Source organism: Alteromonas macleodii (assembly GCF_903772925.1).
GTDB classification, from domain to species: domain Bacteria; phylum Pseudomonadota; class Gammaproteobacteria; order Enterobacterales; family Alteromonadaceae; genus Alteromonas; species Alteromonas macleodii_A.
The window spans coordinates 2,755,462-2,986,147 of the sequence record NZ_LR812090.1 but is presented as its reverse complement, the minus strand read 5'-3'; the positions used below and the strand labels follow the sequence as shown (position 1 = coordinate 2,986,147).

Genomic DNA, 230,686 nt, shown 5'->3' with positions numbered 1-230,686 from the left:
ACCTGGTAAAAACACTTTGTCAGCGCTTTTGATCACGCTTACATCGTCAGATACGTCTACTTCAACACCTAGACGTTCAAGGGCAAAGCGTACCGAGGAGATGTTGGCACAGCCGGTATTCACTATTACTATTTTTTGTCGCTGGCTAGTGTTTACCACTGACATTACAGTGCTCCTTTACTGCTTGGTAATGCATCACCCTGGCGCGTAATTGCTTGGCGAAGGGCACGACCAAATACTTTAAACAGGCTTTCTACCTGGTGGTGAGCGTTACCTTCGCTGGTGGAAAGGTGCAGTGACAGCCCCATACTTTGCGCTAGCGAGTAGAAGAAGTGCGGTACCATTTCAGTAGCCATTTCGCCAACTTGGTCGCGACTAAACTCTGCATCAAATTTAAGGTGAGGGCGGTTTGAAATATCCATGATACATTCAGCACGACACTCATCCATTGGTAATGCAAAGCCAAAACGGCCAATACCGCGTTTATCACCTAGGGCCTTTTTAAGGGCTTCGCCTAAAGCAAGGGCGGTATCTTCCACGCTGTGGTGATCGTCAATGTGCAAATCGCCATTGGTAGTCAGGTTTAATTCAAAACCACCGTGTGTAGCAATCTGATCGAGCATATGGTCAAAAAAGCCCATGCCGGTTTGAATAGTCGACTTGGCCTGCGAATCAAGATCTACACGCACGCGAATGTCGGTTTCAGAAGTGGTGCGTACTACTTCTGCAATACGTGAAGACGCCAGCAAGGTTTTCTGAATATCGTTCCAGTTTAAGCTTTCACGATTGTACTGAAAGCTGCGAATACCCATGTTTTCAGCAAGCTGTACGTCGGTAATTCTGTCACCAATTACAAAAGAGCGGGTGAAGTCCACTTTGCCCTGCTGCAAATATTCTTGCACTAAGCCAAGCTTTGGTTTGCGGCATGTGCAGTTATCAGCATCGAAGTGCGGGCAAATAAGTACGTCGTCAAACACTACACCCTGACTTTCAAAAATCGCCATCATGGCATTGTGTGGCTTGTCGAAGTCTTCTTGCGGGAAACTGTCTGTACCCAAGCCGTCTTGGTTACTTACCATAACGAGTTTAAACCCAGCTGCTTTAAGCTTTAGCAACACGGGAATGACGTTTGGCTCGAAAACCAGCTTTTCAAGACTGTCTAATTGCTTATCGACTGGCGGCTCTTCAACAAGTGTACCGTCGCGGTCAATAAATAAAATGGCTTGCTGACTCATGCCGCATCCTCACTATTTTTAAATTCGTTAATCAACTGCATTAGACGCTGATTTTGTTCTTCTGTGCCTATGCTTACGCGTAAACAGTTTTGTAAATTAAGCTGCTTCGATTGGTCGCGAATAAGCATGCCTTGGCTTACCAAGTATTGCATTAGTGCTTGCGCTTTTGCATAGCGGAACAAAATGAAGTTTGCTCGCCTGTCACCAACTAGCTCAAAGCCTTCAACCGCTTCTAACGCTTCAGCTAATGTTTCTTTTTCGCGGTTGAGCGTTGCAACCTGTAGCTCAAGTAACGTTAATGACTCGGCCGATAATGCTTGCGCGGCAATCTGCGCCACTGGCTCTGGGATAGGATAGGGCGCTATCACTTTAAGTAGAGCTTGAATCACCGGTGCCTGAGCGAGTGTAAAACCACAGCGAAGCCCAGCAAGCGCAAACGCTTTCGAAAGCGTACGAAGTACAACAAGGTTAGGGTAGTTGTTTATCTCATTTGCCCAGGTATTGTCAGCATCGAACTCAATGTACGCTTCATCGACAACAACGAGCGCTTTATCGGCAAAGTGATTAAGTACAGTTTTAATGTCTTCGCGAGCGACCGGCGTACCGGTTGGGTTATTTGGCGCGCAGATGAAAATCACATTCACGTCTTCTTCGGCGCAAACGGCATTTACATTCAAGCTGAAATCATCGTTTAAAGGGACTTTTTTAATGCCCACATCGCAGGTTTCAGCGCTGATTGCATACATACCGTAGGTAGGCGGGCAGATAAGAATCTTATCTTTACCCGGCGTACAGAAGGTACGAATAAGCAATTCAATGCCTTCATCTGCACCACGAGTAACGATTAGCTGCGACTTATCAAGGCCTGCATAATTGGCGTAACCACTCACTACCGCTTCAGGCTGACACGACGGATAGCGGTTAAAGTTACTGCTATTAACGCTGTATTCATTAGCATAAGGTGACTCGTTGGCATTAAGCCAATCTTGACCGCCTGAAAACAAGCGACGCGCCGATTCATACGGCTTTAGCGGCACAAGGTTGTCGTTGATTAGGTTATCGATAAGTGACGACATTAGGCGTCTCCCTGCTTAAGTGCCTGCATACGAAGTGCAACAGCCTGTTCGTGGGCGTCTAATCCTTCTGCTGCCGCTAGTGCCATAATTGCAGGGCCTAAATTGCGCATGCCGTCTTCACTTAACTCTTGAATCGTGTAGCGACGCATAAAGTCCAACAGACCAAGGCTAGAGTAATTCTTAGCATAGCCGTATGTGGGCAGCACGTGGTTAGTGCCTGACGCATAGTCGCCTGCAGATTCTGGCGACCAAGGGCCTAAGAAAATCGAGCCGGCATATTTAATTTTTGGTAAATAATCACGGGCGTTTTCTATTTGCACGATTAAGTGTTCAGCCGCGTAAGCGTTACTTGCTTCAATAGCCTGTTCAATTGAATCGGCCAGTATATAGCGTGCATTTTCCATAGCAGGGCGTGCAATTTCAGCGCGAGATAAGGTCGCTAACTGACGTTCAACGGCGGCTTTAGCTTCTTCAATGAGCGTAGCGCTGTTAGATACCAAAATAGCCTGCGAGTCAGGACCGTGCTCTGCTTGAGAAAGTAAGTCTGCAGCGACGAACTCAGGGTTTGCGAATTCATCAGCAAGTACTAACACTTCTGATGGACCAGCCGGCATATCAATGGCCGCACCATCAGCGCGTTGGCTAACTAGTTGTTTTGCTTCAGTTACAAAACTATTGCCCGGCCCGAAAATTTTATCGACCTGAGGAATCGTTTCAGTACCTAGCGCCATGGCTGCAACCGCTTGCGCTCCGCCGCATAAAAAGATCTTATCAATACCGCACTTTCTAGCTGCATAGGCAATTTCAGGGGCGATAAGCTGCTCTTTGTTTGGCGGTGTGCACAGTAGTTTGTTCTCACAACCTGCCACTAGCGCTGGTACACCAAGCATCAGCACGGTAGAGGGAAGTGGAGCACTGCCGCCTGGAATATAAAGACCTACTGCGTCAAGGGCAGTGAAGCGCAGCTCACACTTAACCCCTGGTGTGGTAGTTAGCGCAATATCACTTGGCATTTGCGCTTCGTGAAACATTTTTATGTTGTTAAACGCAGTATCGATAGCACTTGCTACCTCGGGCGTTACCTTAGCAGCAAGGGTATCGATATTTTCTTGCGAAAGCACAAGGTCAGTGAGATCTGGGCAGTCAAATTTACGTGTGTAATCAAGTACTGCTGCATCACCATCTGCCTCAACGCGGGCGATTATCTCGCCCACGGTTTGCTTTAACTGTTGGCTATTGGCCATAGCCGGGCGGGCTAGCGCCTGTTTTTTCTCATTTGCCGAGAGAGATGACCAAGTAATCATAATTGTCTGCCTTTTAGCCCATCATTTTTTCGATTGGCATTACAAGAATAGAACTACAACCAAGGGCTTTAAGCTTTTCCATGGTTTCCCAGAATAAGGTTTCTGTAGAAACAACGTGGATAGCTACTTGCTCTTCATTTCCAGCTAATGGAAGCACCGTTGGGTTTTCAGCACCTGGAAGTAGGCTTTTAACCTGCTCTAAATAGGCTTTCGGCGCGTGTAACATGATGTACTTGCTTTCTTTCGCCAGTAATACCCCATCAACACGAGGCATAAGACGATTAACCAGTGTTACTTTCTCGTCGCTAAGTTCGCTGTCGGTACGTTTGATAAGTACTGCTTTACTGCGGAAGATGACATCTTTTTCTACAAGACCATTTGCTTCAAGGGTTGCGCCTGTTGATACAAGGTCACAGATAGCGTCAGCTACACCAGCGCGAGGTGCTACTTCTACTGAGCCCTGTAGCATTACAGCTTTTGCGTTAATGCCTTGGTCTTTGAAGTAGCGCTCAAGAAGGTAAGGGTAAGTGGTTGCTACTTTTTTACCTTCTAAAGACTTAATGCCGTCGTAATCCATCTCATTAGGTACGGCAATTGACAGCCTGCAGCCGCCGTAGTCTAGACGACGTAATACTTCATACTCAAACGGCTTGCCTGCTGCTTTGCGTTCAAGCATTTTTTCTTCAAGCTCATTTTCGCCAATGAAACCAAGGTCGCAAACGCCATCCATAACAAGGCCTGGAATGTCGTCATCACGTACGCGAAGTAAATCAATTGGCTCGTTCGTTGAGTGCGCAATCAGCAGGCGATCACGAATGTTCAATTTAATGCCGATAGCTTTAAGAAGTGCGATGCTGTCATCACTCAAGCGACCTGATTTTTGTACGGCAATTCGAAGTCTGTTGCTGTTACTCATTGAAACGTTCCTTACACGTTGTGTTTTAACTTTTTGATTGCGCCTAAAACGAAAAACCCCCGGAAGTTTCCTTCCGAGGGTCGAGAATTTTTCTATCTGCGCCACTGGAAGGATTCATAGACCTTCCAGCACGAACCTGAAAGGTTATGCTTTGTGGTGATGGTGATGTTTCGCCGCGCAGTTAATCATTTTGATGAATTAAATTCCTAATTTCGAACGGCTGAAACATTAGCGGTTTGAGCATGGATTTGCAAGGCAAAATTGAACTCTTTTGCTACATTAACTCTAAATTAATATACATATAATAAAACTATTCGTTATGAATTAGTTGTGAACCATAATTTTGAGCACTTTGCTGCCGATAAATTATAAAACAGATACACATTTTAGGAGGGCGTATGAGCAACGATTTACTGTTTCCCATTTTGCCTCGTAACACCAAAGTGCCCGTGGAACCCGATGAGCGGGTGAAGAAAGTGCAGAAAACAAAAAAGTCTGAGCATCTCAGTGAAGAAGATCGCGACAACTATCAAGACATAAAACGCACGGAGGTAGTCGATGCGTCAATAGAGAACTCGAAAGACAAAGAGCGAGACAACAGCAGCGGCGGACTCAAACACATTGATATTGATGTCTAGACATTTCTAGTGATTACGTTTTTCTGCGTTTAACGCTTCAAATAACGCTTCTATTTGCCCGGTGACCTTGTGCTTTGGTAGATAGAAGGGCAGCGGCACACGCTTAGAATGAGACTCTTTCACCTTCACTGTAGCACTTATATAGCTTTCTAACACTGGCAACCCTTGTTGCTTGAGCGATTGCACTAGTTCTGTAGGCAGTTTTGCCTGACTACTAAATTGATTGACTACAATGCCCAATAGCTTAAGTTCTGGGTTATGGTCCTCTTTAAGTTCTGTTGCATTGTCGAGTAAGAGCTCGATAGCTTGTGCGGAAAAGTCATCACAATCAAAAGGTACACAAAAGCCATCTGCAGCAATAAGTGCCGCTTTTGAATAGAAATTAAAATTTGGTGGCGTATCAATAAAGATATGGTCGAATTCCCCTTTTAACTCCTTCAGCGCATCTTTAAGCTTAAAAATTTTGTATCGAGATTCAAGTTCTCGCTCTACATCAGCTAAGGCTGGTGAGGACGGCATGACAAACAGATTTTCAAAAGGCGTAGGGTGAACGAACACATTCGGTTTCTTTGCGGTTCTAAATATTCCCACCACTTGTTTAAACATATCGGCCACAGTAAGGCTTTGCTCGTTGACGTCAAACCCCGTGTAGTGAGTGCTATTTCCTTGAGCGTCTAAGTCTACTAATAAAGTTCTATGGCCCAGTTTGGCGCTTTGAGCGGCTAAGTTGGTGCTTATAGTTGATTTGCCCACGCCGCCTTTTTGGTTAAACACCACGGTAATCATAAAAATACCTTTGTAAAAAACTGATAAGCGAACTGGTTAAAATATGCCCGCATACGACAGTTGATGTAAAGCGTGTTTTCACTTAAACCACGATACATTGCAGTTATATGTGTCGATAACATTATAGAAGTAAAATCTTGCTTTACTTTGAAATGATAATGATTATCATTGGTGAATTATTTTATATTAATCGATTAAGTATGCGTTTTACTCCCTCTTTTTTGACAATTTCACTGTGTTCTCTATTTTCTTCGAGCTTGTTTGCCCAATCTAGTGAACAAACTAATAACCAAAACAATGTGGAAAGTATTACTGTCACAGCCTCTGGCTTTGAACAGCTTTTGTCTCAGGCGCCTGCCTCAGTGAGCGTTATTGATAGAAAACAACTTGCACAGCGCGCCTACAAAGATATTACTGACGCGCTTCGAGACGTGCCCGGTATAACTGTAACAGGTGGCGGATACCGCCAAGATATCAGCATTCGGGGTTTACCCGCGCAGTACACCACAATACTTGTCGATGGAAAAAAACAAACGGGAAGAGAGTCTCAGCCAAATGGCAGCGGAGGGTATGAACAAGATTGGTTACCTCCCTTGGACAGCATAGAACGTATTGAGATTGTGCGCGGACCCATGTCTACCTTGTATGGTTCAGATGCAATGGGCGGGGTAATCAATATCATCACCCGCAAAAACTTCAGAAAATGGAGTGGTAACCTTCGTGCAGAAACAAAAATTCAAGAAAATTCGGACAGTGGGTCAGATAGCCAAATTCAGCTAGCCTTTTCTGGGCCGTTAATCGAGAATTTGTTAAGTATCACAGCCAGCGGCCTTTACCAAAAGCGAGACGAAGACGATATTGAGCGAGGTTACGCTGAAAAAGACCTAAGCAACATTCGTACAGCATTGCATTTAACCCCAAACACGACAGATACGCTCACGTTTGAGTATATTTTCCAAGATCAGACACGTACTTCAACACCGGGTAAGTCGTTACCAGAAAGAAATTCATTATCAGAGACTGAAAGTAACAGATACTCATATGCATTAACTCACGAAGGAAAATATGGGGAATTGACCGCGCGCAGTTATATTCAGCAAGAGTCGATTGAAAACGTTGGCAGAGATATCACCATCGATAATTTAGTCCTTAACTCGCAGTGGTCTTGGGCTGTAAGTGATAGCCACATGCTAACGGTAGGGGCAGAGTTTCTAGAAGAGTCACTTGATGATTTTGATACAAACGGCGGCGAGGCCACTAATATTGAAAACAGTCAGTGGTCTATCTATGGCGAAGATGAGTGGCGTGTTAACGATAGCTTAGCCTTTACGTTAGGTATTCGCCTAGATGACAATGAACAATTTAGTTCTCAAATAAGCCCTCGTGCGTACGCGGTGTATAACATCAACGATAATTGGGTATTGAAAGGTGGTGTCTCTACTGGCTATCGTACGCCGGAATTAAGAGAAATGGCTGATGGGTGGATACAAGAAAGCCGAGGGGGAGATGTTTATGGGAATCCGGACTTGTCACCCGAAACTACGTTAAACAAAGAGCTCGCGCTTTACTATTCAGGTGATGCGGGCTTGGAGTACAGTCTCACCGTCTTCCATAATGATTTCGATGATAAAATTGCCATTGCATCATGTGAACTATCAGTCTGTTTAGATGAAACTGACCGCTATAACATCAACGTAGACGAGGCTGAGTCTTACGGCGCCGAGTTTGCAGCAAAATATAACATTGGTAATTGGTCATTCAATGGTGCGTATAGCTTCACGCGTTCAGAGCAAAAAACTGGCACGAATGAAGGCCTACCTTTGGTACAACAGCCGAAACATTTGTTCACGTTGAACACTACATACCGTCTATCACAAGTGAGCGAAATTTGGTCTAGATGGACAGTGAGAGGGGAAGAAACGGCGCTAACGTCAGTATCTTCACGTTCTATTTTATCCCCAGGGGTCGGTTTGTTTGACATAGGTTACAACACCAAGCTTACGCGTAATATTAAATTGCAAACGGGGCTCTACAATGCATTTGATAAAACCATGCGCTACGACGAGTTTGGGTATGTTGAAGATGGAAGAAGATTGTGGGTAGGGTTAAATTGGACGTTCTGAAAATAGCGTTTATTTTATGGGCTGTTTTTTTTTGCGCTAGTTGCACTACTGCTAACTCTTCGCCAACCGCTCAGGATTACGCCCGAAAGGGCCTAGAGAGTGCTACGCATTTTCCTGGTTTGGCAAGCCTCTGTGATATTAGTGCTCCACCTAGAGATATGTTTAAACTCGATGAAAAGCGACGAGAAAGGCCTAAGCGTGCCGAGAGTGAAGGCAAGTCCGATCGCAAAGGCAAGGGGCGGCGCCAAATACCACCCCAGCAGGTCTTTGATAACCTCTATTACGTGGGGGCAGGCAACGTTGCAAGTTGGGCAATCGATACGGGTGAAAGCATTGTCCTAGTGGATGCGTTGAATAATGACGACCAAGCTCAACAGTACATTATTGATGGTTTGTCTGCGCTCGGACTAGGCAACAAGCCAATCTCTCACCTTATTATTTCTCATGGCCATGGCGACCACTATGGTGGGTTTGAACTTATCAAGTCAACATATGATCCTCGCATAGTCATGAGTAGTGTAGAGTGGGATTATCTCGAAAACGATAAATTCGCCAGTTATCGTTGGGGTAAAAAGCCAAGCCGAGATGTGGCGGTAGACGATGGTGAAAAATTGAACGTTAACGGTGCTGAACTATCGCTTTATGTTACGCCGGGCCATACACCAGGTACCTTAACTGTCATTTTTCCCGTAGTTGACGGAAACGAGAAACATCGGGCTGTGTTGTGGGGCGGTACTGGGCTCAACTATGGTCCTGATGTCTCGCGCATTCAGTCTTATACTGACTCTGCCATTACGATGAAACGAATAATAAAAGAACAAAATGTTGATGTTTTTTTATCGAACCATCCTGGGCGTGCTGGAACCAGAGAAAAGCTTGAAGCCTTAAGTAACCGGCAGAGTAATGAAAAACATGCCTTTGTCCAAGGTCAAGATGTAGTTGTAGAAGCATTTGAACTGCTTGAAAACTGCACGCGCGCACAGTGGATGAGAATTGAGGAAAATCGAAGCTATCAGGCCAAATAGTCTTCGAGAATGAAGGCAAGAAAGAGAGAATGAACGCCACAGCCTTCTTGCCTAATTGCTGGCGGATGCTACCTGTATTCAGCGCATTGCCTACTGAATTTTCTCGCACCGAGCAAGCCCACAGCGAGAAGGAAGAGTGCAAATGTAGAGGGGGCATTCACTTCAGTTGTAGAAGAGGTGGTAGCAAACGAACTTGCTAGTATGATTTCTCCGTTAACAATGGGGTTATTAGTTAAACTTAGCACTGGCCCGTTAAGCGGAGTTCCTGTAGGAAATATTGCATCGTAGAGCGCGTTCAGCGAGAAATCTTCAAATGATACTCTAACCGCGTTTCGAGACTCAGTACATGTAAAGTCGGAGCAAGTTCTCTCAACTTCATTAACAAATATACCTAAGCCGAAGTCAGCAATATTCAAACCAGCAAATAAAGACTGATTTTCAAGTGCAGTTGCTTTCACGCTATTTCCCCAAAGGCTTACCTCTGCTTCTGCAATGTCAGACGTACCTGCTGTTGATAGGTTGACGTTCGAGCCGGATGTGGCGTCTCCATCAATTCGCGATACAGTTGAAAGTACATCAGCACGTAAGGTTAGAAAGCCACTTATGCCAAGCAAGTCTGAAAATAAATCAAGATTGAGGTCGTTTATTGTTCCGCGGCCTGAGGTAAAAAAACTTGCTGGGACAAAACTCGTTAAAGAAGATTGAGAATCGCCTTCAATAATGGCCGTAGATAGCGCGCCATCAAACTCTGTAATGTCAATCGGGCTGCCCAACGTACCCGAAGCATTTGCGCTTGCGCCAATAATAGTGTCAATCTGTGAATAATTTTCAGGAGCACTACCGCTGGTGTGAGCTAAGTTAATAGTTGAGTTAGCAATTGTAGAGACCACATTTCCAACATTACTCGTAATGGATAGGTCGACATAGACTGCATTCCCATAACTGCTGCCTATTATTGCCGCGTTAGTTGAAAAGCCTACCGTCGCCGAAGCGAACAATGCGCTCGTTAATATCGTTCTTACTACTGCTCTTATCACTTTGTTGTTTTGTGGTTGCATGATGAAACCCTCGTTTATGGCTTAGCGTGCTGCTAAGCGAGCCTTTTACAGGTAAAGCGTAGTCGCGAGTGTTCGCTAAAGTTATGAGGGTTTCCCCCTAAAATGAGAGTTTCGTATACAGGATGGTGGTAAGAGAAGCTATGCGGGTGACACAATGCTGCTTATTTATGTGGTGTAGACTGCCTAAAGATTTAGATTGTAGTGAACATTCTATGCTGCAAAAACAAAAAGGCCTCTTGTATTCAAGAGGCCTTTGGTTAGGTAAAGCACTAATCGCTATTTCGTTTAGTCATAACAAGAACAGGATCAGTTTAGTTCTTTATCTACCCAAAATTTCGTGCCTTTCACAGTGGCCTGTAAAGTAAGACCGCTTTCAGTCATGGTGTAAACTGTTACATTGCCAAGATAACCTTCGCCTTCAGCAGATGCGCCTTTATTGCCTGCTTTCGCTGCGACGTCTGCATTGCCACCCACTGTCCAGCCGTTTTCGATAAAGTAGTTCATCGCTTTTTGAGTGTGGAAAACCATCACAATGCGATAGTCTTTAGCGCCTAAACCAAGGCCAACGCCGCCTTCGGCCATATTCATATATGTTTTTGCACCGGTAACGTTGTTGTTCACCACCCCGTAGCCTGTACCTGCGGCCACAAAAAACACATTAATGTTGGCGTTGGTGAATACAGCATAGCCTGCGGCATCCCTTATTTGAGAGCGAGTATCTGGTTTCTCGGTATAGAGGCGTGCAAGCGCATTCTCTTGCATGTCTAAAATAGCTTGTTGCTTTTCAGCAACAGTGCCATCGCCCATAGAAGCGCAAGCAGTCAATGCCAAAACAGCAGCCAAAAATACAGACTTAATAGCTAACTTACTAATCTTCATGCAATTCTCCTTAGCATGTAGGTATTTTACCCCTTGCGTTAAAAGACAGCTTCTAACGCTAGTAATTAAATAAAATACCGTTTTTATTTACGTTTCATGACTTGTACGCAAAAACTGTGCTAAGTGATGCATCCAAACTAAAATCAGAAAAATTAAATGCGTTTTAAGCTTCACTCAAATGAAGATTTACCACTCGATTTCTAACTCAAGCGCACCAGGGTGGTCGGTTTGACCAACCATTTCTTCATACGGCGTGCTTTGGCGCAGCCAAACGTGCTCAAAGGCCTGAGAGTCGAAATGTTCTCTAATTTCATTCAAGCAGTGAAACGTTTTAGGTTGCGACTTTTTGTCTCTAACTAAGCTGCGCGATGCACCCATACCCGTAGCAGCAAGGTAGTTACCACCTTCTAATGACTCAATGTATAAATTCATAATGTTGCCCTCGTTAGGTCGCAGCTAACTTTGGCTGCGTCTTTTAATTAATTAGTCGAAAACAGTGACAATGATCATTAATTTTGTGTCATGAAGGTTTTCATTCAGCCTCGTTAGAACAACGAACACCAAACCTTTGAAGCAGACGAGAGTTTGCTGGAAGGAAACTGTAACAGCGAGCGTTACCACCATTTGTTCGAGCAGACCATGATCCCAGCTTTGTACAAATTATCGTGTACTAGCTTTTTATCTTCCGAGTTTAAAAAAGCGCCCAACTCAAATTGCTGCAAAGGCGTCTGTAAAATCAATCGTGAAATCCGCTTAAGGCTTACGTCTTTTTGATAAAACAAGGATGTGTCTGGACGGTGGAAGCATAGGCTGGTGCCGTTCGAGCAGGAGATTTGTATGCGGTCAGCAGAAACTAAAATTGTTTCCCATCGGTAGGTGGCTTTAGACACCAAATACATAACTAACGCGAGCAACCCCACTTCTAACCCTGCAAACGGCAAAATTACCCAAGCACCGACTATTGACCACGCAATAGCGATTAAACCAATGAACAAAGCAAACGCCATAATTAGGTATTTAGTCTGCTGCCATGTTGCTGAGCGGTTTGGCGAAAGATGCAGTTGCACCTGTTGCTCAAATGTAGATACTTCAACCATATTTTACAGAGTGCTGTATATGATAACTGTGTAAGTAAAATCTTATACGTTTCGAGCTAACAATAGTTTGAAAAATGTACTAATGCTAATGATTAACGTGTTAAGCGAATTTATTTTCTAAAAATTATCATTGTTTTGTCGTAAGGACGTATGTGATTTCTTATTTAAAGCGCCAAACGGGCAAATTAATTGTAGCTTTACTTCTTCTTATCTGGTGTGGCCTTTGGTTAGCAGAGCCTGCTCCCATTGAGCTTGTTAAGGAATTTGGAATTTTCAGCGGGCTAGGTGTGATAGGGGCTATATTTGCAAACGCTACAGGCGCCGGTGGAGGTGTGGTGTTTGTTCCGTTTTTTAACTATCTCTCGTTTTCTCCTCAAAGCGTAGTGGCAACCAGCTTTGCTATTCAATGCTGCGGAATGACCTCTGGCGCATTAACGTGGGCGGCGTATTATAAAAGACAGCACAAGTACGATGGCTACTGGCAAGCGCTGCCGAGCGCACTAATGCTAACCATTCCTTCGTCAATTTGCGGTATAGGCTTTGCGCAATATTCGTCGCAAAGCAAGCTTCTGCTCGAACATTTATGGGGGGGAGCTAATAACCTTCATATTGCTTTTGGAAGTTTTTCTATCTTATTAGCGATTGCAATTTTTGCTTCTATTCCTCTAATGAAGCGCACTCATTTTATAAAAGAGTTACAAACAAAAGACTTAGTGTTTCTGCCCTTCATCGGTTTTCTAGGCGGCATTATTACGGCCTGGCTTTCGGTGGGAGTGGGTGAGTTAGTGGCGGTTTACCTCATTATTCGTGGGTTTAATGTCACCATGTCTATCGCGGTAGCTGTTATTTTATCTGCGTTTACTGTGTGGTCAGCGTTGCCGTATCACGCTTTTATAAATCCGTCGGTGGTTTGGCAGGTCGTTTTGTTTGCGGGGGCTGGTGCAGTTATTGGCGGAATGATTGCAAAATATGTGGTCTTAGCTTTTTCTGTTCATCGGCTGAAACTTTTTTTCGGCATGTGGGTATTAATTTTAGGCATTACAAGTTTACCAATATTATAGGTGTGGCTATCGGTACTACTACAAACACCAGTAAATAAGCTCGTAAGTGTGATGCCAATTATTCTTTAAAAACGCTAATCGGCAAAAGGAAAGATAAAATGGATATCAATCCTACCCCTCAGAAACGCTACAACGTGTTTCAGCCACAATGGTCATCTCATGCGGTTATTTATCAGGTCAACACCCGTCAGTTTTCAGAAGAAGGAACTTTCGAGGGTGTAAGGAAGGGGCTTGCGCATATTAAATCCTTGGGCGCGGATATCGTTTGGCTTATGCCTGTACATCCTATCGGTGAAAAAAACAGAAAAGGTGAGCTTGGCAGCCCCTATGCCGTTAAAGACTACTTGGCCATTAATCCAGAATTTGGCAGCGAAGAAGATTTCAAAGCGCTGGTGAACGAAGCGCACCGCCTATCGCTGAAAGTCATCATAGATTGGGTACCAAATCACAGTGCATGGGATAATCAATTAGCTGAACAGCACCCTGAGTGGTACGCCAAAGATTATAAAGGCGATTTTCGTCCCTCGCCGTGGTGGGATTGGAGCGATATTATTGAGTTCGATTATGAACAAGTTGGCCTCCGAAAATACATGATTAATGCAATGTGTTACTGGGTTGAAAAGTTCAATATCGACGGCTTTCGTTGTGATGTGGCAGGTTATGTGCCCAACGACTTCTGGAGTCAAGCTGTCGAGACATTAAATGCAATTCGGCCGGTCTTTATGCTGGCTGAATGGGAGAATCGCGACCTTCACGAAAATGCGTTCAATATGACTTACGCATGGAGCTGGAATGAAACACTTCATGAGCTCGCTCACGGAAAGTGCTCACTGGATAGGTTGCGCAAGTATTATTCGTGGAACGAACGCAGCTGGCCAGCCTCTGCGTATAGAATGACCTTTGTTAGTAATCACGACAAAAATGCCTGGGATGGCACGCAGCGTGAACAGTTTGGCGAAGCACTTGAAGCCTGCATTGCTTTATCGGTAATAGGTGAGGGCATGCCCCTAATTCACAACGGGCAAGAAGCGGGAGAAACGAAACGGTTAGCATTCTTCGAGCGCGATCCTATTGAATGGCAAGACCATAAAATCGGCAATTTGTATCGCGAGCTTATTACGCTTAAAAAATCTAAAGCCGTGTTAGGAAACGGAGAGTATGGCGCAAGGATGATTCAGGTCCCGAACTCGAAAATGGACAAGGTTTTCAGCTTTGTACGCCATAACGAGCGGGAAAAAGTGTTTGTTGTTATTAACTTTTCAAATGAGCATCTCGAAGTAACCTTCGAAGAGCCATTATTTCAGGGCGAATACACACATTGGCAGCGTAATGAAAAACGAAGGGTTAACGCTGATTCGGTCTATAAACTTGAACCGTGGCAATTTGAAATATGGATAGCTTAAGGCGTTGATCGTTTGGCGTCGTGTTTAACTACAAAAGGTATATGAGATTTTTCATCTTTTCCTGAATAAAAATAAAGGACGAACTATGACTGCGAATGATTCAAGTGAAAAAAGCGAAGACCGCTCTTTAAATAATCACGCTGCGCTGAAAACTTCCATTGCCAATGGTGATGTAAGAGAGGTCAAGACGCGGCTCAAAGGGCATTCTTTAAACAAGCTAGAAAAAGGCTACTTAATTGATCTCGCGCGCTTAAGTGGGAATAGTGAGATAGAGGAAGTAATCAAGTCTACGCCGGAAAGTTAGCTTTTTCTTATTTACCTTAAGGTAAGTGCGTTCCCTTCTATTACCGGAAGGGGCGCACCATAGCTTATACTTACGAACGCAACTTTGTTTAAATTACTTCCGTAGATGCTTATTTTTGTTCAGATTTTCAACTTCAGCTTCAACAGGTTTCTCGAGTTTAGACACTGCGTAGGCAACGCCAAAGCCCAAACAACTTCCCACCAAAACATCTGTTAAGTGATGCGCGTCGCGCTTGGTCCTCGACTTTCCTATAACAGCTGTAGCAGCTAAACCTGCCGCTGATGCTAATAGTAAAGGTCCAGAAGTCCGAGGTATTGAGCCTGCCACTGCCGCTACTGCTGCCGCATGTCCTGATGGCATAGAGTTAAATTTGTCTTTCAATGCCGGGCCTTTTATTTCAGGGCCTGTCTCAGCTCTAGGACGCTTTCGTCCAATCAATCTCTTAAGGCCTGCATTAAGTAGACCTGCCACTGAGGCTGATAACGTCGATTTTAGAAGGAAGCGTTGTATTTTTGGAGCGTCCGTCATCTGAGATACAGCATAGGCTGAACCTGTTATTGCGGCGACTGATGGCGGCGTCGTTGCATTGCTTAATTTACTAGATGTAATGAGGTTCTCTTTACTCTGCGCATTGTCTGAACTGGGCCCGTTCATTTGGCGCAGTGCTCGGTACGCGAGTAAACTTTTAAGTCCTGTTGAAGCTAACATAAAAAATCCTTTATTCGATGAAGTGATGGGAAAGGGAATCAATAAGTGCAGGCTTGATAGCACGTGTACAGAAAAAGTATTTAAACAATAAAAAGAGCCGCACGAGCGGCTCTTTTCTTACTGCAACATTACTCTTCCGAATTACCGTCTAAATTTCCTTCAGATGAGCGCTGATAACGCTTAAATTCTGTGCGCGTAATCAATTCATCATCATTTAAATCAATTTTATCGAAATTGCGCGTTACGCCACTTCTTGAGGCTTCAGCTTTGGTAAGCTCGCCATCGTTGTTTGCGTCCATCATCTCGAATTTACTACGCGCGATTACTGCTTCATCTGCGATCACCGTCTTATCGTTCACAACAGTATCTTCGGCTACTTTATCGACCTTTGTCTTTTCTAAGTTTCCATTAGCTTTAAGCTCAGTTTCAGCTCTTAACTCGTGAGTCAGCCTTTTATCTTTTGTTGCGGCAACCACTTCATCTACATCAGTATCAACGTTAACCTCTGTTTCCATTGTACCGTTTGACCCCATGCTTTCTTTCATAGACTTTACTGAAGAAAGCACTTCATCATCGAAATGTTGAGGGTGTTTCATAACATGAGCATTAAATTCTTTAGCTGAAAGTTGCATGTCTGAATTGGTATCAATTTTAGAGAAGTGCGCATAAATCTCATCGTCGTCTGCCTCTTCTCGTGAAATGTATCCATTGTCATCGTTGTCTAAATCAACAAAGGTTGTGTCGATTTTTTCCATGTCGTTGCCAGCAAATGCACCAGCAGACAGAGCGGCACTAATTAATGTAGCAATAGTTAACTTTTTCATATCTTACTCCTTGGTTTTTCGGCCTCCATACTGCTTAAAAACGGAGGAGAGAATTCACAATGGACTATTCACAGCATGTGCCATTTCAATAAAGGTGAATTAAATCAATTTTTTAGGTTTTTGCGGGGCTAATGGGCGTTACGCTGAATTGTGAGAACTATAGAATTTCATGCAAAAGTTACCCAATGATTTTAACAAAAGTGATACATGATGATTTAGGTTCGCTAAGACCGTAAGCATCAATCGACCTGCAGCTATTCAAGCAGCGAGTTTTGTTTAATATAAAGTCACCAAGTTTCGAATGAGTGCTCGATGTTTGTTACGGTAAACGTTCGAATTTTGTAATTGTTTCTAAACTTTGTTCCCACGCAGCTTTGCTTACGCCAAAGATATGTGCAGTAGGTTTAATGAGTAGTTTTGTATCCAAACACCCAGCGGGTACGGCTAGAATGTTACCGAAGTGAGTATTCGGGAGGGCTGAACCACAAATTTTACAGAAACTTTTGCAGTGACGGGTGTTTTCAAGAGTAAAAGTAGTCACAGAGTCAACACCCGATGTCCAAGTTAATATAGCCGAACTTGAAAACAGGTTGGCAGCGAAAGCCGAACCTGTATCCTTTTGACAATGTTTGCAGTGACATAGATAAAAACTGTCGAAATTACCCTCAATTTCAAAAGTTACTGAACCGCACAAACAAGACCCTTTGTAATTTTTCATCAAAACTCCTTTTTTGTGAAATAATACTATTTAAAGCATTAAGACTGCTGCTGTTTAGCAAGCCAGTCGTAAAAATGCGCCACGCCCGCTTCTAAAAACGGTTCTATGGGGCCTTGTTCTTCTTCGCCTGATAAATAAAGTGCCCGTCGACCTTTTTCTAACAATAGGCAGGCTTCTTCATCTTCTACCGCTGTCTCCATATAGGCCGCTTTTTCTGCTGCAAAGTAGTCTGGCATATCCTTATAAAGCGCTTTTGGATAATAAAATTCTACGTGGTTTATACACGCGCTCGCACCCTTGGGGTAAATCGTGCTGACAACGATAATGTCCGGGTACCACTCAATCATAATATTAGGGTACAAAAAGCACCATATTGCGCCAAAGCGAGGAAGTGTTTGCCCGAATCGTGCCAATAATGCGTCTTGGAACTCTCTGTAACGCGGCGTTGTGCGCTTGGTAAGCTGGTCGCCTAGCCCTACTTTTTGAATTGAAAAATCATCGCCAAAGGACCACTCTAAATCATCGGGCTTAACAAACTGGCGAAGCCCAGGGTGCATGGAGTACACGTGATAGTTCTCTAGATAGATCTCGATAAATGTCTTCCAGTTAAATTGATATTCCGACGTTTCAGAACCGGCGTAAAAGTAATCGGTAAAGTCGAGATAGTTTTCAAGCCCAAGGGCAGATAAGTCCATATCAGGAGAGCGCCCTCTAAATAGAAGGCCGTTCCACACTGATAGCGATTCTTTTTTCAACTGACCGCTAGGAGCATCCTTAAAGTGGGGTGTCCCTTTAAGCTGGCCTGTGTTGTCATAGCCCCAACAGTGGAGTTTACAAACAATGCTGCGTGCCCGACCTTGCCCTTCAAGAAGTTGAGCTTGTCGATGTAAGCAAACATTGGATATAAGTTCATGGTTCTCACCCTGATTAAATAACACATAACGGTCGTTAAAGTGCGGCAGCACCTGATAACTAAACTTCTCTGGCACCATGAGAGAATGGCCCGCATAAGCAAGCCCACGAGAGAATGCCTGTTCGATTTCCTGCTGGCTTTCATTAGCATCAAAATAACTTTTTATAGAAGGGTGGATAACGGTTTTCATAGTTTAAAATAGGTATTAAAAACGCATTGCGTTAAGTCGAAATTATATAGGCGCTGTGTATCACTGAATTGATTAAAAAAATAGCAATATTTTTGTTCAAAGCACTATTTTTTTTAAAATAACGGAGTAGAATCCGCGCACCTTAATCTCGATGTGACTTTCATGGACATTGGCTTCCATCACCTTGAAGAAAAGCGCCTATTAACGCTTTCTTTTTACATTGCCGGTGCATTTGTCGTTATTGCGCTTGGTTTTGCCATTTTAACGAGCTCAGGCGCTATTTTATTTGATGCCGCGTACTCGTTAATCGCTTTTGTTATGTCAATGCTAACGCTTAAAGTAGCTAATTTGGTTCAACGTCCTGATGATGACCGGTTCCACTTTGGTTACACGGCAATCGAACCTACGCTAAACATGTTTAAGTCGCTTATTATCATTGCCACGTGTGTGTATGCCGTCGCGAGCTCTGTTCAGAGTTTATTAGCAGGTGGGCACGCAGCTGAGTATGGTATTGGTATGATCTACGGTGTTGTGGCAACGGTTGGCTGTTTTAGTATCTCTCTGTACATGCGAGTAAAAGGTAAGGATTTACTGTCCGACTTAGTAAAAGTGGATTCTCATACTTGGATGATAGACGGCGTGCTAAGTGCATCCATCTTGTTCGCTTTTATTTTGGCCTACGCGTTAGAGTTGACGGAATATAGAACGCTGTCGCCGTACGTTGACCCCGTTTTATTGATTATTCTTGGCACGGTAATGCTGCCGGTTCCTTTTAAGATTCTGCGTGAAAGCCTTAATGAGGTAATCAATAAAGCGCCGCCTGAAGCTATCTCGGGGGTAATCGAGAAAAAATTCAAAAAAACCTTGGCTGACGTCCCATACGAGCACGTGGAAGTGCGAATTAGTAAGCGGGGTAGGGATGTTTATCTGTTAGTCCACATTATAGTAGATGACGCATTCTCGATTGCAACAATCAGTGAGTTAGATGAAATTCGACTGAAATGCGAAGCAGAGATGCGCGAGTGGGACCCTGCAATCATTATGGACATCTTGTTCATAAAAGATCCTGAACTAGCAGAGTAGTGATAAAGGGTGAATACGACATTTCTCGTATTCACCCTTTGCGTAGCTGGCAAAATTCTCAAAATTTTCCGATAATCAAATCTTTAAACAAATTGAAGATGTGATGGAAACGCGACTTCCGCTATATAAAAAGCTGCTTGTGATGTACCGCATAGAACCGGGTTGCCTTGGGCCGCAAGGTGCTGACTACGTCGAAGAATTCTGTGTATTTGCCAAGAAAAAGCTAAAAGACAACCATGGTCATTGTTTGCGATGGACCATTAAGCCCCGCTACGACAAGACACTGCCTGAGCTTGAATTTCAGATAAAAAATGCCGTACTTTCCCGCGACAATGCGGCTAAATATATGGATAGCTTTGGTATTGATATCGATGCTTTCGAAGAAGAGTTAGAAGAATCACTCGCCGATTTGGTTGACGCCTTTTTTGAGCGCTAACTTTTATATTGAGCAGCTACAGTATACGTCGCCGTTAAAAACGCTTAACAGCGAAAAATTTTTCTAAGACCAGAGCCCGAAACCACGCCCCCCCCCAAAAAAAAGTACAAAAAAGCCCCGCCATTTCTGGCGAGGCACGTTTATTAATTCTGTTAACGTGAATCAGCAAACTAGCTTGTTAGACTAGTTTAAAGATTGCAGCTTCTGGTAACCTTCAGCTTCTAGCTCATCGTTTACGCATTCTAATACGAATACGTCTTCCGACTTACCTTTTGTACCTTCTTCTTCAGCAATTTCTTTACAGAACTGGGTTAATTCCGCTACCAGCTCTGCAGGTGCTTCTTCCGATGCAGCTGCAATTACAGAGAACGCCATTGCGCTTAAACCTACCAAGCCTAAACCTATAATGCGTAAACCTTTCATAATTACCTCGTTAAATAGTTGTGTAAATATTTACGAGCGGGATATTGCGCCTAAGTTTTACTATTAAAAAGCTAATTTTTTTGTTCTAGAAGACAAATTCTTTTCATCAAAAATTTAACAATTTTTTTGACTCTTAAAGTGTCAGGAAGCGAATAGTTAAGGTGGGAAGTTTTTTGATATCTGGGTAGTTCAGGATTTAAGAGAGTGGGCTAGGCTCACGCTAAAGTGTAAACCTTTGATGGGCATTTTGAAGGCTTTTTGGCATAATGCGCGGCCTAAAGTAGAAAAGTAACGACAGCGCTTAAACCATGCCCACAATAAATAACGTATTCTCTTCAGATGGCCTCCTTGCGGGTGCTATCAAGGGGTTTGTACCTCGCGAAGCTCAAACTGAAATGGCAAAGGCGGTTAAGCGCGCTATTGATACCACGGGTAGTTTGATCGTTGAAGCGGGAACGGGAACGGGAAAAACCTTCGCATATCTCGCCCCTGCATTGTTGAGCGACGGAAAGGCTATTGTTTCTACAGGAACTAAAAACTTACAAGAGCAGTTATTTCACCGCGACTTACCACTGGTAAAAAAGGCCTTGGGCAGCAAGCGAAAAACTGCACTGTTAAAAGGCCGTTCAAATTATCTTTGTCTTCATCGAGTAGCACAGCACAGTGGTAATTCTACGCTGGTTGAAAAAGAGGTATTGGGTCAGCTTTCAGAAGTGAAACGTTGGTCTAGTACTACGAAAACAGGTGATATGGGGGAGCTTAAAACCCTTCCTGAAGATGCCCGCGTTTTACCGCTTGTTACCTCTACAGTGGATAACTGCTTGGGCCGCGATTGCCCAGATTATGAAGATTGTTACTTGGTTAAAGCACGCAGAAAGGCGCTGGACGCCGATATTATTGTGGTAAACCACCACCTTTTCTTTGCTGATATGGCACTGAAAGACACAGGGTTTGGCGAACTTATCCCAGAAGCTGACGCGATTATTTTTGATGAGGCTCATCAAATTCCCGATATTGCGAGTGATTACTTTGGCGAGTCACTGTCAACAAGACAAATTCACGACATTGCGAAAGATATCACGCTGTTGTTCAGAACAGTGCTAAAAGATGCTGGGCAGCTAGATAAAGCGGCTGACAAATGCAGGATGATTGCCTCTGACTTACGCTTATTGTTCCCGGATACGGCTGAACGCGGCAACTGGGCTGAGGCGTTAGACCGTGACGACGTGCGCATGCAGGTGGGCAAGCTGGCCGAAGCGCTAGGTGTACTGCATGAAGTGTGTAAACTCCATATTGGCCGCGATAAAGATTTAGACAACATGTACGAACGTGTTGTGGCTGCAAGAGAGCAGTTAGATGCGTTAAGCGACAATAAGCAAGAAAATGTAAGTTTGTGGTATGAAACTACTCAGCGCCACCTCATTATGCATTTAACACCTTTATCAATTGCCGCTAAATTCAGACGATTCGTATCATCGCCGCCGCGCGGGTGGATTTTTACCTCGGCAACCTTAATGGTAAACGGCGGTTTTGATCACTTTCAGCGCCGCATGGGCTTAGAAGACGCAGAAACGTTAGGATTAGATAGCCCGTTTAATTACCCCGAACAGGCCATGCTGTGCGTGCCCCGCTATTTACCAGAACCGAATAGCTACGCTATGCGCGAAACCTTGCTAGAAACAGCCAAACGGTTAATTAAAGCGAGTCGCGGCAGATGTTTTTTGCTGTTTACAAGTCACGCTATGCTTAGAGAGATTGCGCAGAAGCTAGAAGATGAGATAGACAACCCGCTACTGGTGCAAGGGACTACCACCAAGCAAGCATTGCTGGATGCGTACCTTGCAGATGAAAAAGCGGTACTAATGGGCACAGGCGCGTTTTGGGAAGGAGTAGACGTACGCGGCAACGATTTGGTTTGCGTGATGATTGATAAGCTGCCCTTTGCGTCACCTGATGATCCGCTGCTTCAAGCCCGTATGGAAGATGTAAAAAAACGTGGAGCAAACCCGTTTGGTGTTATTCAAATTCCTCAAGCTGTTATTACGTTAAAGCAGGGCGCAGGACGACTCATCCGAGACCCATCAGATAAAGGCGTATTGGTAATATGTGACAATCGACTAGTGACAAAACCTTACGCCAAAACCTTCGTCGGTAGCTTGCCAGATATGAAAAGAACAAGAAGCTTGGACGAAGTAGAAAAATTTTTAGCCGGCATTGATGAAGCCTAAGTTAAAGCACTGAAAAAGCGGTAAGCGTATTTACGCCATTAGCCCCATTTTCAGCTTATATGAAATAAGAGATAAACATGAACATTTTAGCTATAGACACGGCAACCGAAGCTTGTTCGGTGGCACTTCAATACAAAGACGCCGTCATAACGCGTTTTGAGATATGCCCTCAGCAGCATAGTCAGCGACTTCTTCCCATGGTCGATGAGGTGTTAAAAGAAGCAAAGGTTTCGCTGGGCGACCTAGATTTACTGGCTTTTGGTCGAGGCCCAGGCAGCTTTACCGGTGTTCGCATAGCGACGGGAATGATTCAAGGTTTAGCGTTAGGGACAGGCTTAAAAGTAGCGGGCGTGAGTACGCTTGAAGCTATGGCGTTTGAAGTAGTGTCTAAAACTCAGCATAAAGATGTATGGATTGCCGTCGCGTCTGATGCGCGTATGGGTGAAGTTTACTTCGCGGTTTACTCACAGTCGCAAAATGGGCTTGTACTTTGCGTTGAAGAGCAAGTTTGTCCGCCTGAAGTGGCTATTGAACAGCTAAAAGTACTTAGAGAAGAAAGCGGCGCGGCTGTAATTGCAGCGGGCACCGGCTGGTCTGCCTACGAGGAGCTTGATAACTGGAAGTCTGAGGTATGTGGCGAAGTAGCGTCTGACGTGACCCTTCCAAACGCTCAATACATGCTTAAACTTGCAATAGATGCACATAGCAAAGGCGAAGTATCTGAAGCTGTGAATGTAGAACCTGTATATCTGCGCGATAAAGTAACGTGGAAAAAATTACCAGGCAGAGAGTAACGACACGCCGCCAAATATTGGGCGCCCATTACTAACAATAAGATAAATCGAGCAACGGGGAAAAGAGGAGCGAGTCTTAAGGTTAAAGCTCGCTTCCCAATGGTATGATTCTTGCCTCAGTTAACTTTATATGATTATCAATAATAATTTCGCCGTACCGTCTTCCGAACCTTCGCAAGGCCGTGTCGCTAAAATTAACAAAGACCCTGAACAGCAAAGTAAAGGGCAAAGCGAATCGTCTGCTAGGGCGATTGTTGTTGCGCCCGACGAACAGGGAACGGATAACGCCAAAGCGTACCAACAATTTATTCGTGAAGATGGCAACACGTATTCTCAAAATGCCATAGCGTCATACACGAGCTTTGAAAAGCAGCAGCAACGCGAGTCTATTCAATCTATGTTCGGCGTGGACATCTACGCATAAACTTCAGCACACTATTGCCTCTTTACTTGCAAATTAATTTTAACGAATTGTTAAATCTCGCACGTCGTTTTGAACTAACTCCCCCTGTACCTGCACTAAATTAGTGTGGCATATGGCCCCTTTTGCGTTTATCCAATACATTAATTGAACGACAATGGTAGTCGTCTCGTATTAATGCTAATGTTGAGTTGCTAGGATGCGGTTTTTCTTTGTAACTTAAAGAGATACGTAAGAGTATATAAGAGTTTTTAGATGTGTTGCCGCACAAGAATTTCGTTTAAAACACCTGTTGATTCATTGTGATTCAATTAGGCGCAACATTTTTTCTAGGGTTCAGAGGAGCGCTTTGATGTCTCGTTATTTAATTCTAATTACGGTCATGTTATTTACAGGCTGTACCATAGTTCCAGATAGTATCGATGTACCTGAAGGTACCCAGTTAGTCAGCTACTCTAAGGCGGTGACTTCAGGTGCTAGTGCGCAAGGTCAAAAAGCGCGATGGGGTGGTATGATTGTTGGGGTTGAAAATAAGCCCAACAAAACATTGATCGAGCTTGCACACTTTCCTTTGAACCACTACGGTAAACCTTCCACCAATGGCGAAACGTCAGGCCGATTTAAAGTGCAAATAGATGGCTTTGTTGACCCTATAGTTTTTGAAGAAGGGCGCTCCGCAACGTTTTTAGGCAGTATTACTGCGCCGACTGCGGGTATGGTAGGGGAGCAACCTTATATCTACCCAACAATTATCGTCGAAGACTACCATATGTGGAAAAAACAAGAGGTTTACGATGTAAATACTTACTTCTTTAACTATCACACTGGCTGGTACTCACCGTTTTATCGCTTTAATGGGCCGTGGATGTACCCGCATTTCAATAGGACCCGCGTAATCCGGTATCAAAATGCACCGAGCAAAGCAAAGTTACCTTCTACCAACAATAGACCAAGTAACAACAATTCTGAGCCGCGCGGTAAATCACCAAGTACCAACAAGCGACAATAGGGATAGTTAATTGGGGCGGCATATAATTGCCGCCTTATTGGTTTTAGTGGAATGAAAATGTAAGGGAGGCGGCGGTTATTTGCCGGTACGGAGCGTTATGATTGAAACAGAATTCAATATTGGAGCACTACACCTAGCTGCGTTAGATAACCAAGGTGGTGGCAAAGTTGTTATTGGTTTACACGGGTACTTGGATAACGCAGAAAGCCTAAGGTTGCTAGCGCCTTATCTTCAAACCCACCGCTTTATTGCAATTGATCTCGCAGGGCATGGCCGTTCATCTCATCGTGTGCATGGTGCGCATTACAATCAAGCTGACTACCTGCAAGACTTGTACGCCTTAATTGAATCTCAAAATTGGGAAGAGGTAATTCTACTGGGGCACTCACTTGGTGGAATCCTTGCTAGCTTATTCGCTGCGCTCTTCCCCGAAAAAGTCTCTGCTGTCATTAGCATTGACGCATGCGGCCCGCTTACAGAAAGCGAAGAGACCACTGCATCGCAAATGCGAGAGTCTATTATCAGCCGTCATGCTAAATCGCGTAATAAGTTGCGAATCGTCGATTTAGAAGATGCTGTAAAAGCAAGATGCAAAATTTCAGATATTCCAGAAGAGCACGCCCGTTCAATATTGTCTAGAAACTTAACCCAAGATGCTGGTGGACATTGCTTTTGGGCGAGCGATCCTAAACTACGCACAAAATCATCGTTAAGGTTCACAGAAAAACAGGCAGAATCTCTTATGCGTGCTATTGTATGTCCTGTACTTTTTATCGGTGCATCTAATAGCTTTAAAAATCTAGAGTCAGTCTTTCCAAAAAGGAAGGGGTGGTTTTTAAATGCACAATACGAACAATTAGTAGGCGGTCATCATATTCACATGGAAAATACTGATGATGTAGGGCTATTAATTCGCAATTTTGTTGAGCAATTGTAAATTGTGCCGTTTATTTTTTTTTACACTTCCTATACTATTCGCAAGTTATCAGACCAGTTACATGGGCACGTCTTCTAAAGTGCTCATTAAATAGTATAAGAATAAAGTAGAGGAGGTTTTGGTGGAAAAAACCTGGCTTAAGCATTACGACCCTCGCGTTTCCGCAGAAATCGATGCCGATCGTTACGCATCTGTAGTAGACATTTTCGAGCAGTCGGTTAAGAAGTTTAAAAACAAAGAAGCCTTCATCAACATGGGGCACTCAATTTCGTTTGAGGAGCTAGATACCTTATCAGCGCAGTTCGCTGCATACTTACAGTCTAGCGGGTTAAAACGCGGTGATGCTGTGGCAATTATGATGCCTAATCTCCTTCAGTACCCTGTTGCTATGTTTGGGATATTGCGTGCAGGTATGGTTGTGGTTAACGTTAACCCTCTTTATACCGCTCGCGAGTTGAAGCACCAGCTTAACGATGCCAACGCTAAAGCTATCGTTATAGTTGAGAACTTCGCTTGTACTCTCGAAGAGGTTATCGCAGATACTAATCTACAAGAAGTCTTTTTGACGGCATTGGGTGATATGTTGCCTGCTCCTAAGCGTTGGGTTGTGAACGCGGTGGTTAAGTACGTCAAAAAGATGGTGCCTTCATTCAACCTGCCTGAAACGACTTCGTTTATGTCGGCGGTTAAAAAAGGTCAGTCTCTTGAATACAAGCGTCCAGATATTGATAGTGGCGATTTGGCATTCCTTCAGTACACAGGTGGAACAACCGGTGTTTCTAAAGGGGCTATGCTAACTCACCGCAACATGGTGGCAAACTTAGAACAAGTGTCAGGTATTCTAGAAACCGTTATAGAAGAAGGCGAAGACTTTGTTGTTACCGCGCTTCCGCTGTATCATATCTTTGCACTATTGGCGAACTGCCTCATGTTCGTAAAATATGGCTGCCGCAACTTGCTTATTACCAACCCCCGCGACATGCCAGCTTTTGTGAACGAACTTAGCAAATACCCATTTACTATCCTGCCTGGCGTTAACACTTTGTTTAACGGCCTGTTAAACACGCCTGGGTTCAGCGAGCTTGATTTCAGTAAGTTTAAATTTGGCTTAGGCGGCGGTATGGCTGTACAGCGCCCTGTTGCAGAGAAGTGGGAGAAGATTACTAACACTGTGCTTCTTGAAGGCTATGGCCTTACAGAGTGCTCACCTGTGGTTGCGGTAAACCCACCTCAGATTGAAGCTTATAAAGGCGCAATCGGTATGCCCGTGCCTTCTACAGATATCAAGCTGCTTGATGATGACGGTAACCCTGTCGAAAAGGGTGAGCCGGGTGAAATGTGGGTAAAAGGCCCTCAGGTGATGAAAGGGTATTTGAACCGACCTGAAGCAACAGAAGAAATTTTAAAAGACGGTTGGCTAGCCACTGGCGACATAGCAACAATAGATGATGAAGGTTACTTCTATATTGTTGACCGTAAAAAGGATATGATCCTAGTGTCAGGCTTCAACGTGTTCCCGAACGAGATTGAAGAAGTTGCTGCAATGCATGACCATATTGTTGAAGCAGCTGCAGTTGGGGTTCCTCACGAAGTCAGCGGTGAAGTTGTGAAACTATTCGTAGTTAAAAATAACGATTCACTCACTGAAAAAGACGTTATCGCGCACTGCCGTAATCATTTAACAGGTTACAAAGTGCCTAAGCAAGTTGTTTTCAAAGACGACTTACCAAAAACCAATGTAGGTAAAATACTGCGTCGGGAGCTTCGAGACTAATTTCGTTGAAATAGTTTTTTGAAAGCCGGCGTTAGCCGGCTTTTTTATTACTGTGCAAAAATATGCAATATCAATTAATTACAACATCTGAACAACTCGAAAAAGTGTGCACTGCAGCACAACGTCAAGAGGCGGTAGCCTTAGACACCGAATTTGTAAGAACAAGAACCCTTACTCCTCACCTTGGGCTTATTCAGCTTTATGATGGCCATCAACTAGTGCTTATTGACCCGTTAGCTATAGACAACATGAGCCCGTTTATTGAGCTTATGGAAAATACCGAAGTAGTAAAAGTGCTGCACTCGTGCTCAGAGGATATAGAGGCGTTTCTCACCGCCTTTGATACGGTGCCAACGCCGGTATTTGATACACAGTTGGCGGGAAGTATTTTGGATATGGGGCCATCACTGGGCTACGCAAAGCTAGTAGAGTTGCTATGCGATATAACATTAGATAAAGGTGAATCGCGAACAGACTGGATAGCCAGGCCCCTTCGCGAATCTCAGCTTAGCTATGCAGCAAACGACGTATTGTACTTACTACCATGCTACCAAGAGCTAGCCAGTAAAGTCCAAGAAGCGGGTAAAGTGCATTGGATTTACCAAGAAATAGCGTTGCTAGTGGATAAAAAACGCGCTCAAATGCCAGAAGATTTTGCCTATTTAAGTATTAAGAACAATTGGCGCTTAAACAGCGAACAGCTCACAGTATTACAAGCGTTAGCCGCATGGCGTCTAAATACAGCACGAAAGAAAGACTTGGCGCTAAACTTTGTTTTCAAAGAAGGTCACTTGTTTGAAGCAGCTCAGCGTCTTATTGATAGCAAATCTGGCCTTTCGCGCATTAACGGCGTGAATCACCAGTCGGTCCGTCGTTACGGAGACACCATTATCACGCTAATTGAAGAGGCGAGAGCAAAATATGCGCAAACGCCAGAAAAGCTTAGGCTTCCAGTTGTGCTGCGGTTAATTGATATCGCCAAGTACAAAAAGACGCTGGCCGAGCTTAAAGTCATCAGCGACCAGATAGCGAAAGACAATGCCGTTAATAGTGACGTTATTGCCTCTAAAAAACAGCTAAATCAATTGTTAAAATGGTACTGGTTTCCAGTTGATGAGACCCGTGTACAAGGTTTAATGCCTGACGTGTTGTCTACTTGGCGTGAGCCATTATTTCGTCCTCACGTAACCCGACTGTTAGGCGACGCGCCTTCCCAGTAACCGTCTACAAAACAACGTGGGTGTATAAAAGTGAAAATTTTCACGACCGCACTCATTACAAAGCGAGTAAATCATTTATGTTATGCGCAGTTTATAAAACGCGAAAAAAAGAAGGCATGTATTTATATGTGCCAAAAAAAGATCATTTCGAAGATGTGCCCGAAGCGCTAATGGAAACCTTTGGTCGCCCGGAATTAGTGACTATTATCGCTTTAGAAAAACGGGAAAAACTGGGTATGGTCGATAAGCAAAAGCTTATCGATGAACTTACTGAAAAAGGTTTTTATCTACAAATGCCACCCAAAGAAGACAACCTACTTGAGCAGCATCGCGAATCCCTCGGCTTGTCTAAAAACCCGGATAAAAAGTTTTAAATATTCATGTTAGTAAAGATAATAAACCGCTTAGTCGCTCGACTGACGGTTCACACTAAGCGTAGTTGCTACAGTTTGCTGCCCAAGCCGCTAAACGTTGCCGTGCTTATATCTAGTATCACCTTAAGCCTTTCGGCTTCGGCTTACGCTGAAAACAAGCCGAGTAGTGACAATGGGCTGAGTGAAGAAGGCTTTAACCGTTATGTTGCTCAGCTTAAAAACGAAGCGGCTGCAAAAGGTATTGATAAAGCTAAGCTAGAGCAGGCGTTCGCTGATATCACCTTTAGGCCTACCGTTGTTAAATCTGATAAAAGTCAGCCAGAGAAAAAAATTACGTTAGATGACTATCTGGCAACGCGAGTACCTGATTGGAAAGTAAAGCAAGCGGTTGAGCAGTACAACGAAAATAAAGTACTACTTGAAGAGATTGCTGACAAATATGGCGTACAAGCACGGTTTATCGTTGCGCTATGGGGGAACGAGTCTAATTTTGGTAAAATTCAGGGTAATTTCAGCGTGCTGTCCGCACTTGCATCTCTAGCGTATGAAGGGCGAAGAGAGAAGCTATTCAAAGATAATTTCTTTGCTGTGCTTCGCATACTTGATGAAGGCCACATCGATGTGAAAGCATTAAAAGGCTCTTGGGCTGGCGCGATGGGCCAAACTCAGTTTATGCCCATATCGTTTTTAAACTACGCTGTAGACTACGATGGCGACGGCAGAAAGGATATTTGGGAAACTAAGGCTGATGTGTTCGCGTCAATCGCTAACTACTTGTCAGCTGAAGGGTGGGATAGTGAAGGGACATGGGGCCGTCAGGTGACCCTGACCAAGCCAGTGCCTTTTTCAGGCCTTGCAAAATCTAATATGAAGCCGCTATCTTTTTGGAGCTCAAATGGCGTTAGGCGCTATAACGGTAGTGAGCTTCCCAATGTAAATGTCGATGCATCACTCATTATGCCAGACGGTGAGAAAGGCCGAATCTACTTGGTGTATAACAACTTCCATACGCTAATGAAGTGGAACCGTTCGTCTTATTTCGGCGTTTCGGTTGGGTATTTATCTGAACGAATAAAGCGAGGTTACTAATGACATATCGTCACATTGATACCCAAGGTAATGAGATACCATTACCGGTTAGTAAAGTGTTATGCATTGGTCGAAATTACCTCGACCACATTCAAGAAATGAACTCTACGGTGTCTGAAGCTCCGCTGCTGTTTATGAAACCGAAAGCTGCTTTGTGCCATATGCATGAGCCCATTGCTATTCCCACTGACAAAGGCGAGTGCCACAACGAGCTTGAAGTGTCAGTACTGCTTAAGTCACCACTTAAAAATGCTAGTAATGATGAGGTCAAAGACGCTATTTGGGGAATTGGCCTGGGGCTTGACTTAACCCTTCGCGAAATCCAAGCAGCGCTTAAAAAGCAAGGGCAACCTTGGGAACGGGCGAAGTCTTTTGATAACAGTGCGCCACTTTCTGGCTTTGTGCCGTACAGTGAAGTTGGGAATCTTGATGATTTGCGCTTTACCTTAACCATAAACGGAGAGGTCAGGCAGCAGGGGCATACCGAGCTCATGCTACACAAGATCATTCCCCTGATCGCCCATATGTCGTCTATATTTACCCTAGATAGCGGTGATGTAATCCTTACCGGTACGCCCAAAGGGGTGGGTAAGCTTAGCCCGGCAGATAAAGTTAAGGCATCGTTAGACGGCCTAATAACGGTAAGTTCAAAGGTAGTAGCTGAATGACAGTAGCATTTTGGGAAGCTAAGTCATTAGAAGAAATGACCCAAAAAGAATGGGAATCTCTTTGTGACGGTTGCGGGAAGTGTTGCCTGCAAAAGTTCATCGACGACGAGGCCGTTGAAGAATACGAAGTTACCGACCACATTAACGACAACGAAAAAATTCACTTCACCAATATTGTGTGTTCATATTTGAATACGAAAAAGTGTGAATGTACTCAGTATGAAAGACGCACCGAGCTTGTACCAGATTGCGTGAAGCTGACAAAAGAAAACCTTAAAGATATTTTCTTTATGCCAAACAGTTGCACTTATCGACGCCTTTATGAAGGAAGGGGGATACCCTCGTGGCACCCTTTGCTAAACAAAGGTAAGAAGAACGTAATGCACGCGAAGGGAATGTCAGTACGTAATAAAACGGTGTTTGAAAGCGATGTAGATCTCAACCACTTTGAAGACTATATCGCCATTTGGCCGTTAGAAGATTTAGACTAAACACAATAAGCTGTCATTACACAGGCTCAATTTCTCACCTTTGTAAGCTTTTTAGACTAAAGAGCGTGAGTGAAATGCGATTGTCTCGCTTATACTTACGCTTTCTTACCCGATTTTCAAAGGCTTGAAAATGAGCAAATTGAGCGCTAGTGTTTCGATACTGTTGTTTGCCACTACTTGTATGGGCTCAACATTAAAAGCACAAAGCCTAGACACTAGCTACAGTGGCTCGGTTAGAGTACGTTACGAAACGCTTAATAATCCAATTTTCCCTACTAATGAAAACATCCGCACAAAAACAAATGAGCGCCTCTCAACGCGAGTTAGGCTAAAAGGCGAAGCCAACTATGGGAATTGGAATGCTGTCGCCGAGATAGAAGATTCTCGCGCTTATCTCGACGAGAACGATCCCACCCTTAAGTCTTCGCAGGTGAATACGCTTGAACCAGTGCAGTTGTATATTTCCTATAAGGGCATAAGCGAATACCTAAGTAGCGTTACTATTGGACGAGTAACGCTTGATCACGGTAGCCGTCGACTGATTGGGCGCACACGATTTAGAAACGCTACGAATAGTTTTGAAGGCGCACTCATTGATGCAAATTGGTCTGGATGGCATGTGCGTGGTTTTTATCTATTGCCGCTGTCTCGCTTTCCTATCGATTCACCATCAGTCGATAGTAATAAACGGGCTTTTGATAAAAGTTTTAGTAATAGAAAGTTTTTTGGCGTTTATGCTGAATCGGAAGATAACACATGGAAAGTACATAGTTATTGGTTAAAAGAGTCCGACTCAAAGGATCTTGCGACCAAAAATCGCGACCTCTTTACCCTGTCGGTAGATTATTCGAAAACCTTTTCAGAAAACTGGAAATACAATATAGAAGCGATAGGGCAAACTGGTCAAGCTAGGCAGTCTACATCGACATCTGACATTGACGATAAGGATGTTAGCGCTTGGATGGTACATAGTCACATCGGCAAACAAATCAGTGCTAATATTTTTATCAGAGCGGAAATTGATGCTGCAAGTGGTGATGATGATAGCACCGATAACACTATAAAAGCCTTTGACTCCCTTTATGGTTTACGGCGGTTTGATTTTGGTCCTACGGACGTGTATCAAACATTCCCTCGAAGTAATATCCTAGCACCGGGGTTAAGAGCGGTCACAAAGTTCAATAGTGTCAATACGATCATGTTGGGTTACAAAGGGCTTTGGCTTGAAGAAGTAGCTGAGGGGCAGGAAGACTTTTTAGGACACCAAATAGAGCTTCGCTGGCGATATCAAGCATCTGCGCCACTAAGGTTCGAACTAGGCGGTGCATACCTTGCTAAAGGTGAAGCGTTAGAAACTGGCGCATACCCCGATAATTCTATGTACGCCTATACGGGAGTTATGTACTCTTTCTAAGTGTTAATATTGGTTATAGTAAAACATTGCCACATAGGCAGGTAGGGGGGATTGTTGATGGCCTGCTTTTACAATTAAGCTGATTAGATAGTGAGTGCATAGAGAAGCGCGTCTCTTCCAAATACGCGTTTTCTACACAGCCCTTCTTTCACACCGCCAATTCGCTCAGCAACACGCATACTCGCTTTATTGTTTGGTTCAACAAAGCACTCTAGTCTGTGCAGATTCATTTGCGAGAATGCGAGCTTTTTCAGTGCTTCACATAGCGCCGTGGCTAAGCCTCTACCGCAAGCGTCGGGTCTTAACCAGTATCCGAGGTTTGCGGTTAAATGCGTGTGATGAATATGATTGATAATACCCATGCCCAAACACTTTTCGTCATGCATTAACAAATACGTAAGGCCGTAACCTGTCTGGCGAGCTTTCTCCATACTAGTAATACACTGCTTCGACAATGCTGGCGTGACAGGGCACACCGCAGAGCCGAACCAAGGCTTTACATGGTGAATAGATTGTTGACCCGCATCGCATAGCGCATTGCAGTGTTTCTCTGCGATGCGCTGAATGCTAATTGGTCCTTGCTCTGTCTGTATAGGAGGCAGGCGAGAAGGTAAAATGGATAAGTCAATCAAAAGGGTTTCTTATCCAGCAAGCGGCAGGCAAATATAACGGCAAATACAACGAAGTAAGCAGCAAAGATAATTTGCATCCACTCTGCCATTCCCATAGACAAAAACTGCCACGTGTCTTCTAAACAGTCACCTTCAGCAGCAAACACCGCGGGCAGCCACTCATGAAGCTGTAACCATGAAGGAAAGTTAGGCACTATTTCACAGCTGGCGAAAAACGGGTTGGCAGCGTTAAGAATACCTACGTGCTCTTTGGCTATTAAAAAGCCCCAGCCTGCAGATACCGCCCAGCCAGCAAAGCCAAGCATACGGGTGAACCCGTTGTTCTTTATAATTACCACAAGTGCCGACAACACAATCCCGTACATAGCCGTACGCTGATAAATGCACATAATGCATGGTTTCAGGCCCATGCCGTATTGGAAGTACAGGGCTGCAATTTCCAATGCTAGTGATGTAGCGAAAAGCACAAGCCAAGAAGACTTGTGCTCTGCCCACTGGCTTATGCCGTGAATAAGACCTCGCATGGATTAGTGCCCCACCGCTTGCACGCCTGCTTCGGTAACCGAGTGGTGCTCAATAAGGTGCATGTCGTATAGCCACTGAGTTGCATCGGCAAGCCCAACATAGGTTGCCACCAAACCTACAATAGTAAGTACAATTGTGTACGGTAGCGCCATCATCACCATGCGGCCGTACGACAGGCGAAGTAGTGGGGCAATAGCTGATGTTAGCAAGAACAAGAACGCAGCTTGTCCGTTTGGCGTTGCAACACTTGGCAAGTTAGTCCCTGTGTTAATTGCTACCGCAAGCATATCGTATTGGTCACGAGTAATTTGACCTGCTTGTAAAGCCGCCGTTACTTCTGTGATGTACACTGAGCCTACAAACACGTTGTCACTCACCATCGAAAGAACGCCGTTGGCAAGGTAAAACATGACCATCTGCGTTTCACCTTCAAAAGACAGTACCCAATGAATAACTGGCTGGAAAAGGCCTTGATCAATAATAACCGCTACAACGCCGAAGAACACACAAAGCAAAGCAGTAAATGGTAGCGCTTCTTCGAATGCTTTTCCTAGCGCATGTTCTTCGATTACACCGCTCATCGATGTGGCTAGCACAATAACAGATAAGCCAATCAAACCGACCGACGCCATATGTGTAGCCAGGCCTACTATTAGCCAAACACCAATTAGCGCTTGAACCACAAGTTTTGCTGTTTCACGCTTACTGCGACCTTTGTCCATGTGTTCGTTGTAATCGACCAAAATCTGTCTAACTGCTGTGGGTAGTTTGGCACCGTACGAGAACATACCGGTTTTTTCTAACACTACCGTGGTTAACAAACCGAATACAAAAACGGGTAAGGTTACTGGCGCCATGCGGATAAAGAACTCTACAAAGTCCCAACCTGCTTTGTCAGCAATAATTAGGTTTTGGGGTTCACCTACCATAGTCATAACGCCACCTAACGCTGTACCTACCGCTGAGTGCATCATGAGGTTGCGTAGAAATGCTCTGAAGTCTTCTAAATCGTGGCTTCCTAATTCGTCATCACTGGTATGGTCGTGGTCAGAATGAAACTCTTTGCCTGACGCCACTTTGTGATAAATAGAGTAAAAGCCTAAGCCAACACTGATGATTACCGCCACTACTGTGAGCGCATCTAGGAATGCAGATAAAAACGCAGAGGCAAAAATAAATGAAAGCGAAAGTATTAGCTTATTACGTACCTTGATAACCAGTTTGGTGAACAAGTACATAAGTAAATCTTTCATGAAGTAGATACCAGCTACCATAAATACAAGCAGTAGTAGTACCTCTAAGTTCACTTCAATCTCATGCATCATATGACCGGGTGTCGTCATACCTATAAACATAGCTTCGATAAGAAGGAGTCCGCCTGGTTGGAGCGGGTAGCATTTGAGCGCCATTGCTAGCGTAAAAATAAACTGAATGACAAGCGTCCAGCCAGCTATATATGGATCCACCATAAAGATGAAGGGATTAACAATGAGAAAGGCAATAATGGTTTTTTTATACCAGTCGGGCGCATGTCCCAGGAAATTCTTATAGATCGCCGCGATCATTGAGGTTTGCATGAGTTCCTGTTCCTTTTACAACAAAGCACGCATTTTGCGCATCTTTATACTGTGTAGTTCCGGTTATTGCATACTTAAACTGCTGGTGCTGTACGATTTAATTCGTCTAACCGCCGTTTTGTTGCTGTCATTATAGTCGGAAATTAAGCGTACATGATATTACCGCCTTGAGAAAGCAATTCACAGACCCCACCATATGAAAGTCACTGAATATTTATCACTTTTTTGATGATAATTATCATTAAGATAGATAATGCTGACTATTTTGAACATAAAGTATACAAGTAGTGCTTTATGGTCTTTGAAATAACACTTTAATTTTAACAAGTTGTTAAAACCTTTAGTGGACTAAGCATAATTCATTGTGATAATAAAACAGCATCTGGTACAATCAGTTGCAAAATAACAAGAACGTGCAGGCGATTAGTTATGATTTATAAGGCACAGAGTCCAGCCGGATTCGCCGAAGAATATATTGTTGAATCTATTTGGAGTGGAAGATTTCCACCTGGCACCATTTTGCCTGCAGAGCGAGAGCTTTCTGAGTTAATTGGTGTAACGCGAACCACTTTACGAGAAGTATTGCAGCGTTTAGCACGTGATGGCTGGTTGACCATTCAACACGGCAAGCCGACCAAGGTAAATAATTTCTGGGAAACGTGCGGTCTGAACATTCTTGAAACCTTGGCTCGCTTAGACCAAGAGGGCATTCCTGAGCTTGTCGATAATCTGCTTGCTGCTCGCACGAATTTGAGTGCAGTTTTCATCCGAGGCGCCATTCGTAACAATCCTCAAGCGTCTGCAGATATTATCGCGAGATATAAAAATGTAGAGCAAGAAGGCTTGGCGTTTGCTCAATTCGATTATCAAATGACTCACGATCTAGCGCTTGCCTCAAACAATAACGTTTTCGTTTTGATGATGAACGGATTCCGAGGGCTTTACTCGAGAATAGGCGGGTACTTTTTCTCGCACCAGCAAGCAAGAGACGTGGCAAACAAGTATTACGCTGATTTGCTAGAAGTGGCTGAAAAAGGCGAATACGAAAAAGTACCAGTAGTGGTAAGAAACTATGGTATTGAGAGTGGTAAAGTATGGCTGTCTATTCGCGACGAAATGCCAAAAGATTTAGTCGATTAAGGTTAGTCACGTTTAGGTTCAGAAGAACGTAAACTTTATTTAAAATTCGATAACACGTTTTTATATCAAGCACCGCATGGCCCTTAGGGATATGCGGTGTTTTTGGTTGTGAAAGCTGCTTAATATTTTTCTATCTTTTAAGCGTGTATATTTTGTAACACTTAATTCCCGCCTTACCCGCATACATTTGCCATTAAAGCTAGAACCTCACTTTCATTTATATATACTCGTTATATAAAACAGCGACGGGCTTTTTTGCACATAAATTCAAAACTACGATAGTTTTGAAGAAGCACTTTTTGACAGCGATAAAGCACAAAGCGTGGTTAAACATGGGTACAAAAGGAAAAATAATGAAATTCATATGGATAGCACTTGCTGCAGGCGGGCTGATGTCAGGCTGTAGCCTTGAGAACAAAACGGAAAACGTTCAACAAGAGTTAGACAAGGCGGCTCCATCAGTTATGTTAAACACAAATGTAAATGCACCAGTAGCGAAAAAAGTGCCTTATGAGATGTCGGCGCATGGAGTGACTAGAAACGACAATTATTACTGGATGCGCGATGATTCACGCACAGATGAAGAGATATTGGCGCATCTAGAGCAGGAAAACAGCTATGTTGAAACAGTACTTGCGCCACTCAAAGAAACCCGTGAAGCACTTTATGAAGAGCTGATCTCTCGTATAGAGAAAGACGATTCCACGGTACCTGTTTTCGATAATGGCTATTGGTACTTCACCCGTTATTCGGGAGAGAACGAGTATCCTGTATACCTGAGAAAGCCTTCACTGGATGCAGAGCCACAAGTGTTGCTTGATGCAAATGTTATGTCTGAAGGACATGACTATTTTAGTATTGGAAGTTACTCGGTGAGCAGTAACAACACGCTTATGGCGTACTCTGAAGACACGCTTAGTCGTCGAATTTATACCGTATACGTAAAAAACCTGGATACCGGCGAAAAGCTAAATGATGTACTAGAGGGCACGTCAGGTAGCGCAGTGTGGGCTAATGACAATGAACATTTATTTTATGTGAAAAAAGACCCGCAAACTCTTTTAGGCTATCAAGTGTATCGTCATAAGCTGGGTACTTCTCAAGAAGACGATGTCTTAATGTACGAAGAGAGCGACCCTACGTTTTATACTTACATCAGTAAAAGCAAAGACGATAGCGTTATTTACATTCATCATTCTAACACTGACAAAACTGGCGTGACTTTGATAGATGCAGACAATCCTACGTCTCAATCAGAAGTATTCCTACCTATTAAAGACGGTCAGGAATATAGCGTAGCAAAAGCAAGTGACGGTTATTACGTTTTAACTAATATTGATGCAAAAAACTTCAAAGTAATGAAAGCGCCGCTTGATGCAACAAGTGATGTGTCGAAATGGCAAGAAGTAGTCCCACATCGTCCAGAGGTATTTCTTCAAAGTATTGAAGTGATGAAAAATCATCTGGTTGTGAAAGAAAAAGAAAATGGCGTGTTGCGCTTAGTCGTACACAACCTAACTTCAAAAGAAGAAAAGGTTATACCAACTCAAGATCCAATTTACGGAGCGTACTTTAATGCGAACCCTGAAATGGATACTAACAAGTTAAGAATTTATTACAGCTCGCTAACGACGCCAGGCTCTATCATTGATATCAACCTTGATACGCTTGAAAGTGAAGTGATGAAGCAAACCCGTGTGTCTGACACGTTTGACTCTTCCGCTTATGCATCTGAGAGAGTAATGATTGAAGCGCGTGATGGCGCAATGATTCCCGTGTCCTTGGTTTATCGTAAAGATAAGTTTAAGAAAGATGGCACTAACCCACTGTATCAATATGCATATGGTTCGTACGGTGCAACTATTGACCCGACATTTAGGAGCAGCTGGCTTTCTTTAATAGACAGAGGGTTTGTTGTTGCTATTGCACATATTCGCGGTGGGCAGATGCTAGGGCGTGAATGGTATGAGAGCGGTAAAATGCATCAAAAAATGAATACATTTACTGATTTTATTGATGTATCAAGAGGCTTAGTTGCTAAGCAGTACGCTGATAAAGATCGCGTATTTGCAATGGGCGGCAGCGCAGGTGGATTACTAATGGGTGCCGTTGTCAATATGGCCCCTGAGCTTTATCAAGGGGTAAGTGCTCACGTGCCGTTTGTTGACGTGGTGACTACGATGAGCGATGAGACTATTCCATTGACCACAGGTGAGTATACTGAATGGGGTAACCCAGCAAATAAAGATGAGTTTGATTACATGCTGTCTTACTCGCCTTACGATCAAGTAGAAGCTAAAGATTATCCACACATGCTAGTAACTACAGGGTTACATGATTCGCAAGTTCAATACTTTGAGCCGATGAAGTGGGTTGCTAAACTTAGAGAGTATAAAACAGATGACAACTTGCTTCTGTTTAAAACCGACATGGAAGCGGGGCACGGCGGCGCGTCAGGACGTTTTAAGCGGTTTGAATCAACTGCTCTAGAATATGCCTTTGTTTTGCACCTTGCAGGTGTACCACTTTAATTCGATGCTAATATTTAGAATTTAGCTTTTGTCTTTAAGCCCGAATAAGTCACCACTTTTCGGGCTTTTTTATTTTTTAGTGTTTTTAGTATGCGGATTCTAATTGTTAAGCGTACAGTTTAACCATGGTGTTGAAACACACTCAAATTTAGCATTCATAGGAGCTGAACATGACTACTACTGACACAATTAAAGGCAAAATTAACGAAGCCGAAGAAATGGCGCGTAAAATTTGGTTAGCAGGCCTAGGCGCTTATGGTAAAAGCGTTGAAGAAGCGCAAGGGCGTTACGAGAAACTAAGCGAAGAAGCGAACAAAATGTTCGACGAGCTAGTAACTAAAGGTGAAACGCTAGAAGACGATGCTAAGAGCAAGTTTAAATCCACCACTAACGATGTGGAAAATCGTGTAGCTGATGTTCGCAAAAAACTTGGTCTTGATTCTGAGCCAGCAGATCAGCGTATTGAAGAGCTCTCGGCTAAAATCGATGCCTTGACTGAAGCTGTTGCTAAACTGGCGGCAAGCAAGTAAAGCGATAGTCTTTTTTGGGCTCCGCTTGCGGTGCTCAATATGCAGTTTTTGATTACTACTTAGTTTGAGTAGGGTATTAATAAAATTGCAACTGAGTGGCAGTGAAAGCCGCGTGTTCAAGCTTAGAGTGAGCTATTAGCAAAGCTTTGAAACTAAGCTGTGAAAAGGCCTTACACTGCCATGCTTACAAATCTCCATATTGGAGGCGTTATGAGCAACAAAAATATTCCCAATCCAGAAGTTGTGCCTGTTGCCGAAAGAAAAACGACAACACTAAATGGTAGCAACGCTTCACCTTTAAAATCGTCCCCCTTGTTCGGATGGCTCTTCGCTGGTTCTGACTTATTATCTGAAAAGTTAGACCAAGCTGCAGGTGTGGTCAGCCAGAGAATTGACGATACACACGAAACCATTAACGCAATGCAGGTTAAAGGCCTTGAAGTGGAAAGTGAACTTAGGCGTACACTTAATCCATTCGCTTTAGTCGACGCTGCACAAAAGCTGGTGGCATCAACGCCGTTATTTTCAGCATTATCAGGTGGTCAAAAACGTCAACAGAAAGAGCAGCAACTTGAAATGTTGAGTGCAAAAGTGGATTTGCTCGTCGAGCAAGTAGCCCTTTTAGCTGCAAAAGAAGCGGCTAAAAAAGTAGATGCGGCAAGCACTGCGAGCAAGGCTGCTGCACCTGAGAAGACAGCATCTAAAGCTACAGCTGCTAAAAGTACTCCGGCTAAGTCGCCCAGTGCCTCTTCTTCAACTGCACGCACTCGCAAAACGAGTTCGGCAAAGCCTGCGACGACATCGACGAGCACAACTAAAAAAGCGTCTACTGGAACAGCTGGTAAGCGTACTACAGCGAAGTCAACTGCAGCTAAGAGCACAGCACGTAAAACAACGGCGAGTAACAAAACTACACCGGCCCAAAGTACGACTAAAAGTACATCAAGTTCCTCTGAAACCGCTAAAAACGACGAGTAAAAGCACTGAAGATAGCTAGAAGTCGCTTTTGAAGAAAGCGCCAATTACACGCTTATGCATTAATTGGCGCTGCTTCGTGTCAGAGGTGCAGTAGATTGTCTTTCAATAAGTTCAAAAATAATGAATGGCAGCATCAAGCCTCTAAATTATCCGCTTCTAATCCCAGTATTTTCGCGAGTATATCTGAATCGTTTTGTATTGCGTAATAATCACCGTGATACATTAACGCGATTCGTTTTTGGTTATTAGTTAAAACGCTTAGCACGTGACAAGTAAGTGACCCACTAAATGTATATATTCGATGCGTAACTAACAGAAGCTTTTCAAACGAATCAAAAGCAACTTTAGTTTTTGGACTATGCGAACTGCCGACGTTCAGCGCTTTTTCGTTTAGGTCAAAATAGAATTTTGTTCTGCTTTTTCTGCATATAAAGGCCGTTCCTAAACTAAAGAGCCCCCCAGTGTAAGCACGACAACAACGAATTCGGTTCTCGAATCAAGGTTTGGCTCCAACTGCCAAACTTTAACCGACATAAATATGCAGCATGCCCAACAAAAAATTTGCATTACCCATTCAAACAAATAGGCTTTTAAACTAGGAGTAATAGTGACGGCATCTTTATTAATATTTAAATTTGCGTTGCAAAAACTAGAAGCGGCTAGTTCTCGTGTAATAGTAATTTCGTCATCCGCTTTCATACTTAAATTCCCTTTTGAATAATAAAAACAAGTATAAGAAATATTAATGCCGTAGGCTACGCATAGAGGTAGTTGTATTTGAGTTTGATTTTACGTCTTTCAGCAAGGCCATTCGAGAAAATATGAAGTGGGTCGTCTTCGAGATAACTGGCGAATAACCTGACAATGTTAAGAAAGAATATCTTAGAGCAAATTGGCTAGCGTACAGGGCGTGATAAATACTGCCACAAATGTTGTTAGTTAGAAATTGAGTAATTATATTCAATCCCTTCTGATTATTTTTAGTTATTTAATTCTTACGAGTTAATAATAATTCATATAAACCACTGTTTTATAGAGTTTATTTGTGGTTTGGGAGAATTTTATTTAATAATGAAAATACTAAATTATTTAAAGGACGAGCACTAGGGTGTTCGTTAAATTCAGTTATGTAATTAGTATGAGTTCTGAGTGCGAGCCATCAATATGTAAACTGAAAACTATCAGCGTAAGAGAGTCTAGCGAGCTCTCTAATTATATTTAAATAAGGAATCGAAAATGAAAGAAATATGTGAGATGGAAATTGCTCAAGTCAACGGCGGCAATCAATTACTTCTTGGAGTCGGAATTGGTTTAGCAGTAAATTATACATATGAAAGTATCGGCGGTGCTGCCGGAATTAACCGATATTTCGAAAACTCATGGGCTTCGATGAAGTCTTCTTACGATTACAATGTTAGAAGGTTGCGCAGAACCTTTGAGTTAAATCGCCCATAACTTTAGCTGGCCTGCTTTTCTAGTAGCAGGCCACAATTACTCGGAACGATAATGAACTACAAAGCATTTTTGGTCGCATGTGTATGTCTTCCTTGCGCAATATACTCTGACGGTTTTGTTGAGCAATATAGAAGTTCTGTTTCTGAAAACATTCTTTTGAGCACGGCTTTGTACTCAATGCCTAATTTTATTTCGGTATTTTTTGTTTCTTTGCCATTTATGTTTACTAGATACGCTTTCAAGAAAATATTGCTAGGATTAATTCTTGGTACAATAGTCTATGAGTTTATGCAGGCTAAGTTAGACTGGGGAACAACAGACTATATGGATATTGTGTTTACAATCTTGGCTGGTTTGATATTAGTGTTGATATACAAATCGCTGATATATATGAAAGTATTGCAAAATGAATAGCATTAAAATTTAACCCATTGAGCACGAATTCAACTCTCTATTGCACCGTTTATACTCACAAGTTCAGGGAGAAGCACTCTCTTTTTAAACTCACGAATGATTAGAGGCTCTCAAAAAAGACCCTAAGCACTGCTTCACTTCTAGTCATTACCCGCTAACCGTTCTTCGCCCACAAATTCTGATGCTTTTTAAAACCGAAGAAATCGTAGGGTTCCCAAAAGCTTGGTACTAAATCATCAATAGCATCTGGCGTGAAATTGCTCGACAGCTGGCTCATAATTTCGCCTAACCTTTCTTGGCCCACGCGCATTAGCTTTTTTCTGTTTGCTGGGAAATACAGGTTTCTACCTTTTGGAATGACTTCTTGCGCACCGCTGGTGATGTATTTTTGGTTCCTTGTCACGACTTTGCATAAAGGCTCTGCGGGGTTCGCGGGGTTCAGCCCAATCACTATCGCGCATTCATATTGGTCTTTCTCTTGGCCTTTTTCATTAACAGGTATATATGTAACACCAAAACCTTGTGGGAAGTAGCCCACCAGCTCAACAAAGTCCTGTGCTAATTGTTTATTTAGGCCACCTTTTTTCGCAAGTTGCTCAATTAACATATAGCCCTTGGGTAAGCTCTTGCGGGAATAGTCTGACTTGGTAGAAAGCACGATGGAAACGTAAATTTGCGGGATTTTCACAATCTCGCCTAAACCGGTTTTTGACACAAAGGCGTCTTTAACCAAACTCAGCAAAAATTCGTTAGCATCTTTGTGAGTTTGATTGAAACGGTCTCTTTCTTCTTTGTTGTTACCTACGTAGTTAGGCTGTCCTAAACCATCGGATAAGTAACGTAACGTGAAGTGATAGTTTAGCTTCAGCAGGTCTTTTCGCTGCGATTCTTCTAATAAACGAAACTCATCTAGGTCGCCGTTTTCACCTTTTAATATGGTCTGCGCAGCAGGGCTCTGTAAACCAATATCTTGCAGAAGGGCGGCGGTGATAAGAGGGCGACCTAACTCAGTTTTCCATTTGTCTCGCCAATAGCGGTTTCCGCGAAAGCGAGAGGCGGCTTCGCGATACTTTGATAAATATTTGTGGGCAATTGTGTCGTGTTCTAAAAGTCTATCTACTAAGCGCAACGTTAAGACAGCCTTATAGAGCGGTTTGAAGCGCATATGCACACGAGCAAAATTGCCCTCAGGTCCTCGTGTCAGCAGCATTATGGTCCCAAGCAGCTTAGCGCTTAACTGTTGTGTTTCTTGCCAGTTATCGCCTTCACAGAGCTCGATTATTTTAGTGCTTACAGCGTCCAAGCGCTCTAATCTCGCTAAACGCTCCTCTTCAAGTTTTTCTGAGCTATTTCTTATTTGTTGAGCAAGCTGTTCAGCTAATACTTCTTTCTTTTTATTACCTTCTATTCGCTTAAGCTGTGCTTTTAATTCTTCAATATGCTGCTCAAGAGAAGGGGCGAGGGAAAAGTAATGACTGGCATCCTCAAAAACCGAACCGAAGCCCGAGTCTTTAGGATAAATCATGTTGATAAGTTGTTTTACCTGCTGCGTAAAAATGCTATCGGGGTTTTGGCTTTGTGCGCTCACCGTCTTCCTTTCAAATGATGCTGCGAATTGCGATTACGTTGCTATAAGCAATTCAGGACAGACCAAGCGACACAAAGGTTACCTAACCTCGTGTCCAAGCTCTACTGCCTCACGTTTTTTCAATTGGCCTAAATGATACCGTAAATTTTCACTGATTTTGGTATTTCTTTTAATAACATGTAGTTGCGGCCATGATGCTCGCTCACCACTTACAATTAACTGGTTAATACTTTCGCGGGTTGGGTTAGACAATACCTGGGATAAATTCCTTATTTGGCGCTTGGGTAAAATATTGATATTGCCTACATACTGCTGATCAATAATAGAACGTACTTTATGAATTGCTAGCTTGGCGCTCTTATTTCCAGTCAAATGTTCAATGATATCGATAGCGAAAATACTATTGGTTTTTGCAAGTTGTCCAATGTGACGTGCCGACATATCCCATAGCGAGTTGGGATCAATGCGATTTGATGAAATGAACGGCACCGCTAGTGGATTTGTTTGGCTTACGATACTGTGATTGACACCGTATAACCGAGCTAACCGTTCGTAGGGGAGGTCAGCCATTAACGAACCGTCGGCAAAACGTCGGTTAGGGATATAAGGAACTATCTCGCCAGACGGAGTTTTCGCTCTTAGCTGCACAGGGCTAAAGATAACGGGTACCGCACAAGATGCACGTACCGCTTGGGTAATAATAGCATTGGGCGAGGTTTTGGCATTTAACAGTCGTGAATGCTGATGCAGGTCGGCAGGAGATACCGTCACAGTTATGTGGCGGCCAGTTTTCTTAAAGGCTTCTTCAAAGGTTGTAAGGTCGAACAATTCAATCAGTGCATTTTCAAGTACTGAGCTATCAAATAGTCCTTTTTTACCAAGACCGGCAAAGCTTCGCCAATGTTTGAAAGTCTCGTAGATAAAATCCGCGCTGAGAGCTTCTAGCAACTGATCGTGCGTTCGCGTACCTAACATCGCAGCAATGATCGACCCAGCACTAGAGCCAGACACGACGGTAGGTAGTAAATTCTTTTCATTTAGCGACTTGACCACACCAGCATGAAAAAAACCTAAACCAGCTCCTCCTGAAAGCATAAGGCAGCTTCGCCCGAAAGCGTGCGCAGTTTCGTCAAAAAATGACAGCTTTTCATAGAAGTCTACGTCTTGCTCGTCGGCATTATAGATCTGTTCTAATGCCAATATTACTTCATCAATAAACTGTTCAATAAGGTATTTAGTGCCAATTTTGCACTGGGTAAGCAGTATAGGGTTGGCAATATTGCCCAAGTTGCCGTGCAATCCTTCGTGCAGTATTGACATCAGTGCAGGTAAATCACCTTTACCTCTAGCAAGTTGTAAGCGCTGAACCCGCTTTCGAATAAGCTTGTAATCATAGTCATCGCTAGCATCTTCTGCTTTCCACTCGTCAGCGCCAGACAGCGCATCGTGCGCTAGGCACGCGGCTTCATATTCATCGTAACTGCTTGCATGTTCAATCTCATGCTCAAGCTTTTTCAACCGAAAATCGAATACTGCCATAACGATTACCTATTTTAATTGATGAGCGCTGCTGCCTTTTTTATAAGACGAGCGAACAGGCGCGGTTAACACCAGTAAAAGCATAGATACGTATTTCAAACCCTGTTTACTAAGAGGCGCATTTATCGACATTTGTCAAAAAGCATGTGATAAGCCTGCGCACATCAACAACGGTTTCTACGCTATATTGAGTGTATGGCGTAAATTTAGAATCCACTACCTAAACCCTTTTACTTAATTAACCGCGTTGCTCTTATTGCGCGGGAGTCAAAGCGGTATCTTTAAATTTTTAGACTCTCAGAGACTTGTTTTCAATCAACAATTAGCAGTAATTTTGTTTTTTACGTTGACCATTTCATGAGCACTCAGTAGCCTGAGAAAGAAAATAATAATGTGGACCTCTTTTTTGTAGTATGGAATGGAATTTTCAAACGCTAAGCCTGCTATCAATTCCTTTAATTAGCGCTATTGTTGGATGGCTGACTAACTTTTTGGCGGTAAAAATGATGTTTTACCCCATAGAGTTCGTTGGTATTAAACCTTTCCTTGGCTGGCAAGGGCTCATTCCTGCTAAGCGCCGTCAAATGGCAGAGATTGAGGTAGAGCTAGTTTTAGGTAAATTGCTAAGTGTTGAAGAATTAGCCCAGCGTTTAGATGCAGATGAGCTAACGAAGGCTATCGAGCGCCGCTTAGGTCAGGTTATTCGCAAAGTTGTTAATGACGTAATGGCCCAGTCAGCGCCTCAACTTTGGGCTGCTTTGCCTGTGCAAGGCAAAAATCTAGTTTACCAGCGTATCGAAAACGACATCCCCAATGTGGTCCACAAAATGGTGGACGACTTTCAGCATAACGTTTCAGAAATTTTAGATATTAAAGAGTTGGTGGTTGAACAACTTGTTAACACCCCAGAACTTGTCAATGAGATTTTCTTAACCGCCGGCAGCAAAGAATTTCCGTTTATAGTGCGTTCTGGCTTTTATTTCGGCTTCCTGTTCGGCTTACCGACCATGCTGCTTTGGTATTTCTATCAAGCATGGTGGATATTACCCCTAGGCGGCTTGCTTGTGGGTTATGCGACTAATTATATTGCCATCAAAATTATATTTGAGCCCAAACGCCCACGAAAACTCGGGCCTATTACTATTCAGGGTATGTTTTTAAAGCGGCAAAAAGAAGTATCAGAAGTTTACTCAAGCATTATTGAAAAAAAGCTGATAACGCCGAAAAACATTACCCACGTTATATTGCACGGTTCTGGTTCTGCGCAGCTTTTAGAGCTAATAGAGCTTCATGTTAATGATGCTATTGAACGTTACGTTGCTATCGCTCAGCCTTATTTCGCGTTAGGTGTGGGGTCAGAAAATTACCATCAAATGAAGGCGCTAGCCGTACGTCAAATATTTGATAATTCCGATAAATACTTACTTTATGCCTTTGATTATGCCAACAATGCTATGCAGATTGGACACGATTTGAGCGAGCGCATGCAGGCACTGAGTGTTGAAGAATTCGAAGGGGTGTTGCGCCCAGCTTATCAACAAGATGAGTGGAAACTCATCGTAACGGGCGCTATTTTAGGAATGTTAGCAGGTGTTGCCCAACTTTATTTGGTGTTTATGTAAGGTGTTCCATTAGCAAAAACTAACGCATAGGGTTGGCAAAGGGTCGAACTGAACTATGAAAACCGCGCAGAAAATACTACTCACCGCGCTAACATTATTTAATGAGCACGGCGAAAACACGGTAACCAGTGTGGATATCGCCGTCGAAATGGATATTAGTCCGGGAAACCTTTATTACCACTTTAAAGGTAAAGACAGCCTAGTTAGTGCGCTGATGAAAATGCATGAACAACAAATGCAGAAGGTGCTAAATCGAGAAAAGCTCGACACGCTTCACGCTGAAGAAATCATGTACTACCTGTATCTTCTTATCGATAGCATCCATGTATTTCGCTTCTTCTATCGCAGTCCAGCTGACTTGGCGGAAAAATACCCGAGTATTGTGCGGCCTAGGCAGCACATCCTATCTAGCTTAAATAAACAATTAGCGTTTCTTTTCGAGTCACTATCGAAGCGAGGTATTCTTATTGCCTCAAATGCAGATAGGGCGCTATTAGTAGATTTGATATCTTTAATTATTACCCAGTCTTGTCAGTTTGATGAGCTAAACAGTCATATGGATAGCACAATGCAGCGTTATCATGCTCTATCACTCATGATGGTGAGTGTATTGCCAAGGCTGACGCTGCCTGATGAACAAAAGCACGAGCTAGAACAGATGCTGAACTCACATGACTTTGTGAGAAATGCCTCAACCCCGTCACCCTTAGACTTCGCGTAAAGGAATAGTAATGGCAAAAACGCTCAGTTTCTTAGATAAGTCATTTTGGATAACAGAGTCAGACGAGAACCCCAAACATGTTGCTTGCTTGCAGCTACTCGCAATTCCAAAAGGGGCAAAAAGTACTGAATATGTTCCTCAGTTATTCCAAGAAATAAGAAGCTTTGCTCGCGCTACTTCTCCGTTCAACTGTTCGGTAAAAACGGTGCTAGGTTACCCTGTTGGGTTTTCGCCGGTGAAAAAGCTAAACATGGACTATCATGTGCAAATTCATCGAGTGGCAGATATTACAAACCGAGAAGCGCTGGACGCCTTTGTTGCGAGGTTACATGCGTCGCGGTTAGACCCTGACAAACCTTTGTGGCAATACCATTTTATTTTTGACGATAATAGCGAAACATTTGCCATCTATGCTCGCGTTCACCATATGTATGGTGATGGTGCGACTTTAGTACGCTGGTTTCAGGCTGGTTACGTTTCCAACTCTCACGAAACAAAATTTACACCTGTTTGGGCAGTGAAGCGGCTTCGACACAAGCGTAGAGACTCGATGAGTTTTTACAAGCGCTTAGTTGGGGTGGGCTATGCGTTAAAAACAGCGTTCGATTTACTCATCATCTTTATTCGCATTTTTATGAAAGTACTGCGTGTAAATCCAAATTATATGCCTATTCCTTTTACGGGCACGAAAACAGTGCTGACTGGGCAAGTAAAAGCGGGTAGGGCCGTGGCAACTATGGACTTAGACTTCAAGCGAGTAAAGAAACTTGCAAGACGCACGCGCTCTACCGCGAACGAGGTATTGCTATGCGCCTTTGATATCGGTGTGCATAAGTTGCTACAAGATCATGGTCAGGTATTTAAAAAAGCCTTATTCACCAATATGCCGATTAATTTGCGCAAACCCGGTGAGAAAACCACAGGTAATAAAATAGCTATTGTACCGGTGGAGCTAGCACATGGCGAAAACGACCCCTACCTTAGGTTGCGCCAGATTGTGGTGAATCACCGTATTGTTAAAAATGCAGCGCAGCATGCGCGCCCTGCGGCATTTAGTGGCTATACCATTGCTATTCAATCTCTTGCACTGGTCTTCGAGTGGTTAAAGCTATCTAGCCTAGTTAAACCCATTGCAAATATTCTAATTTCAAACGTACCTGGCCCCAAAGATACAAGGTATCTAAAAGATGCGAAGTTATTGGCCTGCTATCCCATTTCTACCATGACGCCTGGGGGCGGGGTAAATATTACGCTTATGACCTACGCGGGCACTGCGAATGTTGGGTTGGTGTGCTGCAATAAAAATATCGAATCGTTACAACCATTAGCGCGCTACGTTAAAGAGGCATTCGACATGCTAGAAGCGAGCGTGGACGACCCAAGGCTAAATATTGATGATATTGGTGAGCAGGTGGATACCGTGCCTGTTTCTATTGTGTCAGATCACTAGCATGCGTAATTTGCAGACTAAGTGCTATTCGATGAGATAGAAGCGCAGTACGTCGTCTTCTACACGTACGTTTTGACCTAGTTTCGAGAAGAGAACCTCGCGCCAGTGGTCACCACGCATAGCATGGCTTAAGTCTTCTTGGGTAATTTGTTGTTTGATCGCGTTATTAATGTGAGGAATGTGGTATTCCAAAACAGCTTGTTTCGAACCCGTTAAATAGACCTGTAAATAATCCGCTGCAATATCAGACGTTCCGGCGCTAAAAAGCGATAGGGCTGACTTTAACGAGCCGCCAAGGAGTGTATTTACACTTTTAGGAAAGAAGCGCGAAACTAAAAACTGCGTGTCTTTAATAAGCGCGTAATCATCGTTAACTAAACTGACACTATCAGTGGAAAGGCCGGTTAGATAAAGCGTGCTCATATTTTTGTCGTAATGAGGCGATGCTGACACAGTGAACACCACGTGAGCGCGATAAATAGTTGTAGAAGCTACCACAATATTAAGTGCCGCAAGGCACTGAAGACCAATACGGTTGTTTGCATTATCTAATGTAATGTTGCCTTCAAGCACGGTAACCGTGCCACTTCCCATAGGGATATTGATGGTGAACGCGTAAGGAAAGCTATCGTTGATAAGGTCTTGGAGCTCAGCTTTGGTAAAGTCGTCGTGCGTCAGCTTACCCCATTTCACAAGCCATTGTGCCAGGTACACTTTGCATTTGTCTTTGAAGGATAAGTTATTGGTCAAGGTGTATTCTTAGCCTAATGTTGCTAGGCAATGGCACGTAGTTAGATAGTCTAACGTGATGCATATACCGATATAGCACTTAAGTTATCAGGATTATTAGATTTTTTAAATCTTACAATTTAATTCTTTTATTGATGAAGTATTGTTTGCTAATCTGGTCGTACCACAACGTTTTATTAACATTTAAAAGTCTTGCCCTCAAGGAGTTGGCGAAATGAGCGAAATACTCAGCAAATACGATTACATCATTGTGGGCGGCGGTTCTGCCGGGGCGGTGCTTGCCACTCGATTATCGGAAAATCCTGCATTAGATATTTTGCTATTGGAAGCTGGCTCGAAAGATACCAACCCACTTATTCATATTCCTTTTGGTTTATCTTTGCTGAGTAGGTTTGAGGGTATAGGTTGGGGTTATCATACGGCGCCACAAAAAGAGATGTATGACAGAGAGCTGTTTTGGCCTCGCGGTAAAACTTTAGGCGGCAGCAGTTCAGTTAACGCCATGTGCTATATTCGCGGACAACAGGAAGACTACGACCGCTGGGCCAATGAAGAGGGGGCCGAGGGCTGGTCGTTTGATGATGTGCTGCCTTATTTCAAGCGCTCCGAAAACTTTGAAGAAGGTGCTGATGAATACCACGGCACGGGCGGCCCATTAAATGTTAGCAAGTTAAGGCATACCAGCGTGCTGTCAGACGCATTTGTTAACTCAGCCTCGTTTGCCGGCTATCAACAGCTTAACGACTTTAACCGAGACGATAGGGAAGGGCTTGGCTACTATCATGTTACACAAGCCAACGGCCAGCGCTGCTCAACAGCAAAAGGCTACTTAACGCAGGCAAAGCATCGCAATAACTTAACTGTTTTAACAAAAGTGGCTGCCGAAAAAGTGCTCTTAAAAGAAGGGCGTGCAATTGGCGTTCAGGTACGTGAAAAAGGCGCAGTAAACCGCTATTTCGCTAAAAGCGAAGTCATTCTTTGTGGCGGTGCGATAAACTCTCCTCAACTTCTCATGCTGTCAGGTATAGGACCAAGAGCAGAGTTAGAAGACAAAGGTATTTTTGTACAGCAAGACTTGCCTGGTGTGGGACAAAACTTACAAGACCACCTTGATGCCATTGTGCAGTTCACTTGTAAGGCCAGAGAGGGTTATGCCGTGGCGTTAGGGGCCTTGCCTTCCTATGTGAAAGCCACTGCAGACTACGCGTTTAAACGCAAAGGTATTCTTTCTTCAAATATTGCTGAAGCCGGTGGTTTTGTTAGTTCAAGTTTAGCAACGCAAGGTCCTGACATTCAGTTTCATTTCTTACCTGCAATCTTAAATGACCATGGAAGACAGTTGGCCTTTGGGTACGGTTATGGCTTACATGTATGCTGTCTATACCCCAAAAGCCGAGGAACTATATCGCTTCAAAGCAACCATCCTGCTGATCAAGCGCTTATTGACCCGAACTACTTGTCTGCCAAAGAAGACCAGCAAGTTATGATTGAAGGTGTGCGTATTGCTCGTAAGCTACTATCGGCTCCTGACTTCGACAAGTTCCAAGGCAGTGAACTATATCCAGGGGAAGAAGCACAAACAGATGAAGAAATATTAGAGTTTTTGCGTGAGCGCGCTGAAACCATCTATCACCCGATTGGTACCTGTAAAATGGGCAGCGATGACGATGAGATGGCAGTGGTTGATACTCAGTTACGGGTAAGGGGCATAGCAGGTCTTAGAGTGGTAGATGCTTCGGTGATGCCAAGTTTAATAGGTGGCAATACTAACGCACCCACCGTCATGATTGCCGAACGTGCTGCTGAGTTTATTAAAGCGACGCACGAAGGTCAGCCAGTATCTTTGGCTAAAGCAGAATCGGCGTAACTGAAAAAGTGCTACGAGCGAGCCTTCGTCTCGCTCTGGCATTTCATCCGTTTTAAGCATCCATTTGCTTGCAGCACTTTTATCACGCAGTGCTGATCGTCTCTTGAAGGTTATTTTTCCGCTCTAGGCTATTTTTCCGCTCTAGGCAGTTAAACGCCTTTCGCGGCGTACAAGCGCAACGCTATATTCAAGTAGTTGTGTTGATGTGACGTTTACACCTGCTTTTGCATAAATAAATCCGCTGCACAATCACACATTTCATCGATATGACTGCTGTCAGCGTATATGCCGTCAATAAGTAAACGCGCAATACCGTGTAACGTGCCCCATGTCACCTGTGCTAGTCTCAATGCATCCTGATTGTTTGGAAGCAGCCCTTTGTCTTGCCAATAGCGGGTCATAGTTACCTGAAATTGAAAGCAAGGGAACGCAACGCTTTTTAAGTCGTTAGTTGCCGCTTGATTTTGCCAAATAGTGCGCCCAAACATCAGTTCATACATTTCAGGGTTGTCGGCGGCGTAGCCAATGTATTCGTGCACAAACTCACGGAAGCGCGCCTTTGGCGTTTTATCTTCTTGCTCAAAAATGCGTTTTGCTGCGCTATGCCAGTCGCTAAAGCCTTTTGCTGCGATAGCGCTTAATAAAGCACTTTTATCTTTGAAGTGATGATAAGGCGCAGTACGTGACACCCCGGCATCTTCTGCCAGCTTTCTAAGAGATAAACTATCAACGCCGTGTTCAGACAAACGCGCAGTTGCTGCCTCTATCAGCGCACTGCGCAGGTCACCGTGATGGTAGCTTTGTACTGCATTAGCCATAAACCAAATGTTTCCAACTTCATGATTGAGACGAATAGATTACGTTTTATCTTGACAGTGTCAACATAGCCTTTTATCTTGACGCTGTCTAGTTTGCAAATTTGTTAACAGGAACAGCCCAAGGAGACAGCGCAAACCATGAAGTACTCTACATTAGAAGTAAAACAAGAGGGCCATATCGCCCACGTAGTACTTAACCGCCCTGAAGCAATGAACAGCATGATCCCAGAGTTCTGGACAGAGCTACCGGCAGCCATTCGAGAAATAGATGATGAAGCCAAAGCACGGGTAATCGTTATTTCATCTACAGGTAAGCATTTCTCTGCCGGTATGGATTTATCGGTGTTTCTGAATATGAAAGAAGACTTTAAGGGCGACCCATCGCGCAGAGCTGAACGCATGCGCCGTATGGTGATGTTACTTCAAGATAGCTTTACCGCTATAGAGCAGGCACGTATGCCGGTTATTGGTGCCGTACAGGGTGGGGCGATTGGTGGTGCAGTAGATTTACTTAGTGCATGCGACATGCGCTATTGCACCCAAGACGCTTTTTTCACCATAAAAGAAACCCAATTAGGCATGACCGCCGATGTCGGTACGCTGCAACGGCTACCCAAGCTTATTCCTATTGGCATTGTTAAAGAGTTGGCTTATACAGGTCGCAACTTTGGTGCCGCAGAAGCGCAGCAACTTGGCTTTGTAAATCAGGTATTTGACGACCAAGAATCAATGCTAGACGCAGTGATGAAAATAGCGCAGCAGATTGCAATGAATTCGCCGCTCGCGGTTTCAGGCACCAAGACTATGATTAACTACGCGGCAGAACACACGGTAGCAGAGAGCTTGACTTATATGGCCACGTGGCAGGCGGGCATGTTCCAAATGGAAGATGTGTTTAAAGCCATGGAAGCACAAAAAACAAAAACGCTGCCTGATTATCCGCCATTGCACCCAGCGATTAAAAAAATGAATTCGTAAGTGAATGTATGAAAGCGCGTTTCCCTTGTAGCTAATTGCCAATTGATGGCCCAATGATGATTAGCATACGTTTGGGCTGGCGCGCGACACGATCTCTATTACATAAACTAAGTAGCAAATTAAATTAAGTAAACATTTAGATAAAGAGCGCTTCTACTACAGAAACGCATCAAATAAGAATATTTAAACAGGCTTTTTAACGGCTTTTACCAAGCCAAAACAACTTTCAGGAATGTATCATGAATCAGACCGTTACCGATCATCCCGTTTATCCGCATTTATTTCGTCCTTTAGACTTAGGCTTTACCACGCTTAAAAACCGAGTACTTATGGGCTCAATGCATACAGGTTTAGAAGAATTACCCGATGGCCACAAACGTATGGCGGCATTCTACGGCGAACGTGCCAGAGGCGGTGTAGGGCTTATCGTTACCGGCGGTATTGGGCCAAATGAAGAGGGCGCAACTCACCCATCAACATTTCGTTTAGATACAGACGAAGCAGTTAAAAACCACAAAGAAGTCACTGACGCAGTGCACATAGCGGGCGGCAAAATCTGTATGCAAATACTGCATACGGGTCGCTACGCATACAGCCCTAAGCTTGTTGCACCTTCTGCGGTTCAAGCGCCTATTAATCCGTTTAAGCCAAAAGCACTTGAAGCTGACGAGATAGAAAAGCAAATTAAAGATTTCATCACTGCCGCAACCCAAGCCCAGCGTGCGGGTTACGATGGCGTTGAGATTATGGGGTCTGAAGGCTATTTTCTTAATCAGTTTATTGCTAAACGCACTAATCACCGCGATGATGAATGGGGCGGTGAATACGAAAACCGTATACGCTTGCCAATTGAAGTGGTGCGCCGCGTGCGCGAGGCGGTAGGCAAGAACTTTATCATTATTTATCGTTTGTCGATGCTAGACCTTGTGGAAGGTGGCTCTACTTACGAAGAAGTCGTACAGCTTGGCAAAGAAATCGAAAAAGCGGGTGCCACTATCATTAACACCGGTATTGGCTGGCACGAAGCGCGCATCCCAACCATTGCCACTAAAGTACCGCGAGCGGCATTTACGTGGGTTACCGCTAAATTCCGAGAGGCGCTTTCAATTCCAGTAATTACGTCAAACCGTATCAACACCCCTGAAGTTGCGGAAGAAGTGCTGTCTCGCGGTGATGCCGACATGGTGTCTATGGCTCGTCCATTCTTGGCAGACCCAGACTTTGTGCGCAAAGCGCAGCAAAATAAAGCTGATGAAATCAATACCTGTATTGGCTGTAACCAAGCCTGCCTTGACCATGTATTTAACGGCAAAATGACCAGCTGTTTGGTGAACCCACGCGCCTGTCACGAGCTTGAAATAAACGTTAAACCTGCAGAAACCAAAAAGCGTATTGCGGTAGTAGGCGCAGGCCCAGCGGGATTAGCAGCGGCAGTGACCTCTGCCGAGCGCGGTCACGATGTTGTGATTTACGATGCGTCTAGCGAAATTGGTGGGCAATTTAATATTGCCAAACAAATTCCGGGCAAAGAAGAGTTTTACGAAACGCTACGTTATTTTAAGCGCCAGATTGAGCTTCATAAAAACATTACCCTTAAGCTAAATACTTATGTTGATGCGTCTGCGCTAAACGATGAAGGGTTCGACGAAGTCATGATTGCAACTGGCATCAAGCCGCGTACGCCAGCGATCGAAGGCATTGAGCACGAAAAAGTGCTGACCTATATTGAAGTATTGAAAGAAAAGAAACCTGTTGGCAATAAAGTAGCCATTATTGGCGCTGGTGGAATTGGTTTCGATACCGCTGAGTATTTGTCTCATGGCAAAGAAACACCAAGCCAAGACATTCCTGCATTTATGAAAGAGTGGGGCATTGATATGACCTTTTCGGCCCGTGCAGGCATTGAAGGTGTTAAGCCGCAGCCGGAGCCGTCTCCGAGAGAGATTTTCCTATTACAGCGCAAGACAACTAAAGTTGGCGCGGGTTTAGGTAAGACAACGGGGTGGGCACACCGAGTAGGCTTGCTAGCCAAAGGCGTGACCATGATCCCAGGTGTGAGCTACGACAAAATTGATGATGAAGGGCTACACATTACGGTAGAAGGCAATAGCCAAGTATTGCCGGTAGATAACATCATCATCTGTGCAGGCCAAGAGCCGATGCGTGATATCGTCGAAGGCTTAAACATGCCTTATCACTTAATTGGTGGTGCTGATGAAGCGTTAGAGCTAGACGCAAAACGCGCAATTGACCAAGGCACGCGTGTGTGCGCAGAGGTTTAATTACCTAGCGCTAACGTGCGGTTAGAAATATAAGCACCTTATCAATAGATGCTTCAAATTCATTATACACCCCTCTTTTTTCGGAGGGGTTTATTTTATCTAGCAGCCGAAGGCTGTGATTTTTTATGAAACTACCGAAACCTGACCTTTTTCGGTCTGCGATGGTAGCCTAGACCTGCTATTATCGTTTTCTTTTTTTCGAGATAAACATGGCATACAGCAACACTCAAGACTTAGTTCAAGCAGTTACTAATTCCCCAGATACCATCGAATTTAACGACGTTATTGCGCTTATCGATAGCGCGTTTACTTTCACGCCCACTGCTTTTACCAATGGTGATGTGTCAAACGAAGCAAACCAGAACAACGGCTCTTGCAAATTGCTCGCACTCGGTCAGCATTTAAACCTAAACCAAGCTCAAACGCTGGCCTTATTTGGACGCTTCTATCGCGAAGACGTACTTAATAACCCTAACGGCGACGACCACGCCAATATCCGCAACTTTATGAAAACGGGCCATGAAGGAGTGGCGTTTGAGACGTTTCCTTTAAAGGAAAAGTCGTTATGACTGCATCGCTTCAAATACCAAAACAGTAGACGCTTAAAAAAGATCACGTCAAATACCGCATCTATTTCTCTGTGATTTGTTAAAAAAAGAAAACCATAGCAGCGCAAATGTAAATTGGATGTATACATATGATGTTTGTTTATGTAGTATCAATTTAGTGTTTTAAACTTGATAAATAGATGTACGTTGGTGCGCAGCATTTTGCAAATGAGGCTTAGCCAACGTGCTGTTAACCTGGGACTACATTATGAAACGTCAGTTTAAGGTTGCCGCTCTGGCTCCACTTATAATGATTGGTGCCGCGTGCACGCAGATAGAAACTACAGAAAGCAGTACTTCTTCAATAAATCCAAGTCAGCAAGAGGGTGTAAAAAGCTCCCTTGAAGCGACGGCTCGCAGCAAAATCAACGTACTTCAAACAATGATGGACGAAGCAAAGTCAAAAGGCATAGATGTAACGCGGGAAGAAGCCGTTGTTTGGTTTTCTAATGAGTTTCTCAAATTTGCAAATTGGGACGAAGCAAACCCAGAGGCTATAGAAGCTGCTTTTGGTTATGAACGGCATTTTGCTCCTAACAAAGCACAGCTAGCTGCAGAACTTCCAGATTTCGAGCGTAGAAAGGTGATAGATATTCTTGACGCTGGCATAGAAGAATTAGGCAAAGAGATTCGTGGCGAAATAAAACGTCGCCCAGTTGTTAAAGTTGACTGGCAAAACACTAAAGCCGCTGATGATATGTTTGTGAGCAACGGCAAGCCTATATTCTTATACGACTACTTTTCTAAGTCTGTAGGTCAGCCTCTAGGCCAGCCTGATATTTATAACGACTATTTAGGTGCACTTTATCACGGTGGCGAAAATCTTTATCCCGTTGACCACGACCGTGCCATCAATTCTTTCTTAGTAAAAGAAGACGGTACGTTTGATGAAGCGCTGCTAAAAGAGCTTACAGATATTCCTGATGACAACATTGGCTACTTAGTCGCATGGTTAATGGGTATACCTGAGTGGGTAGAAGCGAAAGAGCCAGAAATTAGAAAAGGGCGATCGCTCTTTCAGGGCTTTGATTTAGATAACCCGCTTGCCCGTGAAGTATGGAGCAAGATACTTCGCAAAGCCGCCGAAGTCACTAAAGACAAAAAAGTCATCGAATTAGGTTTCGTGCTTGCCAATGAACCTCACTGGTATTCAGAGGCTGGACATTGGACAGGTAACTATGAAGAGATGCAAGGAATCTCATCATACACGTTAGCTGAATTCCAAAAATGGCTTAATGAAAAATATAAGGGCAACGTAGCCCAGCTTAATGCTAACTGGAACTCCAAGTTTGCTAGCTTTGACGATGTAGAAATAGAAATTCCTATCAGCGAAAGCTTGCGTGGAAAGCCAATCTGGTTCGATTGGAATCGTTATAACATGCATCGAGCAACCTCTTGGTTCACTTTCATGCAAAATGAACTACACGCAGTAAACCCAGACGCAGATACCCACATAAAAATTTTTCCGCGTACATTTTACGAAGATTCTCGCTCCCACGGTATCGATTTAGAAGCCTTGACCGAGCTTACCACCATGATTGGCCACGACGCTAAAGCGCTGGGAAGTCCTAGTATAAGACCTCATATTTCTTCTGATTGGTGGGAAAAGTACACGTACAAATGGGATGGTATGAGCATGATTCACGACTTTACTGAGTCGGTTTCGCCAAACAAAATCAACGTAAACTCTGAATCACACTTTTTGTCCTCTGGTCAATGGAAAGTGATGGACCCACGTGAAAGCTACGTGCGAAACGTGTATTGGTTAGCTACGCTTCAGGGAATGGATGCGAACATGGGCTGGTTCTGGATGCGCGATCCAGATGGTTCGCCCGAAGACCGTTTAGAAGGTGAACTTAACTTCTTCGATCCTGGTTTAGCAGGCGCTTTTGCGGGCTCAAATAATATGCAGCCCCATGTTGCAAATGAAGTGACGCAAGTCATGTTCGACTTAAATACCTATTCTGAAGAAATTATAGCACTAAGAAATCAGCGTAGGCCTTTACGGTTATTCTACTCAGAAACGTCTGCAATTAACGTTAGTGATTACATGACTACGCAAGGAAAGCTTTATAAGTCTATGTTTTTTGAAGGCTTCCCGCTTGGGTATGCGACTCAAAACATAATTGCTAAGCAAGATAACTCTGCGTGGGATACTTTAGTAGTTTATAAAACACCAAATGTTACCGATGGCGAGTTTAATGCATTGCAAAAATACCTAGATGCAGGTGGCTCTGTGGTTATAGATAAGCAGTCTCTTCGTTTTAATGAATACGGTCAGCTACGTGAAAGCACCTTGAAAGCACGTAAAGGTAGGCTCATCGTACTTGATGAAGACGCTAGCATAGAAAAGCTTCGTCAAGCCGCATTAGCTGAAATAAAACCGGATAGCGTACCGGATATTGAGTTTAAAATTGATAGCCCGCTGAAGCACAAAACCACAATCACGAGAGTGGCGAAAACAGGCGACAATAAGTACCTAGTGAATTTATTAAGCGTTGGGCACGATCCAGTTCAGATCCAGCTTTCACACATAGGTGGGAGCAAGCTAAAGGTTACAGATTTAATGACAAGTAATAGTATGGAAAGCGTTTTTGAGCTTGCTTCGGAAGAAGTGCTATTACTTGAAGTAGAAGTGAAATAGCATTTTAACTATCGCGTAAAGAGGCCGGTCACCAGTCCAAGTTGACCGGCCTTTTTATTTTAAACTGTCACCTTAATTTTTACTATCTTGTCTATGCTCCAGCCAAACCTTTCACCACCCCCCTCCTAAATTAACGTCATTGTAAATATTGGCTTCCGCTACACGCAAACAGAAACTACTTCTGAAGCGTTCGCAGAACCCTTTGCAACAATATTCCCAGACCCAACTCGTCCAGATGTGTTGTTAAGCACGCGCTTACCAGCACAATTTATAGAGCAAACTGAAGACTATAATGAATTTTTACCTTCAATCGCTGCACGTTTAAACATTACTGATGAGCTCGTAGCACGGGCGTCGTACTCACAATCTTTAACACGTCCTAACTTGGCAGACTTGAACCCAGGTATAAATACGGCGCCAGAGCTAAGGCTATCTGATTTATCAGGTTCATCAGGTAACCCAGACTTAGACCCGTTCGTGTCTGACAATATTGACCTTTCGTAGAGTACTATTTTGGTGAAACCTCTGCGGTAAGTGTTGGCTTCTTTAGAAAGGATGTATCGGCATTTATTGCGCAGCAAGAGCAGTTAGAAGGTCTTACATTGCCACCAGGTAATCGATTAGACGAGGTTACTGAAGATAGAAGTAACATCGATGGTGACACCATATTTTTGAATATAAATCGCCCTCGTAATTTGAATTCTACCGTGGTCGACGGCGTTGAAATTGCCTTTCAGCATGTTTTCGACACACTACCAGGCTTACTTCAATACGTAGGGGTTAGCGCTAACTTAACTTATGTGAGCTCTGATGATGAGGTAGGAAACGAGTTGATTGACGCGGCAGTAGCACTACCTGGCCTTAGCGACTCACAAAACTTTGTATTGTTTTACGATGACGGGGAAATCGAAGGTCGAGTGGCTTACAACAAAAGAGATCGTTTCTTTAGCGGTCGACAAGGCCCAGAGCCAATCTTCACAAACGACTTTGACCAGCTTGATGTGCGAGTAGCATGGAACATTAATAAAACCTATCAAGTGTTTGTTGAAGGGACTAACTTGACCGACTCATTCGTTAAACGCTCTGGCAGATTTGAAAGCCGATTTGGCGGCATAGAAGATCCGGGAGCACGCTACGTCCTTGGAGCAAGAGCAACATTCTAAGAAATGTAAAACTAAAGTAAGCACCTCAAAAGAGGTGCTTTTTTATTAATTAAAATTGATAGGAAGCGCCAACGATAAAGTTTCGACCACTCATTGAATATGATTGCGTTCTATTGTCTTGAAATTGACGAATACGTTCATCGGTTAAGTTATTACCTTCAAACGTAATTTGAAATGACTCACTTACGTTATAGAATGCTTTAAAGTCGAGAAACGTTGTGTCATCAAAGCCTTCAACTATATTTTGGCTAGCACCTTCTCCAGTTATGTATTCATCGCGATATGCAAGCGATGTTCTAAGTCCCCACCGCTCAGTTTCATAAAATACTGTCACATTATAAGCAAGTTCAGATAGACCCGGCGGTGTAACTTCAAACGCTTCGCCCTCATTGAACAGCGTCGTTTCACCGTCAGCAAACGTGACATTGGTAGCAACGCCCATATTTTTTAACGCGCCGGGAAGGAATGTTAAGTCTGCTTGGAAAGCAATCTCTATACCTCGTACTTTTGCACTGTCGCCGTTAATAGGTTGGTTAACTGTAAATTCAGTTTGGGCATTTACCCTTGGGTCAAAGTCTAAAAACGATAATGGGTAACCTGTGTCAGAGTAAGGCATGGTATTCGACTGCTCTACAATAAAAGAGTCCATATCTTTATAAAAAGCGCCCACAGATACGCGTAAACTCTCAGCATAATACTCTAACGAGGTATCAATTGAATCGGCAACGAAACGCTCTAGGTTTGGATTGCCCGAAGAAATGAATGTGTCTGCAACGCCAACCTGACCGGCCGCTCGTAGTTGGTTGAGAGAAGGGCGAGAAATATTCCTGTTAGCGCTAAATCGAGCTACCCATTGATCGCTAATATCAAGGGCTAAATTTAATGAAGGCAAAAAGTCATTATAAGAATTGTCGAACACCACTTCGTCTAACCCTTCGCCAGTATTTACTTCGCCTGTCGATGTTTGCTCGGTTTGATACCATCTCACGCCTAGGTTACCGCGTAATACCATATCTCCAATTTCTCGGTTGAAGTTGTATTTGGTATAAAGCGCAAGCGTTTCCTCTTCGATATCGTAAACCGTGCCCGGACGATTAAATGTTGAGTCTAACTCTCTAGAAATTCTCCCTGTGGCTTCGAGTAAGTCGAAGGTTGCAGTATTATTTGCAATAGCATAGGGGCGAAGAATAGGTATCGTGGTTAACTGGAAAACCGCAGCGGGAGCAGTTTCGTCATCCTCCCAATCTTCGCGATCTCTTCTTTCATAGCCAGAAGATTCGTAGTTTTTAAATTGAACTCCAAAATCTATTGAGTCTCCTGACGCTAGCATATAGTGCCAATCTGAAGACATAATATTGAAACTGTTTTCAATGTTGTCTTCACGCACATCAGAGCGCATAAGCATCCATTCATCAAAGTCTGAAATATCAAAGTCGTAAGTGTTTTGACCGTATGGTGAGTTACGCCAGTCTACTGAGAAAGCATGTCCAGTCGCTTCTGCAAAAATTTTGTCGTGAATGGGTTGATCAAAATTTGAATTAGAACGACCAAACATCAACGTGGACAATAAATTATCGGTAACTTCAAATTCTCCGTTGAGCGAGACTTGGTAAAAGTCAGTTTCACCGTAGCTTACTTTAGATTCAGTGCGTAAATCTAAATTCTCAAAAGATGCAAAAACTAAGTCGTCTCCTTGAATAGCGGCATCTACGAGTAATTGTTCACCCGTCACGTCGCCAGTAAAGGCATTTGTACCTGCAGTAGATATCTGGTTTTCAATACGGTCATTTGAAAGCTGCCCATATAGCCCATCAAGTGACCACAGTGTTGTAGGAGAAGCTTGCCATTGAAGTGAGCCGGTTATACCCAAACGTTCACGCTCGTTAAACCACGATGCAATATTATTGGCTCGTGGTATGAACACCCTTTCGTTTCCCTCGGCATTGATGAGACGGTCAGCAATATTGTCGTCGACGGAAGAGGCAACATTATCTTGACCAAAGCTAGCCTGACGCCATGACCAAACGTGATATCCACGTTCAATAGTATCAACTTTTGAATAAGCCGCTGAAATCAGCGCGCCAACGTCGCCCCACGTATTGGACAATAAACCTGCAAATCGAGGGCCTGTGTTGTCGGCGAGATCGTTATGAATGGCTTTCGCCGTAATTGCACCTTTGAATCCATCGTAGTCAAATGGCTGGGCTGTATGTAAATCAACAGTACCTGCTATTCCTCCCTCATCTAAGCTTGCCTCATAAGACTTGTGCACATCTATACGATTAAAAAGCTCAGATGCAAAAACACTAAAGTCAAAGTTTCGTGTTCGAGAGGCACTGCCTCGTTGGTCAATGCCTGAATCAGTGGTAAAAAGTGCCTCCATTCCGTTTACCCGTGTACGAGTGAAGTTGGGCCCAAGCCCTCTGAGCGCTATTTGGCGCCCTTCGCCAGAATCACGAGAAATGGTAACCCCTGAAATACGTTGCAAAGACTCAGCTAAGTTCAAGTCTGGGAAATTAGCAATATCTTCAGCTAATATACTTTCTGTTACGTTGTCTGACGCTTTTTTAAGCGCGGCACTTTCTTTTAAACTAGAGCGGTAGCCTTTTACTTCAATTTTTTCAATGTCATTGACTGTAGAATGTGTCTCTGATGCTTGTGTGGTTGCACAAGGTAAAGTGGTTAGTCCAAAAAACATTGCTAAGGTAATTTTATTTATCTTTGTTGCCAGTCTCACTTTTCTATCCTCTTTGAATGTGAATACAAAACTGGCTACAAGACAAACCTCGTAAACGTAGTTTTCACACTAAGCGCAACGATCATAAAAGTTTCATAAAAGCTGGAGATTCATAAACGTGCTCAGTCAAATACCATTTGAAAGCGGCGTGTAAAGTACGCCATATCAGATTGTAAAGTGAACGCCTAGAAGATAGGTTGTTCCCGATTGTGTATACACCAATTGCCGCTTTGCTGTAGGGCTTGAAAACAGATCAATAGGGGAGTTTGTTAGATTCAGAATATCGAATGAAATTTTACACGAAGCGGTTACATTGACATAAAATCCAGCGTCTATGATTAGCTGCTGATCAATGCCGTTAAACTGGTTGACGTTATCTGTCTGCGTTAAGTAGCCATCTCTGTATTGAAAAGCTACTCGCCCTCCAAGATATGTTTGTTCAGTATAGAGCGTCACGTTCGCAGTATGTTTTGACAAGTTTAACAAGGGAGCACGGATAGTTTCGTTATCAACGAGGTACGACGTTTCACCGTGGGAATAGGTGTAGTTAGTCAGGATGCCGGTTTGGTGTAAAAATTCGTATTTCAATGAAACTTCAGCACCTTTTATAACACCACCTTCGCCATTTACTGGTTGAGAAAGGGCAAAAAGTTCGCCTTCCCGATCTTCGGTTAGTAAATGTGCCGGCAGTCCAAGTTGGTCAAAAGGCAAAAGTTGGGTTTGTTCAGTGATGTAAGAGTCCATTGACTTATAAAAAAGCGCAATGCCCAAAAAATTATTATTTGAAAAATAAAATTCACTAGCCATATCGACAGTGTCTGCAACAAAGTGGCGAAGTGAAGGGTTACCTTTAATAATACGATTATCGGGAACGCTAACGTTGGTAGTAATACGTAAATCATCGATTGTTGGTAGCGATAAATTACGACTAAAACTAGTTCTTAGCGTGACGGTATCGGATATATCCCAAGCAAGATTGATAGTAGGCAGAAAAATGGTGAAGGTGTTATCCACCGCTTGTGTTTTTGCTTGGTCTTCTAAGCTTGCTTGAACACTTTTCAGATGAACGAACCTCACACCAGCTTCAGAACGAAATAATAGTCCGTTGTAGCTGTGGGCTAAGAAAGATGCGTGAGTGCGTTCATCGACGGAAAAAGCGGTACCTAGTCTGTTTGTTTGTGCCGTAAGCTGCCGAGAAAAAATTTGGTTAGATAGACGCCCGTGAAATGAATGGTCCAGAACGTGAGTAAATGTTTCATCAACATTGGCAACAAGAAAATCAGTGCTGTTTGGATGCGAGTGAATGCTACTGTTAAAAGCAATGTTACGTGTATTTAAATTTCTTATATCATCTCTTCGCTCATATCCGTCTGAAGAAAAGCGTCTGCCTTGATAGCCAAAAGTGATATCGTTTTTTTCATTAAGCAACCAGTCAAATGAAAGTTTGAATTCCTGAGAACGGTTAGTTTGTAAGTCTTCACGAACATCAACTCTATGTAGCGCCCAAACAGATGAGTTGGTCAACGGTACATCGTGTTCAATGCGTGGGAGTGGCGCTGAGCTTCGATAATCGACACGATAACCTATATTAGATGCCTGAAGAAAGACCTTATCGTGTAAAGGGCTTTCAAAGGTAGATTGTGACACCCCCAAAAGCACGGTTACACGCATATTGTCAAACAAAGTATCGCTAGCGTCGAGTGTAGCACTTAGAAATTTAACATTTGCGTTAGATAACTTCGATTCGCTTCGTACATTAGATGAACGGTACTCTGCGTAATCTAAGGTATTGTAATTGTCGATGTTGAAATCTATAAGGTCCGTTTCATTTTGGTGTACTAAGTTAAACTCAGTATCGTCACTGTTCAATGATGAAAAAATGGCATTAAGATTTATCTCTCCATTGCTTTTATACCTCCACTGTAGGGAAGAGGTCGCACCGAACTTGCGTTGATTTCTTTCAACATGAGTAAGCGAGGATACGGATGGTGCAATTACAACCCCCGCTTCGTCAATGTGACTCTCTCGCCAACCCCAATCTCTGAAGCCCGTTTCTATGTTATTACTTTCACTATAAGCTGCTGAAAATAGGGCGCCAAAACGTTCAGTTCTTGTCGTCGCTAAAAATGATACTTTTGGCAACAGTTCACGAGATATCGAATTGAAAGTCGTTTGTAAGTTAAAAACTTCATGCTCACCGTCATAGTCAAAGGGACGCGGCGTAGATAAGTTAATGGTGCCGGCAACGCCGCCTTCATCTTCTAGCGCTGAGTATGTTTTGCTCACGTCTATTTTACTAAACAAATCCGCAGAAAAAATATTGAAGTCAAAATTGCGAGAGCGAGTGGCAGAGCCTCGATGGTCAAACACTGAGTTAAACGTCGCAAGGGACGCGATGCCGTTGACTTTGACTTTTACGAAGTTGGGGCCTAACCCTCGAAGGCCGAGTTGCCGTGTTTCTCCGTTATCGCGCTCTGCCACTATGCCGGGAAGTCGCTGGATTGCATCGCCTAAGTTTCGTTCGGGAAAGTCCGCGATGTCTTCCGAAAAGATCGTGTCTTTCTGCACAATGCTATTGCGTTTTTGAGACTGTGAAGCAAGTAAGCTATCTCTGTAGCCACGAACGATGATATGACCAGTTGGGTTTGATAAAGGACCTTTATCTTGCGTTAATTTTACATTGTGTTTCCGTTTCAAAGGATGTTTTGGTAGCAGTATTACAGTGCTGCTTTCTATCTTTGCATGTATATTGGTGTTTTGTAGTATTTGATTAAGAGCATGGTTAATAGTAAACATTCCCTTCAACGCTTCTGAATCAATATTAGGAATGATGTTTGCGTCAGCAATTAGTGAGAAATCAGCCTGCTGAGCTAGTTGATAGAGAGCGCTTTTTAAAGACTGTTCTTCGATGTTTAGGTCAAAGATCTTGCTGTCGTTATTGTTTTGCGCACCGTGAAGATGCAAAGCGAAGGCCGATAAAGTTAAAAAGAGAACTAAACGCAGCATAATCCATTGTTAGCGAGGCGAAAATACTTGAATTCGCTACGCTAACATTAGTTTATGACAGGTATGTGTAAGACGAAGAATGTCTATTCACGGCCTGGTTGTTGAACAAGAACGGTTCTATCTGCCGTTTCTTGAGTGTAGATATTATGTGAAATTGCTAGCCCATTTAGAAAGGAATCGATATTTTGAATGTCGAATGACGCATCTATTTTTATTTTTGTTGACACGCTATTTCCCACGTAAAGCTTTTTCTCACGATACCTATTTAAATCAGAAATGATTTCGTTTAGCGGTGCATCTTCGTAAATGAATCTACCGTTGATCCAGCTCAATGCTGTTTTTTCATCGAAAGTTGATATTTCTGACATTGTTCTGCCGGCAAGTTCAACGTTTATCTGTTTTCCATTAGAGATTTTGATAAAGCGCTGTATTTCTTGGTGTGTATCTCCTACTGCGACCGTCCCCTCAGTAACTGAAATCTGAATGTCATCGTCCATTTTCACCTGGAATGCTGTGCCTACCGCTCGTGTGTAAATGCCTTTCGAATAGACTGTAAAAGGCCTTGTTTTATCTGGGCTAACTTGAAAATGCGCGGTGCCACTAAGTAGAACTATATTTCTCTGATTGGAAGTGAAGTCGACATCAAGTTGGCTATTGCCACTCAAGGTCACCACAGAACCATCCGCAAGCGGCAGAGTTTTGTTACCTTCAAAAGTAGACGATATTCGGTAGGTGTGATTTTTACCACTATCAAAAGGGAAGTCTACAAATGATAAAAAACACACTATCAGCATGGCTGCGGCAGACAGAGTTGTATAGAAAAAGCTAACGTTTTTCGTTTTATGGCCGTCGGTGAGCGTAGTTTTATTAAAAATAAGTGAGTCGCAGTTACCTGTGTCTTGCCATAGTAAAGCCACCTTTTCAAATGCTACACGATGGGTTTCAGAAGCGTTCAACCAGACTTCAAGTTCTTGTTTGCCGTCTACGTCCAGCTCATTACTGTTTAATTTTACAAACCACTCGGTTGCTATAAGTTCGATAGTTGTGGGTGTCTGAGAATAGTCAACTTGCATTACTGCTCTCCTTCTGTTTGAGCTTGCTGTAAAGTAAAGAGCGCCGCGCAAAGTTGCCTAGAAATATCAGCAACACTATAGTTCAAATCATTGGAAATTTGTTTATAGGTATGTCCAAGAATCCGACTGCGGATGAAAATTTCTCTTTGCTTATTTGGCAGTCTCTCTACCGCATTATTTAGCGCCATAAGCTCTTTTCTGTTCTCAGTAATTTTCTCCGGACTTAAAAGGTCAAATTCTCTTTCTTCAATTGTCGTTTTTTCACAAATAAAGCGTTGTACTCGCTTAACTCGTTCAAGTTCATTAAGTGTATAGTTCACAGCCATTTTATAAATGTAGGCTTTAGGGTTTTCAATTTGTGTAAGATTCTCTAGTTGACTGAATTTGGTAAATACATTTTGTACAACATCTTCGGGTTCTGGTGGGCCCAGCCCATAATTTTTTTGCAAGTATTTCCTTAAGTTAGCAGCGTGTGAAAGGTAAAGTTCATTGATTAATTCCGAGCTTTTTGTGCGCTTTTGCTTATTCTTTTTTTGAGGTTTTAAGAAGATCAGCTTGTCGATACTAGTGGAAAACATGTTAACAGCCCTGTTTCTTGCTTTGTTTTAACCCAAGACAAATATTCTTCTATTTTTTTTCAAATAAATTGTCAGGTTACATTTCTTTCTGAAACAAGGCAGATAGAAATGCGTAATGTGCAAGTAAATTGAATAGAGGTCGCTATGGTTATGCGCGATGAGTATGAAGCTTTTATGAAATATGCCTTTTCATTGAGAAATTTTGTTGTCCCACTTGTTTGATTAGATAGGTTGTTGCCAAGCATACCAACTTTAATGAACACACTATCTGAAAAGGAACCCTCTATTCCAAGGTATTAACATGAAGAACATTCTATTCATTTTATATTGTCTTTTATCCTTTTTTTGTTGTAAGAGTTTCGCCACTGATATGACTACTGTTGCGGTCATTGCTGATTGTCAATTTGCCGATAAAGAACCCGCTGGAGCTCGTCTTTACAGGAGTTGTTTGTCAAAGTTAGACAGCGCTGTGCAACAGATAAATAATAGCGAAGCCGTTGCAGTATTTCATTTAGGTGACTTCATTGATGAAGGTTTCAGCAACCTACAGTCGTTAAATTCTGTCACTAAACAAAGCTCAGTCCCGTTTTATCACGTGCTCGGTAATCATGATTTCTCGGTTGAAGATAAGTATAAGCGTGATGTTCCCAAAGCATTAGGCTTGCCTTCTCGTTATTACGATTTTGTGATTGGCGAATGGCGATTTGTTGTAGTTGACGGTAATGATATAAGTCATTATGGATGGCCACGAAATAGCAAACAGCATGCGCTTTCTCAGAAGCTGATCAGTGAAAAGTATTCTGACCTTCCACATTGGAATGGTGGTCTAGGAGAAAAGCAGCTTGAATGGCTTGTTGCAGTTTTGACCGAAGCTGACCATAACAAAGAAAAAGTCATCATTCTTAGTCACTTCCCAATTTTTCCATTCGACAGACACTTGTTATGGAATCACCAGCAAGTCATGGAAGTGATAACGAAGTTTCCTAACGTAAAAGCTTGGTTTAACGGACACAATCACGAGGGAGATTATGCCTATAAAAATGGCGTTCACTTCATAACATTCAGCGCTATGTTAGATACCGAGCGAACCGCTTTTAGTTTTGTAAAGCTTTCCGATTCTATCATCGAAGTCATAGGAGTGGGTAAACAAAAAAGCATGAAACTAGCTTTTTAAAATACAGACTTTCAATATAGGTCGCACACAATATTAACGAATAAATAAGCAAATCATATACATAATCATTGCTTTAAATATGTTTTAATACAGATATAAACATAGTATGTTTGTGTTTTTGGTATCTATCGGAGTGAAAACATGCGCTTATATTTTAGAAAGTTGTGGTTAACAAATTTATTTTTAGGCGGAGCACTGGCCTCTTCAGCTGCGATAGGGGCTGTCTCCCCCAAGACTTATAAGGACGCAGATTTTTATGTTGCCCCTACTCAACAAGATGTTAACTATGATTTAGTTGATGATTTTGGCGCTAATGGAAACGACACTAGTGATGACAGTAATGCTTTACAAAGAGCAATTAATGCTATTAGTAGAAAACCGAATGGGGGCACTTTACTAATACCGAATGGAACTTACCATTTCCTCGGCATACAGATGAAGTCGAACGTACACATCCGTGTTGAGAGTGACGTGATAATCAAGCCAACGTGGAATGGGGATGGCAAAAACCACCGACTATTTGAAGTTGGCGTAAACAATATTGTAAGAAACTTCAGCTTTCAAGGGTTAGGAAACGGTTTTTTGGTGGATTTTAAAGATTCTCGCGACAAAAACTTAGCTGTTTTTAAGTTAGGCGATGTTAGAAATTACAAAATTTCCAATTTTACCATTGATGATAATAAAACGATATTTGCCTCAATTTTAGTGGACGTAACAGAACGTAATGGGCGGTTACATTGGTCGCGTAATGGAATTATCGAAAGAATAAAACAAAATAACGCTTTGTTCGGCTACGGCCTTATTCAAACCTATGGCGCAGATAATATTTTGTTTAGGAACCTCCATTCGGAAGGCGGAATTGCGTTACGGATGGAAACTGACAACTTACTTATGAAAAATTATAAGCAAGGCGGAATAAGAAACATCTTTGCTGATAATATCAGATGTAGCAAAGGACTTGCGGCGGTCATGTTTGGCCCACATTTTATGAAGAATGGAGATGTGCAAGTGACCAATGTCAGCTCAGTTAGTTGCGGTTCGGCTGTACGAAGTGATAGTGGATTTGTCGAACTCTTTAGCCCGACAGACGAAGTACATACGCGTCAAAGTTGGAAACAAGCCGTTGAAAGTAAATTGGGCCGAGGGTGTGCGCAAACCCCTTATGCTAGAGGTAATGGTGGTACACGGTGGGCGGCTCGCGTAACACAAAAAGACGCGTGTTTAGATAAAGCAAAACTGGAATATGGAATAGAGCCTGGTTCATTTGGCACGGTTAAAGTCTTTGATGTTACAGCGCGTTTTGGTTATAACGCAGATCTTAAACAGGACCAGCTAGACTACTTTTCTACATCCAACCCTATGTGCAAGCGTGTATGCCTTCCTACAAAAGAACAATGGAGTAAGCAAGGCCAAATTTACATTGGTCCGTCATTAGCTGCAGTAATTGATACCACACCTGAAACTTCAAAATACGATTATGATGTGAAAACTTTTAACGTCAAAAGAATAAATTTTCCTGTAAATTCACACAAGACTATCGACACGAATACTGAAAGTAGCCGTGTCTGCAATTATTACGGTATGTCCGAATGCTCCAGCAGTCGATGGGAGCGATAGATTAAGCCGCTATATTCATTTACTAGGTAAAACTTCAAGCCGCATTCGAAGAACTATCGAACGCGGCTTTTTTGTTAAGAGCGCCTATGACTCAGTATATTTTGTATAAATATAATTTTACATCTTGTTAAAGTAAACATCATATGTTTATATAGGTGCAATCTAATTTGTTAATATAGTGTTGGAGATAGGTATGAAAGGTGTTTCTACGAAAAATGCTCTTTTATTTGCAGGCTTTTCGTTAAGTCTAGTTGCACAGTCAGTTAGTGCACAAGAAGCAAAACAGCCTGAAAAAGAAGAAAAAGATGTTGAGGTGATTTTGGTATCGGCACAAAAGCGTGAGCAAGCGCTTAAAGAAGTGCCTGTATCAATTGAAGTTATTCAAGGCGACCTTCTAGAGCGTTATAACGTTCAAGATGGTTTCGATCTTATTAAATATCTTCCCGGCTTCGGCATTGACGATAGCACTGAAATTCGTACCACAACGTTGAAAACCCGTGGTATAGGCACCTTTACCAACTCTATCGGCCTACAATCTTCTAACCTTGTTGTTATTGATGGGGAAGTTTTACCTCGTCAATCAATGTTAAACCTTAGTGTTTCTGACCTTCAGCGAGTTGAGGCATTACGTGGTCCACAAGGCACGCTTTTTGGCCAGAATACCTCTACGGGCCTTCTGCACTATGTAACTAAAAAACCGAACCTTGCCGAATTTGGGGGAAAGGCAAGGTTAGAAATTACCGAAGACAATGGAGTAGAAGTTAGCGGCCATGTTAACGCACCGATAAGCGACAACTGGGCTATGCGTGTAAACGCGCAATATGAAACTATCGATGGGTGGATTGAGAACACCATGCCTGGTGTCGATGATTACGACATTGGTGAAGTAGATGCGTATGGCCTTAGAGGTCAACTCTTGTATGACAACGGTGAAGACCTGGAAGTGTTGTTCAGAACCGAGCATTCAGAGCGAGAAACTAACTGTTGTGCATTTACACGAATAGGTGGCATTAACCCTGATTTTGGTCCACGCCCAATTATCAATGTTCGCGATGATGGTACTATTGAAGGAACCACCTATAATCGAGTGAATCCGGAGTCTTTTTTTGAAGAAGCTGGAAACCCAGTGACGGCGAGAAATCCAGAGGCAAATTTTGGTGAGACAACTAATTCTGGCGCGTCAGTAGAAGTTAATTATGATTTAGATACAGAATTAACGCTTTCTTATATTAGTTCATATCGTGACTTTGAACTGCTAAATAGCTCAGGGTTCTTCACTGTTAATTTTCCGGTGGAACGTTCAGCTTTTGGCGGTAATGAGTCTGTTGAGGTCATTCAGCAAGAATTGCGCTTAAGTTCTTTTGGTAATGATAAACTAGACTGGATTGTAGGTCTTTTCTATCACGATACTAAAGGGCAGCGCTCAGAAACGCGCGATGGATGCATTGCAGGACGTCGTGGCTTAATCGAAAATGGCGTGCTTGCAGGCTGCTACTCAGGTCCGTCAACTAACGCGTTTTTAGCTAACTATGCTGAAACAGGCATAGATGACCGATCATTATTGGAGCCCAGTCGATTGCTAAATGGTGGTGACTTTACGACCCAATTCACCAATTACGCAATTTTCGGGCAACTCGAATATCAAATTACCGATGATTTAGATGCTACTTTTGGCTTTAGGGCGCTAAAAGAAGAGGGTGAAGCAACATTCTCTCGTACTGACCTTCGCACACCTCAAGATGGTGTTGGTCTCGATACCTATGAAGAAGTTTTCGCTCGTGCACTACAAGATGAAAGCTTGTTTATCAATCGCACCGAGCCGACTAAGTTCTCCGATTCTGACACTCATGTTATATATAAAGCGGTATTGGGTTATGACTTTACTGATGATATTCGTGGTTATGTGAATTATTCAACAGGTTATAAAGGTTCATCATATTTCGTAACCAGTAACACTAACCCAGACGATGTAGATAATTTCCCCACTAAGCCTGAGCAGTCTACCAACTTCGAAATTGGCGTAAGATCAAGTTTCTTGGACAATCGTTTGTTGTTCAACTTTACCTATTTCGATATGCGTGTTGAGGATTATCAAGTTCGGGCCGTAAGGATTATCGACGAAGACGAAGGCAATACTTTTGCAGGCTATGTAAATGCAGAAGAGGCTCGATCTCACGGTTTTGAAGCAGATATGATCTTGGATATCACCGAGTCGCTTCGTTTTATCACTAGCTATGCGAATTACGAAGCGGTTTATGAAGATTTTTCCAATGCGCCGGTAAATTGCCCTCGTAGCGGGAACGATCGCTCCGGTGGTAATCTAGCCGACCGTTGTTCAGAGGTAGCAGGTGCTCCGCGCTTAGATTTAAGTGGTTTACCGTTCCCGAACAACGCCGAAGAGCAATTTTTAGGTACGCTTGAGCAAAAATACGAGCTAGGTAGTTGGGATGGAAATGTTCGTATTGTTTATCGATATGAAGGTGAAGCAACGCAAACAGTAAATGAACTTGCTTTTGATCAGCGCTCAAATCCATCATATGGTATATGGGATGCATTTTTTGGTATTGGAAAAGATAATTTAAGGTTCAATGTTTTCGTGAGAAACGTACTTGATAAAGAATACACAACCCGTCGAAACACAAACACTGAAGGCTTTGGTAGCGGGTTCTATCCTCGTGATTACTCTCGCTTTATCGGCGGAAGCGTGACCTATACTTTCTAGTAGATAAAAAACAACGAAAAAAGCCTGATTCATCAGGCTTTTTCTCGTTTTGTAAGGATTTGTTTTTAATAGAATAATTAGGTAGAAGTGGTCAGCTGGACTGCCGCTTCACTAATGTTGGACGAAAATCACGAGTACGTATTTTACCTTTTTGAATGCGATACACTATTTCGTTCAACATTTGGTTAAATGGATATTGTACGGTGGTTAGCTTTGGGTAGCTTAAGGTTGATATCATATGATTACCAAAGCCAACTACTGTAGTCTCGTGGGGAATTCTGAGCCCCATTGTTTTAAGTGCATTGATAACACCATAGGCTGCAAAGTCGTTTTCAGCAATGATGAAGTCAGCCCTTCTGAATAAAGCATCATTGTCCTTAACTAAACCGAAAGCACTGTCTATGTCACACTTTGTTAAAGACAAGGTTTCAACTTCCAACGGCCCTTTATAATTGCTAAGTGTTCCAATGATCCCAGAAAAGCGCTGAGCGCTGGCATGATTGAACGTTGTTGAATAGACAACTATTCCGAATCGTCCGCCATTTCTCAGCGCTTCTCTAGCTTGTAGTACACCTGCATCTAAATGATCAAAGTTAACGCGCTGGAAGGACGACGAGGTCAATTGACGGTCGATACAGTAAAGGTAGGGCAATTTTTTCACCCAGCGATTAAGCGTTTGCGCAGAGCATCTGGAGTGGCACAACACAATACCGGGGCATCCGAGTGCATCTAGTTCTTCAATTCGCGCTTTTTCTTCTTCCTCTGAGTGCGCTGTCTGTGCCAAGTAAGGTGGGAGTGGGGTACCTGTATTGGCTTGACTTAAACCGTTGAACTCATGACAGTCAAACGAGAAGTGGGGATAAATGATACCTATTGATGAAGAGCGATTTTTTACAAGATCTCTAGCATACGTATTCGGTTTAAAATTCAAACTATCTATTAACTGTTGAATTTTAGTTTTAGTCGCGCCTTTTACTTTTCCATTTTCATTGATAACCCGCGAAACTGTCGCGATAGAAACATTTGCTAGTTTCGCTATGTCTTTGATAGTTACAGGCTGGGTGATCATAAACTTATACCTTTCAAAAGCACCAACCATTTAAAAGAGCGCAAAAATGGCATATCCAATTATTCAACGAGCGTTAATGAAACAAAATTCAGCACTAGCATTTTGTCCATTTACATTGATATAAAAATCGTATTTATCCGAGTTTAAACATAATATGTTAAATAATATATAATGTTTTGTGGAAATGTTAAAGACGATTCTTTGATTACACCAGACGCCCCATTCTTTAATATAAGCAATGTATGAGGTGTACTCGATTGAATTGACATTATTCGTAACGTCACGCTGAGTTATAAAAAGAAAACGTTAACAAAACGTTTATATTTAGGTTGCAGAAACTCTTCATTAAACATAATATGTTTGCATTAGTAGTATATGTTAGGTGAGGAAGTTGTGAGATTACCCATTAGATTTAGCTCATCGAGCGCGAATGTTTCTTTTTTCGCCCTCGTCGCCGCATTCGGTGGCTTCGTATTCGGGTTAGATGCAGCAAATATATCAGGGGCGCTTAGGTTTGTAAGCGCAGAGTTTGAACTGGATTCGATTCAACAAGGTACGCTCGTAGGCTGTGCACTTCTTGGGGTTATTCTGGCTCTCTTCTTTACGGGGTCTCTGTGTGAAAAGTTTGGAAGAGCAAGAGTGTTGCTCGCTATCGGTTTTACGTACTCCCTATCATCTCTAATGTCCGCATTTGCGGTAAGTTACGAAATGCTTCTTGTGGGCCGCTTTATAGGTGGTGTGGCGTTCGCATCAATCACGGTTTCTGCCATGTACATTGGAGAAATTGCGCCTGCCCACCAACGAGGTAAGTTTGTATCGATAAACCAGTTCATGATTGGTCTCGGGTTGCTATGCGCCTTTGTGATTAACTATTTTCTCGTTAAATCGCTTTCTACCTCCACTTGGTTAACCAACGACAATATTTGGCGCGTTATGCTGGGTGCCGAACTGTTCGCCAACGCGATTTGGATTGCCCTTATTTTGTGTATTCCAGAATCACCTCGATGGTTGGCTAAAAAGGGAAGAGATAACGAAGCTTTGTTTGTTTTTGACATTATTGATTCTGGTGAAAAAGCCGCGGTTCTTTTAGAAGACGTTAAGCGTTCACTTACCAACAATAGTGAGCTAGACACCTTTTCGCAACTTAAAACGTTGTTTAGCCCAGGGCTGCGTTTTGTCGTGTTTATCGCTGTTGCATACGCTTTCGTTCAAGGAGCAACAGGTATGAATGCAGTGCTGTTTTTTGCGCCTATGGTGTTTGAGCAAATCGGCATGAGCGTTGAAGATACTTTTATGCAAACTATTTCTACAGGAGCAGTAGGGCTTGCGGCAACCCTTGTTGCCATTGGGTTCGTCGAAAAGCTTGGCAGAAGGACGCTTACTATAGCGGGTTTACTACTCGTTGTTGTCGCTCATGGTTCTACGTTCTTAGGGTTTAAGCAAGCGAGCTACGAATTTAATGAAGCTGCTATGGCTGAGCTAACAACACATTTTGAACAAAATGCTCTGGCTGTATCTTCTTTGGCGCCATTTGCTGGTAAAAGTTTCGATAGTGATGTGGAGTTGAAAACTGAACTGTCAAAACACTTCGATAAAAAGACACTGCCATTGGTAAGTGGCGCAATCATCGAAAAAACGATCATCGGTGTTAATGCACCACTGGTCTTGTTCGGTATTTTTGCGTTTCTTGCTGCATTTAACTTATCGATAGGGCCGATAATGTGGGTGATTTTCTCTGAGATATTCCCAAATAAAGTACGCAGTGTAGCGCTTCCTTTCGCCGCACTCGTTCAAACTGTTTCATCGTGGTCAATTCAGCAGTTCTTCCCATGGCAGTTAGACAACATGGGCGTAGCAAACATATTTTTACTCTACGCCGGTATCGGGCTATTTGGGTTAATAGTTATGTATCTTTATTTACCTGAGACAAAGGGAAAAACCATAGAGGCACTAGAACTTGAGCTAACTAATCAAAACGCGTTGGGGGCTAAGTAATTATTATGGATAACGACATAGCCACGTTTGTTGTCGACTGGGGCACAAGTAACTTCCGGCTTTTTGGATTAGATAGCAAAGGTGTATTAGTTAATACCATAGAGGCGCCTATGGGCCTTCTACAAATAAAAGACGGTAAATTCGCTGAAGCATTAGAGCCTAAGTTAAAAGCCATGACATCGAGTTATCAACATATCCCAGTGCTAATGGCAGGGATGGTTGGCTCTGCGTCGGGATGGAAAGAAGTGCCTTATGTTGCAGCACCCGCATCTGTTTCTGATGTTGCGCATAGCGCAGTGTGTTTTGAACTACCCTGGGGAGCGCGGGCTAGAATTTTACCTGGAGTAAGTTATAGGTCGGCTGAACTTTATTGCGACGTTATGCGTGGTGAGGAGGTTCAGGTGTTTGGATTACCTCTAATAACTGATTCAGACAATATGCACATTGTACTGCCAGGTACACACAGTAAACATGTCGATATTAAAAGCGGAGCCATTTCGAGCTTTTCGACTTATTTTACAGGCGAACTTTTCGCATTGCTAAGTCATTATTCATCGGTAAAACCCCCTTTGCCGGCTCAGGAAATCGTCGATGAAAATGCTTTTTTAAAGGGAGTTAAGCGGACGGCAAACGGCGCATTGCTTAACGATATTTTTTCTGCCCGAGCGCTCAGGTTATTTGGTGAACTCGCCGATCACGAGGTGGCGGATTACCTGTCTGGAATTTTAATTGGTAATGAATTACACAGTTCAACGCACAGAAATATCTATTTAGTCGGCGGTGAAGCATTGTGTGCTCGCTATGAGTTAGCTGCCAAAGAATTACAAATAGAGACGTACACGTTTTCTGGGAACACCTGTTTTTTAAATGGTATCGCAAGAATTATCAAGGAGATTGAAAATGAGCAGTGATAAGCGCGCTGAACTACCTCTCATAGCTATTTTGCGGGGCGTAACACCTCAGACAATCCTGGATGTCGCTAGCGTACTAGTAACAGCAGGGTTTACCAAAATAGAGGTTCCTTTGAATAGTCCTAATGCGCTGGAGAGCATACGTTTGCTCGTAAAAGAGTATGGTACCAAGAACTTCGAATTGGGCGCAGGTACAGTAACCAGATTAGATTTGGCTGAACAAGTTTTAGAAACGGGAGCGAACCTTGTGGTAACGCCGAACTGCAACGTAGATGTTATTAAAACAGCTGTCGATGCGGGGTGTGTTACCTATCCTGGTGTAGTAACTCCTACAGAAGCATTCAACGCGGTGCATGCAGGCGCAACCAATTTAAAGCTATTCCCAATCTCTATGGTGGGCGTAGGGGGGATGAGCGCTATGAAAAGTGTGTTACCACCAGATATTGCGTTGTTTCCCGTGGGCGGTATTGACGCCACTTCAGAATCAATGACTCCCTATTTGAACAAGGGGGCTAAAGGTTTTGGGTTAGGTTCGCAGCTCTACAAGCCTTCTATGTCTTTAGATGAAATAAGTGAGAAAGCAGACGCGTTTGTTAAAACATATAAAGCAGTAATAGGCGAATAAGGCCAGCTTGGTCTCGGCTTAATTACGTTTCCTTTCGCCAGCGCATATTTACTACAGTGAGTTACGATAATAGGCTTGGTGTTTTCGGCAGTTTAATATAATGTTGAGTAAATATACGCATCATAGTTTAGAGGTCTAGAGTGATGGTGGTAAGCATACTAGCCTATTGGAGAATATTATCAGCTGGCTCAAACACATCTGATGACTTAAAGAACCCAGCCGGATAGCGTGATCCGTCTAAAGGTGTTATGATTTAAATTATCATATGTTTAATGTAATCGGATTCGATTAAATGAATGAATTAGTTTATTACGACTTAAAACGTGCTGCCAAAATGACGCCAAGCTTGTCTGTGCAAGTGGCGAAAGAAATTGGCCGTCGTATCGTCGCTGGCTCTCTAGAGCCAGGCACCTTGTTAGAAGAGGAAAATTCATTAGCAGAACGCTATCAGGTTAGCCGAGTCGTTATTCGTGACGCGGTAAAGATTTTGGTTGGCAAAGGGCTTTTGGATGTTAGACGGGGCATAGGTACTAAAGTTCGCCCCCGTAGCGAGTGGATATTGTTAGATGATGATGTGCTTGCCTGGCATATCACAGCACCACCTAATGAACACTTCATTAGTCAATTGATGGATGTAAGGTTAGCGTTTGAGCCTAAGGCTGCGCGTTGGGCTGCAGAACGTGCTGAACCTGAAGCACTTAAAGAAATCGAAGATGCTGTTATTCGTATGGAGCAAGAGTCGGGCTCGCTAGAAAAGTTTATTGTTGCCGATGCTTTATTCCACCAAGCCGTATTGCGGGCAGCACACAATGAATTTTTGACCTCAATGGAAGGTATGATTTACTCAGCACTTTTAGTAAGTGTTCGTATAACCAATCAAGATCCGCGAAAAAATAGCGACTCCGTTAAATTTCATCGAGATGTTTATGAAATGATAGCGAATGGCGATGGTGTGGGAGCTGAGACACTTACAGCAAAACTTCTTAATGATGCTATTAGAAGGCTCAAAGAAGCCTTTGGCGATAACTTCAGACAACAATAAATACATTCTTATTTTAGTCAGTGCCTGCTATAGCAGTCACTGGCTTCCTTACATTCTTTTACTGCTTATTTAAAAGGTCTATATGTCCGACAATGCAAAGGGCTCTTTATTTATGGTATTCGCCATGACAGCCTTTGGTTTCGAAGACATGTTTATAAAAGCGGCAGCTGAGGTAATGCCCCTAGGGTTTGTTTTGGCGCTGTTTGGTATAGGCGGCACGCTACTGTTTTGCCTAATGGCACTAAAGATGGGACAGGGCATCCTGGATCCAGCTATACTGTCAAAACCTATCTTCATACGGGCTGTTTGTGAAATTATAGGTCGGATTAGTTTCGCTTTTGCAATAACACACACCACTTTGTCTAGTGCATCATCTATCTTACAAGCAACCCCGCTCGTGGTAGCATTAGGTGCTGCTATCTTTTTCAATGAAAAAGTTGGGTTAAAGAGATGGATTGCTATAAGTATCGGTTTTGGAGGCGTTCTTTTAATAGTTAAGCCGAGTTTGAATGATTTTGACGCGCTGTCTCTATTTGCAATTGTTGCTACCTTGGGATTTGCGGGGCGTGATCTCGCCACAAGGGCGGTATCTTCTGCAATATCTAATATCCAGTTGGGTGTTTACGGTTTTTTTGTTCTTATACCCTCTGGTGTATTTTTAATGCTCTATAATGGAAATAGCGTTGAATTCGATACCACCGCAAGTGTTCAAGTGCTTGGTGCGGTCACCGTAGGGGTAGTTGCTTATCACGCTCTTACTATAGCTATGCGTACGGGCGAGATGTCAGTTGTTTCACCTTTTCGCTACAGTCGACTATTAGTAGCACTAGCGATAGGTGTTACCGTATTTGGTGAGCGACCAGATTTACTAACTATCTTAGGTAGCACTTTAATTGTGCTGAGCGGAGCTTATTTTTTGATTAAGAAAAAGGAAACCACTTAACGAACTGCCATTACACTACCGCTATTTGAGTAATTCGTATTTTAATCTATCAACAACATCATGTTGTCTATCGTATAAAACCTTCCAGTAAACAACTTTTCGTTAACAAATGTTACAGTGAGCTTTACATTTAAACATAGTATGTTTAAATTCGTTATACTAATTATCATTGCTTACGCACTGGTTGGAAAAGCACCTGTTTTTTATCGCAAAAGTGAAGCAATCAGATTGGTAACCTATGAAGTAACACTAGAGTAGGAAAGCTTTTTGTTACAAAACCCTATAGCCGACTGAGAAAACAAGTCTCATGGGGAAAGTCATTTTAAATTGAAAACTGCATTAAAAAGGTGAGTTAAATGCCACTATCAACATTTTTCAAGAAACCGCTTTGCGTCGTACTTAGCAGCATACTCGTGCTCAGCTTTAGTCAAGGCGCAATCGGCGAAGAGCTGACAAAGGAGTACGTATCGTCTAACAACGCTAAAACAAGTAAAGAAGGCAAGGCCGCTAACGTACTTATTTTAATGTTCGACGATATGCGCTTCGATACGTTTTCTTATAGAGGAGGGCCGGTGGACACCCCTAATATTGACGCGCTTGCAGCTGAAAGTACTCGTTTTGATAATGCAATGTCGACTACTGGACTTTGTTCACCCTCCCGCGCAGCGTTTTACACTGGGAAATGGGGGCACAAAACAGGCCTTGATGACAACGTAGAACTTTATCATACCCGTTTGGCTGAATTAGATTTAAGCGAAGGTGGGCTTATTAAAAAAGCCTCCGAAGCAGGGTATTTAGTCGGGCACGTAGGAAAGTGGCACCTAGGTGCTAGAGGAACTGAACTTCGCGGGGCTGAAATTGATTTGGCGCATGGTCATGAGCCAAGGGAGCGTTTTACTCGAGTATTTACGCCTAAGGGCAAGGTCAAGCAGGTCGAGGGCTACTACGAAGGTAGGCTGGATGCAAACAACGAAAAACATGAGTATTACAAAACCCTTCCTGGAAGTTATGAGGATACTGAAGCCTATAAAAAGGTGGTAGCAGGCAAACAAATGCTTTCACAAATGGCAAAGGATGAGCGACCGTTTTTTGGTGTTATCAGTTTCAATCAGCCTCATCCTGCTTATCGAGTTCCTGAGCCTTACGCGAGTATGTTTGATCCAGCAGAGCTCGAACTTCCAAGTAATCATCTGGCTAAACGCATTAATAAGCCTATGTCGCAAGGCGGCATCTGGTGGCCTTGGCATGACGTAGGTCACATGAGCGACATGGACTGGCGAAGGGCTCGGGCTCACTACTATGGCGCGATCGCTATGGTAGATCGCATTATTGGTGAGTTGATTCAACAGGCCAAAGACGAAGGCATTTACGACGACTTACACATTGTTCTGTTTGGCGACCAGGGATCTATGCTTGGTGAGCACACGCTTTATGATAAAGGGCCCTATGCCTATGACGAACTTATGCGTATGCCGCTTCTTATAAAGGACCCAGACATATCCCCACGTGTGGTTAATCGTCAAGTATCGCTTATTGATGTAACGCCCACGCTAACAGAGATGATGCATTTAGACGCTGAGCCTGATTATGACGGCCATAGCTTAATTCCGCTCATGTTGGAAGGTGATAAAGCGGAAGAGGGGGAAGTTGATAAAGCCCTTTATGCCTATGAATGGTACAACGGTTCATGGTTCGGTATTCGCGCAATTCGTACACCTGAATACAAATTCGTTTGGAACCCAGGTGAAGACTTAGACGAACTTTACGACCTTAAGAAGGACCCTGGTGAGCTCACTAATCTTATCAATGACAAACACTATGTAAGGGTTCGCAGCGACATGCTTGAACTATTGATGTCAGAATTAGAGCGCACTGAAGACCCTGCCTTAACAAAACTAGAATATCACGCTAAACATTATTCACAGGACGCTAAACATGAAAAAACAAACCATTAAGTTTTTAGCCGCCCTTAGCTTTTTAACCGCAGTTCCAGCTGTGGCGACAGAAGTAGAAAGGCCAAATATATTGGTTATTATTACCGACGATCAAGGTTATGCTGACGTTGGCTATCACGGCTTCGATAATGATGTTAAAACACCTAATTTAGATACGCTTGCTAACGAAGGAGTGCGCTTTAGTTCGGGTTATGTTGCACACCCATTCTGTGGACCAAGCCGAACAGCGCTTATGACGGGGCGCTACCCTCATAAAATTGGTGCTGATTTTAATCTTCCGGTAGATGGTTCTAGCACGGGTATCGATACCCACGAAATGTTTATCAGTAAAGCACTGCAGCAGGTTGGCTATCATACTGGCGCCATCGGGAAATGGCACTTAGGCGAGGAAAAACCTTATCAACCAAACAGTCGAGGCTTCGACGAGTTTTACGGATTTTTAGGTGGTGGGCATAAGTTTTTCCCACAGCAATATCGCACTCAATATGAAAAAGCGAAAGCCTCTGGTGTTAAACGTTTCAATGACTACATTACGCCGCTAATGCGTAATACCGAAGAAGTGAGAGAAACGGAGTATTTAACCGATGCATTTACCCGAGAGGCGGTTGATTTTATCGATAGAGCCGGAGAGAATAAGAAGCAGCCATTCTTTTTGTACTTAGCGTATAACGCGCCTCACGTTCCATTAGAAGCAAAAGAAGAAGACCTTGCTCTTTTTTCTCATGTAAAAGACAAAAAACGCCGTACGTACCTAGCCATGGTTTACGCAGTAGATCGCGGCATTGCTAGTGTTGTCGACACACTCAAAAAGACGGGGCAGTATGACAATACACTTATTGTTTTTGTTAGTGACAATGGTGGCAAACGAAAATGGGGTGGCGTAAACCTGCCGCTTCAAGAAGGTAAAGGTAGTGCAAGAGAAGGTGGTCATCGTGTGCCGATGTTTTTCCACTGGCCAAATGGTTTGAAGGGTGGCAAGCAGTATGATGCGCCAGTCTCAACTCTAGATTACTACCCAACATTTCTGGCGCTTGCTAAGAGCGATGTGCCAAGCGGCAAAGTGCTAGATGGTAAAAATATTCTTCCGCACATTGTAGATAATACGAGTGCACGCGAAGGGGAAAGTTTATTCATTATGCGTCACCGTAAAGGCGCACATGATGTTTCTATTCGTCGTGATGACTTCAAAGCGGTTCGCACGACTACCACCAATGGTTGGAAGTTATTTAATGTTGCTGATGATATCGGTGAAACTGAAGACTTGAGCAAGCAGTATCCACAACTCCTAGCCGACATGGTAAAAGATGCGGGCTACTGGGCATGGTCAAATAAACCTCCCCAATGGTTCCATATCCATAAAGAAGGAGACGAGTGGCGAAGCGAAGATATGCCGCGTTACGGTGAAACCTTTGAGTTAGATTAACGTTTTTAATGTTTTCCCGAACCAAAAAAAACCGACGTCACATATAGATTGTCGGTTTTTTTATGCTTTTTCTTCAAGCTATTAGGTAATTAAAATGAAAACTAAGCTATTACTCGCCTCAGTTACTATTGTTTGTGGAACACAAGTAAGCGCAGAAGTTGTAAGGCCAACAGGAATGAAAGCTTGAGAAGTGCGTTTTAGTGAGCTGAGCGCGCAAGCAGACGATTTTGAAAATGGGTTTAATAATAGTAAGTGGCAAAATGCGCCCGCGAGTTTGAACGTAGGTGCATGGACATTCGACAGCGATAACGCCTATGTAGAGAATGGTCGTTTAAAAATTGCAACTACCCAAGAAACACACACCCGCTCTTTCCAGGACAGCTGTTGGGATGGTGTGTCAGGCGGCCCATCTCAAACGGTTCAAAGGCAACTTTTTTATAAGTCCGGCGCTGTGCGCTCTGCTATTGTGTCGCGTAGTTTTTAAAGTATGAATGCTTCGGGATAGTTATTTAAGTTAGCGATAGCAAAACCGATGTCTTAGACGATTTAGAAAATCTATTTCCTAATGGTAAAAAAAACCTGCGACTTATACATGTCGCAGGCTTTTTATTTTATCAGGCTTTAACTTTTATAGTGTATTTATTGCTGCCAAATAACCGGTAAGAACACGCTCATTTCAGCCTCACCGCGGTTACTCCACGCGAAGTAGGGCACGAATTGCGTTGAGATGCTTTCGAATTCTGGCTGCGACACATCGCGATACATGCCTGTTCCTCTATCTTTGCGCAATAAAATCTCGCCTTCGATGGTGTTGACACCGCCTAAAAATGAAGGCTGTTTTTGCACAGAAAGTTTAGACTTACTTGGTAAATACACATCGGTAATGCTCGCTGACTCAGGCAAATCAGGGGACTCAACGCAATAAACAATCGGTCCGCGCTTAACGGCTACCTGGTTGCGTACTTCTTCAATGCGCTCGTGACCTTCAATTAATTTAATATGCATCGGCATATCTAGTTCAATCACATCACCGGCTTTCCATTGTCGAGTAATTGTCGCGAATTCACCTGGCACAAGCGTTATATCTAGGGGGGCACCGTTAATCTTCAACGTGTTTTCTTTCGACCATTCCGGAATGCGTAGCATGATATCAAAGGCGTCTTCTTTACACGCATCAATAGTGATTTTTACCAAGCCTTCCCAGGGATACTCAGTGCTTTGAGTAAGCTTAAGTTCTGTGCCGTCTAGCAGTGCAGTTTCTAATGTGTTACCGCCATATAAATTCACTGATATGCCGTTGTCTGAACGGTTGTAGGCCCACAATGATGACTTTGCCACTGTTCTTACCAAGTTAGGAGGGCAGCAGAAACAAAATAGATAGGGCTCACGGTCTGGGGACTCTGTATTCATATTTTCGTAGTCACGGGCATCGTTAATTTTACGCAGAGGGTTAGCGTAGTAGTACTTGGTACCACATACACTAATCCCAGACATCATAGAATTGTGCATAACTAACTCCATAATGTCAGCGTATTTTGACTCGCCGTGAATACCTAGCATTCTTTGGCTAAACATGGCGTTGCAGATGTTCGCACAGGTTTCGTTGTAAGCGGTTAAGTTAGGCATCATATATTCGTCAATGAAACCTTCTTCAATCATATCCCTACGCGGAGACGCACCGTAGTGGGTTTGCCCTACGGCGCCGGTGGCGTACATTTTCTTCTGCGTTACGTTTTCCCACAGACGATCTAAAGCATCAATAAGCGCTTTTTCACCTGTTTCTGCGTAAACATCAGCTGCACCAGCGTAGTAGTAAAGTGCTAATACCGCATGACCAGCAGCCTCGGTCTCTTCGCGAAGTGGTACGCGCTCTTGCACCATGTCACCAATAGGGTAGCCAACGGTCGTTGAGTCATGGACCATTTCTGACTGGCCGCGATTATTGATAAATTGTTCGGCAAGTTTAAGGTAATCTTCATTTCCTACAGTTCGATAAAGCTCAACAAGACCCATAATTTGAGTTTGGTTAAAACCAAAACGACGTAACTCAGGCGGGTTAGGGCCGAACTTTGACACCAGCAAATTAGCATTTTTAAGGGCAATATCTAAGAAGTTAGTTTTACCCGTCATTCGATAGTGAATGCATGCAGCGGTATAAAGGTGACCACAGTTGTACATTTCGTGATACTTGCGGTTTGAAAAATGTTCAATGCCATGTATTTGAATATAGGCATGAAGGTAACCGTCATCTTCTTGTGCTTTAGCAATGATGGCTATAATTTCGTCCATTTCTTGCAGGAGTTTCTGATCACTGTTTAAGCCATACATGTAGCAGGCTGCTTCCATCCATTTAAAGAAGTCAGCGTCATGCCAGTACTCACCATCGAACTTGCCATCAAAATCACCCGTTATGATTTTGAAGTTATTTAAAGCATGACCAATTTCACCGGTAAGTAGGCTTCCCATGTATGGGATCATTGATTCTTCACAAAGCCTAGTTTTTTCGGCCCAAAAACCGTTCGTCCATTTACATTCGCCCATGAATATAGGTTTGAGCTTTACATTAGGACTTTTAGACGTATCGACCTCTGTCTTATTGCGCATTAAATTCTCTGGCATGGAAAACCTCACTACCGATAATTAAATTCATTATGAAAATAAGCAGTGCATTGGGCGCTTATCTACTAGCGCTTACTAAGCACTATTTATTTTCGGTTTTACCTTTTTTATTTCGTATCTGCCTGTTGTCTTTCCCCTAGCTTTTCCCAGCCAATACGCTTTCTAATTGTGAAAATAGAGGGCTAGAAAATTAAAGTAGTGGTTTAGAGATAACAACTAAAGCGTTATTGACAACACAGTACTTAATTGAGATCAATGTAAACATATGATGTTTTGTTTTTCAAGAATTTTTAACATATCCCACATAATTTTCAGGTCTGAAAGGCCTAATACTGAAGAGATGTGTACGAGTTGATATATTCCGCGATACTAGTGTTTATACATTTCTTGTTAAAAACCTGTCAATTTGGTTGAAATGCAAACATCATATGTTTATATTTATTATATAATGCGGTGGTGATGTAAAGTACGCCACCATGGCTGTCGTGAAAGTTGAGTCTTAAAATGAAAATTGAATGTATTAAAACCTATCATCTTCGGTGTCATCTCGAGCAGCCTTTTGGTTTTTCTCAATGGTTTTACAATCAGCGCAATGTGCTCGTTATCGAAATCATTACTGATAATGGTATTAGTGGGTGGGGAGAGTGTTATGGCCCAGCAGATGTTATTCAGGCAGCAGTAGAGAAGTTCTACGCCCCTCGTATTATCGGCCAAGACGCGCTTTCAACCGATGCATTGTGGCATTTTATGTGGCGCGCTTCACTAGATTTTGCAAGGGCTGGCGTTATGACAGCAGCAATGTCAGGAATAGATATGGCGCTGTGGGACGTAAAAGGCAAAGCGTTAGGCCAGAGTGTAAGTACTTTTATGGGCGGAAAATGCCGAGATAAAGTACCTTGCTATGCCACTGGTATGTATTACATCGATTTACCCGAAGATAAACTTCTACCTCATTTACTAGAAGAAGCGCAGGGTTATGTAGACGAGGGTTACAAAGCGCTAAAAATTAAAGTGGGTAAAAACCCCGACTTCGATATCGCTTTTATTCGCGCGCTTCGCGAGCGTTTCCCAAATACAATATTAGCCGCAGACTCAAACCATGCATTTGATTTAAGTGAAGCTATAAAGGTAGGGAAGGTTCTTGATGAGTGCAATTACGCTTGGTTTGAAGAGCCTTTATCTCCAGAACATGCAGCGCAGTTCAGGCAGTTAAGCGATAAATGCGTGACGCCTATTGCTACCGGTGAATGCGAACAAACTCGCTTTGGCTTTCAAAAATTACTAAGTGCTGGTGGTGTACAGCTAGTTCAGGCCGACTTGGGTTATTGCGGCGGGCCGAGTGAAGCGCTTAAAATCAGAACCTTGGCTTCATCACAAGGGTTAAACATGATCCCACATGTTTGGGGAACCCAGTTTAATCTAGCCAGTGCTTGTCACTTCCTGGCTACGGCTTATCACGAGCCAGGCCGAGCGGAAGAGAAACCGCTCTTCTTAGAATACGACCGCACTGAAAACCCTTTGCGCGACGATATATTTTCACAAAAAGTGGTAGTGGAAAATGGTGATGCCCACGTGCCTTCCGGGAATGGTTTAGGTGTTGAGATTAATTTAGACGCAATGAAACCTTATGTGTTTTGCGAAACGGAGACAAAATGAACCATACGTTTAAGATGTTAATTAATGGCGAATTAACAGGCGCAGATAAAACTTTTCCGGTATTTAATCCTTCTACTGGTGAAGTGATTACCGAAGTGCCTGATATTTCAGAGTCTCAAGTAGTTGAAGCGTTGGGCTTCGCCGATGAGGGCTTTAAACAGTGGTCTTCTACACCGCTGTCCAAGCGCGCTGAACTTATTCTTGACTATGCAGCACTTCTTGAAGAAAACGCGGAAGAAATTATTGCAATCCTCATTGAAGAGACAGGAAAGCCTCGCGATAACGCAGAGTATGATTTCGGTATGCTAACGAATTGTTTGCGCTTTTTTGTTGAAGAAGCGAAGCGTATAGAGCAGCCTGTTATTGTTGATCCAGACGAGCGTTTTCACCATTTCATCCAGCGTCAGTCCTTAGGCGTAGTGGTGGGGTATTTAGCGTGGAACTTCCCGCTTCTTAATTTAGGTTACAAGCTGGCACCGTCTTTAGCGTCTGGCTGCAGCTGTATAATCAAACCTTCACAAGTGACGCCACTTGCAACGCTTAAGTGCGCAGAGCTTGCTCATCAGGTTGGTTTTCCTGCAGGTGTTATTAATATTATTACTAGCAATAATTATGATAATACTAATCCACTATTAACAAGCGAAACTACCGCATTATTCACTATGATTGGCTCTACCAGAGCAGGTGTTAATGCAATGAAGACAGCGTGTACCAGCGTTAAGCATTTCTCGGTAGAACTTGGCGGCAATGCACCTGTAGTGGTTTATGACGATGCTGACTTAGACAAAGCTGTGATTGATATTGTTAATCTTAAATACGGTAATTCGGGGCAAGTTTGCGTATCGCCAAATCGTTGCTTTGTTCATGAATCACGAGTTGCCGAATTTATTGATAAGGCGGTATCGCACGCTAGCGGTATACAGTTGGGCACAGGCGATGATGCGGAGCGCCTTATGGGCCCGCTTAGCAGTGAAAAAGAACGTGGTCGTATACTTAAATTAATAGAAGATGCTGTTAAAGCTGGGGCTCAAATTGCTCTAGGCGGCAACATTCCCAGCGACAGAGCAACCGGCTTTTATTTAGAACCCACCATCCTTACTGATGTAAAAGAGGAAATGGAAATCGCGCGTACTGAGATTTTCGGTCCCGTGCTTTCTATTATTCCTTTCTCTGATGCTGATGACATCATCGCTAAAGCCAACGATACCGAGTTTGGATTAGCGGCTTACGTTTATACAACGAACTTAAGCAGAGCGTTTAGTGCAGCTAAAGGCATACAAGCTGGCAGTGTGTGCATTAACGAAGCGCATTATTCTGTGCAATTGCCCCATGGAGGTTTGAAGCAAAGTGGTGTGGGTAAAGACTGCTCGAAATATAGCCTGCAAGAGTTCTATACGAATAAGCGTGTATCCATGCTTATGGCTTAATTCTTGTTGAGAGAGGGGAGACCCTAACCGCTGGATTGATATAAAACCTCCAATTTAGGAGGTTTTTTATTATGCGCACTAATTCAGTAAGCTTTTTTGCTATGCATTTTTATAGCTAACCATTTTAATAATTGTCCTACGCCTCAGCTCCCACACTTAACGCCTATTATTTTTCACTAAATATATTTAATTACCGGAGACTACATCTAACTGTGGCATAGCAGTCAGAGGCCATTCTATAACGCCTAAGGCTATATTACTTTGCCCTCTCTACGTTACTTCAAGCGTTCTAATTGTCTTTGCCACTAGACAGCCTTAGTTTTGAAATACCGAAAGAAGGGAACTAATCCCTAATTTACTATTAATGGGTGAAGAAACATTTAACGCTAAACTTAGAACCGTTCAAAGTTCGGGAAGAGTAAATTGCCATCAAAAACAATTAACGCAAGTTGATAAAAGGGCATAAAAAAACGCGGCCTTTTGGCCGCGTTAGTATCAAACTAAAATTTCTATTTTACTGCACTTCTACCGATGAATATTCATCAATGAGTACTTTAGCGCCCACAGGGAAGCCAAGGAATTCATAGAAAATGAATACATCAGTTACCACAGTCCAGTTTTCAGGGACTGACCATTCTTGGCTACCAGTAGCATCGTCGACGAATTCGACAAGCTGCCACTCAGTAGTAGGTCGAAGCGTAGAAGTGAATATTCCTGCCGCTTCCAGTCTTCTGTCAAAACCTGGCCCTGTGGGTCCGTCTTGGTAGGCAAAAGGAAGCACAATGTGGCGAAGCTGAACTTCTGTTTCCGGTACTTCTTGTAATTTAACCCACATGGCAAACTTATACGTTTTCCCAACGCTAGCGCCGCCTAGTCCGTAGGTTGAACTGTGCCAGTTGCGTTGCTTATTAAAGACCTGCTGCAAAATACGAGTAAACCCGTTATTTACATTCGTCATGGTCACTTCCAAAGCCTTTCCAGACAAGGAATCGTCCACAGCAGTCACTAAGCCATCAGGCTTCCAAGGCGCACCTTCACCATCTAGGTTAAAGTCGGTGTTAAACCCAGCCGGATGGGCTGATGTTCCTGGGTCGCACATCAAGTTCTTTTCAACAATAACGGTGGAACTTTTGCTTTCTACCTCATCACTCGGAAAAGATCCGGTATCACCCGATAAATAGCTAACGCTTGCCTCAAATCGTGAGCCTACGTTGTTTATATCCCCTGCGCTAAAGCGGCCCAATCCATCTTCGCCGTAGTGTATGGTTTCAGCTAACGGGAAATCGATTTCGTTAGATGAAGCCCACTCGTAGGTATACTCTCCAGTAAGCGTTTCCCCTGAAGCGGGTTGTGGTTCAACGTACAAACCCGCAGAAACACAAGATGGGGTGGTTTTAATGTCGGTTGTTAGCCCGTTTTCATCAATGTCTTTATTCGTCAGGTTTAATGTGAATTCAGAAAACACTTCCAAGGCCACTGTTGTTGATAGCTCTGGGTTGCTTAAGCTTGTAACGGTTACCGTAGTTTCACCTATAGCTAGGGTGGTGATATTGCCGTTTTCATCTATTGTCGCAATGCTCTCATCCGCTACGCTATAAGATAAACGTTGGTCGCATGCCTTTTGGGGCAGCACGGTGGCAAATAACGAGCCTTCTTTACCAAGAGAAACTCTGATAGGTTCGGCAGTGACGCTTTCTACGTCATCAAAAATAGCATTTACGGTTAGTTCAAGTGTCCGTCGGGGTAATACTTCCCCCGGCTGTAAGTTGAATCCATTGTCTATGGCAAAATCGATGGTATAGGTGACCGATGGAGGGTTGTCTAGAAGACCGTCAGGTTCAGACCCTGGTGTCGAACCGAAGTTGTCACTGGTATCACATGTACTTAAACGATCGGCGAATAAATCCGTGTCCACAACCAAGTTTCTACCGTCTACAGTAAATGGCGATATGGTTTGATTGGGCTGTCCAATAGAAGGCGCCTGCGGTGTTCTATATAGAGGTGATGTGGTGAACTGTAAGTCAGAAATAACGATATTTCCTTGGGCTGGCTCACCATCTACAGTAACGCCGGCTACCAAATCAATCGTTTGTTCTCCCGATTCTTCTGTCATTTCTGCCGTTAACATTGGCATAGATATCTCTAGGGGGGCATCTGCACTAAAATTTGGGTCAAAGCCTTCGTCAGTACCACCGCCACATCCTGTAAGCGCAATTGTTACCGAAGCAGCGAGAGCAGATATTTGTAGTAAGTTTTTCTTCATCTTACTTCTCCAAAAATGTGAAATTGGCCAGACTGAAATCTGGCCTTATTAATTGATTAACTAGAAAGTTCCGCGAAGACCAATTCGGAATTGACGACCAAACTTGAATAGCGATGCCGTGCGCTCTTGTGGAATACTGCTATCCTCATACACGCTGCCTTCGTCAAGCACGATTTCATTGCTATTAACGTTATTCGGGTTAATGGCATTGGCTGCGGTAACAAAGTTTCTTCTTGTATCGTCTGTAATGTTTAGCGCGTTAAACGTTACCGTGAGGTTTTTGTTAATCGCATAAGATGCACTGAAATCTAATCTGTGAGATTCATCCTGCCAAAGCGATACGCCAGATAACCCTCGGTTTACCAGTTGCTGACCGGTGTAACGGTGCGCCAGTCTTAACTGAATGCCATCTTTTTCATAAAACAGCGTTGCGTTTGCCGAGTGTCTAGGTGTAAAAGGCTGTGGCAAAGGCTTAAGAAAACGTCCAGAATTTCCAATTTCTACAGGGTCAGATTCAGATTTCTGATAGGTGTAGTTGATAGTAGCGCCAAAACCAGACCAGATTCCCGGTAAGAAGTCGTAGTTTTGTGTATAACCTAGCTCTAGGCCTTCAATAGTAGCACCAGAGCCATTTTTTGAGGTGGTGATATTGGCAACATCACATTCAATTCTCCACTGCTCAAAGAAACCAGCTGCAAGGCGAAGTGGATGACAGTCGTCTTCTCCCCCTGGTGTGCGGTTTTCGTCAAAGTCGAGAAGAAGGTCAGAGCTTTGTAAATCAACTTCTTCTCTTACGTCTCGATAATGGAAAGGGGTGACTACTGTCTCCTCGAAGTTATCCATATCTTTGTAGAAGAACGCCGCAGACAACAATCCAGAGTCACTGAAGTACCATTCGTAAGATAAGTCGATATTGTTCGAAGTAAGCGGTTTAAGTGCTGTATTACCCGCGTTACCCGAGGCTAAGCCAAACTGGTTTTCGCGGATAAAAGCAGAAGGGTTTAAAGAGTCAAATCGCGGCCGCGTCATTGTTTTAGTTAACGCGAATCGCACGATAGTCTCTTCGTTCAACGCATAATTTAACGTCAAACTCGGTAACCAAATAGAACTTGATGCGTCATCAGTCACTGGCGCGGTTCTAACTTGAACTTCTTGGCCCGTGCCATTTGGGCCAGTGAACGATGTACTTCTGTCCAGGAAAGGCCAAACATAGCCAGTCTGGTTAAAGCGCGCCCAGCTTGAAGCATTTGTTGGCACTAAGTTACCGTTCGAGTCATATACTTGCCCTGGTAACTCATTAAAAACAAAGTTGCCATTTTCATCTTGAAATACTAAACGGTTTACGTCTAAGCCAGTTTGCCCGTCAGGACCAACAACTAGGAATTGCCCCGTGTTTACGTCAAAAGGAATGGTTGCCGCATTATTAAAGTTGTATCCGTGGGTTAGCGCCCACGCCCAGCAGTTGCTTAGTTCTGCTTCATTTTGTGGTGCGTAGCGGGTATCACCGTTGGCAATAGGTATACCTAACGGACAAGGGTCAAGGTTCGTGTTACCCAAGTCTCTTTCTACAAACAAGTTGTATGGGTCAATGACTTGCGGTGCTCTGATATAGTTGATGCCGCCGATACCAGACGCTTCGTTTTCATCTTTTACGTAGCGAACACCAATGTTACCGGTAAGACGGCCATCCATAAATTCAAAATTAGCTTTGAAGTAAGCAGCCATGGTTTCGGTCGTTATTTCGCGAGTACCTTGGTCGCTAAAACGTACGCCAACTTCAGACGCATCTTTACCCGATAGTAGTTCTAATGCTTTTTGGGCATCAAGTAATGGCCAACCTCCCCAAAATGCATTGTCGCGATTTGCTTGTAGATCCTCGCCGTAATTGTCATAAGGAAATGCTTCACCAGACAGCATGTTAGCAACGCGAATAGACGCTAAGCCTCGCACCTCAAATTCGGCGTCAGGATCATCAAGCGCAATAAGATCTTCACCGTTAGTAATAGCAGTATTTTTAATCGATACGTCACGGTTTCTATGAGAGTACTTTCCGCCAAACTCTATGCTGGTCACGTAGTCATTATCGAGCGCATAATCAAAGTCAATGAACAGAGACTTATTGGTATCTTCGAATTTATTTTCTCTAAATGCTAGATTTCCAAGGTGATTGTGTTGTAAATCAAACGGGTTAAATCGGCTGGTCACACTGTTGGCACTGCCGTCAAAAGCATCAAATTCACCCGGTGTGCTTCCCGTAAAATATTCGCAGTCTGACAGTGAGCCTTGCGTACAGTCGTAGCCTACAAGTTCAAGAATATCTGATGGCATGGCCTCAACGACGTTTCGACCTGCAGTGCCCCAGGTCGCTGTGCCTATAGTAAAGAACGCATCCGGGTCAGATCTATCAGGTGTTTCATCTTCAGAACCCGAATAACCAGCTCGTAGATTCATGGTTAAGTCGTCGGTAAAGCTGTGGAAAAGATCTAACGTAACAACATTGGTTGTGAGTTCTCGCAAGCCTCTTGCTCTATTGAATCCCCCCGTTATTGAGCGACTGGTTGAGCGCTGCAATGTATTGGTAGAAAGGTCCACCACATTGAGTGCAACGTTGTTATCGTCAGGGTGAATAAGCGGGGTCAACGGTGCAATGTTCATAAACATGCGGTGATTATCGGTGAGTATTTTTTGATTCGTATGTGTTATATCGACCTGAAGCATAGTGTCGTCACTTACTTCATACTGAATACCCGTTGAAATAGACAATCTGTCGCGTTGATCGGTATTTAAGTTGTAGTTTATGAACTCACGGCCCATTACAAATAAGTCACCCTCAACCAATGTTTGGGTTGAAGGGTCGTAGTTTAAGAGACTTTCAATGGGGTTTAATAAGGGCTGGCCGTCTTCGCCAAGGATAAGTTCACCACTGTTGTCGCGCTGGTAACCAAGAACCCGAATAGGCTGACCGGTTGCGAGGTCAGTGGCTGGACGTGCTCGGCTGCCTTCATCGAATGCATCTGCTATCTGGATAGCTTGGTTAGCCCAATTAGTATCTATTCTGTCGACGCGAGTATTTTGTCGGTCTTTTGTGGCGGTTATGATGAAACCTAGTCGATCGTTAAATAGCTTTTCTGAGAAACTTCCAACAATGCGGTAGTCTTCATCGTCAGCAAACTCGTTATGCCTACCTTCAACAGTAAAAGAGCGGCGGGGCTTGTTTAACGATAGGGGACGTACGGTTTTCAGTTCGATATTGGCGCCGAGAGAGCCTTCGTCTTGGTCTGCAGCGGCTGTTTTTACTACATCTATCGAAGATAGAATATCAGCAGAAAACGAACTCAAATCAACGCTGTTATTGTTAACGCCATTACCGCCGCCACCGCTTAAACCGCCTGTTAACGCCACACCGTTAATAGACACTTGGTTCAAAGACGGACCAGCGCCGCGTACCGATATTCTGGTACCTTCACCAGCTTCTTCTTGTACCGTAACGCCGGTAACACGCGATAGGGCGTCAGCAATGTTTTGGTCGGTAGATTTACCCACATCTTCAGCATGTATCGAATCTGAAACGCTGTCATTAAAGCGTTTGGAGTTGACCGATTTCTGTAAACTTCCTTTTATACCCTGAACTTCTATAACTTCAATATCGGACTCTTCGTTCTTAGTTGCAGCGCGTTCGACCAACTCTTCGTCTGACTCTTTAGGGGCTTCTTGTGCCCACAGAGGCTGACTCAAACAAGACGCGACCACCACGGTTGTGATCGCATTAAGTTTAAATTTTTTATACATGTGGTTTTACCTATGGTTTCTACCTAGTTTGAGCGTTTTAATTTTTATCGATCTAACAACTGTTAAGTTTCCCAGATTATCTTCACACGTACCGCTGCTTGAAATCACAGCGACAATCCGAAGCTTAATGAGCTTGAAGATATGACAGTTACCCCATCATTTTTCCAAGTTTTAACAAGTACTAGATATTACTAGTTTAAACATATGATGTTTGTGATTTCAATTTTGATTCACAATTAATTAACTTATTCTTTAGTATTATTCATTATATATCTGATAAATATTTAAATTATTTTTGTATTGGGAAGGGACGGGAACTGTGTGCGTAGACGCAATGATCTAGGCAGTGTCATGGTGTAATCCTTCGAGTTAAATAAAAGTTTCACGTCATTTATTTGTTGAAAAAATGTAAAACAAATGATTATATCAAACATAATATGTTTGGTTTGATGGACAAGAAGGAAGAAAAATGCTTAACAAAAAACAAACTGCTGTGATGTACTGGTGCTGTATAACTCTGTTAATGCTCGCCTTATCACTTTCAAGTAAAGCTTCAGCCACGCTGATAAATAGCTCTTTCGACAATGCGCTTGAAGGATGGCAGGGGCAAGTCGACATCTTCGATGGAACAAATGAATTGTTTTTCGTTGATGTAAACAACTTTTACGATTTTTCTAATAGTTTTTCTACAAATACGGGCGCGCTTTTTCTTTCGACAGATTTTCGAGGTGCCGATGAAATTTTTGGGGTGTACCTTTTTCAATCATTCACGGTAGGCGCTTCAGCGCACTCACTCTCACTGGTGTTTAATGCAGTTGCTGATTTCTTTCAGGTTGCATTATTCGACAGTAACGCAAACCTACTACATGACTTCGTTACAGACGGAGCAACTGCTGATTTATCGGCGTTGCGTGGACAGATGGTCTCACTTGAGTTTGCCGTGGGTGACACGAACTTTTCGCTAGGCGATACGCTAACAGTTTCTAATATTCAACTAGCTGATACATCGGTAGCGGTTTCAGAGCCGTTTAGCTTCTCCATATTGCTAATGGCCTTAAGTGGGTTGTGGCTTCGCCGTAATTATGTGACTTCGGCTCGTGTGGTAGTAAATAAAAGAGCTTCGCGTCATACACTTCGCTAATTTATATCAGGGAAAACACCATGTTTAATCAAAAGCCAACTCTTAGCCACGGTGTGTCTAAGAAGCTAAGTACTTTTAATAAAAAACTTGTACAAAATTTACTTAGTAAATCTCTTTACCATGCTTCTTCACGTCATACCCTGTCTCTATTGAGTGCTATACCCGCACTATTAACGCTAAATGTCGCGCAAGCCCAAGTGGCGGAGGTCATGCAATGGGAAGCTATAAGTGACACCGGTGTAGAACAAAGTGACCGATATGTTAAGCGGGGTGTAGGTTATTTTACTGAAAACACCTTTACTTTATCAGAGTCGTTTAGCCAAAGTGATATATTGCGCTTGGTCGTTACGCAAAGTAGTCATGAAGTTATAGAGCCAGACGGATACAACAACCTCAATCAACCGTATTTTAATATAACGGGTACTCAAAACAGCCACACTATTTACTTTAGCCCAGCCCGAAAAGCGTTTGCCTATGACATTGAGCTTCAACAACAAGTCCAACCGAGTAATGCTTTGACCTTTACCTACGATTTTAATATCGATCAAGTACAGCTTGAAAATAACAACTGGGAAGGTTGGGTGTATCCCACGCGTAACCGAGGTGAAATGGTATTTGAGGCAGAAGGTGGGAGAGATGAAACAGGAGCAATTAGCTATACCGACACAAGTACTAATGTAAATATCACACAGAATGGCATTAGATTTAACAACCGTACCAATCAGCCCAATATCAATCCGTGGACGACCTTACTCGAAAGTGCCATAGGCAAAGATATCAACTCAGTCTCATTATGGGTGAAGGTTGAAAAAGCGCAGCCTGGTAATGTAACTGTTAGGCACAATCTTATTCCTTTCCCAGTGATAGATAACAAGAAAGGGCCAACTATTAACGCGGGGCTGGATATCGGCCCACAATACGAAATGATCATTCCGGCTTCTGAAAATGGCAACTGGGTGCAAGTTGAATTTATTGATAGTAAAACTGGCTTACGCAGTTTTACTATTCCTGATACGTGGCGTCATTTTGATGGCGAGTCATCTATTCAGGCTTATCCCCAGTTTTTATTTGATGGACTAGATGTGGGCGACAAAGTCACCATAGATAACTACGCAATAAACGAAGTATCTTTGGATGAGGCATGCTGTGCGCCAGTAGATGATAGCGACACTGGAAATAGTGGCGGGGGCTCTTCAGGTGGAAGTGATAGCACTCCAGACATTAACGAGCCAGATTATCAGCTCGGTGATATTCTTAACTTTAACTATACATTTGACGAGAACAGCTTGGCACCAAACCAGGGCAGTCAAGGCTGGGTATATTCAGTTATCGACAGGGGAGCACTTAGTTTTGCCGATGGGGAAGGAAGAAGTGGAGCGGCGCTTGTCTATGAAGATACAAGTGAGAATGTTAACCCAGAGCAAAACGGGTTTTACCTTCAGCAGTGGAATAACAGTCCGTTTACTGCAAGGTTTGATAACCACGGTCACATTTTGAGAGAAGTGTCTTTGTGGGTAAAAACTGACTTAGTGTCTGAAAAGGACATTGAAATCATTCACTACCTCCTTCCTTATGGTTTGGTTTCAGGTAATAAGCGAAATAATTACCCTGCTGCAGTTGAAGCTGCACCGCGTTATACGGGTACTATTCCAGCGAACAGCAGAGGCTGGGTTGAGTTAACATTAACGCTCACTTCCGATTCAGAAGGCGATTTTATTATTCCATCCACGTGGTCGGGCTATGAAGGGGGCGATTTCAATATTTATCCTGAATTTAAATTTGCTGGCACCGAAGTAGGGGATAAAATTTACCTAGATGACTATTTTGTTGTATCAGAAGTGGGCGAGCCGCTACCTATTCCCACAGATTTCACTATTGCATACGACTTTGAAGAGGCAACAGTTAGCCAAACTAACGGATGGGGTTTTGTACTTGCGGATTTCGGTAGTATTAGCCTAGAAGATAATGGTGGTGTGAATAGTAGTAGTGCTATTGGTTATACCGACACAAGTGTAAATACAGACACTAATAATCAATCTTTACTTTGGCACAAATGGGGCAACGCCAACCCGTGGAGCCAAGCTTTTGGTGGCGGTGCTGTAGACACTGAAATTCAGTCTGTAAGTTTAAATGTAAAAGTTGTGAAAGGGGTAGGCAATACCAGCACAACCCCAGTAACGGTGAAGCATCACTTGTTACCGTGGAATGTGACCTTGAGTGGTGGTAAATCGGGCAAAGTTGCTGCAGCGCAGGCGATAACCGCTGACTACACGGCTACGGTTGAACCAGAGCATTTCGGTGACTGGGTAACGATAACCTTTGTGGATGCAAACACTGATGAACTTGGCTTCTCTGTTCCAGAAAGCTGGATCCTCACAACGGGTAAAGATATTACAGATGTTCTTCCATCTTTCTATTTCCGCGGGTTAGAAGAAGGGGATAAAGTAATTATCGATGACTATCTGCTAGTGGGTGACAACGCGCTCGCCAGAAGCGGTGAAATTGAAAATGACATCCCGTTGCCTGAATACGGCTATCATGATGGTAGCGGCACTTACACGGTAACCCCCAGACCTGAACCTATAAGCTTTGAAGACTCTAGGTTCTATACGCCGCCATCGGCAACAGGCATTCAGCGTGATTTACTGATTGATTATGCAGTTAATAATCAGGATTCGATTGATGATACTCAGGTTCTGCAAGAAGCGCTTGATGACATAAGTAACAATTTAGGCGGAGGAAAGCTCTTTATTCCTGCCGGCGACTATTACTTTAGAAGTGTACACCTTCGGTCAAATGTCCAAATTGTAGTTGATGAAAATGCACGTTTCTATATGGCGCCTGGTGGTGGTTACAACACCTGGATGTTCGAAATGGGTTTTGGTGATCAGGGTAAAGCAGAAAATGTGAGCATGGTTGGCCTTGGCGGAGGTTTTACTATCGATTTGTCTATCGACAGAACGCCAGAACCCAATGAGCGCATCGCTGTGTTTAGAATGGGTGACATAGAAAACTTCAGGTTTGCTAATTTCACTATTGAAGATAACAAGACTATCTTCGCTTCCTTTTTAGTTGGCGTTACACAGCGAGATAACGACCTCCACTGGCCGGTAAACGGCATTATTGAAGATATTACCCAGCACAACTCATTGTTCGGTTACGGACTCGTTCAAACCTATGCTGCCGATAACATTCTGTTTAGGAATCTTCATAGCGAAGGCGGTATTACGCTAAGAATGGAAACAGATAACTTAAGTATGAAGGACTTCGGTAAAGGCGGTATTCGAGATATTTTTGCTGAAAACATTCAAGGAACAGATTGTTTAGCCCCCGTTATGTTTGGCCCTCATTTTCAAAAGAATGGGTCGATACAGGTCAATGGTGTCGTCTCCAATGGTTGCGGTTTTGCAGTGAGGGTAGACGAAGGGTTCGTTGAACTGTTCAGTCCTCAAGGAGAAAGTTATACGAGGAACCAGTGGCGCGATGAAGTTAACGCTACTTATGGTGATGGCTGCGCTGATGTAACTTATGCTCGTGGTGCAAACCAATGGGCTACCCGTATTACGCCGACGAAAGCGTGTTTAGATGCAGTGCATAATCGAACTAAACTCAAACCTGGATGGTTTGAAGAGTCTTACGTTTATAACGTTACCGCCAATTTCGATACAAACGCTCACTTGAAGCTAGATAACTTAAACTTCGTAGCTAGCTGCGACAACATCTGTATTGCTTCGCCCGAACAATGGTCGAGAAGAGGACAAATTTTCCTCGGGGATTCTGTCGCCGCTATCGTAAACGAGCAAAAAGAAGGTGTGGATTACAATTTCAATATTAATATTGATAACCCCTCGTCTAATGGTTTTCCTAATGCACATTACGAAAAGCTAGATAGCTTTTCCATGCCGTTATCTTCGTGTCGTTCTAACTACCAAACCGCATTACCAAATTGTAGTGATGTAAGGTGGTATTAAACATTAATCTTTAACTCTTGACCGGTAAAAAGGAGCTGCTAGCTCCTTTTTATTTATCTTTAAAAAGCAAATCAAAGAAGCGCTTAGCGCTAGGTGTAAAAGGACGTTGGTTTAAATGTAGAAAAAAGAGTGTTCGAGCATTGGCATCAATCCCGCTCACCCGATGGATCTTTTTTAGCTGACTTAATTCATCGCATACTATATCAGGTAAAAAAGAAACGCCTAAGCCTTGTGATACTGCTCTGGCGATAGCTTCATTACTGCCCAGTCGTATTTCTTTTTCTACCTTCCAACCATTATTTTGTATGATCGATAATGCGACTTCTCTTGTGCCTGAACCTTCTTCGCGCAATAGCCATGTGCAGTCTCGGGCATTAAACTTTTCAGAATAAGAGACCCATAAACCCATTGATTCTTTAACCCATGGTATCACCTGAATGTGTTGTAAATGGGAAGGTCCTTCAACAAGAGCAACATCGAGCTGGGCATCAAGCAGCTTTTGCTCAATATCGCGGGAGTTGGCAACCACAAGTTCTATGTGAATGTCAGGGTACTTGGCACGAAATTCTGCTAAATACGAAGGTAGCCAGTAGCTAGCCACTGTTGTGCTTGCCCCCACAGTGAGAGACCCTTTACCGGCATTTGCCATGAGCGCCATATCTTCAACGGCTGACTTCTCAATGGCAAAGATCCCCCTAGCATGTTCAAACAGCGTTTTTCCCGCTTCAGTCAGCATTAAAGTTCGAGTACTTGATGAACGCACTATGAGTGAAAGTGAAAGACTATGTTCTAGTTCTTTTACTGCTTTTGATACGGCAGGCTGACTAATAAAAAGCTGTTCAGCAGCACCTGTAAATGAACCTAAACGAGCAACCCAATAATAGACGCGAAGGGCATTTAAGTTTAATCGCATAGCTAAAAGTTATTCACGTATTGTTTATATGTATTGGAGTTATATTTTAGTGGACGTTAATTTACTGTCAATGCATCGACAGGAGTAGTGTATGAAAGTCCAGAATATTGCTGATAAAATTTTAAACGCCCCTCGAGTAGTTAGTTCTTCAATGTGCTTAGGCATTGTAAGCGTGATGCTCATTTCAATTCTCTCAACTTACTTTTCAACACTACCTTTATTCGAGGAAATAGGGCTAAGCCCATTGACGATTGCGATTCTTGTTGGTGTGGTAATAGGCAATAGCCCCATAAACCGTGTTATGCATAGAATTGCAACTGGCGTCGATTTTTCTAAAAGCGTTTTGCTAAAGCTCGGGGTTATTTTGTTTGGACTGCGGATCACTTTTGAACAGATAGCACAGCTGGGTTGGTATGGTGTTTTCGTCGATCTAGTAGTAGTAGCAAGCGTGTTAATTGTTGCCTATCTTCTAGGTACCAAGCTTTTTAAGTTAGATTATCAAACGTCAATACTCATAGGCGCAGGAAGCGCAATTTGTGGCGCTGCTGCGGTTTTAGCAACTGAACCTGTGGTAAAAGCACAAGCGCACAAAGTCTCAATAGCTGTAGCTACGGTAGTACTTTTTGGTACAACGAGTATGTTTTTATACCCAGCGCTGTATCCATACTTAGGTTTAACAGAGCATGCTTTTGGTATTTACATAGGGGCAACAGTGCATGAAGTAGCACAAGTTGTTGCTGCAGGTACTGCGGTTAATAATGAAGTCGCGAACGCGGCAGTAATTGAAAAAATGGTGCGCGTGATGTTACTTGCACCAACGCTTCTGTTTTTATCATGGGTACTTGCCAGAAAGGCAAATGCAATAGGTGAGAATGCCTCAAACGACAAGCCAAACCTGATTATTCCGTGGTTTGCTGTTTTATTTGTAGTAGTGAGCGGCATTAACTCTCTTGAAATCATTCCGCCAGCTTTCCATCAAGGCCTATTAACTATAGATAACTATTTGTTATGTATGGCGATGGCAGCACTTGGTCTTCGAACTCACCTCACTCCAATTTTCAATGTTGGATTTAAACCAGTCTTACTCGCTGCATGTTTGTTTTTTATGTTAGTCGCAGGAGGGTACGGCCTAAGTTATCTCGTGGGTTGAATAAATTTAAGTGTAAAATTGCTTAACATTTCACAAACATATGATGTATATTAAAATGGTATTTATCGAGGTGAGCCAGATAAAAGTTTAAGCATTATAGAGAACGAGATAAATGTTTGTTAAAAGTCAATTCATCAGCACTGTTAAAGGCGGCGAGTACTATAAAAACAAAATATCTAAAGTGCTCTTAGCCGTGCTGACTACCAGTACTTTCGCATGTGCAAATGGTGTGGAGCAAAACAAGGAAAGCTTTGATAGCGAAAATATTAGCGGAGAGCGCATCTTATTTAAGCAGGAGGTAGAACATCTTCCTGTAAAGAACAGCAATTTGCGCAAATGGGATGTAGCTACAGTGGCTGACCTTGATCAAGATGGCTTTCCTGATCTTTTGCTAAATGACCATGGTTTTAGCTTAAAAGTGTTGTGGAACAACAATGGTCGGTTTGCCAAACCTTACGACCTTATAATGGGGGATATGCACGGTATTACTGCAGGTGATTTTGATAAAGACGGCAGTATCGAAATAGCTGTTTCCAGAGGCGGTGGTTCTGGGAGTAACGCTAGAAACACCAAGCTTTTTCGGGTAGCGAAAAACCGTGAAATTTCAACGGTGCCAAATTTAGAACAACCCATGCCTTTTATGCGTGGGCGAACGGTGAAGCTTGTAGACTTAAACCAAGATGGGTGGCTAGATTTACTTAACTTTGCCTTTCCTTCTCGTGAGATGCAGGGAAAAAGTGAAAGCTATATATTCAAAAATACCCAGAATGGCCAGTTTGTTGAGGAAACAAAACTGCCCGCGGTAAGAGGCGATGGTCAGAAAACACTCATCACTGATTTCAATAACGACGGGTTACCTGATTTAATAGTATACGGTAATGATGAAGCCAGAGCTTATCAAGCGAATAAAGCGTTTGAATATAACGATGTGACAAATAGCGTTTTTCCTTTCACATTAGATAATGTCACAAGTATTAATGAAATTGATTTTGATAACGACGGCGATTTTGACCTATTTGTAACCCGCTCAGTCGAGTATCAACCAGGGCAAACATTTTACGATAAAAAACTTCAATTATTAGGCTACTACTGGTTGCGAGGAGTACATAAGTTCCCTCCTTTTCACGCAGGTCCTGTCATCGAGCTACTTAATTTTCAAAGTCAGTGGCCAACCAAAGACTTATTTATTGGAGAGTCAGCTTATCCTTATGCTTTTGAAGGTGAGACCCACATTGGACGAGACGTTCGTCTTGTAAATAGCGATGCACTAGGGTTCCCTGATAAATTAGACAAAAAGGGCGCTTATATTGGCTACATTGGGAATGGGCAATGGCAATTCGCCACGGCAACGTTTTCGATTTCTACAGGGGTAATAAAAGGGGTTGCCGCTTACCCTGAAATGCCAAAGCCAGAAGCGTTGAGCGATGTGCTGCTGTTAAATACCGGAGGTACATTTGTTGATGACTCAACGCAGTTGGGAATTACCTATCAAGAAAATACGGTTTCGTCAGCGGTAGCAGATATCAATAATGATGGCTACAGCGATCTCGTTATAGCTAAAAAAGGCGACCTCATTCACTCTAACAATGCGCTCACTTTTCTTAATGAAAAAGGAAAAGGTTTCAAGGCTATTACTGCTCACGGTATTACCAGTGAAGAACTAGGTGCACTAGGTCTTGGAATTGAACCATTAGACTACGACTTAGATGGGGCTGTTGACCTGATAATAGGTAATGAGCGCGGCAAGTGGCACCTATTGCGCAACACCAAAACACACAATAACTACATTGGTATACACGTTCCACCTTCGCCAAAGACAAACGCTAATTCAGTAGGTGCGGTAGTAGAAATAGAGGCATGCGGAAATAAGCAGAAAAAGAAAGTAGGGCAAACCTCAGCAGCATATTCTTTGAGTTCAAACCCGGCGTTACACTTCGGTTTAGGTAAGTGCACTGGACCGGTTACAGCAACGGTTTCATGGAGCAACAATGAGCAATCTACACGAACCTTTACCGCGGCAAATACCTATGTTGGTTGGTGAATTATAAATACGGCATGGAAAATAGCTTGACTAAATTATTACGTTTATCGCGAATAAATTAAAGGCGTCCTTATAATGGATAAAAAGAAACATATTCTGATTACGGGAGCCTCATCGGGTATTGGACAAGCGCTAGCCCAACAGATAGCAAACGAGTCTTTCTTATTAAGTTTGTGTGGTCGGAATGAAGAAAAACTACAGAAAACGCTGGCTTTGTTGCCAGATAAACGCATATACAGTGAGAGTTTTTGCCTAACGAATAAAAAGCACACAGAAGGTTTTATTAAACGGGCGATTAAAACACACGGCGATATAGATGTTTTGGTTAACTGTGCCGGATTGAACAATGTTAGAAAGGCCGGAATCGAAACAGAGCTTTCAGAGCTAGATTGGTTGATGGAAGTTAATTGTTATGCGCCTATTCATTGTATGCAAACCGTCGTTCCTGCGATGCAATCTCGTAAACTTGGCACAGTAATTAATGTACTTTCTACCGCCTGTCATTTTTCAAATCCAGGCATAGCCGCTTATACGGCGAGTAAAGCCGCACTTGATGCCTATACGAAGGTAATGCGTAAAGAGCTTCGAAAAGACAACATTAAGATGTTATCCGTTTATCCCGGCGGTGTCGATACTCCATTTAGAGAAGCCGAACGCCCTGAATACCTAAAAGCCGAAGACGTAGCTGAGGCTATTTTTAATTTAATGCTGACTGCAGAACACGCTCATGTGCATGAACTCATCATCCGCCCGCAGTCAGAAGAGAATTTTTCTTAACGTTTTATATGCATATTTTTGTTTAAAAAGGACAGCGAAATGGCATCGCGAAATCATAAAACTCTTAATGTATTGGTATCGTTTTTATTAATGATAACCTTGGCATCTTTTGCCCATGGTACTGAATCGAAAGAGGGGACACCCTCAAAGGAGCACAAAAAACCGAATATCGTTTTTATCTTTTCTGACGATGCAGGCTATGGTGATTTTGGTTTCCACGGCAGTAAGGTAATGAAAACGCCTAACTTGGATAAGTTAGCTGCCGAGGGAGTTCGGTTCGAACAGGGCTATGTTTCAGACCCCACGTGCGGACCTTCTAGAGCTGGCTTATTGACTGGGCGCTATCAACAACGTTTTGGTTTTGAAGAAAACAACGTTCCTGGTTATATGAGTAAAAATTCTGCCCTGGATGGTGATCAGATGGGCGTGCCTGTTGAAGAAAAAATGATGTCTGACTACCTAAAAGATCAAGGCTATACATCCGCTTACTATGGGAAATGGCACTTAGGTGGGGCAGACAAGTACCATCCGCTCAATCGTGGCTTTGACGAGTTCTACGGTTTCCGTGGTGGCGCGCGCAGTTATTTTGCTTATGAAGAAGGTAAGGAGCCTTCAAAGCTAGAGTTAATGGAGCGCAATTTTGCGCAATACCAAGAGCCTGAAGGGTATTTAACGGATGAACTTGCCGCTGAAGCGATAGATTTTATCGAGCGTAGTACAAAAGCGGATAAACCATTCTTTGTTTTCCTTTCGTTTAACGCGCCTCATACACCGATGGAAGCTACAAAAGAAGACTTAGCTAAATTTCCTAACTTAACGGGCAAACGCAAAACGGTAGCCGCCATGATGTATGCCATGGACCGAGCCTCTGGAAAGGTACTAGACACGCTGGAACGCTTAGGTATTGAAGATAACACCTTGGTCGTTTTTACCAATGATAACGGCGGCCCTACAGATATGAATGCTTCGGACAATTTTCCGTTTAGTGGAACGAAATCTAATCATTTGGAAGGCGGAGTAAGAGTTCCATACGTTATGAAATGGCCGGGTGTATTCGAACAAGGAACTACGTATCCGCACCCCGTAAGTACCTTAGATTTGCTCCCTACGTTTTTTGCAGTAGGTGGTGGTGATGCCTCAACGTTAGAAAACATAGATGGCGTTAACTTAATACCCTTCGTTCAAGGCTCAATTAAAGAAGCGCCGCATGAGTTTCTTTATTGGAAAAAAGATACCCGAGCCACGGTACGGGCGGGAAACTGGAAATTAATGCGTTTTCCAGATCGGCCCGCTGAGCTTTACTACATTGATAACGATGAAAAAGAGTTTAGAGACGTGGCGAGTGAAAACCCAGAACTAGTAAAAATGCTGTTCAAGAAAATATTCGAATGGGAATCTACATTAGAGCGACCGCGATGGTTACTTGAACGCAAGTTCGAAAATTACGATATCAATCGCATGGATCACTACTGGCACAAGCCAACTGACGGAAATGAGTCAGAAGGTAAGCTGTTAATTCGTCCCGCATCCGCGCACTAGAAAAACAGATATTCAACACTTTTTGTTAATTAAATGTTCTTTTAAGTTGACGCCAAGTTAGACATAAGTATAACATCCGCAAACATAATATGTTTGCATATATAGGATTATTGTTTTATATCCTATTCAGCAAACCTGTCTTCTTTTGTTTTGAAGTTAAGGAAAGCGTATGTTTAAAAAATCCAAACTGGCGTCGGCTATCGTTGTCGTTCTATCTTGTGTCGTTTCTCAATCTTCACTGGCGCAAACCGATGCTGAAGCTACACCAGACAACACAGAAACTATCCTTGTTAAAGGTATTAGAGGAAGTCAGCTGAAAGCTCTTGATTTGAAAAAGAGCAGCGATAATTTGGTAGACAGTATTGTCGCTGAAGATATCGGAAAGTTTCCCGATACTAATGTGGCAGAGTCACTTCAGCGTATTTCCGGTGTCTCCATTAGCCGTAACGGCGGAGAAGGTTCACAAGTTACAGTTCGCGGCTTCGGTCCACAATTTAATACCGTACTCGTTAACGGCCGTCGTTTAGCGTCGGAAACTGCAGGTCGTGGCTTTGACTTCTCGCTTCTCCCAGCTGATTTAATCGGCGGTGCTGATGTTTTTAAATCATCATCTGCGGAGCTCCAAGAAGGCGGTATTGGTTCGACCATTAATTTGCGAACCCAACGCCCTTTAGATATTGGCAAGTTCTCAGCAGTAGCGAGTGCCCGCGGCCTGTACGACGATAACGCGGACAAATCAGCGCCACAAGCATTTGGGCTTATAACAAACACCTTTGCTGATGATACAGTAGGTTTGTTGTTTTCCGCTTCCTATCAGGGCCGTAAAACAGGAAACGACCAAGTTGAAGGGGCAAACTATCCGAGCAGAACTTACGACGATGCACGTAAGGCAACATTATTTGAGAATGGTATAGGTAATGAGGGTGTCAATACATACGCTCACCAACAACAAACTCGTTATATTCGAGCTAATGAAGATAGGGAGCGGTTTGGCGTTACTAGTTCACTTCAATACCTTCCCAGCGAAAACACCAAGCTCACTATTGATGGTCTCTACAGTAAATTTAATATAGAAGCTCAGTCGATTGCATCACTTCAATACAACGAAATTCCAACTTTTCATAATGCCGTAGCCGATGAAAACAATGTCATTGTTCGCTATGATCAAATAGGTCGTCCTTTTAATACATTTCTTGCATCAAATAAAGATTCCGAAGTATTTCAGGTTGGGGCAGAATTTGAGTGGAACATAACGGATTCACTGACTGGTACTTTTGACTGGTCAAATTCTCGAGCAAAAGACGACAACGCGGGAGGAAACTACTTTGTTGTAGTGGCTAGCGCACCTGCAGTTCAGCGCTATGACAATACTGGAAATTTTGCTGCACCTATAATTACAAATTATCAGTTTACGCCGAGCTCAACAGACATTAATGGAGATGGTGTCGTCGACCAGTTTGACTATGTTTTAGGAGATGAAATTACTCAACCAGATCCGAATGAACAATTTTCTTGGGCGTCAACTCGGGAAGGCGCAGGTGAACAAGATCACATACAAGAGTTCAAAGCGGATTTTAATTGGTTTGTTGATGGTGATTTTCTTACGAAGGTCGACTTCGGTGCTTACTATAGCGAGCAAGAAAAAATTCATACTGATGCTCATACCAACAACTCGCGAACACTTTACGCCAACAGACCTGTTCCGATTCCTGCTGAATTGTTAACGTTGAAATTCCGTGACGGTTATTTAGATGGCGTCCCTGGAAATTATCCAAACAGTTACATCGATTACGACGTTGAAGAGCTCCTAGATTTTCTTGAAGATCCTGCAACACTTGCCCTACGTGATGAAATATATGGTTTGCCAGCAGGCTCTTCCGCTGAAACGTTAGGGCCAGATGGTTTTGACGCACTCATTGACCCGAGCCGTGGGTACAGTATTGAGGAAGATATAACTTCATTGTACGTAAACGCGCAATTTTCTCAGTATTTTGATGATATGGAGCTAACAGTCAATACAGGTTTACGCTACACGGAAACTGAAACTACCTCTACCGGTTTTGCTGCACAGTATATTGATTTTGCGCCAAATCCATTGCGGGATGATGTGCTAGATTTTACAGAGTCTGAGCCGAGCCCACTGTCTCAAACGACTAAATATGACAATTGGCTACCCAATATTACGGCTAAGCTTCGCGTTAACGATATAGTGATACTGCGTGGAGCGTTTTCAAAAACACTTACAAGGCCTAATTTAGGCGCATTAAACCCAGGTATTCAAATTAACCCTGGTTTACGTTTATCTGATCTGCGCGGAGTGGGCGGAAATCCAGACTTGCAACCCTATGAATCAACAAACTTCGATTTTAGTAGCGAATTTTATGTCAATGAAACAACCCTTTTTTCACTAGGTCTATTTCATAAAAAAATTGATGGTTATGTAGTTCGTGGTGAACAGCGAGAGGCCATTACTGTTCCAGAGCCGAACAACTTGGATTCCATAACTGAAGATAGAACAAATATTGAAGGTAACAATATTTTCTTTACTATTACCCGTCCTAGAAACCTAGAAAGTACAGAAGTCTACGGGGCTGAAATTGCTTTCCAGCATACCTTCGATTACTTACCTGGTCTTTTGCAGTACGTAGGGGTAAATGCAAACCTTACGTATGTTAATTCATCAGACGAATTTGATAGCAATGATGCAGAAAATAATGTTGTGCTACCTGGTCTTTCTGATTCCCAAAACTTAGTATTGTTCTATGACGACAATATGTTTGAAGCACGCATTGCTTATAATAAGCGTCAGCGTTACTTTGAGCGTTTAACACGTGTAGAGCCTATTTTTGTCGACAATTATGATCAATTAGATGCGCGCATAGCGTGGAATATTAAAGAAAATCTTCAAGTGTTCCTTGAAGGAACCAACCTAACTAACTCTTACTCGCGTCAGGGCGGGCGATTTGATAGTCGTTTTGCGTTCGTTGAGTCAACGGGTACGCGCTACGCAATTGGTGTAAGAGCAAACTTCTAATCTAGCAAAACATCGTGCAAGGCGAGCTTGATGGTTGAATCTGCTCGCCTTTTAGGTTTTAGACTTTTGATAAAAACGTAAATAAATCGAAAAAGAGCTACGTGATGCTGCGATTATCTAATTATGTGACAATAGTATTGTTCATTTTTATCTGTTTGCCTACTACTGCTAGTCCGGAAAAGCTTTTTTACAAAGCGCCAACCCACTTTGGGGTAACGAAATACTTTGTTAATGATTATTCAGCTGATAATGATCCAAAGACCGATGATACAAGGCTGTTTCAGCGCGCAATAGATGATATATGGAAACAAGGTGGCGGGAAGCTTGTCGTAGAAAAAGGCAAATATTCCCTATTAAACGTTGTTCTAAAATCTAATGTTCATATCGAGATTGAAGCTGGCACTGTTATTTTCCCTTATCTTGATCCGACCCCAAATAATCGATTTCTCAAAAAAGCATACGCCATATTTGAACTTACTTCTAAGTACGCGGAACCGTTGAAAAGCGTAAGTATTAGGGGGTTGGGAGGCGATTTCATTGTTGATATTTCGACAGCGATTAATAAAAAGAACCGTGTCTTTTTCATTAAGAATGTACAAAACTTCTTGATTAGTAATGTGGAAATTTTAGACGACTATTCTAAATTTTCAGCTTTTGTTTTAAACGGAGAGTATGTTGGACAAAGAATACTAGGACCCAAAAACGGAGAGATTAGAAATGCCCGTGTGTTAGGTGCTGATTATGGTTATGGCTTAGTACAAGCACAGTTAGGTGAAAGTATACTTTTTCAAAATTTATATGGATTAGGAGGCGCGACTCTTAGGTTAGAGTCGCACACTAAAAACTTAAGAGACCTTACGAAGTTTACTCCATTAAATAACATTAGAGCCAATAATATTAAGTGTGAAAAAGGAAACGCCGCTTTTATGGTATCTCCACATTTCGTGAAAAATGGGCAATTTAATGTCGACAATATAAAAGCGAAGGGGTGTGGCTGGGCAGTAAGAACGTCTAATGGGTTTACGACAAAAGAAGAAAAGTCCTTAGGGTTATACGCAGGTTCGTTTAGCGCCAAGTCAACTATACGTAATGTAAGTGCGCAATTTGGTGAATATTACGCACAAATAAAGCCGAAACACTACAGGTATATACCTTGCGTTTTGGTGGCTAACATCGACAGGAAGGCTATTTCAAAAGCCACAGGCAAAAGTTTCGTTGGACCTTCAATTGGTGTTGTGCTGCTAGATACCGATTATCAATCATTCATGGGTTCCGATGAAATTTTGCGCTCTGATGGTTTTTATCCAGAACAGCAGCTAGTAATGGGTGATAAAACTTCAAAGGATTTGTGTAAGAGTATCCCTTTTCAGAATAATTCTAACACTTAAAAGTAGGTAGCATTGATTAGTTTAAAGGGTGTTTAAGGGCCCTACACAAACTCTAAACGGTTTTCGTTTAAATCGTGTTTTATTATAAACCTTAAACATGATATCTTTATTTAAATGATATGTTTAAAATTTGTTATTTAAGTAATCGGAAATGAGAGGTTTAGCCTCGCTCAATATTCGACATTTCAACGTAACAACTTAATGAGTGTTTACATGAAACCAGTAAAAAAATTGCCTTTCGCTTGTTGTGCTTTGTTTTTATCAATCTCGACTATTAGTGGGTGCACGACTGAGATGGTAGCATCCGCTAGTGAAAAAGAAGCGTCTTCAACCAACATGTTCAAGAGGACGAGTGGGGTCATTCCTTTTAGTCGGTCTCTTCAAAGAAAGTGGGGCGCCGCGGTTACTGCAGATGTCGACCAAGACGGATGGGATGACGTAATAACAACTCAGCACGGCACGAATGCACTTATTTACTGGAATAATGAAGGCAAATTTTCCGAACCTGTTGTAATAGTCACAGGCGACACACATGGATTAGGTGTGTCTGATTACGATGGCGACGGCAATATGGATATTGTTGTATCACCCGGTGGTGGCGATGGGGGTAATCCTAGACGGCCTGTATATTTTAGTGTGGATACGCAGCGAAATATTACTAAAGGTGGTACGTTCTCGCACTTTAGCGCTAGTAGAGGGCGGGCCATTAAGTTCTTAGAAGCCAACAGCGATAATAAGTTGGACTTATTCACAACGGGTTTTGCGCCTAAACGGGTGAAGTCATTAACCACAAATCAACTGTATCTGAATTCAGGGACAAGCTTTTCACACCCATTAACCTTATCTATCCCTCATGATGCGCTTTCAGTAAAAGCGCTTGTTACAGATGTAAATAACGACCATATTTCCGATGTAATTACCTTCGGAGGTAAAGACATGACACTATCGGTAGGGCAAGGGGACGGGAGCTATGTAGATAAAACAAAGGAAGCTTTAGGTGATTTGGCTAATACCCACAATGTAATCAACATTGCAGAAATAGACTATGACAACGACGGGGACTTTGACTTATTTCTCGCACGTAGTCCTTACCAATTTCAACAAGAAGCCTACTACGATCCTAAAAATAAAAACTTTGCTTTCTTTGTGTTCAGAAACAACTTTATGTATGACGACATCACCGTTGAAGGCGAAAACCTTATCTTGGAAAATATCCAAGAAACCTATGCAACCTATGACATTCAGTTAGGCAGCGAACGGAAGGTTGTTGAAGCTGAGCGCACTGCGCACTATATGGATGGTCGCCTTGAGATTACACCAAACGAGGCGATGGGGTGGCCAGAAGGTGAAATACTTAAGGGCATGCATATTGGCTATATAGGTAACGGAAAATGGCGTGTTGGCGGCGCAGTTAAATCTCGTTTATCGGCGGTAATAAAAAATGTTATTAACCACCCTGGTGAATTGAAGCGAAAGCCTATGCCAGCACTTTTGCTCGAAAATCGAGGCGGTAAATTTGTGGATGCTACAGATAGTGTAGGTGTTGATATCCAAGAACAAACCACCAGTGTTGCCGCAGCCGATTTCAACAATGACGGTTTTATGGATTTAGCGATTACCCCTTATGGAAATATGGCCTTGCCTGTGGAGCATTACGTATTGATGAACGAAGCTGGGACGGGATTTAAAAAGCTTCCTCACGTTGGACTAACCTCTGATGAAATAGGAGCCACGGGTGTCGGAGTCACCGCATTCGATTATGACCAAGACGGCCGTATGGACTTGGTTTATGGCAATGAAAGAGGTCGCTGGTACTTAGCTCAAAATCAGTTACCAAAAAATGTTTTGGGTAACTTTATCAAGGTAGAAGTAGGAGCGTCTGCCGACCAACAAGCCCAGCCCACAGGTGCAAGAGTAACTATTACGGCTTGCGGTAGGCAGCAAACTCAACATGTAGGTGCCACTGGGGATGGCTTCCACCATATGCTAAATAGCAAAATGCATTTTGGAATTGGTGAATGTGATGTTGTTGAGAATGTACATGTTATCTGGGCTAACGGTGAGAAAAAGTCAGTAGGGAACATCGTAACCGGAACAAATATTAAGCTTTAGAGAATGGCGGACACGTGCTCAATAGCTTAAACAGTGACAAAAGACAAAGTTAAGGGTAACTCATAGTAGGTAAAGTGAGTATTAGGAGCTGCTTTGAAGAAAGAATGATTAAAGCAGCTGCCGAATTTTAATTTCTATTGGATATTTTCAGGCTTTTGCCATACGCGAATGTATTCCACTTCAAAATCTACCACACCATCGAGTTTTTTGTCTTCGGGGCTGTTTTTTTCTAAATCCTCTAGACTATTAGGGTAGCCATGCCATGGGAAGGTTTCCATATCGAGCCATAAATTAATAGGGCGAGTGGCCACGTATCCGTTGTAGTCATCAGGAAGTCCTTCACGGTTTTGCTTAGCCCACGCAGTCGCTTGTTCTGGCGTCATAGATGAAAATAGCTCTCCGTCAATGTAATAGTTTATGCCGTCCTCGCTCCATTCAATACCGTAAACATGAAAGTCATCAGCCATTCTAAAGCCCAGCTGCTTTCTTTCTGTGTAGCTGGGTTTGCCGCCGACAGGTTTTTCCCAGTCGCGAATAGACCACCATAGTTCACTGTCTAAATGGTCTTTGTTAGGATCTTCTCGGCTGTCGCCAAACGACTCGAAAAAGTCGAACTCCATTTTAGGTCCCATAGACCAAAACGCACTGGTGACTTCCGCATCGGCAGACTTACTCTTTATTTCAATATAGCCATAGGTAAAAGAACGGCGACCTATAAAACACGGCGTAGTGATATTTTCGTGCTTCATGGGTTCACCAAATGTCGGCTTTCTAATCTCGTCAGTGAATGGGAAATCAGGCTCCCAGCGCGCTTCAAGCATCAGCTTTCCATCTTCTAAGCGATAGTTGCGGCCTGAAAACTGTGAAGGAGCGCGACCTTTCCACACCCATTTATCTGGGTCGTCAGGATGAACATATTGCGGTTTACCGTCTTTGAATTTGCCAACAATAAACCATCTATCTTCGTCCACTTTATCTGCATCAAATTCATCGCTTACTTCTTTATTTAGTACCCAACCTCCTTTATTCATAGGGTCGGAAAGAGGGAAAACAGGGGCGGCACTTGATTGAACGCTAAAAAAGAAACTTAACGATAAAGCAAAAGAGTAGACTTTTTTGATTTGAATATTTGGCATGCTAGTTTTTCTCTCAATAGTATTATTATAAAAAACATCATATGTATTAAGGATTTTAATATGGAACGATGAAAAGTTGTAGTGAAAATGTAAAGAAGTAGAGAAGGGATCTAAAATCGGCGTGCTTTAACATGATTGTTAAAGCACAAATTGCTTAATTTCGCGTTATTGGTAGCATCTGACCTCAAATAACTTAACGTTCTTAGCGCCATAGGTTTCTTTCAAAGTTAGACGGAAGCCATCTATCTTTTGCTTCTCGAAATTAAACTTTATCAGCCGACGTTGATTATCATCTTTCTCGCAAATCGTTTTCCAAACGCCGTTTATATTTAATTCAAGGGTAAGACGCTTTAACAACTCGACAGGGATCTTTGTGGTATAGGCTTCATTTTCACGGGGGTTTTTTAGCATCATTATGTTTTTCTTGACATTGGTGTCGCATTTCACCTCTATTTGAGAAGCTGCTATAGGTGTATCCCACTCAAAAGAAACGGTAGCGCCTAAACCTTTGCTACACCAATGATGAACTTCACCCCGCTCATCTCTTGCCATACCATCTATTAGGTTTTTCACTTCGCCTGAAAGGGTGCTACTGGCAATAATTCTGTCTGCTGTTCGCGATAGGTCGTTAGGGTCGTTTGCATAGCGTTGAGGAATGTATGCATCATCCCGTAACAGTTGCTCTTGTAATTCATCTATATGGTCAGTCGCAATGTCTCTTGGTAGTGCGCTATGCTTTAAGCATAATGCAGCAGCAGTACCCACAGCTTGACCTTGTACAGCACATGTCCCCATTACGCGAGATGAAGATAACGCAACGTGGGTTTGACTAATATTGCGACCAGCAAACATTAAATTCTTAATATTTTTGGAATATAGAGAACGAAGGGGGATTTGGTACACTTCTTCAAAGTGCTCGTGCCAAAAACTCGGTGGCTCCGCAAGATTCTCAATGCCCCCAGGGTTGTGTTCATCAAGAGGCCAGCCTCCGAAGGCCACTGCGTCATCAAACTGCTTAAGACTCAGTTGATCGGGTTCGCATAATATATAGTCTCCCATAAACCGTCGTGACTCCCGCCGACCTGGAAGGGAGCCTACCCAATCAAGCGCAAAGTTATCAGCTTCCGGATAAAGCCCCGAACACTTAACATGCTCCCACACGCCGTACGCAAACGCGAGTAGCCGATGCATATCTGTTTCTGCCGTACCTATAATGTCATCGTTACTTCCTACCTCTACCCACCAAAACCCTTCAACAAAAGGAATGATGCGTCTATCTGGATGTGTTTTTTCAGCGTCATACTTAATCGCAAACGGGGGCGCTTGATAAGGCATAGGTTTTCCCATGTCTTTTGATGACAACAAAATAGTGGCCCCCATTTGCCAACCATCAGGTTCGTCAGGCGCGTATTGCTCATTAAATTCTTGTTTACCCTCACGACCCGTGCGGTATTCTGCACCGGCTGTTGCTGCCATCAAGCCATCGCCAGAGCAATCGATAAAAGTATTAGCTTCCACACTGATTAGGGTTTCTGTGCTCAACTGCCAGCATAACACTTGAACTATTTTTTCACTTTCCACTACTGAGCGCACAGCATGGGTGTTAAGCATCAAGGTTATATTGGGTTCGCGGGTAACGAAGTCGTATAAGACATGATCCCATACAGTAAATGAGTGTTGCTCATTGCAAAAACGGTTAAGCAAGAGAATTTCCTCTAAAATTCCCGTTTCTCGTTCTGGAAGCCCACTTTTTAACTTTGTTACACCATGCACAATTACTCTAATTTCACTTGAGGCATTTCCTCCTAATACCGCTCTATCTTGGATTAGGAGTACTTTCGCGCCATTTCTAGCCGCAGCAACAGCAGCACAGATTCCCGCCATACCACCACCTACGACTGCTACATCAAGCGTTACTGTTTTATCTCGTATGGGTGTCTTCCTTTCAAAGTTTCCCATTTGTGTCCAGTTGTCGTTAGAGCGGTCAGCCAAATCAATAAAACTCTTCATTCTTTACCTTTGTTATAGCGGTTTAATATAGAACAAAACTACCACTAAATTTCTATAATAGCAATTTTGGTCAGCTTGTTTTAGTTGATTTCGGTTAAATTGCGTTTGTAACTTTTGTGGTATGATCCCTGTAATTCACTTTGATCGTTGAAAGATAGAAAACAAATGAAAACTAAACCAGGCGCACAAATAAATCAGAGCATCTTGGACGGGATTTCAGTGTTGCAAGCTCTTGCTGGTTCTGACATGCCCGTAGGGGGGAAGGATTTATCAGAAAAGCTAAACATGGATAGCACTAGGGTTAACAGACTTTTGAAAACCCTTGCTTCAATTGGAATGACACAGCAAACAAAGGGACGAAAGTACATTCCAGGACCAGGTATACACGTACTTTCAGCTCAGAGCTTATATGCCTCAGGATTGCTTCGAAGCGCAATGCCTACGTTGGAGCAACTTGGCAAATTTGACTTAACCGTTGCAATGGGTGTGTTATGGTTTGATACGGTTTCATTTATTTATCACGCAAAGCCAGGTATGCGCGCTACCGAAGGGATAGGTAGAATTGGCGTGCGTAGCGCCACCACAAGCGGTATCGGTATGGTGATGTTAGCTAATTCTCCGAGAGAAGCTGTTATAGATGCATATCAAAACAAGGTTATCGAAGGGTTTCCAGATGGCCTAGAGAGCCTGCTTAGTGAACTGGAAGAAATTAAACAGCGTGGCTACGCACTTTTTCAAAGTCATGAACTTCAAGCGGAAAATGACAAAGCTTATTACTCTTTAGCAATGACCATAGGCTCCCCAGCCAACTCAGCCATTGCACTCCAGGGTAAAATAAAACCTGTAGATGTAGATGATCTTGTATGTGTGCTTAAAGATGCTCGAACTAAAATAGAAAGTGAATTGGGCAAAATGCCGGTACCGTAAAGATATATGGGGAATAATTGTTGGCCGCTGCTTTAAAGCGTAGGCCAACAATCGTACCTTAATGATATTGCTACCAGCTCGCTTCTTTCTCTTGTAAAAGAATACTTTTCAGGTGATGTTGATATACGTCCAACCTAGGATCATCTACCCGCGCCAGTTCACGCTCTAAAAGTGAGGTAATATGGGCTAGCTTTTGCTTATAGTCAGCGTTTTTAATCAAGTTTGTAAGTTCACCAGGGTCTTTTTTCAAATCATAGAGTTCATCTCTGTTATCTCCCGGGTACCAAACGAATTTTAAGTCGGGCGTGCGCAGCGCTCTTAGTCCAAACCAAGCTCCGTTGTACCATTCGTACATATAAAGTGCGGTATCCTCTTGGCCTGCTTCAGCCTTGTCCCCGTTTATCATAAGCGGTACTAATGAGCGCCCATCTACGTCCCCATCACTGGGAAGGTGCATTAGCTCACCTAATGTGGGCGCCAAATCTATCATCGATACTTGCCGGGTAATTACTTTGGGCGTGGTATCTGGATTCCGATAGAGTAGGGGAATGCGCATGAGTTCGTCATAGGCATATGGACCTTTATCAAAAAGATTGTGTTCACCTATCATGCTCCCTTGATCGCCTAAAAGAACAATATGTAAATCATCATATAAACCGAGGTCTTTCGCTGTTTGCAATAGCTCCCCAACCATGTCGTCAACCATTGCTATGGCGCCGTAGTAGTGTGCCTGAGAACGACGCCAATCGCTTTCTGTCATATGCCCCACATCATGCCAAGGCCACAATACCTTGTCCTGCGCCATTGGTTTAAAATTTCTTTCTTGCACAAAATTGTCGGGCAAAGAAATGTCCTTGGGATCAAACATACTGGAGTACGGTTCGGGAACACGATAGGGTGGGTGAGGTTGATTAAAACTCACCACGCCGAAAAAGGGCTTGTCTTGTTGAGCGGCCGCAACCAACATCTCTTTTCCATACTCAACTTTATGGTACGCTTCTGTATCTTTATAAGTACCCGGTATAGTTTGGTAGTAAACGTGTTTCTCACCGTTTTCATCTCGCTGCCCTTGATAATAGCCTTTAATACTTTCTACATCGGCGTAAGGTACATAATGGCGAGGCTTTCTGGTGCGCGTATCTGCGTGCTCCCGAATAAATTGAGCGCCACGTATCTTTGGCCCTTGGGGGCCTATATGCCATTTACCAACATATCCTACAAAATAGTCGCTATCTACCGCCCGTTTTATTAGTCCCCCTTCAGAAGGCGAAAGTTGGTATTGACGAGAGTGAAACAGCTCAACATTGTCGTCGAGGCCCGTTTTGTGCCCCCATCTGCCGGTAAATAAGGCAGCCCTTGAAGGTGAACAAAGGCCGGTTGTCGTCATAGCTGAGTTAAACTGTACACTTTGCTCTGCAAGCATATCGATATTTGGGGTTGGTACTGGCCCATCTCGATAAGAAAATGTATCAAATCGCATATCGTCAAAAAAGAGCACAAGTACATTCGGTTTTTTCTCGGGGGTAGCGAATGCGAATGGGCTAAAAATTAAGATAAGAGATAACAATAAGTACTTCATACGTGAGTGTCCTTACGTTGATTAAATAATGTTTTGGGGTATACGGTAATACATAAAGCTAATACAAAAGTGCCCACCAGTAGGATAGTGTTTTGCCCTTTGTCAGCTTGAAGGCCCAAGCCGAAAATAATGAGCCCTATACCACCAATGCCAATTGCGATAATTTTCTTTCCTTGTTCGTTGGCATCGTTAGTCGAAGGGGGTAAGTCGTTTGAATGAGTGGCTTCTGGCGTTTTTACGTTAGAGGGAGAGAAGCCCGCCCTTTGAACCGGTTGTTTATTGCCGGGCGCATTATGTGTATTGGAAAGAAAGCGGTAGTAAAGTTCCCAAATTGCCAAAAGGAATATTGGCACAATCACACCCACAAACATTTCACTTGAGCGGTCAAGCGATATCCCCAATAGCTCTGGGATAAAAAATTTAAAAGCGACATTGATTGAAAGACTGATAACACTAGTAGAAATAACACTCAACTGTGTTTGATTGTCCGAAAATAGCGTCCATACAGGAGGTAGAAATAAGGCAACCCCAGTAATAGCGGCTAAACTAAAAGCGACCTCTACAATACCCCCCATGCTTGATACGCAAAGCGCGATAACTATCGATAATACGCCAAAAAATACCGTTGACGTTCTAGCAACCCACATAGTTTCAAACGCACTACGTTTTCGTTTTATTTGTGGGTAAATATCGTTAGTGAATACGCCTGCGGCAATATTCAATGTGGTGTTAACGGAACTGGCTGTCGCGAATACCATCGCGCCAAGAATTAACCCCATTAATCCATTTGGCACCACTAATTTACTGATTTGTAGGTAAGCTCCTTCGGCGTCAGTGGAGGCTGTATCAGGACTAATAATGCGGTAAACCATAGGTGGCAACATCCATATGATCGGCGCAATTAGGTATAAAACTCCAAATAGATAGCCAACTTTTTTTGCATCTTTTTCTGATTTAACACTCGTGTAGCGCTGTACGTATGCCCAACTTCCACCAATAAAAACCATGTTATAGAAGCCAAACGCGGCCATAAATAGCCAATCATACTCAGCGTTTGTTACCTGAAAAAAATCGCTGGGTGCGTTAGCTATAAACATACCCACACCACCAATTTCCTCAAATGCCAAGGGGACGATTATGCTAACCGCGGCCATTAGAACGATAAATTGCAAAACGTCGGTAACCAAAACTGCCCATAAACCACCTACGGCGGTATAGGCAATAATGAGTACGCCGAGAAAAAGAATAGCCGAGACAAGCGGTATGCCCGTTGTGACTTCTATCATTTTTCCTACAGGGTATAAAAACGCGCCACCACTAAAGATAGAGATTATGAAAAAGAGATACGTATAGAACTTCTGAGATGCATGTCCAAGCTTTGTTGAGATAAATTCTGCGGCTGTTAAAACGTTAGTTCGATTCCATTTCGGCGCGATGAAATACCCAACTGCAAGTCCAGCTAGACTCATTGTTGTTTGTATTGTAACAGAAACAAGCCCCGTCTTGTACGCAATAGAGCCCCATACAACGAAGGTTCCTACAGAGAAAAAGCTCATAAACAAGGAAAGTCCGGAAATCCACCAGGGAACTGCACCTCCAGCAGCGAAGAAAGAGGATACCGAGCCTTCTTTTTTGCCAAAAGAGAGTCCTAGCAGAACAACAAGCAATGCGAAGGTGATAGCAATTGAAACGTCAAATGAAGTCAAAATTATCTCACTTAATTGTTCTTTTTGAAAAAGCGCACATAATCTACGGTTATTTGCTCAGGCAATTTACTGTCATCTATTGCTTGAGTATTTCCAAGGAAGGTTCCTAGCCCAGTGAGCCAAATATTCACGTCGTTGTGTTTGTAACGGGGGGCTGGAAACTCTGTTTCGCTCACCAGTTTTCCGTCGAAATAATAGCGCACGTGGGTCTCGGTAAACTCCATGCCATAAACATGGAATTCCGTTAGTGTAGTGCCGTCATTAAATCGAATTTGCTTAGTGCCAACTTTATTTTGTTTGCGGCCCTTATCTTCGGTCCCTGGTTCAGGTTTCCATTGGTGGGCATCGGTTTGAAAATGGGTAGGATCGATGGAGTCATTTTCAAAGGGATCAAGTTCGATGTGACTGTGTAAACTTGGATCATCCAGCGGATTAAATTTAAGACTGTCGCTGTTTTCGGTTTTTTCTAGGTATTTCATCATCCAAAAAGAGCTATGCCAACCAGCACCCACCGGTGTTTTTAAGCGCGCTTCGTAAAAACCATAGCGAAATAGTGATTTAGAGATAATCCCTCCACCCGTGTAATGCACAGCACGAGCGGGCTCATCACCTTCTTTTTGGCCCGGCTGCAACCAGGTATTATTGGGGCATTCCACACGTTCTTTTTTTAATAAGATAGTGTAGTAACCATCAGCTACGACGTTATTAGATTGCAGTTGTTTGCTCCAGTGCTTACAATCTAGTCGATACTGCCAACGAGTTTCATCAATCGCATTTCCATCGAACTCATCGTTCCAGACCAGCGTATAATTATCGTTATTCGCTTCTAATAGCGGCTGCACCTTTGTCTCTGCCAGATCAGAACACGCACCTAACCCCAATGCGACTACCGTTAACACAGACATTTTTCTGCAAACATTCATACTTACCCCCCCTCTAATTGCTATAATAGATATTACGATAATAATCTACTTAGTTTAAAACATCAAACATATTATTTTTATATTTATTACATATTGATAACAAAATCACTTGTGCTTTCATGGTAATTGCTATTATAGTGATTTTACGACTAAGTGAGGATTGTTAAAAATGAAGATAAAAAAACTTTCAATGGTAGCTTCGGCGGTAGGTACGATTTTGTGTACCAACATCGGAACTGCACAGGAAATCGATAAGTCTGTGGAAGTGATAGAGGTTAAAGGGGTAAGAACGTCATTGATTGCAGCGACTGCAAATAAGCGCTACTCAGACCAAATTGAAGACTCCATTATTGCCGATGATATAGGAAAGTTGCCAGACGTGACGGTCGCAGAATCCCTCGGAAGGGTGGCGGGCGTTCAAGTCGACCAAGGTATTGGTGAAGGCTCTTCCGTATCTATAAGGGGGTTACGTGACAATGTTATTTTGTACAATGGAAGGACAATTGTAGATGTAAACGGGCGCGGAGGAACGGGAATGGATACGTTGAACACATCGACCTATTCCATTATGGCCATGGTACCTTCTGCGTTAACAAAATCCTTAACTGTAACGAAACTATCATCAGCCGATATGATTGATGGTGCTATGGGCGGCGTGATTAACATCAAAAGCCAAACCGCATTCGATAACCCTGGCGAACAAAAAGCATTTTCCTATGCTGTAAATTATAATGATCAGAATAATAGTTTAGGGAACCAGTTGTTCGGCTCCTATTCAAATACGTTTTCTGACGATCAAGTGGGGATACTTTTAAGCGCGAATTTAGACAAAAGGGAAGTATCACAAGATGGTGTCGGTACGTTTAACGGGTGGACTTCGCTTGCTACCGACCGGATGGCAACGGATTCTGACGGTAATCGTTTAGATTTAGATGCGCAAGGCGCAGAACAAAAGTTATTTATAAATAGCGATCCCCGTTTTCAACAAATAATAGACGACCGCGACAGATTGAGTGCGTCGTCAATAGTACAGTGGCAACCATTAGAGACCCTTTATTTTGTTTTCGATGCACTATATTCAAAATTTGACTCAGTAAGAGATAGGCATTGGTTATCAACGCCATTGCTGGGGGATTTTTCTAATGCTGTAGTCGATGAAAACAATTTCCTAGTGGCAGGGTCGGCACAAAGTCCCTTACAAAACAATGCGGAGTACGTTGACCTTTCAACTGACCTTTTATCCGTTGCATTACAAAACGAATGGCAAATTACTGACGAGGCTATTATTTCTTCCGAGCTTACTTACAGTAATTCGGAGTCCGATAGAATCCAAGTATTTAATCGAGTACAAACCCTAGAAACGTTTGATATCGACTTTGACGTAAGAGAAGGTGATTTTGGTGGTGAATTTAACTTCGATGCTGACCCATTAGATAAACGTGCCTATCGATGGAATAACTACTTCGATAATAAGCAAAGTACACGTACTGAACACTACGCTTTAAGTATAGATAGCGATATATATCTCGATAGTCCTATTTTCACGAAACTAGAGGCAGGTGTTAGATTACAACGATACCAAACCAATACAGATGCGGGGAATAGACAGTTAGTTCCGTTTCGTAATCAACCGACCGACAATCTTATTGATTATGAGCAAAAATTCAATTTAGACGGTTTTTTTGAAACATTCTCAAATACAGATTATCTACCCAATGCGTTAAGTGAGTTACCGAGAAGTTATTTGATTGGGCAAGGAAGGAATATTGTTGGGTGCGAATTTGTTATTGATGTATTTACTGAAGCAGATCGCCAAAAGTGTTTAAACCCTGACGCTGACATCAATAATTTATTAAGTACATGGAATATTGAAGAAGACCACTTAGCTGCCTATTTGAAAATTAACTACGACTTTGAGTTTGCTGGTATGAGAGCTAGTGGCAACTTTGGTGGTAGGTGGTTAAAGCGTGACCTTACATCGATAGGGAATCAGGCTGTATCATCGACTGAAGTGACAGGGTCGACTGTTGAGGTAACGAATTCAACTTTCTTACCCTCAGTAATTTTCAATTTAGATGTTACAGATGATTTTAAGTTGAGATTAGGCGGGGCTAAAGTGCTTGCGTACCCTAGCACTGCTTCAATGCGTAATTCATTTAGACTATTTGTGAGAACGGATACAGATGACAACGGAAATTTAGTACCGGGTTTCGGCAATGGAGGCTCTCCTGAACTAAAACCTTTTGAAGCTACGCAATTTGATGTATCCGCTGAGTGGTATTTCAACGAATCCTCTGCCTTTACTACAACGCTCTTCACAAAAGATATTGCGTCGTTCGTTATACCTAGACAAAATAATTTAAGCTTTCCTTCCTACCCGGAAGTGCCTTTTTTCACCATTGCTCAGGATGCCAACGGAGAAGGTGGGACTATTGAGGGCATTGAATTCTACTATCAACAAGCTTTTGACTTTCTCCCTGCACCCTTTGACGGATTTGGGGTAACGGCGAGCTATGCGGTAATCAATAGTGATACTGACTTAACAGATTTATCCGGTAACCCGCAACCGTATTTAGGGCTATCTAAAAAGAGTGGAAATTTAATTGCGTATTATGAAAAGGAAAAACACAGTATTAGGGTTGCCTACAATTTTAGAGATCCTTACTTGCAGTCTATAGGTACCGAGGATTTAGGCTGGTATAGCGATGAATTCAACCAATTGGCTTTAACTTACAAATACACGATTAACGATAACATGAGTGTTTCGCTGCAGGGGAACAACTTAACAGAAGAGAACAATCGCACGTATGCACAGTTTCCAATAGCGCTATTAACTAATACTGAAAGAGGAAGAACACTTAGAGCGTCCTTCACTATGAAATGGTAAAAGAGTCGGACTTACTTTACAAACCTTTGTTAAATTAAGTTGCTGTATTAAATAAAAATTGAGGGAGTTCCCCTCAATTTTTTGATTAAGAAAACTAACCTAGGGAGCGAAAATAAGTAAAAGATTCGCGGTCTCCGAGCTTCTGTGAAAAAGACATACCCAGTTCAATAAGCCTGCTGTCTCGAACATGCGAAAGTCCCTCTTTTAGCACGGTAATCGCATTTTGTGTTTTACCTATATTATCCAGAGCAAGGGCGTAGATATACCAGTTCTGAGTATTGGTCGGTGCTAGTTCAGAGGCTTTTTTAAATAATTTAACTGCAGCAGGTTTATTCTGCTGGCGAATGTTGAGCATTCCCAGTGAATAGTAAACAATGTCGCTAGTAGGAACCGCCTTTACTGCTTCTTCGAGGGTTTGTTTTTCAAGCGCCGCTTTATTTTGGCTGCGGTACAGTTCGGCAAGATTTATGTAATTAGCTTCAAAGAACGGGTCTACTTTAATACCCTGTTTTAAAAGTGTTTCTGTTTCTTGAATGTTTCCTAGCTGGTATTCAATCATACTTTGATTGAGATTCCCTTCACCACGCCACTGATTGATGATGTTAGATACTTTCAGTTCGTCCAATGCTTGTTTAAACGCAGCAGAATCAATACCCAAACCAATTAAATTATTAACCGCGGCAACGCGGACGCTTTTATATTTATCGTTAAGTAACCCTTTATATGATTTCAGCCGTTCGCCCGCTGGTAGAGTTCTGCCAGCTTGGGCCGCCGCAAGTCGCAGTAATGGCTCTTTGTTTCTAATAAATGGTCTAAGATCTTTATCGCTCAGCGCCTCAATACGACTAGATAGCATTGTGACCACTGTCGCACGCTTTATAACAGGCAGCGTTTTAGCATGGGCAAGTCTTAGCATTTCATTTTTACCCATAGCTTCGCCGTGCATAAAAGCAATGTATTTTTCCTCATCGCTATTTAATGTCGCATCTCTGCCATACCACTCATTTAACTGCTTCGACACCCAATCATTGTCGTTTTCATGGCAGTTTAGGCAGGCGTTAGGCGCGCCGGTTTTCGCTGATACATGTGGAGTAGGGATGCTAAAACTATGATCGCGCCTGGCGTCTACCCCCATAAAGGTGCGCGTCGGCATGTGACAATTTACACACTGGCTAGCTTCACTGTCACTAGGATGTTTGGTGTGCTTTTCACCTTCGTATGCTTGTGCAGAGTGGCACTGCAAACACAGCCCATTACCTTCTACTTTCAGCTTCATGGTGTGTGGGTTGTGACAGTCTATACAATTAACCCCAGCCTCATACATCCGACTTTGAAGAAAAGACCCATACACATACACTTCCTCTTTTATTTGCCCGTCAGCAAAGTAAAGAGGGGATATAAGCAATGAAGGAGTGAACTGATCCAGATAGTGGTGTTCAGGGTTTATGCCATCAGTTAGTGGAGAACGAAGAGAGTGACAGCCAAAACAGGTATCCATAAAGCTATTGTCCCGTTTCGCAGGCCTATATTCGCCATTTTCAAGCTCTTGCCAACTAGCAATTTTATCCCCTTCTTTTAATAACCATTGGCCCATAGCCTTTTGTTCACCTGTCGACAAGGTATTGTGGGAATAGGGGGGCGTGTCGTTACTGGTAGCTGTATCAGTCTTCGAAGCGTGCGTAGAAGAAAGTGTGTTGCTATTTTGCTTATAATGGTTTGCCATATCTCCGTGACAAGACGCACAAGACACGTTAATAGCATCAAAATGACTGTTAAATGTTGATGTGTCGGCGTCGAAATTACGTGTTAAGCCGGTTGAATGGCAATCAGCACACATTCCGTTCCAGTTTTGCATCGGCTGCTTCCAGTGCAGCCTATCATTCACGCCAATATCTTCATCTTGATAGTTAGGGTACCAGCGTTGACCGCCTTCTTTTTCGTCACGGCTATCCCATGCGAATGGGAAAACCTGTAAACGACCCTTTTCGGTTTCAATTAAAAATTGTTGTAATGGATAGTGACCAAATACATAAGAGATAGTGTACTGTGTAGCTTCGCCTGCCTCTGTGAGCGTAGCCAAAAATTTACCATTTTTTCTAGAGAAAGTTGCACGTTGCGAAAAGTGCGTAGTTGTTGCGTTATCAAAATTGCCTAAAACCGTTTCGTTTGTCGCATGATCCATGGCTTTTCCATGGTCTGATGTTCTCCACTGTTTTACTTGTTCGGCATGACAACTTACGCATTGTGAAGACTCACTAGCGTAAGACGCGTAGCTTGAAAAAACAAACAGCAAAGTAAGGGCTAATACAACAATACGCGGCACGTCAAAAACTCTAATATGTTAATAGTTTGTATAGGGTATCATGTTAACGCAAGCACGTCCTAATAATGCAAACATCTTATGTGGGGTTATTCGTGACGTTCGGTTAAAATCAATTCACTAGACTGGGGCATTATCGCGAAGTCAAACTGCCCTAAGACGTTCATTCCCAACAATCCATCAGAATCGGGTAATGCGTTTTCGGGCAGAACGATGGCTGAAACATCGTTGAACTCATAGCCTGCGAAATAAAAGCGCGGTATCTGTACCAGAGGGGCTTCAATGGTTCCTGACGCGGTTCTAATGTTGAAATTACCGATAAACGTGAGGTTTCGCATGCGACCTAAGCGAGCGAATAGTCGTGACGATATTGCTGTTGTGCTGGCACCCGTATCTAGAATCATGGTGGCTTTTTGATTAAGCGCCTTTGCTTCAAGGCGATATTGGTCGCCGATACGCTCTAAATCTACGCGTGTTTGATAACGTGCGTCCTCCGCGCCTGTCGGCGTTAGTTCACTGTTGTTCGGTGTAGTGTCGGCGTTAGCAATATCGCGTATTTCATAAGCTTTATTGCGAATGATATTTGCGTCTCTGTCGTTTAATGGCAAGGCGGCGAGCACATCTTCCATTAAGGTAAGCTTTTGCTGATAAGCGTAGGCTTCAGCCAGGTTAAGTGTGTAGTGTTTCGCGTCGGGAATGCGTTGATAAAGTGGCTCATTTAATCTGGCAACCAGTTCCCACTGTTCGTCTTGACTTAACTGCGTCTGTGCTTGTTGATACAAGGTGGCAATTTTTGTGTCAATAAACGTAAGCGTTTTGTTTGAAAGAGGCAGTTCAGCTAAGTCGTAGTAGTGCACTATCGCTGTGGGCAGGGGCTTGGTTAACTCAATTAGTTCAGCTTCTAGTAGCAGTAGTGATTCATTAAGCGGATCATTTTTCAGATACTTTGTAAGCTCTGTGGCAAGCAGTGCATATTGCCCATTATTGAGTAAAGCTGTTAGCTCTGACAGCTGGTCTTGGTCTAATTGAGATGAAGAGAAGCCTTGCCCTTTTATCTCATTTGATGCCGTATTTGCCCCGCTGATGTCAGTGGGAAAGTCAGTGCGAAAGTCAGAAGATCTTGGGTCAGAAATAGGTACTGCCTTACTTCCTACATTTAGACCGCTTTTGTGCTTTGCATTATCTTCTAGGCGGTGTTCATAGCTTGCCTCTATTTCATAAGCTTTATCATTGTGCTGTTTTAAGCTAACCCACAGGTATATATTAAAGCTTAACGAAACACACAACGTACATAGAAGCAGCACTGCTAGCCAGGTTCTCATTTGGATATACAAGCCTCGCCGTATATGTCCACAAATTGCTTAGGCATCCTTTTGGGCGTACCAGTATCAAGGCTGACGCAAACAAAAGTTGTTAGTGCATCAAAAACGGGTTTGTTACGCTTTGGGCAGATGAACTGGAATTGGCGCTTCAGAGTTAGTTTGCGATCGCAAAACACTATCCAAGTTGCACAGTCTAACGTATCTCCAAGATGTGTTGGCAGGTGGTAGTTAAGCTCGTGACGCTTAATAACCATGCCGCGGTTGAGCGATTGATAATCGGCAAACTGTAAGCCAAGGGCGTTTGAATGAGCCCACGCTAGGCTTTCTAACTGCGACAGATACGCCACATTGTTCACATGCTGATAGTGATCAATATGTGTTTCATCAATATGCCATTGCTGAACATAGGGGTTGTCTAACATCCAATTTAGCGTGGTGAAGCTCAAACCTCTTCCTTATTCATATATCTTGTTTATACCCTAGCTGCTTCATTACCGCCGGCGTAGCGCCGTTGCTCACGAAGGCCTGCTTTTGGATCTCTTTCTTTGCAACTTATACCACAGGCAACGGATTATCTTCAGGTAAGGTTAAATCGTCACTTAACAATGATTGCATAATTGCTTTTTCTCTTACCAACACGGGTTGTATAAAGCCTTGCACATCGCCTAGCGCTTTAAATGCATTAAAACCACGCTCTAAAAACTCATGCAGAGCCAGTAAGCCAGCTAATTTGGCTGGACGTCGAGATAGCGAAATCAACATACCTATACCACGAATCTTTATTACGTCAGAGAGTTGATCGCCCAAATGAGAAATTATATCGATTTGATGCGCTCTGTCTTCCATCCTGCCCACATTGCGATAAGCCAGAGCGTAGTTATCTCGGTTAATTGGCTCTGAAGGAAAATGGCTTTGTAGATATTGGGCCATTTCCATGTCTAAATCGAACGATAGTGCGTTTAACGATAATGCGTCGTCCATAGCGTTCATGGCTTTGTCGGGCAATACTTTTGCGAGCTTAGGAATAACGCGAACTAAGTCAGCGTCGCGCTGGCTGAAATCTTTTGGCCCGTACAATTCATCTACAAAGAACGCCATGGCTTTTTGATAGCGTGTTTGCTGCGCCAAATCGTCGTGCGTGACCAGTAAACGCTCACACTGCCAATGCTGCAGCTGATGAATAATAGGCATTACACCCAACTGATTAGCCAAATCACGAAGGGCATTTACCCGATGAATATGTTTAATTATCTGTTGCGCCAAATGAGAAACTCCCTGTTGAACTAATGTGACTTGTTCGCTCTTGTAAACCTAGATTGACCTATGCCAGCATGCCTTTCAAGTGAGAAGACAAAGTTTTGCTGGTATACTCCACCGCCATTGATTTAGCTCACTCGTATAGAACTTATTTGCCGACATGAAGATTGCAAGTCATCACGCTAAGCCTGACTCAGACGTACCTGCGTTAATAGCACTGTTTAATTCTACATTTGAAGATTTTAATACGCGCTTGGTTTTAGGTGATGATGAACCCATTTACCTCCCAGCAGACGGTGAAAAGCCTTACCATCAAATCGTGTTTGCCCATGGATTCTTTTCAAGTGCTTTGCATGAAATTGCACACTGGTGTATAGCCGGTGAAAAGCGCCGACTATTAGAAGACTACGGTTACTGGTATTGCCCAGACGGTCGAGATGCAGCGCAGCAAGCCGATTTTGAAAAAGTAGAAATTAAGCCACAGGCTATTGAATGGGCGTTTACTGAAGCGGCAGGCAGAAAATTTCAGGTAAGCACAGATAATTTAAATGGTGCTGAGCCCGACAGAGAAGGATTTACCCGAAACGTAGCTGCTCAGCTAGAAGCCTATAAAGCGAATGGTTTTCCACCACGCGCTGAACGTTTTATACAAGCGCTGTCATCTGAGTTTGGCAAAAGTAAATTGTCTGCTTTACCCATCAGCAAAGCAACAGATAAGGCGGCTGGAAATGCGCCAACAGGTGTAGAAAGAAGCGAAACAGGTTACGGGATAGGAGTTGTTGCTGAATGAGTCAAGTTAGCACTAGTCAATCAGTGTCTGATCACAAGCCTACATTCAAGCTAGGCGTTATAGTTAACCCCTTTGCGGGTATTGGCGGAGCGCTTGCGCTTAAAGGTAGCGATGGTGCTGAGATTCGTGAAAAAGCCCTCGCTATGGGAGCAGAGAAAAAAGCTAACGAAAAAATGGCTAAAGCGCTCAGTATTCTAGAAGCGTTGTCAGGTCAGTTCACAGTAGTTACAGCCTCAGGCGACATGGGGGAGACCGTATGTGAATCTTTAGGTATCCCTTGTGAAGTTATCTACACAGCCGATGCCGCGCAAACTGAAGGTGAAGACTCAGAAGGCGCGGCTAAAGCCATGGTACACGCTAATGTTGACTTGCTGCTGTTTGCGGGTGGTGACGGAACCGCGCGCAATATTTGTAGTGTAGTGGGAACCCAAGTGCCCGTACTAGGCGTGCCTGCAGGATGCAAAATTCACTCTGGCGTTTACTGTGTATCGCCGTCAGCGGCAGGGCAGGTAGTAAGCCAAATGATTGCTGGCGAGCTTGTAAGTGAAATGGACGCTGAAGTCCGAGATATTGACGAAAACGCCTTTCGCGACGGGAAAGTTATTGCCAAACACTATGGTGAAATGCGCGTACCCGCTGAACTCACTTACGTTCAAGCTGTAAAAATGGGCGGCAAAGAAGACGAGGCGTTGGTGCTTGATGATATTGCGGCGTATTTGAGCGAAATTATGGACGATGAGCCTGATACGTACTTTGTTATGGGCTCGGGCTCTACGGTAGGCGCTGTCATGGAGTTTCTTGGCTTAGACAATACCTTGTTAGGCGTTGATGTGGTGAAGCAAGGTGAGTTAATTGCAAGTGACGTTACTGCCAGTGAACTGATTGAGCTAACTCAAGATAAGCCCACGAAGGTCATTTTGACGGTTATCGGTGGTCAGGGCCACATCTTGGGGCGCGGAAATCAACAGTTAAGCCCGGTGTTTATTCGTCAGATTGGCAAGCAGAATATGCTTGTCGTTGCCACTAAACAAAAACTACAGGCGTTACACGGCAAACCGCTTCGTTTAGATTCAAGCGATGCTGCGCTCGATACTGAATTAGCAGGCGCCTTTACGGTTATTACAGGCTACAAAGACAAAGTACTTTGCCAAGCTGTTTAAGGGCATTGCGCCATATACCAAAGCAAACTCATAGCCTTTAGAACAACGAGGTTTGTCTCGAAATAAGAATTGAAATGTAGAGATAAAGAACTGAAATTAACAACAGAAAGGAGTAAGACGTGTTACCACCTGCTGCAGCACCAGAAAGTGTCGTTAAAGCTATTGCAGATATTGAGGCATCGCTTGATGACGTGGTAAATCATGGTAGCGATGATGAATTGTTTATTGCCAGCTACTTACAAGGCCATTTCGCGGTAGAGGCACGCCAACTAGAGATGGAAGAAGGCGCTACCGTTGCGATGCTTAATGAAAAAATGCTTGAAAGCCTTAATAAAGCTTTCGCTAACAACGAATTAGAAAGTGAAGATGCTCAACAAGTCAAAGCACTATGGGCACGGTTAGTCGCAATGTAATTGCGGCTTTCCTTATCTACTTTTTCATAAGAGCTATCTCCCCTACGCGTCGTTTTTCCCTCTTTTACAATCCGTTACAGTTTTCTGCATCATAGCGCTTTATATACTGTCAAATTGATTTATGTTTAGTGTTGGCGGCAAAGCCGCTTTATGGTGCTTGGCACATTTGCGTGTTTAGCACAGATAACAAGATTAAGGATGACGACATGACTGTACTTAAGCATCTCACCCAGCGTTTGAAAGTGAGCGTAGGTGTGCTAGCAGTAAGCAGTACGCTGATAAGCTCAGCGTTTGCCAAGAACGATATTAATATTGATTACGAAAAATTTACTACTGATAACGGGTTAACCGTAATTGTTCACGAAGACCGCAAAGCTCCAGTAGTTGCTGTGGCTGTGTGGTATAAAGTGGGCTCAAAAGATGAGCCAGAGGGTAAATCTGGGTTTGCCCATCTATTTGAACATCTCATGTTCAACGGTACCGAAAACTATGATGATGAGTGGTTCGGGCCGCTTCAAGAAGCCGGGGCTACAGGCCTCAATGGTACCACAAATTTTGACCGTACTAACTATTTTCAAACCGTCCCAACACCTGCGCTAGACCGCATTTTGTGGATGGAGTCTGACCGTATGGGTCACCTGTTAGGTGCAGTAACACAAGAGAAATTAGACGAACAACGTGGCGTTGTACAAAATGAAAAGCGCCAAGGCGAAGACCAGCCTTATGGTAGCGTATTCACTCATATTTTTGAGGGCTTATTTCCCATTGGGCATCCCTATCATCATACGGTAATAGGCTCTATGGAAGACCTCAACTCAGCGTCGCTTGACGACGTTAAGGGTTGGTTTAATCAATATTATGGCCCCAATAACGTAATATTGGTGCTGAGCGGCGATATCAACGCAGAAGAAGCCAAACCTTTGGTTAATAAGTACTTCGCTGATATTGAACCGGGTCCAGCGCTGTCTAAATGGGAAGCATGGGTACCGAAGCGTAGCGCTAACACCCGAGAAGTGATTCAAGATAAAGTGCCACAGTCGCGCATTTATCGCCTTTGGGTTTCACCTGAAAACACATCTTCAACTGCAACCGATCTGTTCATCGCCGCAAGTGTCATGGGGGATGGCAAAAACTCACGTCTTTATAAAGAACTTGTTTACGATCAGCAAATTGCTACCAATGCGTCGGTATTTAATTACGAGCTACAAATGGCATCCATCTTTGGTGTTACGGTTGACGTAAAAGACGGCGTTGACGTAGCAAAAGTAGAAAAAGAGATTGATAAGGTCATTAGCGAATTCTTGCGTAAAGGCCCTAGCAAAGACGAAGTTAAGCTTGTGTCGACGAAACAACGCGCTTCAATCATTCGAGGACTCGAAGAAGTAGGGGGCTTTGGCGGGAAAGCTGACACCCTTGCTAGCGGGGAGTTTATTGCTGGAGACCCTAACTATTTTAAAACTGAATTAGACGAGCTAGCAAAAGCGACGCCCAAAGACGTTAAAGCGGCTGCGAATAAATGGTTAAAAGAAGGGTGGCACCAAATCACGGTTGTGCCGTTTATTGAACATACAGCATCCACTGAAAGCGTTGATCGCAGTTCAGGTTTGCCGCCAATTAATGCAGAGACACAGCTAAGCTTCCCTGAGGTTACGCAGACCACTTTATCTAACGGTGTGAATGTAGTGTTTGCGAAGCGCTCTACGGTGCCTTTAGTTAATGTGGCGGTGCAGTTTGATGCAGGTTATGCTGCTGATGCGGGCGGTAAACTTGGGCTTGCGAGTTTCACCACACAGATGCTTGATGAAGGGGCGGGTAAATACGATGCCTTGGAACTAGCTGCAGAGCTTGAGCAGTTGGGGACGAATCTAAATGCTGGCTCAAATTTAGACACTACAACAGTTAGCATGTCGATGTTGACAGAAAACATGAAGCCTTCTTTGGCGCTTTTGGGAGATATATTGAAATCGCCCACGTTTAAAGAAGAAGAGATTGAACGTCAACGTGGCCTTATATTAAGTAATATTGCACAGCAAAAAACGCGTCCTGTGAGCATTGCGCTGACTCTGCTACCGCCACTTATCTATGGTAATGATCATGCCTACGGTATTCCATTTACCGGTACAGGCGCTGCTCAAGACGTCAAAGAAATTACGCGAAGCGATTTAGTTAATTTCAAAAATACCTGGCTACGCCCTGATAACGCGACAATTTTTGTAGTGGGTGACACCACATTGGATACAATCAAGCCAATGCTGGAAAAAGAATTTGGCCGCTGGAAAGTCAAAGGCAATAAGGGCGTTAAACAAATTACCGAAGCGTCTATGCCAGAGCAAGGCCAAGCGATTATCATCGACCGTCCCGGTGCACAACAGTCTCTTATACTAGCTGCGCATTTAGCGCCACCAACAGGGGCCGACAATAATATAGCCATCAATGCTATGAATAAAACCCTAGGTGGTGCTTTTACGGCGCGTGTGAATATGAACCTACGTGAAGATAAAAGCTGGTCTTATGGTGCGTATACCTTCCTTCAAGATGCCAGAGGGCAGCGGCCGTTTATGGTTTATGCGCCAGTGCAAACCGATAAAACAGGGCCGTCTTTACATGAACTCAAAAAAGAGCTCAATGCATATGTAGGGGATAAGCCGCCGATGGCAAATGAATTGGAAAGAGCTCGATTGGATGAAGTTCGCTCGTTGCCTGGTCAATTTGAAACAGCCAATGCGGTAATGTATAGCCTCTTATCAAGTAAGAGATTCAATAGAGAATATAATTATCCAGAGTCTTTGGTTGAAAAGTACAATGGCTTATCTTTAGACGATTTAAGTAGTGCGGCGAAAGAAGTGCTGCATCCGGAAAAATTGACTTGGATAATCATTGGTGATGCAGAAAAAATCAAAGCGGATGTTGAAGCAGCGGAGCTTGGACCTGTTAGTGTTCAAAGTATGAATTCGCTGTAATAAGTGACACTGCAAAGCAAGCGAAAGGGCCGAGAAATTTCTCGGCCCTTTTTTATTCAGAATTATTCGCTAAATTCGTCAAATGCGCGCAAAGCATCGGCAGCGTACATAAATGATGGGCCTCCGCCCATGTAAACCGACATACCATACACTTCTTCTATTTCTTCACGGGTAGCACCTAAATGCATTAAAGCTTTAGCATGAAAACCTATGCAGTCATCACATCGCGTTGCAATACCAATCGCAAAGTCAAGAGGCGATTATTTGTTGGTGACAAATGCGCCTTTTGTAGAATGGTGAGCGGCGACAACATGCACTAAAGTTAAACAAGTTTAATTAGCAGCTCCATTTTTGATTTGAAGACAACCTCTCTGGTGAACACGACAAAATTTATACTCTCACCCATTCGCGTGTTTGCAGTAGCTCTTCTAAATGTAGTCTACATTAGCGTTGCGCTCGCATCTGGTTCAAACAAGTTAATGAATGAATATGCGGTTGAGCTTTTAACTGCTGAAGATGGCTTTGTTTCATCGGAAATCTATTCCATAGTGCAAGATCGCCAAGGATTCCTTTGGTTTGGCACAGCAGAAAATGGCGTAATGCGCTACGACGGTCGCAACGTCAAGCTCTTTGAGTCGAATAGCGAAGACGACCAAAGCCTTTCTCATAACGATGCCGGCAACTTAATGTTGGATGCCGAGGGCAATATTTGGGTGGGTACGTGGGGCGGTGGTGTTAACCAATACGACCCTACAACCGGTCAGTATTCGCGCTATTTAAATGTGCCTGATGATGCAAATTCTCTGTCATCAAACCGAATTCAGTCACTTTTTCAAGATAACGCAGGTGATATCTGGCTAGGCTCTTACGACAAAGGGATTAATCGTTTTTTAGGCAACGGGCGATTTCAGCGAGTTCAAAAAGTACCAGGAGATAAAAACAGTCTTTCCCATAATCGCATTTGGGACATTATTGATAACGATGCTGATAGCCTTTGGGTAGCAACCAGCTATGGGATAAATTTGCTCGATAAAAAGACGCTAAACGTCAAACATTTCTTGCCCGAACCAAAAAACAAAACGGCTACAGGCGCAAATGAAATACGCAGCTTACTCCGTACATCTTCGCATCAGCTATTCGTCGCTACGCAAAACGGGCCCTTCTTATTCTTTCCAAGTTCCGGAGTCTTTTTGCCTCAAAAGACACGAGAAGGTAAAGCACTAAGTCAAGTAAACTCAATGATTGAGGACCATGATGGTCAAATATGGTTCGTCACTACTGAGGGATTGTATCGACATACCGGAGAGGGGAACTATGTTGAAAAGGTCGACTTTGGTTATGAAAATGGCCTTCGCATAATTTTTGAAGACCATACTAAAACCAAGTGGATTACCAGTGAGGTTCATGGAATTTTTAAATTTTCTCCTCGCGGCAAAATTAAACAAATTAATAGTGAATTACTAACCGCACCAAGTGGTATCGCACTTGATAACGTCGATAAAAATGGCAATAAAAATGGCGATGTACTCATTGTTACGGCAAACGCCGACGTGTTCAAATGGAAAGTGAAAGAAGAGCTTTTGCAAAAAGAATACGACTCGGTATTTAAAGAGCTTAGAGGTTATAAAGAGCGTGGGGTTATAGAAAGACCCATTATAGTGCCGGACCAGGAAGGATTTCTGTGGGTTGCACAAGATGACTTTGTGGCCAGAGTTGACCGACGTACTAAAGCAATAAGCCGCATTGAATACCCTAAGACTGACAGCAATTATCGCCAGTTTCGTGAGTTCAGAGCACTTGAACTAGACAATAATGGCAACGTTTGGATTGGTACTTATAAGCACGGTATCTACATTTACAACAAGCATTCCGAGGAATTCAGACATCTCACAATCGAGGACGGTTTAACGCACCCAGAAATTCATAGTCTATATAAAGACGCCAGCGGCAATATGTGGGTTGGCACGGGCGGAGGTGTGAATTTATGGTCAGCTGAAAGTGAAAGTTTCGCGTTCTTTAGTGGCGCAAAGGATCTGCAGGGAAGTTTGGTCGATAGCATTGTGGAAGACATCCACCAAACCAATGATGGAGAAATATGGGTAGCGACGCAAACGGGGCTGTATCAGTATTTCGCCGAGTCTAAATCCTTCAAGCATTTCAGTGAAAAGAATGGGCTGCCCACCACCTTAATAAGAGCTATCGCCGATGGCGATGATGGCAGGCTGTGGCTTACCACCAATAAAGGTGTTTTTCTTTATAATCCTAACACACAAAATGTTATTAGCTACAACAGTGCCACAGATTTGGCAGGTAAAAACTTTTACTCAGATAGCTTAATTAAAGCGGGTAAGAATACCTATTTTACGAGTAGTCAGCGGGGGATAGAGTACTTCAAATATAACCGAGAACAAATTGACGCCGTTAGCGCAAACATAGTTCTTACAGGTTTTAACAAAATGGGAGAATCAGTAGAGCTTAATAAGCCACTGTCCTATGTTACTGATATCGACCTTTCTTATGAAGATTACTTTTTTTCATTAGATTTTGCGCTTTTGGATTTTTCAGACCCTAAGCGCGCCCACTTTGCGTACAAGTTAGAAGGGTACGATGAGCAGTGGATTGATATTGGAAATCATACTTCGGTGTCGTTTACCAATTTAAATGGGGGAGACTACAGATTACTCGTAAAAGCCATGAAACCAAATGGAGAGTGGGGTGATGATACCCTATCGTTGAATTTACATGTGGCAGTCGCACCGTGGAAAAGCTGGTGGGCATATACTATCTACGGCTTATTTTTGTTAGGCATACTTGTATTGGTGGTTTATCTGCGCACCCGTCTACAGCAAACCGAAATCACTAAACAAAAACGCTTCGTTCAAACACTAGAGCAACAGGTCTCTGAAAAAACTGCGTCGCTAAAAGCGCAGGCTAATGATTTAAAACAAGCGCTCGAACGTGCTGAAGAGGCCACGAAATTGAAGTCTGAATTTCTCGCCAATATGAGCCATGAAATTAGGACGCCAATGAACGGAGTTATTGGCATGCTTGGCCTGTTGAAAAAGAGTGACCTAACAGCAGAACAAAGCCAGCGCGTGAGTATTGCTAAAACCAGTGCTAACTCACTGCTTGTGCTTATCAATGACATCCTGGATTTTTCGAAGATAGAAGCGGGCAAGCTTGAATTAGAATCTTTGGATTTTGACCTAAGGGAGCTAGTGGAAAGTGTCGCGCTATCAGTAGCGCACTCAGCCCAAGAAAAAAACCTAGAATTAGTCGTTGATGTTTCTGAGATCAGCGAAACAAAGATATATTCAGATCCAAACCGGATTCAACAAATTCTGACTAATCTCTTGAGCAATGCCGTTAAATTCACTGAACAGGGTGAAATATACATTGCAGCAAAGTTGCTTCCAAGTGATGTTGAAAATGAAGCTATGCTGCACTTAACTGTAAAAGATACGGGAATAGGCATCCCGGAATCCAAACTTCCTCATTTGTTCGACGCCTTCACCCAAGTAGACGCGTCTACAACGAGGCGCTTCGGGGGCACAGGACTTGGTTTAAGTATTACAAAAAATTTGTGTCATTTATTGGGTGGTGACATAAGCGTTGCGTCAGAGCTTGGCAAAGGTAGCTGCTTCAACGTTATATGCAAAGTTACGGGCTCAAAGGAAAGCACGACACTGCAACCTGAACTTATTAAAGAAAACACCCGTTGCTTAATAGTGGATAACAATGCATTAACAAGGCATACCTTGCAAAATCAGCTTGGGCTGTGGGGTGTGAATGCGTTAACTGCATCGTCATTAGAAGAGGCTGCAACGCTTTACTTAGCTGACGAGATTAGTGAACAAGACCCTTTAAGTATTGATATTTTGTTTTTGGAAAAAGTCGTTGATGACCACGAGCAAGACAATCAATTACTGAATCTTAAGGGTATCGAAAACTTAAGTTTCAGTCGTACTATTCTTATGACGAAATTAAGCGATGTCGATAGCTATAGAGAGTTTAGAGGGCTGCCAATTGACGAATGTCTGCCCAAACCTATAACGACAACAGATTTACTGAGAATACTAGAAAATACGGTAGGTAAACCCGGCACACAAAACGATGTGCATTCACGGCAGTTGGTTATGGGTACTGCAGACTTTGTAGAGCAACATCCAGATGAAGACCTAGCAGAGCAAGAAACTGGAAACCGCCCCCTTACTATTGAAGCACCACGAATTTTGTTAGTTGAAGACAACGTGATAAATCAACTGGTCGCTACTAATGTGCTCGAAAGCGAAGGGTATGAGGTAGAAGTGGCGAACAACGGCTTAGAAGCGTTAGATATGTTGAAGAACTGCAAGCTTGAAGCTCAATACATCGCAATTATTATGGATTGCCAGATGCCACAAATGGATGGGTTTGAAGCAACGAAATGCATCCGTGAAGGAGCGGCAGGAGATATCTATAAAAGTACGCCTATTATTGCGATGACGGCCAATGCCATGCAGAGTGACAAAGATATGTGCATGGCAGCAGGTATGGACGACTTTCTAACAAAGCCTATCGATCACCAAAAAGTAACCTCAACCTTACAGAAGTGGCTTAGCAAAATTAACTAGCCTCTCGCCAACGAGGAAGTAAACGCGTTAATATGCAACAAGTTTTTAACAAGTTGTGAGAGCGTTAATGCTAAATCGTGCATCAAAACCCTTCGTAAAACTCGTCGAAAGATATCTTCCCGACCCTTATATTTTCGTTTTATTGTTAACGCTCATAACGCTTGTCTTTGCGGTGGTCATTCAAGACCAATCGCCACTTACCACAGTTCAACAGTGGGGCGACGGCTTCTGGGGGTTGCTAACCTTCTCAATGCAAATGCTCTTGGTATTGGTAACCGGGTTTATGCTGGCATGCACGCCGCTAGTCAAGACACTGCTAGAAAGTCTCGCCCGTCTAGCTAAAAGCCCAGGAAGCGCTATTCTAATGGTTACTTTAGTGTCGCTTATCGCAAGCTGGATAAACTGGGGCTTTGGTCTTGTTGTGGGCGCGTTGTTTGCTAAAGCCTTAGCAAGAAAAGTGTCGGTTGATTATCGGTTATTGGTGGCAAGCGCGTACTCAGGCTTTATTGTATGGCATGGCGGTCTAGCGGGCTCTGTACCGTTAACTATTGCAACACCGGGCCATTTTTCAGAGGCACAAATAGGCGTAATTGGTACCAGCGAGACTATTTTTAGCGGTTTCAACTTACTGTTGTTGGCGATTATGTTTGTAGTTATCCCCCTCGTGAATCGTTTAATGCTCCCTCCTAAATCTGAAAGCGTGATTGTGGATAGCACAAAGCTACAAGACGATGCTTTACCTTCAGCAGAAAACGAAAGACCCGCCGATAAACTTGAAAACAGCAAAGTTCTTGGTTTACTGGTCGGTTTCGCTGGGCTTGCTTATCTTACAAATTATTTTATTTCTGGCGGCGGGCTTAATCTCAATATCGTTAATACGCTATTTCTCTTTCTCGCTATTGTCCTTCACGGTACACCACGCAATGTACTGCACAGCCTGCAGCAAGCCGTTCAGGGCGGTAGTGGTATTGTTATACAGTTCCCATTTTATGCGGGGATCATGGCGGTAATGGTTCAATCAGGATTGGCCCAAACCATGTCAGAATGGCTGATTAGCTTTGCATCTGCAGAGTCGTTGCCCGTATGGAGTTTTATTAGTGCAGGCATTGTTAATATCTTTGTGCCGTCGGGTGGAGGGCAGTGGGCAGTGCAAGCCCCAGTAATCTTGCCTGCTGCCGCTGAACTTGGAGCCGAAATAAATAGAGTTGCCATGGCGGTAGCGTGGGGTGATGCGTGGACCAATTTGATTCAGCCATTTTGGGCGCTCCCCGTACTTGCCATAGCCGGCCTTAAAGCCAAAGACATTATGGGCTTTTGCTTGGTTCAGCTTATCGTAACCGGTGTCATTATTTCCTTGGTATTGCGGTTTGTGTGAGGCAATTAACTTTATGTTATTGCTTTGAAACAAAGCGGTTATCCAGAAAAAGAAAGTGTTAGCGCTCAACAAGTAGTCGAACAACGTGATGAGCGAAACAAGTCGGAGCTAAGCGAATGCGGTTTCTATCGATACAATGTCAATACCACGCACTTGCATAGAATCCAGCGCCAATAGATGACCAATGGCGTCACGCGTACAGGTGCAAGGTTCAATGACTTTGGGGGAATACTTGGCAGCCGCTGGTGACAATGCTGTGTGAGTTACGCAGTTGTGCGTCATCATACCTGCAAGAAGAATTTCATCCACGCCCAATGACTGTAAGGTTTCTTCTAAATTGGTGTTCTCAAAACAATCGGCGTGTTGCTTTGTGATGATTGGCGCATCCGGGGCTGCGGCTATCACCTCTTTATGAATTTCAGCGCCGTGAGATCCTTCATAGAAAAACAACCCTTCTCCGGCCTCAACAGGCACAAGGTGCTGTATGTGAATAATTGGAATGCTCTTTTCCTTTGCAATAGCCATCGCTTTAAGTGTTTCTTGCATCGCAAGCTCTGGTTTGTGTAAAGGATACTTCCCTTCAGGAAAGTAATCGTTTTGAATATCTATAACAATAAGTGCTTGTTTAACCACGGTCTTACCCTCTTTTTCCAAGAAATAGTCTCTAGCACGGTTTAAGTTGTGCTTACTCGATATTGACTATTTTGCGGGTTTTCACGTGTAATAGAGAGTGACGATAATGACAAAAAGCGCGCCAAATGCGACAGCGTTCACAGAACGACAATGAAACGATGAAAGAAATAAAAATAGCAGTAATAAACTATCCAACCGCAAGCCAATCTGCGCTTTACGGCATCGTTGAGATGTTAGAGTTAGCAAATGCGATGTGTGAGCAAATCAACGCTGATGTGGCATTTAGCGCGAGTATTTACAAAGCGGAGCAGTTGAATTCAAATGCACTGGTTGATGTCGTCATCTTGCCGCCAAGCATGAGTGAAACATTTTTTGAGCATGACTTCACATCACTCATCAACTATATGGAAGTCATGCAGTCCCAAGGTGCATTGCTCGCATCTGCTTGCGTAGGTGCATTTATTCTTGGCAAGGGGGGCTTTTTAGATAACAAAGTGTGTACTACACACTGGCGAATTGCCGATCACTTCATGGCAGCCTTTCCCACAGCAAAACTAGATGCTAAGGCTATCGTGGTAAACGGGGAGGGCGTAATAACAGCTGGCGGGAGAATGGCGTGGATTGATCTTGTGTTTGAAATCATATCGACCTTAAGTTCACCCACCATTGCCTTGAATCTTTCTAAAGAGATGGTGGTGGATACAGGTTACAGGGAGCAAGGCTTTTATCACCAGTTTTCACCTAAAAAAGATCATGGCGATGCTCTCGTTGTTAAAACGCAAAATTACTTGGAAAACCATTACAGTCAGTCAATTTCTCTTAGCGATTTAGCTAGCCACACTTTCGTTAGTCAGCGAACCTTACAGCGAAGATTTACGCAAGCGTTAGGTATGTCAGTCATCGACTATCTGCAGAAGCTGAGACTTCATCATGCTTGTCAGCAAATTGAAGTATCAACGCGCAGCATTGCTGATATTGCATTCAACGTGGGCTATCAAAACGTCAATGCGTTTAGGAAGATATTCCGTAAAGAGTATGGGCTTAGTCCGGTGGAATACCGCAAGCGTTTTGCAATAAATTAATCATATCGTTATTTTCATTTTAATTGTTATGTTATAACATTTATTAAATTCGAGATTTAAAATGAAACTTAGCGAGTCGTTATGTCTATTCAAACTCAGCTTCCCGTTACCGTACTATCGGGCTTTCTAGGCGCCGGTAAGACCACGGTTCTAAACCATATTCTGAATAATCGTGATGGATTAAGAGTAGCCGTCATTGTTAACGATATGAGTGAAATCAATATCGATGCTGCTACGGTGAAAAATGAAGTTAGCTTTAATCGAGCTGAAGAAAAGCTGGTTGAAATGAGCAATGGCTGTATTTGCTGCACGTTGCGAGAAGATTTGCTTGAAGAGATAGAGCGTTTAGCGCATGAAGGTAAATACGATTATCTGGTAATAGAGTCTACAGGTATTTCGGAGCCTTTGCCTGTAGCTGAGACCTTCACGTTCGCCGATGAAGACGGTAAAAGCTTGTCGGAAATATCACGCCTCGATTCGATGGTTACCGTTGTCGACGCATTGAATTTTCTTAAAGACTATGACGAAGCTAAGTTTCTCAACGAAGTGGGTGAGAGCTTGGGGGAGGAAGACGAGCGAAGCGTGGCAGACTTGTTGGTCGAACAAGTGGAATTTGCTGATATATTGCTAATAAGCAAAACCGACCTTATCTCTGAACAAGAGTTGGCGCGCCTTAAAAGTATTCTGCAAACCCTCAACACCGAGGCTATTCAAGTTCCTATCGAGCATGGAAAAGTGCCCCTCGACAAAGTGCTGAACACAGGGCGGTTTAGCTTCGAGCGTGCTCAGCAGTCGCCTGGTTGGCTGAAAGAAATGCGTGGCGAGCACGTACCAGAGACTGAAGAGTTTGGTATAAGCAGCTTTTCGTACGAAGCAAGACGTCCGTTTGACCCGCAGAAGTTTTATGATTTTCTTCATAGTAAAGAAATAGCTGGCAAATTAATTCGTTCAAAAGGTTTTTTCTGGTTAGCAACACGCCCACAGCTTGCAGGCAGTTGGAGCCAAGCTGGCGGCATGGCGAGATACGGAGCCGCTGGATTGTTTTGGAAAGCCGTACCCAAAGAGCAGTGGCCTGAAGACCCTGACTACCTTAAAGCTATTGAAGAGCAATGGATGGAGCCTTTCGGTGATATGCGTCAAGAGCTGGTATTTATTGGGCAAGGGCTTAATAAAGAGGACATAATTAGGCGCTTAGACAGTTGCTTGTTAACTGATGAACAGCTTATTCAAGGCCACCATGTTTGGGCTGAAATGCCAGATCCTTTTCCAGCGTGGGAGCACTAGTATGCAGGCGTTACAAGACCACAATACAGTCTTCGAACATAGCAACTCTTGGCGTACAAGCGCCGACGCTATGGTTCTGGGGGATATTTTTGAAGAAGGGGTTAGCGTTACGGTATGGAATAGACCCGAGGCGCCGCTCATCTCCCAATATTATGGCGAGTTTTTTAAATCATTAGGGATGGGTATTCGTGGTGTGTTTTCTGTTGCTTCTCTAAGGAAGGAAATTGCCACGCTTCTACCAGGCGAAGAAACCAGTATTGGAAAACAAGCCGCCATTGATGATATTTATCTGCTTTCTGACATGCTTACCACACTATTTGATTGTGACAGTGTAGGGGTAAGACTCGTGCCCTTATCTTCGGCAATGTGCCCCAGCTTTCATGTAGACAATATTCCTGTTCGATTGGTAAATACTTATTTAGGCGAAGGTACTGAGTGGTTACCTAAAGAAAGTGTGGTAACTAGCCCGATGATTGGCCTTAACGAAGCGAATACGCAAGGGCTTACGAAGAATAGGCTAGGGCAGCGCTACCAAGAAAGCAGCGTTAAACAAATGAGTGCTTTTGATGTGGGTTTACTCAAAGGAAAGTCTTGGCAAGGTCATGAAGAGTTTGCCGCCGTACATCGGTCTTGCAAAGTGCAGCCAAATACTCAACGTGTGCTGCTTACTCTAGACCCAATGTAGTTTCAAAAAGTGCACTGCATTGAATATGAGCCAGATGCAGATTTTAAGCGCTTATAATGACTTTCTACTGTTTCTTTGGCGCTATCACTCTTTTTCATGAGTTTTCCCTTGTGATAGCGCCTTTTTCTTCTCAGTTTTTAGTTTGCTACATTGTAGTCTTTCATATTCAAGGTGTTGCGAATGCTGGGAATGCACTCCCCTGGGTTGTGATTAACATACAAAAGAGTGCTGGTGCCAGCCTTTGCCAATATATCAATGAGCTTAAGTGCTTTTTGACGGTTGAAGTCGTCTAAACCGTTACAGGGTTCGTCTAATATAAGCAGTGCAGGGTGTTTTACCATAGACCTCGCTATGAGCACTAATCGCTGATCGCCAAACGATAGCGACTGAAACGGTGTATTCTTCTTCTGTTGTAAGCCCAGTACAGCAAGCCATTGTTCTGCTACGTTTCGCTCAGCCAACGTTGGTCGGGTGTATAGACCAATGCTGTCGTGAAAGCCAGAAATGATTACATGTTCAACACTTGCGTTTACTTTGTATTGCATGTGCAGCGCATTCGACATAATTCCAATGTGCTTCTTAATATCCCATATGCTCTCGCCAGTCCCCCGTTTTATTCCAAACATCGTTAAGTCGTTGGTATAACAATGGGAATTATCACCAGTAAACATTTGAAGCAAACAAGTTTTACCTGACCCGTTCGGGCCCGTTATCTGCCAATGCTCATTTTTATTAAGCGTAAAGTTAAGCTTTTCAAATACAGTACGTTCATCGAAACGCACAAAGCCGTCGTTCAGCTGGATTAATATATGGGGTAGTGAATCAAGTTCACTGGTTGACTCCTTGTGATTTGGGTCGCTGCGGTTTTGATCATTAGCGCTAAGCGCTGCGGGTACATCGATATCATCAGACTCCAGCGCAAACCAAGTGCTTAACTCTGAGCGCAAGTCATCATAGTTAAGTGTGCCGTCAGATTTCCAAGTAATAGCTAGATCATCCATGACGATGAGTTGTGCGTGAAGGCCCTCAGGAATGTCTGCAAGCTTGTTGGCGGTCAACGCCAGTGCGGCTTGCTGTTGAGAAACAAGAAAGCGACTAAATGCATCAATCGCTTCAACATCTAAGCCTTCGAAAGGTTCATCAAGCAAAATAATTGCGGCATCGCTCAACCATGCCAGCATGATAATTACCTTGCGGGTTTCTCCCGTCGACAGCGAAATAAACGCATTATCAAGTATATGTTCAATTCTCAGCGCAGAAGTAAGTTCGCTGTAATAAGGGTGATTTTGATAATCCTCGTTGGTGCGTAAGAATAACTCGCGTACCTGTGTTGGCTCAGCGATTACATCTAAAATATCCGCACTGTCTTTTTGTTTTTCTTCTTCAATTAACGCCTGTTGCTTAAATACCGATACTTCCGCAACAAGAGAACTACTTTCGCGAATACCGCTTTCTACTTTACCGTTACCCGCTAGTGATGAAATTAAGAGCGACTTCCCGCTACTATTTCTACCTGCAATAAGGTAGTGCGAGAATGGTTTTTCATTGTTTAGCGTTAACGAAAATGCAGGGGTAATATATTGATTAGAAAGCTTTGTTTGAAATTCTGAAAGATACAGCATCATGATTGCGAGTGGATAAGAAGTAGAACTATTGTGAAGTTTTCTGGTTACCTGTCAATGATGTTATTCCTCAGTAGAGCTAATCAGCCTGCAGTGCCTTTCGAAAATGGCGCTTTATGTTTAATCACGATTATCGTGGGAACCTTGATGTAATTTACACCTCTTAGTATTTGTATTAAAAACCAACAGCTTCAACTTTTAATACTTATTGCCCAAATAGATAATTTAAGAGAACAAGGAATGATTACGTTTAAAAAAGGATTTACACTAATCTGTGTAGCACTCATTTATTTTATTATTTCGGTTTTTATACACGAGTTAGGGCACGGAATAGCAGGGAAAATATTAGGGATGGGGCAGTTAGTCATTGCTGTTTGGCCTGGCTTCGAAATTTTTCCGGAAATGGGGGCGCTGAATCATATAAAGCATTGGCCCGGCAGAGCGGTAGCAGTTGTTAGCTTCATTCCTGAGGTAAAATCTTTAAGTGTTGATATTCACCGCGAATTTAACTCTTATATTATAAAGCCTATCCTAAACATAAAGCATAGCAGCGTTTTATACGACCAAAACCGTGTAGCTGTAGTGCTTTTGATGGGAAGTGGTACAACTTACTTAATCTCTTTGCTATGTACCATTTTCCTTTGGCTATGCAGCCCTGTGGGTATCTTGAAAAAAGTGTGTGTCTTCGGCGCTTTTATGTTTTATGACCTGCTATGCTACTCAATTTTCCCAGTCTTTTTTGACCTTCGCCACTTAATATTTATCGGTGGGAAGCTACCTGAGCCTGTTATCGCTCTTGCACAATTGGGAATGCCTTCAGAAATTTCAGTAACGTTAATTGTGATTGTGTGTTGTACTCAAGCGTACTTTATAAAGCGATTGCTGAGTAAAGAGTAAACAAATTCTTTAGAAAGGGATATCGAGTGGAAGAAGTAGTCATTGTTACTGGAGCAAGCCGTGGTATTGGTGCCGCAACCGCTAAACTGCTAGGAAGTAACGATTATAAGGTTTGCGTTAATTACCTATCAGATAAAAATGCTGCGGATAGGGTGTGCGCGTCGATAGCTGACAACGGTGGCGTTGCATTTGCTCATAAAGCCGATGTTTCAGATGAAGCGCAAGTGCTGAACATGTTCGAGACTGTGAACGGCCGATGGGGTGAAATAACGCATTTGGTAAACAATGTGGGCGTTTTATTCACCAAAACTGAGTTAATAAACGTCACTGCAGAGCGCTTCACCAAAGTACTTAATACCAATGTGCTTAGCGCATTCTTGTGTTCGAAGGCTTTTGTAAAACAAAACGTTGCAGGGGGCGCAATCGTTAATGTTTCGTCCATTGCCTCTCGTACTGGTGCTCCTTTTGAATACGTCGACTATGCGACGTCGAAAGGGGCAATGGATTCATTCACCAAAGGGCTTTCATTAGAACTTGCTACGAAGAACATTCGTGTAAACAGCGTCCGGCCTGGTTTTATTAAAACAGACATTCATGCCGATGGTGGTGAACCTGGCAGAGTAGAGCGGTTAAGCCCACAAATTCCTATGCAGCGGGGCGGTACAGCAGATGAAGTCGCACAGGCGATAGCCTGGCTTCTATCACCTCAGTCTTCATATGTTACAGGGTCGTTTATTGATTTAGCGGGTGGGAAGTAAAGCGCATGATAACACTCAGAGATTTTAAAATGGGCGATGTGGGTAGACTGGTAGATATTTTAAATCAACCGTCGGTTACTCAATATCTTTCGACAAAAATTCCTAACCCTTATACAAAAGAAGATGCCATGTGGTGGGTTCAAGAGGGTAGTACCCAAGGCTTTATAAGAGCTGTTGAGTATGAGGGCGAGTTAGTAGGGTGTATTGGTGTTAACCCAGGTGACTTTGAATATGAGAGGTCTGGAGAAGTTGGGTACTGGCTTTGCACATCACATTGGCGAAAAGGCATTATGCGCGAGGCGCTGCGCCAGATTATTGCGCTTACTTTCTCAAACACAAATATAGAGCGCATTTTTGCCTGCGTATTTTCATCCAATTTTGCTTCGCAAAAGCTGCTGCTAAATGCAGGGTTCAAGCAGGAAGCGATATTGCAACGCGCCATTTTCAAAGATGGACAGTTTTACGATAGCCATATTTTTGCTACATTGAAATAGGTTAAGCGTTTCAGCACAAATGAAAGCTCTTTTAGTTAAATACATACTTCATATTGATGGTTTTGCAGGAACGAGTGTTGGGCTATTGCTTCTGTTTTTCCAAGATATAGCGAGCGACTTCTACCAACTGCCGAAAGGGCTAATTCTTTTCTTAGCCGGTGCTAATGTATGCTATGGCATATACGCATTGAGGCTTGCCCTTATATGCAATAGATCACTTAAAGTAGTAACAGGTTTAGCTATTGCAAACTTTCTTTGGGCAATTGTATGTGTAGGAGTTATCCTAATTTACTTCGAACAAGCGAGTATGTTCGCACTACTATTTATTGGTGCAGAGTGCATATTTGTAGCAATATTTGGTTTGTGTGAATGGCGCTGTAGATTTATATTAGTTTCTAGAAGTGATTGATTTTCGATTAGAATAAGTGCGATTTGTAACCGTACTAGTACTTACAGAAGTTTCTATCAAATAGACTTTGTTGAAAATATCTACGGGAAAATCTAGCCGTTTGTTATATAACGCCCGATTATATGATCAACCGGGCGCGTCATTTGCAAAAAGCGTCAACTTTTCCTAGATCTAATCCATAAGAAATTGCCAGTAATAGCGTATGAATTGGTCAGTGGGTACGTCAGAGCATGCGTTGGCTTTATCCTGACAACTACGGCCCTTAATTCTTGTACCTGTGGTGTTTTTTGTAATGGAGATTGGTGCGCTTTGATAGTATTCGATACCGGTATCAATAAGGTCGCCAAGTTTGGGGGTTTTAACGGTAACGACTTCAATCTCGTTACCATCTGGCACTAATGTCCCTGCTTGGTGGCCAAGTGGGGCTTGTTCATCAGAATTCTTCGCGGATAGTTCTTCTAGTGTTGATAGCGTTTGTGGGAAGTTTTGTTCATTAAGCTTTTGCTCCGACTTCAATCTAGCTACTGTGTTAGGCACCAGCTCATGGCGCTGCTCAGCCGCTTTAGCCAACCAAAAGTCAGCTTGCTCTAAATTTTGTACGCTATAGCTTGGGTTCGATAAAATCTCAGCCATAAAATAAACCGCGTTTTTGTGACCACTCTTGGCTGAATCTCTAAGAAAGCGTAAGCCTGTCTCTTTATCAGCAAGGTTATCGTCAGAGATAATTAATAGTCCTGCTTTATAATTTCCCTCAGTAGAACCCCAGCTACCCGCTTTTTTAAAAGCTTTTAATGCTTTGCTTTTACTTTTATCGGTTCCGTAACCATTAAGGTACATATCCCCCAATATAATATTTGCGTTTATGTGCTTGCGAGCGCTTACTTTAATATCTTTGAAGCGTTGAACACATTCCCGTTCTGCGCAAGGGAAATAAGAAATAGATGCAGCGTTAGCCTGTGAAATTGCAATAACCGAAAGTAAGAAAAGACAGTATTTGAGCATTGTTGATATCCTTATTCTGCTTGCTTTGTAAACACCGTCACCATCCTAGACGTATTGTTATATTTGTTCAACAATACTTTTACTGTTGTAAAAACGATGCTAGTTCAATTAGTTAAATAGTTTAGTTAAGTTAAGTGTTTAGCCTTTTAGTTGCTTACCTAACTAAATCTTCTTGGCTACTACCAGATATGTCTTCGCCAAACATCGAGCTTTCCACTGAAGCGTTTAGCGCTATTACGGCTCTATTTATATTTCTAAACCTATCTAGTTTGTAAAATTTACGGCGATTTTCTAACCTTTTCCCGTAAAAATCTTACTGAAAAGCTGAATTACCTACACATAATAATTCTGTTATCTAAAGCCTTTCACTTCCTGTTTATGTAAATAAGTTATATTTTTCAGCGGGTTATGTTTTTGTTATTCTCTGGCACTTGTTTTGCGACCTTGTCTATGTGTGTATTTTCAAGGAAAGGAACAATGGAAACCGAACATCGAGCCGTCAAGCATACTGTTCAATTGCGCCATAGTAATCAATTAGAAGTGAACGCTTCTGGCCGCTTTTTAGCGCCTAAAAAGCGAACTTCTAGCATAGCGAAAAAACTCCTTATTGCTGCTGCATCTTTCTGGTTACCTTTAGTAGGTGTTGCCTCGACCGTTTCTACTTCCTCGCCAAAAGCATTAGAACAGACAAGTAACAACTCTGTTTTGCAGACACAGTTAAAGCAAATGAAAAGTGCCTATGCTTTTTATTCTTCTATAGCTCAGCAAGGTGGTTGGGTAGCCTTAGACGAAGACTTGCTTCTCAAGCATGGTGCATTGAGAAAGGCTTCAGCAGATGCAACACCTATCTACAGTGAAGAGGAAGCTCAAGCTGTAAGTGCATTAGTCGCTCGTTTAGGCAGAGAATACACCTCGATAGATACAAATTGTACTTATGCATTAACCGCTACTCACTCCAAACCATGCATTTTCGATAAAGATGTCGAAAATGCAGTAAAAGATTTTCAACGCCGTCATGGCCTTCTAGTAGATGGTGTAGTAGGCAAAAAGACGCTTGCTGCACTGAATGTATCGGCAGATGAGAAAGCCCAGCAATTAGCACTGAATATAACACGCTTGGAGATGTTCGAAGAAAAAGACAGCGATGCTTACGTGTTAGTTAACATTCCAGAATTCCGCCTTCGTTATATTAGTCAAGGTAAAGTAAAAGCCACTAAAGATGTGGTAGTAGGCAAGCCAAGCTGGGCTACGCCTTCTTTTAGCGATCATATCGAAAAGTTCGTCGTTAACCCAGAGTGGCGTATACCACTTTCGATCACGACTAAAGAGATCGCCCCAAAAGTAGCAGACAACCCTAATTACTTAGAAGAAAACAACATTGTTATTCGTAAAAATAGTTTTGTTGATGAAGAGTTGGTTGACCCCAATACAATCGATTGGGAAAACATAAAGCCCTATCAGTTTGATCATTTTTTAGTAAAGCTCCCCAACAAAAAGAATCCGTTAGGCAAGGTTAAGTATCTATTCCCGAATCGACACGCTGTGTACGTGCACGATACGCCCTATCAACAGTGGTTTAGTGAAACAAACCGCGCAGCGTCTCACGGCTGTATTAGATTGGAAGACCCCTTTTCACTAGCAAAGTTAATTGCAGAAGAGCAGGGCGTAGAGAGTCTAATGGACAACGTCATGACAGCTCGTGAGTTAAGCCAGTCAAAAACCTTTCACCTCGAAGAGCCTCTGCCTATTCATTTGGTGTATTGGACCGCGTGGGCTGACCAAGACGGTACCGTGAACTTTAGAAATGATATTTATCAGCGCGATAGACGCGACGCTAAGGCGCTTACTCAGGTAGCGTCTCTGTAAAAAAATATAAACGAATAATAGTGGTAACAAGGTAAATGAAGATGATAGTGAACAACCTAATAGCTTCGGTAGTGGCATTCGCATTACTTTTTAACGCACATTATGCACATGCCCTTGCGCAGGGCGCAGATGCAAAAAATGCCGAGGTGGTTCAGAAAAAAGTCTCTAAAAGAAGCACTCAAAGAGCGCCACACGAGCCAGTTGTCGTTGAGAATAAAGCTCACTTGGAGGATGCTGAGTTTAGTTTAAAGATCAATAATATCGTGGTGCCTTACAACGTCTTTTCTTCATTTGTATTGCCTGAAGAGATTACAGAGCTAGAAATTATTTATCCGCAACCGGATAAAAACTATCAGCTGTTTGAAAACGGTGTAATGGTTGCAAAATCCGAGTCTATGACATGGCATTGGCAGGCGAAAGATACCCCTGGCGAGCAGCGCTTAGAAATAAGAAGCGAAGACGGGCAGGTTAATATGTCGTTAAATGTATTTGTGATGATTCCTGCCGAGGAAGTCCAAGGAGGACGCCTAAAATATTATCATATAGGGCCCTATCCAGATGAAAGCGAAGTAAAAAATAAAGACGTTTACGTTGAACCCGAAGGCTTTATTGAAGTTACCCAGAAAAACCAAGACTTACTATTGTCTCCCCATTTCAAATTGAAAGAGTTCACCAGTAAACAGCGCTCTGGCTACCCTAAATTCGTGTATCTTCGTCCATCTCTACTTTTAAAGCTCGAAATGCTTAGAAGAGAAATGAATATGAACAAAATTCATGTTTCAAACATGGTGATCATGAGCGGATACAGAACGCCTCAATATAATAAGGCAATCGGTAACGTCAAGTTTAGTCGACATGTATATGGCGATGCAGCCGACATTTTTGTAGATAATGACGGTAACTACAGAATGGATGACTTGAACAGCGATGGGGTAGTGAATATTAAAGATGCTGACGTAATGGCCAACATGATTGCAGAGCTAAACAAACGCAGTGAATATAAAGGCTTAATCGGTGGTATGGGGGTTTATGGGCCTAAACCTCACCGAGGTCCATTTATTCATATTGATACCCGTGGTATTAAAGCGCGGTGGAGAAAGCCTTAAGCAGATTATCGGGGTCTCTCAGTTGCATTTAATTTTCGATTAGCTAAAGCGCCCGCTACATGCGGGCGTTTTAACGATTGTTAGACTTACTGATAAGCACCGCTAGCGTAGTGAAGTTCGTAGCTGTGGCTGTAAATTTCGATGATGTTACCGAACGGGTCTTCCATATAAATCATACGATATGGCTTTTCACCCGGGTAATAGTAGCGAGGTTTTTCCATACGGCGCTTACCGCCGGCATCCACAATTTTCTGCGCCAGTTCTTCAACATTTGGATCTTGAACTGCAAAGGGAAATACGCCCGTTTCCCAATATTTAAAGTTATTGTCAGGGTTTTTCTGTTGTTCAAATTGGAACAGCTCAATACCTATCTTATCGCTGGTCGACATATGAGCAATTTTATAACTGCCCCATCCCTTGCCGAATACGTCGGTCGACATTTTGCCAATTGCGCTGTTATCTTCTTGCACACTAGTCGGCTCCATTATGGTGTACCAACCAAGTACTTCACTGTAAAACTCTACCGCTTTTTCCAAATCTGGTACCGAAATACCAATGTGAGAAAAGGCACGTGGATAAGCCGTTTGTAAGGCTTGCTCTTCTTTCGTCATTGTTTCCTGCACAGCATTTGCTGTAAATGTCGGTAGAGTGATTACCGATAAACTCGCCATCATTAATAGCCACTTCTTCATCATAACTTCCTTAACTGTTGTATTACTGTAAACCGGGCAAGCGCCCTTGATTGACCGATATACTAGTTCTTAAAGTTATTAACTTAAAATTATGGATTATTATTATTTTAATAAAATTAAATTATTGCTGTGGCTTTTAATAGGATAATTGCGCTGGGTGAATAGCAAGAAGGGTGTGCGCGTATAATTTCAAATTCCAGCTCGAACAAATACACGTCTAAAAGCTGTCATTTTACTTTCTGTTCGTTGTTAAGCCTTTTATTGCCCCTGTACCGGCGAGGTTCATTAAACGACGAAATCTAGGGCATTCTAAGTGGCTTGGCGCTGTGCAGGCTGCCGCATGTTTCAGACCATCACGCATAGCTGTAAGCTTCTTTATTGTTCCGTCTAATTTATTAGCTTTTCTCAGTAGTAGTTCACGATCAATTTCCGGCTTTGCCTCGTTCCCCAAAATGCCCGCAATTTCTTCTAGAGAAAAACCTGCAGCGCGACCTAGTGCAATTAGTTCAAGCCGCTCTAGTACATTTGGGCTAAACACGCGGCGTATACCTTGTCTACCAATAGAACTGATAAGACCTTTCTCTTCATAAAACCGCAGCGTGGAAGCTGAAACTCCGGACTTTTTTGCAACTTGAGATATTTCCATACACTTTTCCAAAGGTTCGCTTGACTTAAAGTTAACTTGAAGTTGTAGGCTATCATCTCTAATTAATTGTAACTAGCTGTTGAGTGTGAATATGCAGAATATTGTTTTTATCATGCTAATTGGTATTGGGGCTACCCTAGTGATGGATTTATGGGCGCTGCTAAGGCAACAACTGTTTGGTATTGCTCCAACAAATTGGGGCATGGTAGGGCGTTGGATAGGGCATATGAGAAAAGGGCGGTTCTCGCATACTTCTATAGCACACGCCGATGATGTGAGTGGTGAGAAGATCATTGGGTGGACAGCGCATTACGTGATTGGTATTGGCTATGCGGTGTTACTTTTTCTTATATTTGGAGAGGCTTGGTTGTTCGAGCCGACACTAGGTCCAGCAGTAGCGCTCGGTATCGCTACGGTCATTGCACCGTTCTTTATATTGCAGCCTGGTATGGGCGCAGGAGTTGCCGCGTCGAAAACGCCTAATCCTAACGCTGTCCGTCTACATAGCGTTTTAAACCATGCAGTATTTGGCTTAGGGTTGTACCTTTCGGCATTAGTTCTTAGTTCCGTCCTGTCCTTATAGTAATGGAGTTGGTCGAGCGGTAAATACAAATAAAAGCTGCAGAGTGCCAGACAGAATCTGTTTAGGGAAGGTATTAGCTAGTAAAATAAGCGGTAACTGGGAGCATTCAGTTGGCGATTATTACAGTTGATGCCTTACCTTTTCTTACGCCAAGAAATGTAGCAACGTGTTGATTATCTTCACTGTATAGCCTAACAAAGCCTCCTTGCATACTAGAGGAAATGTCTGCGTCAAACATTAAGTCATCTACTAGACTATTTAATATTTCAGTGTCATCTGACGCCACCTCTATTGCACAAAGGTCATTATTGCAAACGGCCTCTTGATACAGTGCTGCGTCTTGCTCATTTAGTTTGTCGATAAGTGAATCTTGCAGATCGTTTTCTATTGAAAGGGTCTCACTAGTTTTTGGAGCAAACTTTATCGTCTCAACAAGACCCTTTAATTCCGTAATAGTCAACGAACCTAAACGCTTAGTGTCTAATGTGGCCACGTCGTTATTGACCTGCAAAATGTGACTTGTATCGTCAATGGGGTCTTCTGGTTCAATCAAAGCGTGAACATTGGTTTCATCACTAGTTAGCTTTTCATTTTTTAGCTCAGCGTCAGTATCGACTTTCGTCACCGTAAGTTCTTCCGCTGAAGTTAGTGCCTGAAACGAAGTTGAACCTGACTTATCCGCGTGGGGAGCTGCTGTATTGTTTAGGTTAGTTGCTTGGCCTTGTTTCTGAAGACGTGGCTCACTGGTTAACGAACCGATAAGGTAACCCACAGTAGTGAACAATACTGCGGTCAAAACAAAAGAGAGTTTTTTCAATATAAATATCCTTATTTCAATAACTGAAAGGTGATGTGCTTGTTGTGGGTAAGATTACCTCTGTCAAAAGCGCTATTCCGTATGCTCCTAACCAACAGTTCCTGTAAAGCGTGTCACTATATTATAAAGATTAAAACACGAACCAAGAACAACATATCACAATGAATAACGAAATTACTTACCTCAATTGCTGATAAGAAAGTTTAAAATACCAAAACAGCCACAATTATTTATTTGTTCTTAATAATTAACCGGAAAAAGAAGACAGGATGAAAATTTCACTGGAAGAAATAAACAAATCTAACTATGAGCAGGTTTGTGACTTGGATGTGGCGGAAAATCAGCAAGCGTTTGTAGCGTGCAATATGTGGTCGTTGGTTGAGTCTTTTTACAACGAGAACCATACCTGCAAAGCCATTTATTGCAACGACCAGCCCGTAGGATTCTTGATGTGGGTTCAGGAAACGCCAACCAAAGTGTCCATTTGGCGCTTTATGATTGATGAGAGCCATCAGAATAATGGAATTGGCAGAGTTGCTCTATCTCAAGCTATCACGCTTATAAAGCAAACTTCTGAGCTCAAACAGATAGAGATATGCTATAACCCCAAGAATCCTGTCGCCAAAGCCTTCTATTCAAGCTTTGGTTTCGAAGAGGTGGGGTTAGATGAAGATGGCGAAGACATGCTTGCTGTTATTGCCATTTAGCCACGACTTAAATTTAAAGCAGCGAAATGCGAGGGATCTCAAGATATGGACGTCATAGATATTAAGACTTTTATTCCAAGCAAAAACTACGACATTTCTAAAGCATTTTATTCTGAGATTGGATTTAATGCAGAGTACGTAAATGAAGACCTCACACTGTTTGAAAATGGTGATTGTCTCTTCTTTCTTCAGCGCTTTTATAATCCTGAATTGGCGAATAACTTTATGCTACAAATATGTGTAGCAGACATTCAGGACGCTTTTGATCTGTGCTCACGCTCATTACATAAAACGAAAATTTCATCAATTGAGCAACAACATTGGGGAAGTGTTTTCTATATATGGGGCCCGTCGGGCGAACTACTTCACATTACCGAATTAGGTAGCTAGCTTTTGCGAGAACGAAGGGCGGAATGACGAATGATGCATACGAATTACACCATTAAAGAAAGCCCTCCGTCAGTTGAAGACTTTGCCAATTTAAGAAAGTTGATTGGATGGAGTAACCCGGGTTTATCGGTTGTTCAAAAAAGTATTGATGCCTCGTTGTTTTGGGCAACAATTTACCTCGACAGCAACCTTGTAGGCTGTGGTCGGGTGATTGGCGATGGCGCAATGTATTTTTATATTCAAGACGTCATTATTCATCCAGGACATCAGAATAAAGGTTTGGGATCGAAGATAATGAACACGTTGATTGCACATTTGGAGTCTTGCTGCGCACCTGGCGCAACCATTGGCCTGTTGGCTGCGCACGGTAAAGAGAGCTTTTATCTTAAGTTTGGCTTTAAACCTCGCGATGGTCAGAGCTTAGGTTTAGGCCTGTGTAGGTTTATTTAGCTACTTGGTCATTAACGTGGCATGAGAGTCCCGGGAGTTCTCAAGTTTTTTAATCACTTGGCATGGTGATCTTTGCCTATTTAATTATCGGCAGCTTTCTGTCCTAAAGCGGCAAGTCCCCTCCGCTTTTTTGAATTGTATGGCGTTGAATCTTAAATTCCTTCAGCACTGAAAAACTATATCCCCCCTGAAATTAGCCGCCTTATCTAACACGCTTAAAAGTAGCGTTCTCAATTCGACTTGTAGCCTCTCTTTGGTGTGAATTTTGCAAAAGCCTGTTTAAAGACACTGAAAATGTCGGTTTGCGTAGTAGCTGATCACTGTTTTTCGATGAGTTTTTGCTTCTTTCCGATAGAAATTTGACGTTTTTCACTGGACACGTGTAATGAAAAGTATCACAAAACCTGCCTCTCACGCTTTGCCGACAGAAAATGGTCGCTTAGTCGCGAAAGCCTTGGCATATGCCGCGCTTTTCCTAGGCTTACTCTCTGGTTGCTCTTCATCTGACAAACCTAAAAGTCAATTTGCGCAAACCGATGCCAGCGACGTATCGGCATTGGGGAATGTGGAATACCATACCTATATGTTGGCAAATGAACTTTTTGCGGATGTGGGTCCGGCACGTCAGTCACGCTACGCGGTAGTTGGCTTTGTACCTGCAGATACTATGAAATACAGCGCCGACCATCAACACCCGTTAATGCTATTGGGCCATCAACTTGAACAGGGAATGATTACTGAGGCCACGAAAAGAGGCTTTTCTACTCAAGAATTTAAGCTTTCGAACGATATAATTGTTAGTAACGAAAGCGACAGAGTATTAACCCGCGATATCGACCAGCTTTCCAACATTGAGCGCGTCGATTTTTATATTACCGGCACCATGGTGTATCAAGAGTCTGGTGCGGTGGTTAACGCTCGAATTATCAACGCTAGAAATAAAAACATTGTCGCTGCAGCAACACGCTTTTTCCCTGCCGAACTGTTTTGGCGCGAAGAACAAGTAACCACCAGAAACGGTAAGTTATACAGAACTGAAGGTACGAGGTAACCCCATGAAAAGACGAAATCAATACGCGGCGCTTTCGCTTTGTGCTTCACTGCTAAGCGTTAGCGGGTGCTCTATGATGATGGGGGAAGAAGAGGTCGCCGAACAAGCGCCTCAGCGCCCGGCCATGAATGTGATTGATATTACTGCCGCCGACCGCGCTCCTACGAAGCCAGTTGAAAATACCAGTGATACTCAGCCTCAGGGTATGGACGCGTACGGCGCTATCGGTCAACCCCCTTTGTATTCGAGCGTACAGGGCGCGTATAAAGGTCGACCTCTAACCAAGCATATTGGCGACTATGTGAAGAACATGGCGCAAGACTTAATTGCCAATATGGAATATGTGAATAACAAAACACCTATTGGTGTAACCCATTTCGCACTACTGGATACTGACTTGCAGAAAACAGATTTGCTTGGTCGTCAGATGGCGGAATCTTTTGTTCATGAACTGCATAAATTCCGCGTGCCGGTTATCGACTTCAAAGCCACCGAGTATATTCGCATTACTGACGATGGCGATTTTGTATTAAGCCGAGACTATTTGGAATTGAGCAGCAGCCTTCCTATTGAATACGTGTTAACGGGAACGATGACAAAGCACCAAGGTGGCGTGTTAGTTAACGCTCGTATTTTGGGCATGGAATCGCGCGCAGTGGTGGCAACTGCGCAAATGTTAGTGCCGTTCTACGTAGTAGATGCACTTATTCCAAGTGACGGTAGCCAGCAAAACGGTATGCGCGATGGCGTTAAGCTAAGTCGCGGCTAGGAGTTTCAGCATGGTGTTTACAAAGAAGCTTGTGTCAAGCAGTTGGGCAGCCGTTGGCGTGCTGCTGAGTGTATGTATGACAGGGTGCACTAGCACAGAGTCTATTGGCTCATTTTGGTTAGGTGAAGACGGTGAAATTACTCATCACGCCGAGCCAGTGCCTGTACCAAGCCGCTCAGGGCTGGAGTACACACCAGATTCTCGCGATAGACAATATCAACAGCACGTGGAAGTCGAACCTGGCTATAAAGACCCACTACATCATGGCTATTCACCTTCACAAACGCATAAGCGCTTAAATGATTACGCCTCGCAACTTGCGATGGAGTTAATGGACAATGCAACCCGTCTTACGCAGCAAGATATGGTGGGTGTGGCGAGCTTTGTGAGGCTTAATCAGTCGTTGAGCGACAGCACCGTGTTAGGCAATCAGCTTTCAGAGTATTTAATTGCTGAGCTGCAAGACTTCGGGTTAGCGGTTGTCGACTTTAAGCTTGCTGGTGGCATTACCGTAACGCCAATTGGCGATTTCGTACTTACTCGAGATGGTACTGCACTCGCTAAACAGGTTGAAATGGACCATGTTGTAACTGGCACCATCATTGAAGATGACAGAGGCGTCCGCGTAAACGCCCGTATCGTGTCGCTGGAAAATAAACAAGTGGTGGCAAGCGCCAACGTATACATTCCTGCGTTTATCGTGATGGATTTAAATAAAATGGCTAGCGTAAACTAGCCATTTACTTCCATTACGCTCTGTTTTTTCAAAGCGAACTCGTTTCATGTTCGCTTTAAAACCTCTAAACATCCGATCTTTTGTGTCTTGCACAGGAGAGTTTTTACAAAGGCCTCTCCGTCTATTTACCCTGACTTCTAATCGCTTCGCGAGTCATAAAGCGGCTTGTGTTTACAGCATTAAGCAGATCACTGCTTAAAGGTAGCGGCTCATTACATAGACTGCTCACCAAGACTTCTGCCATTAAAGGCGCTGTAGTTAACCCTCGTGACCCTAAGCAAGTAAGGGTGGAAACTACGCTGGTTGGCAACACTGGCGCGCTGGTTAACGGTTTGCCCACGCCTAGCATAGTGTAGTGTTCTTTTAATGAGTCAAAATTATGTAGTGCACCGACAACAGGCTGGTGGTCGGGTGAACCTAAACGCGTAGCCGCTCTGGCTTTACCGTCATGTTGTAATGCTTGCACGATGTCGGTGTTTGCCAGCGCCTGTTCGTGTGTGGCGAGGTTCATTTCAGTTTCGTCACTTCTCACATCGGTACTTAAGTCGTTTTTGACGTAGGTTGAACCTAACGCATGCCGACCTTCGAATACAGGTGTCATATAGCCTTTGTGACACAACACAGTGTTAAGCTGTTCAATTGGCATTTGGGTTGGAATAGCTTCAACCTGTCCGCGAACAGGGCGAAGGGACAGGCTGTCAAAATCGCTAGCGTTTACCGCACCTGCTCCAAGGGCAAGGATAAGGTGATCGGCAGTAATAACTTCTTCACTCTCAGCGCTATCTAAGTTAAAACGAATCTGCACCCGCTGCTTTGTTGTCTCAATTGCCTCATGAGATATATAGGTATGATTGGGTTTCAGCGTGAGTTTGCCACTTTGAAGTGCTTCTTCAATCATGGCAGTAACTAGCTGTGGAGGAGAAATCCATCCGCCGAGGCCAATGTATAAGCCAGAGTAGGGAAGAGCTAGGTTAGCGATATCGCTCACTTCTTTGCTGTCTACGGGCTTAATCAAAGCTTCAGGCCATACGTCGGCTGCTGCCAGTTTATTTTGACGCTCTGCTACCTTGTCGTTAAAGCTTAGTTGAATAACGCCACAGAAATCATGGGCAACGTCGGCTAGGCCACAGGTTTTTGCATGTTCAATAGTGTGGTCGTAGGCTTGTCTAGCATACAAAAAACTGTGCGCCTGAATGCGGCTGGCAATACTTGCTTCGCTATGAAGCTGCGGGTAAAAGCCGCCTTGCGGGTTGCCAGACGCGCCGCTTGCAAGGGTGTCACCATCAAAATACAAAGTAGTGCTAATGCCGCGTTTTACTAAAGCCAGACATGCCGTAGCTGCTGCAAGGCCGGAGCCTACTACTGCGACTTCACTTGTTTTATCTAAACTGCCGTTAACGTACCTGTAATAGGGGCCAGCAGGCAGACGAAGTTTATGCTGCACATTCTCATTGTCTTGGTTAAAAACGCCGGTCAGCATGTCGCGCTTACGGCCAAAACCGTTGCGTTTTTTAATGGTAAAACCCACTCCAGCTAGCCCACGCTTTACGATTCCTGCGGCGGTAAAGGTTCCAAAGGTAGTTCCGGTTTTTGACAAGCGAGCCATTTGGCTAAACAGAGCATCTGTCCACATATCAGGGTTTTTGCTAGGTGCAAAACCATCTAAAAACCAGGCATCGATGAGGCCATTTACAGGGGAATGCCATTGAGGCAAAAGCTCGTGCACATCACCAATCCATAAGTCGAGTGTGGTTGAATGGTTATCAAAATGAAGGCGATGACAACCTTCAAGGCCCATGGGGTAAAGTGAAGCGAGTGCTTGCGCTTCGTCTTTGAGGGCAGGAAAAGCTTCTAGTGCACGCTGCATATCCTGTTGAGGCAGTGGAAACTTTTCCGTGGTAATAAAATACAGGCGCTTTAACGGATGATCAGGGTTCGCTGCTCTAAATTCGTTGAAGGCGCGCATGGCGACCAAAAAGTTCAGCCCTGTACCAAAACCTGTTTCGGCAATGACAAAAGTTGGGTTGCGCCACTGTTGCCAGCGCTCAGCAAGGTCGTTGCCTGCAACAAAAACGTGTTGGGTTTCATCAATTCCGCTATCGTTAGAAAAATAAACGTCGTCAAAATGGTCGGCGACAGGCGTACCGCTCTCATTAAAATGAACCTGTGCATGCTTAGATTTCACTGTTTATTTTTCTCCGTTTATGTCGTTGTTGTGTTGGCACTTTGAATTGGAGGCAGTTTTCACTACTTCAATAGCTCGCCCATCCGTTGCTTGTTTTGAAACGCCAGAGCTAACCTGGCTTTTAGAGGGACAGGACACTTCTGCAGGTGTTGAAAAGTGCGATGTTACTTTACTGGTCACGAGCTGCGCGCCAAGCATACCGCCAATAGTAACCCAAGAACCGTTAACGTTAATTAATCCGCGATGATCCATTGTAGGCGCTTCAGCTTCTGTTTTTGAGATAACCCAGGTGCCTTCGGCAATATCAAAGGTCCATATGGCGTCATCTGCAGTTGAAGGCTCGCCGTTATAGCCGATGCCATTGTAGTTGTACGGGTTAGTTGAACCGCCTACAAAATAGATTTTATTGGTGGCCTTATCGCCCGCTGCCGCCATGCGATAGCGCGCAGTACCTGTTGGATGGTCAAGTGTACGCCAATCAATCTTTAAAGGGTTTTTCTTATCAATTACGCCTTTAAAGCAGGCAGTTTCTGCAGCGAAGCTACGGCGTTTATCGCTGTGAGGTGTTACTGATACGCCGTCACAAATTACTATAGTGTTATTAACGATACCTCCAGCTTGACCGAATACCGGGTTGCCAAGAAAAGGGCTCGCTTGTTGCCATTGGTCGGTTTGCGTATCATAAACCTGCACAAGGTTTACGTTCCCATCGTTGTGCCAGCCAGAAATTAAGTACACGTAACGGTCTTGGTAGACTAAAGCAGTTGCATCATCAACAGGCACAGGCATAGGCGTTAATAGCGTATATTCCCCTGTTACAGGAGCGTATTTATAAACATCTGGCGTACTAATTTCATTGTGTTCTTCATCAACCGTGTAACCGCCAAAAATATAAATGCTGTCATTAACGCCCACTGCTACTGAAGCCAACCGACCTTTAAGTGCAAGGCTGGATGGAACTGGGGTAAGGGCTTGCCATTGCAAAGGTTTATCTTTGCTATCAATAGGAAGCTGCCAAGCACGGTTGTGCACGTCTTTATGGGTCTTGTCTTTGCCCAGCCCCATAAAACTAAATACATATTGTGTTTCGTCTATGGTTACAGAAGCTACGGCATTGTTTGAAACAGGCTCTGGCAGCGCGGGAAGGACGATAGGCGCAGCTGCTGCTGAGACAGTCGCTGCAGAAGCAATGATAAAGGCACCCACCACGAAAGAAAGTCGGGGCACTGCACTTTGGAAAATGCGTAGAGCAATGGTTCTTGGCTTTTTTAATAACACAGCAATCTTCAGTTTTATCTAAATTTCGAACGTTTGGCCGCGTATTCTACCTGTCACCTTTTTGTTTTTCCGCAAAAGTTTGTACCTGCTTAAAACTCTTCTTTTCTTATTGCTTCTGCAAATAACAATCTATCAGTAAAAACAATACGTTTATTTAATTGTTGTTGTAAATAATTTGTTAAATTTAGCGCTAAGTCTATTGAAGATTGTTCAGGGAGAAGATATGGCGGGCGTGTTTCACCAATGTGGTCAAAGCATTTGCAAACGTACAAGAGACGAAATGGATGATCGTGCACGTATCATCGCGCATGCACTTGCTGAGCAAGGTGTGTGCGATAACGATGTAGTAGCTATTCTTATGCGAAATCACGTCGATATATTCGAAATAGTAGAGGCATGCCGATATGTGGGTTCGCGCTATGTTCTGCTAAATTGGCACAGCCCCATTGTCGAACTTGTGCCTATTCTGGGCGACTGCGGTGCTAAAGTGCTGTTCGCGCATCGCGATTTACTAAAGGGGGAGAATGACCTCCAATCATTGTCATTCGTTCCCACCTTGGCAGTGATATACACGATTAAAACGCCGGACAGCATTTTAGAGCGCTATCACCTTATAGATAATTCACTGTTAGCCTCAGAGCCGAAAAATGGGGAAAAGTATCAGTGCCTTGATACGCTATTAGCTGCCCCAAACGCAAAGCGCCACAGTAAAACGCCAAAACGCTTTAAGGGCATGTTTCCGTACACGTCGGGCAGTACAGGAAAACCCAAAGGCATTAAGCGCGATGAAGACTTAACGCGGCCAGACCCTTATTTAATATTCAAAGGACTCTCTGAAGCGTTAATGCAATTGTCGGAAGGCGATCGCTTTTTCGTATCTGCACCGCTTTATCACAGCGCACCACATGCGCTTACGCTCTGCTGTTTAGCAGCGGGTAATATTGATGTATACATTGAGCCTAAATTCGACCCCGAACGCTTTTTACAAGACATAGAGCGGTTTAAACTTACTCACGCCTATATTGTTCCCACCATGATGGTGAGGCTACTTAAACTGCCCGAGTCGATAAGAAGCAAATACGACACTTCAAGTTTGCGTTTTGCCTTATCAACTGGGTCCGCACTGCCAAGCGACGTGAAAGAAGCAATGATTAACTGGTTTGGGCCAATTTTCTATGAGTCTTATGGTGCTAGTGAATTGGGCTTCATGACCTTAATTTCATCTCAAGAGGCTTTAGCTAAGCCTAATTCTGTGGGTAAACCCATTCCCGGTGCCGCAATTAAAATACTGAGCGACAATAAAGAGGAGTGTGAAGTAGGGGACATTGGCGTTATATATGCGCACCTTTCCATGTTCGCGCCATTCAAATATACCAATACTACGGGCGCTTCGAGTGACTTACACGCTGGTGAATTCACGACATTAGGCGATATGGGTTATGTGGACAAAGATGGTTACTTATATATTTGCGATAGAAAAAAAGACATGATCATCTCAGGTGGCGCCAATATATTTCCTGCTGAAATAGAGAGCGTCATCATAGAAATGCCTGAGGTTACAGACTGTGCGGTATTCGGTGTGCCTGATGCTGAGTATGGCGAAAAAGTTGTGGTGGCTGTTCAATGCTCACCCGGCAATACGCTTTCTATTGATACGCTACACGGGTATTTAGGTGGCAAGCTAGCGCGGTTTAAGTGGCCTAAAATGTTACAAATACTCGATGCTCTGCCCAGAGAAGATACGGGTAAAATATTTAAGAACAAACTTAGAGCTCAATTTAGTCAATAAAAGAAATCACTAAAGCTATTTTGAAGGTTTTGTGAAGGTATAAATTAACACTGGTCATGACCCTGTGCATTCGTGGTACATTGGACTTATTAGAATAAAAAATAAGTAGCCGCAGACGGTAAAAGCGATAAAAGAAAGGAACTGGGAAACCTCCTGTTCGTAAACATAAGCACGGTACTAAGGCAGTTGCTGCAACGCTGACGTTTAACTAATTCCAGTGGGGCAATCGGCAGAGCAGACCACTTTACCATTCAAAATCGTTACCATAAGCCGCAACAACGCAAAGGGTAAACTATGAGAAGAGCAGTTATCACCGGTCTTGGTATCGTATCAAGCATCGGCGTAAATAAAGAAGACGTACTTGCTTCACTAAAAGCGGGTAAGTCTGGAATTACATTTTCAGAACAGTTCGCCGAAATGGGCCTTCGCAGCCAAGTTTGGGGCGACATTGATATCGATTTAAAAGAGCACATCGACCGTAAAGCTATGCGTTTTATGGGCGATGCAGCGGGCTACGCATACGTGGCAATGCAGCAAGCTATTGCAGACTCTGGTTTAGAAGAAAGTGACATTTCAAACGAGCGCACAGGTATTATCGCAGGCTCAGGTGGCGCGTCTTCTGAAAACCAAGTACTTTCTGCAGATATTCTTCGCGAAAAGGGCGTTAAGCGTGTTGGTCCATACATGGTTCCTCGCTGTATGGCATCTACGGTATCGGCTTGCCTAGCGACACCGTTTAAAATTCGCGGCGCGAACTATTCGATTGCCTCGGCGTGTGCAACCAGCGCCCACTGTATTGGTAATGCGCTAGAGCTTATTCAGCTTGGTAAGCAAGACGTAGTATTCGCCGGTGGCGGCGAAGAACTACATTGGTCACTATCAAGCCAATTCGACGCTATGGGCGCACTAAGCTCCAAATATAACGATAATCCAGCTGTGGCATCACGTACTTATGATGCGGCACGCGACGGCTTTGTAAGTTCAGGCGGCGGCGGTATGGTCGTTGTTGAAGAACTTGAGCACGCACTAGCACGCGGCGCAAAAATCTACGGTGAAGTAGTAGGTTACGGTGCTACATCAGATGGCTTCGACATGGTTGCACCATCGGGTGAAGGCGCAATTCGCTGTATGAAGGTGGCGATGCAAAATATCGATGCTCCAATCGATTACTTGAATACCCACGGTACATCAACGCCTGTAGGTGATGTAAAAGAACTTGCGGCGATTCAAGAAGTGTTTGGCCAAGCCGGCGTACCTATTAGTGCAACAAAGTCTCTGACAGGTCACGCACTAGGTGCAGCGGGTGTAAACGAAGCTATCTATAGCTTGTTGATGATGGAAAATAACTTTATCGCGCCATCAATTAACATCGACACGCTGGACGATGCAGCACAAGGGCTAGATATTGTTACTGAAGCACGTGAAGCAACGCTAAACACAGTGATGTCAAATAGCTTTGGCTTCGGCGGCACTAACGCAACGTTAGTTATGCAGCGTTATAATGGCTAGTCAAAGAAGCTAGGTACAGAAAATTTTTAGCTTCATTTTAAGAAGCTTTAAACTAAAAAGGGCGTAAACCTGAACACCTTGAGTGTTTGTGTTAACGCCCTTTTTTATTACCGTTTTTCAATTAAACCTGCATTTTGATGACAATCACTTTAGCAACGTTGTTGCTTGAGTGATTGTAATCGAGAGTTTTATAGGTGAAGCAAACGTCCCACATTCGTTACTATGAAGTGTCAGCAATAAGCTTTTAGCTATCACGCCTCCGCAATGCACAATATCCTGTACATGTGCTCATTTGCAGTCTAAACTTGTCCTATATAATGTACAAGTGGGGTGAAAAATGCGAATTGTCTCTTTTACAGAAGCAAGAAATGGATTAAAAGCCGTTTTGGACAATGTAGTCAACGATGCAGATACAACAGTAATCACGCGTCGTGACTCAGAAGATGCGGTTGTAATGTCATTAGATTACTACAACAGCCTTATGGAAACCGTTCATCTACTTCGTTCTCCAGCGAATGCTGAACACTTAAATCGTTCGATTACACAGTTTAAAGCGGCAAAAACGGCACAGCGAGAACTTATTGATGAGTGACAGGTTGTTGTCATGGACTGATGAAGCTTGGAATAGCTACGTTTATTGGCAATCCCAAGACAAGAAAACCTTGAAACGTATCAATAAATTAATAACCGATGTTAAGCGCTCTCCATTTGATGGAATTGGAAAGCCTGAACCTTTAAAAGAAAATCTTGCTGGTTTCTGGTCACGTAGAATAGATGACACCAACCGTTTGGTATATGCCGTGGATGATACCGCAATTACGGTTATCTCGTGTCGTTACCATTACTAGCTGGTGTCCGCTAACAATCTAATAAAGTCGCTCGCGGGCTCGATGGGCAGCAAACGTGGCGGTTGCTTCACTTCGTTTTGTTTATAGCCCTAATTGATAAGAGAACAAATTAAAAGTTGTTTTTGTTTTTTTGTCTAGAGCTTTCTAAAATAAAGATTGCGAACACGACCGTTAGATATCCTGAAGCCATTCACCTCACCGTGAACATCGCGCTCAAATAGGATATCGCCAACTTGTGAGCTAAAAAAGTCACCTTTGACTGGCGCAATATAATGGTCGTTTAGGCGGTGATGAGAAATTTTTAGTTGTTTATTTTCCGGTGAAAAGTGGTAAGTGGAAGAAAGCTCAGGGCTGAAGTAACTGCCGGCGAATTGCGATAACCAGGTTTTGGTTATTTTGACTGGTGTATAGCCAACCGACACATACGTATCGACATTGTCTACCTGCACTGTCATTAAGCTTTCATCGTCATCTTTAGTAAACTCAACATAAATCTCTCCCTCTACATTCAGCATTTTAAAGGTGTTTTCGCTGATAGGAGCGAGTACGCTTACGTCGTCTTGGCCTCTTGAATACATTAGTTTACCGTTTTCTAAATAAATCTCTCGTGAGTACGCTTCTGGTTCATACCAATAGTGGCCCACATAGGCATTGAGTGTCTCTTCATCTAACTCAATAGAATCAGATATTTGTTTAGGTGAGATCGACTCCAGAAATGCGTTAGCAATCGCGTTCTGAGGTGGAGGGGTGTCTTTCTCCAAAAGTCTGTCAGCAATTTGTAGAGCCAATTCCCATGGCCTTGCGTCTGCGCCATTATTCAATATTGCTATTGCTAAATTTTGTTTAGGGAATCGAGCCAAATACGAACGAAATCCTGCGTCTCCGCCGCTATGCTGAATATATTTGGTACCTTTGTAATAGCTAATAAATTGCCCATATGCGCCACCAAATGTTTCTCCATTGTTTAAGGACGCAAGGGTATTCATTTGCTCGATTATAGCAGGGCTACCCACAGTCGGTTCGCTAAAATTAGCTGACCATTTCAGCAGATCTTCTGCGGTCGTAAACAAACTGGTTGCACCAACATTTGAAAAGTTCAACACACTTTTTTTGTAACCATTACCATCGAGCTGGTATGAGTAGGCCCTATTGCTAACGATCTTCTGATGGTCGTCATAAAACAAGCTGTTACTCATATTCAATGGCGTGAACAGCCTTTCTTGTGTGAATTGAGCAAAAGATTTACCGCTAACACGTGCAACAACCTCTGCTAATAGTGTAAACCCGGTATTTGAGTACAGAAACTCTTCTCCCGGTTTGAAGTTTAGCTCTTTTTGTCGGGCTACTATTTTTAGTACGTGTTCGGTAGTGATTACGTCATCTAATCGCCAACCAGCCATACGCAACAAATTCCATTGATCTCGCATGCCGCTTGTATGTGATGCTAAGTGTCGTAAAGTTATGGTGTGACCAAAGTCTGGCACTTCTGGGATGTATTGTCGTATGTCATCATCGAAATTTAACTTACCTTCTTCTGCAAGTAGAAGAATGGCGAATACGGTAAATTGCTTGGATACAGATGCAACGTGAAACATAGTTTCTGGCGTAACAGGTATATCGTATTCTAGGTTTGCACTACCATAACCTTTTGAAAATATAATCTCTCCATTCTGCAGAACTGCAACTGAGGCCCCAGGCTTTTTAATATCATCGAATTGGGCAAATAGTCGGTCAAGCTCGATAGTTTGTTGTGATGGGCTATTAAGAGGCTTTTCAGTTTTTGAAGATGGTTGGCAGGCGAATAAACCAATCAATAGTAGAAAACCAATGACTAGACGTGCTGCAAAATTAGACATTATAACGATTCCTTGTTATCACTTATTTTCAATTTTTCCGATGAAGAGCAAACTTCAATACGCTGCAGAAAACCGCAATTACTATTTACAGGAAAAGGTTAGAGTAAAGTTGTTTGAATTTGTAGGCAAACATATTTTCTATTAACTACCCACTGACAAAAGTGCTTTTGTACTTATTATTTTAACTTTGACTTGGTTGCTATTTCCTATCATTTGCTAAATATACTAAGTTTATAACGAATTTATTTAGTATCAGTTGGCCTAAAAAAGCAGTTTTCCTCAGATACTAACAGGCGTAGGTTTCACAAATACCAACACAAACATTTTTTGAATGAATCAGGTCATCAAAAAGACAGTTGTAACAAAGAGTAGAATATAGTACTTGTTCACTTTATAATCAGTTGAAGCTGTACAATTTCATCAAGGATGCTGAGTATGATATTTAATAAGAAATCGATTTTCGTGGTGGTTTGGGTACTTTTTTCCTTACATGCATTGGCTAATAACTCCAGCATTAAACGCTCGGAAAGTGTTGGGGTCGTAAGCGGAATACTAGCTAGTAAAACGAGCATTGCTGAAATACCTTTAATGTACAATAGCAGTCGTGAAAATATGGCGCGGGCTTATGGCTTAAAGGCGCAATACCCTTTAGAGCTTTTTTTAGGGAATAGCAGCTATCGCTCGTGCAGAATGTATTATAAAGACGAGAGTTACACCGCTGAAGAATATATTACTTTTGTTAATAAGTACGCGGGTGCCAGTATTGAACTCAGTGGTGTTCAGCGACATTACGGTGCTGGTGGTCTGCAATGCACTTTTACCGGGTTTAAAGTACTGGCAAGCGCTGAAGACGTTGCCAAAAAGAAAGCAGAACAAAAAAAAGCGCAGCAAGATAAAGTCGTTGTGGCAGGCGATCATGTCATAGGAGATATGCGTGTATCGATGCTCAAATTAATGCCGGAATTTGCTCTCTTCAGGTTACTGGATGAAGACGGCAAGCCAGTTAAGGATCCGAAGCATGAATGCGGAAACAGAATATATATAGACCCAGTAATAGATAGAGGTGTAATTTATGCGTTTCGCGCTGAGCTCAACAAATATGCTAACAGAGCAATACTGAAAAACGTAAAAATGATGAATGGTAAGTGTATAGCAGAGAAGGTTGTGCCGCTTTCACTGTGACGGCAAAAAGTTGGGGGGGGGGGGTCTATTTTCCTCGCTTTTGCGCGTGAGGCAATTATGTATATATCGTACGAATAGTGCTTTGAAAACCGTTTGATGGTTAATACGAAAATCAAAGTACTGCGCCATTGTACCGAATAAAGCGACGGAAAAAATAAGAGCCGCATTTTTTTAACGCTCATTGACTAAAATTTCGCTCGGTAGGAAGTCTGCTCATTGTTTGTGCCAGTCAATTCTTCCTGAAGGGCAGAAAAGTACGTGAAGCGGTCCTAGGGGAAGTGAATTTCTCCACCTTTAAGGCCAGTAGACTCACAGTAAAATCGTCTGCATTCATCTTTGGTAAGGACACTCATAGCTTTTCGTTTGCCAGAATAGGCTATTCTTCGGCAGCGCACACTAACCCGTCACTCAAGCTGACTTTGATAATTGTGGCTTTTGTCTTCTCTAAATTAAAAAATGCTGATGTTTAACAAAGTCTGGTGTAATATTGCACCAGATGATGTCTATTGGAGTAAATGTCATGCCTCGTCAAAGTATTACTCTGACCGAAAAAAATGATGCGTGGCTCAAGAGTCATGTTGAAGATACGCGAGAATATGCAAACAAAAGTGAACTCGTGAATGATTTGATTCGCCGGGCCAGACGCGCTGAGGAAATCAATCAAAAGCTCGTCAGCGCAGAGAGAAGCGGATTCATTGAACAATCGCCTGAAGATATGCTGAAAGAATTCAAGGCTGAGTTAAAAAGATAAATGGAAAGCTACAAGCTATCGCTGAATGCAAAAAAGGATCTTAGGCGTATTTATACATATGGATTTGTAGAATTTGGCGAACTCCAAGCAGATAAGTATTTCGAAGGTTTTTTTCAGACATTTAAAAAAAATGCGAGTAATCCATCGGCATACCAATCAGTTGACCATATTCGACAGGGGTATAGACGCTGCGCTTATGGCTCAGACAGTATTTACTATCGATACAATGGTGTTGAAGTTGAGATAATGGCAATTTGGGGTGGGCAAGATGTCGTTGACTGGCTCTAAATCAAGCCAACAAAAAACTCGGTGTCCGCTCCTTGTTTTAAGCAGACCTTAAGGACGGAAACGAAGTTGCACTGCTCAACACAGTGCGTCACGTACAAATCTATATCTAACTAAGTAAAATCGTAAGCTCACCCTAATATTAGTAAAGGGCAACTGTGTTATTTCTAAGTTTCCGGAAAATAACTACTAAGCATTCCACGGCGGAATCCTAGTATTACTTAAAGCTTTTCAGCTAATTTTTGGATTGCTTCAATAACAATTTCTGGCTGCCTTTTGTGAATAGAATGCTGTCGTTCCCCTGAAAAAACAATTGTGCTATCGGTAGAGCGAGCGGCAATGTCTTCCTGCAAAGTCGCCCATACCAAATCTCTAGTTTTGGTATTATCGATTTCAGAAGATGCTTTATTGCGTGCAACCACCACCAAAGGCAAATTGCCAAAGTTAGGCGTTAATTCATTTAATTCACTAAGACTTCTTGGAAAGTATTCGGCTTCATCTAAGCTGGTATATTGATGTTTGGTTGTACTTTTTTTGGCTTTTTCTTCTGGATTAGTGTTGGAAAGATACAATCTGGGAATACCGACAGGGGCTGCCCACATTCCAAATTTGAATAGATATTTTTGAAGAGAATTCGTTTGAGGCATCTCATCTATCTGATCTTCATGGGCAGAGTCTACCAACACCAAAGCGGCTATATATTCGGGATAGGTGAGGGCATAGCGTTGCATGTTTACCCCGCCAAATGAATGGCCTACAAGGATTATTGGTGCAGTAATGTCTTTCTTTTCTAGAACCAAATGAAGTTCAGAGACAATAGTTTTACTGGTTCTCTCGTGCGGGCTTTTTTCACTCCATCCAAGGCCAGCTCTATCATAGGTAATGACCCGAGAAAACTGTGAGACTTCCTCTGCTACTTTATTCCAGACTGATGAGTCATCACCTATACCAGCATCAAAAATAACGGTAACTTTTCCTGTTCCAATATCCTCGACATACAGGCTGTAGCCATCGATATCTATCATTTCTCCACGCTTGTCAAAAGAGGTGGAATCGACATAGCTTGAATATGACTGATAAACAAAACCAACCATGAAAAGCAAAACTATGCTGACAGATAAAATTTTCAATGCGAACTTTCCCTTTCTTTGCGTTTTTGCGCTTTCAATAATATTCCACAAACTCTTGAGCGATTCAGCTAATTATTTCGGTCAAATAAACTGGTAACGACTAAATAAAGTATCTGGCTCGGGAATAGAGATTTTCCCGTAATGGCGTTTCAGTAAACCTTCACTTTCAAGCTCACCTAAAAGCTGATTAACCGTTTGCCTACTGCTATTTATCATTTGCGCCAAAGACTCCTGCGAAAGGGTGAGTGTAATCGCGTTGTTTTTAGGTAAATGCTGGCCATAGCTGGTGGTAAGCATTAATAGCCGCTTCACCAGCTGGTGTTTGAGGCTAAGCCCTGCGCTTGAGTCAATAAACTGAAACGCACTGCGCACTCGCGTGCATAAAAGGCGAGTAAAATGCGGATATAATTCTGGGTACTGCTCAAGTAATGCCTTAAACGCGTTTTTTTGAATAATAGCAACGGTGGAGTTCGTTTCACAGAAGTTGTCGTGGGTACGAGGGAGGTCGTCGAACATTGATATTTCACCAAACCAGGTGCCGGGCCCCAGCAACGCAAATAGCATTTCTCGGCCGTCTACTCCCACGGTCACAACTCTTAAGCGGCCTTCGCACACACCATAGAAACCTACACCGTCTTCACCTTTGGCATGCAATTGCTGTCCTGCTTTTAAATGCTTAAGGCGCATCTTTTCGAACATAGCCTCCTGTAAATAAGAAGGGATCGCGCTAAACCAAGTAGAGCCAGCCAGAACAGGTTTAAATTTTTCCATTTAACAAATCACTTACAATGTCGTATATCCGACAGTGTATAGCAATTACTGCGCGTAATGTAGGCGGTAAGAGAAAGTAAATAGAAGTTTCATTGAGCGCTTAAGGTGAGGAGCCTCCAGAAAGGGGCTGACAAGTCTAAAACGACAAATCTCAATGGAATCATTTTAGATATAAAAAGAGTAAAGCTATGACAGATTCAGTAAAGTCGAAGGTAAGCAGTGAAGAATGGCAAACCCGTGTTGACCTTGCCGCGTGTTACCGTGCGGTTGCTATGTATGGTTGGGATGACCTTATTTTTACTCACATTTCCGCTCGTGTACCAGGGCCTGACCATCATTTTTTAATTAACCCTTACGGTTTAATGTTTGATGAGGTTACTGCATCAAGTTTGGTAAAAGTTGACTTGCACGGTAACAAAGTAATGGAAAGCGAGTACAATATTAACCCTGCAGGTTTTACTATTCACAGCGCAGTTCATGAGGCACGTGACGATGCCAAATGCGTTTTGCATTTGCACACAGCAGAAGGCGTGGCGGTTTCCATTTTAGAGGACGGTCTACAGCCTTACTCGCAGCAGTCCCTTTTTCCACTGGCGTCCCTTTCTTATCATGCCTATGAAGGGGTGGCGTTGAACCCAGAAGAAAAAGCTCGGCTGGTTCGCGACCTTGGCGATACTCAATTTATGATTTTGCGCAATCACGGGCTTTTAACCTGTGCTGATAATATTCCAGATGCCTTTTTGTTTATGTTTATTATGCAGCGCGCCTGTGAAATTCAGCTAAAAGCCCAGGCTACAGGTAAGCCGTTGATTCCTATTCACTCGGCAATTCTTGAGGGTATTCGCGCACAAGCCGAGCAAGTTACCAGGCAAGCGGGTGGGTCACTGGCATGGCCAGGTATTAAACGTCGCGTTGAGCGTCGCTTCCCTGGATACGATAAGTAATGGTTTGAAGTTAAACGTTATCTAACAGAAAACTCTACAATGGTGAGGTAGGCAAAAAAGAACTAGGCTAATAGCTCTTATCATAAAAGCTATCGTTTTAAACAGATTGTTTGTATTTCGGCCTTATCTTAAATATTGCAGCCAACCCTGTATTAAATGACGTAAATTAAAGCCAATTAAAAGCAAGTAAATTAAGGGCGCTAGGTTACTAAAAGCCTAACTTAAGGTACACTTAGCGCCATGAAAATACTTCTTGAAGATACCATTCCTTTTGGCACAGATTACCTTAACAGCGTAGGTCAAGTTGAAACCTATGCTTGGCAGTCTCTTGTGCCAGAGATGTTGTGCGATGTTGATATTCTTGCGCTGCGTTCTACCACCAAGGTTACCCCTGAACTGTTAACGAACGCTAACAAGCTTAAGTTTGTTACCACAGCAACGGCAGGAACCAATCATCTAGATAAAATACATCTAGACAAGGTTGGTATTGTGCATAGCAGCGCAGCAGGGTGTAATGCCGTTGCAGTTGCTGAGTACGTATTAAGTGTTTTATTACATGCACAAAAAGCCCAAAAGCTCGACTTGTACAATGCGACAGTAGGTATAGTAGGGGCCGGTAACGTGGGAAGCGCGCTATCACGTATTTTAACGGCAATTGATGTTAAACACTGCTTGTACGACCCTCCGCTACAACAAGCGTTAGCAAGTACTGGTAAAACACAGCACAACGGTCAGTCGTTTGTAGATTTAGCACAAATTGCAACGTGCGACGTTGTCTCGCTTCATGTGCCTTTCATTAAAGGCGGCGACTATCCCACGTATCAGATGATCGACCAGACTTTTCTTGAAGCATTAACACCTGACCAGCTGCTTATCAATGCATGTCGGGGTGAGGTTATAGATGAAGAAGCGCTACTTAACCTGCTTCAACAAGAACAGGCGCCAACGGTGGTGCTCGATGTATTTGATAATGAGCCCGCAATAAACACAGCGTTATTTGACCATGTTTGGTTCGTTACGCCACATATTGCGGGTCACTCTGTTGAAGGCAAAGTGCGCGGTACACAAATGATTTACGAGCAAATATGTGAGGTAGTGGGTACAGCACCAGATAAAGAGCTCAGCGACTTTCTAGATAAGACCAGCCCAATAAACGGTGATTTAGCATCGCCAGAAGCATCTCGCTTATCGGTTGAAGATCTTACAGCAGTATTTCACAAGGTGTACGATGTCGCTATTGATGACGAAATAACGCGAAACGCTTTTTCAACAACATCAAAAAATAACGAAAAGACGAATTCTGATGTAGCGAATACGTTTTCTGCACTGCGCAAGCAATACAGAGTACGTCGCGAGTGCAGCGCCTATGAGTTACAATTGCCAAAGAACACCAGCAAACAAATTCAAAACACTTTCACCAAACTAGGCTTTTCCGTTAGTCTGGTTTAGATATTTTTTTATTAGGAGCATAAAGCATTATGTCGCAAGCGTTTGACGTAGCGGTACTTGGTGCCACTGGTTTAGTGGGCCAAACCATGATTGAACTATTAGAAGAGCGAGACTTTCCGGTAAACCGTTTGTATCCGCTTGCCAGTAAACGTTCAGCTGGTAGTACTGTATCGTTTAAAGGCGAAGACATTGAAGTATTAGATGCTGACGACTTCGATTGGTCATTAGTACAATTAGGTTTTTTCTCAGCCGGTGGAAGTATCTCAGCAAAATTTGCGCCGCTAGCAGCAGAAGAAGGCTGTATTGTAATCGACAATACTTCAGAGTTTCGTTACGAGCCTGATATCCCTCTTGTAGTGCCAGAAGTTAACGCGCATGCACTGGCAGAGTTTCGCAATAGAAACATAATTGCGAACCCAAACTGCTCAACTATTCAAATGTTAGTAGCACTTCAACCAATACAAGAAGCTGTTGGTATTGACCGTATTAACGTGTGTACCTACCAGTCAGTGTCTGGTGCAGGTAAAGAGGCCATGGAAGAGCTGGCTAAACAAACTGCGGGTTTGCTAAATGCTCGTGAAGTGAAGTCAGAGTCATTTAGTCGACAAATTGCCTTTAACGTTATCCCTCAAATCGATGTTTTCCAAGATAACGACTACACCAAAGAAGAAATGAAAATGCTGTGGGAAACCCAAAAAATCATGGGTGACCAAAGTATTTTGGTAAACGCTACTGCGGTACGTGTGCCTGTATTTTACGGTCATGCGGAAGCAATTCACTTAGAAACACGTTCTCCGATAGATGCACAGCATGTTAAAGAGCTTCTAGCCGATGCTCCAGGTGTTACCGTGTACGATGGAAATGAGCAGTTCCCAACTCAGGTTAGTAGTGCTAGCGGTAACGACATTGTGCACGTGGGCAGAATTAGAAACGACATTACACACCCTTGTGGCTTAAATTTATGGGTAGTTTCTGACAATATCCGTAAAGGCGCAGCAACAAACAGCATTCAAATTGCTGAAACGCTAATTCGCGATTACCTGTAAACGGTTCAACAGAGGTTCTGCCTCTGATTAATCGGATAAGCACAGGAAAAGGTAAACATTTTTCTGTGCTTGCCGATACGCAAACTAAGCAGGGTGTTTGGTGCGATGTAAAAAATGCGTCTGTTGCACTGTAAAAGAGATAACGTGTGTAGCGAAGTTGGCGTTCTTGACGCAATGGGAAGATAAATCTAAGGGCATTAAACAAGCAGCATTTAGCAAAACTTTAAACATTAGATTAGACCAATACTACTGTCTAACTAGATCACCCTGAATAACTGGTTTATAGTTTGTAGGGTTAGGAACAGAACAACGTTAAAAACAATAGTCAGTCAGACACTTAGGCGAAGAGTAAGAACTCTAAAAAGCGCAAACAAATCTTACTGCCAGGGTCATATTAGACTGAAAAACGCTAGCTTGACGATTAATGGTTTCAAGGTGGCTTAAGAATAAAAATAAAAGCCAATATATTTTTCTGTAGTGATTGGCTAAAAAATCCGCCCATACGACCGGGTGGTAAAGACGCTTGAGGGCATATAGGACTGCTATGAAATTGCATTTGACGGGCTTACTTTTACTCACATTATGTTTGTCTGGCCCTATAATCACTGTTGATGCACAAGAACGCGCTACCTTCTTAAAAGGTCCTAAAGACGCAACTGATCAATATTCGGGTCTAGAGTACGGACCTATAGACGCTAACGATACCCTGTGGCGTATCGCCGAGCGCTATCGCCAAAACAATAACCTGAGTGTTTATCAGGTTATGACTGCTATCTATGAACTCAACCCCAACGCATTTGAAAATGGCAACTTAAACTTGTTAGTAGATGGCGCAATTTTGAAGCTGCCGTCTGAGCGTTATATTGCCAGAATCGACAAACAAAAAGCCCAAATGCGAGCTGAGCAAGACGATAGGGCATTCGCTGAAACGCTTAACAAGCCTGGTAGCAGCGTAAGGAATATTAAACCAGCATCCCCATTAGTTAACCAACAAGACCTCACTCAAACACAAACTGACATTGAGCAAAAGATCACCCGCTTAGATCAAGAACAAACCCGTCAGTTTGACGAACTGCGTATGCAATTTGCCGCCTCACTAGAAAATGTTGAAGCGATTCTTAACGAAAACAGACGCTTGTACGAGCGTGTTGAGGCCGTAAACGGTGAGCTAGAAACCTTGCGTAGCCAAGTTGAAGGTGACGTTAAGAGTCAGCTTGATATGCAAGTGGCGCTGCAGCAAGAACTGCTCGATATGATTAAAGCCGAGCAAGCGCAGCGAGAAGCAGAAAAACAGTCTTCGTTTTTAAGCGCACTTACCAGCCCGCTAAGCTTAATCATCGGTTCTGCAATTCTGTCACTGTTGTTGGTAGGTGGACTCATAATGTGGTTGCTGAAACGCAACAGCAAGCCGGAAGAGGCGCCTGCACCTAGCCCTACTATTACCGCTGATAACGATGAAGTACCGGTTCCAGATGCTGACATTGATGATCTTTCAAGCGCATTAGCCCCTGACTTTGATGATAAAGCGGAGTTGTCAGATGATGATTTGTTCAATGATGACGACCTGCTTGATGACGTTCTGACTTCAGATTTAGAAGAGAGTCTCGATGACGAGCTAGAAACCTTTGCTGACCTTGAAGATGATATGTTAGTGCCAGACGATGGTGGAGACGATCTGTTCGAGGCTGGTGATGATGAGCTTGACCAGAGCGAGTTAGACAGCTTATTTGATGATGATGACCTGTCAGACAAGGTGTTAAATGACAAAGACGCAGATGACCTAGAAGGCTTTGACCTTTCAGGTGATGACGATATCTTTGATGAAGATGCGGCAGATGATAGCGAGCCTGAGGCCGCGGCTACTGAAGAAGCTGTATCAGTAGATGACGACGATTTTGATATTGATGATTTGCTTGATGATGTACAAAGTCAAGGCACCGAAGAACCTGAAAGTAATGAACTCAATGAGTCAGGTGATATAGACCCTGATGATATCCTTGCTGAGGTTAACGGAACTTCCGATGCTGAAAACGTCGACGAAGACGATATAGACGCCTTGCTTGCAAGTTCTGTTGATTCGGTATCAGAGGCTGGAGAGGAAGAAGAAAGTAATACATCTTTACCGAATGTAGAAGATGAAGACGATAAGCCAGAGATAAGCATTGACGATTTGCTTGAAGAGCATGGCGTTGATGCAGGCCTTACCGATGAGTTAGACAGTAACGATGACCTTATCAATGAGGACATGCTGAGTAAGCTCGACGATGAGATAAATCAGCAAAACAACGAAATAGATAAGATCACCGACGATTTGCTTAACGAAATAGAGCAAATTGAAATGATGGGTGGTTTAGGCGAAGAAGATGACGAAGACGATATTGAAGATGAAATAACTACATCGGCACCGTCACCTCAGTCTATCCAAAGTCTTGATGCTATCACTGATGATTTAGATGAAATAGTCACCGACGAAATAGAAACGGATGCTGATTTCAGTGACCCTCTATCCGACGACCTTATCGCTGAACTTCAGGCAGAAGATGAACTAGCGGAAGAGCCTTCAGCGGATCAAATACCTTCAGCGGATCAAATGCCCTCAGCTGCTCAAATGCCCTCAGCTGCTCAAATGCCTGAAGATGAAAACACTTCAAGTGAGTCACCTTCTCAAGCAGAAGATGAAGGGGATTTTGAGGACCCGTTTACTGACGAGTTACTCGCTGAGCTTGAAGCCGAGCTGGAAGGTGAACCAGAAGTTAGCCCAGACGCCAACCCAGACGCTCACGATGAAAATACCGACTTAACTCTTTCTGACGGCGAAGAAAACGAAGATGACTTTAGCGACCCTCTAACTGATGAGCTTCTCGCTGAACTAGAAGCTGAGGAATCTAACACCAGCGAAGACGTAGATCAGCTAACAGACGAACTGCTTTCTGAACTTGAATCTGAAATAGAGTCTGAAAATGACACAGATGCAGAATTTAATGCTGAAGACGAAACCGTTACACAACCTGAAGAAACAGAACCAGCGCTAGAAGAGCAACCTGAATTAGGAACTGAACTAGAGCCCGAACAAGATGCCGATATAGAGTCAGAATTAGAGCCTGAGCTAGAAGCAGAGCTTGAGTCTCAGCCTGAGCCTGAAGCAGAACTAGACTTCGATACTGAATCAGAAGAAGGCGAGTTAGCACCTGAAGACAAGGTTGAGGTGGACGCAGACGCTGATACCGATCTTGAAGATAATGTAGAGCCAGAAGCAGAACTTGCATTCGATACTGAATCAGAAGAAGGCGAATTAGCACCCGAAGACAAGGTAGAGGACGAGGCGCAGCAAAAGTTGGGCGCTGAAGCAGAGCTTGACCAAGATACCGATATAGGGTCAGAACCAGAGCCTGAATTAGAAGCAGAGCTAGAGTCTCAGCCAGAACCTGAAGCAGAACTAGACTTCGATACTGAATCAGAAGAAGGTGAATTAGCACCTGAAGAGAAGGTTGAGGCGGAAGCTGACGCTGATAGCGAGCTTGAAGATACTGTAGAGCCACAGTCAGAACCAGAGCTAGAGTCAGAAGAGCAGCAAGAGTTAAGCACTAATGCAGAGCCTAAACAAGGCTCTAGTACAGACGCAGAGCCAGAAGAACAACCAGAGTTGGGCACTGAAGTAGAGCCCGAACAAGATGCCGATATAGAGTCAGAACTAGAGCCTGAATTAGAAGCAGAGCTAGAGTCTCAGCCTGAGCCTGAAGCAGAGTTGGAATTCGAGGAAGAAGTAGAAGCTGAGATAGAGCCGGAACCTGAACTCGAAAGTGCCACTGAAAGCGCCGAAGACAAAACGGAAAGTGATGCAGACGATCCGTTAGATGACGCCATCGAAGCGTTTGAAAAGCAAATGATGGATGACATTCCTTCTTTCGGTGAGATAGAGCCTTCAGCAGTCGAAAAGCCTTCAGCTGAACAAGAGCCTTCATCGGATGATTTTGCCCAAGATGAATCTGAGTCACCGGCAGAAGAAGACAGTGATGATTACGACGACAGTCTGTTAGATGAAGCATTTGATGAAATAGACAGCTTTGAACTTGAGCAAGAGGTCGACGGCGTTGATGAAAGTGATCAACAACTCGAAGACTCTGGTAGTGCTGAAAACATGGACTCAGTCCAAGAGCCAGATTCAAGCGAGGATGACTCAGAAGAGAGTAAAGAAAAAGAATTCAACGAACTTGATGACGTGCCTGGTCTTGACGATTGGTTGTCAGGCTCTGACGAAGACGATGCTGTTGACGACAACGAGATACTCGATGACTTAGACAGTGCTGAGTTTGATGAACTTCTTCAAAGCCTTGAGTCAGATGATGCCGTAGATGCAAGCGATATCGAAAGTGAAGATACACAAGAGTCAGTTACCGAAAATGATGCAGATACGCTCGAACTTGAACAGGAAGCTGACGATGATGCCACGTTTGAGTTGGAAGACGATGTCGCTGACAACCTTGAAGCAACTGAAAACCTTGAACCAGCGGAAACTGACGATACCTTCGAGCTAGATGAAAACGACGAAACTTTCGAGTTAGATGATGGCGATGACATAGAATCAGCGCTGGATGATAGCGAAGAAGAAACTTTCGCCCTTGAAGACGATGACTCTGAACTAGCGTTAGACGACCTCGACATACCAGATGATGTGGACTTAGATATCGCCACGCCTGTGGAAATTGAAGAGGACCAGCAGGGTGCGGAACAAGCTGAGCCTGAAAAGGAACAAGAGGAAGAGCTGAAGCTTGATAATCCTGATTTAGATTTAGCTGCTTTACTAAGTGATGTCGACGCGGAAAGTGAGCCTCAAACGCCATCCGAAGATTTTCTTGATGTAGAAGCATTGATGGACGATGGCGACGACTCTGACGAACTTGACCCAGATAGCCAAGCGCTAGATCTCGATGTGAGTTTATCTGACTTTACTGGCGTTTCTGACGAAGACACAGTAATTGACATAGATAAAGACGCAGGGCAAAACGCCAATTTAGATTTGGCTCGTGCATACATTGAAATGGAAGATGCAGATGCTGCGAAGGAGTTGCTTGAAGAAGTAATGAAAGATGGCAGCGAAGAGCAGAAACAGGAAGCGGCTTCAATTCTACAAAAAATTACTTAATTCACTTGTAGGAGTAGGCGTAAACCTGCATTGATTGTCGTATTAAGCGGCCTGTATATTGATAAGATATACAGGCCGCTTTTGATTTCATTAACTTGCATTTATCTGCCACGCAGTAGCTGGGCTTTGATTATAAGCAGCATTGCATGTTGTAAGCGAGATGACTACACTTAGCGCCTTTTAAGAAACGGGGTAAAACTGATATGGGGCGAATTGCCTTAGGTATTGAATACGACGGTGCTGCAGTTTACGGTTGGCAACGCCAGCGCGAAGTACCGAGTGTTCAAGAGCATCTTGAAAAGGCACTATCGACAGTAGCCAACCAACCTATTGAAGTGCAATGCGCTGGACGCACTGATGCTGGTGTGCACGCGACTGGGCAAGTGGTTCACTTCAGTTGTGATGCTCCACGTTCAGAGCGCGCATGGACGCTTGGGGTTAACGCTAACCTTCCAAACTCTGTTGCCGTTACTTGGGCGAAAAACGTAAGCGATGATTTTCATGCTCGTTTTTCTGCTACCCATCGCCGCTATCGCTATGTTATCCATAATGCAAAAATGCGCCCAGCAATTTTGAACTCGGGCGTTACCCACATTCACCGTGAATTAGACGAGAGAAAAATGCACCTTGCTGCCCAAGCGCTATTGGGTGAACAGGACTTTACGTCGTTCCGTGCGGCGTTGTGCCAAAGTAAAACCCCGTTTCGCAATGTGACCGATGTAAGTGTGTATCGCCAAGGTCGCTATGTGATTATTGATATTCGTGCCAATGCGTTCTTGCATCACATGGTTCGCAATATCACCGGCGCGCTAGTTGAAATTGGGGCAGGTGAGCAAGACGTTAATTGGATTGCTCACTTATTAAGCCTAAAAGATAGAAGCAAATCAGCAGCCACGGCAAAGCCAAATGGTTTGTATCTGGTAGATGTAACTTACCCTGAAGAGCATAACTTGCCTAAACCGCCGTTAGGCCCGCTTTTTCTCCCAGAAGTATAAGCCTTTTGCCTCGCGGCCGATGTAACTCACGCCTGAGTTAGCTGCCTTTTTTACGGTAGTTAACTTAGGCAAAATCAAATGCACCACCCCCAAACCACTGCTTGCCAACTTCTAAGACCAGTTTTGTTTTTTCCATTTCGTTGTATTGTGGTCTAATAGCGCGCTATATTAGGTAGCTGTTCTATTGTGTTACGTATTTTTTCTTTGTAATACAGTATGAAACTTAAAAATTTAATGTGTTGTTGACCACAAGTATGAACAAACATTAATCGTCATGGTCGGCAAACAAAAACAAAGGATTCAATTTCCATGAGCTGGATTCAAAAAATTCTTCCTCGCACGCAAACTTCAACCAAAGGTAATGTGCCAGAAGGTATATGGACAAAGTGTGGTTCATGCCAAGCCGTGCTGTATAAGAGCGAACTGGAAAAACTTCAGGAAGTTTGCCCTAAATGCGACCACCACATGCGCATTACTGCGCGCCGTCGCATCGATGCCTTCTTAGACGATGGCGATCGCGTTGAGTTAGGTGCAGAGCACGAGCCGCAAGACGTACTTAAGTTTAAAGATTCTAAACGCTACAAAGATCGTATTGTCGCAGCGCAAAAGTCGACTAACGAAAAAGATGCCCTAGTGGTAATGCAGGGCAAGTTAAAAGGTATGCCTGTCGTCGTTGCATGTTTTGAATTTGCGTTTATGGGCGGTTCAATGGCTTCAGTAGTAGGTGCACGTTTCGTTGCCGCTGTTAATGCATGTTTAGAAAATGATATGCCGCTAATTTGCTTTAGTGCAAGTGGTGGTGCGCGTATGCAAGAAGCGCTTATGTCACTAATGCAAATGGCTAAAACATCTGCAGCGCTTGCTAAGATGAGCAAAAAAGGTTTGCCTTATATTAGTGTGCTTACCGACCCAACAATGGGTGGTGTATCTGCAAGCTTGGCAATGCTTGGTGACGTAAACGTAGCAGAGCCAAAGGCGCTTATTGGCTTCGCGGGCCCTCGCGTAATCGAGCAAACAGTAAGAGAAAAGCTGCCGGAAGGTTTCCAGCGCAGTGAATTCCTTGTTGAGAAAGGTGCAATTGATATGATCATTGACCGCAGAGATATGCGTGATAGATTACACAGCCTGTTGGTTAAGTTGCATTACAAGAATTAGTGAATAACGAAAACAATTTAAAACCTGGCTCAGTGCCAAATAAAGAAGGCGCCTCTGCGCCTTCAGCTTCGCAAAAAAGCCTGAGTCAGTGGTTATCCTACCTAGAATCTATTCATCCTAGCGCCATCGATATGGGGCTAGACAGAGTGAAAGAAGTGGCTAACGCCATGGCATTATCGCTCAGTCAGTCGCTGGTTATTACCGTCGCAGGAACAAATGGGAAAGGCACAACTTGCCGCTTGCTTGAACAAGCCATGTTATCGCAAGGCAAAAGTGTTGCGGTATACAGCTCACCTCATCTAACCGATTACCGTGAACGGGTGCGTTACAATGGCGAATTACCGCCTGCCAGTGAATTTGTCGATGCTTTTGAGTTTGTAGAAAGTGCGCGAAAGAGCAATGCTGACGAACCCATCACCTTAACTTATTTTGAATTTGGTACGCTCGCTGCAATGAAAATGATGCAGCCATGGGCAGTCGATGTAGTTATTCTTGAAGTTGGTTTAGGTGGACGCTTGGATGCTACGAACATTATAGACCCTAATCTTGCCGTTATTACGACTATTGACCTTGATCATCAGGATTGGCTTGGCAATACACGGGAAAAAATTGCTCGTGAGAAAGCCGGTATTATGCGTAAAAATGGTAGTGCAGTAGTGGGTGAACTGTTTCCGCCATCTTCTCTTTACGATGTGGCTAATGAGTTACAGGCAAACGTACGCTGGGCCACGCAAGACTTCGTCACAGTAGTGGCAAGTGACTACAACGAGTGGAGCTGGAAAGGAAAGAGTAACAGCTACGCGTCGTTACCTTATCCCAAAATCCCTCTACAAAATGCAAGCACAGCATTAGCAGCACTTGAGCTTTTAGACTTACTGCCCGAAGAAAGCGTGGTTAGGGACATTATCGAAAATACCACTATGCCGGGTCGCCAACAAACAATTAGTGAATCGCCTCTTGTTGTCGTAGATGTCGCCCATAATCCACAAGCTACCACGGCCATGCAAGAGTGGCTAAATCGTTACGATGTTAGCCAGATGCGCGTTGTTGTGGGTATGCTCAAAGATAAGTCAATTGCTGAAACCTTGGCGCCTCTTTCAGGGCTTAACGCCAAGTGGTACTTAGCTTCAACAAGTGGGCCGCGAGGTTGCAGTGCAGAAGTACTTGAAAATGCACTTGTTAATGCCGGCACAACCATAGAGAATATAGATACGTTTCAAGACGTGACTTCAGCATATCAACGTGCGCTTGCAGATTATCAAACTGGTGAACTTATTCTCGTTTTTGGTTCTTTTGTTACCGTTGCAGACGTACTTGCTGAGCAAAACTAACACGCGCATTGTAAGTAAAACCGTGTATTCAAGCAGGAGAGCACAGTGACATCGGCATTAAAGAATAGACTGGTGGGGACAATTATTGTTGTCGCCCTAGCGGTTATCTTTTTACCAGACTTTCTTGATGGCAAGAAGCAAACGAACAGAGAGCCCTTTGTCTCTGTTCCTGCAAACCCACCTAAAAAGCCCATCGTAGAGCCTGAATCTTTCCCATCAGAGCGGGTAGCGAAAGCTGCGGTTGCGGCTGTGGAGATTGAAGATGAAACAGCGTTAGATGAAGAGCTGGTTGCTTCAAGTACTGATGACAGCAAAAGTACTGACCAAGCTACTGCTGCTAAAGCGCCAGTGCCAAAAGCATTTGAAGAAAAGGACGAGCTAGCGAGCCAAACGGTTGTTGATACGAAAAGTGCTACTGCCGATGATGACGCAGGCTGGGTTATTCAGCTTGGCAGCTTTCGTCATGAAAAAAACGTAAAGGCATTGTTGGCAAAGCTAGAAAGGGCTGGGTATCGCGCGTTCAGTCGCAAAATTCAAACCAGCTCGGGGCCGCTCAATAAAGTTTTTGTAGGCCCTGATTTAGACAAAAAGAAACTGGAATCGGCACTTCCCCATTTGAAAGAGCTAACGAAACTCAAAGGGAAAGTCACCACGTTCAAAGTTGAGTAGGGCGAATTCTTTCTACTTGAACCACGCTTACTGAAAGGAAGTGTCACGGATTGCATTACAGACTAGTAATATTTCTATCTTCTGTTAGAATGCGCGCCATCTCGCCAAAGGCTCGTTGCTTCATCACAAAAAGCAACATCAACGCAATAAAGAGACGATGAACTGGGTAGACTTTTCCATACTGGGTATCATTGCGGTATCTACCTTAATAAGCCTTATTAGAGGGTTTGTTAAAGAAGCCATCTCGTTAGTGGTGTGGTTTGCTGCACTCTTTATTTCAAGTAATTTCTACGCTGACCTTGCAGTTTACTTTACAGCCATTGACGATCCTTATCTGAAAAACGGCGCTGCAATCGCTGCGCTATTTATTACAACGCTCATTCTGGGCGGCATGATCAATTACGTCATAAGCCAATTGGTACAAGCAACGGGGTTGTCTGGCACAGACAGGGCCCTTGGTATAGTTTTTGGTGCTCTGCGTGGCGTGTTGATAGTTAGCGCATTGCTCTTTTTTATGGATACCTTCACCGGCGCCGCTTCCTCTAATTGGTGGCAAGCATCGGTGCTCATTCCAGAGTTTGGTGTCATCATTGAGTGGTTTTTCAGTTATGTGAAAGACTCCTCCAGTTTCTTAAATCCCGCTTGAAATAGGTAACGCACATGTGTGGTATAGTCGGAATAGTTGGTAAAACGCCCGTAGCTCAGTCACTGTACGACGGTCTAACGGTTATTCAACACCGTGGACAGGATGCCGCAGGCATTATGACTATCGACCAAAATATGTTTAATTTGCGTAAGGCAAATGGCTTGGTTCGAGATGTTTTCCATACGCGTCATATGAAAAGGTTATCAGGCAACATGGGTATTGGTCATGTTCGCTATCCAACCGCGGGTACGTCAAGCTCTGCGGAAGCACAGCCATTTTATGTAAACTCGCCATTTGGTATTGCCTTTGCTCACAACGGTAACTTAACCAATGCACATGAGTTACAAGAAGAAGTGTTCCGCATAGCACGCCGTCACATTAATACCACGTCAGATTCCGAGCTATTGCTTAACATCCTTGCTCACGAACTACAGCAGGTAGCAGGCTTAAGCGTAAGCGCTGAACACATATTTGAAGTGGTAACTAAAGTTCATAAGAAAATACGCGGTGCGTATGCTGTAGTTGCAGCCATTATCGGTCAGGGTATTGTAGCTTTTCGTGACCCCCATGGTATTCGTCCGCTTGCACTTGGTAAGCGTATGAGCGAACTAGGTGAAGAGTGGATGGTAGCCTCTGAAAGCGTTGCGTTAGATGCTGTAGGCTTCCAATTTGTTCGCGATGTAATGCCAGGTGAAGCGGTATTTATTACCGAAGAAGGTCAGCTTCATACCAGATTGTGCGCCGAGAACCCGGTAACGTCACCATGTATCTTCGAGTTTGTATACTTTGCTCGTCCAGATAGCTTTATTGATGGTATTTCAGTTTATGCATCCCGCGTAAACATGGGCCGCAAGCTAGGTGAAAAAATTAAGCGTGAATGGGCAGATCTTGATATCGACGTAGTTATTCCTATTCCTGAAACGTCGATGGATGTAGCGCTGCAAATTGCGAACACACTTGAACTGCCTTATCGCCAAGGATTTGTTAAAAATCGCTATATCGGCAGAACCTTTATTATGCCTGGCCAAACCATGCGTAAAAAGTCAGTGCGTCGTAAACTAAACGCCATCTCATCTGAGTTTAAAGGCAAAAGTGTATTGCTTGTAGATGACTCTATTGTACGCGGTACTACATCGGGTCAGATTATTGAAATGGCCCGAGAGTCTGGTGCAAAGAAAGTGTACTTTGCGTCGGCGGCACCGGAAATTCGCTTCCCGAATGTATACGGTATTGATATGCCTTCGGCAAATGAGTTAATCGCATACGGACGAGAAATCGATCAGATTGCAGAGCTTATTCAAGCAGACGGTCTTATTTTCCAAGATATTTCTGACTTGGTTGAAGCCGTTCGCGAAGAGAATGATACGATTCAGCGTTTTGAAACATCAGTATTTGACGGTAACTATATCACTGCCGATATCAACCAGGAGTATCTTGAGCGCATCGATATGTCGCGGGGTGAGGCAGCAAGAAAAGCACCTGTGGTGCAAGCTGAACTGAGTAACCTTGATGTACATAACATTGATGCTGCTGATTAGCATCTTTGAAATAAGTTGATAGTGAACGAGAAAAGCCGCTTTTAGAGCGGCTTTTTACAATCCTATCTTGTGTATAACTGAAAGCCTTAGTGCACGAACACTGGCCCGCCAGTTAATCCCCACACTAATACCGAGCCTGTCATTAAAATAACCAGTAAAACCAGCCCACATGTGACTACCGAGCTTGAGTAAATGAAACCTTTGTCTTCTGGCATATGCATCAAAATAGGTACGCCGGAATAGAGTAGGTAAACTGAGTAGCTAATACCCACTAGCAGTGCCGTCATCACTACCCATAGTTCAGGATAAAGACCTGCAAAGCCGACCATAAATAATGGTGTCGCAGTATAAGCCGCAAGTTCTAGTGACTGGGTATACGTAGGTGTTGCATCGAACGCTTTAGCCAACTCATGAATTAACACTGCCAGCGCCACAACACCAGCAATTAAGCCAAAATACATACCGATACCCATCAGAATAGCGGTATTCTCGCTTAGCCGTATTATGTCTCCAGCACCAATACTCCACCCTGTATGCGCACTAGAATAATAGGCTACGAGGGAAGGAATAAGTGCAATAAAAGCAATGTGGGTAAGCGCGTAAAAATAGGTTTCGTGTTTGGTATCAATGGTTTGCCATTCTTCTCTTGGGTGAGTGTAAATACCAATTAGATGATTTAAAATCATAATGTCCCGCCTTGTTCACCAACGTTATTATTTTAAAGAATATTGTTGTGAGGCAGGGTAAACACACGGACAAACCGTAAAACTAAGAAAACACGAACACGCCGCAAGGCGTCAAACACTGCCATTAACAATATGTTTACAATCTGAGTGTGCAGCAGAAAAGCAAAGCCGTCAATAAAAATTGATTAATTTATAAACGGCTATGGGTGCTAGTTGGATTGAGGAACGCCGGAGTGGAAACGCAGTTCCTTATCGTCACTTTCAATAAGTGATTTTTCAACACTTCCAAAATGAGCGACGCGCTCTGAAATATCGGTTTTGGCGATTTGCTCGGCAAGGGTAAGATAATCTTCAAAGTGTCTGGCTTCTGAGCGTAACAGCGACACATAAAATTTGCCTAAACCTTCGGAAACATAGGGCGCGAGTTTGGCAAAACGCTCGCATGAGCGCGCTTCAATGTAAGCGCCACAAATAAGCTTATCAACCAGCTTTTCAGGCTCGTAAGTGCGCACGTGACGTAACAACCCATTCGCATAACGGCTTGATGTCACTGACTTATATTCAAAGCCTAACTCGTGCATAATTTCGAGTACTTGATAAAAATGGTGAAGCTCTTCTTTAATAAGCATGACCATCTTATCTAACATGTCTTTTTTAAAGGGATCTAAACCTTCAACATTAAAGATGTTTTTAGACAGGTGTTTAGTATTTAGCAATTGCCAATCGCCCTCATGGCGGTAGGTGAAGTCTTCATAGGGCTTCAGCCAGCCAAGCAATACTTTACTCGTTTCCTCATCAGCCACATAGCGACGAAGTAAATACATAGCGGACTGCGCTGCTTTAAGTTCACAAATTAAGTGATCAGTAAGAATAACCCGTAGGTTTTCTTCTTTCTGCGCTTCCTCAATCCACGACTGCGGCGTCTCGCAATGTAGAAAATCATCGACGGGGGACAGAAGAGAAGTGACTTCAGAAGAAGATATTACAGACATGTTGAAACTCGGTTTTAAGTGCTACGAATTTTCAGTTACATTTGAATTTGTCAAACTTCCAACATTAATGTCGACAAGGCAGTTGTGCGCGCCCTAGACTGAGGTAATACAAATTCGATGCTTCTGAACTAAGCACCGATTTTACTTGATACTCGTAAGCCGTTACAACTTAAAATAGAGGCCACTAAATTACAAAATGAATTACCTTGCTCACCTTTTTTTAGCGCTTCCTACTGCCGACTCCCACTTTGGTAATTTACTTGGCGATTTCAGGCGTGGTGTTGATATAAATACCTATGGAAAAGCGGTTCAGCTAGGTCTAAAAAACCACTACGAAGTGGACAAGTTTACGGATAGTCACGACAGTGTTTTGGCTGCAAAAAAACTATTTGATAAAAAGCGCAGGCGATTTGCGCCTGTGGCGCTAGATATCTATTTCGACCATTTGCTGATAAAGCATTGGTCAACGTTCACGTCGCAAAGCTTTGATGAATTTCGAGAGCAAAGTTTTTCCTTGCTAGAACAGAGACTGCCCACTATGCCAAGGGCAATGCAGTATAGCGTAGGGCACATGATAACCCACGATTGGTTTGAAGATTATGCCAAAGAAGAGGGTATTGCTAGGGCCATCTCTGTTGTTGCTAAACGAATTCGGTTTGCGAACACTTTTCATCACGTGGTAGATGATATAAGTGCGAATAAAAAGGAAATAGAAGCGAGATTTATGACATTTTTCCCAGACCTCATCGCTCATATAAAAGACAGGGGCCCTGAAAATATCGATAAGGGTTAGTCACCATAACAGAAACGTATCGAAGAAATTGGTAGTTCTATCGTTGATTGTTAAGCTCACTTATTAACAGCGATATAGTCTTAATTGATAGAGTCTCAAATATAGTGCAATGATGGTCTGTATGAAAAACAGGTTAGCTTGCGCTCAACAAATACAAAACCAAAAACTAACGACACACAAAAGACGAAAAAATGAAAAATCATCTCTCTTTCAATAGAAATACAAGAGACCTGTTATTCAGTCAGGTTAACTTAAAACACAAATCACAAATTCACCGTTTACTAGCGCGCGCTAAAACAACTCACCGTCCATCAGCGTGGCTAATGGCAGTTATGATTACTTTCATCGGTTTAACAACCGGTGCTTCAGCCCAAGAGGAAAGCTCGGCCTCTCACGCTCGCGCAATTAAAATTGATAGTAGTGTAGTAACGGAGCATGAAACCAAAATTCTTGGCAAACGCGTAAAGTACAGCGCAACGACAGGTACACAACCGGTTTGGAACAGTAAAGACGAAGCGGTTGCCACTTTATTTTATACGTACTACAAGCGAACCGACGTCAAAGATAATACAAAGCGCCCGCTTATCATTTCTTTCAACGGCGGCCCGGGCTCTGCGTCAGTGTGGATGCATGTAGCATACACAGGCCCACGTATTCTTAATATTGATAACGAAGGTTACCCTGTTCAGCCCTATGGCGTTCAAACCAACCCTTATTCTATTTTAGATGTTGCTGATATTGTATTTGTTAACCCGGTAAACACTGGTTACAGCCGAGTACTGCCGAAAGCTGATGGCAGCATGCCGTCGAAGGATGAACAAAAGAAGATGTTCTTTGGCGTAAACGCGGATATCAGCTATTTGGCCGACTGGGTGAATACCTTTGTTACACGTAATAATCGCTGGCGTTCGCCTAAGTATCTTATCGGTGAAAGTTACGGAACAACACGGGTTTCAGGCCTAGCATTAGAACTTCAAAATCGCCAGTGGATGTATTTAAACGGCGTCGTATTGGTGTCACCAACAGACATCGGCATTGAGCGCAACGGGCCAGTCAAGGCCGCCAATCGCCTGCCTTATTTTGCCGCTGCTGCTTGGTATCACAATAAACTTGAACCAGAACTGCAAAATAAAGACCTAACTGAACTCTTACCCGAAGTTGAAAATTTCACTATCAACACGCTTATTCCGGCACTCGCTAAAGGTGGCTTTATTAGTGATACAGAGAAGCGTGATGTACTAAAACAAATGGCGCGTTATTCTGGTTTAAGCGAAGCGTCTATTGCGCAAAATAACTTAGATGTAAGCACAGCTTTCTTCTGGAAAGACTTATTGCGAGACGAAGGGAAGACCTTAGGCCGTTTGGATAGTCGCTATTTGGGTATAGATGCTAAGCAAAGTGGCGATCGCCCTGACTATTGGGCTGAATTGACCTCATGGCTACATTCCTTCACGCCTGCTATTAATTACTATTTGCGTGAAGAGTTAAACTACAAAACCGACATTAAGTACAACATGTTCGGAAACGTGCATCCGTGGGATAGAAGTAACAATCAAACGGGGCAGAATTTACGATTAGCCATGGCGCAAAATCCATATCTAAATGTAATGATTCAAGCGGGTTATTACGATGGTGCAACGAATTACTTTGATGCCAAATATACCATGTGGCAGCTAGATCAAAGTGGCACTTTAAAAGACCGTTTAAGCTTTAAAGGTTATCGCAGCGGACACATGATGTACCTACGTCGCGATGACTTGAAACAGTCTAACCAAGACCTACGTGAATTCATTAAAGCAAGCACACCTAGTAAAGGTGCACCTGCTGAATACAAGCGATAGTACAACTGAAAGGCAGGACAGGGATGTCGGTTTCTTTTACATATGATTTAATTTATAAATTCAGATTATTTTATCTTTTTGATTTTTAATGGGAAAATTATTTGGCCTGGAGTTTGCTAACATCTTGATGATATATAAAAAATTTAATTAACATTAATTACAAGGACGTTCCCGTGAGTAAACCTTCGCGTTTTAGATTATCTCTGCTTGCAAGTGCCGCGTTAGCATTTTCTGTCTCAAGTACCTCTGCCAATGCTTCTGTACTCCTGTCAGGATGGGAAGGCTCTACAGAAAGCGGATTTGGTAGCCTAGCGATGGAGCGTAACGACGATGGTTCTTCGGGCCCAATCGTATTTAACACTTACGAAGCGCTTGGTTTTGATAGCGGCGTAAATTTCTTTGGTACTTCATACGATAGATTCTTCATTAACAACAACGGTAATATTACGTTTAATAGCGCCGTCAGTAGCTATACGCCTGTACCTTTTCCAAACACTAATCAGCCTATGATAGCGCCCTTCTGGGGGGATGTGGATACTAGCTGTGACGATTGCGGTGAGGTATTCATTGGCTCGCCGAACGAAGATACGCTCGTTGTAACATGGAACGATGTAGGCTATTTTGCATCAAACAGTAATCCTACGAATACGTTTCAGTTAGTGCTAATCGATAGAGAAGACACTGGTGCAGGTAATTTCGATGTTGAGTTTAGATATGAAGATATCGGCTGGACTTCAGGAGAAGCATCGGACGGTGTTCCTGCTCAAGCGGGATATGACGCAGGCGATGGCGAAAACTTTTTCACGGTACCTGGTTCTCAAACTGCAGCTATTGCTGATATAGACGAAAGTAACAGCAATACGGGCACGCCTGGAATTTGGAAATTTGCTATTCGTGATGGTGTGTTACCAGGTGATAATCCAGAAAACCCTATATTGCCAATTGTTAATCCAGAAACACCGACTGACTATGAATTTGAATTTTCTATTGATGATCCAGACGAACTTGTTTTCATCGATCCAGACGTAGCAGTAGGCTATGACTACATTGTAAATAGTGGCCCAAATATCGCTTCGGTTCTTTTGCCAGAAGGTTATGATGACAACCTGTTTGACCTATTCCTTTGGGACAATGGCGTTATGGATTGGATAGACACAAATACAGATATTACTGGAGGTGTAGAGTACGACTTCACTTCACCTGTAGATCGCTTCAGAATTATGGGGATTGACGTTTCGAATATGCTTGAACCTACGCCAGATGCGTTTGTAACTGGCTTAACATTCGATGGTTCAGGTGTTATTAATATGAACCAAAATGCAGTTACTGTATTCGTACCAGACCCGACCCAAGTTCCTGCGCCTAGTACCTTGTTCCTTATGCTAGGTGCGCTATTCAGCACTTTCCTATTAAGAAAGCGTAAATAGTAAAAATAACTATGATAAGGGGAGCATAAGCTCCCCATTTTCGTTAAGAGGTAGAAGTGAAATATTTAGTGTTAGTTAGTTCGATACTCGCATCGTTTTCTTCATGGGCTGTAACAACGAGCAATTATGAAAGTTGGAGTTTACTGTGCAATGATTCTTCAGTGTGCACGCTTAGCCAACTTGTTGCCAAAGATAAAAAAGCAACTAAGGTGTTATTGGGCGTTAACGTTGATTATTCTTATTCAAAGAATTTCCCCGTTTTAATAATAAAGCTACCTAAAAATACGCTTACTAAAAATGGGGTCGGAGTAAAAATAGATGACTTTGCTCCATTACAAGTACCCTTTTCCGGGTGTGATGGAAAGACTTGCCAAAGTATAATTAAAATAGATAGTGAGCTTTTAGACCAAATGAATAACGGTAGAACCATGCTAGTCGCATTTCAAAAGTCTGAGAACCAGCAAGTTACCCTACCCATATCATTAGCTGGCTTTGACGAAGCATACAAACAGCTTACTTCAAGAGTGAAGCGATAAGCGTAACACATCATGATTAAGCTAAGTTTTAGTATGTACGCCTGCTTTTTTGAGCTGCGCTAAACACTCGGCGCAGCGCGCTTTTAGCATGTCTCGTAATAGCCTAACCGCTGGTGTAATAGACTGGCGGCTTGGGCAAATAAGCCAAAGTTGCGTGGGCTTCGGTTGGTAGTCTGGCAATAAGGTAACAAGCCGACCATTTATGATGTCGTCGCAGGTATCTAAACTTGATTTAACGGCGACGCCTTTCCCTGCTACAGCCCATCTTCTTACCATTTCACCGTCATTGGCTGTCCTGTTGCCCTGCATTTTTACCTTTACCGGTTTATCGCCGTGTACGAAATCCCATTCGTTATACACTTTATCGTGCAGCTGATAAAAAAGGCCGTTGTGACCTTGCAGGTCTTCGAAGTTTTTAGGTGCACCATAAGTGCTGATATAAGACGGAGAGGCAACAAGTAAGCGTGGTACATCACATATCTTAAACCCGTAAACGCTCGCATCGTCAGGCGAGCCATAACGTAAAGCTAAGTCAATTGGGTCGCGATAGAAGTCGATATTACTGTCATTTAAATTGATCTTAACGCTTATTTTTTCATGCTCTTCCATAAAATCGTCAAGCCAAGGGGCAATCACATTGCGGCCTAGGTCAGACGATAACCCAAGCCTTAGTTCACCTTCAATAACGCCGGTATCACCTTTTAAGTTCTGCTTGGCGGTAGTCAGCATCGACATGGCTTGTTCACATGTTGGAAGGAAACGTTCACCTGCAGAAGAAAGCCTGAGAGAACGGGTTGTGCGAACAAACAACTCAGCGCCAAGCGCTTGCTCTACGCGTTTAACTGCCGCACTTGCCGTTGCGGTTCGCATATTTAAATGAGTTGCTGCTGCCGTAATGTTTTTAAATTCGGCTACTTTTATTACAACATTCAAGTCATCGAGTAACATGATTTTCAAAAACCATTTGATAATGTTTCTATTATTGTGCTGTTTATGCAAATTTAATCAAGGGTATGATGGAAATATTACTTAAAGGAGAAACGAATGATGAAAGCTATTGGCTATACCCGCTCGCTCGATATAAATGAACCTGATGTATTGATGGACTTAGAAGTCGATAAACCTAGTGCTTCAGGTAGAGACTTGCTTGTAAAAATAAGCGCTATAGCGGTTAACCCAGTTGATTATAAAATTAGGCAGCGAGTAAACCCAGAGGGCAGAGAACCCAAGATACTAGGCTGGGACGCAGTAGGTGAAGTAGTTGATATTGGCGCTGATGTTACCGAATTTACGGTAGGCGACAGGGTTTACTATGCTGGCGATCTAACCCGAGCCGGTTCAAATGCTGAATTTCAACTGGTCGACGAACGCATTGCCGGTAAAGCGCCTAAGTCTTTATCTGATAGTGACGCAGCAGCGCTTCCGCTTACAACAATTACTGCTTATGAGTTATTGTTTGACCATCTTGCCCTTAAGCAGCAGGACGAACAAAGTGACGAAGTGGTGCTTGTCGTAGGCGCGGCTGGTGGTGTGGGCTCTATTATGCTTCAGCTTCTCAAAACGCTTACGGGTGCAACGGTTATAGCTACTGCATCGCGAGAAAGCTCTAAACAATGGGTGCAGGAATTAGGTGCCGATTACGTGGTTGACCACAGTAAACCCATGGCAGAACAAATTAAATCGTTAAAAATTGGTGAAGTGACACACGTTGCAAGTTTAAATAATACCCACCAGTATATCGATACTTATGTAGAGGTGATGAAACCGAAAGGTAAGCTTGCATTAATTGACGACCCAGAAAGTTTGGATGTAGCAAAGCTTAAACAAAAGAGCTTGTCGTTACACTGGGAGTTCATGTTCACCCGCTCTATGTTTGAAACTGATGATATGGCAGAACAAAGTCGTCTTCTAGCTCACATAGCAGGGCTCATCGATAAGGGTAAAATTAAGACTACCGTAGGCAAACACTTGGGGAAAATTAATGCTGCCAACCTAATAGAGGCGCACAAAACTCTGGAAGAAGGGCGCGCAATTGGTAAGCTTGTACTAGAAGGTTTTTAGCCTCTTACTTCCATTTACCTGATTCGTTAATTCGCTTTTCCAACGCGAAATTAAAAGCGATTTAGCCACATTGGCTTAGGGCGAAATGACTGCCCTAAGCCTTGCCTCAAATCATGTAAAACTTTCTAGCCTTTTTGTAAAAGTGACGACTCATATAGCTGTCATTTTATTAAGTGATTGATAATTAATGGTTTAATCCATGGAATCTAACTTGCTGTAGAGGGTACGCATAGCATTAAAAACAATGTGAAATGTGTTCAATCTTAAATGACAAGGAAAAATCATGGCTGAATCATTCAAATATGAAGGAAACAAGGGAAAAGGCGGCGAATTACATCAAAAAGCAGGGGATGGGTATCCGACTATGACGACAGCCCAAGGCTGCCCTGTACATGATGACCAGAACTCGTTGAAAGCTGGTGTACGCGGACCAACAGCTTTAGAAGACCACGTAATGCGTGAGAAGATATTTCATTTCGACCACGAGCGCATTCCAGAAAGGGTAGTTCATGCAAGGGGCTATGGCGCCCACGGTTACTTTGAAACGTATGAGTCACTTTCGGATATAACTTGTGCGGATATTTTTCAAGAAAAAGGCAAAAAGACCCCAGTATTCACTAGATTTTCTACCGTAGCGGGTAACCAAGGTTCTCCAGATTTAGCGCGAGATGTACGTGGTTTTGCTGTCAAATTTTATACCCAAGAGGGCAATTGGGATTTAGTTGGTAACAACATTCCTGTTTTCTTCATCCAAGATGCTATCAAGTTTCCAGATCTGATTCACTCGGCTAAACAAGAGCCTGACCGAGGTTTTCCACAAGCGCAAACCGCGCACGATAATTTCTGGGATTTCGCAAGTTTAAGCCCAGAGTCTGTTCACATGCTTATGTGGGCTATGTCAGACCGTGCTATTCCACGTTCATTCCGCTTTATGGAAGGTTTCGGCGTTCATACCTTCAAACTGATAAATGCTAAGGGTGAAATGAAATATGTGAAGTTTCACTGGAAACCGAAGCAGGGCATGCAATCAGTTGTGTGGAACGAAGCACTCAAAATCAACGGTGCTGACCCAGATTTTCACCGTCGGGATCTTTGGAACTCTATTCTTGCTGGTGACTTCCCAGAATGGGAGTTGGGTATGCAGATATTCGACCAGGAGTTTGCAGATAATTTTGAGTTTGACGTTTTGGACGCAACCAAGCTTATTCCAGAAGAGCAAGTACCAGTAAAAATTGTAGGTAAAATGGTACTTAATAAGGTGGTAGATAACTTCTTCGCTGAAACTGAGCAAGTTGCATTTTGTACACAAAACATTGTACCTGGCATAGATTTTACCAACGATCCACTATTGCAGGGGCGTAATTTCTCTTATCTAGATACGCAGCTAAAACGTTTAGGTAGTACCAATTTCACTCATCTACCCATAAATGCGCCTAAATGCCCGATGCGTCACTTCCAGCAAGACGGCCACATGGCGATGCATAATCCGAAAGGGCGCGCCAATTACGAACCGAATTCTTGGGAAGCTGATGAAGATAATCCGCGCGCGTGTCCTGCTCATGGATTCCAGTCACATAATGAAGAGGTTTCTGGTGAAAAGGTTAGACATCGTTCAGAAACTTTTGCTGACCATTACAGCCAAGCTCGTCAGTTTTATATTAGTCAAACTGAGACTGAGAAGGAGCATATTCGCGATGCATTCGCTTTTGAGCTATCTAAAGTAGAGCGTTTAGCCATTCGTGAAAGAGTTGTTTCACATCTGCTAAATGTTGATAAGGATTTGGCTAAAGCGGTTGCTGAAGCGCTAGGTTTTAGCGAAATGCCAGAGCCAGCAGAGGCTGCAATGGAAACTAGAGAAGATCTTGCTGAATCCGATGCGTTAAGTATTTTGAAGAATGCGCCGGATACGTTTAAAGGTAGAAAGCTGGGTATCTTAGTAAGTGATGAACTTGACGGTGAATTACTTGGTAATGTAAAAACCGCCTTAGACAATGAAGGCGCTATGTACGAGATTGTTGCACCGCAGATTGGCGGTGTTACGTGCGATAAAGGCAATTCAGTAGATGCACAGCAGAAGGTCGATGGCGGACCGTCAGTATTGTACGATGCAGTTCTGTTGTTGATGTCTAAGTCAGGAGCCGAAAAGTTAGCTAGCAAGCCTGAAGCAAAAGACTTTGTTTCAGATGCGTTTGCTCACAACAAGTTTATCGGCTACACAGATGCTGCAATGCCACTTATCAAGGCAGTTGGCTTAGATAGCATGATGGATGACGGTTTTGTGGACCTTAAACAAAAGTCAGCAGACGAATTTATTAAGACATTACGTAGTATTCGTTACTGGGCTAGATCTTAACCCAGCCTTTGTACTTGTTTAAAATTAAATAGAAGGGCGCTTTCTTGGGCGCCCTTTTTTATTATGTGCCCCCGTCCTGTAATTGACCAGTCCTGAACTACGTTAAAATTAAGAGCACTTCTTTTTAAGGACACTAAATAACTCTAAATCTCGGTGGTTCTGTACTTATTTTTCAATGGTAAGAATGTTTTACTGACAACAATATCTTAAAACAGTTTTACTGTTATCTATATTCTAAAAATAGAAATTAAATTTGAATTTTTTTGTTTTAATTCAATTGCCTATGCCTTTCGTGATGCTTTTGGTTGCAATGAGCGAATCTTTAATATCTTGTTCCTTCGGCATGGGTCATGCACCCATAAGAGTGTGTATTTTCATTAAGGAGGAACAAATATGTCAAAGCAAGACCAATACACAATGACCGACCCTCGTACTCAATATGATAACGATGGAACCCATTACAACGATGACCAACCGGATCCTGCATTAGATAAAAAATTAGACCCGTCAGCTGACCATGGCGAAAATACTTATCGAGGGAGCGATAGGCTGAAGGGGAGAAAAGCGCTGATAACAGGCGGAGATTCCGGCATAGGTAGAGCAGTTGCCATCGCTTTTGCTAGAGAAGGCGCTGATGTCGTCATTAATTACCTTCCCTCTGAACAGGAAGATGGTGATAAAACCGTTGCTATTCTAGAAGAAGCAGGCGTAAAAGCTAAGGGCATAGCCGGAGACATTAAAGACGAAGACTTCTGTGTTTCCCTTGTGGAAGAGGCGAACACCTTTTTGGACGGTCTCGATATTCTTGTAAATAACGCCGGCAAGCAGAAGTTTGTTGAAAATATTGAGGATATCACTACCGAGCAATTTAGAACTACGTTTGAAACTAACGTTTTCGCTATGTTTTGGATTATCAAAGCAGCAGCTAAGCATATGCCCCCAGGTGGTAGCATTATCAATTCTACATCTATTCAGTGTTATCAGCCTTCACCCGGCCTTCTGGATTATTCATCAACTAAAGGTGCTATTACTTCGTTTACCAAGTCGTGCGCTAAAATGTTGATAGAAAAAGGTATTAGAGTGAACGGCGTTGCCCCTGGACCCATTTGGACACCCATACAGCAAAGTGGTGGGCAAGCACCGAGTAAGCTTCCTAACTTTGGTGAAGATACGCCTATAGGCCGTGCAGGGCAGCCTGCAGAACTTGCGCCGGCGTATTTGTATCTAGCGTCTCAGGAATCTAGCTATGTCACTGCCGAAATACTAGGCGTAACAGGCGGGAAACATCTTCCGTAATAATTTTTTGAAAGAGATTTTATTTTCTAAAAAGATATTATTCAAAGAAGGGGCGTAACATAACGCCCCTTTTTCAAATTATTACCTGTACACAAACACTGCGGGTCTAGTTAACCCTTTTGAAGAGCTTCTATAATTTCTTGTGGTTCGGCTCGCGTTCTATAATCTACATCAACGTAGCGCCAAATAACTTGGCCATCTTTATTTAAGATGAATGTTGCGGGTATAGGGAGGATATTGCTATTCCCATTATTAATTGCTTCTAAGTCAAGCTGGCGGTCGTTAAGCATATGCTCAAGTAAAAATTCTGGCACTTCCCACGCGACGCCATACGTAGCAGCAACTTTTGCCCCCTGGTCAGATAAGACAGTGAAAGGTAACTGCTTGATTTGCTCCGCGCTTAAACTGCTGTCGGGGCTCTCTGGACTAATGGCGACTAGTTGCGCGTCTAACGCTTTAATTTCGCCATTGATATTTTGCAGTGCGTTTAGCTGTAAGTTGCAATATGGACACCAGCTGCCTCGATAGAACGTGAGTACCACTGCACCTTTATTTAGCGCCTCGGATAGCTGAAATAACTCTCCCGTTGCAGAGGGAAGCGTGAAATCCGGCGCAGTGCAATTAATATCAAGCGCCTTTTCACCCTGCTGGAATGTACGCGCCTTTTCGATTTCTCTATCAACACCCTCCATAAAGGCCGGGTTGTTTTTTCGTCCTGCGTCGACTTTTGCTTGAGTTTGCGATTTAAGAGATGACATAGAGTACCTGACCTTATTTTATGGTTTTAGCAGCTATAAATTAGTGCTAATGATTTGACTAAGCACTTGATAGTTGACAGGTAATACCCTTGTTTGTTCCCCGTTACTATAGTGTCGTAGTACCTTTGCGATAAATGCACAGGCAGGCTCGGCTGTCAGCATAAACACTGTTAGGTTTCTATAAATGTCGCGTTGTTTTTAGTTAATGTACAAGGCTGCCATTGCGGCAGCCACTTCGTTCAACAGGCTAAAGCTTTACTAATGTTCTGCCTGACAGCTCGCCTTTTAATATGGCATCTATTTTTTGGCTAACTTCATCTAGCGAAACTTCTTCAGTTAAATCGTCAAGACAGTCTAGTTTCCATTCGCTAGCTAATTTATCCCATAGCCTCAATCTAGGCGGCATGGGGCATTGCACCGAGTCGATACCTAGCAAAGACACGCCGCGTAAGATAAAGGGAAATACACTTACATTAAGATCGGCAGAAGCAGTCAGCCCACAACACGTTACCGAACCACCATACTGGGTGGCTTTTATAGCCTGCGCTAAGTATTCGCCGCCTACAGTATCGACAGCGCCCGCGTATAGCTCTCTCAACATAGGGCGCTCTTTACTTTCTAACAACTCGTCGCGAGTTATTACTTTATTTGCGCCGAGAGTTTTCAAGAACGACTCATGTTCTTTTTTGCCGGTACATGCCACTACAGAAAAGCCAGCTTTGGCTAGTAGTGCAACTGCCACAGAGCCCACGCCACCTGTAGCACCCGTTACCAAGATATCACCTTTATCAGGTGTTATGCCGTGTTCAACTAACCCTTGTACTGATAGCCCAGCTGTGAAGCCAGCAGTGCCAATAACCATAGATTCCCTTAACGTAAGGCCATCTGGCTTAGGTACCGCCCATCCACTGGGTATACGGATGTACTCGCCAAAGCCACCGGAGGTATTCATGCCAAGGTCATAACCTGTGATGATAACCTCATCGCCTTCTTTGAACTGGCCGTCATCACATGACACCACAGTGCCCGCTGAATCGATACCAGGGGTATGGGGAAAATTTCTGCTGACACCAGGGTTACCTGTCGCAGACAAGGCATCTTTATAGTTAAGTGATGAATACTCAACCTTGATGAGCAGCGTGCCGTCTGGCAAATCATCAAGTGAACGCTCCGTGATGGAGCGAGTAAATGATTTGTCTTCCTGTTTTTCTACAAGCAAAGCCTTAAACGATGTCATACCTGTCTCCGTTGGTCGAAAATTTACACTGCCCATTGTGACTATATATGAAGTTTGTGCAAGTATACACTTTTTAGTATGGTAGTACCCTAAAAGATACTATTGGAGTTATATTTAGCTTTTCGCTTGTGTGCTTTTGCAAAAGGCGAGCTGATATTGAAGCAGTATCTTTTGCTTGATTGAGCTGAGAGGGCGAAATGGGAACAAATTTGAAAAGTGTAGAAACAGAGCCGTGCGATACGATTACTAAAGTCGAAGGTAACGCCGCGAATGCAAAACAGTGCGCTAGTGAAAGCTCAAACGACCCTAAGCAATACATTTGCGGTGTAGCGGTATCGCTTGAGATTATCGGTGGTAAATGGAAAGGCGTTATTTTGTGGCACCTTTGTCATAAAACACTACGTTTCAGTCAATTACGAAGACGTTTGCAAGGCGTCACACAAAAAATGCTTACTCAGCAGTTAAGAGAGTTAGAGCGCGATGGCTTGGTTAACCGGAAGGTGTATGCTGAAGTACCTCCTCGTGTGGAGTACTCACTTACTGAATTAGGTCGCACGTTAGAGCCAACTCTACGACAGCTATGTGATTGGGGTAGGGCCTACAACGATAACTACAGATAATGCGACTCAGGCTGCCAAATAAACTTGTTTTAGCTGAAAATAATGAAAACGTTAAACAGCGAATTAGGTAAGGACGGCTAAGAACGGCGAGTACTGAGCAGATCAGCAGTACTCGCCTTAGTAGTCTTGTATTTTATGACTTAAGCGATTAACGAACTAATAGACAATACGCTTTCTTCACCGTCTGCAACTGTCTTAATAGTCGCGTCCATCACGCTAAAATCTACGTGTAGTGACGCTGCATTGTTGCCATTTGCCCAAGACAGAGTCAAAACATTATCACTGTAATTTACGTCAAACGTGCCATTAAAGGCATCGCTTTCGTTTCTTAGGGTTATTAGCTGCATTAAGCCTTTAACTACTGGCTTTTTAACTGCCTCTTCGACCATAGTGGAAGACAAATAAGGGCGGTTAATGTCACGACCAACATTGGTGTTGGCGAGTAGTTCCATATCATTATGGGCCGCAAGTAAGCCACCGTAATAAACCTGAGGAATACCCGGGCTAAAGAACTGAATAGCGCGAGCAACTAAATAGGCGAAATCATCCTTACCCAATGCGTCATAATAGGTGCAGTTAACCTGGTAAAGATCGACATTGTTCGCCGCTGCGCCTGTGGCTTTCTTAGATTCACCGTTAGAGTTTTCATGTATTTGGTCTACAAGTGCGTTAATTGCTTCAGCACTTAAAAGGCCAGGTTTGTCACCACTTGCACCAACGTCGACAATCCCAATACCGTCGTGGGTATCAAGTACGGTAAAGCAGTTTCGTGGCGAAATAGAAAGCCAGTGTGCCAATGCGTCTGCATTTTTAGTAAACAAGGTGTGCAGTACAAGTGGTGGTAAAGCAAAGTCGTAGACGCTGTCGCAACGTGCGGCAATATCAATTTGAGTCTGATAGTGGCTGTGAATTTCTACTAAGCATTGCATGCCCATGTTACGCGCTCGGTTTGATAACTCTTCAATAAATTCAAAGGTTTCTTCAAGCATAAAGCAGTTCGAGCCTGCGCGTTTTATGGCGTAGCCTGCTGCGTCAAGTCGTATAAGGTCAACATTACTTTCAGTAAATGACTGAAGAATAGATGATAGATAGTCTTTGCCCAGCTGTGACTCTACATCAATGTCGATTTGATTAGAGGTAAAAGTGGTCCAGAATGGAACCGTCTCTGGGTTACCAGTCTCTGTGCCTACTTCATAATCGCTAAAAAATGGCGTTGGGCGAGGGCGGAACACTTTTGCTATTTGTTCGTCGATTTGCGCTGGGTCATTACCCTTAAAAATATCTTCTTTAGTTAAAAATAGTGGCCAATAGGTAGATTCGCGCCCGTTTTTCAAAACGTCTTTAAACGCCTCGCTTTGTCCAGACATATGGTTAACAATAAGGTCAGCCATAATATCTACAGACTCACCCAGTTTTCTAACGCTGTTCCAATCGCCCAAGCGCTCATCCACTGACGTGTGGTCAATAGGGTCAAAACCTGCGTCTTCACCATCGTAAGGATAGTAAAAAGGAAGAATGTGAACACCGGTGAACAGGCCATTTAATGGACCTTCAAGTATTGCTGTCAGGCTATCGATATTGCCATCGCCTAATCGATCAGCATAGGTGATTAGTTGAACGCCATTGCGTATAGACATGATAATTCTCCAAAACTCAGCATGCGCTAGCTCGTACTGCTCTTGTTCGCAAGTACACATTCCTACGGGTTAAGCACTACCAGCCTGACAGGCTTATAGTTGACCGTATAAAAGGCTTAGCTTAATTCTTAATCTTTTACCGTGGTGTAACTCAATATGATTGTAATACGCGGTAAAGTAAAATCTTAATCGATTAAGTTAAAATAGCAGTAGAAGGAATATTTGTAAATGAGAAGTTTAAAAAATGGAACGCTTAAACTGCAATGCGGCGTTTTTATTCACGCATAATTCCCGCATATATTAGAGCAAGGTAGCGAGTTTGAGGGCTCCCTAGTAGTAGGTAATAGTAATAGCGAACACGATAATCCCAAGAACGAGTACGAACCGTTACTCCTGTGCCCCGGTGTTTGATGACTCACTATTATTTAGTTCGTCGAATTCTCGCTTTGCTTCTTTCCACTTATCAAGTTTTTCAAAATACACGTCCCAAATGCATGGGCAACACGAACCACCGCCGCAACAATCGTCTCTTAATGGTTTTTCCGGCTCTTCAGGTAGCGACTTCATAACAATTTAGTCTGCCTTCTTTATTCAAATATGCCTATGCACTAAGAGTATTCTTTATGTTCAACGTCGATCTAAGTGCTGGAAATTAAAGCTGCAAAACATAATATTACTCGCAAAAACGCCCGAAAACAAAAAGCCCTGTTAAATAACAGGGCTTAGCTCATCATAGTGTACTATTTTTCTAGTGAGCGTTATTCAATAGGTTGGCTGTCCTGCGCTGTATGGCCATTTAGGTTTTCTGGTGCAGCTACAACCGGCTTGGGCTTGACTGCGCCTGCTTTTGCCAAAATATCGCTGTTGCCGGTAACCAAGTCTGCTAAAGAGCCATTGTCGGCATCGACTAAACCTACTTCACGCAGCATAGAGTCTACCAGTGGGGCGTTAGCACGGTAATTTAGCGCTGCCTGTGTTACTTGCTCAGCCAAACCGTTGCCCGAGGTTGCAATGGTATGCTCACCTTTTGCACCGCTACCTTGGCCGTAGCCTTGTAAAATTTTAATACCTTCAATGTTTTCAAGAGGCTTAACCGCTTGCTCAACAAGTTCAGGTAATACCTTAAGCATCGCAAGGGCTTTTTGTAGCTCAATTTGTTCGGTCTTGAGCGTATTCTCAGCTTCGTAAAGCGCTTGTTTACCTTGCGCTTCAACGGCAAGCACTTTCTCGTCCGCGTCGGCTTGCAGCATTTTAGCATCAGCTGCAGCTTTGGCTTCTGTAAGAATTGCGGCAGCAGAGTTTTCAGCCGCTTCTTTCTTAGCTTGTGCTTCAACAGTTATACCTACAGCTTCACGCTCCGCCTCTTTGCGAGCATCGATAACTTCAATTTGCTTCTTACGCTCAGCTTCTGCTACCGATTTAGCGGTAAGTACTGCTTCTTCTTTTTCCACCTTTTGCTTTTCAGCTTCGGCAGCTTTAGCGCGTGCAGCAGACTCTTCTTCCGACTTGGTAGCAACAGCAATTTGCTTCACTTGCTCTGAAACTTCAACTTCTTGTTGCTGGCGAATGCGCGCTTGTTCTAGCGCCTGGCGCTTGGCGATTTCCTGAGTTTCTATTTCACGAGATTTCTCAATTTCTGCCGCTTCGATAGCACGGTTTTTAGCAATTTCTGCTTCGCGCTCTTCACGTTCTTTCATTTCACGCTGTTTAGCAATTTCAGCTTTTTGCTCTTGGCGCTTAAAAGCAAGTACTTGTTCTTGCGCCAGGCGGGCTTCTTCCTCATCGCGTTTTACGTCCAACGATTGTTTCTCGGCAGCTAGGTTACGCTGCTCAATGAAAATACGGTTTTCTTGCTGTATGTCGTTCGTTTCTTTGCGCTTTTCTTCAATGATTTTGGTCAATCGAGCGCGGCCTTCAGCATCGAATGCATTGTTTTCATTAAAGAACTGAAGGTCTGTCTGATCGAAGCCAGTTAAACTTACCGATTCAAGTTCTAAACCGTTCTTCTCAAGGTCGTTAGCAACACTCTGCTGAACTTTTTGTACAAAATCAGCGCGCTGCTCGTGCATTTCCGTCATGCTCATTTCAGCAGCTACGGCACGTAATACGTCAACAAACTTCGACTCCATTAATTTTTTGACTTCTTCAGCGCGGGTGGTGCGAGTACCGAGCGTTTGCGCAGCCATTGAAATGCCGTTGGCATTCGGTGCTACACGCAAATAGAAGTCGGCTTTTACATCCACACGCATACGATCTTTAGTGATTAACGCGTCTTTTTGTATTTTCTCTACTTCTATACGAAGGGTATTCATGTTCACCGGAATAATTTCGTGAACAACAGGTAGAACCAAAGCGCCACCGTCTTTTATCACTTTTTCACCGCCTAGACCGGTTCTTACGAACGCAGTTTCTTTGGTCGCACGGGTATAAAGTTTGGCAAATATAAGGCCTATAACAATAAGCCCTACAACGATAGCACCGGCAATAAAGAGTATTGACGGCAAGTTAGATGGTTGAATTGTATCCATACTTTTATCTCTTTTAGGTTATAGATAGCGGGTGGCTAACCAGCTGTGTTGTTTTTTCTGAACTAAAATGACGCGCTCTCCCTGTGCGAACAATTCTTCATCTTCGAATGGTTCAACTAACACAAAATGAGGCTGAGAATAATGGTCAGTAAATTTCGCTTCTGCAGGATTACCACGGCTTGCTTTACCAATGGTGATTTCCGCCACGGACCCGATAAAATCTTCGCTATTGACCGCACTAGACTCAACGCTTGGTAATACACTGGCGATAATTTTTACGGTTTTGGCTGCAACAAACAGCCCAACACCGAAGGCGAGAGGAACAGAGATAGCAGCAGGCAAAGTAATTTTAAATATGCTGGCTGTTAAGCCGTTTAGCATTAGGCCTGCAAGCCCAAATAAAGTAAGCAATACAATTAGGTATATGAGGAAAGGGACTTTATTGATATTTAACCAGTTAGCTAGCGATGTACTTAAAAAGCCTTCGCCATCGACTTCAGCAAAGTCGTCGCCAAGCCCCAAAAAGCTCGCACCGAAAATAGTACTTATAAGTTCTAATATAAAAACAAAGAATACGGCTATAAGCGCAATGCTAAACCAGAAATTTGCAGGGGAAAGAAGAACATCTGTCATTTACACCGTCCATGATGACTAACTTGCTTTTATTCTTTATACCACAGAACAAAAATTAAGCCAGCGCGTAACGCATGTACTTTGGACTAGTTTGTAAGAAATGATGATCGGCAAAACGCTAGTATTGTCGAGATGGCCTGAAAAAAGAGGAAGCGTTGATTCGTTCGAAAGACTGCTATTTACTAAAGTTATGTTGCTGCAGCATCACGTCGTTTCCTGTAACCTTTAAAACGCTACCTTGATCGTACCAATCACCCAGTACAATTCGCGTGGCAGGTTTGCCATTAGCTTCAAGGCTGTGAATGTTTGGCCTGTGTGTATGGCCGTGGATCATGCGCTGCACACCCCACTTTTCCATCACTTTCACCACCTCTTCAGGTGTAACATCCATGATATCTGGTTTAAGGTTTTGTTGCTTAGCCTTACTTTCCTTACGGCCATTATCGGCTACGCGTTGGCGATACCATAAAGGAAGGGCAAGCATTAAACGAGGCCACCACCAACCACGAGATTTCTTGCGAAACTTCTGATAGGCAACATCACGAGTACATAACTCGTCACCGTGGGTCAGCAGGGTAGGCGTGCCGTACAAGTCTATGACCTCTTGTTCGTTTAACAGGGTCATGCCTCCTTTTGATAGCCACTTTTCTCGTATCGCGAAATCGCGATTGCCGTGTATAAAGTAAATCGGGCAGTGCTGACTTACCTCTTTAAAGGCTGTCGCTATAGCAGTATTAAACGGGGTAACATTGTCGTCGCCAATCCACACTTCAAATAAGTCACCAAGAACATATAGTGCGTCGGCGTTAATCGCGTCTTCTTTTAAAAAGCGCATTAAACACTCTGTTATATCTGGACGGTCTGCACTTAGGTGTAAATCAGCAATGAAGTAGGTGAACGACATAAATCTTCTTAAGTGTGGTTTAAAAAGCCGCGTTAACGATCACGCGGCTTTTATATAACTAAAGGCTTGTTTTGAACAGCATGCCAGCCAAGCCAACATTCAGTTAGGTATTTGACTGTTATCTAAGCAGTTACTTAGGCTACAACTGCTTTTTCAATGATCACTGGCTCAACAGGTACATCCTGGTGGTAGCCATTGTTACCGGTTTTAACCGCTTTGATCTTCTCTACCACGTCCATACCTTCAACCACTTTACCGAAAGCACAGTAACCCCAACCGTTTACAGACTTACTAGTGTGGTTAAGGAAGTCGTTGTTGTTCACGTTAATGAAAAACTGTGCAGTAGCTGAGTGTGGGTCTTGAGTACGCGCCATCGCGATGGTACCTACTTCATTTGCAACACCGTTGTCTGCTTCGTTTTCGATAGGCTCTTTAGTATCTTTCTGTTCCATGTCAGGCGTAAAACCGCCACCTTGGACCATAAAGTTGTTAATTACACGGTGAAAGATAGTGTTGTCGAAAAAGCCGTCTTCTACGTAAGAAAGGAAGTTAGCTACTGTTTTAGGTGCTTTATCTTCAAAAAGCTCTAGGGTGATGTCACCGAAATTTGTTTTTAACGTAACCATTGTGGTTTGTCCTGTGTGTTAGCGTACATGTAAAGTGGGGGCATTTTAGCGCAAAACGAGTCGATAGCGCAAAACGAGTCGATAGCGCAAACGGGTGCTCAGCTCAAAGAGACGCGTATGGCAAATAACAGCAATATCGCTGCAAAAGGCTTGTACCATTTAAATCGTGACAGTGCTAAACTTTGCGCCCCAAAATTATGACAAATAGGAAATATAGACATGCTACATCTTTACAATACCCGAACCCGTGAAAAAGCGAAGTTTGTTCCGCTTCAAGAAGGGAAAGTGGGTTTGTATGTGTGTGGTATTACTGTTTATGACCTAAGTCACATGGGTCACGCCCGTACCTACCTAAGTTTCGATGTTTTAGTACGCTACTTGCGTCACCTTGGTTTAGACGTGAAGTACGTGCGTAATATCACGGATATCGACGATAAGATTATCGCTCGCGCCAATGAAAATGGCGAAAGCTTTGAGGCACTAACTGCACGTACTATCGCTATGATGCACGAAGATTTTGCGGCGATTAACTTACTAGAACCAGACGTTGAGCCAACAGTAAGTGGCCATATGGATGAGATCATTGAAATTATTCAACGTCTTATGGATAAAGGCTATGCTTATCAAGCTAAAAGCGGCGATGTACTATTCGACGTAAGCAAGTATGAAGATTATGGCAAGCTGAGTAAGCAAGACCTAGAGCAGCTTAAAGCAGGTGCCCGTGTTGAAGTGGCGGCAGGTAAAGACGACCCGCTAGATTTTGTATTGTGGAAAACTACCAAGCCGGGAGAGCCTGCGTGGCAGTCACCATGGGGCGAAGGTCGTCCGGGCTGGCACATTGAGTGTTCTGCTATGAACCACAAGCACCTTGGCGCACACTTTGATATTCATGGCGGTGGTTCAGATTTAACCTTCCCGCACCATGAAAACGAAGTAGCTCAGTCGTGCTGCGCATACGATACGCCATACGTAAACGTGTGGATGCACGCGGGTATGGTTCAAGTTAATGATGAAAAGATGTCTAAGTCGTTAGGCAATTTCTTTACCTTGCGCGATGTGCTTAAAGAGCACGACTCAGAAACCTTGCGTTTCTTCTTGATGTCGGCGCATTATCGTAGCCAGTTAAGTTACTCTCAAGACAACATAACTCAAGCGAAGGCAGCCCTAGAGCGTTTATATACTGCGCTGCGTGGCGTTGTGGTAGACGAGAGTACAGACCTTAGTTACGGCGGCTATTTAGCGCGTTTCGAAGCAGCTATGAATGATGACCTAAACGTACCTGAAGCGTTTTCTATATTGTTCGATGTAGCACGTGAGCTTAACCGCCAAAAAGACAATGCTGAAGAAGCAGGTAAACTGGCTGCTGTTCTTAAACGGTTAGGCGCTATTTTGGGAATGCTTCAAAGCGACCCAGATACTTACCTTAAAGGTGGTGAAGGTAACGATGACGAAGCCGCTGAAATTGAAGCGTTAATAAAACAGCGTAATGATGCTCGTGCAGCTAAAGACTGGGCAGCTGCAGATGCAGCGCGTGATGCATTAAACGCGAAAGGCGTAGTGTTAGAAGACGGCCCAAGCGGCACGACGTGGCGTAAAGCCTAATTAGTAGCCTGTACTTTTTGACAGAAAGAAAGCCCGCAATTTTGCGGGCTTTTTTATTTGGTAAAGAGAAACGTTTAATAGCTTCTATGATTGGGATACCGTATTAGGCTTAAACCTCAGAAAGTAAAATTGTATTTCCGGAGCTTAGGTTTAGCGCTTGTGCAGTTCTTTGAGAGATAACAGCAATTTCGCCTTGCTCATTCACTTCGGCCATCATGGCATAAAACGGTTGGTTTCGGGTTGCCACAAGCATCAACCTGCCTTTTGTAACACTATGAGCGATTTCTACCTTGATTTGTTTCGTCGTTTGAACAGTCTTAAGCGCTGCTACTTCGGCTTCCATACTTGGTGCACCGTCAAAAATGTCGATGTAGTTGGTAAACTTAAACCCTTCTTTTTCCAGTAATGCCATGGCAGGTCGTCCATCATTGTGAGGCTTTCCAATGGCGTGTTGAGCATCGTCAGGTAGCATGTTCACGTACAAGGGAAGCTTAGGCATTAAATCAGCAATAAATTGGTTGCCGTTAACGGCGCCGTATAAATCTGCCTCGGCATAAGTCATTGGAAAGAAATGGTTACCTAAAGCGTTCCAAAAAGGGGAGCGGCCTTCCTCGTCAACATACCCTCGCAAATCGGCCATTACGTTTTTGGGAAAAACACTTTGATGCAAGCCCATGAATAGATACCGTACTTTAGTCAGTAGTTTGCCGTTAAAGTCTTTTCGGTATTGGGGGAGAAGAAAAAGCGAAGCCACCTCTGCATAGCCTTCAAAATGATGACTAAGGTGCAGCACATCGTGGGTGTATTGTACACCAAGCGCGTTATTGCGCTGTGTTACTTTTTCTCGTTTATAACTATAGAAACTATCATCTTTTCCCAACTCACCAAAAATGGCAGATGTACCAACTAGCTCACCGGAATGAAGCTCCTCCAAAACGAATAACAAATAATCAGGCCGTTCTTTTTTATACAGTTTTTGCTCTTCGATTATTGAGCGTTTTAGCTTGGAGTTAAGTGTTAATCTGTCGGGTGGGAATGTGGTCATGCCCGGTGAAGCAGCTTGTGCTAGTGCAAGTAAGCCCTCCAAATCACCTTCTTTTACCAACCTAATTCGTGTCTGTGGGCTTGGTCTACTTGTCTCGTTTACTTTGCTATCAACCACCTTGCGTTGAAGGTGAATACCAGCCACCATACAGCGTACGGAACCACCTCCCATTTCAATAGTGGGAACAGCGATAGGAAGCAAAGTAAGATCGGTGGGCAGCAAAGCTCGCTGCGTTTCATCTAATGAATTAAAAGCGGTTTGTGATAAGAGTAACAAACGTTTTCCGCTGTTATTCAATAGCTCAAGGCAGTTTCCAGCAAATGCATTTACTTGCGCTTCGTTAATTTCTATTACAGTTTTACCCGATTCCTTAAGTGTTGATAGCACCAAAGGCCTGTCGCAGTCTTTAATCATGCTAGTCGCAACAATGGCAAAGTCGCTACCCACACTCATCATCACATTAGTGTGATAAACGGCTGTACCGTTGGAGTCAAAGGCGCTAAAAAATACAGGTGTTAAACCAATTAATTTGCACGCCGCTGTTACAGCTTTTTTGTTGGATCGTTGAGAAAGGCAAACATAGGCTAACTTGCTTTCATGATCGATTACCATGGCCCCTGTTCCTTCCACAATCATGTTGTCTTTTTCTAGATAAGACAAATCCGTTGTTTGCGCTACGGCATAGTGTTTTTGCAGATAGCGGACTATGTCACCTCGCCTTTCATTTCTGCGGTTTTCGCAGTACATAGGGTAGGTGACAAGCAAACCATTGGGATGTGTACTTAACCAATTGTTCGGAAACACGGAATCAGGTGTTTTTTCGTCTTCAGTTTCAAATACTTCAACTGTTATATGGTTTATGCGTAAAGTGCGAACCATCTCATCAAATTCTATGCACGCATTCTTTGATATTTCCTCTATATTTTCTCGCTTCAATACAAAGGGCTTTTGAAAGCTATTGTCTTTGGCTGTTTGCTTGTTTGGGCGAAAGTGACAGGGGCGTACCATTAAAACCGTATTTGGCGTAGTTAGGCGTGTGTTTGTGATGTGACTGGCTTGCATATAACGTCCTACAGCCTTTAGCTGAAATATTTCCACTGAAAAGAGCGTGTATTTTATTCTCTGGCGAATTAACTTAACCATGCGCAAGGTGTTGCAAGTTGTCATTTAGTTTAAGCATAATGCTCAATGGTTTTATCATTATGCTTTTTGCTGATTAGTCTTGGATAATGCTTTAATGACTCGACGAGTCGTTTATCTATTGGGGAAATGGCTATGTATGTAGATTTAGATGCGAAAGATCGCGAGCTTCTCGATATATTGAAACGCGATGCGCGAACACCTGTGACCGTGCTTGCTGAAGTCCTCTCGTTATCGCGAAATACGGTTCAAAAACGAATCGACAGGTTAGTAAATTCGGGGGTGATCGACGGTTTTACTATTCGCGTTAATGAGCAGCTGCAACCAGACAAAATAAAAGCTCTTATGTCAGTCGAGCTTGAAGGGCTTAGTACTACACAGCTTATTAGTAAGCTTAGGCAGGTGAATGGTGTTGAGCGGTTTCATACTACAAACGGAAATTGGGATTTACTTATTGTTATCACCGCCGAAAGTCTCGCGCACTTAGATGGCATTTTAAAAGAAGTGCGCGGCGTTAAAGGCGTGCTTAATAGTGAGACGAGTATTATTCTGTCTACTACTGAAAAATAGTGTGTACGCCTTATCAGTCTTAGCAGCTATTGTCGCCATTTATCCATCGATTTACATCATCACTTAAATTTAAGTCTGTGCCTAAGTTAAACTCACCTTCTCGAACAGATACCTCGCTACCGTAGGTTGAGTGGGTAACGGTGACGTGTAAAAAAGGATATTGCGGGGTGCTCCCTTCTTTACGACTGGCCGTGAGTTTGTAGCCGTTTTGTATTGTATATGTGTTTACGACTATATCGCTATGGATTGGCTGATGCAGTGTGGACCAGCATCGGTTTGCATTGTATTCAATGCGGTCAACTATTTTTTCAGGTTCTTGGTTGGTGGAAATAGAAGAGGTCGGCAAGATCACCATGCAGCCTGAAGCAAATGCCGTTATACAAATTGCTAGAATTACGTGGTTAAATGAGCGGCTGAACATTCTGCAGCGTTTAATTTTCATCATAAGTCCCTAAAATTGTTATAATTATACTCGTAAGGATTTTATATTAGCTTATTTTTATGAACAGTGGCTGAACAGAATACTGGCTAGCGTTCATCTTGACTCTATCGCTTTGCAAATTAATTAAATCTTGGGTTTGTCAGTAGGGATAGCCGATTCTTTTTCGGTGAGATGTGACTTCCAACGCTGCTGGGCAACGTGCGCTTTCACCAATTCCAAGCATTCATTTACAACGTTAAGCACTTCTTTATCTAGTGCGTCAGCAGTAGGAGTGTAGTCGTGCATGCCGACTGAAATGAAATGGTCGATGCGCTCTGCATCTAAGTCGCTCAATAGGTTTACTAGCGATGTAGTAACGATATCGGTGACTGACTCTTCCAACGTATTTTCAATGGTTTTGCCGATAACAGGAAGGTAATGCAGCGAGGATACTTGTGCATTGCTTCTCACTGCTTTTCCCACGCTTTTTCGGACGTGCTCTCGAATCACCTCACCATGTTCTTCACTTTGAATAGATTGCCCTAAATGGTTGATAACGCCAGCCATCCATTGGGTTATGACAAGACGGCGGGGCGCTAGCACCTGTGCATTGATATCGTCTAACAAAGGCGAGCCCGCTGAAATATCTTTTTGCGCATCGCTTAGCACTTTAACAACAATCCGGTCGCTAAGTTCTTCAACAAACACGTCGTAATAAAAGGCAAAAAAGCGAAAGACGGCGGTTTGATTTAAATCGATAATTTCGAACTTGTGCAAGCGGTGTAGTATGGAGAATATTCGCAAGAAGCGAAACAGACGAGTAGGGCCAGTTGGTATTAAGCCAATAATGTCGTACCAATGCAAAAACGGAAAGAAGTACCAGCGTAAGTGCTCTTTACGAACAATAGCAACGGCCCAACGAAAACAGAACTCGGTAAAAAATATGGCAATGAAGACTAAATCGACCAACAAAAAATTGGCGTGAATTGGATCGTAAGCGTTTAGAAAGCCGGGGAAATATGTACCTAAAAGACCGTATACAAAATCTGTAGCATAAAGCGCATCGAAAATAAGCCACGCTAGATTTACAAACAGTATACCTAGCATGACTAAATCTAAAATTAACCAAGGCGTTTCGTGACTATTTCGCAGATTTTCTCGGTTAATTCTTAGCATTTCCATATCCTTTTCGTGATTTAACGTATGATATGACCGCTTAAAGGAAAACGCGTTAATGCTAATCTAGGCCGAGTCACTAGCTCGATGCGTTCAACCTTGTCACGTCTACATACAGTTTAAGTCTTTGACCGGGTTGCAGATAGCGCTTAGTGTTTAGCGAGTTCCACTTGCCAATGTCACTTACCTTAACATTGAACTTGCTGGCGATACGAGATAACGAGTCACCGTTTCTTACTGTGTAGGTCAGCTTTTTTGTAACCTCGGCTTGCGCTTTGCCTTTCTGCCAAATAACCAAAGTTTTTCCTGGACGAAGCGTATCACCTGGCGCCATGCCGTTCCATTTAGCTAACTGCTTAGTACTTACTTTGTACTTACGCGCAATATCCCATAGCGTATCACCGGATTTAACGGTGTGACGCACTTTTTGCTGTGAAGAGCTGTTGTTTTGTAAACTGGCCAAACGTTGCTCTTGCGATAAGGTATAGCTGTCTAACTCTTGAAGCGCTACAGGTACCATTATCGCTTGACCTATTCTGATCATTGATGAGTCTAACTCATTTATCCTTTTCAGCACTTTCACTGTTGTGTGATATTGCTTTGCAATTTTACCTAAGCTATCGCCAGACTTAACGGTGTGACGTACCCAGTTGAGACGCTCTTTTTGATCAATCTTAGCAAGGGCTTGCGAAAACGCAGGAGCTTTATCAAGGGGAAGTACTAAGCGGTGTGGACCATCTGGGGATGTAGCCCAGCGATTAAACCCAGGGTTTAATCCATGAAGCTCTTTCAAAGACATGCCGGCAAGCTCGGCCGCAAACGCTAAATCGACCTGAGAGCCAATATCGACTACCTCGATAACGGCAACGTTTTCCACTTCTGGCCATGAGTACGCATATTCATCTTTGTTTTTAAGAATATCAGCAAGGGCTAATAGCTTAGGCACATACGCACGTGTTTCCTTGGGTAAGTTCAAGTTCCAAAAATCGGTAGGTTTACCTGCACGTTTGTTAGCTTTAATCGCTCGTTGAACACGGCCTTCACCACTATTATAGGCTGCTAGTGCGTGTAGCCAGTTACCGTCAAACATCTCATTTAAATAGGTAAGATAATCCAGTGCACCTTGTGTTGACGCAACAACGTCGCGGCGCCCGTCGTACCACCAGTTTTGGTCCATACCAAACCGCTTACCGGTGCCTGGGATAAATTGCCACATACCGGCTGCTCTACCATGAGAATAGGCGAAAGGGTCGAATGCGCTTTCTACGATAGGCAAGAGAATTAACTCCATCGGCATGTCACGCTTTTCAATTTCTTCTGCGATGTAGTAAAGAAATGGCTTGGCACGTTTAACAACGCGAGCCATGTATTCAGGGTGCTTTAAGTACCACTTTCTCTGTGCACTTAGACGTTTATTGTCAGGGATAGGTAAAGCAAAGTTTGCGCTAGCACGTTCCCACACGTCTGTTACAACAGCCTGCGTATGCATGTCAGGTGTCGCGGTAAGTTCGGCACCTTCTTCTAGCGTATCGTCATTTGGGTGCACGACTTCAACAACGCCATCTCTTGCTAACTCACAATCAGAAATAGCTTCTTCATTGCTATGAATTTCACTGCACGCTTCTAGCGAAGCATTTTCGTTACTTTCTAATTGCGTGTTGTCACTATTATTATCTGTTATCTGACAACCCGTTAAACCTATCGCCAACAACAATGGCGATAGAGGGAAAAACTTCAACTGCATATATGAAGAAACCTCTTGGAGCACTGCAAACCGGCAATATTACGATAATCGGCTTACTTTTGCATCAAAACTCATCTTTCCAGCGGCGAACTGCAGCAAATACCGCTACATCGTCAGCCAGGTTATTTTCGCAATAGGCTTCGGCAGCAGTTTTCACAGAAAGTTCATGAGCTCGTAAAAATGGGTTTATGCTTTTTTGCTCTTTTAGGGTACTTGGTAAAGTAGGTTGATTCTGTTCTCGCTTAGCGTTAACCCAATCTGAGTAGTCGTTTAGTGCCGTATTGTCAGGCTCAACAGCAAGAGCAAATGCAACGTTTGCTTGCGTATATTCGTGGGCGCCGTACACCTTGGTAGTGTCAGGCAATCGCTTTAACTTATTCAAAGAATGATGCATTTGTTCGGGCGAGCCTTCGAATAAACGCCCGCAGCCAGCGGAAAACAACGTATCACCACAAAATAGTACGCCATGCCCAAAAAACGCAATGTGATCTAGCGTGTGACCCGGCACCTCCATAACTTGAAGTGCCATTTTAAACACGGGAAGAGAAACTGTGTCGCCCTGCGCCACCGATTTAGTGATGCCTCTTATATGGTTGCCTCGTGGCCCTATAACCGGTAAATCCGGTACGGTAGATACTAGCTTAGCAATGCCACCAGTATGATCTCTATGATGATGGGTAATAAGCACTGCACTAAGCGTTAAATTATTCGCTTTTAGGAAAACTAATACAGGTTCAGCATCGCCCGGGTCAACGACTATAGCGCTGTTACCGTTGTGAATGCACCAAATGTAGTTGTCAGTAAAAGCGGGGATAGGATGAATTGTTACATCTGAAGGAAGCGTTTCTGCCGTCATAAGAGTACCTGCTTGTGTAGGTAGAATTATGCGTTACTATAGGGACTTGTGAACAGCAGAGCAACCTAAGAGCGCGCAGTGTTAATGAGATCGGCCTTTAGAGCCAAACCGCCTCGCTACCCTACAAGCTGGGATGATTTCCCCGCAGGTGAGCATATCCGCGATGCCGTGAGTACAGTGTGTAGCGATTATGCTGAGCGCATATTTGGGTATCACTTTGTTAAGCTAGGCTCTTTAAGTGCCGAGATTAATTTAAACACTAGCCCTATTAGGCACCACATCAATCAAGTGCCATTTGATAATCAATTTGGCTGCCAATCAGACGACAACACTGCATCTAATAATACCTCAGACAATAATGTTGCACCTTCACAATCACAGGATGGAAGGCGCGAATCAACCATTAGCAGAGAAAATATCATTGTAGGGCAGTCGCATTCCTTACCTTTTTCTGAAAATAGTATTGATGGCTTTCTATTGGCTAACGAGTTAGATTTCGCTCAAGACCCTCACGAGATATTAAGAGAGGTAGACCGTGTTATTACGCAAAACGGTTATGTCATCATAAGTGGCTTTAACCCATTAAGTCTTGCCGGTATCGCCAAGTTCCTACCCGTTAAGCGCGGAAATATTTTGCACGATGCACGTTTTTTTACATCCTATCGCATTAAAGATTGGCTTCAGTTGCTGGGATTTGAAATTGTTGAACAACGTCAAGTAATGTTCTCAACGCTCTTTTTTCAACAAAAGTGGAAAGGGGCGGTTAAACTTCAGGATTATTTATCCTCTTATTTACCTTGGTGCAGCGCGGTATATGTAATCCTCGCGAAAAAGCGGGTAATCCCTATGACGGCCATAAAACCTAAACGTAATTTAAAACCGCGTTTTTCGGCGGTGGGGGCCAGCGTACGGACTTCCTCGGTAAATCGTACGCTGCGTCAGCGGTGTTAATGTATATGTCACGCGCACGTAGCGCGGGCCAGGCTTTTAACTAAAAGGCTGTAACAAGCGTTAACCCTTTTAGGTATTTGGTTGATTGCTGTACCAGACCCTTAGGCTTTAGCGTTTATAACCCAATCTGAAGGGGAGATGGAGATAGCCTAGAAAGCTATCTCCACGTTAGTAGGTTACTCTTTGTTTGCTTTATAGAGATGCACATCTCGCTGCGGGTAAGGGATGCTAATACCTTCTTCATCAAAGGCTTTCTTAACTTTTTCCTGCATATCCCAGTAGTAAGGCCACAAATCATCTGTACCGACCCACGGTCTAAACATTAGGTCGACTGAATTATCACCTAACCCACCTACGCAGATCCTAGGTGCAGGTTCGGTCAATGAACGCTCGTCTTCTTCAAACAAACGCTGCAAAATTTTCTTTGCTTTGTCGATATCGTCATCGTAGCCAATACCAAATGTCATGTCGCAGCGGCGTTTATCGTATACGCTAACGTTAGTTAGTGTGGCATTGGACAGATTCCCGTTGGGAATAACAACACGCCTATTGTCAAAGGTGTTAATTACAGTGTAAAGAATTTGTATTTCTGCAACAGAACCTAAATGGCCTTCTGCTTCAATGGTGTCACCCACTTTAAAGGGTTTGAAAATCAGTATTAGTACACCGCCAGCAAAATTAGCCAGGCTGCCTTGTAAAGCTAAACCTATAGCCAAACCTGCCGCCCCAACTACTGCAATAAATGAGGTGGTTTCAATACCTATCATAGAGGCAACAGAAATCAACAACATGACTTTTAAAACGGCACTAATAAGCCCGCATAAAAATTTGTTTAGCGTGGGGTCCTTTTTTCCTATTCGGTGATCCAATAGGTTAACAAAACGATTCACCAACCAAAGACCCACCACCAAAGTAAGAATAGCCAATAGCAATTTGGGGGTGTAAGTCATCACCAGTGATATGGCTTTTTCGGTTAATTCCGATAAATTGATATTTGTACCGAAGAAATCTTCCATAAGTGCCTCTTTCATTAATAAATCACGCTGACTACGTTATAGAAAGAGGGTTAGATCGCTATCGATTAACGCAACTTAAAGTCGCCTTTAATTGTGGCGGTCGCTAGCTCATATTGCAGCAAGGTATTAAGAAATAATGTAATTGCCTAAAGAACATTTAAATGAAGGTTGAATCTAATAGCTATCTGTATATTAAAGTTAGAAATCGACGTCACCGCAAAAATAATGAAAAGGCTCACTTGTTTAAAAGCTAAGGTCTGAAAGGCTCTGTACGTAAGTTATTAGATGATAACTACTTTATATTCGATTCAATGAGTTACTTTAGGCGGGTAAAGGACATATAACAATCTTCATATGCAGGGGAGGTGTCATGACTAACTTGTTAAATAATTTCTCAGTGTCCATTGACCTGGACTTTGAAAACCACGATGTTTGAATTTAAAAATGCAATACTGCTACCCAACCGTTTACAGTTAAAAAGCTCTAACCAGAAGGCATTGATGAATGGCTTTGTTTGTTACACATTGAGGTGAAAGAGGCCGTTGTTATTTCGGTTAGGCTCTCTAGTGTCCTTACCGTTCATGCATTGCAAATGTATTCGTATGTCACTGCATTTCCCATTCGAGCTGCGACGTTAGTGCAATATCGTTAGGCCAACTTCTTAGTTGGCCCTATAGATGATTCGTCAGATACTGAACTGACTCTAGACCTTTTTTAAGTTTCCAGAAAAGATAAAGCCGCTGAAATTGAGTAGTGATGCGTCCAGAGATCTCAATCCACTCGTTGAACGTAGGCGCATGTTAGTGAAAGACAAACGTCTCGCAGTCAATTGGCTTATTCTGTGAATTTTTACTCTTTTGGTCGGACATTGAAGCAGTTAAAGCGCGCAATATAGAAAAATCTTAGAGAATATTCAGTAAACCTGGCCAGAATTGTAGTGCAAGACGGATGGGAATTCGCGCAAATAGGCGGGTTCAGTTTACATGCCTTTATATTTGTAGAGAGTCACTAAACAGAGAAGCCGGAATGGCTATGCCTCTACATAGCGGGACTTGGTACTAACAATTGAGCATAATCGATAACAGAACGGTGCGTTATGAATTAAGGACACCTCAAGCTATGGAACTACGCAGAATAAACCTCATTCGTTTTTTGGATCTTTGCATCGGACAGCTAGCGACGTGCTTAGGTCGCGGCCCCTCAGCAGAGAAGAGTAGTCCTTGCTTAGTTGCACACTTGCATTAGTCTTAAAAACTACCTTGTGCGCACCATCGATTGAGCAGGTTATTGAGATACAGAGATATTTCGGATTGGGCGCCTTAACTGTTCTATTCCGAACTATAGGCTAACCGCGAATTCTTCGTGTTGATGCCACACTTGATAACTTTTGTATAGTAAAGCTCATGACTTTAATCTTTCTTAAACGCGATAAGATCTCCTATACTTGGCGGAATTATTGAGTGCTTATTTACATTCCATCATTTATATTGAGTTACTTGATGTAGCTTGCAGTGATACTAACGACCATGAGTAAATTAAAATGTTGGATAGTATCGAATTTCAAATCCCACTGTCATACCATTCACATCTATAGATGAATCCGGTTTATCCTTTTTAAGATGGTATTTAGCTGAAAAGCCGCATGTCAAACTGTCCGCCAAAATATAGTGAAAATTCAAGCTGTAATGAGGTATTACATAGGATTTTTGTGTATTCAGAGTGATAGTGTCTAATACTTCCCCTTGTGAGAAGCTTGTAGTTTCGGTACTTGAAAATTCTTTAATTGTATAATTAGTTGTTGAGTCCCAATCAATTCCTGTGAACCCTACTCCTAAAGTCCAGTCAGATTGATTTGAATTCAATTCAAAGTTGAACATATCAGAAAGAATTCTGCTTATTGATGTTTCAATGGAAATTTCATAATTGACAGACATTTTTGATTCTACACTTGTTTGGTAGAAGAAGCTCGAGGCGTCATTTGAACTTGCTACCTTCACCGGTGTTAAAAAGCTATTTTCGATATCGAGGAACGGGAATCGAGCTGATATAGTAAAGTAGGGTGTCTTCCCAATAGCACTGAGTGATGGGAAGCCCTTATGTGAAAAACTTCCGCTGAAAGTGTTTTCTTCTAGGGTCGTTGAAAAAAAGTTTAGGTGCGAAATATCAAGAGATTCTCTTATTTTGTAATCAACTACAGGGATATAAGAGTACGACAAACCAACGCCTCCGATAAATCTCGCTGAATTTATATATTTTTTGGAAAACAGTGAGAGCTCTTCTACGAAGCTATTAGCCGTATATTTGTAGTTTTTATCTTCATTTGTGGTTAACTTCCGTGCAACTAATGTAGCGTCAGTCAAAAGAGATTTGAATCTTGTACGTGTTTGATGGCTTAAGTTCCCATTGAAGTGTAATTGATCTTTGTAACTGGCTTCCCTTAATTGATCCGAAAGGATATCGACTTTTTTTACAAGACAATTCAAATCTGTTTTTTTATCATTCCCTGATAATTTGCAATTGGGTGCTACATTGGTAATATCAACAGAGTAATTTAAATTGCTAAATAAAAGCTGCAATGATTTAACGCCTTCCCAAACTATATCAGCGTCTGTGTTTTTGTCCTGTATTATTGCCAGTAACGCTTCATAAGCTTTTCCGATGATTGGATCAGATAGATCAATACTCTTAGACAACTCTAAATAATTCTCGCTGGTTAGTTTAAGAGGTATTCCGTTGGCTTTGTCAGTTTCATCTGATTTTACCTCAAACGAGAAAGTCGATATGTAAGCAAAAGCAAAATAAAGTATAGATTTAGATAGTTTGAAGTTCATAGGAATTCCTTTTCTCATAAAACACAAATTTAAAACTTATTCGAGAAATATTCAATAAATATTGATCAATTTTTAATCAGCTTGTCTCCGTCATTAGTTAGGTTTTGGTGGTGTACTAGCCTCTCAAGTACAATAAGTTCAAACTCTTCTTTAGCATGCACTCGTGAGGTTGTCGAATTATGGTTATAAAATTGTTAATCGATGGTTCTTTTCGCAAATTGAACAAATGGAACTCTTGAACGAGGTAAGTTAGTTGAAGAACTCGGTTCTGTCAGTACGCTAAGGGAAACGTATGACCTTGAAGTTATTCACGGTAAATGTAAATTTTGTTATGAGTCACCAAAAATAAGGAACAGTTCTCTCTGTTCAAATGCTCTTTTCTATGCAGTTCAAGAAATCTAGAGCCCACGAAATGCAAGTTTTTGCGAGTCAGATTATTAAACTCAGTTGTTGACCCGTCTTTAAAACAAACATGACGGCATTAAATATTGATTCTCAATACTCGCCATTTTGCATTAATCATCGAGCCCAATGTTTACGGCGGTATGGGGGTGTTTCGTGGCCGTGTTATTCAAACCTCAATGTGGCGTTGAGAAAGTTTCAGCATCAGGTAGAGACGCCTAACAGGCGTTTAGCTCAGATTCTTGAAGGTCTATTGTTATCTTCGAGCAACCTTAGCTATCGTACTAGTTTCTACTTAGTTTTGCATGAATCCAAGATTCTCCTTATAGATGAATATTTCACATCCAACTTTTGAATGCGAGAACCCAATTGAATAGTTCTAGAAAGGGGGGAATATTGAGCTTGCGCGGAGGTGGAATTGTACCTTGAACCTATCTATAAGATATTGTGCTTCACGAATCAGAGAATTTTATTAACAGCTAAATAAAAAGGTGACACCCCGTCGCTTAATAGCGCTGACTGTCACCTTACTTTTTTATATGTTCGCTTTGAAGCTTACTTAACGCGCATACCCGGCTTTGCACCTTCGTGCGGCTCAAGAATGTATAGCTCGTCGCCGCCAGGGCCCGCGGCTAATACCATGCCTTCACTCATGCCAAAGCGCATTTTACGAGGAGCGAGGTTCGCCACCATTACCGTATGTTTACCGATTAGGGCTTCAGGCGAGTAGGCCGACTTAATACCTGCAAAAACTTGCTTAGTTTCGCCGCCTAAATCTAGTTCTAAACGTAAAAGCTTGTCAGCTTTTTCTACGTGTTCAGCTTTAGCGATACGTGCAATACGTAAATCTACCTTGGCGAACTCATCAAACGAGATAGTGTCGCTAATAGGGTCTTTAGCAAGCGGGCTGTCTGGGTCGATTGCCGGTGCTGCTGGCGCTAGGCTTTCTTTTGAATCTTCAACCATGGCGTCGATTTTCTCCATTTCTACACGCTGCATCATCGGCTTAAACTTGTTGATGGCGTGGCCTTTCAATAGGGTTTGCAGTGAATTCCAGTCAAACGAGTCGTTTAGGAATTCTTCTGCTTTTTCTGCAAGTACCGGCAGTACAGGTTTTAAGTAAATTACCAACAGACGGAACATGTTGATACCTAGCGAGCACACATCGTGTGTGAACTGCTGCTTAGTCTCGTCTTTAATAGTTACCCAAGGTGCATTGTTATCAATGAACTGGTTCGCTTTATCAGCAAGAGCCATGATTTCGCGCACGGCTTGGTGGTACTTACGCTTCTCGAAAAGTGCAGCAATGCTTTCAGATGCGTTTTGGAACTCAGCAATAAGTTCTGGCTCAATCACGTTTTCAGACAGCTTTCCGTCAAAACGCTTAGTGATAAAGCTTGCACAGCGGCTTGCAATGTTAACCACTTTACCTACTAGGTCTGAATTCACTTTTTGTGCGAAGTCAGTAAAGTTAAGGTCGATGTCGGTAACACCGTCGCCCAACTTAGACGCAAAGTAGTAACGCAGATATTCTGGGTTCAGGTGGTCTAGGTAGGTACGGCCTTTAATAAAGGTACCGCGCGACTTTGACATTTTCGCACCGTTTACGGTTACAAAACCGTGAATATTTACGCCAGTAGGCTTACGGTATCCCGCACCTTCTAGCATGGCAGGCCAGAATAGGCAGTGGAAGTAAGTAATATCCTTACCGATAAAATGGTAAAGCTCAGCCTCTGAGTCTGCTTTCCAGAAGTCATCAAACTCTAAGTTGTTTTGGTCGCAGAAGTTTTTGAAACTTGCCATGTAGCCAACAGGCGCATCTACCCACACGTAGAAGAACTTGTTCGGCGCACCTGGAATTTCAAAGCCGAAGTAAGGCGCGTCACGGCTGATGTCCCACTGTTGAAGACCTTCAGTAAACCATTCTTGCAGCTTGTTAGCCATTTCTTCCTGCAGGGCACCTGAGCGGATCCACTCTTTTAACATGCCTTCAAACTTTGGCAGGTCAAAGAAGAAGTGCTCAGACTCACGTAGTACTGGTGTAGCACCCGATACAACGCTGCGCGGGTTCTTTACTTCTGTTGGGCTATACGTTGCGCCACATACGTCACAGCTGTCGCCGTTTTGATCTTCTGCACCACAGCTAGGGCAGGTACCCTTAACGAAACGGTCTGGCAAGAACATTTCTTTTTCAGGGTCGAACAGCTGATTAATGGTGCGTTTACTGATGTAGCCCGCATTATCTAAACGGGTGTAAATTTCTTCACACAATGCCTTGTTTTCTGGCGAATGGGTTACATAGTAGTTGTCGTAATCAACGTGAAAATCAACAAGGTCTTGGTGGTGTTCAGCACGGGTTCTAGCCACCATTTCTTCTGGTGTAATGCCAAGCTCTTGGGCTTTAAGCATAACCGGTGTACCGTGTGCATCGTCGGCGCAAACACTGTAACATTCGTTTCCGCGAAGGCGCTGAAAACGAGTCCAGATGTCGGTTTGAATGTGTTCTAGCAAATGACCTAAGTGAATAGAACCATTTGCGTATGGCAACGCACTGGTTACCAGAATTCGGCGTTTTTCTGACATAATGACGTTATTGATTCTTTGCGTTTCAAAATGGCTGCAAATACTAGCGGAAAACCGCGTTTTTTGCATCTCGTAATTCACACAATTCTACTACTAGTAAGGCATTTTATGTTCTTTTCTCGCAAAGCAGAGCCGCTAACGCAAAAGGTTGCTGTTATTTTAGCCAAGTATTTCTCGCTAGACGTAGACGATACCTTACCTTGGTGTGCTTTTAGTCAGCCAGAAAATGAAGATGCAGGCGTTACGGTTACTTTGCCATTTTGCATTGCTACACAGTTAGATACGCTTAAACAAGAAGCGCTTAACCAGCTAAAAGGGAAGCTTGGCGATGACCAGCTTACGTTTAAACAAAACGTTGCCAGTGGAGAAACTGAAGTAGCACCGGTCACCAACATTAAAAACATCATAGCAGTGGCCTCTGGCAAGGGCGGTGTAGGTAAGTCGACAACCAGTATCAATTTAGCGTTTGCGCTTATGCAAGAAGGCGCGAAAGTAGGTATTTTAGATGCCGATATTTATGGGCCGTCTATTCCCATTATGTTGGGCAACCCCGACGCACACCCTGAAAGCGAAGATAATAAGCACATGCAGCCCCTTATGTCGCATGGGCTGGTGGCGAACTCAATAGGTTATTTAGTGCCTCAGGAAGACGCGGCCGTATGGCGAGGGCCAATGGCAAGCAGGGCATTAAAGCAGTTGCTAGATGAAACTTTGTGGCCCGTGCTGGATTACTTAATTGTAGATATGCCACCAGGAACAGGCGATATCCAACTGACGATGGCGCAACAAGTACCGCTGACTGCTTCAGTGGTAGTTACAACGCCGCAGGACTTAGCACTAGCCGACGCTCAAAAAGGCATAAGCATGTTTGAAAAGGTCGATGTGCCAGTACTCGGGCTTATCGAGAACATGAGCTATTACCAATGCAGAGCCTGCGGCACCAAAGACTATGTGTTTTCAAAAGACGGGGGCGAGGCGCTTGCCGAACGCCACGGACTGCCGCTTTTGGGACAGCTACCGCTTGATATTCATATTCGCGAGCATGGCGATGCAGGTACACCTTTGTTACTTGCCTCACCCGACGGTGCTTTAAGTGAAAGTTACCGTGAAGCTGCGCGGGCATTGTCTATGCAATTAGCCCTTACCGTTGAGCCACGCAAAGGGGCGGTTAAACACATCAAAGGCGACCCAATTGGCATTATTGGGAAAGATTGAAAAAGGAAAAAGATTGAAAGAGATTTGGTTAAGTAATAACAGGTGACGCACAATAGTGTTGAATGTTTAGTTTAAAGCCTAGTTAGATGCTGAACCAAGGAAAAATAGAGGCAAGTTTTGGCGCTTAAATTTAAAATTCGCTAAAACTTTATAAAAATTGCGCAAAAGCAGATAAAACAAGCCTTTGAGCAGTTGAATGCATGCGGTGACATACGCATAATAGCGGCCTAACGAAATGAGGAATACACCATGCGCTTGTGCGACCGCGATATCTACCAACATCTTCAAGATGGGAAAATAAAAATTGAGCCTACACCTAATTATGATCAGATTAGCGGTGTAACGGTAGATATCCGCCTTGGTAACAAATTTCGTGTGTTTGAAGACCATCAAGCACCGTTTATTGATTTAAGTGGGCCAAAAGCGCAGGTACAAGAAGCGCTGGACCACGTAATGAGCGACGAAATTGAACTAGAAGAAGGTAAAGCCTTTTTCTTACACCCAGGCGAATTAGCACTGGCCATTACTCACGAGTCAGTAACGCTGCCGGATAATATCGTTGGTTGGCTAGACGGGCGCTCTTCACTGGCGCGTTTGGGTTTAATGGTTCACGTGACGGCTCATAGAATCGACCCAGGTTGGTCTGGTAACATCGTTCTTGAGTTTTACAACAGCGGTAAATTACCTTTAGCGCTTCGCCCTAAGATGAAAATAGGCGCACTAAGCTTTGAAGTGTTATCAGCCCCAGCTGAAAAACCTTATAACGCCAGAGTTGATGCGAAATATAAGGATCAAGCCGGTGCAGTAGCCAGCCGTATTTCGTCAGACGACGAAAGTAAGTAAAACAACCTAAAAACAATTTTTTTGGAAAAGCCTCGTGCGTTTCCCGCTAATTACTGATAGAAAATATAAAAGCAATAACCAGGGTTTCTGCCCTGGCACTTATAATAAAGCTATTAGTAACGGGAAGCGCAATGCATACAAATCCTGAACCTTCTTCAGATATTCAACAACGAAAGCCAACACGCAAAAACAGCATTATTCTTTTCGCGCTTATTGCCGCTGTTTTGGGTGGCATGGGGTTGTGGGCTGTAGATCAGCCTAGCGAAATAATCTTTACTGCTGCGATCACACTATTTGTAGCGATACTTTGGGTAACTGAAGCACTTCCCATTCCCGCTACCTCACTTTTACCTTTCGCGCTGTTTCCGCTATTTGGTGTGCTGTCACACAGTGAAGCTGCGTCAGCGTTAGGAAGTCATGTCATTATATTATTAATGGCTGCCTTTATGCTGTCAAAAGGGTTGGAGCGCGCTAATTTACACAAGCGATTTGCTATTTACATGCTGCGTGTAACAGGCAGCGGCAGCCCGCTTAAACTGGTGTTGGGCTTCATGCTGACAACTGCAGTACTTAGTATGTGGATTAGTAACACGGCTACAGTTTTAATGATGTTGCCAATGGCTATCGCCATTATTAATGCAGTAGATAACCCGCGATTTGGCGTGGCCCTTATTCTGGGTATTGCGTATTCGGCAAGTTTAGGTGGGGTAGGCACGCCAATTGGCACACCACCGAATATTATATTCATGAGCGTATATGAAGAAACACTAGGTGTTGAATACAGCTTTATCGACTGGATGAAAACGGGTGTACCCATTGTGATCCTTGGTGTGCCGATTATGGCTTTATGGTTAGCACGCGGTATAAAAGAAGTGGGAAACATCGATTTACCTATACCAAGCACCTGGACGAAAGCCGAAAAGCGTGTACTTGCCATTTTTGGAACGGTTGCAATGGCGTGGATATTCAGACCTTTTTGGACTGCATGGATAGGGGTAACTACTATCAGTGATAGCACTATAGCCGTAGCGGGTGTTGCCGCCATGTTTTTCACCAATAGCGGCAATGATAACGGTGAAGTAGACGCAAAAGGCAACCGCGACAAACTACTAGATTGGAAAACTGCTAACGATATCCCATGGGGAATGTTGCTTTTGTTTGCGGGCGGTATTTGTATTGCAAAAGCATTTATGTCTTCAGGCTTAAGTGTGCTGATGGGCTCGTGGTTAACAGGGCTTGCAACCTTACCCGTTTTACTACTTGTACTGGGCATTTGCTTGTTCGTAACTTTCCTCACGGAAATTACTTCAAACACAGCAACATCTACATTGCTAATGCCAATATTGGCCGCAGCAGGTCTGGCGGTAGGCGTTGACCCTAAATTACTTATGATACCGGCGGCCATTAGCGCAAGTTGTGCTTTTATGTTGCCCGTAGCAACAGCACCTAACGCCATTGCGTACTCAACTGAAAAGTTCGATATTAAAACCATGGCAAGAGAAGGAGTAATGTTGAACCTGCTGGTGGCGCTAGTCGTAACTGCGGTGTGCTACGTTACCTTGGCCTGATATCAAAAAAGCGGCAACTAGGTGTTTTAATGCAGAAATTTGCAAAGATGGTTAGCAATTGAGCGCTTAAACAGGCTTATTGCTAAATTCCGTTGCATTGTGAACAAATTTGAGTAGACTTACTCGCTCTTTCGGTCGGTGTGTAGCGCAGCCTGGTAGCGCACTGTCATGGGGTGTCAGGGGTCGGAGGTTCAAATCCTCTCACACCGACCAACTTCTCATATTTTTCAATGACTTACCCCGCTCATTGATTGCTCGCGAAATAAGCGTCCCAAAACTGTCCAATAATTGTCGGCTCTACCCCATAAACGGGGGATCAGCATTCACCTTACACGATTGATAACACCATCCCATCCGCAATGGGTCATCACTCTTATTCGATAATTTTCGGCTCTACCCCATAAACGGGGGATCAGCATTCACCTTACACGATTGATAACACCATCCCATCCGCAATGGGTCATCACTCTTATTCGATAATTTTCAAAGTTTCTAAAACCATACGCTCTTCTCGATATCATTTCCATTTTGTTGTGGAAGCCTTCAGTGATCCCGTTGTTTCGTGTAAAGCGCCACATGGCGATGATAGGTTGCAACCACGAAGTTAAGGTTTTGGCCAGTGCACGAAGTGGACTGTGATGTAACTGTTCAAGCAAGTCTAAGAACCTCGGTAATGTCTTCTCCATTCGTTTTTCATTCATAGTCTTTAACAGCATATACCTGATGAGCTTCTGTTTGACCTCATACAGTGTTTTTAACACTGGATAGTCAACTAAGTAGCGTTGTAGGTTGCTGTTATTCTCTTCGCTTAAATGCCATTGATGTCGTCGCATCAAACTAAGTAAACCCCGATTCTTACGTCCTTCAGGATGGTGTTGCTGCCACGCTTTTAAGAAATGATGGTTTATCAAGCGCACTACATGAAAACGGTCAGCGACTATCGTAGCATTAGGGAAATAGCGTTTGGCAATACCACGATAGGTTTCCGATAAGTCCATCGCGATGAGCTTAACGTTCTCTTTATTGGGAAGGTGGCGCAAGTACGAGCGTAAACTTAATTCAGAACGTCCCAGTTTTACATCAAACACACTACGATGTCGTAAATCTACAAACGTCGTCGCATAACCCTTCTTACGGGTAAAAAAGTGTTCATCTATCCCCAACATCTCTGGGCAGGGTCGACTGATAATCTCTTTATATTTTTGGCTGATGTGTGATTGGTACCAACGCTCTACCGTAGTGGGACTAATGCGATGTGTGCGAGAGATACCACGTTGCGTAACACCACCGTGATGCGCCTCAAAGACTTCTAAGCGAAAGCACTCCGATGCCCGGTAGCGTGGCCGGATCCCAACAAAAGGGTGCCTGAAATAACGACCACAGCATCGACAATGATATTTAGGCACCTTTAAATGTAGCGTTAGCACCTGATTACCTTGGCGCGTGTGCTTCACAGTGCGCTTATGTGTGGCTTTTATGCGTAAATGTCGACTCTCACAATGCTTGCATAGCGGCTTTTTAGTGGGCTTTGCCCACACTTCAATAAAATCATGTCGATGAACACGTTCTATTTCTAACTCACTTATGCCTAAAATAGTACCTGCGTGGGACATCTGTACTCTCCATTAAATGATTCTTCGCAAAATCAGTTTAATGAATGCGGATGTCCCCCGTTAATGATGAAGAGCCTTTCAATCCAGAAACCCTAGATTATGTTTACGAACATAAGAACGAGCAATTTGTTACGAATGGTTTTGTTATCTCAGACGGTCTCGCAAATCAGCTTCCAGAAGAGCTCAGGAAGAAATATTTCGAGCCATCTGAACGATGCTTATTGTTCTTACTATTCGAGCTACAAATCGTTGGCTTTATCAATTCAGATGAAGTCGATGATGGAGAGTTTGAAAATGTTTTCGGTGTAACGAAACATCGTTACTTTTCAGCCGAAGCAATTGATGAATGGCCTGAGCAGGTTGAACTACTTTAAGGGCTGCTTTGCAGCCCTTTTTTCATCCAGTAAACATAAAACCATTTATTTCAATTTTTAGATTGCGCGTTTAGCTGTAGTTGCTTATATCTGAGCTAGAGCTCGCACACGTGCTTTGAGACCTAACCTG

At 43.2% G+C, this 230,686-nt stretch carries 185 protein-coding genes, 1 tRNA gene, 2 pseudogenes and 1 other annotated feature (1 of these 189 cut by a window edge); of the genes and pseudogenes, 115 read left to right on the top strand and 73 right to left on the bottom strand.

Translation table 11 applies throughout. From position 1 onward, the window contains the following. The 5 genes in view from hisH to hisG are tightly spaced (at most 13 nt apart) and all read right to left on the bottom strand, a layout consistent with a single transcriptional unit that may run on beyond the window. Nucleotides 1-165, bottom strand: the beginning of a protein-coding gene (gene hisH, locus PCAR9_RS12895; RefSeq protein WP_179983943.1) for an imidazole glycerol phosphate synthase subunit HisH. 465 nt of this gene lie to the left of the window's left edge; 165 of the gene's 630 nt are visible here — the first part of the coding sequence; the start codon lies at nucleotides 163-165; the stop codon falls past the left edge of the window. Then, the gene (gene hisB, locus PCAR9_RS12890; RefSeq protein WP_179983942.1) at nucleotides 165-1,235 is read right to left on the bottom strand and encodes a bifunctional histidinol-phosphatase/imidazoleglycerol-phosphate dehydratase HisB; all 1,071 of its coding nucleotides are present in this window, start codon (nucleotides 1,233-1,235) and stop codon (nucleotides 165-167) included. Before hisB ends, hisH begins: the two co-directional genes overlap by 1 nt. Further along, a complete protein-coding gene (hisC, locus tag PCAR9_RS12885; RefSeq protein WP_179983941.1) occupies nucleotides 1,232-2,311 on the bottom strand; it encodes a histidinol-phosphate transaminase in 1,080 nt (359 codons plus the stop codon). Before hisC ends, hisB begins: the two co-directional genes overlap by 4 nt. After that, nucleotides 2,311-3,615 carry a histidinol dehydrogenase gene (hisD, locus tag PCAR9_RS12880; protein WP_179983940.1) on the bottom strand — a complete coding sequence of 435 codons (1,305 nt, stop codon included), beginning with the start codon at nucleotides 3,613-3,615 and terminating at the stop codon, nucleotides 2,311-2,313. Before hisD ends, hisC begins: the two co-directional genes overlap by 1 nt. Nucleotides 3,616-3,628: 13 nt before the next feature. After that, nucleotides 3,629-4,531: an ATP phosphoribosyltransferase gene (hisG, locus tag PCAR9_RS12875; RefSeq protein WP_179983939.1), complete on the bottom strand. Its 903-nt coding sequence runs from the start codon at nucleotides 4,529-4,531 to the stop codon at nucleotides 3,629-3,631. Nucleotides 4,532-4,582: 51 nt separating this feature from the next. Continuing rightward, nucleotides 4,583-4,700 (bottom strand) — a sequence feature (His leader region). Between the two features lie 229 nt (nucleotides 4,701-4,929). Between hisG and PCAR9_RS12870 the strand changes: the two genes are divergently transcribed. Continuing rightward, nucleotides 4,930-5,169, top strand: a complete 240-nt coding sequence (locus PCAR9_RS12870; RefSeq protein ID WP_179983938.1) for a hypothetical protein — start codon at nucleotides 4,930-4,932, stop codon at nucleotides 5,167-5,169. A gap of 6 nt (nucleotides 5,170-5,175) precedes the next feature. On the opposite strand, the gene PCAR9_RS12865 is transcribed toward PCAR9_RS12870, so the two are convergent. Next, entirely contained in the window at nucleotides 5,176-5,955 is a 780-nt protein-coding gene (locus PCAR9_RS12865; RefSeq protein ID WP_179983937.1) for a ParA family protein, read from the bottom strand. A gap of 158 nt (nucleotides 5,956-6,113) precedes the next feature. Between PCAR9_RS12865 and PCAR9_RS12860 the strand changes: the two genes are divergently transcribed. Then, on the top strand, nucleotides 6,114-8,078 hold the full coding sequence (locus PCAR9_RS12860; protein WP_232091199.1) for a TonB-dependent receptor domain-containing protein: 1,965 nt from the start codon (nucleotides 6,114-6,116) through the stop codon (nucleotides 8,076-8,078). A gap of 158 nt (nucleotides 8,079-8,236) precedes the next feature. Next, nucleotides 8,237-9,103 (top strand): MBL fold metallo-hydrolase, encoded by an 867-nt coding sequence (locus PCAR9_RS12855; RefSeq protein WP_232091198.1) that lies wholly within the window; start codon nucleotides 8,237-8,239, stop codon nucleotides 9,101-9,103. 68 nt (nucleotides 9,104-9,171) lie between these two features. Here the strand turns inward: PCAR9_RS12855 and PCAR9_RS12850 are convergent, their stop codons facing one another. The 4 genes from PCAR9_RS12850 to PCAR9_RS12835 all read right to left on the bottom strand — a co-directional run bounded on the left by PCAR9_RS12850 (nucleotide 9,172) and on the right by PCAR9_RS12835 (nucleotide 12,137). Further along, a complete protein-coding gene (locus PCAR9_RS12850) occupies nucleotides 9,172-10,161 on the bottom strand; it encodes a hypothetical protein (RefSeq protein ID WP_232091197.1) in 990 nt (329 codons plus the stop codon). A gap of 306 nt (nucleotides 10,162-10,467) precedes the next feature. Then, nucleotides 10,468-11,040 (bottom strand): lipid-binding SYLF domain-containing protein, encoded by a 573-nt coding sequence (locus PCAR9_RS12845; RefSeq protein WP_136782996.1) that lies wholly within the window; start codon nucleotides 11,038-11,040, stop codon nucleotides 10,468-10,470. A 186-nt stretch (nucleotides 11,041-11,226) separates the two neighbouring features. Next, entirely contained in the window at nucleotides 11,227-11,472 is a 246-nt protein-coding gene (locus tag PCAR9_RS12840; protein ID WP_179983935.1) for a DUF6482 family protein, read from the bottom strand. Nucleotides 11,473-11,654: 182 nt separating this feature from the next. Beyond that, on the bottom strand, nucleotides 11,655-12,137 hold the full coding sequence (locus PCAR9_RS12835) for a DUF2244 domain-containing protein (protein WP_179983934.1): 483 nt from the start codon (nucleotides 12,135-12,137) through the stop codon (nucleotides 11,655-11,657). 152 nt (nucleotides 12,138-12,289) lie between these two features. On the opposite strand from PCAR9_RS12835, the gene PCAR9_RS12830 reads away from it, so the two are divergent. The 3 genes from PCAR9_RS12830 (at nucleotide 12,290) to PCAR9_RS12820 (ending at nucleotide 14,905) form a co-directional block, all read left to right on the top strand. After that, nucleotides 12,290-13,198 carry a sulfite exporter TauE/SafE family protein gene (locus PCAR9_RS12830; protein ID WP_179983933.1) on the top strand — a complete coding sequence of 303 codons (909 nt, stop codon included), beginning with the start codon at nucleotides 12,290-12,292 and terminating at the stop codon, nucleotides 13,196-13,198. 98 nt (nucleotides 13,199-13,296) lie between these two features. Beyond that, nucleotides 13,297-14,601 carry an alpha-amylase family glycosyl hydrolase gene (locus PCAR9_RS12825; RefSeq protein ID WP_179983932.1) on the top strand — a complete coding sequence of 435 codons (1,305 nt, stop codon included), beginning with the start codon at nucleotides 13,297-13,299 and terminating at the stop codon, nucleotides 14,599-14,601. A gap of 85 nt (nucleotides 14,602-14,686) precedes the next feature. Further along, nucleotides 14,687-14,905, top strand: a complete 219-nt coding sequence (locus PCAR9_RS12820; RefSeq protein ID WP_179983931.1) for a hypothetical protein — start codon at nucleotides 14,687-14,689, stop codon at nucleotides 14,903-14,905. A gap of 93 nt (nucleotides 14,906-14,998) precedes the next feature. Here PCAR9_RS12820 and PCAR9_RS12815 read toward each other — a convergent pair whose 3' ends face one another. The 4 genes from PCAR9_RS12815 to PCAR9_RS12800 all read right to left on the bottom strand — a co-directional run bounded on the left by PCAR9_RS12815 (nucleotide 14,999) and on the right by PCAR9_RS12800 (nucleotide 18,258). After that, the gene (locus tag PCAR9_RS12815) at nucleotides 14,999-15,613 is read right to left on the bottom strand and encodes a phosphatase PAP2 family protein (protein WP_179983930.1); all 615 of its coding nucleotides are present in this window, start codon (nucleotides 15,611-15,613) and stop codon (nucleotides 14,999-15,001) included. A 128-nt stretch (nucleotides 15,614-15,741) separates the two neighbouring features. Then, on the bottom strand, nucleotides 15,742-16,437 hold the full coding sequence (locus PCAR9_RS12810) for an EF-hand domain-containing protein (protein WP_179983929.1): 696 nt from the start codon (nucleotides 16,435-16,437) through the stop codon (nucleotides 15,742-15,744). 319 nt (nucleotides 16,438-16,756) lie between these two features. Next, nucleotides 16,757-17,155 (bottom strand): GFA family protein, encoded by a 399-nt coding sequence (locus PCAR9_RS12805; RefSeq protein WP_179983928.1) that lies wholly within the window; start codon nucleotides 17,153-17,155, stop codon nucleotides 16,757-16,759. 38 nt (nucleotides 17,156-17,193) lie between these two features. After that, the gene (locus tag PCAR9_RS12800) at nucleotides 17,194-18,258 is read right to left on the bottom strand and encodes an aromatic ring-hydroxylating oxygenase subunit alpha (RefSeq protein WP_179983927.1); all 1,065 of its coding nucleotides are present in this window, start codon (nucleotides 18,256-18,258) and stop codon (nucleotides 17,194-17,196) included. Between the two features lie 162 nt (nucleotides 18,259-18,420). Between PCAR9_RS12800 and PCAR9_RS12795 the strand changes: the two genes are divergently transcribed. Beyond that, complete coding sequence (locus PCAR9_RS12795; RefSeq protein WP_179983926.1) at nucleotides 18,421-19,341, top strand: cation diffusion facilitator family transporter; 921 nt, start codon at nucleotides 18,421-18,423, stop codon at nucleotides 19,339-19,341. Between the two features lie 103 nt (nucleotides 19,342-19,444). Then, nucleotides 19,445-19,777, top strand: coding sequence for a hypothetical protein (locus PCAR9_RS12790; RefSeq protein ID WP_014976933.1), 333 nt, complete (start codon nucleotides 19,445-19,447; stop codon nucleotides 19,775-19,777). A gap of 183 nt (nucleotides 19,778-19,960) precedes the next feature. On the opposite strand, the gene PCAR9_RS12785 is transcribed toward PCAR9_RS12790, so the two are convergent. Further along, nucleotides 19,961-20,200 carry a hypothetical protein gene (locus tag PCAR9_RS12785; protein ID WP_179983925.1) on the bottom strand — a complete coding sequence of 80 codons (240 nt, stop codon included), beginning with the start codon at nucleotides 20,198-20,200 and terminating at the stop codon, nucleotides 19,961-19,963. Nucleotides 20,201-20,508: 308 nt separating this feature from the next. Between PCAR9_RS12785 and yoaA the strand changes: the two genes are divergently transcribed. The 12 genes from yoaA (at nucleotide 20,509) to PCAR9_RS12725 (ending at nucleotide 32,619) form a co-directional block, all read left to right on the top strand. Continuing rightward, entirely contained in the window at nucleotides 20,509-22,428 is a 1,920-nt protein-coding gene (gene yoaA, locus PCAR9_RS12780) for a DNA repair helicase YoaA (RefSeq protein ID WP_014950010.1), read from the top strand. A gap of 77 nt (nucleotides 22,429-22,505) precedes the next feature. Next, nucleotides 22,506-23,222 (top strand): tRNA (adenosine(37)-N6)-threonylcarbamoyltransferase complex dimerization subunit type 1 TsaB, encoded by a 717-nt coding sequence (gene tsaB / locus PCAR9_RS12775; RefSeq protein ID WP_179983924.1) that lies wholly within the window; start codon nucleotides 22,506-22,508, stop codon nucleotides 23,220-23,222. A 130-nt stretch (nucleotides 23,223-23,352) separates the two neighbouring features. Then, nucleotides 23,353-23,646 carry a hypothetical protein gene (locus PCAR9_RS12770; protein WP_014950008.1) on the top strand — a complete coding sequence of 98 codons (294 nt, stop codon included), beginning with the start codon at nucleotides 23,353-23,355 and terminating at the stop codon, nucleotides 23,644-23,646. A gap of 349 nt (nucleotides 23,647-23,995) precedes the next feature. After that, on the top strand, nucleotides 23,996-24,652 hold the full coding sequence (locus PCAR9_RS12765) for a Slp family lipoprotein (protein ID WP_179983923.1): 657 nt from the start codon (nucleotides 23,996-23,998) through the stop codon (nucleotides 24,650-24,652). A 97-nt stretch (nucleotides 24,653-24,749) separates the two neighbouring features. Further along, nucleotides 24,750-25,589 (top strand): alpha/beta fold hydrolase, encoded by an 840-nt coding sequence (locus PCAR9_RS12760; protein WP_179983922.1) that lies wholly within the window; start codon nucleotides 24,750-24,752, stop codon nucleotides 25,587-25,589. Nucleotides 25,590-25,710: 121 nt separating this feature from the next. Next, nucleotides 25,711-27,363, top strand: a complete 1,653-nt coding sequence (fadD, locus tag PCAR9_RS12755) for a long-chain-fatty-acid--CoA ligase FadD (protein WP_179983921.1) — start codon at nucleotides 25,711-25,713, stop codon at nucleotides 27,361-27,363. A gap of 62 nt (nucleotides 27,364-27,425) precedes the next feature. After that, the gene (gene rnd, locus PCAR9_RS12750) at nucleotides 27,426-28,583 is read left to right on the top strand and encodes a ribonuclease D (protein ID WP_179983920.1); all 1,158 of its coding nucleotides are present in this window, start codon (nucleotides 27,426-27,428) and stop codon (nucleotides 28,581-28,583) included. A gap of 77 nt (nucleotides 28,584-28,660) precedes the next feature. Further along, complete coding sequence (locus PCAR9_RS12745) at nucleotides 28,661-28,957, top strand: YcgL domain-containing protein (RefSeq protein ID WP_179983919.1); 297 nt, start codon at nucleotides 28,661-28,663, stop codon at nucleotides 28,955-28,957. 6 nt (nucleotides 28,958-28,963) lie between these two features. Next, nucleotides 28,964-30,046 carry a lytic murein transglycosylase gene (locus tag PCAR9_RS12740; RefSeq protein WP_179983918.1) on the top strand — a complete coding sequence of 361 codons (1,083 nt, stop codon included), beginning with the start codon at nucleotides 28,964-28,966 and terminating at the stop codon, nucleotides 30,044-30,046. Next, nucleotides 30,046-30,714, top strand: a complete 669-nt coding sequence (locus PCAR9_RS12735; RefSeq protein ID WP_179983917.1) for a fumarylacetoacetate hydrolase family protein — start codon at nucleotides 30,046-30,048, stop codon at nucleotides 30,712-30,714. Before PCAR9_RS12740 ends, PCAR9_RS12735 begins: the two co-directional genes overlap by 1 nt. Next, nucleotides 30,711-31,205: a YcgN family cysteine cluster protein gene (locus PCAR9_RS12730; protein WP_179983916.1), complete on the top strand. Its 495-nt coding sequence runs from the start codon at nucleotides 30,711-30,713 to the stop codon at nucleotides 31,203-31,205. Before PCAR9_RS12735 ends, PCAR9_RS12730 begins: the two co-directional genes overlap by 4 nt. Before the next feature lie 130 nt (nucleotides 31,206-31,335). Continuing rightward, the gene (locus PCAR9_RS12725) at nucleotides 31,336-32,619 is read left to right on the top strand and encodes an alginate export family protein (protein ID WP_179983915.1); all 1,284 of its coding nucleotides are present in this window, start codon (nucleotides 31,336-31,338) and stop codon (nucleotides 32,617-32,619) included. 83 nt (nucleotides 32,620-32,702) lie between these two features. Here PCAR9_RS12725 and PCAR9_RS12720 read toward each other — a convergent pair whose 3' ends face one another. Genes PCAR9_RS12720 through nhaB form a run of 3 tightly spaced genes read right to left on the bottom strand, consistent with a single transcriptional unit; the run spans nucleotide 32,703 to nucleotide 35,353 of the window. Continuing rightward, on the bottom strand, nucleotides 32,703-33,251 hold the full coding sequence (locus PCAR9_RS12720; RefSeq protein ID WP_179983914.1) for a GNAT family N-acetyltransferase: 549 nt from the start codon (nucleotides 33,249-33,251) through the stop codon (nucleotides 32,703-32,705). Then, the gene (gene dsbB / locus PCAR9_RS12715) at nucleotides 33,248-33,775 is read right to left on the bottom strand and encodes a disulfide bond formation protein DsbB (RefSeq protein WP_179983913.1); all 528 of its coding nucleotides are present in this window, start codon (nucleotides 33,773-33,775) and stop codon (nucleotides 33,248-33,250) included. Before dsbB ends, PCAR9_RS12720 begins: the two co-directional genes overlap by 4 nt. Nucleotides 33,776-33,778: 3 nt before the next feature. Next, the gene (gene nhaB / locus PCAR9_RS12710) at nucleotides 33,779-35,353 is read right to left on the bottom strand and encodes a sodium/proton antiporter NhaB (RefSeq protein WP_179983912.1); all 1,575 of its coding nucleotides are present in this window, start codon (nucleotides 35,351-35,353) and stop codon (nucleotides 33,779-33,781) included. Nucleotides 35,354-35,782: 429 nt separating this feature from the next. Between nhaB and fadR the strand changes: the two genes are divergently transcribed. The 4 genes from fadR (at nucleotide 35,783) to PCAR9_RS12690 (ending at nucleotide 40,532) form a co-directional block, all read left to right on the top strand. Next, nucleotides 35,783-36,493: a fatty acid metabolism transcriptional regulator FadR gene (gene fadR / locus PCAR9_RS12705; protein WP_179983911.1), complete on the top strand. Its 711-nt coding sequence runs from the start codon at nucleotides 35,783-35,785 to the stop codon at nucleotides 36,491-36,493. A gap of 353 nt (nucleotides 36,494-36,846) precedes the next feature. Further along, entirely contained in the window at nucleotides 36,847-39,024 is a 2,178-nt protein-coding gene (locus tag PCAR9_RS12700; RefSeq protein ID WP_179983910.1) for a S9 family peptidase, read from the top strand. Nucleotides 39,025-39,194: 170 nt separating this feature from the next. Then, nucleotides 39,195-39,554 (top strand): phasin-related domain-containing protein, encoded by a 360-nt coding sequence (locus PCAR9_RS12695; protein ID WP_025255732.1) that lies wholly within the window; start codon nucleotides 39,195-39,197, stop codon nucleotides 39,552-39,554. 210 nt (nucleotides 39,555-39,764) lie between these two features. Next, on the top strand, nucleotides 39,765-40,532 hold the full coding sequence (locus PCAR9_RS12690; protein ID WP_179983909.1) for a hypothetical protein: 768 nt from the start codon (nucleotides 39,765-39,767) through the stop codon (nucleotides 40,530-40,532). A 441-nt stretch (nucleotides 40,533-40,973) separates the two neighbouring features. Here PCAR9_RS12690 and PCAR9_RS20105 read toward each other — a convergent pair whose 3' ends face one another. Beyond that, entirely contained in the window at nucleotides 40,974-41,231 is a 258-nt protein-coding gene (locus PCAR9_RS20105) for a hypothetical protein (protein ID WP_232091196.1), read from the bottom strand. 537 nt (nucleotides 41,232-41,768) lie between these two features. Between PCAR9_RS20105 and PCAR9_RS12680 the strand changes: the two genes are divergently transcribed. After that, entirely contained in the window at nucleotides 41,769-41,987 is a 219-nt protein-coding gene (locus tag PCAR9_RS12680) for a hypothetical protein (protein ID WP_118493601.1), read from the top strand. Between the two features lie 51 nt (nucleotides 41,988-42,038). Further along, nucleotides 42,039-42,401 (top strand): hypothetical protein, encoded by a 363-nt coding sequence (locus PCAR9_RS12675; RefSeq protein WP_118493604.1) that lies wholly within the window; start codon nucleotides 42,039-42,041, stop codon nucleotides 42,399-42,401. A 154-nt stretch (nucleotides 42,402-42,555) separates the two neighbouring features. Here the strand turns inward: PCAR9_RS12675 and PCAR9_RS12670 are convergent, their stop codons facing one another. Further along, entirely contained in the window at nucleotides 42,556-43,989 is a 1,434-nt protein-coding gene (locus PCAR9_RS12670; protein ID WP_179983908.1) for a hypothetical protein, read from the bottom strand. 78 nt (nucleotides 43,990-44,067) lie between these two features. Next, nucleotides 44,068-45,528, bottom strand: a complete 1,461-nt coding sequence (locus PCAR9_RS12665) for a DUF3336 domain-containing protein (RefSeq protein ID WP_179983907.1) — start codon at nucleotides 45,526-45,528, stop codon at nucleotides 44,068-44,070. A gap of 413 nt (nucleotides 45,529-45,941) precedes the next feature. Between PCAR9_RS12665 and PCAR9_RS12660 the strand changes: the two genes are divergently transcribed. From PCAR9_RS12660 to PCAR9_RS12650, 3 genes are read left to right on the top strand one after another with little or no spacing between them, the layout of a single operon-like run. Further along, the gene (locus PCAR9_RS12660) at nucleotides 45,942-47,150 is read left to right on the top strand and encodes a DUF445 domain-containing protein (protein ID WP_179983906.1); all 1,209 of its coding nucleotides are present in this window, start codon (nucleotides 45,942-45,944) and stop codon (nucleotides 47,148-47,150) included. 55 nt (nucleotides 47,151-47,205) lie between these two features. Beyond that, complete coding sequence (locus PCAR9_RS12655; RefSeq protein ID WP_179983905.1) at nucleotides 47,206-47,871, top strand: TetR/AcrR family transcriptional regulator; 666 nt, start codon at nucleotides 47,206-47,208, stop codon at nucleotides 47,869-47,871. A gap of 10 nt (nucleotides 47,872-47,881) precedes the next feature. Then, nucleotides 47,882-49,321 carry a wax ester/triacylglycerol synthase domain-containing protein gene (locus PCAR9_RS12650; protein ID WP_179983904.1) on the top strand — a complete coding sequence of 480 codons (1,440 nt, stop codon included), beginning with the start codon at nucleotides 47,882-47,884 and terminating at the stop codon, nucleotides 49,319-49,321. 24 nt (nucleotides 49,322-49,345) lie between these two features. Here PCAR9_RS12650 and PCAR9_RS12645 read toward each other — a convergent pair whose 3' ends face one another. Next, a complete protein-coding gene (locus PCAR9_RS12645) occupies nucleotides 49,346-50,071 on the bottom strand; it encodes a DUF1439 domain-containing protein (protein WP_179983903.1) in 726 nt (241 codons plus the stop codon). A 214-nt stretch (nucleotides 50,072-50,285) separates the two neighbouring features. Here PCAR9_RS12645 and PCAR9_RS12640 point away from each other — a divergent pair, with 214 nt between their 5' ends. Then, nucleotides 50,286-51,938 (top strand): GMC family oxidoreductase, encoded by a 1,653-nt coding sequence (locus tag PCAR9_RS12640; RefSeq protein WP_179983902.1) that lies wholly within the window; start codon nucleotides 50,286-50,288, stop codon nucleotides 51,936-51,938. A 212-nt stretch (nucleotides 51,939-52,150) separates the two neighbouring features. Here PCAR9_RS12640 and PCAR9_RS12635 read toward each other — a convergent pair whose 3' ends face one another. Then, on the bottom strand, nucleotides 52,151-52,756 hold the full coding sequence (locus tag PCAR9_RS12635) for a TetR/AcrR family transcriptional regulator (RefSeq protein WP_179983901.1): 606 nt from the start codon (nucleotides 52,754-52,756) through the stop codon (nucleotides 52,151-52,153). A gap of 138 nt (nucleotides 52,757-52,894) precedes the next feature. Here PCAR9_RS12635 and PCAR9_RS12630 point away from each other — a divergent pair, with 138 nt between their 5' ends. From PCAR9_RS12630 to PCAR9_RS20190, 6 genes and pseudogenes are all read left to right on the top strand, one after another. After that, nucleotides 52,895-53,734 (top strand): crotonase/enoyl-CoA hydratase family protein, encoded by an 840-nt coding sequence (locus tag PCAR9_RS12630; RefSeq protein ID WP_179983900.1) that lies wholly within the window; start codon nucleotides 52,895-52,897, stop codon nucleotides 53,732-53,734. A 239-nt stretch (nucleotides 53,735-53,973) separates the two neighbouring features. Beyond that, a complete protein-coding gene (locus PCAR9_RS12625) occupies nucleotides 53,974-56,016 on the top strand; it encodes an NADPH-dependent 2,4-dienoyl-CoA reductase (protein ID WP_179983899.1) in 2,043 nt (680 codons plus the stop codon). Between the two features lie 209 nt (nucleotides 56,017-56,225). After that, nucleotides 56,226-56,585, top strand: coding sequence for a HopJ type III effector protein (locus PCAR9_RS12620; protein ID WP_179983898.1), 360 nt, complete (start codon nucleotides 56,226-56,228; stop codon nucleotides 56,583-56,585). Nucleotides 56,586-56,832: 247 nt separating this feature from the next. Further along, nucleotides 56,833-59,268, top strand: a complete 2,436-nt coding sequence (locus PCAR9_RS12615; protein WP_179983897.1) for an alpha-amylase family protein — start codon at nucleotides 56,833-56,835, stop codon at nucleotides 59,266-59,268. Between the two features lie 129 nt (nucleotides 59,269-59,397). Then, the gene (locus PCAR9_RS20195; RefSeq protein WP_179985231.1) at nucleotides 59,398-59,772 is read left to right on the top strand and encodes a TonB-dependent receptor domain-containing protein; all 375 of its coding nucleotides are present in this window, start codon (nucleotides 59,398-59,400) and stop codon (nucleotides 59,770-59,772) included. A 17-nt stretch (nucleotides 59,773-59,789) separates the two neighbouring features. After that, nucleotides 59,790-60,431: pseudogene (locus tag PCAR9_RS20190) on the top strand (TonB-dependent receptor domain-containing protein); the annotation flags it as partial. 49 nt (nucleotides 60,432-60,480) lie between these two features. Here the strand turns inward: PCAR9_RS20190 and PCAR9_RS12600 are convergent. The 4 genes from PCAR9_RS12600 to PCAR9_RS12585 form a co-directional block, all read right to left on the bottom strand. Further along, a complete protein-coding gene (locus PCAR9_RS12600) occupies nucleotides 60,481-63,168 on the bottom strand; it encodes a TonB-dependent receptor (protein WP_232091195.1) in 2,688 nt (895 codons plus the stop codon). Between the two features lie 165 nt (nucleotides 63,169-63,333). Then, nucleotides 63,334-66,174 carry a TonB-dependent receptor gene (locus PCAR9_RS12595; RefSeq protein ID WP_179983896.1) on the bottom strand — a complete coding sequence of 947 codons (2,841 nt, stop codon included), beginning with the start codon at nucleotides 66,172-66,174 and terminating at the stop codon, nucleotides 63,334-63,336. 83 nt (nucleotides 66,175-66,257) lie between these two features. Then, nucleotides 66,258-67,247: a FecR family protein gene (locus PCAR9_RS12590; protein WP_179983895.1), complete on the bottom strand. Its 990-nt coding sequence runs from the start codon at nucleotides 67,245-67,247 to the stop codon at nucleotides 66,258-66,260. Beyond that, complete coding sequence (locus PCAR9_RS12585) at nucleotides 67,247-67,825, bottom strand: RNA polymerase sigma factor (RefSeq protein WP_179983894.1); 579 nt, start codon at nucleotides 67,823-67,825, stop codon at nucleotides 67,247-67,249. The genes PCAR9_RS12590 and PCAR9_RS12585 overlap by 1 nt, the downstream gene beginning before the upstream one ends. 301 nt (nucleotides 67,826-68,126) lie before the next feature. Between PCAR9_RS12585 and PCAR9_RS12580 the strand changes: the two genes are divergently transcribed. The 3 genes from PCAR9_RS12580 to PCAR9_RS12570 all read left to right on the top strand — a co-directional run bounded on the left by PCAR9_RS12580 (nucleotide 68,127) and on the right by PCAR9_RS12570 (nucleotide 73,338). Next, nucleotides 68,127-68,999 (top strand): metallophosphoesterase, encoded by an 873-nt coding sequence (locus tag PCAR9_RS12580; RefSeq protein WP_332066632.1) that lies wholly within the window; start codon nucleotides 68,127-68,129, stop codon nucleotides 68,997-68,999. Nucleotides 69,000-69,140: 141 nt separating this feature from the next. Beyond that, on the top strand, nucleotides 69,141-70,616 hold the full coding sequence (locus PCAR9_RS12575; RefSeq protein WP_179983892.1) for a glycosyl hydrolase family 28-related protein: 1,476 nt from the start codon (nucleotides 69,141-69,143) through the stop codon (nucleotides 70,614-70,616). A 193-nt stretch (nucleotides 70,617-70,809) separates the two neighbouring features. Further along, nucleotides 70,810-73,338, top strand: a complete 2,529-nt coding sequence (locus tag PCAR9_RS12570) for a TonB-dependent receptor (protein WP_179983891.1) — start codon at nucleotides 70,810-70,812, stop codon at nucleotides 73,336-73,338. Between the two features lie 91 nt (nucleotides 73,339-73,429). On the opposite strand, the gene PCAR9_RS12565 is transcribed toward PCAR9_RS12570, so the two are convergent. After that, nucleotides 73,430-74,407, bottom strand: a complete 978-nt coding sequence (locus PCAR9_RS12565; RefSeq protein ID WP_179983890.1) for a LacI family DNA-binding transcriptional regulator — start codon at nucleotides 74,405-74,407, stop codon at nucleotides 73,430-73,432. 393 nt (nucleotides 74,408-74,800) lie between these two features. Between PCAR9_RS12565 and PCAR9_RS12560 the strand changes: the two genes are divergently transcribed. From PCAR9_RS12560 to PCAR9_RS12525, 8 genes are all read left to right on the top strand, one after another. Next, nucleotides 74,801-76,402: an MFS transporter gene (locus PCAR9_RS12560; protein ID WP_232091194.1), complete on the top strand. Its 1,602-nt coding sequence runs from the start codon at nucleotides 74,801-74,803 to the stop codon at nucleotides 76,400-76,402. Between the two features lie 5 nt (nucleotides 76,403-76,407). Next, on the top strand, nucleotides 76,408-77,313 hold the full coding sequence (locus PCAR9_RS12555; protein ID WP_179983888.1) for a 2-dehydro-3-deoxygalactonokinase: 906 nt from the start codon (nucleotides 76,408-76,410) through the stop codon (nucleotides 77,311-77,313). Then, nucleotides 77,303-77,938, top strand: a complete 636-nt coding sequence (locus PCAR9_RS12550) for a 2-dehydro-3-deoxy-6-phosphogalactonate aldolase (protein WP_197964240.1) — start codon at nucleotides 77,303-77,305, stop codon at nucleotides 77,936-77,938. The genes PCAR9_RS12555 and PCAR9_RS12550 overlap by 11 nt, the downstream gene beginning before the upstream one ends. Nucleotides 77,939-78,230: 292 nt before the next feature. After that, on the top strand, nucleotides 78,231-78,980 hold the full coding sequence (locus tag PCAR9_RS12545; protein WP_179983886.1) for a FadR/GntR family transcriptional regulator: 750 nt from the start codon (nucleotides 78,231-78,233) through the stop codon (nucleotides 78,978-78,980). A gap of 82 nt (nucleotides 78,981-79,062) precedes the next feature. Then, nucleotides 79,063-79,923, top strand: a complete 861-nt coding sequence (locus PCAR9_RS12540) for a DMT family transporter (RefSeq protein WP_232091193.1) — start codon at nucleotides 79,063-79,065, stop codon at nucleotides 79,921-79,923. A gap of 356 nt (nucleotides 79,924-80,279) precedes the next feature. Further along, entirely contained in the window at nucleotides 80,280-81,878 is a 1,599-nt protein-coding gene (locus PCAR9_RS12535; protein WP_179983885.1) for a sulfatase-like hydrolase/transferase, read from the top strand. Next, the gene (locus PCAR9_RS12530) at nucleotides 81,859-83,301 is read left to right on the top strand and encodes a sulfatase-like hydrolase/transferase (RefSeq protein ID WP_179983884.1); all 1,443 of its coding nucleotides are present in this window, start codon (nucleotides 81,859-81,861) and stop codon (nucleotides 83,299-83,301) included. The genes PCAR9_RS12535 and PCAR9_RS12530 overlap by 20 nt, the downstream gene beginning before the upstream one ends. A gap of 190 nt (nucleotides 83,302-83,491) precedes the next feature. Further along, complete coding sequence (locus PCAR9_RS12525; protein ID WP_179983883.1) at nucleotides 83,492-83,785, top strand: hypothetical protein; 294 nt, start codon at nucleotides 83,492-83,494, stop codon at nucleotides 83,783-83,785. A 155-nt stretch (nucleotides 83,786-83,940) separates the two neighbouring features. Here the strand turns inward: PCAR9_RS12525 and PCAR9_RS12520 are convergent, their stop codons facing one another. Then, nucleotides 83,941-85,920, bottom strand: a complete 1,980-nt coding sequence (locus tag PCAR9_RS12520) for a glycoside hydrolase family 127 protein (protein ID WP_179983882.1) — start codon at nucleotides 85,918-85,920, stop codon at nucleotides 83,941-83,943. Between the two features lie 504 nt (nucleotides 85,921-86,424). On the opposite strand from PCAR9_RS12520, the gene PCAR9_RS12515 reads away from it, so the two are divergent. Both PCAR9_RS12515 and PCAR9_RS12510 read left to right on the top strand, forming a co-directional pair. Then, the gene (locus PCAR9_RS12515; protein WP_179983881.1) at nucleotides 86,425-87,576 is read left to right on the top strand and encodes a mandelate racemase/muconate lactonizing enzyme family protein; all 1,152 of its coding nucleotides are present in this window, start codon (nucleotides 86,425-86,427) and stop codon (nucleotides 87,574-87,576) included. Further along, the gene (locus tag PCAR9_RS12510; protein ID WP_179983880.1) at nucleotides 87,573-89,003 is read left to right on the top strand and encodes an aldehyde dehydrogenase family protein; all 1,431 of its coding nucleotides are present in this window, start codon (nucleotides 87,573-87,575) and stop codon (nucleotides 89,001-89,003) included. Before PCAR9_RS12515 ends, PCAR9_RS12510 begins: the two co-directional genes overlap by 4 nt. A gap of 514 nt (nucleotides 89,004-89,517) precedes the next feature. On the opposite strand, the gene PCAR9_RS12505 is transcribed toward PCAR9_RS12510, so the two are convergent. Continuing rightward, the gene (locus PCAR9_RS12505; protein ID WP_179983879.1) at nucleotides 89,518-91,266 is read right to left on the bottom strand and encodes an Ig-like domain-containing protein; all 1,749 of its coding nucleotides are present in this window, start codon (nucleotides 91,264-91,266) and stop codon (nucleotides 89,518-89,520) included. Between the two features lie 60 nt (nucleotides 91,267-91,326). After that, nucleotides 91,327-95,055, bottom strand: a complete 3,729-nt coding sequence (locus tag PCAR9_RS12500) for a TonB-dependent receptor domain-containing protein (RefSeq protein WP_179983878.1) — start codon at nucleotides 95,053-95,055, stop codon at nucleotides 91,327-91,329. Nucleotides 95,056-95,524: 469 nt separating this feature from the next. On the opposite strand from PCAR9_RS12500, the gene PCAR9_RS12495 reads away from it, so the two are divergent. Then, nucleotides 95,525-96,196, top strand: a complete 672-nt coding sequence (locus PCAR9_RS12495) for a hypothetical protein (RefSeq protein ID WP_179983877.1) — start codon at nucleotides 95,525-95,527, stop codon at nucleotides 96,194-96,196. Nucleotides 96,197-96,216: 20 nt separating this feature from the next. Further along, on the top strand, nucleotides 96,217-100,167 hold the full coding sequence (locus PCAR9_RS12490; RefSeq protein WP_179983876.1) for a glycoside hydrolase family protein: 3,951 nt from the start codon (nucleotides 96,217-96,219) through the stop codon (nucleotides 100,165-100,167). Between the two features lie 49 nt (nucleotides 100,168-100,216). On the opposite strand, the gene PCAR9_RS12485 is transcribed toward PCAR9_RS12490, so the two are convergent. Beyond that, nucleotides 100,217-101,080, bottom strand: coding sequence for a LysR family transcriptional regulator (locus PCAR9_RS12485; protein ID WP_179983875.1), 864 nt, complete (start codon nucleotides 101,078-101,080; stop codon nucleotides 100,217-100,219). A 91-nt stretch (nucleotides 101,081-101,171) separates the two neighbouring features. Between PCAR9_RS12485 and PCAR9_RS12480 the strand changes: the two genes are divergently transcribed. The 7 genes from PCAR9_RS12480 to PCAR9_RS12450 all read left to right on the top strand — a co-directional run bounded on the left by PCAR9_RS12480 (nucleotide 101,172) and on the right by PCAR9_RS12450 (nucleotide 113,121). Continuing rightward, nucleotides 101,172-102,230, top strand: a complete 1,059-nt coding sequence (locus PCAR9_RS12480) for a YeiH family protein (RefSeq protein WP_179983874.1) — start codon at nucleotides 101,172-101,174, stop codon at nucleotides 102,228-102,230. A gap of 112 nt (nucleotides 102,231-102,342) precedes the next feature. Beyond that, entirely contained in the window at nucleotides 102,343-104,271 is a 1,929-nt protein-coding gene (locus PCAR9_RS12475) for a CRTAC1 family protein (protein WP_179983873.1), read from the top strand. Between the two features lie 75 nt (nucleotides 104,272-104,346). Further along, nucleotides 104,347-105,048: an SDR family oxidoreductase gene (locus PCAR9_RS12470; protein ID WP_179983872.1), complete on the top strand. Its 702-nt coding sequence runs from the start codon at nucleotides 104,347-104,349 to the stop codon at nucleotides 105,046-105,048. 39 nt (nucleotides 105,049-105,087) lie between these two features. Continuing rightward, entirely contained in the window at nucleotides 105,088-106,587 is a 1,500-nt protein-coding gene (locus tag PCAR9_RS12465; RefSeq protein ID WP_232091192.1) for a sulfatase-like hydrolase/transferase, read from the top strand. Nucleotides 106,588-106,756: 169 nt separating this feature from the next. Next, a complete protein-coding gene (locus PCAR9_RS12460; protein WP_131136602.1) occupies nucleotides 106,757-109,621 on the top strand; it encodes a TonB-dependent receptor in 2,865 nt (954 codons plus the stop codon). A 104-nt stretch (nucleotides 109,622-109,725) separates the two neighbouring features. Continuing rightward, a complete protein-coding gene (locus tag PCAR9_RS12455) occupies nucleotides 109,726-111,009 on the top strand; it encodes a glycoside hydrolase family protein (RefSeq protein WP_179983871.1) in 1,284 nt (427 codons plus the stop codon). A gap of 294 nt (nucleotides 111,010-111,303) precedes the next feature. Next, on the top strand, nucleotides 111,304-113,121 hold the full coding sequence (locus PCAR9_RS12450) for a CRTAC1 family protein (protein WP_232091191.1): 1,818 nt from the start codon (nucleotides 111,304-111,306) through the stop codon (nucleotides 113,119-113,121). Between the two features lie 134 nt (nucleotides 113,122-113,255). On the opposite strand, the gene PCAR9_RS12445 is transcribed toward PCAR9_RS12450, so the two are convergent. After that, nucleotides 113,256-114,257 (bottom strand): family 16 glycosylhydrolase, encoded by a 1,002-nt coding sequence (locus PCAR9_RS12445; RefSeq protein ID WP_179983869.1) that lies wholly within the window; start codon nucleotides 114,255-114,257, stop codon nucleotides 113,256-113,258. A gap of 165 nt (nucleotides 114,258-114,422) precedes the next feature. Continuing rightward, on the bottom strand, nucleotides 114,423-116,267 hold the full coding sequence (locus PCAR9_RS12440; RefSeq protein WP_179983868.1) for an FAD-dependent oxidoreductase: 1,845 nt from the start codon (nucleotides 116,265-116,267) through the stop codon (nucleotides 114,423-114,425). A 165-nt stretch (nucleotides 116,268-116,432) separates the two neighbouring features. On the opposite strand from PCAR9_RS12440, the gene PCAR9_RS12435 reads away from it, so the two are divergent. Next, nucleotides 116,433-117,194 carry a helix-turn-helix domain-containing protein gene (locus tag PCAR9_RS12435; protein ID WP_131136592.1) on the top strand — a complete coding sequence of 254 codons (762 nt, stop codon included), beginning with the start codon at nucleotides 116,433-116,435 and terminating at the stop codon, nucleotides 117,192-117,194. A 70-nt stretch (nucleotides 117,195-117,264) separates the two neighbouring features. Here PCAR9_RS12435 and PCAR9_RS12430 read toward each other — a convergent pair whose 3' ends face one another. From PCAR9_RS12430 to PCAR9_RS12420, 3 genes are read right to left on the bottom strand one after another with little or no spacing between them, the layout of a single operon-like run. Then, nucleotides 117,265-118,773: a sulfatase-like hydrolase/transferase gene (locus tag PCAR9_RS12430; RefSeq protein ID WP_179983867.1), complete on the bottom strand. Its 1,509-nt coding sequence runs from the start codon at nucleotides 118,771-118,773 to the stop codon at nucleotides 117,265-117,267. Beyond that, nucleotides 118,770-120,479 (bottom strand): sodium:solute symporter family protein, encoded by a 1,710-nt coding sequence (locus tag PCAR9_RS12425; protein ID WP_179983866.1) that lies wholly within the window; start codon nucleotides 120,477-120,479, stop codon nucleotides 118,770-118,772. Before PCAR9_RS12425 ends, PCAR9_RS12430 begins: the two co-directional genes overlap by 4 nt. An 11-nt stretch (nucleotides 120,480-120,490) precedes the next feature. Next, complete coding sequence (locus PCAR9_RS12420; protein WP_179983865.1) at nucleotides 120,491-121,402, bottom strand: glycoside hydrolase family 16 protein; 912 nt, start codon at nucleotides 121,400-121,402, stop codon at nucleotides 120,491-120,493. A 169-nt stretch (nucleotides 121,403-121,571) separates the two neighbouring features. Between PCAR9_RS12420 and PCAR9_RS12415 the strand changes: the two genes are divergently transcribed. Continuing rightward, nucleotides 121,572-124,289 carry a TonB-dependent receptor gene (locus PCAR9_RS12415; protein ID WP_179983864.1) on the top strand — a complete coding sequence of 906 codons (2,718 nt, stop codon included), beginning with the start codon at nucleotides 121,572-121,574 and terminating at the stop codon, nucleotides 124,287-124,289. A gap of 94 nt (nucleotides 124,290-124,383) precedes the next feature. Here PCAR9_RS12415 and PCAR9_RS12410 read toward each other — a convergent pair whose 3' ends face one another. From PCAR9_RS12410 to PCAR9_RS12395, 4 genes are all read right to left on the bottom strand, one after another. Then, nucleotides 124,384-126,612: an ammonia-forming cytochrome c nitrite reductase subunit c552 gene (locus tag PCAR9_RS12410; protein WP_179983863.1), complete on the bottom strand. Its 2,229-nt coding sequence runs from the start codon at nucleotides 126,610-126,612 to the stop codon at nucleotides 124,384-124,386. 86 nt (nucleotides 126,613-126,698) lie between these two features. After that, a complete protein-coding gene (locus PCAR9_RS12405; protein ID WP_179983862.1) occupies nucleotides 126,699-127,931 on the bottom strand; it encodes a retropepsin-like aspartic protease family protein in 1,233 nt (410 codons plus the stop codon). Further along, on the bottom strand, nucleotides 127,928-128,377 hold the full coding sequence (locus tag PCAR9_RS12400; protein WP_179983861.1) for an acyl-CoA thioesterase: 450 nt from the start codon (nucleotides 128,375-128,377) through the stop codon (nucleotides 127,928-127,930). Before PCAR9_RS12400 ends, PCAR9_RS12405 begins: the two co-directional genes overlap by 4 nt. Nucleotides 128,378-128,483: 106 nt before the next feature. Continuing rightward, nucleotides 128,484-129,194, bottom strand: coding sequence for a DUF8198 family protein (locus PCAR9_RS12395; RefSeq protein ID WP_179983860.1), 711 nt, complete (start codon nucleotides 129,192-129,194; stop codon nucleotides 128,484-128,486). 154 nt (nucleotides 129,195-129,348) lie between these two features. On the opposite strand from PCAR9_RS12395, the gene PCAR9_RS12390 reads away from it, so the two are divergent. The 4 genes from PCAR9_RS12390 (at nucleotide 129,349) to PCAR9_RS12375 (ending at nucleotide 134,511) form a co-directional block, all read left to right on the top strand. Next, nucleotides 129,349-129,978 (top strand): elongation factor P hydroxylase, encoded by a 630-nt coding sequence (locus PCAR9_RS12390; RefSeq protein WP_179983859.1) that lies wholly within the window; start codon nucleotides 129,349-129,351, stop codon nucleotides 129,976-129,978. Beyond that, the gene (locus PCAR9_RS12385) at nucleotides 129,975-131,138 is read left to right on the top strand and encodes an ATP-NAD kinase family protein (RefSeq protein WP_179983858.1); all 1,164 of its coding nucleotides are present in this window, start codon (nucleotides 129,975-129,977) and stop codon (nucleotides 131,136-131,138) included. Before PCAR9_RS12390 ends, PCAR9_RS12385 begins: the two co-directional genes overlap by 4 nt. Before the next feature lie 119 nt (nucleotides 131,139-131,257). Beyond that, complete coding sequence (locus PCAR9_RS12380) at nucleotides 131,258-131,551, top strand: YfcL family protein (protein ID WP_179983857.1); 294 nt, start codon at nucleotides 131,258-131,260, stop codon at nucleotides 131,549-131,551. 206 nt (nucleotides 131,552-131,757) lie between these two features. Beyond that, a complete protein-coding gene (locus tag PCAR9_RS12375; RefSeq protein ID WP_179983856.1) occupies nucleotides 131,758-134,511 on the top strand; it encodes a M16 family metallopeptidase in 2,754 nt (917 codons plus the stop codon). 62 nt (nucleotides 134,512-134,573) lie between these two features. On the opposite strand, the gene PCAR9_RS12370 is transcribed toward PCAR9_RS12375, so the two are convergent. Beyond that, complete coding sequence (locus PCAR9_RS12370) at nucleotides 134,574-134,747, bottom strand: carboxymuconolactone decarboxylase family protein (RefSeq protein WP_269475083.1); 174 nt, start codon at nucleotides 134,745-134,747, stop codon at nucleotides 134,574-134,576. Between the two features lie 243 nt (nucleotides 134,748-134,990). On the opposite strand from PCAR9_RS12370, the gene PCAR9_RS12365 reads away from it, so the two are divergent. Both PCAR9_RS12365 and PCAR9_RS12360 read left to right on the top strand, forming a co-directional pair. Then, a complete protein-coding gene (locus PCAR9_RS12365) occupies nucleotides 134,991-139,124 on the top strand; it encodes a hybrid sensor histidine kinase/response regulator (RefSeq protein ID WP_179985227.1) in 4,134 nt (1,377 codons plus the stop codon). Nucleotides 139,125-139,191: 67 nt separating this feature from the next. Further along, nucleotides 139,192-140,499 (top strand): short-chain fatty acid transporter, encoded by a 1,308-nt coding sequence (locus tag PCAR9_RS12360; RefSeq protein WP_179983855.1) that lies wholly within the window; start codon nucleotides 139,192-139,194, stop codon nucleotides 140,497-140,499. 108 nt (nucleotides 140,500-140,607) lie between these two features. On the opposite strand, the gene PCAR9_RS12355 is transcribed toward PCAR9_RS12360, so the two are convergent. Then, the gene (locus PCAR9_RS12355; RefSeq protein ID WP_061486098.1) at nucleotides 140,608-141,132 is read right to left on the bottom strand and encodes a cysteine hydrolase family protein; all 525 of its coding nucleotides are present in this window, start codon (nucleotides 141,130-141,132) and stop codon (nucleotides 140,608-140,610) included. Nucleotides 141,133-141,257: 125 nt separating this feature from the next. On the opposite strand from PCAR9_RS12355, the gene PCAR9_RS12350 reads away from it, so the two are divergent. From PCAR9_RS12350 to PCAR9_RS12340, 3 genes are all read left to right on the top strand, one after another. Beyond that, complete coding sequence (locus PCAR9_RS12350; protein WP_179983854.1) at nucleotides 141,258-142,214, top strand: GlxA family transcriptional regulator; 957 nt, start codon at nucleotides 141,258-141,260, stop codon at nucleotides 142,212-142,214. Between the two features lie 81 nt (nucleotides 142,215-142,295). Further along, nucleotides 142,296-143,498, top strand: coding sequence for a zinc metallochaperone GTPase ZigA (zigA, locus tag PCAR9_RS12345; RefSeq protein ID WP_179983853.1), 1,203 nt, complete (start codon nucleotides 142,296-142,298; stop codon nucleotides 143,496-143,498). A 1-nt stretch (nucleotide 143,499) separates the two neighbouring features. Continuing rightward, entirely contained in the window at nucleotides 143,500-144,183 is a 684-nt protein-coding gene (locus PCAR9_RS12340) for a DUF1826 domain-containing protein (protein WP_179983852.1), read from the top strand. Nucleotides 144,184-144,320: 137 nt separating this feature from the next. Here PCAR9_RS12340 and PCAR9_RS12335 read toward each other — a convergent pair whose 3' ends face one another. Continuing rightward, nucleotides 144,321-145,808, bottom strand: coding sequence for an ATP-binding cassette domain-containing protein (locus PCAR9_RS12335; protein ID WP_232091188.1), 1,488 nt, complete (start codon nucleotides 145,806-145,808; stop codon nucleotides 144,321-144,323). A gap of 237 nt (nucleotides 145,809-146,045) precedes the next feature. Here PCAR9_RS12335 and PCAR9_RS12330 point away from each other — a divergent pair, with 237 nt between their 5' ends. Genes PCAR9_RS12330 through PCAR9_RS12315 form a run of 4 tightly spaced genes read left to right on the top strand, consistent with a single transcriptional unit; the run spans nucleotide 146,046 to nucleotide 148,363 of the window. Next, nucleotides 146,046-146,702 (top strand): hypothetical protein, encoded by a 657-nt coding sequence (locus tag PCAR9_RS12330; RefSeq protein WP_179983851.1) that lies wholly within the window; start codon nucleotides 146,046-146,048, stop codon nucleotides 146,700-146,702. A 26-nt stretch (nucleotides 146,703-146,728) separates the two neighbouring features. Beyond that, nucleotides 146,729-147,460: an SDR family oxidoreductase gene (locus PCAR9_RS12325; RefSeq protein ID WP_179983850.1), complete on the top strand. Its 732-nt coding sequence runs from the start codon at nucleotides 146,729-146,731 to the stop codon at nucleotides 147,458-147,460. 5 nt (nucleotides 147,461-147,465) lie between these two features. Then, nucleotides 147,466-147,954 carry a GNAT family N-acetyltransferase gene (locus tag PCAR9_RS12320; protein ID WP_179983849.1) on the top strand — a complete coding sequence of 163 codons (489 nt, stop codon included), beginning with the start codon at nucleotides 147,466-147,468 and terminating at the stop codon, nucleotides 147,952-147,954. A 19-nt stretch (nucleotides 147,955-147,973) separates the two neighbouring features. Then, nucleotides 147,974-148,363 (top strand): hypothetical protein, encoded by a 390-nt coding sequence (locus tag PCAR9_RS12315; protein ID WP_179983848.1) that lies wholly within the window; start codon nucleotides 147,974-147,976, stop codon nucleotides 148,361-148,363. A 171-nt stretch (nucleotides 148,364-148,534) separates the two neighbouring features. Here PCAR9_RS12315 and PCAR9_RS12310 read toward each other — a convergent pair whose 3' ends face one another. After that, nucleotides 148,535-149,365, bottom strand: coding sequence for a tetratricopeptide repeat protein (locus tag PCAR9_RS12310; RefSeq protein ID WP_179983847.1), 831 nt, complete (start codon nucleotides 149,363-149,365; stop codon nucleotides 148,535-148,537). 477 nt (nucleotides 149,366-149,842) lie between these two features. Here PCAR9_RS12310 and PCAR9_RS12305 point away from each other — a divergent pair, with 477 nt between their 5' ends. Both PCAR9_RS12305 and PCAR9_RS12300 read left to right on the top strand, forming a co-directional pair. Next, nucleotides 149,843-151,231, top strand: a complete 1,389-nt coding sequence (locus PCAR9_RS12305) for a L,D-transpeptidase family protein (RefSeq protein ID WP_179983846.1) — start codon at nucleotides 149,843-149,845, stop codon at nucleotides 151,229-151,231. A gap of 41 nt (nucleotides 151,232-151,272) precedes the next feature. Next, complete coding sequence (locus PCAR9_RS12300; protein WP_232091187.1) at nucleotides 151,273-152,337, top strand: YcbK family protein; 1,065 nt, start codon at nucleotides 151,273-151,275, stop codon at nucleotides 152,335-152,337. 86 nt (nucleotides 152,338-152,423) lie between these two features. On the opposite strand, the gene PCAR9_RS12295 is transcribed toward PCAR9_RS12300, so the two are convergent. Next, on the bottom strand, nucleotides 152,424-152,948 hold the full coding sequence (locus PCAR9_RS12295; protein WP_179985225.1) for a lactoylglutathione lyase family protein: 525 nt from the start codon (nucleotides 152,946-152,948) through the stop codon (nucleotides 152,424-152,426). A gap of 313 nt (nucleotides 152,949-153,261) precedes the next feature. Continuing rightward, complete coding sequence (locus PCAR9_RS12290) at nucleotides 153,262-153,675, bottom strand: helix-turn-helix domain-containing protein (protein ID WP_179983845.1); 414 nt, start codon at nucleotides 153,673-153,675, stop codon at nucleotides 153,262-153,264. A 91-nt stretch (nucleotides 153,676-153,766) separates the two neighbouring features. Between PCAR9_RS12290 and PCAR9_RS12285 the strand changes: the two genes are divergently transcribed. Further along, nucleotides 153,767-154,258 carry a DUF2938 domain-containing protein gene (locus tag PCAR9_RS12285; protein ID WP_179983844.1) on the top strand — a complete coding sequence of 164 codons (492 nt, stop codon included), beginning with the start codon at nucleotides 153,767-153,769 and terminating at the stop codon, nucleotides 154,256-154,258. A gap of 106 nt (nucleotides 154,259-154,364) precedes the next feature. Here the strand turns inward: PCAR9_RS12285 and PCAR9_RS12280 are convergent, their stop codons facing one another. After that, nucleotides 154,365-155,075 (bottom strand): hypothetical protein, encoded by a 711-nt coding sequence (locus tag PCAR9_RS12280; RefSeq protein WP_179983843.1) that lies wholly within the window; start codon nucleotides 155,073-155,075, stop codon nucleotides 154,365-154,367. A 269-nt stretch (nucleotides 155,076-155,344) separates the two neighbouring features. Between PCAR9_RS12280 and PCAR9_RS12275 the strand changes: the two genes are divergently transcribed. The 6 genes and pseudogenes from PCAR9_RS12275 to PCAR9_RS12250 all read left to right on the top strand — a co-directional run bounded on the left by PCAR9_RS12275 (nucleotide 155,345) and on the right by PCAR9_RS12250 (nucleotide 159,178). Next, nucleotides 155,345-155,782: a GNAT family N-acetyltransferase gene (locus tag PCAR9_RS12275; protein ID WP_179983842.1), complete on the top strand. Its 438-nt coding sequence runs from the start codon at nucleotides 155,345-155,347 to the stop codon at nucleotides 155,780-155,782. A gap of 45 nt (nucleotides 155,783-155,827) precedes the next feature. Further along, nucleotides 155,828-156,206: pseudogene (locus tag PCAR9_RS12270) on the top strand (VOC family protein). Then, complete coding sequence (locus PCAR9_RS12265; protein WP_179983840.1) at nucleotides 156,203-156,622, top strand: GNAT family N-acetyltransferase; 420 nt, start codon at nucleotides 156,203-156,205, stop codon at nucleotides 156,620-156,622. The pseudogene PCAR9_RS12270 and the gene PCAR9_RS12265 overlap by 4 nt, the downstream one beginning before the upstream one ends. Before the next feature lie 385 nt (nucleotides 156,623-157,007). Further along, complete coding sequence (locus PCAR9_RS12260; protein WP_179983839.1) at nucleotides 157,008-157,673, top strand: FlgO family outer membrane protein; 666 nt, start codon at nucleotides 157,008-157,010, stop codon at nucleotides 157,671-157,673. Between the two features lie 4 nt (nucleotides 157,674-157,677). Next, nucleotides 157,678-158,442 carry a FlgO family outer membrane protein gene (locus PCAR9_RS12255; protein WP_179983838.1) on the top strand — a complete coding sequence of 255 codons (765 nt, stop codon included), beginning with the start codon at nucleotides 157,678-157,680 and terminating at the stop codon, nucleotides 158,440-158,442. Nucleotides 158,443-158,452: 10 nt separating this feature from the next. After that, nucleotides 158,453-159,178 carry a FlgO family outer membrane protein gene (locus PCAR9_RS12250; protein ID WP_179983837.1) on the top strand — a complete coding sequence of 242 codons (726 nt, stop codon included), beginning with the start codon at nucleotides 158,453-158,455 and terminating at the stop codon, nucleotides 159,176-159,178. A 121-nt stretch (nucleotides 159,179-159,299) separates the two neighbouring features. On the opposite strand, the gene mnmC is transcribed toward PCAR9_RS12250, so the two are convergent. Both mnmC and PCAR9_RS12240 read right to left on the bottom strand, forming a co-directional pair. Beyond that, complete coding sequence (gene mnmC, locus PCAR9_RS12245; protein WP_179983836.1) at nucleotides 159,300-161,363, bottom strand: bifunctional tRNA (5-methylaminomethyl-2-thiouridine)(34)-methyltransferase MnmC2/FAD-dependent 5-carboxymethylaminomethyl-2-thiouridine(34) oxidoreductase MnmC1; 2,064 nt, start codon at nucleotides 161,361-161,363, stop codon at nucleotides 159,300-159,302. A 3-nt stretch (nucleotides 161,364-161,366) separates the two neighbouring features. Continuing rightward, a complete protein-coding gene (locus PCAR9_RS12240) occupies nucleotides 161,367-162,641 on the bottom strand; it encodes a Kelch repeat-containing protein (RefSeq protein WP_179983835.1) in 1,275 nt (424 codons plus the stop codon). A 223-nt stretch (nucleotides 162,642-162,864) separates the two neighbouring features. Here PCAR9_RS12240 and PCAR9_RS12235 point away from each other — a divergent pair, with 223 nt between their 5' ends. The 4 genes from PCAR9_RS12235 (at nucleotide 162,865) to PCAR9_RS12220 (ending at nucleotide 166,787) form a co-directional block, all read left to right on the top strand. Next, entirely contained in the window at nucleotides 162,865-164,430 is a 1,566-nt protein-coding gene (locus PCAR9_RS12235) for an AMP-binding protein (RefSeq protein ID WP_179983834.1), read from the top strand. 294 nt (nucleotides 164,431-164,724) lie between these two features. Continuing rightward, nucleotides 164,725-165,939, top strand: a complete 1,215-nt coding sequence (gene fabB / locus PCAR9_RS12230; RefSeq protein WP_179983833.1) for a beta-ketoacyl-ACP synthase I — start codon at nucleotides 164,725-164,727, stop codon at nucleotides 165,937-165,939. Between the two features lie 337 nt (nucleotides 165,940-166,276). Further along, entirely contained in the window at nucleotides 166,277-166,531 is a 255-nt protein-coding gene (locus PCAR9_RS12225) for a type II toxin-antitoxin system Phd/YefM family antitoxin (RefSeq protein ID WP_118493715.1), read from the top strand. Continuing rightward, complete coding sequence (locus PCAR9_RS12220; protein WP_179983832.1) at nucleotides 166,524-166,787, top strand: Txe/YoeB family addiction module toxin; 264 nt, start codon at nucleotides 166,524-166,526, stop codon at nucleotides 166,785-166,787. Before PCAR9_RS12225 ends, PCAR9_RS12220 begins: the two co-directional genes overlap by 8 nt. A 134-nt stretch (nucleotides 166,788-166,921) precedes the next feature. Here PCAR9_RS12220 and PCAR9_RS12215 read toward each other — a convergent pair whose 3' ends face one another. Beyond that, a complete protein-coding gene (locus PCAR9_RS12215; RefSeq protein ID WP_179983831.1) occupies nucleotides 166,922-168,643 on the bottom strand; it encodes a serine hydrolase domain-containing protein in 1,722 nt (573 codons plus the stop codon). A 435-nt stretch (nucleotides 168,644-169,078) separates the two neighbouring features. Here PCAR9_RS12215 and PCAR9_RS12210 point away from each other — a divergent pair, with 435 nt between their 5' ends. The 3 genes from PCAR9_RS12210 (at nucleotide 169,079) to PCAR9_RS12200 (ending at nucleotide 170,864) form a co-directional block, all read left to right on the top strand. Then, nucleotides 169,079-169,825 (top strand): hypothetical protein, encoded by a 747-nt coding sequence (locus tag PCAR9_RS12210; RefSeq protein ID WP_179983830.1) that lies wholly within the window; start codon nucleotides 169,079-169,081, stop codon nucleotides 169,823-169,825. A gap of 520 nt (nucleotides 169,826-170,345) precedes the next feature. Further along, nucleotides 170,346-170,576 carry a ribbon-helix-helix domain-containing protein gene (locus tag PCAR9_RS12205; RefSeq protein WP_118493727.1) on the top strand — a complete coding sequence of 77 codons (231 nt, stop codon included), beginning with the start codon at nucleotides 170,346-170,348 and terminating at the stop codon, nucleotides 170,574-170,576. Beyond that, nucleotides 170,577-170,864, top strand: coding sequence for a type II toxin-antitoxin system RelE/ParE family toxin (locus tag PCAR9_RS12200; RefSeq protein ID WP_179983829.1), 288 nt, complete (start codon nucleotides 170,577-170,579; stop codon nucleotides 170,862-170,864). Between the two features lie 218 nt (nucleotides 170,865-171,082). Here the strand turns inward: PCAR9_RS12200 and PCAR9_RS12195 are convergent, their stop codons facing one another. Both PCAR9_RS12195 and PCAR9_RS12190 read right to left on the bottom strand, forming a co-directional pair. Beyond that, entirely contained in the window at nucleotides 171,083-171,991 is a 909-nt protein-coding gene (locus PCAR9_RS12195; RefSeq protein ID WP_179983828.1) for an alpha/beta hydrolase, read from the bottom strand. 81 nt (nucleotides 171,992-172,072) lie between these two features. Continuing rightward, nucleotides 172,073-172,762 (bottom strand): Crp/Fnr family transcriptional regulator, encoded by a 690-nt coding sequence (locus tag PCAR9_RS12190; RefSeq protein WP_179983827.1) that lies wholly within the window; start codon nucleotides 172,760-172,762, stop codon nucleotides 172,073-172,075. A gap of 188 nt (nucleotides 172,763-172,950) precedes the next feature. Between PCAR9_RS12190 and PCAR9_RS12185 the strand changes: the two genes are divergently transcribed. From PCAR9_RS12185 to purF, 10 genes are all read left to right on the top strand, one after another. Further along, nucleotides 172,951-173,706 (top strand): class II aldolase/adducin family protein, encoded by a 756-nt coding sequence (locus tag PCAR9_RS12185; protein ID WP_179983826.1) that lies wholly within the window; start codon nucleotides 172,951-172,953, stop codon nucleotides 173,704-173,706. A 240-nt stretch (nucleotides 173,707-173,946) separates the two neighbouring features. Beyond that, nucleotides 173,947-175,155, top strand: a complete 1,209-nt coding sequence (locus tag PCAR9_RS12180; protein WP_179983825.1) for a 4-phosphoerythronate dehydrogenase — start codon at nucleotides 173,947-173,949, stop codon at nucleotides 175,153-175,155. A 29-nt stretch (nucleotides 175,156-175,184) separates the two neighbouring features. Next, nucleotides 175,185-176,201 (top strand): aspartate-semialdehyde dehydrogenase, encoded by a 1,017-nt coding sequence (locus PCAR9_RS12175; RefSeq protein WP_179983824.1) that lies wholly within the window; start codon nucleotides 175,185-175,187, stop codon nucleotides 176,199-176,201. 544 nt (nucleotides 176,202-176,745) lie between these two features. Continuing rightward, the gene (locus PCAR9_RS12170; RefSeq protein ID WP_179983823.1) at nucleotides 176,746-181,344 is read left to right on the top strand and encodes a FimV/HubP family polar landmark protein; all 4,599 of its coding nucleotides are present in this window, start codon (nucleotides 176,746-176,748) and stop codon (nucleotides 181,342-181,344) included. A 203-nt stretch (nucleotides 181,345-181,547) separates the two neighbouring features. Continuing rightward, nucleotides 181,548-182,339 carry a tRNA pseudouridine(38-40) synthase TruA gene (truA, locus tag PCAR9_RS12165; RefSeq protein ID WP_179983822.1) on the top strand — a complete coding sequence of 264 codons (792 nt, stop codon included), beginning with the start codon at nucleotides 181,548-181,550 and terminating at the stop codon, nucleotides 182,337-182,339. 309 nt (nucleotides 182,340-182,648) lie between these two features. Continuing rightward, nucleotides 182,649-183,494, top strand: coding sequence for an acetyl-CoA carboxylase, carboxyltransferase subunit beta (gene accD, locus PCAR9_RS12160; RefSeq protein WP_179983821.1), 846 nt, complete (start codon nucleotides 182,649-182,651; stop codon nucleotides 183,492-183,494). Next, nucleotides 183,494-184,825, top strand: coding sequence for a bifunctional tetrahydrofolate synthase/dihydrofolate synthase (gene folC, locus PCAR9_RS12155; protein WP_179983820.1), 1,332 nt, complete (start codon nucleotides 183,494-183,496; stop codon nucleotides 184,823-184,825). The genes accD and folC overlap by 1 nt, the downstream gene beginning before the upstream one ends. Nucleotides 184,826-184,870: 45 nt before the next feature. After that, nucleotides 184,871-185,494: an SPOR domain-containing protein gene (locus PCAR9_RS12150; protein ID WP_179983819.1), complete on the top strand. Its 624-nt coding sequence runs from the start codon at nucleotides 184,871-184,873 to the stop codon at nucleotides 185,492-185,494. Between the two features lie 157 nt (nucleotides 185,495-185,651). Continuing rightward, on the top strand, nucleotides 185,652-186,140 hold the full coding sequence (locus PCAR9_RS12145) for a CvpA family protein (RefSeq protein ID WP_179983818.1): 489 nt from the start codon (nucleotides 185,652-185,654) through the stop codon (nucleotides 186,138-186,140). Between the two features lie 14 nt (nucleotides 186,141-186,154). Further along, nucleotides 186,155-187,678 (top strand): amidophosphoribosyltransferase, encoded by a 1,524-nt coding sequence (purF, locus tag PCAR9_RS12140; RefSeq protein WP_118493769.1) that lies wholly within the window; start codon nucleotides 186,155-186,157, stop codon nucleotides 187,676-187,678. 86 nt (nucleotides 187,679-187,764) lie between these two features. Here the strand turns inward: purF and PCAR9_RS12135 are convergent, their stop codons facing one another. Together PCAR9_RS12135 and miaE are read right to left on the bottom strand one after the other, a co-directional pair. Beyond that, nucleotides 187,765-188,364 (bottom strand): Yip1 family protein, encoded by a 600-nt coding sequence (locus PCAR9_RS12135; protein WP_179983817.1) that lies wholly within the window; start codon nucleotides 188,362-188,364, stop codon nucleotides 187,765-187,767. A 209-nt stretch (nucleotides 188,365-188,573) separates the two neighbouring features. Next, nucleotides 188,574-189,356, bottom strand: a complete 783-nt coding sequence (gene miaE, locus PCAR9_RS12130) for a tRNA isopentenyl-2-thiomethyl-A-37 hydroxylase MiaE (RefSeq protein ID WP_179983816.1) — start codon at nucleotides 189,354-189,356, stop codon at nucleotides 188,574-188,576. Between the two features lie 196 nt (nucleotides 189,357-189,552). Between miaE and PCAR9_RS12125 the strand changes: the two genes are divergently transcribed. From PCAR9_RS12125 to PCAR9_RS12110, 4 genes are all read left to right on the top strand, one after another. Next, nucleotides 189,553-190,149, top strand: a complete 597-nt coding sequence (locus PCAR9_RS12125; RefSeq protein ID WP_179983815.1) for an acyl carrier protein phosphodiesterase — start codon at nucleotides 189,553-189,555, stop codon at nucleotides 190,147-190,149. 332 nt (nucleotides 190,150-190,481) lie between these two features. Beyond that, nucleotides 190,482-191,990, top strand: coding sequence for a S10 family peptidase (locus tag PCAR9_RS12120; RefSeq protein WP_179985224.1), 1,509 nt, complete (start codon nucleotides 190,482-190,484; stop codon nucleotides 191,988-191,990). Between the two features lie 173 nt (nucleotides 191,991-192,163). After that, nucleotides 192,164-193,417 (top strand): nidogen-like domain-containing protein, encoded by a 1,254-nt coding sequence (locus PCAR9_RS12115; RefSeq protein WP_179983814.1) that lies wholly within the window; start codon nucleotides 192,164-192,166, stop codon nucleotides 193,415-193,417. Between the two features lie 56 nt (nucleotides 193,418-193,473). Next, complete coding sequence (locus PCAR9_RS12110; RefSeq protein WP_179983813.1) at nucleotides 193,474-193,953, top strand: invasion associated locus B family protein; 480 nt, start codon at nucleotides 193,474-193,476, stop codon at nucleotides 193,951-193,953. 21 nt (nucleotides 193,954-193,974) lie between these two features. Here PCAR9_RS12110 and PCAR9_RS12105 read toward each other — a convergent pair whose 3' ends face one another. Next, nucleotides 193,975-194,901 carry a LysR family transcriptional regulator gene (locus PCAR9_RS12105; protein WP_179983812.1) on the bottom strand — a complete coding sequence of 309 codons (927 nt, stop codon included), beginning with the start codon at nucleotides 194,899-194,901 and terminating at the stop codon, nucleotides 193,975-193,977. Between the two features lie 99 nt (nucleotides 194,902-195,000). Here PCAR9_RS12105 and PCAR9_RS12100 point away from each other — a divergent pair, with 99 nt between their 5' ends. From PCAR9_RS12100 to PCAR9_RS12090, 3 genes are all read left to right on the top strand, one after another. Beyond that, entirely contained in the window at nucleotides 195,001-196,014 is a 1,014-nt protein-coding gene (locus tag PCAR9_RS12100; RefSeq protein ID WP_179985223.1) for a zinc-binding alcohol dehydrogenase family protein, read from the top strand. Nucleotides 196,015-196,297: 283 nt separating this feature from the next. Next, on the top strand, nucleotides 196,298-198,367 hold the full coding sequence (locus PCAR9_RS12095) for a catalase (protein ID WP_179983811.1): 2,070 nt from the start codon (nucleotides 196,298-196,300) through the stop codon (nucleotides 198,365-198,367). A 393-nt stretch (nucleotides 198,368-198,760) separates the two neighbouring features. Continuing rightward, the gene (locus PCAR9_RS12090) at nucleotides 198,761-199,663 is read left to right on the top strand and encodes an SDR family oxidoreductase (protein ID WP_179983810.1); all 903 of its coding nucleotides are present in this window, start codon (nucleotides 198,761-198,763) and stop codon (nucleotides 199,661-199,663) included. Nucleotides 199,664-199,773: 110 nt separating this feature from the next. Here PCAR9_RS12090 and PCAR9_RS12085 read toward each other — a convergent pair whose 3' ends face one another. Next, nucleotides 199,774-200,421 (bottom strand): peroxiredoxin-like family protein, encoded by a 648-nt coding sequence (locus PCAR9_RS12085; protein WP_179983809.1) that lies wholly within the window; start codon nucleotides 200,419-200,421, stop codon nucleotides 199,774-199,776. Nucleotides 200,422-200,668: 247 nt separating this feature from the next. Further along, complete coding sequence (locus tag PCAR9_RS12080) at nucleotides 200,669-201,658, bottom strand: YhdH/YhfP family quinone oxidoreductase (protein WP_179983808.1); 990 nt, start codon at nucleotides 201,656-201,658, stop codon at nucleotides 200,669-200,671. A 197-nt stretch (nucleotides 201,659-201,855) separates the two neighbouring features. Here PCAR9_RS12080 and PCAR9_RS12075 point away from each other — a divergent pair, with 197 nt between their 5' ends. Next, nucleotides 201,856-202,278 carry a winged helix-turn-helix transcriptional regulator gene (locus PCAR9_RS12075; protein ID WP_232091186.1) on the top strand — a complete coding sequence of 141 codons (423 nt, stop codon included), beginning with the start codon at nucleotides 201,856-201,858 and terminating at the stop codon, nucleotides 202,276-202,278. A gap of 140 nt (nucleotides 202,279-202,418) precedes the next feature. Here the strand turns inward: PCAR9_RS12075 and gtfA are convergent, their stop codons facing one another. The 6 genes from gtfA to PCAR9_RS12045 form a co-directional block, all read right to left on the bottom strand. Beyond that, nucleotides 202,419-203,915: a sucrose phosphorylase gene (gene gtfA, locus PCAR9_RS12070; RefSeq protein WP_179983807.1), complete on the bottom strand. Its 1,497-nt coding sequence runs from the start codon at nucleotides 203,913-203,915 to the stop codon at nucleotides 202,419-202,421. A gap of 387 nt (nucleotides 203,916-204,302) precedes the next feature. Then, entirely contained in the window at nucleotides 204,303-204,482 is a 180-nt protein-coding gene (locus PCAR9_RS12065; RefSeq protein ID WP_179983806.1) for an oxidoreductase-like domain-containing protein, read from the bottom strand. A gap of 191 nt (nucleotides 204,483-204,673) precedes the next feature. Then, nucleotides 204,674-206,443: a flotillin family protein gene (locus tag PCAR9_RS12060; RefSeq protein WP_179983805.1), complete on the bottom strand. Its 1,770-nt coding sequence runs from the start codon at nucleotides 206,441-206,443 to the stop codon at nucleotides 204,674-204,676. 18 nt (nucleotides 206,444-206,461) lie between these two features. Then, on the bottom strand, nucleotides 206,462-207,076 hold the full coding sequence (locus PCAR9_RS12055) for an OB-fold-containig protein (RefSeq protein WP_179983804.1): 615 nt from the start codon (nucleotides 207,074-207,076) through the stop codon (nucleotides 206,462-206,464). 175 nt (nucleotides 207,077-207,251) lie between these two features. Next, nucleotides 207,252-207,980: a UDP-2,3-diacylglucosamine diphosphatase gene (lpxH, locus tag PCAR9_RS12050; protein WP_179983803.1), complete on the bottom strand. Its 729-nt coding sequence runs from the start codon at nucleotides 207,978-207,980 to the stop codon at nucleotides 207,252-207,254. Nucleotides 207,981-208,114: 134 nt separating this feature from the next. Next, nucleotides 208,115-208,606, bottom strand: a complete 492-nt coding sequence (locus PCAR9_RS12045; RefSeq protein WP_020743833.1) for a peptidylprolyl isomerase — start codon at nucleotides 208,604-208,606, stop codon at nucleotides 208,115-208,117. Between the two features lie 219 nt (nucleotides 208,607-208,825). On the opposite strand from PCAR9_RS12045, the gene cysS reads away from it, so the two are divergent. Then, nucleotides 208,826-210,208: a cysteine--tRNA ligase gene (cysS, locus tag PCAR9_RS12040; protein ID WP_179983802.1), complete on the top strand. Its 1,383-nt coding sequence runs from the start codon at nucleotides 208,826-208,828 to the stop codon at nucleotides 210,206-210,208. A 109-nt stretch (nucleotides 210,209-210,317) separates the two neighbouring features. On the opposite strand, the gene ctlX is transcribed toward cysS, so the two are convergent. Beyond that, the gene (gene ctlX / locus PCAR9_RS12035; RefSeq protein ID WP_179983801.1) at nucleotides 210,318-212,315 is read right to left on the bottom strand and encodes a citrulline utilization hydrolase CtlX; all 1,998 of its coding nucleotides are present in this window, start codon (nucleotides 212,313-212,315) and stop codon (nucleotides 210,318-210,320) included. A gap of 213 nt (nucleotides 212,316-212,528) precedes the next feature. Here ctlX and PCAR9_RS12030 point away from each other — a divergent pair, with 213 nt between their 5' ends. After that, the gene (locus PCAR9_RS12030) at nucleotides 212,529-212,963 is read left to right on the top strand and encodes an Lrp/AsnC family transcriptional regulator (RefSeq protein WP_014949919.1); all 435 of its coding nucleotides are present in this window, start codon (nucleotides 212,529-212,531) and stop codon (nucleotides 212,961-212,963) included. Nucleotides 212,964-212,982: 19 nt separating this feature from the next. On the opposite strand, the gene PCAR9_RS12025 is transcribed toward PCAR9_RS12030, so the two are convergent. The 4 genes from PCAR9_RS12025 to gloB all read right to left on the bottom strand — a co-directional run bounded on the left by PCAR9_RS12025 (nucleotide 212,983) and on the right by gloB (nucleotide 217,160). Beyond that, nucleotides 212,983-213,405, bottom strand: coding sequence for a halomucin (locus tag PCAR9_RS12025; RefSeq protein WP_232091185.1), 423 nt, complete (start codon nucleotides 213,403-213,405; stop codon nucleotides 212,983-212,985). A gap of 123 nt (nucleotides 213,406-213,528) precedes the next feature. Then, a complete protein-coding gene (locus tag PCAR9_RS12020; RefSeq protein ID WP_179983800.1) occupies nucleotides 213,529-214,560 on the bottom strand; it encodes an ion transporter in 1,032 nt (343 codons plus the stop codon). Nucleotides 214,561-214,639: 79 nt separating this feature from the next. Beyond that, nucleotides 214,640-216,304 (bottom strand): lytic transglycosylase, encoded by a 1,665-nt coding sequence (locus tag PCAR9_RS12015; RefSeq protein ID WP_179983799.1) that lies wholly within the window; start codon nucleotides 216,302-216,304, stop codon nucleotides 214,640-214,642. Between the two features lie 64 nt (nucleotides 216,305-216,368). Further along, nucleotides 216,369-217,160, bottom strand: coding sequence for a hydroxyacylglutathione hydrolase (gloB, locus tag PCAR9_RS12010; RefSeq protein WP_179983798.1), 792 nt, complete (start codon nucleotides 217,158-217,160; stop codon nucleotides 216,369-216,371). Between the two features lie 84 nt (nucleotides 217,161-217,244). Between gloB and PCAR9_RS12005 the strand changes: the two genes are divergently transcribed. Next, a complete protein-coding gene (locus PCAR9_RS12005) occupies nucleotides 217,245-218,111 on the top strand; it encodes a methyltransferase domain-containing protein (protein ID WP_179985220.1) in 867 nt (288 codons plus the stop codon). A 176-nt stretch (nucleotides 218,112-218,287) separates the two neighbouring features. Here PCAR9_RS12005 and PCAR9_RS12000 read toward each other — a convergent pair whose 3' ends face one another. The 3 genes from PCAR9_RS12000 to metG all read right to left on the bottom strand — a co-directional run bounded on the left by PCAR9_RS12000 (nucleotide 218,288) and on the right by metG (nucleotide 224,943). Further along, nucleotides 218,288-219,127 carry a mechanosensitive ion channel family protein gene (locus PCAR9_RS12000; protein WP_179983797.1) on the bottom strand — a complete coding sequence of 280 codons (840 nt, stop codon included), beginning with the start codon at nucleotides 219,125-219,127 and terminating at the stop codon, nucleotides 218,288-218,290. Between the two features lie 1,535 nt (nucleotides 219,128-220,662). Continuing rightward, nucleotides 220,663-221,958, bottom strand: a complete 1,296-nt coding sequence (locus PCAR9_RS11995; protein WP_179983796.1) for a hypothetical protein — start codon at nucleotides 221,956-221,958, stop codon at nucleotides 220,663-220,665. A gap of 957 nt (nucleotides 221,959-222,915) precedes the next feature. Beyond that, on the bottom strand, nucleotides 222,916-224,943 hold the full coding sequence (gene metG / locus PCAR9_RS11990) for a methionine--tRNA ligase (RefSeq protein ID WP_179983795.1): 2,028 nt from the start codon (nucleotides 224,941-224,943) through the stop codon (nucleotides 222,916-222,918). A gap of 108 nt (nucleotides 224,944-225,051) precedes the next feature. On the opposite strand from metG, the gene apbC reads away from it, so the two are divergent. The 4 genes from apbC (at nucleotide 225,052) to PCAR9_RS11970 (ending at nucleotide 228,782) form a co-directional block, all read left to right on the top strand. After that, on the top strand, nucleotides 225,052-226,158 hold the full coding sequence (gene apbC / locus PCAR9_RS11985; protein ID WP_179983794.1) for an iron-sulfur cluster carrier protein ApbC: 1,107 nt from the start codon (nucleotides 225,052-225,054) through the stop codon (nucleotides 226,156-226,158). 249 nt (nucleotides 226,159-226,407) lie between these two features. Beyond that, complete coding sequence (dcd, locus tag PCAR9_RS11980) at nucleotides 226,408-227,001, top strand: dCTP deaminase (protein ID WP_179983793.1); 594 nt, start codon at nucleotides 226,408-226,410, stop codon at nucleotides 226,999-227,001. Between the two features lie 131 nt (nucleotides 227,002-227,132). Continuing rightward, the gene (locus tag PCAR9_RS11975; RefSeq protein WP_136782890.1) at nucleotides 227,133-228,569 is read left to right on the top strand and encodes an SLC13 family permease; all 1,437 of its coding nucleotides are present in this window, start codon (nucleotides 227,133-227,135) and stop codon (nucleotides 228,567-228,569) included. 136 nt (nucleotides 228,570-228,705) lie between these two features. After that, nucleotides 228,706-228,782 (top strand) — tRNA-Pro (locus tag PCAR9_RS11970). Nucleotides 228,783-228,988: 206 nt separating this feature from the next. On the opposite strand, the gene PCAR9_RS11965 is transcribed toward PCAR9_RS11970, so the two are convergent. After that, the gene (locus tag PCAR9_RS11965) at nucleotides 228,989-230,182 is read right to left on the bottom strand and encodes an ISL3 family transposase (protein WP_179982529.1); all 1,194 of its coding nucleotides are present in this window, start codon (nucleotides 230,180-230,182) and stop codon (nucleotides 228,989-228,991) included. Between the two features lie 50 nt (nucleotides 230,183-230,232). Between PCAR9_RS11965 and PCAR9_RS11960 the strand changes: the two genes are divergently transcribed. Continuing rightward, a complete protein-coding gene (locus PCAR9_RS11960; protein ID WP_232091184.1) occupies nucleotides 230,233-230,556 on the top strand; it encodes a hypothetical protein in 324 nt (107 codons plus the stop codon). The last annotated feature ends 130 nt before the right edge of the window (nucleotides 230,557-230,686 follow it).

Coding starts and splice junctions, on each gene's coding strand:
- metG (WP_179983795.1), bottom strand. CDS start 224,943: ATGTCAGAAAAACGCCGAATTCTGGTAACCAGTGCGTTGCCATACGCA.
- PCAR9_RS12435 (WP_131136592.1), top strand. CDS start 116,433: ATGAAAACTAAACCAGGCGCACAAATAAATCAGAGCATCTTGGACGGG.
- PCAR9_RS12415 (WP_179983864.1), top strand. CDS start 121,572: ATGAAGATAAAAAAACTTTCAATGGTAGCTTCGGCGGTAGGTACGATT.
- PCAR9_RS12105 (WP_179983812.1), bottom strand. CDS start 194,901: ATGTTACTCGATGACTTGAATGTTGTAATAAAAGTAGCCGAATTTAAA.
- PCAR9_RS12680 (WP_118493601.1), top strand. CDS start 41,769: ATGAAAGAAATATGTGAGATGGAAATTGCTCAAGTCAACGGCGGCAAT.
- PCAR9_RS12235 (WP_179983834.1), top strand. CDS start 162,865: ATGGCGGGCGTGTTTCACCAATGTGGTCAAAGCATTTGCAAACGTACA.
- PCAR9_RS12135 (WP_179983817.1), bottom strand. CDS start 188,364: ATGATTTTAAATCATCTAATTGGTATTTACACTCACCCAAGAGAAGAA.
- PCAR9_RS12445 (WP_179983869.1), bottom strand. CDS start 114,257: ATGCCAAATATTCAAATCAAAAAAGTCTACTCTTTTGCTTTATCGTTA.
- PCAR9_RS12045 (WP_020743833.1), bottom strand. CDS start 208,606: ATGGTTACGTTAAAAACAAATTTCGGTGACATCACCCTAGAGCTTTTT.
- PCAR9_RS12420 (WP_179983865.1), bottom strand. CDS start 121,402: ATGAATGTTTGCAGAAAAATGTCTGTGTTAACGGTAGTCGCATTGGGG.
- PCAR9_RS12535 (WP_179983885.1), top strand. CDS start 80,280: ATGCCACTATCAACATTTTTCAAGAAACCGCTTTGCGTCGTACTTAGC.
- PCAR9_RS12385 (WP_179983858.1), top strand. CDS start 129,975: ATGAGTCAAGTTAGCACTAGTCAATCAGTGTCTGATCACAAGCCTACA.
- PCAR9_RS12080 (WP_179983808.1), bottom strand. CDS start 201,658: ATGACATCGTTTAAGGCTTTGCTTGTAGAAAAACAGGAAGACAAATCA.
- PCAR9_RS12075 (WP_232091186.1), top strand. CDS start 201,856: ATGGGAACAAATTTGAAAAGTGTAGAAACAGAGCCGTGCGATACGATT.
- PCAR9_RS12215 (WP_179983831.1), bottom strand. CDS start 168,643: ATGTCTAATTTTGCAGCACGTCTAGTCATTGGTTTTCTACTATTGATT.
- PCAR9_RS11960 (WP_232091184.1), top strand. CDS start 230,233: ATGTCCCCCGTTAATGATGAAGAGCCTTTCAATCCAGAAACCCTAGAT.
- PCAR9_RS12485 (WP_179983875.1), bottom strand. CDS start 101,080: ATGCGATTAAACTTAAATGCCCTTCGCGTCTATTATTGGGTTGCTCGT.
- PCAR9_RS12540 (WP_232091193.1), top strand. CDS start 79,063: ATGTCCGACAATGCAAAGGGCTCTTTATTTATGGTATTCGCCATGACA.
- PCAR9_RS11965 (WP_179982529.1), bottom strand. CDS start 230,182: ATGTCCCACGCAGGTACTATTTTAGGCATAAGTGAGTTAGAAATAGAA.
- PCAR9_RS12185 (WP_179983826.1), top strand. CDS start 172,951: ATGACAGATTCAGTAAAGTCGAAGGTAAGCAGTGAAGAATGGCAAACC.
- PCAR9_RS12530 (WP_179983884.1), top strand. CDS start 81,859: ATGAAAAAACAAACCATTAAGTTTTTAGCCGCCCTTAGCTTTTTAACC.
- PCAR9_RS12735 (WP_179983917.1), top strand. CDS start 30,046: ATGACATATCGTCACATTGATACCCAAGGTAATGAGATACCATTACCG.
- PCAR9_RS12825 (WP_179983932.1), top strand. CDS start 13,297: ATGGATATCAATCCTACCCCTCAGAAACGCTACAACGTGTTTCAGCCA.
- PCAR9_RS12565 (WP_179983890.1), bottom strand. CDS start 74,407: ATGATCACCCAGCCTGTAACTATCAAAGACATAGCGAAACTAGCAAAT.
- truA (WP_179983822.1), top strand. CDS start 181,548: ATGGGGCGAATTGCCTTAGGTATTGAATACGACGGTGCTGCAGTTTAC.
- PCAR9_RS12305 (WP_179983846.1), top strand. CDS start 149,843: ATGGAAACCGAACATCGAGCCGTCAAGCATACTGTTCAATTGCGCCAT.
- PCAR9_RS12520 (WP_179983882.1), bottom strand. CDS start 85,920: ATGCCAGAGAATTTAATGCGCAATAAGACAGAGGTCGATACGTCTAAA.
- PCAR9_RS12015 (WP_179983799.1), bottom strand. CDS start 216,304: ATGCAGTTGAAGTTTTTCCCTCTATCGCCATTGTTGTTGGCGATAGGT.
- PCAR9_RS12820 (WP_179983931.1), top strand. CDS start 14,687: ATGACTGCGAATGATTCAAGTGAAAAAAGCGAAGACCGCTCTTTAAAT.
- PCAR9_RS12740 (WP_179983918.1), top strand. CDS start 28,964: ATGTTAGTAAAGATAATAAACCGCTTAGTCGCTCGACTGACGGTTCAC.
- PCAR9_RS12125 (WP_179983815.1), top strand. CDS start 189,553: ATGAATTACCTTGCTCACCTTTTTTTAGCGCTTCCTACTGCCGACTCC.
- yoaA (WP_014950010.1), top strand. CDS start 20,509: ATGCCCACAATAAATAACGTATTCTCTTCAGATGGCCTCCTTGCGGGT.
- PCAR9_RS12295 (WP_179985225.1), bottom strand. CDS start 152,948: ATGACGAAAGAAGAGCAAGCCTTACAAACGGCTTATCCACGTGCCTTT.
- PCAR9_RS12640 (WP_179983902.1), top strand. CDS start 50,286: ATGAGCGAAATACTCAGCAAATACGATTACATCATTGTGGGCGGCGGT.
- PCAR9_RS12765 (WP_179983923.1), top strand. CDS start 23,996: ATGTCTCGTTATTTAATTCTAATTACGGTCATGTTATTTACAGGCTGT.
- PCAR9_RS12725 (WP_179983915.1), top strand. CDS start 31,336: ATGAGCAAATTGAGCGCTAGTGTTTCGATACTGTTGTTTGCCACTACT.
- PCAR9_RS12490 (WP_179983876.1), top strand. CDS start 96,217: ATGTTTAATCAAAAGCCAACTCTTAGCCACGGTGTGTCTAAGAAGCTA.
- PCAR9_RS12790 (WP_014976933.1), top strand. CDS start 19,445: ATGGAAACGCGACTTCCGCTATATAAAAAGCTGCTTGTGATGTACCGC.
- PCAR9_RS12570 (WP_179983891.1), top strand. CDS start 70,810: ATGAAAGGTGTTTCTACGAAAAATGCTCTTTTATTTGCAGGCTTTTCG.
- PCAR9_RS12555 (WP_179983888.1), top strand. CDS start 76,408: ATGGATAACGACATAGCCACGTTTGTTGTCGACTGGGGCACAAGTAAC.
- PCAR9_RS12625 (WP_179983899.1), top strand. CDS start 53,974: ATGAATCAGACCGTTACCGATCATCCCGTTTATCCGCATTTATTTCGT.
- PCAR9_RS12255 (WP_179983838.1), top strand. CDS start 157,678: ATGAAAAGACGAAATCAATACGCGGCGCTTTCGCTTTGTGCTTCACTG.
- PCAR9_RS12545 (WP_179983886.1), top strand. CDS start 78,231: ATGAATGAATTAGTTTATTACGACTTAAAACGTGCTGCCAAAATGACG.
- PCAR9_RS12180 (WP_179983825.1), top strand. CDS start 173,947: ATGAAAATACTTCTTGAAGATACCATTCCTTTTGGCACAGATTACCTT.
- PCAR9_RS12795 (WP_179983926.1), top strand. CDS start 18,421: ATGGACATTGGCTTCCATCACCTTGAAGAAAAGCGCCTATTAACGCTT.
- PCAR9_RS12855 (WP_232091198.1), top strand. CDS start 8,237: ATGTTTAAACTCGATGAAAAGCGACGAGAAAGGCCTAAGCGTGCCGAG.
- PCAR9_RS11995 (WP_179983796.1), bottom strand. CDS start 221,958: ATGAACTTCAAACTATCTAAATCTATACTTTATTTTGCTTTTGCTTAC.
- PCAR9_RS12350 (WP_179983854.1), top strand. CDS start 141,258: ATGCGACAGCGTTCACAGAACGACAATGAAACGATGAAAGAAATAAAA.
- PCAR9_RS12700 (WP_179983910.1), top strand. CDS start 36,847: ATGAAATTCATATGGATAGCACTTGCTGCAGGCGGGCTGATGTCAGGC.
- PCAR9_RS12030 (WP_014949919.1), top strand. CDS start 212,529: ATGTATGTAGATTTAGATGCGAAAGATCGCGAGCTTCTCGATATATTG.
- PCAR9_RS12510 (WP_179983880.1), top strand. CDS start 87,573: ATGAACCATACGTTTAAGATGTTAATTAATGGCGAATTAACAGGCGCA.
- PCAR9_RS12455 (WP_179983871.1), top strand. CDS start 109,726: ATGCTGCGATTATCTAATTATGTGACAATAGTATTGTTCATTTTTATC.
- PCAR9_RS12690 (WP_179983909.1), top strand. CDS start 39,765: ATGAGCAACAAAAATATTCCCAATCCAGAAGTTGTGCCTGTTGCCGAA.
- PCAR9_RS12475 (WP_179983873.1), top strand. CDS start 102,343: ATGTTTGTTAAAAGTCAATTCATCAGCACTGTTAAAGGCGGCGAGTAC.
- PCAR9_RS12465 (WP_232091192.1), top strand. CDS start 105,088: ATGGCATCGCGAAATCATAAAACTCTTAATGTATTGGTATCGTTTTTA.
- PCAR9_RS12850 (WP_232091197.1), bottom strand. CDS start 10,161: ATGCAACCACAAAACAACAAAGTGATAAGAGCAGTAGTAAGAACGATA.
- PCAR9_RS12285 (WP_179983844.1), top strand. CDS start 153,767: ATGCAGAATATTGTTTTTATCATGCTAATTGGTATTGGGGCTACCCTA.
- PCAR9_RS12810 (WP_179983929.1), bottom strand. CDS start 16,437: ATGAAAAAGTTAACTATTGCTACATTAATTAGTGCCGCTCTGTCTGCT.
- PCAR9_RS12805 (WP_179983928.1), bottom strand. CDS start 17,155: ATGAAAAATTACAAAGGGTCTTGTTTGTGCGGTTCAGTAACTTTTGAA.
- PCAR9_RS12360 (WP_179983855.1), top strand. CDS start 139,192: ATGCTAAATCGTGCATCAAAACCCTTCGTAAAACTCGTCGAAAGATAT.
- PCAR9_RS12260 (WP_179983839.1), top strand. CDS start 157,008: ATGAAAAGTATCACAAAACCTGCCTCTCACGCTTTGCCGACAGAAAAT.
- PCAR9_RS12730 (WP_179983916.1), top strand. CDS start 30,711: ATGACAGTAGCATTTTGGGAAGCTAAGTCATTAGAAGAAATGACCCAA.
- PCAR9_RS12310 (WP_179983847.1), bottom strand. CDS start 149,365: ATGCTCAAATACTGTCTTTTCTTACTTTCGGTTATTGCAATTTCACAG.
- PCAR9_RS12870 (WP_179983938.1), top strand. CDS start 4,930: ATGAGCAACGATTTACTGTTTCCCATTTTGCCTCGTAACACCAAAGTG.
- PCAR9_RS12200 (WP_179983829.1), top strand. CDS start 170,577: ATGGAAAGCTACAAGCTATCGCTGAATGCAAAAAAGGATCTTAGGCGT.
- PCAR9_RS12085 (WP_179983809.1), bottom strand. CDS start 200,421: ATGTCATCTCTTAAATCGCAAACTCAAGCAAAAGTCGACGCAGGACGA.
- PCAR9_RS12615 (WP_179983897.1), top strand. CDS start 56,833: ATGAAACGTCAGTTTAAGGTTGCCGCTCTGGCTCCACTTATAATGATT.
- PCAR9_RS12495 (WP_179983877.1), top strand. CDS start 95,525: ATGCTTAACAAAAAACAAACTGCTGTGATGTACTGGTGCTGTATAACT.
- PCAR9_RS12800 (WP_179983927.1), bottom strand. CDS start 18,258: ATGAAAACCGTTATCCACCCTTCTATAAAAAGTTATTTTGATGCTAAT.
- PCAR9_RS12865 (WP_179983937.1), bottom strand. CDS start 5,955: ATGATTACCGTGGTGTTTAACCAAAAAGGCGGCGTGGGCAAATCAACT.
- PCAR9_RS12550 (WP_197964240.1), top strand. CDS start 77,303: ATGAGCAGTGATAAGCGCGCTGAACTACCTCTCATAGCTATTTTGCGG.
- PCAR9_RS12840 (WP_179983935.1), bottom strand. CDS start 11,472: ATGAATTTATACATTGAGTCATTAGAAGGTGGTAACTACCTTGCTGCT.
- rnd (WP_179983920.1), top strand. CDS start 27,426: ATGCAATATCAATTAATTACAACATCTGAACAACTCGAAAAAGTGTGC.
- purF (WP_118493769.1), top strand. CDS start 186,155: ATGTGTGGTATAGTCGGAATAGTTGGTAAAACGCCCGTAGCTCAGTCA.
- PCAR9_RS12835 (WP_179983934.1), bottom strand. CDS start 12,137: ATGGTTGAAGTATCTACATTTGAGCAACAGGTGCAACTGCATCTTTCG.
- PCAR9_RS12665 (WP_179983907.1), bottom strand. CDS start 45,528: ATGGCAGTATTCGATTTTCGGTTGAAAAAGCTTGAGCATGAGATTGAA.
- PCAR9_RS12595 (WP_179983896.1), bottom strand. CDS start 66,174: ATGCTGCGTTTAGTTCTCTTTTTAACTTTATCGGCCTTCGCTTTGCAT.
- PCAR9_RS12660 (WP_179983906.1), top strand. CDS start 45,942: ATGGAATGGAATTTTCAAACGCTAAGCCTGCTATCAATTCCTTTAATT.
- nhaB (WP_179983912.1), bottom strand. CDS start 35,353: ATGCAAACCTCAATGATCGCGGCGATCTATAAGAATTTCCTGGGACAT.
- PCAR9_RS12440 (WP_179983868.1), bottom strand. CDS start 116,267: ATGAAGAGTTTTATTGATTTGGCTGACCGCTCTAACGACAACTGGACA.
- fadR (WP_179983911.1), top strand. CDS start 35,783: ATGATTTATAAGGCACAGAGTCCAGCCGGATTCGCCGAAGAATATATT.
- PCAR9_RS12460 (WP_131136602.1), top strand. CDS start 106,757: ATGTTTAAAAAATCCAAACTGGCGTCGGCTATCGTTGTCGTTCTATCT.
- tsaB (WP_179983924.1), top strand. CDS start 22,506: ATGAACATTTTAGCTATAGACACGGCAACCGAAGCTTGTTCGGTGGCA.
- hisC (WP_179983941.1), bottom strand. CDS start 2,311: ATGTCGTCACTTATCGATAACCTAATCAACGACAACCTTGTGCCGCTA.
- PCAR9_RS12745 (WP_179983919.1), top strand. CDS start 28,661: ATGTTATGCGCAGTTTATAAAACGCGAAAAAAAGAAGGCATGTATTTA.
- ctlX (WP_179983801.1), bottom strand. CDS start 212,315: ATGCAAGCCAGTCACATCACAAACACACGCCTAACTACGCCAAATACG.
- PCAR9_RS12340 (WP_179983852.1), top strand. CDS start 143,500: ATGCAGGCGTTACAAGACCACAATACAGTCTTCGAACATAGCAACTCT.
- gtfA (WP_179983807.1), bottom strand. CDS start 203,915: ATGTCTATACGCAATGGCGTTCAACTAATCACCTATGCTGATCGATTA.
- hisG (WP_179983939.1), bottom strand. CDS start 4,531: ATGAGTAACAGCAACAGACTTCGAATTGCCGTACAAAAATCAGGTCGC.
- PCAR9_RS12390 (WP_179983859.1), top strand. CDS start 129,349: ATGAAGATTGCAAGTCATCACGCTAAGCCTGACTCAGACGTACCTGCG.
- hisD (WP_179983940.1), bottom strand. CDS start 3,615: ATGATTACTTGGTCATCTCTCTCGGCAAATGAGAAAAAACAGGCGCTA.
- PCAR9_RS12065 (WP_179983806.1), bottom strand. CDS start 204,482: ATGAAGTCGCTACCTGAAGAGCCGGAAAAACCATTAAGAGACGATTGT.
- PCAR9_RS12100 (WP_179985223.1), top strand. CDS start 195,001: ATGAAAGCTATTGGCTATACCCGCTCGCTCGATATAAATGAACCTGAT.
- PCAR9_RS12405 (WP_179983862.1), bottom strand. CDS start 127,931: ATGAGAACCTGGCTAGCAGTGCTGCTTCTATGTACGTTGTGTGTTTCG.
- gloB (WP_179983798.1), bottom strand. CDS start 217,160: ATGACGGCAGAAACGCTTCCTTCAGATGTAACAATTCATCCTATCCCC.
- PCAR9_RS12580 (WP_332066632.1), top strand. CDS start 68,127: ATGAAGAACATTCTATTCATTTTATATTGTCTTTTATCCTTTTTTTGT.
- PCAR9_RS12170 (WP_179983823.1), top strand. CDS start 176,746: ATGAAATTGCATTTGACGGGCTTACTTTTACTCACATTATGTTTGTCT.
- PCAR9_RS12060 (WP_179983805.1), bottom strand. CDS start 206,443: ATGGATACAATTCAACCATCTAACTTGCCGTCAATACTCTTTATTGCC.
- PCAR9_RS12675 (WP_118493604.1), top strand. CDS start 42,039: ATGAACTACAAAGCATTTTTGGTCGCATGTGTATGTCTTCCTTGCGCA.
- PCAR9_RS12095 (WP_179983811.1), top strand. CDS start 196,298: ATGGCTGAATCATTCAAATATGAAGGAAACAAGGGAAAAGGCGGCGAA.
- PCAR9_RS12480 (WP_179983874.1), top strand. CDS start 101,172: ATGAAAGTCCAGAATATTGCTGATAAAATTTTAAACGCCCCTCGAGTA.
- PCAR9_RS12090 (WP_179983810.1), top strand. CDS start 198,761: ATGTCAAAGCAAGACCAATACACAATGACCGACCCTCGTACTCAATAT.
- dcd (WP_179983793.1), top strand. CDS start 226,408: ATGCGCTTGTGCGACCGCGATATCTACCAACATCTTCAAGATGGGAAA.
- PCAR9_RS12785 (WP_179983925.1), bottom strand. CDS start 20,200: ATGAAAGGTTTACGCATTATAGGTTTAGGCTTGGTAGGTTTAAGCGCA.
- PCAR9_RS12320 (WP_179983849.1), top strand. CDS start 147,466: ATGATAACACTCAGAGATTTTAAAATGGGCGATGTGGGTAGACTGGTA.
- PCAR9_RS12005 (WP_179985220.1), top strand. CDS start 217,245: ATGAGATCGGCCTTTAGAGCCAAACCGCCTCGCTACCCTACAAGCTGG.
- PCAR9_RS20105 (WP_232091196.1), bottom strand. CDS start 41,231: ATGAAAGCGGATGACGAAATTACTATTACACGAGAACTAGCCGCTTCT.
- PCAR9_RS12860 (WP_232091199.1), top strand. CDS start 6,114: ATGATTATCATTGGTGAATTATTTTATATTAATCGATTAAGTATGCGT.
- PCAR9_RS12650 (WP_179983904.1), top strand. CDS start 47,882: ATGGCAAAAACGCTCAGTTTCTTAGATAAGTCATTTTGGATAACAGAG.
- hisB (WP_179983942.1), bottom strand. CDS start 1,235: ATGAGTCAGCAAGCCATTTTATTTATTGACCGCGACGGTACACTTGTT.
- fabB (WP_179983833.1), top strand. CDS start 164,725: ATGAGAAGAGCAGTTATCACCGGTCTTGGTATCGTATCAAGCATCGGC.
- apbC (WP_179983794.1), top strand. CDS start 225,052: ATGTTCTTTTCTCGCAAAGCAGAGCCGCTAACGCAAAAGGTTGCTGTT.
- PCAR9_RS12265 (WP_179983840.1), top strand. CDS start 156,203: ATGATGCATACGAATTACACCATTAAAGAAAGCCCTCCGTCAGTTGAA.
- PCAR9_RS11975 (WP_136782890.1), top strand. CDS start 227,133: ATGCATACAAATCCTGAACCTTCTTCAGATATTCAACAACGAAAGCCA.
- PCAR9_RS12055 (WP_179983804.1), bottom strand. CDS start 207,076: ATGACAGATGTTCTTCTTTCCCCTGCAAATTTCTGGTTTAGCATTGCG.
- PCAR9_RS12760 (WP_179983922.1), top strand. CDS start 24,750: ATGATTGAAACAGAATTCAATATTGGAGCACTACACCTAGCTGCGTTA.
- PCAR9_RS12330 (WP_179983851.1), top strand. CDS start 146,046: ATGATTACGTTTAAAAAAGGATTTACACTAATCTGTGTAGCACTCATT.
- PCAR9_RS12620 (WP_179983898.1), top strand. CDS start 56,226: ATGGCATACAGCAACACTCAAGACTTAGTTCAAGCAGTTACTAATTCC.
- PCAR9_RS12205 (WP_118493727.1), top strand. CDS start 170,346: ATGCCTCGTCAAAGTATTACTCTGACCGAAAAAAATGATGCGTGGCTC.
- PCAR9_RS12300 (WP_232091187.1), top strand. CDS start 151,273: ATGATAGTGAACAACCTAATAGCTTCGGTAGTGGCATTCGCATTACTT.
- PCAR9_RS12450 (WP_232091191.1), top strand. CDS start 111,304: ATGGTAGCATCCGCTAGTGAAAAAGAAGCGTCTTCAACCAACATGTTC.
- PCAR9_RS12500 (WP_179983878.1), bottom strand. CDS start 95,055: ATGTATAAAAAATTTAAACTTAATGCGATCACAACCGTGGTGGTCGCG.
- miaE (WP_179983816.1), bottom strand. CDS start 189,356: ATGTCTGTAATATCTTCTTCTGAAGTCACTTCTCTTCTGTCCCCCGTC.
- dsbB (WP_179983913.1), bottom strand. CDS start 33,775: ATGCGAGGTCTTATTCACGGCATAAGCCAGTGGGCAGAGCACAAGTCT.
- PCAR9_RS12190 (WP_179983827.1), bottom strand. CDS start 172,762: ATGGAAAAATTTAAACCTGTTCTGGCTGGCTCTACTTGGTTTAGCGCG.
- PCAR9_RS12145 (WP_179983818.1), top strand. CDS start 185,652: ATGAACTGGGTAGACTTTTCCATACTGGGTATCATTGCGGTATCTACC.
- PCAR9_RS12375 (WP_179983856.1), top strand. CDS start 131,758: ATGACTGTACTTAAGCATCTCACCCAGCGTTTGAAAGTGAGCGTAGGT.
- PCAR9_RS12365 (WP_179985227.1), top strand. CDS start 134,991: ATGAATGAATATGCGGTTGAGCTTTTAACTGCTGAAGATGGCTTTGTT.
- lpxH (WP_179983803.1), bottom strand. CDS start 207,980: ATGTCGTTCACCTACTTCATTGCTGATTTACACCTAAGTGCAGACCGT.
- accD (WP_179983821.1), top strand. CDS start 182,649: ATGAGCTGGATTCAAAAAATTCTTCCTCGCACGCAAACTTCAACCAAA.
- PCAR9_RS12220 (WP_179983832.1), top strand. CDS start 166,524: ATGAGTGACAGGTTGTTGTCATGGACTGATGAAGCTTGGAATAGCTAC.
- PCAR9_RS12630 (WP_179983900.1), top strand. CDS start 52,895: ATGAAGTACTCTACATTAGAAGTAAAACAAGAGGGCCATATCGCCCAC.
- PCAR9_RS12175 (WP_179983824.1), top strand. CDS start 175,185: ATGTCGCAAGCGTTTGACGTAGCGGTACTTGGTGCCACTGGTTTAGTG.
- PCAR9_RS12315 (WP_179983848.1), top strand. CDS start 147,974: ATGAAAGCTCTTTTAGTTAAATACATACTTCATATTGATGGTTTTGCA.
- PCAR9_RS12020 (WP_179983800.1), bottom strand. CDS start 214,560: ATGCTAAGAATTAACCGAGAAAATCTGCGAAATAGTCACGAAACGCCT.
- PCAR9_RS12225 (WP_118493715.1), top strand. CDS start 166,277: ATGCGAATTGTCTCTTTTACAGAAGCAAGAAATGGATTAAAAGCCGTT.
- PCAR9_RS12635 (WP_179983901.1), bottom strand. CDS start 52,756: ATGGCTAATGCAGTACAAAGCTACCATCACGGTGACCTGCGCAGTGCG.
- PCAR9_RS12000 (WP_179983797.1), bottom strand. CDS start 219,127: ATGGAAGATTTCTTCGGTACAAATATCAATTTATCGGAATTAACCGAA.
- PCAR9_RS12695 (WP_025255732.1), top strand. CDS start 39,195: ATGACTACTACTGACACAATTAAAGGCAAAATTAACGAAGCCGAAGAA.
- PCAR9_RS12025 (WP_232091185.1), bottom strand. CDS start 213,405: ATGAAAATTAAACGCTGCAGAATGTTCAGCCGCTCATTTAACCACGTA.
- PCAR9_RS12515 (WP_179983881.1), top strand. CDS start 86,425: ATGAAAATTGAATGTATTAAAACCTATCATCTTCGGTGTCATCTCGAG.
- zigA (WP_179983853.1), top strand. CDS start 142,296: ATGTCTATTCAAACTCAGCTTCCCGTTACCGTACTATCGGGCTTTCTA.
- PCAR9_RS12250 (WP_179983837.1), top strand. CDS start 158,453: ATGGTGTTTACAAAGAAGCTTGTGTCAAGCAGTTGGGCAGCCGTTGGC.
- PCAR9_RS12815 (WP_179983930.1), bottom strand. CDS start 15,613: ATGTTAGCTTCAACAGGACTTAAAAGTTTACTCGCGTACCGAGCACTG.
- PCAR9_RS12210 (WP_179983830.1), top strand. CDS start 169,079: ATGATATTTAATAAGAAATCGATTTTCGTGGTGGTTTGGGTACTTTTT.
- PCAR9_RS12505 (WP_179983879.1), bottom strand. CDS start 91,266: ATGAAGAAAAACTTACTACAAATATCTGCTCTCGCTGCTTCGGTAACA.
- PCAR9_RS12655 (WP_179983905.1), top strand. CDS start 47,206: ATGAAAACCGCGCAGAAAATACTACTCACCGCGCTAACATTATTTAAT.
- PCAR9_RS12845 (WP_136782996.1), bottom strand. CDS start 11,040: ATGAAGATTAGTAAGTTAGCTATTAAGTCTGTATTTTTGGCTGCTGTT.
- PCAR9_RS12590 (WP_179983895.1), bottom strand. CDS start 67,247: ATGCAAGTTGACTATTCTCAGACACCCACAACTATCGAACTTATAGCA.
- PCAR9_RS12275 (WP_179983842.1), top strand. CDS start 155,345: ATGAAAATTTCACTGGAAGAAATAAACAAATCTAACTATGAGCAGGTT.
- cysS (WP_179983802.1), top strand. CDS start 208,826: ATGCTACATCTTTACAATACCCGAACCCGTGAAAAAGCGAAGTTTGTT.
- PCAR9_RS12770 (WP_014950008.1), top strand. CDS start 23,353: ATGATTATCAATAATAATTTCGCCGTACCGTCTTCCGAACCTTCGCAA.
- PCAR9_RS12290 (WP_179983845.1), bottom strand. CDS start 153,675: ATGGAAATATCTCAAGTTGCAAAAAAGTCCGGAGTTTCAGCTTCCACG.
- PCAR9_RS12120 (WP_179985224.1), top strand. CDS start 190,482: ATGATTACTTTCATCGGTTTAACAACCGGTGCTTCAGCCCAAGAGGAA.
- PCAR9_RS12335 (WP_232091188.1), bottom strand. CDS start 145,808: ATGATGCTGTATCTTTCAGAATTTCAAACAAAGCTTTCTAATCAATAT.
- PCAR9_RS12585 (WP_179983894.1), bottom strand. CDS start 67,825: ATGTTTTCCACTAGTATCGACAAGCTGATCTTCTTAAAACCTCAAAAA.
- PCAR9_RS12575 (WP_179983892.1), top strand. CDS start 69,141: ATGCGCTTATATTTTAGAAAGTTGTGGTTAACAAATTTATTTTTAGGC.
- PCAR9_RS12470 (WP_179983872.1), top strand. CDS start 104,347: ATGGATAAAAAGAAACATATTCTGATTACGGGAGCCTCATCGGGTATT.
- PCAR9_RS12430 (WP_179983867.1), bottom strand. CDS start 118,773: ATGAAGTACTTATTGTTATCTCTTATCTTAATTTTTAGCCCATTCGCA.